This is a genomic window from Patulibacter minatonensis DSM 18081 (assembly GCF_000519325.1).
Classification (GTDB): Bacteria; Actinomycetota; Thermoleophilia; order Solirubrobacterales; family Solirubrobacteraceae; genus Patulibacter; species Patulibacter minatonensis.
Map to the genome: position 1 here is coordinate 1415317 of NZ_KI912613.1, position 230686 is coordinate 1646002.

Below are 230686 nucleotides of genomic sequence, written 5' to 3' on the forward strand. Positions count from 1 at the left end.
AAGGTGGCCGGTGCGGGCGCGCGCGGGGCGACGGCGACCGGCGCGGGGACCGGCGATGCCGGACCGCGGTCCGGAGGTGCGCAGGACACGGGACGCGGCGCGGGCTCGCGGTCGACGAGCACGACGACGGGCTCGAGCCGGACCGGCTCGGGTGGGTCCGGGCCGACCGGCTCGGGAGGATCCGGATCGGGCACGGGGTCGAGTGGGTCGGACAGCTCGTCCGGGTCGGGCGGGACGGACTCGAGCGTCGGCTCGTCCGGGTCGGGCGGGTCGCGGACGGCCGACGGAGCCGGGACGGCGACGGACGCCTGAGGTTCGTCGCGGTCGGCTGCCGCGGCCCCCGCGTCCCGATCGACGTCCTCGTCCGAGGCAGCCGTCCGGTCGGTCTCGCGAACGGGGTCCGGCACCGGCGGGACGTCGAGCTCCGGCGCCGGCGCGATGGCGGTACCGGCCCGGACCGCCGGCGCCGCTTCGGCGGACCCGTCGGGGTGACGGGCGTGTGGTCGGACCCGTCGGGATGACGGTCCGGCCACCGAGGGCGCCGGCGGTGAGGTGGGTCCGCGTCGCCCGTTCGTGCACGATCCGCCAACGAGACTCCGGCCCCGATCGAGTGTCGGATCATGCAGCTCTGCGGTGCACGATCCGACACTCGATCGGGCGCGGACGTTCGCTGTCGGATCGTGCACGTTCGGCGGGCCTGCCTCCGCGCAGGCCCGCCGAACGGGCCTGCCGCAGATGGCCGACGCCGTGCCCTCGGGCCTCGCGTCGCCGCCCGCCGCCGCTCTGGCCGACCGGCGCCGCGCCTCGGGACGCCGCGCCGCGCCCCGCACCACCGGGGGCCCCGCCCTACTCCAACCCCAGCGGTCCGTACGGGCCGATGAACAGGTGCTCGAGGACACCCGTGCCCTGGTCCTCGGTGCCGGCCCCGCGGTCGCGGACCGCGACGTCGCACAGGACCTGGCGGTGCCAGCGGTGGGGCTCGTCGGGGGCCGGGTCGGTCAGGTCGAGGGCCTCGACGGCGACCTCGAGCTCGCCGTGGGGGAGGCCGTGCGACCAGACCGGGTGGCGGTAGCCGATGCCCTGCATCTCGAGGTGCATCCGCGGGGTGTAGACGAGCTCCAGGTCGGTGCCGTCGTCCGCCTCGATCTCGAGGGTGGCGCCGGAGATCCAGCGGGTCCCGCCCAGGAGCGTCGGGGTCATCGTGCCGTGGGCGTGGACGTGCTCCTCGGCGGTCGAGCCGTCCGGCACCAGCGTCGCGCGGGTGTTCCACGGCCGGCCGGCCCCGTCGGCGTTCTGGTGCCAGAACAGCGTCCGGTCACCGAGGCGCACCGGGGTCCACAGCCACGCGAACTGCGGCTGGATCGGCGGCTGGTACGCCTGGGTGTCCGGCGCGCCCGTCGGGCGGATCCCCCACGAGCGGTCTCGCAGGGCGAACGCGCCGCCGAGCTCGGTGCGGGTCCCGCCGACCGTGACCCAGCCCTCCGCGGTGCACGCCTGCGACAGCCGCGTGTAGTCCATGAACGTCCGCGGGCCGAAGCGGTGGACGAACCGGGGCTCCTCGATCGGGAAGTGCACGCCGGTGACGGTGAAGTCCGCGGCCAGGCCGTCCGTCTCGTCGACCGTCACGCGCAGCTTCCGGAGCGGCTCGACGATCTCGATCGCCACCGGCCCGACCCGCAGCGTCGCGCGGTCGCTGTGCAGGGTCTTCGACGCGTGCAGGCAGTGCTGCGTCCCGCCGTGGACGACGGTCAGGTGCGCGTCAGCGACGTTCAGGTGCGGGTACATCCCGAACGCGACGGCGACCATGACGTCCGACGCCGGGTCGAAGACCCCGAAGTACGACCGGTCGTAGAAGTTCCGGTCCGTCCCCGAGACCGCGATCGGCTCGGAGGTCTGATGGACGTGCCACTCGTCAGCCGCGGTGAGCATGCTGCCACTCCAGGAATCGCTTGATGGTGGGGTCGTCCTCGGCCTTCGACAGCGGCAGGGCGCCGCGGGCGACGAGGCCGCGGTCGCCGTCGACGGACAACGGGTCGCCGTCCTCGACGTCGAGGTCGCCGGTCCCGCAGACGGCCGGGCGGTCGAGCCCGCGCGCGACGACCGCGGCGTGGCTGGCCCGCCCGCCGCGACCGGTGACGACGGCGGCGGACGCCAGGAGCCCGGGCAGGTCGGCGGGCGCCGTGGTCGGGCGGACGAGGACGACGGTCTCGCCGGCCTCGGAGCGCTCCTGCGCCTCGCGGACCGAGGTCGCCGCGACGCCGACGACCGCACCCGGCGAGCACGCCAGGCCGCGGCCCAGGACGACGTCCGCCGGGGCCTCCTCCGCGAAGACGGGCGCGCACGCGGCCGTGACCTGCTCCTCGGTCACGCGCTCGACGGCCTCCTGCTCGGAGATCACGCCCTCGTCGGCGAACGCGACCGCGAGCCGCACCGCCGCCCGGCCCGACCGCTGACCGACGCGGGTCTGCAGGATCCAGAGCTCGCCCTGCTCGATCGTGAACTCGATGTCGCAGAGGTCGCGCGCGTCCTGCTCGAGGACGTCGCAGACCGACTGCAGGCCGTCGGCGACCGCGGGCAGCCGCTCGCCCAGGTCGGCGAGCGGCAGGGTGTCGCGCTCGCCGGCGACGACGTCCTCGCCCTGGGCGTCGAACAGCACATCGCCGTACGCGCCGGCCGCGCCGGTCGCCGGGTCGCGGGTGAAGCAGACGCCGCTCCCGGAGTCCTCGCCGCGGTTGCCGAAGACCATCCGCTGCACGACGACCGCGGTGCCCATGTCCTCGTCGATCCCCTTGTGCCGCCGGTACGCCGCGGCACGCGGGGAGTTCCAGGACCGGAACACCGCGGCGATCGACTCCAGCAGCTGGCCGCGGGCGTCCGGGAACCCGCCCAGCCCGGCCGCCTCGCCCTCGGTCTCGATCAGGCGGAAGATCGCGGTGCAGCGGTCCTCGGCGGTCGCACCGGACGGCAGGTCGAGGAGCGCGTCCTCGACGACGCCGCCGGAGATCCCGCGGACCGTCGTCGCGAAGCCGTGCAGCAGGCGCTCGAACGACGACGACGCGAACGATGCGTCGCCCGTCTCCTCGCGGAGCGCCGCCGCACCGTCGGCGGTCAGGCCGACGTTCAGGATCGTGTCCATCATCCCCGGCATCGAGACGGGGGCGCCCGAGCGGACCGACAGGAGCAGCGGTGCGGCGTCGTCGCCGAATCGCCGGCCCGCGCCCTCCTCGAGCGCGGCCAGCCGGGCGTCGACCTCGGCGATCAGCGCCTCGGGCAGCTCGCCTCCGCCGGTGACCTCACGGCCGCACGGCGTGCCGAGGACGAACCCCGGCGGGACGGGCAGCCCGAGGCCGACCATCTTCACGAGGCCCGCGCCCTTGCCGCCGAGCAGCGCGGGGTCGGGGTCCGGTGCGTCGTCGAACGCCCAGGTGAGCTGGGTGCCCCCGCCGTCGGGTGCGGTCGGGGTGGCGTGGTCGGCCCCGGAGCCCGCGGCCCCGGGGGTGGTCGCGGAGTCGGCCATCAGTACGACCCCTCCTCCTCGCGCGAGATCCCGAGCGTCTGCAGGAAGTCCTCGTGCAGCTCCATCCAGACGGTGTGGAGCGAGTCGAGCTTCACGCTCGTGACCCAGTCGAACTCGCCGGCCTCGACCTTCGCGAGCGCCGCCTTCAGTCGAGCGTCGTAGCCGCCGAACCGCGGCAGCTGTTCGGTCGTGCGGCGCAGCACCGGCTCGACGCGGCCGACGAGGTCGGCGAGCTCGCCGGTCAGCGCCCAGCGGCCGTCCTCGTCGGTCGACTGCCAGCGCGAGTTCAGCGCCTTGAACGGGCCGTTGGCGGCGAGGAAGCGCTCGTACACGGGCTGGATCGCCTCGCGGTCGAGCGTCTTCTGCTCGGCGGCGAGGAGCTCCGCGTGCTTCGCGGTGCCCTGCTCGGTCAGCATCCAGCCCACCGGCGTCTCCGTCGCCAGCCCGGCGGACGCGAGCACCGCGGTGTCGCCGGGCGGGTCGACGACCGAGCCGCGCAGCGCCAGGGTGTGGAGGTCGGCGAGCTCGACGTCGACGAACGCGCCCTCCGGCAGCGCCGGGAAGCCGGTGCCCGTGATGAAGAGCTTGCCGACGAGCTGCACGCCGATCCCGTCGCGGACGAGCGGGTAGTACGCCTGCGAGGCGACCTCGTCCCACTCCCAGAAGTCGTGGTCGCTCTGGAGCTCCTCCCAGACCCCGGCGGCGCGGGCGACGGCGCCGACGAACTCGCCGTAGTAGACCTGCGCGCCGCAGTTGATCTTGTCCCGCGGCGACATCGACGCGATGCGGCGGTAGAGCTTGTCCGTCGCCGGCTTGCAGCGATCGAGGACGGAGCGCATCTCGTCCTCGTCGATCAGCCGGATCTCCGACGCGGGGGTGTCCCACGTCTCGCGGACGTAGACCGAGGCGGACACCAGGTGCTTGAGGTAGTTGCCCGGCTTCGTGAACAGCGTGCCGCCGTCCATCAGGGCCAGGTCCAGCTCCTCGCCCTTCGTGTCGAAGACCATCGCCTGCGTGAGGCAGTGCGGCAGGTCCTCCGCCACGTCGTGCCAGTGGTACATCGGGTCGTGCAGGAAGTGGTCGCGGACGATCATGAACCGGCCGTCGCCCAGGTCGTACGGGCCGGTGTCGTTCAGGCCGCTGCGGTTGTCGAAGTGCAGGAGGAAGCCGAGCATCTCCGTCGCCGCGTTGAAGCTGTTGAAGAGCTTCCGGCGCTCGGGGTCCTCCACGGACACCTGGTCGCCCTCGAAGCGGTCGAGCCACGCCTGGTCGAGCATCGGGGCGCGGTAGCCCTTCATCGACGTGAACATGTCGCCCGAGCCCCAGAGGCCCTTGTAGAGGCGGCGCATGAACTGGAGCAGGACGCGGGTGTCCTCGGCCCGCGCGTCGGTCGGCGCGATGCCGAGCTCGCCGAGGATCGCGCGACCGAACATCGGCGTGAAGCCCGCGCACCAGGTGTGGAGCAGGTTGACCTTGTTGGCCGGCTCGTGGCGCGGGATCTCGCCGATCCTCACGACGCCGTCGACGCCGATCCGGTCGAGGATCAGCCGGTAGAAGTCCGGGTAGCGCTGCCACTGCTGCACGCAGCCGAAGCACTCGTACTCCTGCCGCGGGATCAGGCCGGACTCGCCCTCCGTGGCGCGCGCCGCGAGGAAGTCCCAGATGTTCCACGCCATGTAGCGCTGGAGCTCGTTGGCCTCGGTGACCGAGAGCTCGCGCTCCACGTTCTCGTCGGTGAGCTGCAGGACGTCGGTCGTGAACGGCGCGCGGATCTGCTGGTCGCCCTCGGAGCCGTGCGGGACCGTGCCCTCGAAGTTCGCGAGGAGGACGGCGATCTGCTCGGCCATCGCGGCGGCCTCGGCGTCCGCGTCGGTCGGCTCCGGCGGGGGCGTGTCGTCGACGGGCGCGCCGGGCTCGGCGAGCACGCGGCCCTCCTTCGTCGCGACGTCGAGGCGCAGCCGGACGCCGTCGGCGGGGATGACCTCGCCGCGGTCCGAGCGCACGCCGCTCGTGAACGCCACGCCCATGACGCACGGGATGCCGTACTCGCGGGAGAGGATCCCGAGGTGGCTCTCCGGGTGGCCCTGCAGCGTCACGACGCCCTTGACCCCCGACGTCAGCGCGGGGGTGAGGAACGTCGTCGTGCCCCCGCGCGCCAGGACGATCGTGTCCTGCACCGCGTCGCCGGCGACGAAGTCGATCACCGCCTGCGGACTGTCGAGGAACACCACGGGCCCCTCGACCGTCGCGTCGTCCTCGAAGACGCTGATGCCGGTGCCGACCTCGGTGTACTCCGCCGTCTCCATCTCGATCTCTCTCCTCGTGCTCCGTGTCAGTCCCGGATGCCCAGCAGCCCGCCGTCGACCGGGATGTCGACGGCGTTGATCCACGTCGCCTCCTGCGAGAGCAGGAAGGCGATCAGGGGCGCGTTGTCGCCCGGACGGCCGTGCCGCCCGACGATCGCCACGGCGGCCGCCATGCGGTCCGCGCCCATCGTCTCCTCGAAGTCGCCGAGGATCGGCGTCTCCGTCGGCCCCGGCGAGACGCTGAGCGCCCGCACCCCGCGCGCCACCCCGGCGCGCGCCTGGCGCCTGGTCAGCGCGAGCAGGGCCTTCTTCGTGAAGTCGTAGGTCGCCGTGCCGTCGAGCCCGTGGGCCGCGACGAGCGCCGGGACGTCCTCGTCGGTCGCGTCCAGCACCGCGGCGACGTCCTCGTCGGTGCGGTCGCTGCGCTGCGCGGCGACCGAGGCGACGTTGACGATCGCTCCGCCCGGGGCGATCCGCGGCAGCAGCGCGGCCCCGAGCCGGCGGGGAGCGAGCAGGTTGACCGCGACGATCCGCTCCGCCGGGTGCGTTCCCGGGACACCGGCCACCGACGCGATGCCGGCGATCCGCCCGGGCAGGCGCGCCACGGCGTCGTCGATCGCGGCGGGATCGCTCAGGTCGCAGGCGCGCAGGTCGACGCCATCGGGCCCGACGGCGCGAAGGTCCAGGCCGATGACCGGGATCCCGCGCGCGACGAGGAGCGCCGCGACGGCCGCGCCGATGCCGGACGCGCAGCCGGTCACGACGACGGGGTCGACGATCCGGGCGGCGCCGCCCGTGTCGGACTCCTCGGTCCTGCCGGTCGGGGAGGTCGGGTCAAACACCGAGCACCGCCTTGGTCTCCACGAACTCCTCGAGGCCGAAGCGCCCGAGCTCACGTCCCAGGCCGCTCAGGCCGTAGCCGCCGAACGGCGCGCCGAGCGTCTGCCGGGCGCCGACGCCGCCGACCTTCACCTGCCCCGCCCGCAGGCGGCCGGCCACCCGCCGGGCCCGCTCGGGGTCCCCCGTGAAGAGCTCGGCCGACAGCCCGTAGTCCGTGGCGTTGGCCAGGCGGACGGCGTCGTCCTCGTCGTCGTACGCGACCACGCAGAGCACCGGGCCGAAGAGCTCCTCGCCGTGGACCCGCATCTCGGCGGTCACGTCCGCCAGGACGGTCGGGGCGACCCAGAAGCCGTGGTCGGGGACGCCGTCGGGCGGTGCGCTGCCGCCGTGGACGACGCGCGCGCCCTCCGCGACGGCACCGTCGATCGCGGCGCGGATCCGGTCGCGCGCGGCGGCCGAGATCACCGGGCCCATCGTGGTGCCCTCGGCGGTCGCCGGCCCGACGACGAGCCCCGCCGCCGCGTCGACCGCGATCGCCAGCGCGTCGTCGAGTCGCTCCCGCGGGACGAGCAGGCGCGTCGGCGCGTTGCAGGCCTGACCGCTGTTGAAGCAGCAGCGCTCCGTGGTGTGGCGGACGGCGTGCTCGAGGTCGGCGTCGTCCAGGACGACGGACGGCGACTTGCCGCCGAGCTCGAGGCACGCCCGCTTGATGGCCTCGCCCGTGATCGCGCCCACGCGCCGTCCGGCGGCCACCGAGCCGGTCAGCGACACGACGTCGACGTCCGGATGCCGGACCAGGGCTTCGCCCGTGACCGGGCCGGTGCCGTGGACGACGACGAGGACGCCCTCGGGCAGCCCGGCCTCGCGGGCGGCCTCCTCGAGCAGATCGATCGTCAGCGGCGCGAGCTCGCTCGGCTTCAGCACGACGGTGCAGCCGACCGCGATCGCCGGCCCGATCTTCGCGGCGATCTGGTGCAGCGGGAAGTTCCAGGGCGTGATCGCCGCGACCACGCCGGCGGGCTCCCGGAGGATCGTCGCGCCGCCCTCCTCGGCGGCGAACGGGAACGTGCGCGCGGCCTCGACGGTCGCGCGGAGCACGCCGACGGGCAGCGCCGCCTGGACCGCGACGGCCTGCGCGAGCGGCATGCCCATCTCGCGGGCGAGCGACCGGCCGATCGGCTCGGCGCGTGTCTCCAGCGAGTCGGCCAGCGCCGTGAGTCGCGCGAGGCGGTCGTCGAGCGCGGTGGCCGCCCAGCCCGGCTGCGCGGCACGGGCGGCACGGACCGCGGCGTCGACCCCGGCGGGCCCGGCCTCGGTCACGTGCCCGACGACCTCCTCGGTGCTCGGGTCGACGACCTCGATCGTCCGCCCGGCGTCCGGGTCGGCGACGCCCGCGGTTCCCGGCTGCGCCACGTCGATCACCCGTGCGCCCCCACCGGGCAGCCCGACGCCGAGCGCACCGCGACCGGCAGCTTCTTGATGCCGCGGAAGAAGTTCGAGCGCAGGCGCTCGGGGGTCCCCAGGACCTCGATCGTCAGGTCGCGGCGGACGAGCTCCTCGAGCAGGATCTCGCCCTCGAGCCGCGCCAGGTGCGACCCGATGCAGAAGTGCGGGCCGCGCCCGAAGCCGAGGTGCTTGTTCGGGGTCCGGTCGAGGATCAGGCGGTCGGGGTCGTCGAAGACGCGCTCGTCCCGGTTGGCCGACGTGAACCACAGGACGACCTTGTCGCCCTCCTTGATCTGCTTCCCGTGGAGCTCGACGTCGCGCGTGGCCGTCCGCCGCATGCAGACGATGGGGGAGACCATCCGCACGACCTCCTCGATCGCCTGGCGCGGGGTGACGAGCCCGGCCTTCAGCCGCTCGCGCTCCTCCGGGTGCTGGTGCAGGAGCAACGCAGCCCCGGTCATCATGTTGCGCGTCGTCTCGTTGCCGGCGACGAGCATCACGAGGTAGTAGGGGTCGAGCTCGTCGCGCTGCAGGCGCTGCCCGTCGACCTCGCCCTGCACGAGGACGCTGATCAGGTCCTCCTGCGGCGCGGCGCGCCGGGCCTCGGTGAGCTCGTGGAAGTAGTCGAAGACCTCGTGGCGGACGCGCTCGACGACCGCGGGGTCCGCGCCGTAGTCGGGGTCCGACTGGCCCGACATCACGTTTGTCCACTCGAGCAGCCGGTGGACGTCCTCCTTCGGCGCGCCGAGCATGGTGCCGAAGACGAGGATCGGGATCTGCATCGTCGCGGTGGCGACGAGGTCCGTCGTGCCGGCGGCGACCAGCGCGTCGAGGTGCTCGGTGACGACCTCGCGGGCCCGCGGCTCCATCCGGGAGACGCCCTCGCGGGTGAACTCGCTGGTGAGCAGGTTGCGCAGCAGCTTGTGGCGCGGCGGGTCCATGTTGTGGATCGACGGCTTGCCGTGCCCCTCGGCGCGGCGGCTCTCGATCTGCGTGCCCTGCGCGCTCGAGAACGTCTGCCAGTCCCCGGCGACCGCCTTGATGTCCTCGTACCTCGTGAGCGACCAGAACCCAGGGCCGTTCGCCTCGTCGTTCCAGTGGCACGGGTCCTCGTCGCGCAGGCGACGGAAGAGCGCCCCGTCCTCGCCGGCGACGAAGGGGTCCAGGTCCATGAGATCGATGTCCGACGCCTGCTGCACCGCGGCTCCCTCGGGCGGTTTGCGATTGCGAATTCACATTCGCATTTTCTGTGACGCCTGTCAAACTGATCTCGTGGACGCTCCACCGGTGACCTCCGCAGCACCTGCGACCGGCAACGCCCGGGGCCGCGCATCGCGTGCCCGGCTGCTCGACGCCGCCGCCGAGTGCTTCGGGGAGCGCGGCTACGCCGCCACCCGGATCGCGGACATCACGGCCGCCGCGGGCATGTCGCCGGCGAGCTTCTACCGGCACTTCCCGGACAAGGACGCGATCCTGCTGGAGGCGCTCGAGGGCCCGCTGGGGCTGCTCCTGGAGGCGACGGGTCCGCTGACGGAGGGCAGCTCCGTCGACCCGGAGGCGATCGTCGCGCGCAACACGGAGTTCTTCCGCGTCTACGCCCGGCACCGCGACGTCTTCCGCGTCCTGCGCGAGCTCGCGGCCGGCCACGAGCCGGGTCTCGACGCCGTCTGGCTGGACGTCCGTCGCGGCTACGTCGACCGCATCGAGCGGTGGCTGCGGCGCCTGCAGGACCAGGGCGCGCTGCAGACCTCCGACGTCGCGATCCTGGCCGACGCGCTCGGGGGCGTCCTGGACCAGCTCGCCTACACGCGCCTGGCGCTCCGCCCGACTCCGCCGACGGACGAGGAGATCGAGGCGCTCGGGCGGGTCTCCGCGGAGATCTGGTCGCGGACGCTCGGGGGGTAGGACTCCCGCCTACAGGTACCCGTGCGCCCGCCCGGCCGTCACGGCGTCCTCGCGCGTCGAGACGTCGAGGCACCGGTAGATCCGCTGCACGTGGGTCTTGACCGTGTTGGGGGAGAGGTGGAGCTTCATCGCGATCTGGCCCCGCGAGAGGGTGCTCGGGAGGAGCGCGAGGACCCGGTGCTCCGCGGCGGTCAGCCGCGGCGGGGCGGGGAACGCGTCGGGGGCCGGGGCCACGGAGGCGTCGGCGACCTGGGCGGTCAGCGCCTCGAGCTGGTCCTGGACCTCCCGTAGTCGCCGCTCGAGGATCCGGGCGCTGCGCAGGAGCGACGCGTGGCTGCGGTTGCTGATGCGCGGTGCCGTCGCGTGGCGGTGATCGTCGAGCGCGGTCGCGCGGTCGGCCTGCCGGGACATGCGGACACGGTACCGCGCGGCGCCGGCGCCGATCCACCGTCCGGTGTGACCGCTCCACCTGCCGTCCGGGAGGGCGCGGCGGTGCCGACGACGCGATGCGGATGGCCACACCCGCCACAAGCAGGCGGTTTGCCGATAGTCGGACTTCCTCCTATACTCGGCCTCGTGCCTCCGCACGACGGAGGTGCGTATCCGTGCGCCCGCTGCGCAACTCCCGGGAAAGGTCCCCGACATGAGCTCCATCGCCACCGTCATCCCGCACTTCGTCGGCGGTGCCCGCCTCGAGGGCACGTCCGATCGCTTCGCCGACGTCTTCGACCCGTCCACCGGTCAGGTCCAGGCGCAGGTCGCGCTGGCCTCGAAGGCCGAGGTCGACGCCGCGATCAAGAACGCCGAGGAGGCGCAGCCGGCCTGGGCCGCGCAGAACCCGCAGAAGCGCGCGCGGATCCTCAACAAGTTCATCAACCTGATCAACGAGAACGGCCAGGAGCTCGCCGAGCTGCTCTCGTCCGAGCACGGCAAGACGGTCCCGGACGCCAAGGGCGACATCCAGCGCGGCGTCGAGGTCGCGGAGTTCGCCACCGGCATCGCCCACCTGCTCAAGGGCGAGTACACCGACGCCGCCGGCACGGGCATCGACGTCTACTCGATGCGCCAGCCGCTCGGCGTCGTCGCCGGCATCACGCCCTTCAACTTCCCGGCGATGATCCCGCTGTGGAAGCTCGCCCCGGCCATCGCCGCCGGCAACGCCTTCATCCTCAAGCCGTCCGAGCGCGACCCCTCCGTGCCGCTGCGCCTCGCCGAGCTCGCGCTCGAGGCCGGGCTGCCCGCCGGCATCCTGAACGTCGTCAACGGCGACAAGGAGGCCGTCGACGCGATCCTGGACTCCGAGATCATCAAGGCCGTCGGCTTCGTCGGCTCGACCCCGATCGCGCAGTACATCTACACGCGGGCGGCCGAGACCGGCAAGCGGGCGCAGTGCTTCGGCGGCGCGAAGAACCACGCGATCATCATGCCCGACGCCGATCTCGACGAGGTCGTCGACGCCCTCGTCGGCGCGGCGTACGGCTCGGCCGGCGAGCGCTGCATGGCGATCTCCGTCGCCGTCCCGGTCGGCAAGGACACCGCCGACCGCCTGATCGCGGCCTTGAAGCCCAAGGTCGAGGCCCTCCGCATCGGCGCGCCGACGGACCCGAACGTCGACTACGGCCCGCTCGTCACGCAGGCCGCCAAGGACCGCGTCCTCGAGTACATCCAGATCGGCAAGGACGAGGGCGCCGAGCTCGTCGTCGACGGCCGCGAGGGCAAGGTCGAGGGCGACGAGAACGGCTTCTACGTGGCCGGCACCCTGTTCGACCACGTCAAGCCCGAGCACCGCATCTACAAGGAGGAGATCTTCGGCCCCGCGCTGATGGTCATCCGCGCGGACGACTTCGAGCACGCCCTGTCGCTGCCGTCCGAGCACGACTACGGCAACGGCGCCGCGATCTTCACCCGCGACGGCCACACCGCCCGCGAGTTCGCCCGCCGCATCGACACCGGCATGATCGGCATCAACGTGCCGATCCCCGTGCCGATCGCGTACCACACGTTCGGCGGCTGGAAGAAGTCCGGCTTCGGCGACCTCAACCAGCACGGCCCCGACTCGATCCGCTTCTACACGAAGACGAAGACCGTCACGCAGCGCTGGCCCAAGCCCGCCTCGGACGACGACTCCACCGCGGGTGGCTCGCACTTCGTCATCCCGACGATGAACTAGCGGCCCGCCCGCCCGGACGACGACAGCACGAGGAGCACCATGTCCACGGTCAGTGGCACCGCCCCCTTCCACCTCGACGACGACCAGCGCGAGATCGCGGCGATGGCGCGGCAGTTCGCCGACGACCGGATCGCCCCGGGCGCGGTCGAGTGGGACGAGGAGAAGCACCTGCCCGTGGACGTGCTCCGCGAGGCCGCGGAGCTCGGGCTCGGCGCGATCTACTGCGACGAGGAGTTCGGCGGGTCCGGGATGACCCGCCTGGACTCCGCGCTGATCTTCGAGGCGCTCGGCACCGGCTGTCCGACGATCGCCGCCTACACCTCGATCCACAACATGGCGACGTGGATGATCGACACGTTCGGCGACGACGAGCAGCGGGCGAAGTGGATCCCGGGCCTCGCGTCGATGGAGACGCTCGGCGCGTACTGCCTGACCGAGGCCGGTGCCGGCTCCGACGCCGCGGGCCTCGCCACGACGGCGCGGCTCGACGGGGACCACTACGTCCTCAACGGTGCCAAGCAGTTCATCTCCGGCGCCGGCGTCGCCGGGGTCTACGTGATCATGGCCCGCACCGGCGACAAGGGCCCGAAGGGCATCACCGCCTTCGTCGTCGAGGACGGCACCGAGGGCCTGTCGTTCGGCAAGCAGGAGCACAAGATGGGCTGGCGCGCCCAGCCCACCGCGTCGGTCAACCTCGACGACTGCCGGGTGCCGGTCGCCAACCGCCTCGGCGAGGAGGGCGGCGGCTTCCGGATCGCGATGGCCGGCCTCGACGGCGGTCGCCTGAACATCGCCGCCTGCTCCATGGGCGGCGCGCAGTCGGCCCTCGAGAAGACCATCCAGTACGTCGGCGAGCGCGAGCAGTTCGGCCAGCCGATCGGCCGCTTCCAGAGCATCCAGTTCTCGATCGCCGACATGGCGACCGAGCTCGAGATGGCTCGCACGTTCCTCTGGCGCGCGGCCTCGGCGCTGGACGCGAAGGACCCGGACAAGACGCGCCTCTGCGCGATGGCCAAGCGCACCGTCACCGACATCACGATCGAGGTCGCGGACAAGGCGCTGCAGCTGCACGGCGGCTACGGCTACCTCAGCGAGTACGGCCTCGAGAAGATCGTCCGCGACCTCCGCGCCCACCAGATCATCGAGGGCACCAACGAGGTCATGCGCGTCATCGTGGCGCGCGACATCATGGGCCGCGTCTGATGACGACGGGGATGATCAACAGGTCGCCCACCCGAACCCCCGACGACGTCGCGCGCGTCATCGTGGCGCGCGACATCATGGGCCGCGTCTGAGCAGTTCCCCGCCGCGGGCGCTCGCGCCCGCGGCACTCATCGTCGTTCCCCTTCCTGTTAGGACTCCTGCATGAGCCTGCGGACCCCGCCCGCCACCGAGCCCGATGCCGAGGACACCGACGTCCTCGTCCGCAAGGACAACGCGCTCGGCCGGATCACCCTGAACCGGCCGAAGTCGATCAACGCCCTGAGCCTGGAGATGGTCCGCCAGATCCAGGTCGGGCTCGACCGCTTCGAGGATGACCCGTCGATCGAGATCGTCCTCCTGGACGGTGCCGGCGACCGCGGCTTCTGCGCCGGTGGCGACATCATCGCCCTGTCGGACTCCGCGAAGCAGGGCACCGACGACGCCCGCGTCTTCTGGACGGAGGAGTACGTCCTGAACGCGCGGATCGCGAACTTCCCCAAGCCCGTCGTCGCGATCATGGACGGCGTCGTCATGGGTGGCGGCATCGGGCTCGCCGGCCACGCCAGCCACCGCATCGCGACCGAGCGGCTCGTCTCGGCGATGCCCGAGGTCGGCATCGGCTTCTCGCCCGACGTCGGCGGCACCTGGCTGCTGTCGCGCCAGGAGGGTGAGCTCGGCACGCACCTCGCGCTGACCGGTGCCCGCATCGGTGCCCGCGACGCCGTCGCCGCCGGCCTGGCGGACCGCATCATCGCGTCGTCCGCCGTCGAGGAGCTCGTCTCCGAGCTCGCGACCGGCGACCTCGAGGGCGCGCTCGACACCGCCGAGGAGGTCGACGTCGAGATCCCCGACGGCAACCTCGCCGAGGGCCGGCAGTGGATCGCCGCCTGCTACGCGCACGACACCGCCGAGGAGATCGTCGCCGCCCTGCAGGCCCGGACCGAGAAGGCCGCGAAGGTCTCGGCGCTCGGCATCCTCTCCAAGTCGCCGACGTCGGTGAAGGTCGCGCTGCGCGGCCTCCGCGCCGCGCGCGACATGGCCTCCCTCGAGGACGCCCTGCAGCAGGAGCTGCGGATCTCGGTCGGCTTCCTGGCGCACCCCGACTTCGTCGAGGGCGTCCGGGCACAGGTCATCGACAAGGACCGCAAGCCGCAGTGGAGCCCCGCGAAGCTCGAGGAGGTCGACGACGCGACCGTCGAGGGCTTCTTCGCCTCCCTGGGTGAGCACGACCTGGATCTCGACACGGACGGAGCGCGCAGCTGATGAGCACGGACAAGACCCCCGCAGACACGACGATCGGGTTCGTCGGCCTCGGCCACATGGGCGGGCCGATGGCGATCAACCTCGCCAAGGCCGGCTACACGGTCCACGGCTTCGACCTGGTCCCGGAGGCCGTCGAGAAGGCGAAGGCCGAGGGCGTGATCCCGGTCGACTCGGTCGCCGCGGCCGCGACCGGCGCCGACGTCGTGATCACGTCGCTGCCCAACGGCGGCCTCGTGAAGAAGGTCTACGACGGCGCCGAGGGCGTCCTCGCGAACGCGACGAAGGGCGCGCTCCTCATCGACACGTCGACGATCGACGTCGACGAGGCCCGCGCGTCCGCCACCGACGCCGAGGCCGCGGGCCTCACGCACCTCGACGCCCCCGTCTCCGGCGGCGTCGTCGGCGCGACGAACGGCACGCTCGCGTTCATGGTCGGCGGGCGGGACGACGTCTTCGCCGCCGCCGCGCCGTACTTCGACGTGATGGGCGCCAAGGCCGTCCACTGCGGCGCGTCCGGTGCCGGCCAGGCCGTGAAGCTCTGCAACAACATGCTGCTGGCGATCCACCAGATCGGCGTCGGCGAGGCCTTCGCGCTGGCCGAGAAGCTCGGCGTGCAGGACCAGGTCTTCTACGACGTCGCGTCCGCGGCCACCGGCACCTGCTGGGCCCTGAACGTCAACTGTCCGGTCCCGGGCCCCGTGCCGGCGAGCCCCGCCAACCGGGACTACTCGGGCGGCTTCGCGGTCGGCCTGATGAACAAGGACCTCGGCCTGGCGCTCGCCGCCGTCGAGAAGAACGGCGTGCACGCCGAGCTCGGCAAGGCCGCCGGCCAGATCTACTCGTCGCTGAACGAGACCGACGCGGCGACGAAGGACTTCTCCGTCGTCTACACCCAGATCGCCGAGAAGTCCGGCGTCGTCAAGGGCGGGAGCGCCGCATGAGCACCACCGAGAGCACCTACGAGACCGTCCTCCTCGAGCGACACGACCGCGTCGCGCTCGTCACGCTGAACCGCCCGAAGGCGCTGAACGCGCTGTCGCTGCAGGTCATGGAGGAGATCACCGCTCTCCTGACCGAGCTCGACACGGACCCGGGCGTCGGCGCGATCGTCATCACCGGCTCGGCCAAGGCGTTCGCCGCCGGTGCCGACATCAAGGAGATGGCGCCGCAGTCCTACATGGACATGTACGCCGCGGACTGGTTCGCCGGCTGGGACGCCATCCAGCGCGTCCGCACCCCGATCGTCACCGCCGTCGCGGGCTACGCCCTGGGCGGCGGCTGCGAGCTGGCGATGATGGGCGACGTCCTCCTCGCGGCCGACACCGCGGTCTTCGGGCAGCCGGAGATCAAGCTCGGCGTCATGCCGGGCATGGGCGGCTCGCAGCGCCTGACCCGCGCCGTCGGCAAGGCGAAGGCCATGGAGCTCTGCCTGACCGGTCGCAACATGAAGGCCGAGGAGGCCGAGCGCGCCGGCCTGGTCTCGCGCATCGTCCCCGCCGACGACCTGATCGAGGACGCGCTGAAGACCGCCGCGACCATCGCCGGGATGAGCAAGCCGATCGCGCAGATGACGAAGGAGACCGTCAACCGCGCGCAGGAGGTCTCGCTCGCCGAGGGCCTCCTCTTCGAGCGCCGCGTCTTCCACGCGATGTTCGCGACGAACGACCAGAAGGAAGGCATGGCCGCCTTCGTCGAGAAGCGCAAGGCGGAGTTCGAGAACAAGTGAGGACCGCGCGCCGGCACCGCCGGCGCACCCTCTTCGCGGTCCTCGGACCGCACCGATCGTCGTCGACGGCCGGCCCGCGGGCCGGCCGTCGACGTTCCGGGCGCCGGCGCTCAGCGCGCCGGCAGCACCCGGACCCGCTTCGTGGCGACCGGCAGGCCGCCTCCGGTCGCCCGCGCCGTGACGAGGCCCGCCTTCCTCGGGCGGACCTTCAGGGTGGCGCGACCCGTCGACGAGGTCCGGGCCGTGCGACCGAGGATGCGCACGCGCTGCTTCGCGACGGGCTTCCCGGCCGTCGTCGTGACGCGGATCCGGAGCGTCGTCGTGCGTCCCGCGCGGATCCGGCCCGGGGTGACGCGGAGCCGGGGACGCGCGGCCGCGGCGGCAGGCGCCGGTGCGGTCGCCTTCGCGTAGACGTAGTCCTTCAGGGCCGGCTCGGTCGTCGTGGTCGGCACGCCGGCGAGGTTCACGCCGACGACGCTGACGAGGCCGGGCAGCGCGGTGAGGACCTTGAGGTTCGCCTCGAGGTTCAGCGGGTTCACGCCGGGCATCAGCGGCGTCGCGCAGGTCGACGCCGGGACGCGCGACGGGACGGCCGGACCGTCGTGCGTGAGCGCATCCATCGCCAGCTCGTAGGCGGTGTTCGACGTCGTGCCGACGAGCAGGTGCTCGCTGACGTCGCCGGGGCAGACGTCCTGGACCGCGACGTTCGTGATCCGCCCGTCGCCGGTGGTCAGGGACGACGAGGCCGTGGCGCCGTCGGTGACGTTGCTCGGGGTGACGACCTCGTCGTAGTTCGTGCGGATGTTCGTGTACGAGATGCCCGCGAAGGTCTCCTGGCCGCTGTTGAGCGCGGTGATGAACTTCGAGCCCGCGCGCTGCTGCAGGCTCGCGACCGGGCATCCGAGCGTCGAGCACGTCGGCAGCGCGTCGATCACGGTCGTCCCGTGGTTGCTCCCCGCGAAGCCGATGACGTCGTCGACCATCTCCCGCGTGTCGGGCCAGAACCGGAGCGCCCACCGGAAGACCATGCCGCCCTGGCTGTGGCCGACGATCGAGATCTTCTTCCCGGCGAGCGCGTGGACCTGCCGGATCGCGTTGACCACGTACTCCCCGGCGGTCTGGACGTCCCCGAGGGAGCGCTGCGGCAGCTCGACCGTGCAGTACCCGATGTGCCGCTGCTTCAGGGTCAGGGCGAGCTTCCAGTTCCAGTCGTAGTTCTGCTCCGGCGTGACGCCGGTGGCGGGCACGAAGAGGACTGTGGGGCCGCCGGGAAGGACGTTGCTCGTCGTGTTGCACTTCCACGACTCGCCCAGAGCGGCGGGGGAGGGCGAGAGCGGGGGACCGGGCTGGTCGACCGGGGCGAAGGGCCTCGTGGCGGCGGCCGCGGGCGTGGCGGCGGTCAGGGCGCCGGTGAGGACGGCGAGGGCGACGGCGACCGTGGGCCGGCGTGGCGCCGAGGCCGTGGGGCGGCGCGGGCCCGGGTCGAGGGCCGGCGCGGGGCGCACGGGCGTCGCGGGGCGGGCGGGACGGAGGGCGGGAAGGGACACGGGCGCGAGCCTACCGGGAGTAGGGACGAGCGGGTGCGGGTTCACGCGGGAGCGAGGGGCGCACCAGCGTGGGCCCGCCGGGACCGCCGCGTGAGCGCGTCGAGACCGGGCGCGTGCGATCGCACCGCGCTAGTCCGCCGACGTGTCCGCCTCCACCTCGGCCAATGCCTTCGCGGCCTCGTCGCGGGCGACGACGATCTCGACCAGGCGCTCGGCCAGCGGGCCCGCCGACGCCGGGTTCTGGCCGGTGTGGAGGTTCTTGTCCTCGACGAGGAACGGCGCCCACGGCTCGCCGTACTCGAACGCGGAGCCGCCGTCGCGCAGGCGGTCCTCGAGCAGCCAGGTCGCGATCTCGCCGAGGCCGGCCTGGTGCTCCTCCTCGTTCGTGAACGCGGTGAGCGTGCGGCCGGCGAAGGGCCACGAGCCGTCGGCGCGACGGGCGGCCAGCAGCGCGGCGGGGCCGTGGCAGACGGCGGCGACGAGCTTCATGTCGTCGTCGAGGAGCGCGGTGAGGATCCGGCCCGTGGGGGCGTGGACCGCGAGGTCCTCCATCGGACCGTGCCCGCCGGGGACGAACACGACGTCGAAGTCGCGCGGGTCGACGTCCTCGATCGCGACCGACGCCTCGAGCTCCGCGCGGATGCCGTCGAGGTAGGCGCGCTGCTCGGCCGCGGGGGCGTCGCCGCCGGCGTTCGCGGGCTCGAGGCTGCTCTCGTCGAGCGGCGGGGTGACGCCGCCGGGCGTCGCCACGGTGATCCGCCAGCCGGCCTCGGAGAACACCCGGTGCGGTGCGACGAGCTCGTCCGCCCAGAACCCGGTCGGGTGCTTCGACCCGTCGACGAGGGTCCACGCGCTCGCGCCGGTGAGGAGGAACAGGACGTGGTGGGTCTGGCTGTCGGGCGTGCTCATGGGGAGGCTCTCCGGGCGGGTCTGGAGACGGTCGACCGTAGCAACGGGGCGGGGTGGGGCCGTCGGTGGCGGGGGCGGGGCAACGGGGATCGCGACCGCCGACCCGCGGCTGGGCACCGACGACCGGCTTCGACATGTGTCCGAGCACCGCTAGTCCACAACATCAAGGGCGGCGAGGCCGTCTACGTCGAGGTAGGCGACGAGAAGAAGGTCGTGATCGTGGCCGACGGGGCAGGGCATAGGTCTCGGCGACCGACGGCGCTACCGCGGAGCCGCCCGACCCGATCTTCGACTTGCCGCGGTTCTAATGCGCGCCGCCCTCGAATCCGATAGCCGCCTAACCGCGGTCGTAAGTCGCGACCGTCGAGGTCGTCGCGTCCTGCGCTACACCCCTTGCATTCGACGGCGTCGCGCAGGTGGGTGGTAAGTTCGATGGAGCGGACGGGACTCGAACCCGCGCGGTAGAGGTCTAAAGGCTCCTCGCGGCAACCTGCACCCGCCCCTGACTCCCACGCACGACGGTCGCGCTCTCGCCTCGAAAACTAGGGCGCGACCGTCGGGGTTTCACGTCGCTGCTCGCCCCGTGGGGGCACTAAAGGAGCAGTCGACCCGATCTAGCGTCATCAGAAAGTGGTCGGCACCCCGTCGATCACATACTCGCCCTCGGCGATGCGAACGAGCTGGCCCGACTTGGCCATTCTCTGCATCGTGACCCGGACATTGGGAGCCGACATCTGCGAGCCTTGGTCGCGAACGCGCGCGTGAACATCCTTTGGCGTCCACCGCCGACCGTGATCGGTATGCATCGCCTCCAGGATGGCCGCCCGGTTGACCGGGAGGTCGGCCGAGTCAGCCCAGTCCTGATTCCCAGCCCGGATCTCAAGGACACTGCCGTCGCTCGCTACCAGGACCTGACGCGGTTCGCCGCCGATCTTGCGCAGTTCCCACCGCGCACTCGTATGGCGTTCATCGCGCCGGGCTGGCCCGCCTTCTGGAGCATCAACGAGCACCTGCTGCCCGTGCGCTTCCCTGTTGCGGAGCCTCTCGAGTTTCGTTCGGCCCCCTCGGCCGGCTACCGGCTTGTCCACTCCAGGCGCCGCCTCGTACATCGCGAGCAAGATCTGCCGCTGGCCGACGAGCCGTGCCTGCTGATCTTCGAGAGCGGCCAGCGCTTGACGGATGTCCTCGCGTGAGAACCGGCTGATCGCCCCCAAGATTTCGTCGTGCCGGTCCACAGAAAGCATGGTAGCGCGCCGAGAACATCGATGTTTCCCATGCGCGTATTTTTATGTTGTGTTCGATTGAGTTCTCCCATTTCACTGGTACGTCGCTTACCACCAGTTCTCTACGGAGTCCTCGGTAATAGCCCCACGGCCCCCGCTCAAGCCGGCTGCTCGCCGAACCCCGCGCACCGACTGAGGCATCGACCACGATCCGCCCGAGGCCGATGCTTCGATCGTCGTTCCGATCGCAACCGCTGCGATCACTGCAACTGCGACGCTGGCCGCTCTGACCGCATCACTCCGTAGCGCTAGAGCCAGCGAGCTCCGTCGAGATTCAGGAGCGATCCTCGACCGGACGATCACGACCCTCGTGAACGCAGAGCGGGCCCTTGTACGCCTGCGTAGCGACGCACAGGACGGACTACTCCTGGGGCGCCCGCAGATTGAAAGCGTCGACGATCTCGGCTCCGCGACCCGACGTGCTTTCGATTTCGAGGATGCACAGCTGGAGCTTCGAGCTGCACTCCGTAGCCTTGAGATCGAGCCCGGCGTAGATCGGCGTGAGCGTCGTGTTCTTCGTGATCGCAGCGACGTTGAGCAGGCCGCAGGGCTGCTTTCCGCCGGGCGTCCCGGCGGCTCAGAGCATGCTGCGGTCGGCCTCCAGCGAGACGGCGCGGGCGGCGATCGACCCAACGGAATCGAGCAGGTCCGCGCTGGAGTCGCCGACGGCTTCGTTCGAGACGACCGACAGCGAGCCGACCGTCTTCGGGTTCAGCTCGACCTCGGTGTGAAGCTGATCGCTAGGTGGCGTAGATATCGCAGCGCTATCTGGCGGCCCCGAGCGTCGACCTGCGCCGCTTGCTAGGGGTTGCGAGGTCGGGCGCCGCGGCTGATGGCCCAGAGCAGCAGCCCGTCCGCGTTAGGTCTGCGCACGCCGCACGGTCGACCATGACACCCAGGTGATCCGCAGGATCACGGCGGTCATCGCCAAGCCGATGAGCGGGTCGACGATCGGGAGACCGATTGCCACGACCGCGGCGCTGGCGATCACCGAAAGTGACACGTAGCCGTCCGCGCGGGCATGTTGTCCGTCGGCGACCAGCGCAGCACTGCCCAGGCGTCGTCCGGCGCGGGTGCGGATCTGTGCGGCGATCTCGTTGCCGATGAACCCGACCGCGCCGGCGGCGGCGAGCGCCCAGAGGTGCGTGATGTCCTGGGGGTGGATGATGCGGTTGATCGATTCGCCAGCGGCGACCATCGCGCTGACAAAGATCGCGGCGACGACGAAGTAGCCGGCGCGCTTCTCGGCGACCCGGGAGCGCAGCAGGAACGCGACCGACAGCGGGATCGCGGTCAGGGCGTCGCCGGCGTTGTGGATCACGTCGGCCAACAGCGCGAGGCTGCCGGTCAGTGAGAAGATCGCGACCTGCACCAAGGCGGTGATCAGCAGGACGCCGAGGCTGATCGCAACGGTCCGCAGCCCGTCGCGGGACTGCGTGATCGACCGGTCCACCAGCCCGTGGCTGTGCCCATGATCGTGATCATCGGCGCCGTGGTGATCGGGATCGTGATGCTCGGCTGCGTCGCCTTCGAGGTCGAAGTCGAGGTGGTCGACGTGGTCGTCGGTGCAGGTCGGCAGATGACTCATGCGGACGCCTCGTTCGCGGCGGCCGCATCGGCGGGCGTGCCCTGGGGGTAGCGGTCGTGCTCGGCGTGGTGTCGCACGGCCGTGAGCAGGTCGGTCATGTGGTGGTCGCGAAGCCGGTAGTGCGCGTGGCGCCCATCGCGACGAACCGTGACCGCTCCGAGCTGCCGCAGGACTCGCAGCTGCTGAGACGCGACGGTCGAGGACACCTCTGCGGCGGTCGCGAGCTCCTCGACGGTCATCTCGCCCTCGGCGAGGGCATAGAGCAGGCGTACGCGGCTGGGCGCGGTGAACGCCGACATCGCCTCGGCGATCCGGTCGCTCTCCTCGCGCTCCAGGGGCGCTGAGACGGGGCGATGCTCAGACGGGTGCGGCACCCGCCCAAGTTAGCATCCCTGCGCAATTGTGCAGATGAATATAGGTCAGTGGTAGGCGTGGACGACAGCGTGGCCCTTGCCGCGGCTGATCAGCCACCGGTTGACCGGGACCGCGGCCCAGAACGCGATGAACAACGCTCCGGCCATCGACCCCCAGAAGAGGACGTCATCGAGGCCCGCGTCCATTGCGCCGGGAACGATCAGGATCGTCAGCGAGTCCAGAAGCTCCATCGTGGCGATCGAGAACGTGTCGGCCGCCAGCGCGAGCCCGGCCACCTGTCGCAGCGAGAGGCCGGCCTTGAAGAGCGGGATCGACGTCAGGGCGTAGCCGAAGACGAACGCCAGCGTGACCGACGCGGCGATCGACGCGGTGTTGCCCCACCCCAGCGCGGTGGCCAGGGCCATGCCGAGAACCTCGCCGATCGCGCAGCCCGTCAGGCAGTGCAACGTCGCGCTGATCGCAGTCCTCGTCAGGGACGAGCCGTCCTCGTGGTCGTGGTGCATCGCGTGGTCCATAGCCGGAGTATATACCCCCAGGGGGTATACGAGGAAGATGCGTGGGCGGTGTTTAGGTGCGGTGGGTACAACTTCTGGATGGGCCCGATGGTCATCCGCGCGCGTCTGGCGCGGACCAACCAGCGCCTCGCAGCGCTCCTGGCCGTGCTGGTCCTCGCCGGCTCCGTCGTCGTGCACCACGGTGCGCCGCACGCGATGGGCGCGATGGACGGGATGCACGGCGATCATGGGATGGCCGCCGCGGCGATGTGCGTTGGCACGATCGCCGCGACGATCGCGATCGTCGGCCTGGTCGCCACCGTCGTCCGGCGGCGCCGCAAGGTGCCGCGCCCGGTGCGCGCACTGGTGCCGCTCATCGCCCGTCTGGTGCCGACGGGCCCTGTTCCGCGGGCCCGGTCCAGCCCGCTGTATCTGCGGTACGAGGTCCTTCGGCGTTGATCGTCCGCACCGGCAACCCCTGTGGCTGCCGGAGCACCTGCCGCGCGCCCGCCCACGGGCGGCGTGCTTCATGACGATCCGACCGAGAAGGACCTCCGATGTACACGCTTCCCACCCGGACCGTGGCGCTGCTGAGCGCCACGGCCATCACCGCCCTGGCCGCGACCGGCTGCGGCTCCAGCAGCGACAACGACACGACCACGTCGACGTCGGCGAACGCGGCGACCACGACGGCGTCGGCCGCGGAGGTCGACAAGGCGTTCGTGTCGCAGATGATCCCGCACCACCAGATGGCGGTCGAGATGGCTGGCTACGCCCCCGCCCGCGGCCAGCACCCGCAGATCAAGACGCTGGGCAAGGCCATCATCGCCAGCCAGACCACCGAGATCACCCAGATGCAAGCCGCGGCGAAGCGGCTGGGCGCGAAGGTCACCGAGATGCCGTCCCATAGCGACGGCGGGATGGACCACAGCATGCACGGCGACACCGGCATGAGCTCCGCTGCGAAGACGCTCGGGATCCCGATGGACCAGATGGGCATGTCGATGGACATGACCTCGCTGGCGAAAGCCGACCCGTTTGACCGGGCGTTCATCGACATGATGATCCCCCACCACCAGGGAGCGATCCTGATGGCCCGCGCCGAGCTCGCCAAGGGCAAGGACCCGGAGCTGAGGAAGATCGCCACCGCGATCATCGCCGCGCAGACCAAGGAGATCGGGCAGATGAACTCCTGGCGCAAGCAGTGGTACGGCGCCGCATCCCCGGCCGGCGGTGTGCCCACTGCTTGAGCCTCGCCGTGCGTCCCGGCCGACCAAGGGTCGACCGGGACGCACCGACGCATCTTTTTCGGTGACCCAGCACACGTTCGTGTTCGCGAACGCTCCACGCCCGCAGATCCCCGGCCTCGAGTCGCGGCTGCGGAACGCCATGACGATCTACGAAGGCGAGCACCTCGCGACGATCGCCGACGCCGTGATCCTCCGCACCGGGAGGGCGACCGACGCGGTCACCCTCAGCCTCAGCGTCCTTTGGTCCCTCGCCGAAAGCGGCCCGTCCGGGGCATGCGTCGGTGTCGACACCGGGAGCGCGGTCCGCGACGGGGAGCTTTGGGGCGGACCGGTAGTCGAGCTCGCCGGACGGCTCGCCGAGCACGCAGCCCCCGGCCAAGTCCTCGTCACCGCCTCAACACGCCAGGCAACCGACCGCGGCCAGGTCGACTTCGTCGGCCTCGGCGAACATCCACTCCATCAGCACGGGACACCGACGGCGCTGTACCGCGCCCACCGCGTCACCGACAACGTCGCCGCCGGGCACCTCGACATCGATCCGGTGTGCTGGGTCGTCGTCGACCCCGCGCGGGCCGTGCGGGCCCCCGACGTGCCCGACTCCCCAGCGTTCTGCTCCACGGCCTGCGCAACGACGTGGGCACGTCGCGAAGGCCGCGATCACCCAGGGCGTTAATCGCAGGAGCGGCCGTCGGGCTGGAGCACGACGGCCGCACCAGATCGGCAGCCGACGCGCAGCGACACCCAGTCGCACCGTCGACGGATCGAGGTGTTCCACTTCCTTCCGGCTGGTCCATCGTCTCTTCGCGCAGATACGACGACTCATCGAGATCAACCAGCTCTCGACCGTCACGAGCGAAGTCGTCGAGGCCGCACGGGAGACGCTCGTCATCGGGACCAACTGACCGCGCCATCTAACGCCGCGAGATCACCGCCAACTAGCGATCAAAGTCACAACCTCGGACGGGACGGCGTCGTCCTCCTCCAGTTCTTCCAGTTCGTTCAACCACGTCGGAGTCGCGGCGGCCCCGCGGGGGGCGCCCTCGGCACCCGTCTGCATCAGGCGCCGACGTCCCGTTGCCCCGCATGAGGGAACGTCGTGCCCCGTGCGGGTGAGTCCGGGCGACACGGCGGCGCGGCGGTGGTGGGGTCGTTCCCGCAGGACCTGGAACCCCCCTAGAACCCACAGGAGCATCTCCCGTGAACCAGAACCAGCACCAGATCACCCCGCTCGACGACGTCCTCGACCTCCACGTCGAGGAGCTCGCGCAGGACGACCCGACCGCCGCCGAGCTGCCCGACACGATGTCGATGGCCTCGACGTTCTCCTCGGCCGGCTCCGCGTCGAGCGCCTCGTGCCCGGCGACGTCCGCCAGCTCGCTGACCACCGCGTCCTCCGCCGGGTGAGCCGCATGAAGACGACGAACGCCTTCGGCGGCGACGACCGCCACGACCGCCTCGACGCCGACCTGGACCTCGACCTCTCGTTCGAGACCCTGACCGGCGACCCCCTCGAGGTCGAGGGCCTGCCCACCGCGAGCCTGCTCGGCACCTGGGGCTCCGTCGCGACCTTCGGGTCCGCGTCCTGCCCCGCCTCCACCGCTGCGACCGCCGGCTCGGCGTCCTGCGCCTGATCCCCCAGGAGACCACCATGCCCCACACGCACGACCACGACGCCGACGCCCACATCGACGGCGCCCACGACGAGCTCGACCTGTTCGTCGAGGACGTCGGCTACGACGCCCTCGTCGTCGAGGAGCTCCCCGACGTCAACCTGCTGGCCACCCTCGGCTGCTTCGGCACGGCGGCCTCCGCCTCGTGCCCGGCCGCCTCGGTCAGCTCCGCGGCGTCCGCCAGCTCCGCCAGCTGAGCACCCCGCACCCGCGCACGAGGGGCCCCGCCGGTTCGACCGGCGGGGCCCCTCGTACGTCCGGGGGCGGGCCGTCGTGTCCCTCATCCGGGTGAACCTCGACGGATCGATGCCCGGGGCGTCCCTCAGGCGGGGGAACTCCGTTGCCGGCGGGGCCGCGACGGAGCAGGGTCCGTCCCGTGAGCACGACCGAACGCTCCGCACCGGAGCCCGCCCCCTCCACCGCCGAGGCCCCCGGCTCCGCCGACGGTCGTCCGGTCGACCCGGGCGCCTCGCCGGTCCCCGACACCGCCACGGACGCCGCGACGCCCGCCGCCCCCGTCGACGAGACCTGGCTCGACGGCGAGCGCCTCGCCCTCCGGCCCGAGGTCGAGAAGATCCAGGGCGCCGACGACCAGCAGCTGCTCTTCAGCACCGACGAGGGGCGCTACACGCGGCTCAGCCGCTCCGGCGCGCAGCTCGTGAAGCTCCTCGACGGTCGCCGCACCGGGCGCCAGATCCAGGCGGCGGTCGAGAAGATGGGGCCGGCCGGCGAGCGCTTGTCGCCGTCGATCCCGCCGTTCCTCGCCGAGCTCCGGCAGGCGAACGTCCTGAACGTCGCGCCGGCCGAGGAACGCGGGGCGCAGAAGCTCGCCCGCCGCGCCGGCGGGCCGCTGATGAAGCGCCTGCCGCTGACCCGGTCGACCCACGCGGTCGTCGCGCCGGCCGCCCGCCTCGCCGAGCGGACGCCGAAGGCGATCCGCGCCGGGCTCCTGCCGCTGCTCCTGTCCTTCGCGGTCACGCTCGTCGCGTTCGCGCTGTTCTCCGGTCCCTCCGCCGCCGGGGCGTTCGTCCCCGTCGCGATCGTCGTGCTGCTCGCGCAGATCACGACCCACGAGCTCGCCCACGCCTTCGCCTGCGAGCGCCGCGGCGTGCCGGTCCGCGAGGCAGGGATCGGCCTGATGCTCGGCGTGATCCCCGTCGCGTACGTCGACCGGACCGACGCCTACCGGGTGCGCAGCCGCAAGGGCCGCGCCGCGATCGCCCTGGCCGGGCCCGCGAACGATCTGCTGTGGACCGGCGCCTGCGCGGCCGTCGTCCTGACCACCAGCGGCATCGTCGCCGAGACCGCGACGCTCGTCCTCTTCTTCCAGCTGGCGCTGCTGGCCGCGAACCTGAACCTGATCCTCCCGACCGACGGGTACCACGCGATCGAGGCGATGGCCGGCGAGATGAACTTCCGCGGCCGCGCGACCTCCTACGTCGTGCACCGCGTGCTGCGCCAGCCGCTGCCGTCGACGCTGCAGGCCGTGAGCCGCCGGCGCCGCGCCGCGTACGTGTCGTTCGTCGTCGCCGCGGTCCTCTACGGCGTCCTCTTCGTCGGCCTGACCGCCGTCGCGATCCTGGCGGCGATGTGATGCGGACCGCCCGCGAGACGCACGCCCCGACCGCCGCTCCGATGCGCACGACGCCGAGAACCGACGCCGCCCGCCCCGCGGCCGCGTCCGACGCCACCGCACGGGCCGCCGCGTCCGACCACGTCGGCGCGTGCGGCGACGTTCGGCGCGGTGCCGAGGGCGACGCCCGCCCCGCGTCCGTCGAGGTCCCGGTCGCCGCGGAGGACCTCCCGCAGGTCTCCGCCTTCACCCTGCGCCGGACCGGCGGCCTGCCGGCCGGGGCGGTCGACGGCCTGGTCGTCGAGAACGCGCACCGCGCGGCCGCCGCGATCGTCGCCGCCGAGGACCAGATGGCCGAGCTGGCCGGTTCCGTCGCCGACGCCCTGCACGCGCTCGTCCCGGAGCTCGAGGACGACGCCGACCTGCGCCGCACGGCGCTGCGCCTGAAGCGCGACGTCCACAACGGCCGTCCGACGAAGCAGCCGCCGGAGGCCGTCGACACGGTCGCGGAGCGCCTCGACGACACCGCCGCCGGCCGGCTCACGCGCTGGGTGACGACCGCCGACGCCGTCCGCGACGGCCGGGCCGCGCTGCCGGACCTGCTCGACGACGAGCTCGCCCGGGTCCGCGCCCACGCCACCGAGACGCTGCGCGACGACGACGTCGCCCGCGGGATCGCGCTCGGCAGCCCGACCTTCCTCGACGGCCTGCGCCGCAAGGGCGTCGGCGCCTCGCCCGCCGGCCGCTCGGCCCGGACCGCTGTCGGCTACCTCACCCGCATCGCGGTGAAGACGAGCCCGTTCAGCTCGTTCACGACGGTCGGGCTCGCCGGGTTCGGCTCCGATGGCGGCGTCGACCGGGTCGCCACCCCGACGTCCGCGCTCGCGACCGACGACCGCGGGTCGTCGCCCGCCGTCGTCCGCCGCGCGGCGCCCGCCCGCGCCCTGGCGACCCTCGTCCTCCTCGCCCTGCCCGGCCACGGGGAGACCGCCGGCGCCGTCGCGTACGAGCCGACCGCCGGGTCGTTCGACCTCGACGGCGCGCCCACGCTGATCGAGGGCGACCACGAGGTCGTCGACGGGTTCGCCTGGCGCGGCGAGTCGTTCGTCGACGCACGCGAGCTCGAGGACGACCTCGCGCTGGTCGACGGGCTCGGCCGCGTCGACCACGCCACGCTGCTGCAGCGCCTCGGGGGCCGGTTCCCCGAGGAGGCCCTGCGACGGCTCGTCGGTCTCGGCGTCGTCCGCCCCGTCGCGCCGTGGCCCGCCGCCGACGGCGACCCGCTCCGCCACCTCTCCGCCGCTCTGCGGTCGCACGGGACGCCGCTCGCCGACGAGGTCGCCGACGACCTCGACCGCATCCGCCGCCACGCCGCGGGCGTTGCCGACCAGGAGGGCCCCGGCCGCGCCGCCGCGCTGCACGGCACCCGCTCCGGCGCGCGCGACGCGCTCGGCCGCCTCGACGTCGCCGCGCCGCCGTGGCTCGACGACGCGGCCGTCGTCTACGAGGACGTCCGCACCGCCGGCGACGCGCCGGAGCTCCCGGCCGCGCTGCGCGAGGACCTCCGCACGATCGGCGCCGCGCTGCGCCCCGACGTCGTCCGCACCCGCGTCCTGCAGCACCTGACCGACCACTTCGTCGCCCGTCACGGCGCCGGCGGCACGTGCGACGACGTCCTCGCGTTCCTCGTCTCCGCCGGTCGCGGCGAGCAGGCCCGCGCGAGCCTCGGCGCCGCGCTGCGGGCCGACGCCGCCCCCGACCCGGCCGACGCCCACGGCGACCTCGGCGCGAGCACCGCGCCGCCGGCCGTCAACGTCGCGTTCCAGGTCGTCGCCGACGACCCCGGGGCGGTGCAGCGCGGCGAGCACCTCGTCGTCCTGAACCACCACGGCCCGGGCACCGGCGCGGCGCTCGCGCGGTTCCGTCCGCTGCTCGGCGACGAGGGCCTCGACCACGGCCTCCGCGGCTGGATCGACGCGCTCTTCCCCGACGCCGCCCCGCACGTGCTCGACCACGGCGCCGACTGGACCGACCTGCAGTCGACCGGCCTCGGCCTCCTGCCGACGCTCCGCTGGCCGGGGGAGCTGCCGACGACCGAGGGGCGCACCGACGGCCTCGACCTCGCCGACCTCCGCCTGCACCACGACGCCGCGACCGGCCTCCTCGGCTTCCGCGACCGCACCGGCCGCGCGATCGCGCCCGTCTACCTCGGCTCCGTCCCCCAGCACCTGCTGACCGGCCCGGTCCGGCTGCTCCTGATCATCGCCGACCCCTGGGGCTGCGTGTCCGAGCTCGGCAAGGTCGACCGGCCGTGGCGCGGGATCGAGCCCGTCGTCGCCCCCGTCGTCCACGATCCGCGCCGCACGTCCGGCCGCGTCGTCCTGCGGCGCGCCAACTGGCGGATCGCCGCCGACCACTGGCCGCGGCCCGAGACCGGCGAGTTCGACGACGAGCTCCTGATCCGCCTGGAGCGGTTCCGGCGCGAGCACGGCCTGCCGCTCGAGGGGTTCGTGACGTTCGAGCGTCCGCAGGGCGCCGGCGTCCGTCGCGCGTCGCACCGCAAGCCGCGCTGGATCCGCTTCGACAGCCCGCACGCCGTGCACCAGGTCGCCGCGGGCTTCGACGACGACGTCCTCGCCGCCCGCCTCGTCGAGGCGCTGCCCGGCCGCGGCCAGCACTGGACGCCGGGCGACGCACCCGCCCGCGCCGACGAGCACGTCGCGCTGCTGCGCTGGGGGCGGGCCGCATGAGCCGCGCCGCCGCCCACGCCCCGTCGACCGCCGTGACCGGAGAGGACCGCATGACCCGCCCCGCCGCCCACGAGTCGCCGGTCGCCCAGCCGGACCGTCGCGCCGGCCGCTGGCTCTTCGCCGCCGTCTCGCCCGGCGGGCCCGACCGCATGGACGCCGGGGTCGCCACCGTCGTGCGCGACGCCGCCGACCTCCTGCGCGCGACGCCCGAGGCCGAGCGCTGGTTCTTCCTCCGCTACTTCGACCGTCGCGGGCCGCACCTGCGCCTGCGGGTCCGGGCGCGCGATCGCGACGACCTCGACGCCGTGCAGCACCGGCTCTGGCCGCGCCTGCAGGACGGCGTCCGGCGCGCGCAGGAGACGACCGACGTCGTCGCCCGCCGGCCGCTGCTGCCCAGCCCGCCCGGGCTCGAGCTGCCCGACGGCCGGCACGCTGGCGTCGAGCACCGCGTCTACGAGCGCGAGCTGCGCAAGTGGGGCGGCCACGACGGCACGGCGATCGCCGAGGACCTCTTCGAGGCGTCGTCCGACGCCGTCCTCGCCCTCGACGGCGAGACGCTCGGCACCGGCGAGCGCGCCGCCCTGGCGCTCACGCTCATGGAGGCCGCCCTGCGCGCGGTCCCCGCCGACGAGCACGCGCGCTTCTGGGACGGCTACGCCGCCTGGTGGTGCGGGGCCAAGCAGCGCCCGCGTCAGTACCCCGCCCTCCGCCGCGGGATCGACGGCGCCGCCGCCAAGGCCCGCGGCCCGCTGACCGCCGCCGCCCGTCGTCGCGCGGGCTACGACGGCGCGGCCGGGGCGCTCGACGCGTACGCCGCGGCCGTCGGCCGGATGCTCGCCGACGCCCGCGCCGCCGGGATCGAGCGGGACGTCCCGCACCTCTGCTTCCACCACGTCCACATGACGAACAACCGGCTCGGCATCACGCTGACCGAGGAGGCGCTCCTGGGCGCCGTCCTCGCGGGTGTCGCCCAGGAGGACCACGCATGATGAACGCCTTCGCGATCACCCACGCGCCGCCGCGGGACACCACCGCGCCGGCGGGCGACGCGCCCACCGACCCGGCCGCGGACCCGGACGCCCCCGTGCGCCCGACGACCATCGCCGGCCACGCCGGCATCGCCTCTGCGCCCGGCTCCGACGGCGTCGCCGCCGTCGACGTCCGCGACGCCCGCAAGTCCTACGGCGAGCGCGACGTCCTGCGCGGCGTGTCGCTCCGGATCGAGCCCGGCGAGGTCTTCGCGATCCTCGGGCCCAACGGCGCCGGCAAGACGACGCTGCTCGAGAGCCTCGTCGGCATCCGGACGTTCGACTCCGGCTCCGCGACGGTCCTCGGCCTCGACCCGCGCGCCGACCGCAAGGCGCTACGCGACCAGGTCGGCATGCAGCCGCAGGAGGCGAGCCTCTTCCCGACGCTGACGACGATCGAGTCGCTCCGCCTGTTCGCGTCGTTCCACGACACGCCGCGCGATCCCGAGACGCTGCTCCGCGAGCTCGGCCTCGAGGACTCCCGCGACCAGCGCGTGAAGCGTCTCTCCGGCGGCCAGCGCCAGCGCCTGCTGCTCGGCCTGGCGTTCATCGGCCGCCCGCGGATGATGGTCCTCGACGAGCCGTCCGCCGGCCTCGACCCCCACGCCCGCCGGCAGATCTGGGACGTCGTCCGCGCGCACCGACGTGACGGCGGCACCGTGCTGCTGACCACGCACTCGATGGAGGAGGCCGCGGCGCTCGCCGACCGCCTCGCGCTCCTGGACGAGGGCCGCATCGTCGCCCAGGGCACGCCCGACGAGCTCGTCCGCGACCACGCCGGCGGCCACCGCGCCGTCCGCTTCCGCACCGGCGCGGAGCCGTCGACCGCGCGCCTGCGCGAGCTCGGCGGCGTCGCCACGCGGACCGATGACGGATGGGACGTCCGCGTCCCCTGCGACGACGCCGACGACGCGCTCTCCCGCGTCATGCGCGCCGACGACCTCGGCGGCGTCCGCGACGTCTCGATCGACCAGCCGACGCTCGAGGACGTGTTCCTGTCGCTGACGGGACGCACGCTCCAGAGCCCCGACACCGACCCCGAAGGAGGGGCCCGATGACCCGCCAGCTCTCCCTCACCAACCTGCGCGAGCTCCTGCGCGACCCGACGACGTTCTTCTTCCTCCTCGTCTTCCCGTTCCTCTTCATCGGCCTCTACGCGTTCATCTCGACGACGACGCAGGGCAGCTTCGACACCTTCCGCTTCGGCCTGCCGGGCGTCCTCGTCCTCGCCTTCGGGCAGCTCGCGTTCATCGGCACGACGACCGCGCTCGTGCAGCTCCGGGCCCGCGGCACGCTGCGGCTGCTGTCCCTGACGCCGGTCACCAAGCGCGCGTTCGCGGCGTCGATCGTGCCGCCGCGCCTGGCCATCGCCGGGGTGCAGATCACCCTGATGGCGGTCGTCGCGATCGCGACCGGCTACCTCGCCGGCGGCGACGTCGCGCGCCTCCTGCTGAGCAGCCTGTTCGGCTTGGCGATGCTGTTCTCGATCGGCATCTTCCTCGGCGGCCGCCTGCGCTCGCCCGAGGTCGCCTCCGGCCTCCTGAGCGCGATCTTCCCGCTGCTGATGATCGTCGCCGGCGTCTTCGTGCCGCTGTCGGAGATGCCGGACGCCGTCCGCACGATCTCCGACTGGATCCCGCTGACCTACCTCGGCGACGCGCTCCGCCAGGACCTCGTCGGCGGCACCGCGCTGCACTCCATCGGCGTCGACTACGCCGTGATGGGCGGCACCGCGCTCATCTTCACCGCGCTCACCGCGCTGACGTTCCGCTGGGACGACGGCGAGAAGGCGTGAGGACCGCCCCAAGGACCACCAGGAGATCCCCATGAGCACTCCCACGACCACCGCTCCCGACCCCGTCACCGCGACGACCGGCACCCCCGACGCGCTCCTCGGCCTCAAGCGCCTGGCCTCGCCCTACGGCCTCGTCGGCCGGGTCCGCCGGCTCCCGACGGCCCCGGGCGACCCGGACTTCGAGATCTACACCTCGGAGCTCGGTAACCTCGCGCAGCTCCACGAGAACGTCCGCGAGTCGACCGGCGGGCGCACCACCCGCGGCGAGTTCGACGGCGCCGGCGGCGGCATCGACGGCGAGCGCGCGCTCTGCGTGTCGATCGCCGAGGCGCTCGAGCGCTACAGCTCCTGCACGTTCGACCAGGACCAGCTCGTCTGGGCCACGGCGAACGAGCTGGGCGACGAGGCGATCGACCTCGACACCCTGCCGCGGCACTCCGAGCGCGAGCTCGCCGACCCGCAGTGCCCGGTCGTCCCGATGGACAAGGACGCGCCGATGCGCTGGGTCCGCGGCGTCTCGCTGATGACCCGGCGCGAGGTCTGGATCCCCGCCGTCCTCGTCTACCTCCACATCCCCGCCCGGGCGCGCGGCGAGCGCTTCGCTCTGCCGATCTCCACCGGCTGCGCGGCGCACAGCGACCTCAGCTCCGCGCTGCTCGGCGCGCTCTGCGAGGTTGTCGAGCGCGACGCGATCGCCCTGACGTGGCTGCAGCGCCTGCAGCTCCCGCAGATCGAGGTCGACGTCGAGGACGAGGCGCTGGCCGCCTTCGCCGCCCGCGACCGTCACACGAGCGTGACCCGTCTGCTCTTCGACGGCACGACCGACCTCGGCATCCCGACGGTCTACAGCCTCGAGCTCAGCCCGCACGACGACCACCTCGCGCAGATGGTCATGGCGTCGACGACGCTCGACCCGCAGGACGGCGTCGTCAAGGTCTCCCGCGAGGGCGCCTCCGCACGGATCGCGCTGTCGGTCCCGCGGCCGATGCCCGACACGCCGGAGGAGTTCACGAACGTCTTCCACGGCGCGTCGTGGATGGGCCACCGCGACCGCCGCGGCGAGTTCGCGTTCCTGCAGGAGTCGACCGGCCGGCGGAAGCTGTCGGAGCTCCCGTCCATCGCGACCGGGACGCCCGAGGGCGACCTGCGGGCCGTCCTCGGTCGCCTCGAGGGCGCGGGCATGGAGGCCTTCGCCGTCGACCTCACCACCGACGAGGCCGACGCCGTCGGCTTCCGCGTCGTCCGCACCGTCGTGCCGGGGCTGATGCCCCTCTCCTTCGCCCGTCAGGCCCAGTACCGCGGGCACCCGCGGCTCTACGAGGCGCCGCCGCGCTTCGGCCACGAGGCCCACCCCGAGTCCCTGCTGAACGCGTCCCCCCAGCCCTTCGCATGAGCCCCGCCTCCGTCCACGTCCTCACCGTCGGCCGCTTCGGCACCGCCGTCGCCGACCGCCTCAAGGACCTCCTCACCGACGTCGCCGTCACGCCCGTGACAGCAACGCACTCCCACCCGATGACCTGGCCGACCGCGCGCCTGCACGTCGTCGCCTCGTGGCGCGAGACCGACGCGCTGTTCGACCTCGTCGACCGCTCGGCCGCCGCCTGGCGCACCCCGTGGCTGCCGGTCGTGCTGGAGACCTCGCGCCTGCGGATCGGCCCGCTGGTCGACCCCGGCCACGGCGCCTGCCACCGCTGCTTCGAGCACCGCCGCACGCAGCACGACGGCCGCCCCGAGATCGCCGGCATCGTCCGCGAGCACTACGCCGCGAACCCCGGATCGGGCCCCGACGGCTTCCTGCCCTCGCAGGTCACCCTCGCGGTCTCCGGGGTCCTCGGCGCGATGTCGCGTCTGCAGGACGAGCGGCGCGATCCGGTCGCGACCGTCCGCACGATCGACGTGCTCGACGGCGGCGTCGCCGAGAACGACGTCGTCCCCGTCCACGGCTGCACCCGCTGCGGCCGCGAGCGGGACCTGCGCCGCGCGTCCGTCGACCGGCTGGCCCGCGACCTCACGACCATCCTCCCCGCCCAGGAGCCGACCCGATGAGCACCGCCCAGGACTGGATCTCGGCCGACACCATGGCCGCCGCCGTCGCGACCGACCCGCAGTTCGCCGCGCCGCCGCACCCGCGCTGGCCCGCCGGCCTCGTCGCGATCCCGCATGCCGACGGCCTGCTCGTCGAGGGCGCGCCGTCGCGACAGACGCTGCACGGCAAGGCCGCACGCACCCTCGTCCCGCGGGCGATCCCGCTGCTGGACGGCACCCGCGACGTCGCCGCCCTGGCGCGCGACCTGGAGGTCCCCGAGCGGATCGCCCACCAGCTCGTCTCGCTCCTCTACACCGCGGGGCTGCTCGACGACGGCGTCCTCGACGAGGACCTCGCCCGGGACCACGAGGACGTCTACGCGTTCGTCTCCCGCCAGATCGACTCGACCCGCGTGAACCGCAGCGGCGCCGAGGCGATGCGCCGCCTGGCCGCCGCGCACGTCGCGCTCGCCGGCCCGGACGAGGTCGCCGGCCCGCTGCGCCGCGACCTCCTCGACTCGGGCGTCGGCACGGTCGACGTGCTCGCCGCCGGGGAGTCGCTGCCCGACGACGCGACCCACGCGATCGGACTGGACGTGCCGGGCGGCGCGACCGACCTCGCCGCGGTCGACGCCGCCTGCCGTGACCGCGGCGTCGCGTGGCTGCGCGTCGGCCTGGACGAGGGCCACGTCGAGGTCGGGCCGTGCTTCACGCACCCCGCCAGCCCGTGCTTCACGTGCTTCGGCGCGTCCCGTGACGACGACGCGGCCGGTCTGCCCGCGCCCGCCGACGCCGTCCTGGCGACGGGCCTCGCCGGCCTGCAGGCGGTCCGCTGGATCAGCCGCGTCGGCACGAGCGCCCCGCACAACGGCGTCCGCCGCCTGACGTTCGACGGCCTCGGCGAGCAGTGGCTCCCCGTCGCCCGCCGCGCCGGCTGCCCCGTCTGCTCGGTCGCCACCGACCGCGTCCCGAGCGCCCCGTCGCTGGCGCTGCGGTTCGAGGAGGCCGTGGCGTTCCCGCCGCGCGAGCTCCTGAACCCGAAGGACCACCAGCACCACTACAAGCCCGCGAACCTGCGGCTGCAGCACGACGTCAAGCGCTACCGCGACGCGGCGCGCTCGCCGCTCGACCGCGTCGCGCCGGGGGCCCCGGGTGGCGCGCTCGCGGCCGGGACGGCGGGTCCGGAGGCATCGGCGTCGACCGACGCGGCCCCGGTCGCGACCTCGCCCTCCGGCGCGGCGACCGCGTCCGGCGCGACGGCCGGCCCCGCCGCTGGGCCCACCGACGATCGCCGGTCCGACAGCCTCCCGCTGACCCCGCTCGCGCACGTCCTGCAGTACGCCTTCGGGCGCCGCGACCCGGACGCGCCGCCGGAGGGCAAGGTCGCCCGCTGGGCGCCGACCGGCGGCAACCTCGGCTCGCCGAACGCCTACCTCGTCGCCCGCGACGTCGACGGCCTCGAGCCCGCCGCGTACTTCTACGACCCGGCCGCGCACGAGCTCGTGACGCTGCCGGGCGCCGGCGGCACCCCGCTGGCCGTCCACGACGCGCACGGCGCGCTCGGCCTGGAGGACCCGGGGCCGGCGCTGCTCGTCCTGACCGGCGCGGTCGGCCGGGTCGTCTCGAAGTACGGGGCGTTCGCCTACAAGATCGTCCACCTCGACGCCGGCGCCGCGCTCGCCCAGCTGCGGTTCGCCGGGCACGCGCACGGCGTCGTCGCCCGGCCGCTGGCACGCTGGGACGACGAGGCCCTGGGCGAGGCCCTCGGCATCACCGTCGACGGCGAGCCGGTCACGGCCGTCGTCGCCCTGCACCACCAGGAGGCATCCGCATGAGCACCGAGATCATCGACGGCCCCGAGTCCGAGGCCCTGGGGTCCGACGGCATCGCGGTCGCCCTCGCCCAGCAGAGCCGGCTGACGGTCGACGACCTCCGCCGCACCCCGCGCACGGTCGACGCGCCGGCGCCGTGGCGGACCACCGGGACGCGCGTCGCGCTGCCGGGTGCGCCCTCGGGCGTCGCCACGTCGAACGCGGCCGAGGTCCCCACCTCCACCACGGTCGTCCGCGACGACGCCGGCCCCCAGGGGTCGGGCACCCGCGACGCCGCCGGCCGGTTCGCCCCCGGTCCCGCCACGGTCGGCGAGGTCCGCTCGGTCCTCGACCGCCGCACCTCCGTGCGCTTCTTCGGCGACCGGCCGCTCGCGCCGGAGGGCCTCACGGCCGTGCTGCGTCGCATCCTCGACGAGGACGCCGACGCGTTCCCCGGCGAGGCTCCCGGCGGCTCGGCCCTCGAGCTGCTCGTCGCCCCGCTCCGCGTCGAGGGCGTCGCCCCGGCGCTCTACGCGGTCCGGGCGGGCGACGCGACCGCGGCCGGCGACGTCGGCGGGGGCGTCACGTCCGACGACGCCCGCCGCCACCTCGCTGCCGGCGCCGCGGGGGCGGCCGCAGCCTCCGACCGACTGGTCCTCGACCACGTCGCCGAGCTCCCGGTCGGCCGCTACGACGACCTCGTCCTCCAGCGCGAGTTCGCCGGTGCCGCCGCCCTGGTCTTCGTGATGGGCAGCCTCCGCGCGGCCGAGGAGCGCCACGGCGCGCACGGCCACCGGCTCGGCTTGGTCCGGGCGGGCGCCGCCGCCCACGCCGGCTGGCTGCACGCGATCGAGACGCAACTCACCGGCACCGTGTTCGCCGGCGCCCTGCCGACGGCCCTGCGCGGCCTGGCGGGCGTCGACGGTTCCGAGCGCACGCAGCTCTTCGCGCTGGCGGTGGGACACCCGGCGTTCGGGTGAGCGGGGACCGCCGTCGCGCGGTGCGCTGGCGGCGGCCGGTCGGAGCGGTCACCGATGGTCGGTATCCGACCGGAAGTGACCGTCCGACCTGCGCGTCCGGGTCGAAGGGGTCACCGGTGGTCGGTATCCGACCGGATGAGACCGTCCGACCTGTGCGTCCGGGTCGAAGGGGTCACCGATGGTCGGCATCCGACCGAATGTGACCGCCCCGGCGCACGCGTCGCGACGCGTGGTCGGCTCGAAGGCGTTCGCAGGCGGTCACCTGTTCCGCCCGCACGTGCGGTAGACCCGCCGGTCCACGGTCCGGAGGCGCATCCCCCGCCGGACGCTGTCGACCCGGAGCACGACCCGGACCCGGGCCTCCGCCCGGCCGCGCAGGTCGACGACGACGCGGGTCCGGCGGCCCTGCAGGGTCCGCGGCCGGGCGCCGGCCACGGACACGCGGATCCGGCGGACCGTCGCGTGCCGCGGGACGCGCGGGCGGATCGTGATCCGCCGGCGGCTGGTGCAGGTGGCGGGGGTCGCCGGGGCGGACGGAGCGGTCCGTGAGCGGGTGCACCCGGACGGGACGGGGGTGCCGTCGAGGCGGGCGTCCAGGAATTGGAGCGCCGTGACGATGAACGCCCCGCCGGCGACGGTGTGCTCGATGCCGAGCGGGTCCCGGACGTAGGTGACGTTCGCCCCCGCGGCGCACCAGCGGTCGACGAGCACGTCGACGGGGGCGATCTTGATCAGGTCGTCCTGTATGGCGTTGTAGACCAGCGTGGGCGCCACGGGCGCGGCGCCCCCGAGGGCGTTGCGGTCGACGATCCGCGCGACGCGGGGCACCGCCAGCACGTCGGGCACGGCGGTGAAGTCGGCGAGACGACCGAACGGCGCGGAGAACACGGTCACCGCGCACCCGGTCCGCGTCCGCTGACGATGCGCCCTGCCGTGATCGTTCAGGAGCGGGTCGAGCGACAGCTCCGGATAGGCGCGCTCCAGCGCGGTGAGGATCGGCAGGACGAGCCCGGAGCCGAGACTGCCGTCGAGACCGCGGATGCTCGCGGCGTCGAGCGTCGGTACGCCGCCGGCCGCCGCGCCGACGATGTCGAGCTCGGGGGCGTAGGCGGCCTGGAGCTCCAGCGCGGACGCGGTGGCGTGGGCGCCTCCGGAGTACCCCATCAGCGCGACCTTCGTCGCTCGTCCGCGCAACCCGGTGCCCGGGAGCTGCTCGGCCGCACGGATGCCGTCGAGGACCGCGTGCCCTTCGGTCGCCCGGACCATCAGCTGCGAGTCGGGGCCCTCGTGGTCGGGGACGACGACCGCGCCGCCACGTCCGAGCTGCGACACCAGCGCCACGACCGACGTCACGAGGTCCGGCGTGCCGGTCGCGCCGGTCTGCAGCTGGTACGAGGGAGCGCAGGACGGGTCGAGGCTGTCCTCTGCCGCCTGGTACGACAGCAGGCTGCGTCCGGCCGCCGGCGGTGCGGCCTTCGGCAGGATCAGCGTCATGACGCTCACCGCCGGCCGTCCCTGCGCGTCGGTGGTGCGGTAGAGCGCCTGCTTCGCCGTGAACGCGATCCCGGTCAGCGGGACGACCAGGACGCTGAGGTCGGCGTCGCGCGTGCGCAGGACCGTCCCGGGTGTCGCGTCGGCGAACGACGCCGGCGGGACGAAGAACGGGTCGTCGGGCGGAGGAGGCGGTGCGGCGGCGGCCGTCCCCGTTGCCAGGGCCCCGAGCCCCAGGACCGACAGGACCACCGACGCGGCCAGGAGCCGCGCCGCACGACACCACCACGACCCACGCATGGCGCGACTCTAGCCGGGGCCTGAGCGCCGGTGGAGCGACGGATGCTCCACCGTCGTGCACCATCGGACGATGTTCTCCGCTCCGATGCGGGTCGGGGACTCAGCGCCGGACGGTCAGCTTCACCGTGTCGGTCGCGGTCGTCTTCGCCCCCGCGGCCTTCGCCACGAGGCGCACGGTGTAGGACCCGGCGGCCGGGAGCTTCTTCAGCCTCAGCGTCGTGCGGCCCGCCCCGACGGTCCGGGCGGCGAGGCGTGCCACGACCTTCGAGCCCTTGCGGACCTCGAGCCCTGCGCTCGCGCGGCCCGTCGTGACGACCTTCACCTTCAGCGCCTTCTTCGCCCGGCCGCTGAGGCGGTCCGGGGCGATCGCGACGCGCAGCGACGCCGCGGTGCCGGCCGGCCCCGACGGACCCGAGGGGCCGGCCGCACCGGTCGCGCCCGGCGTCCCTGCGGCGCCCTGCGGCCCCGTGGCCCCGGTCGCGCCCGTCGCGCCGGCGGGTCCTGCGGTCGACGGGATCACCGTCAGGCTGCGGATGGTCTGGCCGGGGACCGAGCCCACGAGCGTCGCGGCGCCGGTCGTCAGGTCGACCCGGTAGAAGCCGTCGACGCCGCCGGACGGACGCAGCGCGGCGTACGCGACGCCGGTCGAGCCGGAGATGTCGAACCCGCTCGCGGCGGCCGCGGCGGGATCGAGCGCGAACCCGAGCGGGCCCACGACCTGTCCGATCTGCCCGCCGTTCGGTGAGTTCGGCGTGCCGTTCGGGCTGCCGATCGTGACGAGCTGCCCGCCGGCGTTGCGGTCGATCGCGAAGAGCGTGGTGACGGTCGTGTCCGCCGTGTTGCGGTCGTAGGCGGCACCGACCACGGTCGTGCCCGCGGGGCCGAACGTCGTGTCCGACGCGATGAACCCGCCGGTGTTCGGGTCGAAGCGGGCGTTCGTCCCGCCGGTGTTGACGACGCGCAGGCGGTCGGCGACGGGGTTGACGTCGAGGTCGGAGGTCGTGTCGCCCCAGCCCGTGAGCGGGATCCCGGCGTTGATCGGCGTCGCGACGGCCGTCCGCGGATCGATCGCGTACGTGTGGGAGATGCCCCCGTTCGCGGTCATGAGCAGCACCTCGCCCGTCGCCGGCCGGTAGTCGATCCCTCGTGCGACCTCCCCGCCGGACAGGCCGGTGATCGCCCGTGTCGCGACCTTCGTCGGCGTCGCCGAGTCGAACTGCGCGAGGGTCGTCGGCCCCGTCAGGGCGACGACCTTCTCCGCCGACGCGGGCGCGGCGGCGACGCCGCACACGATCGCCGTGGTGAACAGCATCCGGCTCGTCCGCGTCATGGATGCGACGGTATCCGCTGTACGCGGGATCCGCCAGCGGCGATCACCCCGCGTCGAGCCGCAGGTTCGCGCGGCCGCGCTGCAGCGTCAGCCTCCCGCCCTCGAGATGCCACTGGACCTCGCCGCCGAAGAACGGGCGGACGTCGTCGAGGGTCCGGTCGTCGCCCTCCTGTCGGCAGGCCGCGTCCGTGGCGCGTGGCGCCCCGACGGTGAGCGTGCTCGCGTAGATCGTCACCGGCGCCTCGAGCTGCCGGCACCTCCCGTGCATCGTCAGGAGCGTCCCACCGTCGCGCTCCACGACGTCGACCGCGACGAACGGACCGCTCCAGGTGCCGGGGAGCCCCCACGGCCACGTCCGGAACTCGCCCGTGCCGAGCGACGCGTCGACGAGGTCCTGCGGCCGGGCCGGGTTCGTGCGCGGCAGCGGGGGCGGGAGGTCGTCGCGCCGCAGCGTGATCGTCGTGGAGCCCCGCGAGAGGGCGAGCCGGTCGCCGCGGACGCGCCACGTGGGGTCGCCCTGGAGGAACGACCCGAGGAGGTCGTCCTGCCTGGAGTTGTCCGCGGGTCCGCAGAGCATCTGGGTCTGGAGCACCGCACCGATGCGGAGGCGCGTGGGGGTCACGCGGACCCTGCCGCCCATGCCGTTGCACGCCGCCCGCGCCTGGATCGTCCGGTCGTCGACCACCAGCGAGATGCGGGTGCCCCGGAACAGCGGCATCGGACGTCCGCGCCGCTGCACCGACACCGAGCGGAACACGTGACCGGCGGGGGAGGTCATCGGGGCCGCGGCCGGCGTCGCGGGGGCCGTGGCGCGCGGCTCCGGCCGGGCGGGAGCGTCGTCCGACCCGTCGAACGCGCCGAGGAGGCCGGCGACGACCGCGATGGTCACCGCGACCCCGAGCGCCAGGGCGATCAGGGGCACGAGACCTGCCCTCGGGACCGAGCACGCACGCATGGCGACAGCGTAGTCCCCGGTCGCCGAGGCGACCCGATCAGGGCGGTCCGCCGGACGCCCGACCCGCGGTCCGCATCGTTCGCGTCGCGGTCGGGTTCCATCAGCACCGTCCACGTCCCGGAGCACCATGTCCTCGTCCACCGCGCCCCGCGCCGACATCGCCCACCTCGACCCCGCGCCACCGGTGCCGGACGGGACGTCCCTCGGACCCCGGCGGACGGGTCGGCTGCTCGTCGCCGGTGCCGCGACGCTCGCCGCCGCGGCGTGCGCCACCCCGGCCGGAGCCGCCGGCTTCGGCGCGCCGCGCACCCTGTCGCCCGTCGGCCAGACCGCCGACGAGCCGTCCATCGCGGTCGCGTCGACCGGCCGCACCGCCGTGGTCTGGCTCCAGCGCGACCGGGCGCTCCGTCACCCGCGGTACGTAGCCGCGATCGGACCGAGCCCCGCGCGACTGGGCCGTCCGACGACCGTGCGGGCGGCGGCGCCGGCCGCGGTCGACGTCGAGGGCGTCGACCTGACCGCGCTGCCCGGCGGCCGGTTCGCACTGTGCCTGCGGCGCGTCGAGTCGCGCCGCAGGCGCGTGGCGCTCGGCTGCGCGTTCGCGTCGCCGTCCGGCGGCTTCGGGCCGATGCGCGTCGTCACCACGATGCCGGCGAAGGACGCCCCGGAGCTCCTGACGACGCCACGCGCCGACGGGACGCTCGCGGTGGTGGTGCTGCGCCGCAGCGGGGCGGGACGCCGCGCGCTGCGCAGCGGCGTCCTGCGTCCGTCGGGCACGCTCGTCGGGTGGCGGGCACTCGCGACGATCCGGACCTCCGCGTTCCCGTCGGTCGACCTGGCATCGGCCGACGACGGCACCGTCGCGGTCGCGTGGACGGACCCCGTCGGCAGCAGCCGGTTCTCCACCGAGCGCCGGCCCGTCCTGCGCCTCATGGCCCCGGGGACCGACGCCTTCGCGGCACCGACGGCCTTCTCGCCGGACACCACGATCGACTCCGAGATCGGGCTGCAGAGCGGTCGCGACCTGCTCGTCTCGTTCGCCACCGGGGGACAGGGCGACGACGCCACCACCCGGATCGTCCGCCGGCGTGCCGACGGGACGTTCGACGCGCCGCTCGGCCTGCCGCGCGCCGCGAAGGACGCCGCCTTCGGGCCCGTCGTCCAGCTCGCGGACGGGACGCCCCTCGCGGTGACCGCCTCCGGCCACCAGAGCGACACCGACTGCGACGACGTCTCGGCGAGCATCGTCGGCGCCGGCCCGCTCGTCCCGTTCGACGCGGGGATCACGGCGGAGCGCCTGTCGACGCCCGGCCAGATCGCGCTGGACCCGACCGCCGGCACCCTGCGCGACGGCACGGTGATCGCGGCCTGGCGCGACTCCGAGGGCGATCCGTCGCGCCTGGAGGTCGCCGTCCGTGCACCCGACGGAACGTCGTTCGCGACGCCGCGGGTCCTCCCCGTCCAGGTCGCACGGAACTTCAGCCTGGCGACGGGCGGGAGGCATGCCGCCCTCGCGTGGCTCACCGGGAACCGCCTCGAGGGCCCGGCGCACGTCGTCGTCAGCGCCTTCCGGACGGCGGCGCCCTATGCCCCGGCGGGGGCGCGGCCGACGCACCCGGGGGCGCCCTGCTCGTGAGGTCCGCGAGAGCGACCGCGGGACCGGCAGGGTCGAGGGGCCGCCACGGACCGGACGTTCCCGGTGCTCCGCGACGGCCCCGTCGCACATACGCCTCCGGGGACACGCCCTACGGCAGCACCACCCGCCGCACGACCGTCCCCGCGCGGTCGTACTGGACGATCCGGAAGCGGCCGCTGGTGCCGCCGCGGCCCTTGAACGCGTAGATCCCCGAGACGACCGGGACCCGCGCGCGGAACGCGCCCTCGCCGCGCCAGACCCTGGGGTGCGGACCGGGACGGACGCGCTGCACCCGGACGCTGACGGCACGCGGGTGGGCGATGCCGCGGAAGCCGTCGCCGTACGAGAAGTCGCGGCGCGTCGAGATCGGGTGACCGGGCTGCACCGGCGACCCGCTCGCGCCACCGTTGTGCTGCGACCAGTACACCTGCGCCTTCGGGTCCGTGTCGGGTCGGGTGCGGAGCACCTCCTCCGCCCGGTCGCGGACCGCCGCGTCGAGATCCGGCAGGTCGCCCAGCCGCTCCAGGCGTGCCGCCCGGCACGCGTCGGCATCCTTCAGGTGCAGTCCGCCCTCGGTCACGAAGAGCAGCACCCGGGTCCCGTCGGGGAACACCGACCAGCGCAGCGAGCCGCGCAGGATGGCCGCGTCGCCCGCGGTGATCCAGGCGTTCCGCATCGCGGCGGACGGCACCCGGTCGGACGTCGGTCGCGCCAGGGTCGGCAGTATCCGCAGGAGCTCCGGACGCGGCCGCGAGGCGCTGAACCGGTGGGACGGCGTGCCCCTTGGGAGCGCCCGCTCGCAGGCGGGAGCGCGGCTCGTGGCGTCGACGACGCGCCGGACGACGACGTCCGCCCGCTTGTTCGCGTCCGACCGGTCGATGATCGCCGACGCCCCCGCGACGCCGGCCACGACGGTGACGGGGAGCGCGATCGCGGTCAGGCCGAGCGGCCGGCGCCACCACGGCGGGCGGCCCGGCGCGCCGTCCGGATCGAGCCTCCTGGTGCTCGTGCGCAGCTGCTGCTCGAGACGGTCGAACTCGTTCATGCCCTGCCCTCCAGACGGGAGCGGAGAAGTCGGAGACCGCGGTGCACGCGCTGGCGGACGACCGCCTCGGAGCACGCCAGCTCGCGGGCGAGCTCCGCATAGGGCCGCTCGTCGACGACGCGGGCCAGCAGCAGGTCGCGCTGGTCGTCGGGCAGGTCGGCCAGGGCGGCCCGCAGGTCGTGCTCGGTGGTCTGGGTGCCGAGGTCCTCGATGCGGGCGAGCGCGTCGTCCTCCAGGACGATCGGCTCGTGGCGCAGGCGCTGCCGGGCCTCGGCCTCGACCCGGCCCCGGCGCAGGCTGTGCCGCAGTTTGTTGTGGGCGATCCCGAAAAGCCACGCGACCGCTGAGCCGTCGCCCGGCCGGAACGTCGGCAGCGCCACGATCACCGCGGCGAACGTCTCGGCCGCCAGGTCGAACGCGAACTCGGGCCGGCCGGTCCGCCGCAGGTGGAACCCGATGACCACCGGCAGGTGGCGGCGGTAGAACGCCGCGAAGGCGTCGTCGTCCCCCTGCGCCGCGCGCCGCCGCAGCTCGTCGTCGTCGACCGGTCTCGCCATCACCCCTACTTTGCGCGAGCGGGGAACGTGTGACAGGAATGTGCAGCCCCAGGTGCGGTGCGGGGCTGGTCCCGGTGCGCGGCCCGTCGCCGGACCGCGCCACCACCGGGTGCTACTTGCCGGTCTGCCAGCCGCCGCTGGTGACGAAGAGCGGGGTGACGGAGGAGTCGCAGCCGACCATCGGGACGAACGCGGAGAGCATCGGGGTGAAGCCCATCTTGTAGCGCGTCGCGCTCTCCTTCTTCAGCGACACGATCATCCCCGAGCCGCTGTTGCCCAAGAGCGCACCGGCCGTGGAGGTCGTGTCGAACGGGTAGTAGAAGCTCGCGTCCTGGCCGTGCGTCTCCAGGCAGGTGATCGGGCCGTTGAGCTCGATCGAGCCGACCTCCTCCGGGAGGCCCATCGCGGCGACGGGGCTGCCCTTGGCCTTGAACGTGCCCGTCGCGCTCTGCGCCTTCGCACCGGCGGCGCGCTTGGCGTCGAACGAGACCTTGATGCCGCCGGCGGTGATGTTGCCCTTCAGCGACTGCGCGCCGGCCGCGCCCGCGGTCCCGGCGGTGATGCCGGCGGCCGCGACGGCACCGACGACGACGGCCGACAGACGACCGCGGGTGATGAAGCTCGTACGTGAGGACATGGGGTGTGCTCTCTCCTGGGAAGGGGACGGCGGGACGCTCGTTGCGCCCCGAACTACCGCTGCCCCAGAAGCGCCCGTGACACCCGTCACGGATTCGTACGTCGGGCGATTCCTCTCCGAAGGAGGGTGAGGTCCCGCCCGAGGGATGAACCGACGGCAGCCCGAACGGGGGGTCCGCCCCCGGCCGGCCGTCAGGCCGCCGGACGCAGCGGGAGGACCGCGTCGCCCACGATCGCGAGGACGACCTGCCCGTCGTCGTCGCGGAGCTCGCCGTCGATGACGACGAGGGCGTCGCCGCGCTCGGGGCGCGGGGTGACCGTCCGGACCGTCGCGTGCCCGGTCAGCGTCGTCCCCGGATGGACGGGTCGTCGGAACCGGATCTCGAACGACCGGCCGACGCCGCCCGCAGCGTCCGACCAGAGCGCCTCGACGATGAACCGCTGGTAGATCCCGAGGGTGTGGAGGCCGCTGGCGATCACCCCGGGGAGACCCCGCTCGCGCGCGGCGTCCGGATCGGTGTGGATGACGATCGGGTCCCACTGCCGCGCGAACGCGAGGATCTCGTCCTCGTGGACGGGGTGCCGACCGAAGGTGAACCGGTGCCCGGGGGAGAGGTCGTCGGCGTAGGTGGCCATGGGCGACAGCCTGCCGCGGGTGGCCACCGCGGCGCAAGGACCTCGGAGGTCATGGACGCCGCGGATCCGTGAGGTGGGCGGGCCGACAACGTGACGGGTTCCAGGTCGAGGTGGGAGCCGACGACCGATCGCGAGCCGCCGCCGAGGCTCGCACGGCTCACCGCCGGCGGATCGTCACGTGGCGGAGGCCCACCGAGGACCGGCCGAAGGTCTGCTCGGTGAGGATGCGAAGCACCGCGCGGTGCGGGCCGCCGCCGCGCCGGACGCGGTACAGCCGGTCCGCGTCGATGCGCAGCGCCACCGTGTGGTGACGGAACGCCGCGGCGGGGAGGTTCGCGGTCGCGAGGGCGTACCCGCCGGGCAGGAAGACGACGACGTCCTGCGTGGCCGCCGACGGCAGGGGGTCGAGGCGGACCGTCAGGCGCCCGGAGGGGGAGGCGACCAGGTGCGTGTTCGCCGGGTCGATCGTCGCGCGCGGAGCCCGCGGTCCCATGAACGCCTGGAACGAGCCGTACTCGCGGCTCCGATCACCGACCGGATGCAGCGACCCCTGGACGACGTCGGGACGGGGGCGCCCTGCGAGCGCCGGGTCGAGCACCCGGACGGTCAGGACGGTCCTCGTCCGGTCGAAGGTGGCGGTCGGGGCGATCGGCGACGCCGTGAACACCTGCTCGGTGGCCGGAGGCGTCGCGTCCGAGACGTACCCGTACGTGGGACGGGCATCGTCCGGGCGCGGACGCACCGTCACCGTCGCGACCGGCGGCGCGGGTGTGCCCGGCGGCCGGTCGGGATCGTGGAACTGCAGCGCCAGCGACAGCTCGTTCCCGTGGCCGGTGGTCTGCGGCTGGGCGAAGTGCACCGTCGTCCGCCAAAGGCCGTTCCGCGTGTCGAGGGCGACGGTCACGAACCGGATCGCCACGGAAGCGGTCGTTCCCGTCGTCGACAGGCCGACGTCCGACCCGTGCACGACTGGGACGATCGGAGCGGGGACCGCCGGGACCGGCGCGGAACCGGCCAGGGCGGACACGGACGCGAGCGCCCCGACGAGCGCCGCTCGCCGGAAGGACCTGGTGTCGGACAACGACCTCACCGTCCTGGGACGAAGGATAGGACGCGCGCAGGCTACACCCGGTGCGCACCGCAGCCGCTGACCGGGTCAGCCGGAGAGCAGGTCGCAGTCCCCGAGGTGCTCGAGCAGGCCGATGCGCTGCTGCTCCCCGGACCCGAACGTGAAGAACCCCTCGCCGACCGTGCTCCCCAGTCGCTCGTCGGGCCAGAGCGCCCGCGCGATCCGACCCTCGACGGCCTGGACGTCCCGCTCGGATCGTCCCTCGGTCCCGATCACCCAGAGGACGTCGCCGTCGCGATGGGATCGGCGCTCGAGGCGATGGACGTCCGGCAGCCCGCGCACCAGTCGCTCCGCGTCCACGAGGTCGAGGTTCGTGTCGGGGGACAGGATCACGAGGTACCAGGGGCGGGGTGCCGCGTGGACGAGGGATTCCTCGAAGGTCCGCCGACGTGTCGCGACGATCTCTGCGTCGACCCGGCGGAGCACCTCGTCGGTGAGCACCGGAAGTTCCGGGATCCGCTGTACGCCCGCGCTGAAGCGCTCTCCGTCGGTCTGGGCGACGACGGTCTCCGTCCGTGCCCGTGCCCACGCGAGCCCGGCGGACATGGTGGCGAAGTCGTCCCGGTCGCCGGTCTCGTCGATGATCGCGTCGACGAGCGGGAGCTCCCCCGTCATCGCTCCGTGGAACGAGACCCATCCGGTCAGGCGCTCAGGCGGCTCGGGCGGTCGCTCGCGCGGCGCGTCGGGTTCGGGGTCGACCTCCGAGCCGGTGAGGTCCGCGGTCCGCAGGACGTGCAACAGCTCGGCGGAGACCTCGATGGAGCCGGATGGGTGCAGCACGAGGTCGGGATGTTCCGCGGGCGTCTGCCGGATCCAGCGGTACCGCTCGGGCGCGTCGTCCGGCAGCGGATCGTCGTCCGCGAACTCGTCGTCGAGCTCCTCCCGCGGCGCGGGGAGCACGTCGGCCTCGACGAGGTCGAAGCCGGTCAGGCCGGAGGCGGCGAGGCGGGACGCGAGGCGGTCGCTGACGAGGAACACGGGCCCGCACGAGACCAGGTCGGCGCGCTCGTACGGATCGAGCTCGTACTCCACGGACGTGATCGTCGGGGGGTGGGCGGCAACGTCGATCCGGCTGCCGCTCCCCAACCGGCCGGCCTCGGCGACGACGTACCCGGTGTACCTGGCGCGCGGGTCGGCGTCCTCCGCGCTCACGACGCCCCCTCCTCCAATCGGTCGTCGCCCCACAGCAGCCGCCCGTCGACCTCGAGCGTCGGCACGCCGATCACCCCGCGCTCGTGCGCGGCGCCGGTCGCCTCGCGGAGGGCGTTCTTGACCGGGCGGGTCGTGGCGGCCCGCAGCAGCGGGTCGGCGTCGAGGTCCGCGTCGGCGCACGCGGCCCGCAGGACCTCCTCGCGCCCGAGGTCCTCGCCGCGCACGAACATCCGCCGGAAGCCGGCGAGGAGGAGCGCGTCGCCGGCGGCGGGATCGTCGAGCCGCGCCGCCTGGACCGCCAGCATCGGCACGAGGTAGTTCCCCGGCCACGGATCGGGCCACCGCATCGGCGGCAGGCCGTAGCGCACCGCGCGGGCCTCGATGTCCTCCATCCCGGCGCGGCGGGGCTCCGGGTCGCCGCCGGCCCACGACGAGCGGCCGTTCAGCCGGAACAGGCCGCCGAGCAGGATCGGCCGCAGCTCCGGGGCCCGCCCCAGCACCCCGGTGGCGCGCTCGGCCGCCAGGTAGGCGAACGGCGAGCCGACGTCGACGTACAGGACCGGTCGGGGCTGCATCGTGCTCCGGAGGCTACGCCGCGGCCGCGTCCGGCCGGCGACGCACGGGAACTCCGCCGGGCAGCGATCGCCGCGGACCGGCGCGTCCGCGTCGCTCACCCCAGCGTCACCGGGCTCCGCTTCCACTGGTTCAGGAACAGCGACTCCATCCGCGTGCCGGGGCCGTCGAGCTCCATCGCCGGCCAGCGCTTCAGGGTCTCCTCGATCCAGATGCGGAGCTCGAGGCGGGCCAGCGCCGTGCCGAGGCAGAAGTGCCGTCCACCGGCACCGAACGCTTGGTGCTTGTCGAGGCCCTCGCGCGTGACGTCGAAGCGGTGCGGGTCCTCGAAGACCTCGGGGTCGCGGTTCGACGCGAGGTACCAGAGCAGGACACGCGAGCCCTCCGGGATCGTCTCGCCGCCGATCTCGACCTCCTGCGTCGTCGCGCGGCCCATGAAGCCGAAGGCCGGGAAGCAGCGCAGGCCCTCCTCGACGGCCTGGGGGATGAGCGACGGGTCGTCGAGCAGCAGCTGCCGCTGCTCGGGGTGCTCGATCAGCGCGCGCATCGTCGCGACGTAGGTGGCACGGGTCGAGTCGTTGCCGGCCGCGAGCAGCAGGATGAAGAACGTCGCGATCTCGTGCGGCTCCAGTTGCTCCCCGTCGACCTCCGCCGTCAGGAGGGCGGACAGGAGGTCGTTCCCGAGGTGCTCGGCGCGGTCCTGCCGGACGGCCTCGATGTAGGCGACGATCTCCTGGAACTCGTCGATCGTCTCGCCCCACTGCGCACGGACCTCCGGGTCCTCCCACGCGGTGATGACGTTGGTCCAGTGCACGAGCTTCGCGTCGTCCTCCTCGGGCGTGCCGAGCAGCGAGCCGATCACGCGGGCCGGGACCGGGCGGGCGATGTCGACGGCCAGATCGACCTTCTCCTGTCCGACGAAGCGGTCCAGCACGTCGCAGACGATCTTCCGCGTCGCGTCCTCGTGGGCCGCGATCCGGCCGGGCGTGAACGCCTTGCCGACGAGCTTCTTCATGCGGTCGTGGCGCGGCGGGTCCATCGAGATCATCTGCAGCCGCTGGATGTCGAGCGGCACGCCGATGTCGTCGACGACGAAGATGCCGCGCTTCTCCGACGAGAACGTCTTGAGGTCGCGCGACGCCTGGGCGACGTCGGCGGCGCGGACGAGCGAGTAGAAGCCGTCCTCCTCCGGCCAGTGGTCGTTGCGGCTGTAGTGGACGCCCGGCTCCTGGCGGATCCGGTCGAACAGCTCGTAGGGCGGTCCGGCGGTCCAGAGGGCGTGGTCGCCGAGGTCGATGTCGGTGCGGTCGAGGGTCGACATGGGACGAAGCTACCCCGGCGCTAGACTCCGTGTCAAGTCATTGCGTGTAGTCGTTCCGACCAGCGGCGGGGTATCCTGGGTCGATGCCGCTGGCACGAACGACCTCGAAGGCCGCCGAGGCCCGGCGCCAGGGACACGCCGCGTTCCTCGACGCGGCCGAGCGCGCGGTGGCGGAGGGTGAGAGCTACAGCGACGTCTCGATCGCGGGCCTGGCGACGTCGGCCGGCTTCTCGCGGGCCAGCTTCTACGCGTACTTCACGGACAAGCGGGCGCTGGCCGTGGCGGTCGCCGAGCGGTTCGAGCAGGACCTCGGGGAGCGCGTCGACGACTGGCTCGACGGCGACGACATCGCGACGGTGCGGCCGACGATCGACGGCGTCGCCGCGGTCTTCGGCCGGCACCGCGGCGCGGTGCTGCTGCTCGCCGAAGCCGCGACGTACGACCCGGAGATCCGCGAGCGGTGGAAGGCGCTGCACGCCCGGTTCGAGCAGCGGATCGCCGCCTGGATCGAGCGCGCCACGCCGGGCACCCCGAAGGCGACGGCGAAGGCCCGGGCGTTCGCGCTGGCGTGGTCGACGCAGGCGGTCCTCGTCGAGCACCTCGCCGACCGCGAGCGCGTCGCGCCGGCGATCGTCGACGCGCTGGCGGCCCAGTGGGAGGCCGGGCTGACGGTCTGAGCAGCCGGCGGTCCGCGGAACGGGCGGGCGACGGACGGTCGTCGGCCCGGGCGACCGGCGGCCGGGCGTCAGGCCGCCCGGTGCACGAGCGGCTCGGCGCGCTCGGGGCCGGCGGAGCAGTGGCCGTAGTAGAACGCGACGGCCTCGGAGCGGCTGCAGACACCGAGCTTGGCGTAGATCCGGCGCAGGTGGCTCTTCACGGTCTCCTGCGTGACGAACAGGCGCTCGGCGACCTCGGGGTTCGACGCGCCGGTGGCGACGGCGGAGAGGACCTCGCCCTCGCGGGCGGAGAGCATCCCGGACTCGCCGACGATCGTCGTGGTCGTCCGGGCGCCGACCACGTCGTCGGCGTCGACCTCGCGCAGCGCGTCGGTGAGGAGGCTCGGCGCGGCCTCGAACGACAGGTAGATGCAGCGCTGGTCCCCGAGCGGCTCGTGCCCGTGGACCCGGACGCCGGCGCCCCAGAGCAGGACGACGGTGTTGCGCGACGCGGCGGCGACCTCCTCGCGCAGCTCGGGCGTCGGCGACGTCGAGGGCGCGACGACGAGGACGTCGGCGCGACAGCGGTCGGCCTGGGTGCGCAGGGCGCTGAGGCTGCGCGTGGCGCCGGCGATCGGCCACTCCTCCGTCGCGAGCGCGACGCGGATGCCGGCCAGGAGGATCGCGCTGTCGCTGGCGATCAGCGCGCGGGGGACGGTCGACTCGGCGACGTCGGGCGGGCCGAGGGTGGCGGCGTCCGGGCCGGACGGCCCCGGGGCCGGCGTGGCGGTCGACGGCGGCGCTCCCGCGGTGGGCGTCCGGGTGGGGGCGGGAGTCGCGGTGGCCATGGCTCCGAGGCTAGGTGCGGGCCGGTGGTCGGGTGGGTGCAGGTTCCAACCAGGGGGTGGGAGGGACGGGCCGGATCGAACCAGGGGTCCGCCCCGCGAACCCGATGCTCCTCCGTCAAGCCGGACCCGACGAACCGACACCGACCCCACCGCCCCGCGAACCCGATGGTCCTCCGTCAAGCCGGACCGAACGAACCGACACCGACCCCGGGCCGGCCCACGGACCCGATGGTCCTCCGTCAAGCCGGACCGAACGAACCGACACCGACCCCGGGCCGGCCCTCACCACCGCCGTCAGGCCACGGCCACCCGGCTGTGCGCGTCGAGGGCCTCGACGGTCGCCGGCCTGACCGTCATGGTGACCCGGCCCTCCTCCAGCAGTCGGACCCACATGTCGCGGACGCGGCGCTCGAGGTGCTCGGTCGGGAGCGCCGCGCCGTGGAGCGGGTCCTCGGATGTGGCGCGCCAGGCGATCAGCTCGGCCAGGGTCTCGCGGACGGCCTCGTCGGTCGGGCCGGGCGGCCGCAGGACGCGGATCGTGCCGTCGTCCTCGCGGCTCACGGCGCCGGCGCGCTCGAGGTCGCCGAGGAGCGTCCGGGCCTGGTGCCGGAAGTCGGTGCCCTCCGCCAGCCCGCAGACCGCGGCGGCGTCGCGCGCCAGGCTCCGCAGCGAGCGGTCGACGTGGCCGACCATGCCGCCGGAGGCCTCGGCGAGCAGCAGCCAGAGGCACGTCGCCCGGGAGACCCGGCGCATGGCGGTGGCCCCGCGCCCGACCAGCAGCAGGGCGGCGATCTCGTAGTCGGCGGTCAGGAGCGGGGTGCCGTCGGCGTCGGCGCGGTCGAACGTCAGGGAGCGCAGCGACAGGAGGCTGCGGGCCGGGTGCAGGTGCTCGCGCTCGACCATGTCGCCGCCGCGCACCGGGGGCAGCGTCGTCCGGCCGACCGCGAGCTCGCCGGTCGGGTCGTCGGCGGGCGGCGGGTCCAGGGCGACGGTCGCCGTCAGCCGCCCGAAGGCCGCGAGCTCGCGGTAGCGCCGTCGCCGGAGCCCCGAGGCCTGCCGCAGCCATGCGTCGGCGGTCGCGCGGTGGGCGGGGTCGTCGGAGGCCTCGAGGTCGCGGGCGTCCAGCGCCGCGCGGAGCGTCGGGAGGTCGCGCGCCGGGGTGGCGGGCGCGCGGAGCAGGGCCAGGCCCTCGGGACGGTGGTCGACCACGCCGGCGCGGTCGAGCAGCGCGAGCGCCTCGTCGAAGCAGACCGGATCCGTGGCCCCCGCGCGGTACGTGCCGAACAGCTCGCGGACGTCCGGGCAGTCCGGCGGCAGGACCGCGTGGTACCCGCCCGTCCGGGCGACGAGCGCCATGTGGGCGGCACCGACGGCGACCAGCGCGTCCATCCCGAGGCCGGGCTCCACGCGGTGCACCGCCCACGCGGCCTCGGCCGGGGTGCTCAGCACCGGCCAGTGCTCGAGTGCGGGCGCGTCGATCGGGCCCGACGTCGCGTCGGCCAGGACCGGCGTGTAGGCGATCTCGTGGTCGGCGAACCCGCCGCGCCAGAACCAGGCGTCGCGCCAGATCAGCCGCATCGGACCCCCGGGGTCGCGACGGGCCGGGGGATGCCTGCGAGAGCGCGGGGGCCCGGCACTCCCGCGGACCGGTCCCGCCCCGCCGCGCGACGGGGCCGCGAGCCCGCGACCGGTCGGACGCGCGTCACCGGACGGTGCGGGTCCTGCACCGGCGGGACGACCGGGGAACGCGTGGGGACCATGGGGGACGGACCTCGGTCGGGGGACGACGACGGACAGCGACGCTAGCGCGCGGCGGGCGGGCCCGAGTCGGTATCCGGTGAACTCTCGGACGGTTCTCACGAACGGCGGCGGACGCGCCACGCGGGCGGGCCGGGGTGCGGCGGGCCGGGGTGCGGGGCGGCCGGGACGCGGCGGGCACGCGGTGTCCCGGCGATGCGCGCCGGGGCGGCCGGGCGCACCGCCGCATGCCTCGCCCGGCGTCGCCGACGTCCGTGGCCTACGTCCGGTCGTGCGCGAACCGGTCGAACCGCGTCGTCCGGCCCAGGGGCGCGAAGCCGAGCCGCCGGTAGATCCCCGCGCCGGCGTCGGTGGCGTCGAGGAGCGCGATGCGCGCGCCGCGGGCGGTCGCGTCCCGCAGCGCCGCGGCGGTCATCGCGGCGCCGATCCCCCGCCCGCGCCACGCCGGGTCGGTGTCGACGAAGAGGACGTCGGCCTGGATCCCGAACACCGCGGAGCCGGACGTCGCCCGGACGGTGCCGCCCGCGTCGACGGCCGCGAACAGGCGGACCGCCGCGGGCAGCGACCGCAGCTCGTCGGCGAGCGCGGCGGCCGACACCGGGATGTCGGGCTCGGCGCGCAGCACGAGGGCGATCGCGTCGTCGAGGGGGACGAGGTCCGGCGAGGCCTCATCGTCCGTCGTCGGGCCGGTCGCGTCGTCGTCGCGCCGCCGGATCCCGCGCAGCGTCAGTCCGGCCGGGAGCGGTCCGTCGGGCAGCGCCGTCAGGTCCCCGGCGCCCATGATCGTCTCGGTGCTGACGGCGCTCCGGCCCCAGTACGGGTGGGAGGTCACGAGGTCGAGGCACCGCGGGGCGGCGTCGAGCACCTTGAGCTTCCCGGCGCCCGCTGACGGGAGGCGGGCGGCGAGCAGGTCGAGCGCCGCGTCGTCGGTCACGAGCAGGCGCAGCGGCACCCCGTCCCGGTCCGGCAGGAGGCCGTGGGCGGCGGGCCCGTCGACGAGCGTCTGGCCCGCCACCTGCGCACGGCGGGCGCGGGCGACGTAGGCGTCGACGTAGACGCGGAGCGGGACGGTCCCCATGCGGACACCATAGGAGCGCCCGCCACCGCCGGGTCGGGCGCGAGCCGACGGGGCCGACGACGCTGCCCGACCCGCGCGCCCGACGGCCGGCCGCCCCCTACACCTGCGCCGTCGGTCGCACGACGATCTCGTTGACGTCGACGTCGTCGGGCTGGTCGATGGCGTAGGCGATCGCGCGGGCGACGGCGGACGCGGGGAGGGCGTCCCGGCGGTACTCGACCATGGCGGCCGCGGCGTCGGGGTCCGTGATCGTCGACGCGAGCTCCGACTCGGTGACGCCGGGCGAGATCGTGGTCACGCGGATGCGGTCGCCGACCTCCTGCCGCAGGCCCTCGGTGACGGCCCAGGCGGCGAACTTCGTGGCCGAGTAGACGGCGGACGTCGGCACCACCAGGTGGGCGCCGATCGACGCGACCGTGATCAGCTGCCCCGAGCCCTGCGCCCGCATCACCGGCAGCGCCGCGGCGATGCCGTGCAGGAGCCCGCGGAGGTTGACGTCGATCATCGCGTCCCACTGGTCGACGAGCAGCGACTCCAGCGGCGAGAGCGGCATGACGCCCGCGTTGTTGATAAGGACGTCGACCCGGCCGTGCTCGTCGCGCGCGGCCTCGACGAAGGCGACGACGTCGGCCGCGTCGGTGACGTCGAGGCGGCGCGCCGATGCGGTCGCGCCGCCCTCGCGGAGTTCCGCGACGAGGGCGTCGAGCCGGTCGGTGCGCCGCGCGCCGAGGACGACGCGGTGCCCGGCCTCGGCGAGGACGCGGGCGGTGGCGGCGCCGATCCCGCTGCTGGCGCCGGTGATGAGGACGGTCTTCTCGGTGGTCATGGACCGAGGGTGCCGCGGTCCCGCGCCGCTGTGAATGGTCGGCGGTCCCCTGGGTGCGACAGGGCCAGGGAGCGTCTCGTCGGCGGGCATAGGATCCGGGTGATGCCCTCCGCTCTCGGCGACTTCCTCGTGGCCCGGCGCGCCGCGCTGCGGCCCGAGGACCTCGGCCTGCGCTCCGCGGGACCCCGCCGGGTCGCCGGCCTCCGGCGCGAGGAGGTCGCGGTCCGCGCCGCCGTGAGCTCCGACTACTACACGCGGCTCGAGCAGGGTCGCGAGCTGCACCCCTCCGCGGGCGTCCTCGACGGGCTCGCGGAGGCCCTGGCGCTCGACGCCGACGGGCGCGCGCACCTCTACGGCCTGGCCGGGCTCGCGGCGCCGGTGCTCGCGGCACCGCGCGGGACGACGGTGGCGCCCGAGCTCCTGATGCTGCTCGACGCCTGGCCCGCGACGCCGGCGCTGATCCTCGACGACGTCCTCGGCGTCCTCGCCGCCAACGCCCTCGGCGACGCGCTCTTCGCCGGGTTCGCGGCGCCGCGGAACCTCGTCCGGATGCTGTTCCTCGACCCGGCCGCCGCGGACTTCTACGTCGAGTGGGACGTCGCGGCCCGCTCGACGGTCGCGTCGTTGCGTGCCGCCGCCGCGCCCGGCGACCCGCGGCTCCGGGAGCTCGTCGACGAGGTCGCCGCGGGCAGCCCGGCGTTCGCGTCGCTCTGGGCCGCGCACGACGTCGGCGTCAAGCGCCGCGACGCGAAGCTCCTGCACCACCCGCAGGTCGGCCGGCTGCGCCTGGCGTTCGAGACCTTCGACGTCCGGAGCGCGCCGGGCCGGCAGCTCGTCGTCTACCAGGCGGAGCCGGGCAGCCGGAGCGCCGAGGCCCTCGACCGGCTCTCGGGGCTGGTCGACGACGGGGCGGTGGTCGGCACGGACCGGGACCGGCCGCCCGGCTGAGCGGGTCGCGTTACTGCACCGTCGGCGCGTCCGCCCCGAAGCCGGCCTCGAGCACCCGCGCCGCGGCCTGCGGGACCGTCGCGGTCGCGTTCGTGACGGCGTCGCGGGCCTCGGACAGCGCGTCCTTCACGCCCGGCCGGCCGTGGAAGGCCGCGAGGACGACCTCCTCGACCTGCTGCCCCAGCCAGCCGAGCTGCTGGTCGGCGCGGCGGCGCTCGAGCTGGCCGGACGCCTCCATGTTCGAGCGGTGCTGCTCGACGGTGTCCCACATCTCCGCCAGGCCGATCCCCTCGGCGGCGCTCGCGGTGAGGACCGGGGTCTTCCAGCCCGGTGTGGCCTCGGGGAGCATCCGCAGGGCGTGGCGGTAGTCGCCGGCGGCGCGCTTGGCGGCCCGCACGGCGTCGCCGTCGGCCTTGTTCACGACGATCAGGTCCGCGACCTCGACGATGCCGCGCTTGATGCCCTGCAGCTCGTCGCCCGCACCGGGGACGAGCAGCAGCATCACGCAGTCGACGAGGTCCGCGAGCTCGGCCTCGCTCTGCCCGACGCCGACGGACTCGACGATGATCACGTCGAAGCCCGCGGCCTCGCAGAGCACCATCGCCTCGCGCGTCCGCCGCGCGACGCCACCGAGCACGCCCGACGTGGGGGACGGCCGGATGAACGCGTCGTCGAGGACCGACAGCCCCTGCATGCGGGTCTTGTCGCCGAGGATGCTGCCGCCCTGCCGGGTCGACGACGGGTCGATCGCGAGCACCGCGACCTTGTGGCCCCGCTCGACGAGCCAGACGCCGAGCGCCTCGATCGTCGTCGACTTGCCGGCCCCGGGGACGCCGGTCAGCCCGATCCGCCGCGCCGCGCCGGTCCTCGGCAGGAGGCGTGCCATGACCTCCTGCGCGAGGGTCCGGTCGGACTGCAGGCGGCTCTCGGCCAGGGTGATCGCGCGCGAGAGGATCGCCCGGTCGCCGGCCAGCAGGCCGGCCTCGAGCTCGTCGACGGTGGGACGCGGGCGGGCCATGGAGCCGGGACGCTAGCCGTCGGCGGCGACGGGTGCGGGGCCGCGGGGCGCGGGCAGCGCCCGGACGGCCGGGGCGACGCGCGCCGCCGGGGACCCGCGCCATCGGGGCGCGCCCCGCGGCCCGGCGGTCCGGGGCTAGTGGGTCCCGGTCATCTCGGCGCGGACCGTCGTCGTGCCGTCGGGGGACCACGACCACGTCGTCCGGTAGCGCCCCTCGTCGTCGTCGTCGATGTTCTCCTCGGTCGCGATCGACAGCGAGGTGCGGAGGCTGCGGTCCCCGGCGGGGGTCGACGGGTAGCGCCGCGCGACGCCGGCGTACCCGTCGGCCGTCCCGGAGCCGGAGAGATAGATCGCGCCGGTGGCCTCGTCCTCGCCGGCGATCCCCACGTCGTCGGGATCGTCGACGCCGATGACGACCGTCGACCCGTCGGCGATCCAGCCCACGACGTTCCCGCGCAGGACGCGCAGCTGGTCGACCGAGCCCTCGCGGTCGCGGGACCCCTCGGCGTCCTCGGCGGGGAGCGCCTTGCGCCGATCGAGGAACCGGGCGCCGCTGGTGAGGTCGATCGCCGAGACGCGGCGGGCGCGCGCCGGCGTGCCCGTCGCGTGCTGGGTCCACGCGGCGGTCTGCCCGTCGAGGCGGATCCGGCCGACCGGCCTCCGGCTCAGCAGCCGCGTGTCGGGCCGGCCGGACGCGTTCCCGATCGTCGTGCAGCCGTAGGTCCGCCCGTGCGTCCGCCAGATCCGCGACGACCCGTCGTCGGTGCGGCTCGTGGCGAGGGTGCTGCCGGTCCTCGGGCACGGGGCCGAGGCGGCGGAGGCGGCCCCCGGCGCGGTCAGCGCGACGGTCCCGGCGATCGCGACGGCGACGCGGGCGAGCCGCCGGCGGACGGGCGGTGCGGTGCTGAGGCCGGTCGGCGGGCGGCGTTCGATCATGCGCCGAGGCTACGGGGCGCCGGCGCGGCGCCCGACGTCGGACGCGTCGCCCGCGGTGCGTCATCCGTCACGGTGCACCGCCGGGCGGGCCCGCCTCGGCGGGCGCGCCTCGGCGGGCGCTCAGCCGTCCAGCTGCGCCGTGTCGATCACCACGCGGTACCGCGCGCTGCCGTCGGCGATCCGCTCCCACGCCGTGGCGACCTGGGCCGGGTCGGCGTCGATGCGCTCGATCTCCGGCCGGACGTCGTGCTCGGCGCAGAAGTCGAGCATCTCCTGGGTCTCCCTGATGCCGCCGATGCCGGTGCCCGACAGGCTCTTGCGGCCGGCCAGCAGGTACACGGAGTTCAGCGTGGTCGGGCCGTCGGGGAGCCCGACCGTCACGAGGGTCCCGTCGACGGCGAGCATCCCGACGAACGCGTCGGTGTCGATGCCGGCGGAGACGGTGTTGAGGATCAGGTCGAACGTGCCGGCGAGGCGCTCGAACGTGCGCGGGTCGTTCGTGGCGTGGGCGGTGGTCGCCCCGAAGCGCCGGGCGTCGGCCTCCTTCGCGAGCGTGCGCGACAGCACCGTGACCTCCGCGCCCATCGCGGCCGCGAGCTTCACACCGACGTGGCCGAGGCCGCCGAGCCCGACGACGGCGACCTTCGAGCCCGCCCCGGCCTTCCAGTGGCGCAGCGGCGAGTACATCGTGATGCCCGCGCAGAGCAGCGGCGCGGCCTCGTCGAGCCCGATCTCGTCCGGGATCCGCACGACGTACCGCGACTGGATCGTGATCGACCGGCTGTACCCGCCCTTCGTGATCGACCCGTCGTAGTCCTTCGTCGAGTAGGTCATGACCATGCCCTTGGAGCAGTACTGCTCGAGGTCGTCCTCGCAGTACCGGCACTCGCCGCAGCTGTTGAAGATGCAGCCCACGCCGACGCGATCGCCGACGGCGAAGCCCTCCACCTCGGGGCCGACCTCGGCGATCGTGCCCGCGATCTCGTGACCGGGGACCATCGGGAAGATCGACGAGCCGCGCTCGTCGTGGCCGTAGTGCAGGTCGGTGTGGCAGATGCCGGCGAACGCGATGTCGATGCGGACGTCGTCGGGACGCAGGTCGCGGCGCTCGATGACGGCGGGCGCGAAGGCGCTGCCGGCGGAGGCGAGCTGGAGGGCGGCGGTGGTCGACACGGGAGATCCTCGGGGCGCTGGTGGGGTGCCGCACGTCACCGACCGGGAGGGGCGGTGACGACGCGGACCGGAACGGCACCGGTCGGCGCGTTCCACGGAGAGCGTGTCAGGCCCGTCCGGTCGTGCCGCCCGTGAGGGCGGGCGGGGTGATGCCCGGCGTCGCGTCGTACGTCGGGAGCGGCCCCGGGGAGCGGCGGTCGCGCCGGGCTCAGGACTCCTGCGCCCCCGGGATCTCCGGGTCCGGCGGCAGGTCGGGGTCGGGCGGCAGGTCCGGGTCCGGCGGCAGGTCCGGATCCGGCGGCAGGTCCGGATCCGGGGCGGGTCCGGGCTCGGGCGGGAAGTCCGGGACCGGCGTGTCCGGATCGAGCGGCGGCAGGTCGGGCGCCGGGTCCGGGTCGGTCGTCGGCTCGACCGGCAGAGGGACTTCGAGGACGGACATGGCCTCCGGGTACCCGCAGGGCCGCGGCACGATCACGCGGGGCACCGTCTTCCGGCGACTGTCGGCCTCCCCAGCCGTGGCCGGGGACCCGTGCGATCGGGGCCGATCGGCGGAGGTAGCGTCGGGCCATGTCGACGTCCGCCACCACCCTCACCCAGGCCGCCAAGGACTTCCCCGCGGAGCACGCGTACCGCCACGAGATGCGGGAGGGCTGCCGCGAGTCGCTCGCCCACATGGTGATCTTCCCCGACATCGGGATGGCCGGTTTCATCTACCCGACCGTCCTCAGCGACGGGACGGCGAAGGGCCGCGCGACCCTGTTCGGCCCGGGGCTCGCGGAGCCGATCCACGAGGAGATCCAGCAGCAGGTCCCGCCGGAGCTGGGCTTCGAGGACTGGAGGACCGGTCCGCTGACCATGTCGGTGAAGCAGCCGCACGAGCAGGTCGACATCGCCTGGCACGGCGAGCGGATCCACCTCTCCGGGCACTACACCGCGCTCCACCCGCCGTACGCGTTCAGCCTGCACCCCGACGGCAACCCGCCGTACTACGGGGACGACCGCACGGAGCAGCACGGTCGCTTCGTCGTCGACGAGCTCACCGTCGACGGGAAGTCGTACGAGCCGGGGGAGAGCCACCTCGTCCGCGACCACTCCTGGGGCCCGCGGGTCTGGGGCCTGAACCAGCACTACAAGTGGTTCCACGCCATCACGGAGGACTGCTCGATCCACGCGTTCGAGATGCAGTCCTTCGGGCGCACCGAGGTCCGCGGGTTCCTGTGGCGCGACGGCGAGCTGCACCACCTCGTCGGCTTCGACACCGAGTTCGTCTTCAACGACGAGATGCTGCAGACGTCGTTCACGGCGAAGGTCACCGACGACGCCGGCCGCACCGCGACGGTCACCTGCGAGGCGTTCGCGAACACCCAGCTGACGTTCGTCCCCGGCGTCTACCTCAACGAGGCGGCGGTCACCCTCGACATCGACGGAACGAAGGGCACCGGCTGGTGCGAGTTCTGCTTCAACCGCGACTACTTCGACTTCGCGAAGGAGCACGTGCAGACGTACGGCTGAGCGACGCGGCCCCGGCCGGCGCACGCGTCCCGTCCCTCCACGACCTCGAGGGACGGTGGGGTGCCGCGGACCGGCGGGTCATCCGTCGTCGGGCCGCCGGGACGGGATCCGCTTCGAGGCGAGGGCGAGGCTCAAGACGTTCTCCCAGTTCCGGGTGATCTTCGCGGCCATCGCCCGGTCGTCGACCAGGCACGCGTGCGCGACGCGGGCGGTCTCGACGTCGCCGGCGCGGGTGGCGAGGCGCTCGAGGAGCTCGAGCAGCGCGATCTCGAGGTGTTCGTAGACGAACGCGTCGCGGGCGTTGGCGCCGTGGTTCTGCCCGCCGATCGCGCCGAGCCTCGCGCGCGCCGCCGCGCCGGCCGCCGCGGCGCCGCGTGCGAGGCGGCCGAGCGGTCGCCGGTCGAGCTGCTCGAGCCGCCGGAGGAGCGCCCGCTCGTGCGCCGCGGTCTGCGTGCGGTGCTCGCCGAACGCGCCCAGCATGTTGTCCAGGAGGTCGACGACCTCCGCCATGTCCGGGTTCCGCTGCTCGGCCTCCACCGCCCGGAGCATCGGGTCGAACATCCGCAGGGCGGCCGCCTTCATCGCGTGGACGGTGCGCAGCTGCTCGATCATGAGCGCCTGCTGCTCCGCGATGCCGTGGGTGGTCGTGGTGGTGCTCATGCGGGAACCTCCGGGGTCGGGGTCGGGGTCTGGGTCCGGCTCAGCTGCCCGGAGGCCCGCCCAGGGCGAGGGTGTCGATCAGGAGGAAGATCGCGACGGCGCCGACGACGAGGGCGAAGCCCTGGCCGAGGGCGCGTTGCGGGAGCCGGCTGCCGACCAGGCTGCCGATCAGGGCGCCGACCATCGTGCCGCCGGCCAGCGCGGCGGTGATCGGGACGTCCAGGGTGGTGCCGGTGACGACGTGGCTGGCCAGGGCGGCGAGGCCGGTGAGCGTGATGATCACCAGCGACGTTCCGACGGCGCGACGGAAGCTCATGCCGAACCAGAGCGTGAGCACCGGGACGATCACGAACCCGCCGCCGACGCCGAAGAACCCGGTCAGCAGACCGACCAGGCCACCCGCGACCAGCAGCTTGCCGAGGGGCACGTCGGGGCAGGGAAGCTCGTCGCCGGCCTGCTCGGAGCACGCGCGCCTCCAGGTCATGATCCCGGCGATCGCCATCACGGGCACGAAGGCGAGGATCAGCGCCGGGCCGCTGACCTCCTGGTTCAGGATCGTGCCGAGGAGCGATCCGGCGGCGGCGGGGAGCGAGAACAGGATCGCCAGGCGCCAGCAGACGTTGCCGCCGCGCGCCGGCGCGCCCGCACCGACCGAGGCGGCGAGCGCGACGACGATCAGGGACGCGGTCGAGGCGGGCGTGACGTGCTCGCCGAGGACGTAGACCAGGACGGGGAGGGCGAGGATCGCGCCGCCGCCCCCGACGGTCCCGACGATCAGCCCGATCACCAGGCCGAACGGGATCGCCAGCAGCGTCACCGGGTCCTCCCGCCGCGGCGCGCGGGCCGGGTCGGCATCTAGGCCGGCGTCTCGGCGGTGCGCAGCTCGTGACCGAGACGCCCCCACTTCGGGACGCCACCGTCGACGACGTGGACCACGTCGCGTCCGCCGTGGCGGACCACGAGGCTCGCGGCGGTCGCCGCGCGCTGGCCGGAGCCGCAGATCACCGCGACCGGGAGGTCCGGATCGAGGTCCTGCGGCCACGACGTGATGTCGTGCCAGGTCGTCAGCGCCGAGCCGGGGATGTGGCCGGCGTCGTACTCCTCCGCGTCCCGGACGTCGAGGATCTGGAGGTCCGGCGTCGCGGCCCAGTGGTCCTCGAACGCGTCGAGCGACACCCGCTCGATGGTCCCGACAGGGCGCTTCTCCTGTCGCCACGAGGTCATGCCGCCGTGGAGGTAGCCGCCGAGCTTGCGGATACCGACGGCGAGCGCGAGCTTGCCGGCCCGGTGGCCGTCCTCGTCGTCGCGGCCGATCAGGACGATCTCCTGCTCCCGGTCCGCCAGCCACGCCAGCTTGGACCCGAACCCTGCCCGGTGCATCGGGGCGCAGATCGCGCCGGGGATGTGCGCCTCGTCGAACTGCAGGTCCGTGCGGACGTCGACCAGGAGCGCGCCCGCGGAGCGCTTGAGCTCGACCTGCTGCGGGGTCAGCGGCAGCAGCTGCACCCCCTCGGTGACCAGTGGCCCGCGGTTGAGCTCCACGATCGCCTGGAAGTTCGGCGGCTGCGGGCCGAGCTTCGCCAGCGCCTGGTCCACGAACTCCTGCTCGTCCTCGATCCGGAGCGTCGGGTTGGCACGGCGCTCGTAGCCGATCGTCGAGGACACCTTCATGTCCATCCCGGGGCCGCCGCACATCGAGCCGCCGAGGTGGCCGGGCCAGACCTCGACCTCCGGCGGCAGCACCAGCAGCCGGTCCTTGAGCGACCGGAAGATGCCGCGGGCGCCCTCGGCCTTCTCGATCGCGAGGTCCGGACGCGCGACGTCGTTCACGAAGAGCGTGTCGCCGGTCAGGACGGCCCACGGCTCGTCGCTGCGCTTCGTGTCGATGAGCGCGAAGGCGGTGTGCTCCGGCCGGTGGCCGGGGGTGTGGATCGCGCGGACCGTGAGGCCGCCGAGCGCGAACTCGTCGCCGTCGTCGAACGGCTGATGGTCGTAGGACGGCACGGCGAGCCGGTGCACGTGGATCGTCGCCCCGGTCGCGACCGCGAGACGGCCGTGGCCGGAGACGTGATCGGCGTGGTTGTGGGTCTCGAAGACGTGCTCGATCGACACGCCCATGTACCGCGCGAGGTCGAGGTACTCGTCGATCTCGAACCGGGGGTCCACGACGGCCGCGACGCCCTCCTGCTCGTCCCCGATCAGGTAGCTGGCGCACCCGAGATCGTCGTGGGTGATCTGGCGGAAGATCATGCGGTCTGCTCCCGGGTGGCGGGATCGAGGATCTCCGCGAGCTCGTCGAGGTGCTGGCGGAGACCGCCGCAGACCAGCTCGCAGATCGCGAAGACGGATTCGTCGGCGATCGCGTAGTACACCGTCGTGCCCTCCTTCGTGCGGGACACGATCCCGGCGCGATGGAGGATCCCCAGGTGCTTGGACGCGTTCTGCTGGGTGGCCCCGAGCGCCTCGCGGAGCTGTCCGACCGACGCCGGGCCGTCGCGGAGGTGGTCCAGCAGGCGGATCCGCGTCGGATCGCCGATGACGCGGAAGCGCTCGGCGATCACCTCGGCCAGCGCCTCCGGGATCGGATGGGTGAACTCCATGAAGCAACTATACAGCTACACAGTTGTATTGCAATCTCGGCGTGTCATGGGCCTCGGCGTCGAGCCCGGGCCCACGCCGCTCGCCGCCGGGGAGGACCTCAGCGCGAGCACGCCCCGGCCCGCGAGACGGCCCGGGCGATGGCGTCCACGTCGTCGGAGGCGCCGACCCGCTCGGCCGCGGTCGAGCCGCGGGCGACGACGTAGACCGAGGGGGTCGCGTCGGTGCCGAGCCGCGCGACGAGCCGGTCGTCGGCGGCCGCGAGCGCGCGGCGGTCCGACGACGCGCGGGCGGGGGTCCGGGCGGCGGACGTCCCCGGAGCCGCGTCGGCGACGCTCCGGAGGAGCGACGGGGTGGCCCACTCCTCCCGTGTCGATCCCTGGTTCCAGAACGCCAGCTGCACGAAGCCCCAAAAGCGACCGTCGGCGGCGAGCCCGTACGCGGTCCGGCGCGCGACGGCGCCGTCGGTCGTGCCCCGCGCGGCGTCGCGGAAGTTCACGAGCACCATCCGCAGGTTCGCGCGGCCCGTCCGCACGAGCCGCCGGACGATCTCGGGCTGCGTCTCGATCGCGTGCTCCTTGCAGCTCGGGCACTTCAGGTCGGACACCTCCACGATCGTCGCGGGGGCGTCGCGGCGGCCGAGCACGGTTCCCCGTCGGCCGAGTCCCCGCAGCAGCGCGGTGGTCTCGTCCGCGCCGCGGATCACGACCCCTCGGACCATCGTCCGCGACCCGTCGGCCGCAGGGTCCCGCTTGAACGACCCCGCCGCCACCACCCCACCGACGACGAGCACCACGACGCCGAACGCCACGACGAGCAGCCGCAGGCGGCGGCGAGCGTCGGACGGCGACGGTCGGTCGCTCCTCGCCGGAGGGCCCGTCGGCGGCGGGCGGCGCGATCGATCCATGTCCGGCGCGTGCCCGGCCGCCGGCCTCCGAAGCATTCCGTTCAGGCATATGAGCGACGCCGGAATGACTGGTGGACGGGCGTCTCGCAGCGCACGCTGTCTCCATGGCCACCACGACGAGCGCCCACCGGATGACCACCCAGCGCACCACGTCGGGCCGCACGTTCCTGCGCGAGCTCGAGCACCGCGGCGAGACGTTCGCGCACATCGGTCCCAACTGGTTCGCGTCCGTCATGGGCACCGGGATCGTCGCCAACGCCGCCGCCCTCCTGCCCCGCCAGGTCACCGGACTGCACGAGTTCGCCGTCGGCGTCTGGGTGATCGCCGCTCTCTGGCTGGCCGTCCTGACCGCGATCACCGCGGTCCACTGGATCCGCCACACCGACAACGCGAAGGCCCACGCATCGAACCCCGCGATGGCCCCCTTCTACGGCGCGCCCCCGATGGCGCTGATGACCGTCGGCGCCGGCGCGCTGCTGGTCGGCCACGACGTCATCGGGCAGCCCGCCGCGATCGTCGTCGCGTTCGTGTTGTGGAGCGCCGGCACCCTCGGCGGCCTGGCGTCCAGCGCCCTGGTCCCCTACTGGCTCTTCACCCGTCGCGAGGTCGGCGTCGAGCACACCTTCGCGACCTGGCTCATGCCCGTCGTCCCGCCGATGGTCTCGGCCGCCACCGGCGCCGCGCTGATCCAGCACCTGCCCGCCGGGCAGGCTCGCGAGGCGATGCTGCTGGCCTGCTACGCGATGTTCGGGCTCAGCCTCCTCGCGTCGCTCGTCATCATCACGCTCGTCTGGGGCCGCCTGGCCTACGAGGGGACCGGACCTACCGCCACCGTCCCCACCCTGTTCATCGTCCTCGGGCCTCTCGGCCAGTCGATCACCGCCGCCAACCTCCTGGGCAACCAGGCACACCTCGCCATCGCCGCGCCGTACTCGACCGGCTTCAAGGCGATGGGCGTCCTCTACGGCGCCCCCGTCTTCGGCTTCGCGATGCTCTGGCTCGTGATCGCCACCGCCCTGGTCGTCCGTGCGGCCCGGCAGGGCCTGGGCTTCTCGCTCACCTGGTGGAGCTTCACCTTCCCCGTCGGCACCGTCGTCACCGGCACCTCGCTGCTGGCGAAGGACACCGGCCTGGACGCCCTGGCCTGGATCGCCGTCGGCCTCTACGTGCTGCTGCTCGCCGCCTGGGGCACCGCCGCCGTCCGCACCGCTCACGGTGCGCTGCGGACCGGCACGCTGCTGCGGGCCGCCTGACGCCGACGACACCTCGGGAGCAGGCGGCCGGCGTCGGAGCGCGGGACGCTCAGCCCGCGGTCCCGGCCTCCGCCTCGGCCGCCGGCGCGGCGTCCTGGTCCGCGACGCCCTGCGGGTCGATCGTGTCGACCGCGGCGGCCTTCGCGGCCGGGCCCTCCGTCGGGACCTCGAGGTCGAGGCGCTCCATCAGGAGGCGCAGCAGGCCGCCGGCCGCCGTGCCGATGACGGTGCCGGGCGGGTAGATCGCGTCGGCGCCGCCGGCGCGCAGCTCGTCGAAGTCCTGCGGCGGGATGACGCCGCCTGCGACGACGAGGACGTCCTCGCGGCCGGCCTCGTCGAGCGCCTTGCGGAGCTGCGGCACGAGCGTCAGGTGACCGGCCGCCAGGGACGACGCACCGACGACGTGGACGTCGGCCTCGATCGCCTGGCGGGCGACCTCCTCCGGCGTCTGGAACAGCGGTCCGATGTCGACGTCGAAGCCGAGGTCCGCGAACGCCGTCGCGATGACCTTCTGGCCGCGGTCGTGCCCGTCCTGGCCCATCTTCGCCACGAGGATGCGGGGGCGGCGGCCCTCCTGCTCCTCGAAGTTCTCGACGAGCGCCTTCGTGTCGTTGAACGTCTGGCTCATCGTGCCGACCTCGCTGCGGTAGACGCCCGAGATCGTGCGGATCTGGGCCGTGTGGCGCCCGAAGACCTTCTCGAGCGCGTCCGAGATCTCGCCGACCGACGCGTGCGCGCGGGCGGCGTTCACGGCGAGGGCGAGGAGGTTGCCCTCGTCGGCGCTCGCGCCGGTGGACTTGCGCCCGGCACCCTCGGTCAGGGCCTCCAGCGCGGCCTGCACCTTCGGCTCGTCGCGCTCGGCGCGCAGCTTCTCGAGCTTCTCGATCTGGCGTGCGCGGACCTCGGCGTTCTCGACCTTCAGGACGTCGATCTGCTCGTCGACCTCGGGCTGGAACTTGTTGACGCCGACGAGGGTCTGCTGGCCGGAGTCGATGCGCGCCTGCGTGCGGGCGGCGGACTCCTCGATGCGGAGCTTCGGGACGCCGGCGTCGATCGCCTTCGTCATCCCGCCGAGCTCCTCGATCTCGGCGATGTGCGCGAGCGCCTTCGTCGCGAGCTCCTGCGTCAGCTTCTCGACGTAGTAGGAGCCGCCCCACGGGTCGATGACGTCCGTCGTGCCGGTCTCCTGCTGGAGGAACAGCTGCGTGTTGCGGGCGATGCGCGCCGAGAAGTCGGTCGGCAGCGCGAGGGCCTCGTCCAGCGCGTTGGTGTGCAGCGACTGCGTGTGGCCCTGCGTGGAGGCCATCGCCTCGACGCAGGTGCGCACGACGTTGTTGTAGACGTCCTGCGCGGCCAGCGACCAGCCGGAGGTCTGGCAGTGCGTGCGCAGCGAGAGCGACTTCGGGTTCTCGGGCTGGAACTGCTCCTGGAGGAGCTTCGCCCAGATGAGGCGCCCGGCCCGCATCTTCGCGACCTCCATGAAGAAGTTCATGCCGGTGGCCCAGAAGAACGACAGGCGCGGGGCGAAGCGGTCGACCTTCATGCCCGCGTCGAGGCCCGCGCGGATGTACTCGATGCCGTCGGCGATCGTGTACCCGAGCTCGAGGTCGGCCGAGGCCCCGGCCTCCTGCATGTGGTACCCGGAGATCGAGATCGAGTTGAACTTCGGCATCTCCTGCGAGGTGAAGGAGAAGATGTCCGAGATGATCCGCATCGACGGGGCCGGCGGATAGATGTAGGTGTTCCGGACCATGAACTCCTTCAGCACGTCGTTCTGGATCGTGCCGGAGAGCTTCGCGACGTCGACGCCCTGCTCCTCGCCCGCGACGATGAAGAGCGCGAGGATCGGCAGCACCGCGCCGTTCATCGTCATCGACACCGACATCTTGTCGAGGGGGATCCCGTCGAAGAGGGTCCGCATGTCGAGGATCGAGTCGATCGCCACGCCGGCCATGCCGACGTCTCCCGCGACGCGCGGGTTGTCGGAGTCGTAGCCGCGGTGGGTGGCCAGGTCGAACGCGATCGACAGGCCCTTCTGGCCGGCCGCGAGGTTGCGGCGGTAGAACGCGTTGGAGAGCTCGGCCGTCGAGAAGCCGGCGTACTGGCGCACGGTCCACGGCTGGTTCACGTACATCGTCGGGTACGGGCCGCGCAGGAACGGCGCGAAGCCCGGCCGGGTGTTCAGGTGGTCGACGTCGGCGATCGCCTCGGAGCCGTACGAGGGCTCGAGGTCGATGCCCTCCGGCGCGGCGAAGCGCAGGTCCTCGACCGGGCGACCGGCGGCCGCGGCGGCGGCGTCCTCGATCGCGGCGGCCGTGACGGGCTCCTGCTCGACGTCGCCGAGGGTGGCCTGCGAGAGGTCCGGGATGCTGCTCATCGCGCGGTCTCCGTCCGGGTGGTGACAGGTCGGTCGAGCGTCTTCAGCGCGTCGCCGAGGATCTCGATCATGTCCACGCCCTGCTTGACGCCGCGGTCGGCGCCGAGCGCCTGGGCCTGCTCGTCGTTCCCGCCGACGAGGTAGACGACCTTCGCGCCCGCGTCGCGCAGCGAGGTGATCGCCGCCTGCAGCGCGTCGTCCTCGGCCTTGGGCCCGCCGGCGACCGCGGCCAGCACGGCGCCGTCGGCCTTGAGGAGCTCGCCCGCGGCGGACGGGTCGTCGAGCGGGTCGGACTGGATCGTGGCGAGCCCGCCGACGCCGAAGAAGTTCTGCGCCCACGTGGCCTGCGCGGCGTGCGCGGCGAGGGGGCCGAGGCCGGCGAGGAAGACGCGCGGGCCGTCGTCGGTGACCTCGGCGCCCTGGACGCCCGAGGCGGTCGCGGGGGAGTCGTCGCCGGGACCGCCGGCGTCCGAGTCGTTGGCGGCGGGGACGTCGGCGGCGTCCGGCTCGCCGCCCGGACCGGCCGGCACCGGCTTCCCGGCAGCCGCGGCGCGCAGCTCCTCGAACGGCTCGGCGTCGCGGCGCGTCGGCAGGCCGGTCGCGTCGAGGTCCGTCACGGGGCCCCAGCCGGCGAGCGTGGCGAGCTCGTCGATCCGGGCGCCCGCCTCGGCGGCGGAGAGCAGGTGCGACAGGAGCTGGTCGCCGTCGGCCTCGTCGACCGACGGGCGGTCCAGGGCGCCGGCGGGCAGGTCGCCGCGTTCGCCGAGGCGATCGTTCTCGGTGCGGACGAACGACGCGCGGTCCACGGGCTCCGGGTGCACCTTGTCGTCGGCCAGCAGCGGGAAGACGTTGACGCCCGTCATCTCGCGCTTCCGGCGCGCGAGCTCACCGCGGCGGCGGTCGGCCTGCTCGGCGAGGTCGGCGGCGAAGGCATCGGCGGTCAGCGCGGCGAGCGCGCCACCGGCGCCCTCGATCTCGGTGACCTTCGACCACGCCTCGCGGGCGAGCGCGTCGGTCAGCGACTCGACGTACCAGGAGCCGCCGGCCGGATCGGCGACGCGGCGCAGCGCCGACTCCTCCTGCAGCACGAGCTGGGTGTTGCGCGCGATGCGGCGGCCCAGGCCACCGGGCGCGGCGGCACCGACCGCGTCGGCGACGACGGCGTCGAACGGCGTGACGGTCAGGCCCTCGGCGCCACCGACCGCGGCCGCGAAGCCGGCGGTCGTCGCGCGCAGCATGTTCGACCAGGGGTCGATGCCGGCGAGCATGCGGTCGCTCGTGCGGGCGGTGAGGAACGATCGGCGGCCCTCCTCGGGGACGCCGGAGAGCTCGAGCACGCGGGCCCAGAGGCGGCGGAAGGCGCGCAGCTTGGCGATCTCGCCGAACTGGTTCGTGCCGACCGTGAGCGTGAACTCGATCTGCGTCGCGGCGCGGGCCGGCTGCAGTCCGGCCTGCTCGGCGGCGCGGAGGTAGGCGACGCCGGTGGTGATCGCGATCGCGAGCTCGCGCACCGGGGTGGCGCCGGCGTTGACGTAGGCGCGGGTGTCGACGGCGAGCGCCCGGACCTGCGGGAACGTCTCGGCGACCTCGGCGGCCAGGCGGCCGGCGGTGGCGATCGCGTCGGCGGGGTCCTGCGGGAGGGCACCCTCGGCGGCGAGCGTGCCGAGCGGGTCGATGCGGAGCGAGCCGATGGCGTCGGCGTCCGCCACGCCGCGGCGGCGCAGCAGGGCGAGCAGGAGCGCGCCGGTGGAGATGGCCTGGGCGCCGCCGTCGACGGCGATCGGGGCGAGCTCGACGAAGACGCCCTCCAGCACGGTCTCGAGGTCGTCGACCGTCGAGATCATCGTGCCGTCGACGCCACGGGTGGCGGCGAACGCGTCGGAGCCGGGGGCGTGGCCGCCGCGCGCGGCGCGGTCGGGGCGCAGCTCGATGGCGGTCGCGCCGCCCTCGAGGTCCTCCATCAGGGCCTTGTTCGCGGCGCGGCGGTCGGGGTGCGCCTGCTGCTGGCGGATCTCCCAGGCGGCCTGGTCCTCGCCCGTGCCGGAGTTCGTGCCCCGGACGAACGGAGCGAGGCCCGGGACGCCGCCCGGATCGCTGGCCAGCGCATCCTCGCGCGTGTAGAGCCAGTTGACCTCGATGCCGTCCTCGGTGCGGGACCGGGTCGGCGTGTCGTCCGGCGCCTTCGCGGCCTTCAGCGCCGCGGCGCGCCACTCGTCGTCGGGAACCGGTGGGAAGTCGGCAGCCAGGGGCTCGGTCATTCGCGGCACTCCATCGAGGGTTGCGACACGGCGTCGCAGACCCGGGACCCTATCCCTCGGCGGTTGCACGATGCACGCCGACTACCACGCCGGGACGACGGCACCCGCGACCGCGCCGCGGTCGACCCCGCAACGGGTGAGGCGCGCCCCCCGGACGGTGGAGATCGGGTCGGCGGGTGCGGCGCGGCCGGGCGGACCCGTCCCCGCCGTGGCGGCGGCACCATCGGGTCCCTGTTCTTCCACGTGGCGCGGCACGGTCCACCGGCCGACGAGCGGGAGCGTCGCGTGCCGGCCGCTCATCGCACCCGCACGGTCCGGCGGACGTCGACCGGCGCGTGGTCGACGCGCAGCCGCAGCCGCAGCCGCGTTGCGCCCATCGGGACCGATGCGTGCGGGGCGACGACCGCGACGGTCCCCCGGCCGCGGAAGGTCCGGGTGGTCGTCCGGCCACCCGCGCGGACCTGGAGCCGCAGCACGCACCGGCCCGCGCAGCGCACGCGGCCGAGGGTCAGCCGGGACCCCGTCCGGGCGGCGACCGCGCGTAGCCGGACCCGCGGCGTCGCCGCGAGCCCCACGGGTGTCCGGGAGAGCGGACCGACGACGACCGCGGGGCCCGCGACCGGGAGCGCCCGGAGCGTCGGGTCGTCCTCGGAGAGCGTCCGCGTGCCGAAGGTCGTCCCGTGGCGCTCGAAGGCGCCGACGTACCACCCGAGCAGCCCGCGGCCGAGTCTCGCGCGGCCCCGGACGGCGGTCGCCAGGTCGTTCACGCTCGCGCGGGAGAGGAGCCGGCACCGCGGCCCGTCCGCGCGCGTCGGGCATGCGCGCAGGCCGGTGGCGACGAGGCCGCCCTGCGGCGCGTCGGGCCAGGTGCCGGGGGTCGCGCGGACGACACCGCCCTCGACGAGCCGGCCCCGGACCGCGGGCGGTACCCCGGCGCGGGCGGGCGGGACGGGGCCGACGAGCAGGCCGAGCGCGACGGTCGGCGACGCCGTCGGCGCGGGGTCCTCCGGCACGGTGCCGAACGGCGGCGGGATCAGCGGCGCGCCGCCGAGGATCGGGTCCGGCCCGTAGTGGTGGTCGACGGCGCCGAAGTACCAGCCGGCGTAGGCCGGGTCGACGGTGAACGGCCCGCCGACCCGGGAGACCGAGCGGCAGTCCGTCGCGTCTGCGGTCCGGCAGGCCCGGACCTCGCCCTGGTCGACGTCGTCGCCCCACCCGCCGCCCCAGGTCCCGGCGACCGGGGTGACGACCTTCCCGATCCGCAGCTCGCCGCCGAGCTGCGGCGGCGTGACGAGCGTCGCCCGGCCCCGCCACGCGGACGAACGCGCGGTGCGTGGCGTGCCGTCGATCGTGGCGGCGACCTCGAACGTCGTCCCCTCCGTGGTCGGCCCGGGCGTCAGGATCCGCTCGGTGCCGATCACCGGACCGCACTCCGGGTCGCACGCCCGCCACGTCACCGGCGCGTCGCGCTGCTCGGTGGTCGCGACCAGCACCGGATCGCCCGACCGGTCGAGCTGCCGCTGGAGCACCGCGACGCCGTAGCCCGGGGGCGGTGGAAGGGGGATAGCGGGGGCGGCCGACGCGGACGTGGTCGCGAGGGCGAGGGCTGCGACCCCGGAGGTCACGGCGACGACGACCCTGGCGGCCAGGGCGGTGCTCCCGACGGGGGCGACGGTCGCGGCGGCCGATGAGCGCATGTCCGCCACGGTACGGCGTCCGCGGGCGGTCGGCGAGCGGCGGTGCGCCCGCCCGCCACACGCACCCGCCGACGTGGCGCGCTCCCGCTCATCCGGGGCGGTCGCCGCCGACCGGGGTACCGTGTTCGCGTCGTGACCGAGCACCGCCCCCAGGCCGCGGCCGCCACCTCGTCGTGACCGACCACCCGTCGCCGGCCGACCCGGCGGACGTCCTGCCGGGTGGCTCGGCCGCGGACACGACCGCGGATCCGACGACCGCCGCGCCCTCGAGGTGGTCCCGCGTGAAGGCGTGGATGGGGCGCCACCAGAAGGGGATCGTCGTCGGTGGGTCGCTCCTGACCGCCGGGATCATCCTGGCGCTCCTGTGGAGCCGGCGGCACGAGTTCGCGACGGCGATCACCGACGCGTCCCCCGAGGTCCTCATCGCCGCGTCCCTGCTCCAGGTCCTGGGCCTCGTCGGGCGCAGCGAGTCGTGGCACCAGGCGGTGCGCGGCGCCGGCGCGCTGGTGTCGCGGCGCGTGCTGTTCCGGGCGTCGGCGATGCAGGTGCTGGGCTCGATCATCAACGGGCAGCTCGGGGTGGCGATGCGGATCGCCGCCCTGCGCCGATCGGCCCCGGAGGTGACGCCGAAGATCCCGACGCTCGTCGCCGCGGAGTTCCCGATCGTCGCGGTGGAGCTGATGTTCGCGGCGCTCGCGTCGTTCACCCTCGTCGGCCCGCTCGGCATCCCGTGGTGGTCGCCGCTGGCCGCGTTCGCGCTCGCCGCGCTCCTGGGCTGGTGGATGCAACGCCTGTCGCACAAGTCCACCCACGACCTCTGGGCCGGGCTGACCGTGCTGCGTCAACCCCGCGGCGCGGCGCTCCTGACCGGCGCCCTCTTCGCGTCGATCATGTGCCAGGTCCTCCGCAACTGGATGCTGCTGCGCGCGGTCGGCGTCGACGCGTCGATCTGGGACGGCGCGGCGGTACTGATCGCCGTCGCCACCCTCGCGCAGCTCCCGACCGGACCCGCCGCCGGTGCCGCGGCCGCCGTCCTGATCCTCGGCAGCGACGGCGTCGCCGCCGCCGCGGCCGCAGGCGTCCTGACCACGGTGACGGGCACCATCGGCGGCCTGATCTTCGCCGCCTGGTCCGGCGCCGACCAGCTGTGGGCCCACCGCCGCTCGCGACGGACCGGGCTGCCGGGGCCGCCGGGGGCCGGGACGGCGTAGGGCGGGCCCACCGACGGTCCCGAGGTCGGGCCACCAGGCTGCCCGGGGTTCGACGTCGGTTCGTCGCGTCGGGCGTGACGGAGGACCATCGGCGTGGGATGGGCCTGGGGGTCGGGTGCGGTTCGTCACGTGGGGCGTGACATCGGACCATCGGCGTGGGATGGGCCTGGGGGTCGGGTGCGGTTCGTCGCGTGGGGCGTGACGTCGGACCATCGACGTGGCGTGGGCCGGAGGTCGGGAGCGGTTTGTTGCGCAGGGCGCGACATCGGACCATCGGCGTGGGATGGGCCTGGGGGTCGGGTGCGGTTTGTCGCGTGCCGTGCCATGGAAGGCCGTCCGCCGCCCACCCACGCCGCGCCTCAGCAGCCGCGCCCGCGCCGCCCGCGCACCGAGATCACGCTCACGCCGTCCCGGACCCGGGCGGCGAACCGCGTCGATCGCGGGTAGCCGGGCGCTCGCCGTCCCTCCTGGACGAGGCACGCCACCTGGTTCCCGACGGTCGCCGACGACACGACCTTCCGTCCGCGGACGAAGGCCGGGACGTGGATCGCGTCCCGCTGGCCGAACACCCCCTCGCCGTCCGGCCACGACGCCCCGGTGTCCTCCTCGGCGCTCGCACGGGCGGAGTAGTCGGGCAGCACGGACACGCGGTCCCACTCGCGCGCGACGACCCCGAGGTCGAACGGCCGGCCCTTCGCCGCGGCGCGCCGGGCCGCGGGGCTCGAACTGATCGTCCTGGTCGGCACCCCCGAGGTCGCGGAGACCCGAGACGGCGGCGACCGCTGCGAGGCCGATGGCGGCGACGGCGGCGAGGGCGACGACCGCGATCACCGCCCCGGCGGCCCGCCGATCCTGGGGCGCTGCGCCACGGGAGAGGACGTCGAAGGCTCAGACCGCCCAGTTGAGGTCGAGCGCCACGACGGATCCGGTCGGGAGCCGGACGCGCAGCTTCGTGTAGAAGAGCCGCCCGCCGTCGGTCTTGATCGTCGTCGCGGTGACCGTCACCTTCACGCGCGTCCGCGACGTCCTCTGGCCCTTCACGACCGCGGCCGTGCCGGTGCCCGTCGCCCTCGACGTGCCCCAGCGCTTCCACGTCATCCCGCGCAGGTCGAAGCCCGTGCCGGACTGCTGCGGCCGGAACGTCTCGATCGGGACGCGACCCCGGACGAGGCAGCGGCTCGGCTTCCGGCGTTGGACCATCAGGACCATGGCGCCGTCGTTCGGGTAGCAGCCGAGCGTCGTCCGGCTCTTCGCGTCGCTCGGGGCGGAGGACGGGGTGCACGCGGCCAGGTCGGCGCCGACGTCGTTCGGGACGGCGGCGTCGGCGCACGACTCCAGCGCCTCGGGCCGGCCCGGGATCACCGGCAGCCACGGCCCCAGCGTCCCCGCGGCGCTGCGGGCGACCACGAACCCGCTGCCGGCCGGCGCGCACCCGGCGGGCAGCGGGTCGATCGGCTGGATCCGCACGTACGCGGCGCCGTCGCCGGAGGCGGTCGACACGAGGTACGCCGAGCAGCGCGGACCGACGGCGGGCGCGGCCCCGAGGTCGCGGTTGACCGCGGCCTCCTCGGCCGCGGTGGCGGGGCGGTTGGCCTGCGCGGCCGGCGCGGCGGCGAGGAGGACGAGGCCGGCGCCGAGCACGCCGAGGGACAGCCTGGGACGGGACATGGACGCAGCCTAGACCGGGCGGGCCTGCGCGGTGACCGGTGTCGTGACCGGCAGCCCCGGCTCGAACCGCACCGCCGGCACCCCGCCCGGACCGTCGTGGGTGACCACCGCGCGGACCCGATAGACGTCGGCGATCAGCTCGGGCGTCAGGACCTCGGTCGGCGTGCCCGTGGCGACGACCCGGCCGGCGGCGAGGACGACGAGGTGGTCGCAGAACATCGCCGCGAGGTTCAGGTCGTGGAGCGCCACCACCGACGTCACCGGCAGCCGGCGGACGAGGGCGAGGAGCTCGAGCTGGTGGTGGACGTCGAGGTGGTTGGTCGGCTCGTCGAGCAGGAGCTCCTGCGGCTCTTGGGCGAGCGCGCGGGCGATGTGGACGCGCTGCCGCTCGCCCCCGGAGAGCGTGTGCCACGACCGCTCCTCCGCGCCGGTCAGCCCGGTCCGCTCGAGCGCGAGCGTCACGGCCTCGCGGTCGCCGGTGCCCTCGGGCCCCCACGCCGTGCGGTGCGGGATCCGGCCCAGGCGGACGACGTCGAGCACCCGCAGGTCGACCTCGGTGGTCGCGTGCTGCTCGACGACGGCGACCCGGCGGGCGACCTCGCGACGGCGCAGTGTCCCGAGGTCCCGGCCGTCGAGCAGGACCGACCCCGAGGATGGACGCCGCACGCCGGCGAGCAGCCGCAGCAGCGACGACTTGCCCGAGCCGTTCGGCCCGAGCAGCCCGAGCGTCGCGCCCGGCCGGACGTCGAGCGTCACGCCGTCGACGATCGTCCTCCCGCCGACGCCCCACGAGACGTCGCGGGCCTGGAGGCTCATGCCCGGGTCCCGTTCCGGCGCCGGGGCACATCGGCGACGGGCGTCGCGGTGGCACGCCCGGCACGACGTGCCGGCCGCGTGGACGTGAGGGTTGGCACCTTCGCCACGCCTACGGTGGCGAACGTACCAACCCTCCGTCCGATCGCCCGCGGGGCCCCGGCCGTTCCGCCGGCCCCGCCCGTCACGCCGGCCCCTTCCGCCGGTAGAGGATCACCGCGAACGCCGGCACGCCGACCAGTGCCGTGACGACGCCGACCGGCAGCTCCTGCGGGTCGAAGACGGTGCGCGCGACGGTGTCGACCCAGACGAGGAAGATCGCGCCGATCAACGCCGTGGTCGGCAGCAGCACGCGGTGCCCGGGGCCGACGACCGCGCGGGCGGCGTGGGGGAGGACCAGGCCGACGAAGCCGATCGCCCCGGCCGCGCTGACGAGCGTCGCGGTGATTAGCGCGGTGACGACGAGCAGCAGCAGGCGGATCCAGCGGACCGGGATCCCCAGCGACGCGGCGGCGTCCTCCCCGAACGCGAACGCGTCGAGCGCCGGGGCGACCGCCAGGCAGACCACGAGGCCGACCAGGCAGACCGCGCCGCACAGGGCGACGTCGTTCCAGCCCGCCCCTCCGAGCGACCCGAGCAGCCAGAAGAGGACGCCGCGGGTCTGCTCGGCGTCGGCGGACGAGGTGACGATGAACGACGTGAGCGCCGAGAACAGCTGCGTCGCCGCGACGCCCGCGAGCACGACGCGGTCGGGCGTCGACCCGGCGCCGGCGGCCAGCAGCAGGACGACCGTGAACGCGACGACCGCCCCGATGAACGCGCCCCCGGACAGTCCGACGATCCCGCCGCCGATGCCGAGCACGACGACGAGCACCGCACCGGTCGACGCCCCCGACGAGATGCCGAGGACGAACGGATCGGCGAGCGGGTTGCGCAGCAGCGACTGCATGATCGCGCCGCAGATCGCCAGACCGGCACCGCAGATCGCGGCCAGCAGGGTCCGCGGCAGGCGCAGGTCCCAGACGATCCCGTCGCGGATCCGCGTGACCCCGGCGTCGCCCAGACCGAGGTGCTGGCCGACGATCCCGAACACGTCGCTCACGGCGAGGTCGGCCGGGCCGATCGTGATGGCGATCGCGATCGACAGGACGAGCACGCCGATGCCGACGGCCGCCAGGGCCGAGCCGGTCAGGCGCCGGCGGGCGCGGCGGGCCGGACCCGCACCTGCGCCGCCGGGTCCCGCCCCGCCGCCCGGCGCCGGGCCGTCTCCCGGTCCCGACCCGGGGACCGGCACCGGGCGGACGCCATCGCCGATCCCGCGATCCCCCGCTGCGACCGCCTCGCTCAGCGGACCAGCCCCAGCTTCCGGATGCCGGCCGAGACCTTCTCGGCGCCGTCGACGGTGCGGATCGACGGGTTCATGTCGGCGCCGTTCAGGATCACGTAGCGCCTCTTCCGCACCGCGGTGAGGCGCTTCGTGACCGGATCGCTCTCGAGGAACCGGATCTTGTCGGCGAGCTTGTCACCCGTCTGGGACTTCCGCTGGAGGTCGCCGAGGACGAGGACCGTCGGGTCGCGGTCCAGCACGGTCTCCCAGCCGACCTGCGGGAACTCGTCCTTCGTGTCGGCGAAGACGTTCCGCACGCCCGCGGTGCGCGAGATGATCCCCGACGAGCCGCAGCAGCCGGCGACGTACGGCGACTCGGTGTTCGCGAACCAGTAGGCGATCGAGATCTCCTCCGGGTCACGCGACGCGTTGGCGGCGCGGACCTTCTCGAGGCGCCGCTCGAGGTCGGCGACGAGCGCCTCGCCCTTCGGCCGCACGTCGAAGATCTGCGCCAGCTGGCGGATCTCGGTGGAGATCGTGGAGAGCTGCAGCGGCTTGCTGCGGGGCCCGTCGCCGCTCTCGTCGTCGCGGTTCTCGCAGTGCGACGGCGCCAGGTAGGTCGGGACGCCGAGCTTCGCGAAGCGGTCGCGGCGGTCCGGGTCGTCGCCGTTCAGCGCGTAGGCGAACGACGCCGACACGAGGTCCGGCTCGGTCTTCAGGATGCGCTCGTACGACACCGCGTCGTCGCCGAGACGCGGCACCTTCGCGTTCGCCGCGGCGAGGTTCGGCCGGATCCTGTCGGTCCACGTCGCGGTGCCCACCATGCGGTCGGCCAGGCCGAGCGACAGGAGGATCTCGGTCGACCCCTGGTTGACGGAGACGGCGCGCCCCGGCGCGGCCTTCACGGTCACGTCGCGGCCGCAGTTGTTGCGCAGGGTGAGCGGGTAGGTCGTGCGCTCGGCGCCGCCGGACGCGCCCGCGGTGTCGGTGGCGGCGAGCGCGCCGGTCGTCGACGGCCCGTCGTCCGACCCGCAGGCCGTCAGTCCGAGGGCGACCACGGACGCGACGACGAGGGGCAGGACCCGAAGGGAGCTCATCGGCGCCCCAGCACGACGTGGTCGTCGAGCAGCTGCCAGACGCTGCCGACCGTGGTGAACCCCGCCTGCGCGAGCGCGGCGAGGTGCAGGTCGACCGCGGTGGGCGGGTTCGGCGGCCGGTCGGCGAACCGGCGCTCGCGCTCCTGCGCCAGGGCGTCGACGCCCGGCAGAACGCGGACCTCGTCCCACCAGGCGTCCCACGTCGGGGCGCCGGCGGCGAAGGCCGCGCGCTGGGTGGCCTCGTCGTGCGCCTCGGCGATCCGTCGCAGCTCGGGGTGGCGGTCGTCGAAGCGGAAGTGGTCGGCGTTCAGCAGCACGCCGCCGTCGGCGAGCAGGTCGTGCGCCTCGCGGTAGACGCGCAGCAGCTCGTCCGCGCGCAGCCAGTGCAGCGCGGTGCTCGAGACGACGGCGTGGGGCCGGGCGCCGTTCAGCGCGTCCGCCAGCCGGGCCGACCAGCCGGGCACGGCGAGGTCGACGTCGACGAGCGTCAGGCGGCCGCCGGCGTCGCCCAGCACGCCGTGGGCGACGTGCAGCAGCAGCGGGTCGAGATCGACGCCGATCACCCGCGCGCCGGGGAAGCGGTCGAGCATCCGGGCCGACAGCGACCCCGGCCCGCAGGCGAGGTCGACGACGAGCGGCTCCTCTCCGACGGTCAGCCCGAGGACGTCGAGCAGCGCGTCGAAGCGCGCCTCACGCCCCGCGATGTACGCGGCCTGCTGGGCGTCCCAGCGGTCGAGGATCGCCGGGTCGATCGTGGCGGCCGGGGTGTCGGTGCCCGTGGAGGTGCGGCCGTCCGGCGTTCCCGTCGGGGACGACGCACCGGCCCGTGCGGACTGCGCGCTCATCCCGCCAGCCCCAGCTTCCGCAGCCCGGCCGCGATCTTCTCCGTCGCGTCGACGTTGCGGATGGACTGGTCCATCTCGGAGCCCGTGACGATGACGTAGCGCTTCTTCCGCACCGCCGTGAGGCGCCGGGCGACCGGGTTCTTCTCGAGGAACGCGATCTTCGCCTTCGCGCTGTCGCCGTCGTCGCCGCGGGTCAGGTCAGCGAGGACGAGGACGGTCGGGTCGCGCTCGAGGATGGTCTCCCAGCCGACGGTCGGGAACAGCTGCTTGGAGTCCCCGAACGCGTTCTTCGCGCCGAGCTCGCGGGTGACGATCCCGGCCGCGCCGCAGCAGCCCGCGAAGTACGGGGTCTTCGTGTTCGCGTACCACCAGCCGAGCGAGACGTCCTTCGCGGAGACGCCGCCGGTGGCCTTCGCCATGCGCGCCTTCAGCGTGTCGATCAGCGTCGTGCCGCGGGACTGGACGTCGAAGATGCGCGCCATGTCGCGGATCTCGGCGTAGGTGTCCTCCATCGTCTGCGGCCGCGACTGCGTCGACTCCTGGCCCTTGCACTCCGCGACGGACTGGTACGTCGGCACGCCGAGCTTCTCGAAGCGGTCGCGCGAGGCGATGCCCTCGGCGGAGAACGTGTAGTCGAACGTCGAGTAGACGAGGTCGGGCTCGGTCTTCAGGACGCGCTCGAACGACGGGAAGTCGTCGGCCAGGCGCGGGACCCGTGCGTTGGCCTTCGCGAGGCTCGGGAGGACCGGGTCGCTCCACGACGCGGTGCCGGCCATCGAGCCCTGAACGCCGAGCGACAGCAGCGTCTCGATCGCCGGCTGGGCGACGGCGACGGCGCGCTTCGGCGCGGCGTCGAACGTCTCCTTCCGGCCGCAGTTGACGACGGTCAGCGGGTAGGTCGTGCGGGGGCCGGAGGCGGCGCTCGTGCCGGTCGACGCGGTGGTCGCGTCGTCGTCCGACGAGCCGCAGGCGGCGAGGACGAGCGCGCTGGTCGCGGCGACGGCGAGGGCGCTCGCCCGGCGGAGCGGTGAGCGACGGTCGACACGGGTCGACGCGGGAACGACGGTGCGTGGTGTCACGCGGTGGTCCTTCGATCAGAGGGCCCGTTCGCGGGGTCCGGTTGGCGATCCGGCCGGCGACGTGCGGAGCACGCCGGGGGCCGCGAGCCGGCAGGTCTTCGGACTCGGGTTCGTCCGGGCGGGGCGCCTTCCCGGATCCGTGGATCCAGTGGCATGGTGCCCCGCCCGTCCCCCTCACCGCTGCGCGTCAGTTCCGGTCTTCCACCGGATTCCCTGACCCACGATCGTGGGTACGACCAGCTCGCGGCGGCACGATACCGGACGGCATTCGCGGGGCACCCGGGCACCGGCGCCGATCACCGGGGCGCCGCGCCGCGTGGCAGGGGCGTCGACCGCCGGCCCGGCGCTACAGCAGCGATCGGGGCAGGACCGGCTCGCCCCGCCGACGCCGCACGACCGCGAGCACGATCACGACGACGAGCGCGACGACGGTCAGGGATGCGAAGTCCTCGACGTCGGTGAGCACGCTCAGGGCCATGCCACCGATCCCGAACCAGATCGCGACCTCCTGCCCGCGTTCCAGCGGACCGACGGACGACCTCGTTCCGCGCTCGCGGTAGACCCGCACCAGGTTCAGGGCGATCCCGAGGAGGACGGCGACCGCGGCGACCTGGAAGACGACGCCGGACACGGAGGCGGTCGGGAGCATGGGCGACCGGTGCCCGGGCGGCGGCAGGAGGGGCCCCCGGCGGTCGACGAACCACCCGGATGTCGGGGTGACGGAGGACGCTCCACGTCACGCACCGGACGGCACACGTCGCCTACCGTCGGAGGATGCAACGCGCGCTCGTCCTCGGTGCCGGTGGCCTCGCGGCCATCGCCTGGGAGACCGGACTGCTCGCGGGGCTGCGCGCGCACGGCGTCGATCTGACCGGCGCGGACCTCGTCGTCGGGACCTCCGCCGGATCGACCGTCGCGGCGCAGCTCGGCGGACTGCGCGACCTCGACGAGCTCGTCGCCGCCCAGCTGGACCCCGCGACGAGCGAGCTGACACCCGACCGCGACCCCGCACGGATCGCCGAGCGCGCGGCGATCTGGGAGACCCTCGCGGACACCGGCGGCGACCCCCTTCCGGCCCGCCGCCGGATGGGCGAGATCGCGCTGGCCACGCCGACCGTCGACGAGGCCACGCGCCGGGCGGTGATCGTCGCCCGCCTCGCCGGCGTCGACTGGCCGACCCGCCCGCTGCTGGTCCCGGCGGTCGACGCGGTCACGGGCGAGCGCGTCGTCCTCGACCGCGACTCGGGTGTCCCCCTGGTCGACGCCGTCGCGGCGAGCTGCGCGGTCCCCGGCATGTGGCCGCCGGTGACGATCGGCGAGCGCCGCTACGTCGACGGCGGCGTCCACTCGGGGACGAACGTGGACCTCGCGCTCGCGGCCGACCTCGTCGTCGTGCTGCAGGCCGGCGACGCGCGGCCCGACGACGCCGGCGCGGCCGACGCGCTGCCCGCCGGCGACCGCCGGCGACTCCTGGTGCTGAGGCCCGACGACGCGTTCGTCGCGGCCCGCGGCGAGGACCCGCTGGACCCGGCCGTGCGACCGGGGTGCGTCCGGGCCGGGCTGGCGCAGGCCGCCCGGGTGGCCCCCAGGGTGCGGACACGCTGGGACGCGGTGGCTGCGGCACGACGCTGATCGCGCGGGCCGCCCGGTCCTAGAAGGCGGTGTCCTTCAGGAGCCCCAGGACGCTGGCCGCGGGGTAGCCGACGATCGCGAAGACGATCGCCCCGGTGGTGATCGCGACGTAGTCGGCCGTGAGTCGGCCCGGCTCGGGGCGACCGGGCCGCGCGGCCAGCCGGACGCCGACGTGGCAGGCGACGACGACGGCCGCGAGCGCCACGACGGCGAGGCCCCAGGTGCTCGCGCTCTGGCCGGGCGAGGCCGCGACGAGGACCGCGAGGAAGGCCGCGCCCCCGGCCAGCGCGCCGGCGACCCGGACCCGGCCGACGGAGCGCCGTGCGAGCCGGGCCTTCCAGGCCTCCAGCTCGCGGTCCTCGGCGGCCTGGGCAGCGGCGGCGCCCGCGGTCGGCGTGCTCGGTGCGGTCACGCCCGAAGCGTACGGGAGGCCGGGTGGCGGGATCGGGGACTCTCCGTCCCGGGCCGCCCCGCGGTCCGTCCGTGCGGCGGGCACGCACGGGCCTCCGCGTGACCACCGTCACGTACTCCGTCACGGTCGATCCCCCCGTCCACCGGGTAGCAGCGACCCATGAGCACCACTGCCAGCGCCTACGGCGCCACGTCCGTCTCCGAGCCCCTCGAGGCGCTCACCATCGAGCGCCGCGACCTCGGTCCGAAGGACGTCCACATCGACATCAAGTTCTGCGGGATCTGCCACTCCGACATCCACTTCGCCCGCGGCGAGTGGGGCGACATCGAGTATCCGCTCGTGCCGGGCCACGAGATCGCGGGCATCGTCGAGGCCGTCGGCGACGAGGTCACGACGTTCCGGGTCGGCGACCGCGTCGGCGTCGGCTGCCTCGTGAACTCCTGCGGCGAGTGCTCGAGCTGTGAGCGCGGCGAGGAGCAGTACTGCATCCCCGGCTCCACGCAGACCTACGGCATGAAGGACGCCGACGGCACGACGACCCAGGGCGGCTACTCGAGCGACGTCGTGGTCGTCGAGGACTTCGTCCTGCGGATCCCCGACGGCCTCGAGCTCGACCAGGCCGCGCCGCTCCTCTGCGCCGGCATCACGACGTACTCGCCGCTGCACCACTGGGAGGCCGGGCCCGGCAAGAGGATCGCGGTCGTCGGCTTCGGCGGGCTCGGCCACATGGCCGTCAAGCTCGCCCACGCCATGGGCGCCGAGGTCACCGTCCTCTCGCAGACGCTGAGCAAGGAGGAGGACGGCAAGCGCCTGGGCGCCGACCACTACTACGCCACGCAGGACGACGCGACGTTCGAGGAGCTCCAGGGGCGCTTCGACCTCATCATCAACACCGTCAGCGCGAAGCTCGAGATCGACCGGTTCCTCGGGCTGCTCACGATCGACGGGACGCTCGTCAACGTCGGCGCGCCGCCGGAGCCGCTCCCGGTCTCCGCGTTCAACCTGATCTTCGGGCGCAAGTCGTTCGCGGGCTCCGCGATCGGCGGCATCCGTGAGACCCAGGAGATGCTCGACTTCTGCGCCGAGAAGGGCATCGCGCCGGAGATCGAGACGATCGGCGTCGACGACATCAACGACGCCTGGGAGCGCGTCCTGAAGTCCGACGTCCGCTACCGCTTCGTGATCGACAACTCGACGCTGGCCGAGGTGTAGGTCGGAGGGCCCCCGGCGCTCGTCGACCGCCCGTCGATCGGCGACGCCGGGCGGCCTGCCTGCGCGCCATCGGCACGACCGGCAGCGACGCTCGCCCGACGGACGCCCCGGCGGTACCGTCGCCGGATGACCGCCGACGCCCCGGCCGGCCTCCGCGCCCGGCTGCTGATCGACTGCCCCGACCGTCCCGGGATCGTCGCCGCGGTCTCGGGGCTGCTCGCGCGGCACGGCGGGAACATCGTCGAGTCCGACCAGCACTCGACCGGGGTCCCGGACGGCCACTTCTTCATGCGGATGGTGCTCGACCTCGACCCGGGGCCGACGGAGACGCCGGAGGCCGCCGCCGACCGCCTGCGCGCGTCGTTCACCGCCGAGGTCGCCGGGCGGTTCGGCATGCGCTGGCGCCTGACGCTCCTGAGCGACCGCCCGCGGATCGCCGTCCTCGCCTCGCGCGAGCCGCACTGCCTGACGGAGATCCTCTGGCGCTGGCAGCGCGACGAGCTGGGCGGGGCGGACATCGCGTTCGTCGCCTCCAACCACCCCGACCACCGGGATCTCGTCGAGCGCTTCGGCCTGACCTACCACCACGTCCCCGCGACCCGGGAGAACCGCGCCGAGGCCGAGGACCGCCTGATCGAGCTGCTCTCCGGCCGGTGCGAGCTCGTGGTGCTCGCCCGCTACATGCAGATCCTCACCGGCGACTTCCTCGGGCGTGTGGGCGTGCCCGTGATCAACATCCACCACTCGTTCCTGCCGGCCTTCGCGGGTGCGGAGCCCTACCGGCGGGCGGCCGAGCGCGGCGTGAAGATCGTCGGCGCGACCGCCCACTACGTCACCGAGGAGCTCGACGCCGGTCCGATCATCGAGCAGGACGTCGTCCGCGTCGACCACCGCTCCTCGATCCCCGACATGGTCCGCCTGGGCGCCGACGTCGAGCGCATGGTCCTCGGCCGCGCGGTCCGCTGGCACGCCGAGGAGCGCGTCATCGAGCACGGCGGCAAGACCGTCGTGTTCTGAGGCCCGCCGACGCGGCTGACGGACGAGACGCGGCCGTCGGGCGCCCGCGGCGGTCGACGACCGGGGGTCCGTACGTGGGTCGTCGCGGGCCGCGGCGGGTCAGCCTGCGAGCTCGGCGAGCCCGAACGCGAACCCGGGCAGCAGCGGCGACTCGAGCGTCCCGCCGGCCGCGACCTCGAGGGTTCTCCGCCCGCCGTCCTGCGCCCGGACGATCGTCGCGCCCGTCGGGTCCGTCCGCACGAGCCAGACCTCGCGGGCCCCGGCGGCGAGGTAGCGGTCGAGCTTGACCTCGGCGTCGTAGCGGGCGGTGCTGGGCGAGGCGACCTCGACGACCAGGTCGCCGGCCGGCCACGGACGCTCGCGGTCCGACGGCAGCCCGCGGTCGGCGGCGTACCACTGCAGGTCGGGGCCGAAGATCGTGTCCGGCCCGATGTCGGTGTCGATCGGGAGCAGCACCTGCCCGCGGTCGGGTGCCGCACGCGACCAGAACACCAGGGCCGTGAGGATGTTCACGACGGCCTTCTGGTGCACCGGCAGCGGGTCGTTCATCGTGACGAGCTCACCGTCGAGCAGCTCGAACCGGACCCCGGGCGGCGACTCGGGAAGGGCGAGGTACTCCTCCCGGGTGAAGCGGGCGGCGATCGTCATCGTGCTGGTCATCGTAGGCGCGGGGTCGGGGACTGTCCACGCGCCGATCGTGGCCCGGGCGGACGTGCCGGGACCAGGGGCGAACGGTGCCGAAAGCGTGACGAGGGCGTGCCGGGGGAGGGGAGGACCGGCCGTGGGTGCGGATGACCGGCCGTGGGTGCGGATGACCGGCCGTGGGTGCGGATGACCGGCCGTGGGTGCGGATGACGTGCCCCCCCCCGCGCACCGAGACGCGGCCCGCCGTCGCCGACCGCCTCGACGAACGCTGAAAGGCACGCCAGGTCGGGGACGGACGTGCGCCCGGCGTTCGTTGATGCGCTCCCGGCGCAGGAAGGCACGCCACCTCGTGGCACGGACCGCGCCGGCGTTCGTTCCTGCGCTGTGACCGCAGGAACGAACGCCGGCCCACCGCCGACCCGGGCGTGGCGCGCTTTCCTGCGCTCGCCGCTCGCCGCTCGCCGCTCGCCGCTCGCCGCTCGCCGCTCGCCGCCCTCGGCCGATCGGCCCGGAGTGGTCGTCGTGGCGCGTTCCCGCGCCTAGACTGGCTCGAGGATGGCCGACCACACCCTCGCCGGCAAGATCGGCCGCGTCACCGGACCCGTCCGGACCGGGCGGCTCGGCGAGGTCATGCTCGCCGTCGGCGACCGCGTCGAGGCGTACTACGCCGTCGCGTACGACGGCGAGGAGTCCATCGAGCGCGGCGCCGAGTGCGTCGTCGTCGAACCCCACCCGCAGCTCTCCCGCACCGTGCTCGTCACGGCGTACCCCGGCTCGCCCTGAGCCCCGACCACCAGGAACCGTCCCATGCCCGTCCTCGCGTCCGTCCCCGTCTGGGTCTATCCCGTCGCCGCCCTGGCGATCCTCGTCGTCCTCGGCGTGATCCTGGCGTTCTCCGTCTACCAGGTGCCCAAGGGCAACGAGGCGCTGATCATCACCGGCGCGGGCTCGAAGGGCGACAACCAGCCGAAGTCCGACGACCCGAACGCCCCGGTCGTCGAGGCGACGATGAACTTCAAGGTCGTCACCTCCGGCGGCTCGATCGTGATCCCCGTGCTGCAGCGCGCGCAGCGGCTGTCGCTCGAGTCGCGCACCGTCGACCTCGGCGAGAACAACGCGGGCCTGCACTGCGTCTCCAAGCAGGCGATCCCCGTCGAGGTCGAGGCCGTGATGGCGTTCAAGGTCGGCAACGACCGCGCGTCGATCGCCAACGCCGTGACCCGCTTCCAGGACACGCCCGACGACGTCATCAAGCGCACGATCAAGGACATCGCCCACGGTCATCTGCGCACCGTGGTCGGCGGGCTGACGGTCGAGGCCCTGATCGCCGACCGCAACGCCCTGACCGACGAGGTCCGCGACGCCACCGCGGTCGAGATGCAGAAGCTCGGGCTCGTCATCGACTCCTTCCAGGTCAAGGACATCCGCGACCCGCAGGGCTCGCAGGAGGGCTACATCCGGAACCTCGGCAAGCCGCAGGCCGCCGCCGTCGCCGCGGCCGCCCGCATCGCCGCCGCCGAGCGCGAGCAGGAGGCCGCGGAGCGCGAGGCCGCTGCCGCCGCGAAGGCCGCGGAGGCCAAGCGCGACTCCGACGTCCGCCGTGCCGCCGCGCAGGCCGAGACCGACCGGGCGCAGCAGGAGGCCGCGCAGGCCGGCCCGCTGGCCGAGGCGAAGGCCCGTCAGGCCGTCGTCGAGGCCGACACCCGCGCCGCCGAGCTCGAGGCGAACCTCGAGGAGCAGCGACTGCAGACGACCGTCCGCAAGCCCGCCGACGCCCGGGCGTACGAGCAGGTCACGAACGCCAACGCCGCCCGCGAGGCGTCGATCGCCGCCGCCGAGGCCGAGGCGCAGAAGACCCGGCTGGACGCCAACGTCCGTGCGGAGGCCACGAAGCTCGATGCCTCCGCCCGCGCCGAGGCGACGAAGCTCGACGCGTCCGCCCGCGCCGAGGCGACCCAGAAGAACGGCATCGCCGACGCCGAGGCGACGAAGGCCCGGCTGCTCGCCGAGGCCGAGGGCACCAGGGAGAAGGGCCTCGCCGAGGCCGCGGGCATCGAGGCCCGACAGAAGGCGCTCGCCGAGAACGCCGAGGGGGTCGTCGCCCAGCAGATCGCGGAGCAGCTGCCGGCGATCGTCTCCGCCGCCGCACGCCAGTACGAGAACGTCGGCAGCCTCACCGTCCTCGACGGCGCCGAGGGCCTGAACCGCGGGCTGCTCTCCACGGTCGGCGTCGCCTCGGCGATCATGCCGATCGCGAAGAGCCTCTTCGAGGCGACGAACGACGTCGCGAAGGCCGTCGTGACCGACCAGCCGGCGGAGCGGCGCGCCGCTCCGCCGAAGCCCGCCGCCGAGCCGAAGGGCTTCCGGACGACCGCGCCGGCGCGCCCGAAGGACGGGCCGGAGAAGGACTGACCACCACCGGTCCGGAACGGTCGTCCCATTTCGGGGCGGACCGCGGGTACGGTGCCCGCATGAGCACGGACACGACCGAGGTCGACACCTACCTGAAGGTCATCGCGGGCGTGCGGATCGCCTACGGCGTCGCGTCGTTCGCGGCGCCGGCGGTCGCGATCGCGCTCGTCGGCGTGAAGTCGACCGAGGACTCGCGCCAGACGAACTACTTCCTGGGCAGCCGCGACATCGCCCTCGGGATCCACGCCCTGGTGGCGATCCGGAACGGCACGCAGAGGGACGCCGTCCTCGTCAACCAGCTCTGCGAGGTCGTCGACAGCGTGATCGCCGCGCAGGACATCGCCCGGCGCGGCAGGGTCACGGCGGCGGGGGCGTTCGCGGTCGTGTTCAACGTCTCGCAACACGCCGCCTGGATCAGGTCGCGGCTGCTGTTGAAGGGCTGACGCGAGAGTCCTGGACCGCGGGGCGGCGGGTGCGCGACGGTCGCGTCCCGCCGGCGCGGGGCGCGACGCCGTCGTCCAGCGGGCCTTCGGGCCCTACCGCACCCGCAGCGACGCGCCGACGGCGGCCGAGCGGTTGCCGGCGGCGTCGGTCGCGCGGAGGCTGACGCGGTAGCGACCGCGGGCCGGGCGGCGCTTCAGCAGCGTGATCGTGCGGGTCCCCTTCGCGAGCTGCCGCGTCACCACGGTCGAGCTCCCGCCGCGGCGGGTGAGGGTGGCGCGGACGGTGGCGGCCTCGTCGAGCTTCAGGCGAACCGTCATCACCCGGCGGGTGCGGCCCAGCCGCACGCGGGTGACCTTCGGCGCCCGGCGGTCTCCCGCCGCCCCGCCGGCCAGGGCGTCCAGGTGGCTCTTCAGCGCCGTGCCGTTCGGGGCGTTCGGCGTGCCCTCGACGTCCTTGATCAGGGCGAGACCGGAGCAGGCCGGGTTCGCCTGCTCGTCCGGCTGGAGCACGACCCACTGCCACGCGACGTACCCGACCCCGTGCGCGTCGGCCCACGACATGTACCGGCGGTCGTGGTCCTCCTTGCAGTCGGTCTCGCCGAACTCGCCGGTGACCACCGGGACCTTCGCGGCGACCGGGGCGATCTCGGCGTCCCAGCACGCCTGGGTGTTGCAGCGCTGGCCGCCGTAGTTGTGGAAGGCGGCGACGAGCTGGTCGTCGTCGGGCCGGTGGTCGAGCCAGCCGCGGAGGTCGTTCGCGTAGTCGAGACCGCCCAGGAGGATCGGCTGGCGCGCGCCGGCGGCACGGATCGCGCCGACGAGCGGCTGCATCCCGACGATCAGGAACGTCCGCTTGTCGAACGCCTGGGCGTTCTCGTTCTGCCGCGCGCCGGGGCAGCCGCCGTCACGCCAGCAGCCCCAGTCCAGCGTGAGCGACGTGCCGTCGCCGAGGTCCTGCGAGAACGGCTCGTTGAACGCGTCGAAGAGGACCGACGGGTCGTCCTTGAAGCGCTGGGCGACGGAGCTCCAGAAGACCGGGGAGCGCTCGTCGGCCATCATCCGCTGGCCGTCCGCCTGGACGCCGTCGGGGCCGCTCCAGTGGAGGTCGAGGATCACGGCCAGGCCGGCGGCGTGGAGCTTCCCGACCCAGGCGGCGACGGCGTCCTGGTACGCCTGCGGGGTGATCCCGCCGGTGGGTTCGCCATCGTCGCCGAGCCAGCAGTCCTGGTTCAGCGGGAGGCGGACGACGTTGGTGTGCCACGACGCGATCAGTCGCGCCTGCTCGTCGGTCGGACCGACGCTCGTCGCGCTCGCCGTGTTGGAGGTGCCGTAACCGTAGTGGCAGGCGTACTCGAAGCTCGGCCAGTTGACGCCCCGCGGGACGAACGTCCTCCCGGTCGTGGTGTCGACGAGGCGGTTGCCGTCGACCTTCGGGGCCGGGGCCGCGGACGATGAACCGGCGGCGAGGAGCAGCGCGGTGACCGCGCAGGAGAGGAGGGTGGCGGTGCGGCGGAAGAACATGGGTGGAGCCTGCCGGGGGCCGGATGAAGCCCGGATGAATGCGGCCCGGGCAGGATCGCACCGCCCGGCGTCGCCGTGGGGTGGGTTTCCCGCTTCGCACCGTCGCGCTCGAATCCGCGTCTGTGTCGCCCGTCACGCGGACCCCGCGCTAGCGTCCCGGGTGGAGTCGATCCACCCCGAACCGTCGGGGTCAGGGAATCCGGTGCGAATCCGGGACTGACGCGCAGCGGTGAGGATGCGGATCGTGGCCACGACGCCACTGGGTTCCCGCAGACCGTTCGTCTGCGGGCCTGGGAAGGCGGCCGCGATCGAGCGCATCCGAGTCCGAAGACCTGTCGACTCTGCACCACGGGGCCACCCCGCAGGTGCTTCTGACAACCGTGGCCGCGCGTAACGGCCATCGCAGAAGGAGACAGAAGATGGCACGCACCGCTGTGCTCGGATTCCCCCGCATCGGCGCCGACCGCGAGCTGAAGGTCGCGCTCGAGGCCCACTGGGCCGGACGACTCTCGGCCGAGGAGCTGCAGCAGACCGCCCGCGGCCTGCGCACCCAGAACCTCGGTCGCGCCCGCCAGGCCGGGATCGACGTCCTGCCGATCGGCGACCAGGCGCTCTACGACCACGTCCTCGACGCGGCCGAGCTCGTCGGCCTCGTCGCCGAGCGCCACGGCGGCGCGTCGTCCGGCGAGGCCGCGTCCGCCGGGGCCACGGCCTCGCGCGACACCTCGTCCTCCGGGGCCGGCTCGGCGACCGGCGCCCCGCTCCCCGCCGACGCGAGCGTCGTCGACTCCGAGGAGGCGCTGCGCCGCCACTTCCTCGCCTGCCGCGGCGACGCCGACACCACGCCACTCGAGATGACGAAGTGGCTGGACACGAACTACCACTACCTCGTCCCCGAGATCCGGGCCGACCAGACCTTCGCGCTCCGGCCGGGCCGCTGGCTCGCCCACCTGCGCGAGGCCCGCACCGACGCCGGCGGCACCGCCGGCCCGACGCTGCGCCCGGTCGTCCTCGGTCCGCTGTCGCTCCTGCTGCTCGGCAAGGCCGCCGCGGGCGTCGACCGCCTGGCGCTCCTGCCGGCGCTCGTCGAGGTCTACGGGCGGTTCCTCGACCTGCTCGCCGCCGAGGGCGTGGAGGAGGTCCAGCTCGACGAGCCGTCCTCGTCCAGGAGCGCACCGCCGCCGAGCTCGACGCGTTCGAGCAGGCCTACGGCGCGCTGACGGCGGGGGCCGCCGCAGGCGTCCGTGACGCCGACGGTGCCGCCGCGACGCCCGAGGGGACCCGCCCCGGCATCGCTCTGGCGACGTACTTCGACCGCCTCGACGCCGACGTCCTGCGCCGGATCTCCGCGCTGCCGCTGGCGGAGCTCCACGTCGACCTCGTCCGCGCGCCCCAGCAGCTCGACGCCGTGCTCGACGCGCTGCCCGCCGGCGCGCGCCTGTCGGCCGGGGTGGTCGACGGGCGCAACGTCTGGGCGACCGACCCCGACCGCGCGCTGGACCAGCTCGATCGGATCGTCGACCGCCTGGGCGCGGGCCGCCTGACGATCGCGCCGTCGTGCTCGCTCCTGCACGCCCCGTACCGGGTGTCGCGCGAGACCGGGATCGACGAGGAGGTCCGCTCCTGGCTGGCGTTCGGCGAGGAGAAGCTCGACGAGCTCGCGCTGCTGCACCGCGCACTGCAGGCCGACGCCGCGGGTCGCGACCAGCTGCTGCAGGAGTCGCGGGCCCGGATCGCGTCGCGTCGCTCGTCGCCGCGCACGAACGACCACGCGGTCCGCTCGCGCGCCGCGGCCGTCACGCAGGCGGACCACGACCGGCCGGCGCCGATCGCCGACCGGCTCGCCGCGCAGCGCCGGCGCCTCGGCCTGCCGCTGCTGCCGACCACGACGATCGGGTCGTACCCGCAGACGACGAAGATCCGCAACATGCGCCGGCGCCGGCGCGCCGGGGACATCGACGCCGCGACGTACGAGGACTTCCTGAAGTCCGAGATCGACGACGTCGTCCGCATCCAGGAGGAGCTCGACCTCGACGTCCTCGTGCACGGCGAGCCCGAGCGCAACGACATGGTCGAGTACTTCGGCGAGCAGCTGGAGGGCTTCGCGTTCTCCGCGTACGGCTGGGTCCAGTCGTACGGCAGCCGCTGCGTGAAGCCGCCGATCCTCTTCGGCGACGTCTCCCGCCCCGAGCCGATGACGGTCTCCTGGTGGGAGTACGCGCAGTCGCGGACCAGCAGGCCGATGAAGGGCATGCTCACCGGCCCGGTGACGATCCTGCAGTGGTCGTTCGTGCGCGACGACCAGCCGCGGCAGGAGACCTGCCGACAGATCGGCCTGGCGATCCAGGACGAGGTCGTCGACCTCGAGGCCGCCGGCTGCGCCGTGATCCAGGTCGACGAGGCCGCGCTGCGCGAGGGCCTCCCGCTGCGGGGGGAGGACCAGGACGACTACGTGCGCTGGGCCGTCGACTGCTTCCGGCTGACCTCCGCGCCGGCCCGCCCGGACACCCAGATCCACACGCACATGTGCTACTCGGAGTTCAACGAGATGATCGAGCACATCGCGCGCCTGGACGCCGACGTGCTGTCGATCGAGGCGTCGCGCTCCGGCATGGAGCTCCTGGAGGTCTTCTCCGGGTTCGACTACCCGGGGGAGATCGGCCCCGGCGTCTACGACATCCACGCCCCGCGCGTGCCGTCGGTGGAGGAGATCGAGCAGTTGCTGCGGGACGCCCAGCGGTACCTGACGGTCGAGCAGCTGTGGGTCAACCCGGACTGCGGCCTGAAGACCCGCGGCTGGGAGGAGACGCGCGCGGCGCTGCGGAACCTCGTCGAGGCCGCTCGCCGGCGGCGCGTCGAGATCGGGCAGCCGGTGCCGGCGTGAGCACCGTCCTCGACCGCCTGCCGGCGCTCGCCACCACGGGCGTCGGCAGTCTGCCGTTCGACGATCGGCGGGCGGCGGTCCGCCACGCCACGCGGGCCTACGGGATCCCGTTCTGCCCGCAGCTGCCGCGGCACGACGGCGACATGGTCCGCGAGTGGCTCGGCGCCGAGTGGTCGGCGGCGCCGTGCGGCTGGACGACCGAGCGCGACCGCGAGCGCCCGGCGGCGTGGGACGCGTTCGTCGCGGCCGTCGCCGACCGGGCGCCCGAGCACCGGGTCGTGAAGCTCCAGGCGACCGGACCGGTGACCCTGGCGGTCGCGATGGAGCGCGCGGCCGGCCGTCCCGGCGTCGGTGCCGACGTCATCGGCCTGGCGACCGAGATCGCCGGATGGCTGGCGTCGAACGTCGCGGGGCAGGTCGCCCGCATGCGCGACCTCGACCTCGACCTCGACGTGCTGCTCCTCGTCGACGAGCCGGGGCTCGCGCACGCGGCGATCGGCGGCGGGGACGTGTGGGACCCGCTCCGCGGCGCGGCCGCTGCGTGGGGGCTCCACGTGTGCTCGTCGGTGCCGTGGGGGCTGGTGCGCGACGCGGCGCCGGACGTCCTCTCGTTCGACGCCACCAGGTACCCGGTGGACCCCGAGGGCGCCGCGGTGCTGGCGGACCTCGTCGACGGCGGCGGCCGGATCGCCTGGGGGGCGGTCGACCCGGTGCGTCCCGACACGGAGGCCGCCGTCGCCGCCCGGCTGGCGGCGTGCATCGGCGCGGTGAGCGCGGCGGGCCCGTCGGTCCGCACGCTCGTCGAGCACAGCCTGGTGACCCCGTCGTGCGGCACGGGCCGGCTCGGCGCCGACCGCGAGCGGCTCCTGGCGTGCGTGGTCGACGCGGCCGCCGAGGACGCCAGGCGGTCCTGGCGGTCGTGGCCGCGGCCGGAGAGCGCGGCGGCGCGGGCGCGGGGCTGAGGGCCGGGCGGCGCGCCTCGGGGGCGGCGGGCGGCTCCGGGGGCGGCGGCGCCCCGGGGGCCGCGAGTGCGCTCGGGGCGGGTGGCGCGCTCGGGGCGGGCGGCGCGCCTCGGGGGCGGCCGGCGCGCCTCGGGGGCGGCGGCGAGCGGGAGACCCGACAGTGAAAACCCCCCGGCGATCGACTGTCGGGTTCCCCGCCGTGGAGACGGGAGACCCGACAGTCGATCGAGCGGACGCGTTCACTGTCGGGCGACCCGTCACCCGCGCTGTCGGTTCAACGCCTCGGGGAGCTCCTCGACCAGGCCGCTCAGCACGGCGAAGACCTGCTCGCGCCGGACCCGCACCTTGGAGCCGAGGGGCATCGACGGCGCATCGTCCAGGATCGACTGCAGCCGTTCGATGTGCTCGGTCACCGGACGCAGCGTGCGCCGCTGCTCGTCGGAGACGATCGCCGACGCACCGATGCGGAGCGCCTCGACCAGCTGCTGGAACGCGGCCGGGTCGAGTCGGACCTGGTCGGTCAGCGGCACCTGCGGAGCCTCGAACACCAGGTCGTCGATCGCGTCGATCGCATCGAAGGCCGAGCGGATGAGCTCGCCGCCGGCGGTGGCCTCGGCCGGCGAGACCGATGCCTCGTCGTCGGCGGGGCGCCTCCAGGTCGCTTCGCGGATCGCGTCCAGTGCCGTGATCGTCTCCACCAGGGAGATCCGGACCTCGTCGCGGAACGGCACCCGTCTCGCCCGATCGGCGACGCGCTCGAGCGCGTGGAGCGCGAGCGTCACCGGGCCGTCGGGACGCTCGGCCTCCTCGGCGACGACGGGGGCGGCCGCGCGACGAAGGTCGTCCAGTGCGGACCGGAACGCCCGAGGATCGATCCGCCGGGCCGACGACATTCCTGATGTCGGCGCGCCGAGGACGAGGGCCTCGAGCGCATCGAGGGACGCGTCGGTGGGGCGGGGCATCGCGGGAGCGTAGTCCCGCCGACGCCCGCCCCGCGGTCCTTACCGCCGCCCCGGCGCCTTCGGCGCGAGCTTCGTCAGCCCGTCGTGCCCGGCCTCGGTCTGCTCGCCCTTGTTCACGACGTAGGCGGTGCCGCCGGCCAGCGTGACGCTGTTCGGGCTCGGGCCGACCTCGACGTTGGCGAGGACCTTGCCGTCGCGCGGGGCGAGGACGCTCACGGAGCGCGCGAGCCGGTTGGCGACGAAGACGCGACCCGTGATCGGGTCCGCCGCGACGCTCAGGGCCGCGGTGCCGGTGGGGCGCTTCCAGAGGACCTTGCCGGTGCGGCCGTCGAACGCGCGGACGTCGCCGGTGATGGGGCCGGCGGTGTAGACCTGGCCGCGGACCGGGTCGACGCCGACGCCCGTGGTCTGCAGCTGGCCGGTCGACCACGTGCCGGCGACGCGGTCCTGGCGCGTGTCGATCGCGACGAGGTTCCCGCCGTAGTACGTGGTCGTGTAGAGCCGCTGGTGGACGGGGTCGAGCGCCAGGCTGACCGGGCCGGACGCTGTGCCGGTCGGGATCGCGCCGATCTTCCTGAACGTCTTCGCGTCGAAGATCTGGACCTCGTCGGCGAGGAACGCGGACACGTACACCCGATCGCGCAACGGATCGACGACGGCGTCGCGGGCGTGGGCGACCCCGTCGATCGTCGCGAGACGCTTGCCGGTCGCCTGGTTCCACACCGACACCTCGTCGGCGACGGTGTCGGTCGTCCAGAGCGTGTTGCGGCGGTCGTCGACGGCGACCCCGAAGGGCGACTGCCCGCCGTCGGCCTTCGCGTCGATCGTGCGGCGGACCTTCAGCGTGCGACGGTCGAGCAGCTGGAGCTTCGACGCGACGACGTCGTAGACCGCGTTGAACTCCGCGTTCGTCACCCAGAGGCCGTCCTGCCTCAGGCTGTAGCGCACCTGGTACGCGCCGTTCTGCAGCTGGGTCCGGGACGCGCCGAAGCTCCCGGCACCGAAGAACGGGACGTCCGGCGCGGCGATGAACGTGTCGGTGACCTTCGCGGTCGCGCCGTCCGCGGCGGTGGCGACGATCTCGTGGTCGCCGAGCGGCGCGTCGGCAGGGATGCGGACGGTCGCCGTGAATGCGCCGGACGCGTCGGCGGCGATCGGCGCGGTCGACGGCAGTGCGGTCCCGTCGGCGGCGACCGAGATCGTCGACCCGGGCGCGAACCCGGTGCCGCTGACCGTGGCGTCGTGGCCGACGGCGAGCCCGCCGAGGGACGAGGTGATCGAGACCGCCGGGGGCGCGGCGGCCGTGGCTGCGGCTGCGGGCGCGTCGTCCGCGGCAGAGGCCGGTGCTGCGACGAGCGCGGGACCGCCGACGACGAGCGCGGCCGTCGCCAGGGCCGTGGCACCGCGGCGGGCCGAGGATGACGGGACCGACGGGACGGGGCGCGCGGGAGACGACGCGCCGACCTGGCGGGCCGACCGGGGGGACGAGAGGATCATGGGGAGTTCTCCTGCGGTGTAGGGTTGCCTAAAAGTAGGCAGACCGAACACTAGCGCGGACGGCGTCTGCAATACAGCCGTGGCGGGTTGCCGCTCGCCCCGCCGAAGGCGTCCTGTGTGTCCGCCCTTCCCGTGCGATGCCGCGGACGGCAGGCGACGCCGGGCGACCTGGCCGACGTCGAGGCCGGGAGATGCCGGAGACCGACGGCCTCCTCGTCTCCTCGCCGAGGCTGCCGGAACGGCGCAGGGCCCCGGATCACCGGGGCCCCGCGTGGTGGCCGACCCGAGTCGGCGGAGGGCTCGGGTGTGCGCCCGGACGACGCTCAGCCGCGCAGCGTCACGGTCTTCGTGAACGCCTTGCCGCCCTTGGGGGCGACGCGGACGACGACCTTGACCTTCTTCAGCTTCTTGACCAGCGCGCGACCCTCCTTGGTCAGCTTCAGGGAGACGGCGCTCTTCTCCTTCGCCGTGCCGGCCTTCAGCGACACCGTGACGGCCTTCACGAGCGTCACGATCTTCGTCTTCCGCGAGCCGGGGACCTTGACCTTGCTCTTCGTCTTCACGGACACGGCGGCCTTCGTCGCGACGCTCGGCCGGACGAGTGACAGCGTGACTTTGCCGGCCTTCGTGGCCTTCAGCGACGAGGACGAGACCCTGGCGGCGCGCGGCTTCACCGGGTCGGCGGGCTTGACCGGGGTCGTCGGGACGGTCGGCGTGGTAGCCGTCGTCGTCGGGGTGGTGGGGGTCGTGTCGGGCGTCGTCACGACCGGGTCCGGCACGAACTCGGTGACCTCGAAGGAGCGCTCCTCGACCTTCTGCGGGAAGTCGCTGCCGGCCCGGAACCCGGTCCACAGCACGACCTTGTGCGTGCCGAGCGACGTCCCGGCGGGGATCGGCAGCGCGCCGGACAGCGTGCCGTCGTCGTTCGCGCGGACGTGGAACGGCGTGCCGGTGCCATCGATGCGGGCCGTGACGGTCTGGCCGTCACCGGTGTTGCCGGTGCCGCCCGCGACGTAGAAGGGCGTCTTCTGCAGGCCGGTACCCGTCAGTGCGACCGAGCGGCCACGCTGGCCGGAGGCCGCGACCGTCACCGAACGCGCGGGCGAGGCGGTGTCGACCGCGTACGGAGCGACGACGCTGCGCGGCGAGCCGGTGTTGCCCTCGGAGTTCTGGATCGACCCGGCGAGGAAGCGGAGCCAGTGTGCGCCGTTCGCGTACGGCGAGATCCCGTTCGCGCCCGGGGTGTCAGGCAGATCGAGGTAGCCGGAGGCGGCCCCGGTGTCGTCGGTCTGGATCGTGGTCCACGTGCCGTTCGGGAACGTCGTACCCGGCAGGTTCTGGTCGTCGACCTTGACGCCGACGACCTGCTTCGGGCTGAACCCGGCGATGCGGTACGGGATGCGCGACCCCGGGACGAGCGACGGGATGTCGACGTACGGCGCCTGGGCCCCCCAGCCCACGGGCTGGTCGGCCGGCGGAGCGACGAAGACGTTGTTCACGATCGCGGTCTGAGCGGGCCCGGTGGCACGGATGAGGAAGTCCGCGTGGATGCTCCGCGGAGCGTCGCCGATCAGCCGGATGTGGTGCTTGCCGGACTGGACCTTCGACGCGTCCGCGGCGCGGGTGGTCTTGAGGTCGATCGAGCTGTTGATGGAGCCCGTCCCGTCGGCCGTCACCCAGGCGAAGCCGTCATCGGTGTTCGCCGCGCCTCCCGGAGGGACGGTCGGCTGCGTCGTCGGCCGGATAGCGCCGTCGTCGAGCTTGACGACGAGGACCTCGTTCGCGTTGAAGCCGGCGCCGGTGAACGACACGACGCCCGTCGACGCGTCGCCGGTCACCGGCGTCTTGACGAACGTCGTGGTGACGCTCAGCGTCGCGGTGCCTCGCGTCTCGACCGGCCCACCCGGCGGCAGTGCCAGCGCGACGGTCGCCCAGACGGCGGCCAGCACGATGAGGACCGACGTCGTCGCGGCGACCATCAGTCGTCGTGATCGGAACGCGGCGGGCGCGGGTGCGTGCTGCATGGTGCTCCTCAGCTACTTCTTGGTGGTCTTGGTCGGCTTCAGGACGACCTTGGCGGTCGTCGGCGTGCCGCCGTTCGGGGTGATCGTCACGACGGCGTCCAGGCGCGCCCGCGTGCGGAGGACGCTGCGGCCGGTGGTCGTGAGCTTCAGGCGCAGGCTCTGGGAGACCTGGCCCGTGAGGGAGTAGGGGCGGCCCGAGACGAGGGTCCGGACCTTCGAGCCCTTGCGACCCTTCACCGCGAGCTTCGCGGCACTCCGGATCGTGATCTTGCCCTTGCCGACCGCCGCGGTGCGACGGACCTGCAGGGTCGCGACGGTGCCCTTGACGGCGACGGTCGAGCTGCGGACCTTCGCCAGGCCGCTGAGGACGACCGGGGTCGTCGTGCCCGGGGTGGTGGGGCCGCCCGGGGTCGTCGTGCCGGGGGTCGTCGTGGTGCCGCCGGGGGTCGTGGTCGTCCCACCCGGGGTCGACGTGGGCGGCAGGACGCCGGTGTCCGACCCGACGACGGTTCCGATGCTCGGCGCCGCGGCCTTGCCGCCGGTGCCGCACGTGCTGTCGATCGCGATGTCGCGGGCGATGCTGCGCTCGCTGCCGTTCGGGTGCGCCCACGTGCCGGTCAGGACCCGGAGCCAGTGCTGCTTGCTCGTGTCGCAGAGGTTCGCGTCCGCACCCTGGGCGACCGCCGGGATCTTGTCGTCGGCGCTCGCCTTCGTCGCGTAGGCCGCGCGATCGGTCGCGATCTCGCCGCAGTACGTCCCGCTCGCGTCGGGCTGGAACTGGCCGATGCCCCGACTCCCGAAGTCGTCGAACTTCACCTGGAACTGCTGCGGCGCCGCCCCGTCCTTGGTGACGAAGCCGCGGACGCAGAACTGGACCTTGCCCTCGCGGAGCGCGGCGCTCGTGATCTCGAGGCTGCCGGCGGGCGTGCCGAGCTTGTCGACCGCCCCGCCCGGCGGCAGGGCCACGGCGGTGGTGGCGCCGGCCAGGGCGAGCCCGGCCGAGGCGCCGACGACGAGGGTGCGGCGGCGCACGATCAGCGGACCTTGAACGACTTGCTCTTGATGCTCGTCGCCGGCTTCGAGGCGAGGAAGCGCAGCGTGTGGCGGCCCTTGGCGACCGGCCGCGGGATGGTGACGTAGCCCGAGAACCGCTTGTTGCGGATCGGGATCTGGGCCAGGATGTCGCGGTCGTCGAGCTTGATCGTCACGACCTTGCCGTTGCCGGTGCGGGAGCCCTGGGCCTTCCAGTTGCGACCCGTGACCTTGATCCGGCCGCCGCGCTTGACGCTCGTGGTCGACAACGTCACCGAGGCGCCGTTGGACCGGCTGACGGCACCACCCGGCGGGACCGCCTCGGACGACGCCGCGGGGAGGAGGACGAGCGCGGCGGTCACGCCGCCGGCGGCGATGGTCGACAGGAGCGCCGTGCGGCGGGTGGCGGTGGTGCGGAGCGTGGTGGTCATGCGGTCTCTGGTCGGTGCTGGTGCGGGACGGCGGAGCGCCTGCTGGTGCGGTCCGTTCCGCGCGGCGCCGGCGGTCTCCGGGAGGCCCGCGGGACGACCGTGTGGCGCGTCCGCGTTCGCCTGAGACGGAGAGCGCCACGATGCGGACCGCGACGATAGCATCAATTTGGGTATCCTAGTTAGGTCCTCCTTAGATGAATCTGGCGGGGGTCGCCCACCCGTCCCGACGTCCGGAATCCCGTGCTGCTCCACCGCCCGAATCGATCATCGGCCGCGCTCTCCCGCCCGTTCCTGCTGCTCCTCGCGCTCGCCGCGGTGCTCGGTCTGGCCGCCTGCGGGTCCTCGGACGCCGGCGGTGTCGAGGGCGGAACGCGCAGCTACACCGACGCCCGCGGCACGAAGCTCGAGCTGCCCGCGCGACCGCAGCGGATCGTCGCGCTCAGCGAGCCGACCCTCGACGCCGCCGTCGCCCTGGGCGCCAAGCCGATCGCGACGACCGCCGGCCGCGGGCAGGGCACGATCGCCGCGTACCTGCAGCAGCGCGCCGGGAACATCACGAGCGTCGGCATCCTCGGCCAGCCCAACATCGAGCGGATCGCCGCGCTGCGACCCGACGTCATCCTCATCGACGGCACGGCGACCCCGGACGACTCGATCGTCGACAAGCTCTCGAAGTTCGCCCCCACCGTCTTCGTGTCGAAGAACGGCGCGGACTGGAAGCAGGCGTTCGTGCAGACCGCCGACGTGCTCGGCCGGCAGGACGAGGGCAAGAAGCTGACCCAGGCCTACGACGACCGGATCGCGTCGATCAGGGCGAAACTCGGGAAGAACGCCGGCGCGGAGATCTCGATCGTCCGCTGGGGCGGCATCGGCCTGCCGGCGGTCCTGAAGTCCGAGCTCGCCGCGCCCCGGGTGCTGAACGACCTCGGTCTGACGCGCCCGTCGTTCCAGCGCGGCCGCGGCCCGGGCCACACCGTGCCGGTCAGCCTCGAGCGGATCGACGCGCTCGACGGCGACTGGATCTTCTTCGGCGCGCTGGGCTCCGGCGGCGCCGGTGGCGGCGTGTCGGAGACGCCGGCCGACGTCGCGTCCGCGAAGAAGGCGATCGGCTACGCCAAGGACACCCCCGGGTTCACGGACCTGAAGGCGTACAAGGCCGGGCACGTCGTGCCGGTCGACGGCTCCGCGTGGACGAGCGCCGGCGGCTACCTGGCCGAGCAGCTGGTGCTCGACGACATCGAGCGCACGCTGGCCGGCGGGGCCGCGCGGTGACCCTCGCCCCACGCCCCGCGTGACCGCGGCGCCCCGCCCACCCCGCTGGACGAAGGACCCGCCGCCGCAGGTCGTCCCGTCGCCGCCCGTCGAGGCCCTGGCCGCCGACATCGCGGGCGGGGTCGACCCGGCGACCGCCACGGCGGCGTTCTGGGCGGCCGCCGAGATCCGCGGCACCCCGCTCGTGGACCGCGTCGTGGGCTCGACCGGCGAGCGGATCGTCACGTTCCTGTGGCGCGACCGCCACGGGGCGGGCGACGGCACCCGCGCGGTCGTCCTGATCGCCAACAAGCTGACCGACCCGTCGCTGCCCGCAGAGAGCGGGCTCGAGCGCCTGCAGGGCACCGACGTCTGGTGGCGCGCCTTCCGGCTGTCGTCCGCGTGGCGCGGCACCTATGCGCTGGCCGCCGACGACGGCGCGACGCCCGTCGAGGACGCGACGGAGGGTCCGCGCGCACGCTGGCGCGGGCTGGCGACCCGGGCGGCGGCGGACGTCCGCAACCCGCGCACGTTCCCGGGGAACCGGGGCGCGGCGCCGCTGTCGGTGCTCGAGCTCCCCGACGCGCCGCCCCAGCCGCACTCGACCCTGCCCGCCGGGGCCGCACGCGGCGTCGTCGCGGAGGTCCGCGTCCCGACCCGGGTCCCGGGGGAGGTCCGGCGCGCGTGGGTGCACGTGCCGGCGACCGCGGGTGGGTCCGCGATCCGGGCCGCGGCGGACGGGACCGGCGCCGACGGTGGGTCGGCCCGACCGGGCGCCGCCCGGCGGACGGACGCGGCCGAGCCCCACCGCCTCCTGGTCCTTCTCGACGGCGACGAGTGGACCGGACGCCGCGACGCGCCGACGATCCTCGACGCGCTGCACCACCACGGACTGATCCCGCCGACGATCACGCTGATGGTCGACGGCGGCGGTGCGGACGCGCGGACCGCCGACACCGTGGCGGGTGCCCCGCACCTCGACCTCCTCACCGCCACGCTGCCCGACTGGATGCGCGAGCGGTACCCGGTCGGCGGCGGGCGCGAGCACCTGGTGCTGGCCGGCCAGAGCCTCGGCGGCCTCGCCGTCCTGCGGGCCGCGTCGCACGCGCCCGACCGGGTCGGGGCGGTCGTCGCGCAGTCCTCCTCGCTGTGGTGGGGCGGGCAGGAGGCCCCGGACGCCCCGCCGCCCACGGTCGAGGGGCTCCGCGCTCGGCCCCCGGTCGGCGTCCGTATCCACGCCCAGGTCGGCCGCGACGAGTGGGTCATCCTGCGCTCCCACCACGCCCTTCGCGCTGCGCTCGCCGAGGCCGGGGTCGAGCACGAGCTCCACGAGTACGAGGGCGGCCACGACGCGTTCTGCTGGCGTGGCGGCCTGGCCGAGGGCCTGATCCGGGTGCTCGGCACGACGTCGCTGGACGACGCGACCGCGAGGCCCCGCCCGTGAGCGTCGCCGTCGACACCGTCGGTCGCCCGCCGCAGGAGCCGGCCGCCCCCGTGACGGGCCGCCGCGGGTGGGGCGTCCGGGCGATCGGGCTGCTCGCGGCGATCGTCGTCCTGCTGGCCGCGATGCTGGCGAGCCTGGCGCTCGGCGCCCGGTCGATCCCGCCGCACGAGGTCTGGCACGCGCTGTGGCACGACGCGACGACCGTCCCGGAGCGCCTCGTCCGCGAGGGCCGCGTGCCCCGGACGCTGCTCGGGCTGCTCGTCGGCGCGGCCCTCGGCGTGGCCGGTGCGCTGATGCAGGCGCTGACCAGGAACCCGCTCGCGGACCCCGGGCTGCTCGGCGTGAACGCCGGTGCGGCCACCGCGGTCGTCATCGCGATGGCGACGCTCGGACTGACGACGCCCAGCGAGTACGTGTGGTTCGCGTTCCTCGGTGCCGCGGTCGTGTCGCTCGTCGTCTACGCGCTGGGCGCCGGGGGAGGATCGGGGGCGTCGCCGGTGCGGCTCGCGCTCGCGGGCGTCGCGGTGACCGCCGCGCTGACCGCGTTCATCGCCGCGATGGTGCTGCTGAAGCCGCAGGTGTTCGAGCAGTTCCGCTACTGGGAGGTCGGCGCGCTGAGCGGGCGCGACGTGTCGCTCGTGCGGCAGATGGCCTGGTTCATCGTCCCCGGCCTCGTGCTCGCGGTGCTGCTGACGCGATCGCTGAACGTCCTCGCGCTGGGCGACGACACCGGCCGGGCGCTCGGTGCCCGACCGGGGCGGATCCGTGCGCTGTCGCTGCTCGCGATCACCGCGCTCAGCGGTGCCGCGACCGCCGCCGCCGGACCGATCGCGTTCGTCGGCCTGACCGTCCCGCACGTCGCGCGGGCGATCACGGGCCCCGACCAGCGGTGGATCGTCCCCTACTCGGCGGTCCTCGGCGCGGCGCTGCTCCTGACCGCCGACGTCATCGGGCGCCTGATCGACCCGCCCGGCGAGGTCCAGGTCGCGGTCGTCACCGCGTTCATCGGCGCGCCGTTCTTCATCGCCCTCGTCAGCCGTCGCCGGATCGCGCAGCTGTGAGCGGGCGGCGCGTCGAGCTCCGTGGCGGCGTGATCCGCCTGCGCGGCGACCGGATCTCGCTGCGCGTCGACCCGCGATCGATGGTCGTCGGCGGGATCCTCCTCGTGCTCGCCGCGGTGGTCGGGGTCTTCGCGATCGGCACCGGAGACTTCGAGCTGTCGGTGGGGGAGGTCCTCGACACGATCGTGGGGAACGGACCCCCGGGCGCCGACGTGATCATCAGCGAGCTCCGCCTGCCGCGGCTGCTCGATGCCCTCTTCTGCGGCGCGGCGCTCGGGGTCGCCGGGGCGATCTTCCAGAGCCTCACCCGCAACCCGCTGGGCAGTCCCGACGTGATCGGCTTCACCCAGGGCGCGGCGGTCGGGGCGGTGCTCCAGATCGCCGTGTTCGGCGGCGGGACGCTGGCGATCGCCGGCGGCGCGGTCTTCGGCGGCTTCGCGGTCGCGGCGGCGGTGATGCTGCTCGCGCAACGGGCCGGCGGCACGCAGGGGTACCGGATCGTGCTGATCGGGATCGGCTTCTCGACCCTGCTGGCGTCGACCACCGCGTTCCTGCTGACGAAGGTCTCGCTCGAGACGTCGCAGAGCGCCCGGCTGTGGCTCGTCGGCAGCCTCAACGGTCGGGGTTGGGAGCACGTCGTGCCCGTGGGGATCGCCCTCGCGGTGCTGGTGCCCTGCGCGCTGGTGGCCGGCCGCAGCCTGCGGATGCTCGAGATGGGCGACGACACCGCCGCGGCGCTCGGCGTGTCGACGGAACGCTCGCGCCTCGCGCTCGTCGCGGTCGGCGTGGCGCTCGCGGCGGTCGCGACCGCGTCGACCGGTCCCGTCGCGTTCGTGGCGCTCGCGGCGCCCCAGCTCGCCCGCCGACTGACCGGGGCGACGGGCCCGGGCCTGATCCCCTCGGCCCTGATGGGCGGCCTGCTCCTGGCGGCCAGCGACCTCGCCGCCCAGCGCGTGTTCCCGTCGACCCCGCTGCCGGTCGGCGTGATGACCGGCGCGGTCGGCGGCGTCTACCTCATGTGGTTGCTGTTCAACGAGTGGCACCAGCGCCGGCGCTGACCCTCAGCGCCGGATCCGCACCCGCACCGTCCGGACGCTCCTCGCCGTCCGCCCGCCGTCGCGCGTGAAGTGGACGACGACGCGGAGCGCGATCGTCTTCGACGCGAACCTCGCGCGTCGACCCTCGGCGGTGCGCACCAGGCGGAGCGTGACGCGGCCGCCCGCCTGCACCTTCGTCGGCGCCTGGCGGGCGTAGACGAAGCGGCCGCGCCCCGGGACGAGGACGCTCTTCGCGCGCGGGAGGGCGCGGTTCGACGGTCGGGTGTGGGTGGCCACGGCCTCGATGGTCCCGCCGCCCGGGACGGTCGTCGTCAGCGTCAGCCGCGCACCGATCCCGGAGGCGCTGATCCTCCCGAGCGGCAGCGCGCCCGGCGACGGGAGCTCGGTGGTCCCGCCGGCGGGACCGACCGTCGGGCCCGGGACCGGCACCGCGACGATCGGGTCCGTCTCGGCGGTCGTGGTGCGGAGCGGGCCGAGCTCGTTCGTCGCGGTCTCGACGACACGGAGCGTGGCGCCGACGTCGTCGGAGGACGTCGTGTAGGTCGGACCGGTCGCGCCCGTCACCGGCACGCAGCCCGCGGCGGTGCAGCGCTCCCACTGTTCGGTGACCGCGATCGTCGCGGTGCCCTCGTACGCGCCCGGCGTCACCGTGAACCGGCTGCCCGGGTTCCGCGACGCGTTCTCCGGGGTGATGACCGGCGGGGCGGTGCTGCGGACCGGGAACGCGACGCGGTAGTCGACGGTGCGCGCGGGGGAGACCACGCCGTCGGCCGCGACCTGCCGGACGGCGAACGTCCGGTCGCCGTCGGGCAGGCCGGTGAGGGTCGTCGGCGACGTGCAGGTCGCGAACGTCGCGCCGTCGTCGGAGCACTCGAAGCGCGCGACGTCGGCCTCGGTGCCGTCCCAGGTGAACCGCTGGGTCGCGTTCGTCTCCCCCGCGACGGGCCCCGCGACGTCGGGGGCCTCCAGCGGCGGCCGGATCGCGTCGGTCGTCGAGGTGGGCGACGCGGTCGAGCCGGCCTCGTTCGTGCCGGTCCGGACGGCGCGCAGCCCGAAGCCGACGTCGTCGGGGGTGGCCGAGTAGGTGTCGCCGCTCGCGTCGGGGATCGTCGTGCACGAGCCGCCCTGGCAGCGCTCCCACGTGATCGCGGTGCTCAGCGGGGTGGTGCCGGTGAACGTCCCGCCCGCGACCGAGAAGCGGCTTCCCGCGCGACGGGACGGGTCGTCGGGGGTCAGCGTCGGCGACGTGGCGACGACGGGGACCCGGGCGACCCGGAACGTCCGCGACGCGACCGGCGACGTGACGTCGTCGACCGTCACCTGGCGCACCCGGAAGGTGTGGTCGCCGTCGGCGAGCGGGCCGCGCGTCGTGGGCGAGGTGCACGTCGTGTAGACGGTCGTGCTGTCGATCGAGCACTCCAGGCGCTTGACGTCGGGCTCCGTGCCGGCGAACGCGAACGTCCGGGAGGTCTCGCTCGGCGCCGTGGGGTCGCCGAGGGTCGGGGCGACCACCGGTGAACGACCGTCGACGGCCAGGGACACGTCGCCGCCGGCGGCGTTCGGGGCGAGGTCGACCGACCCGGCCTGCGTCCCGGACGGCGGCCCGGCGTAGCGGAACGTGACCGTGCAGGTGTCGCCCGCCGGGAGGTCGGTCGGGCAGGTGTCGGTGAGCCCGAACGGCGCGCCGACGCTCGGCGAGCCGATCCGCAGGTCCTCGCTGCCCTCGTTGAACACGGTGACGACCCGGGGCCCTCCGGTGGTGCGGCGCAGGCCGAAGTCGATGCTCGTGACGTCGAGGTCCGGGACCCCGGGCCCGGGCTTCAGGACGCGGAACGTGGCGGTCCGGTACGAGGACGGGTTGTCGGCGGCGTCGAGCGCGCGGACCTCGAAGGTGTGCGAGCCGGTCTGCAGCGTGGCGGTCGTGTAGCTCGTGCCGCAGGCGACGTCGACGTCGTCCAGGCGGCACTCGTAGCGCGCGGCGCCCGGCGACGACCATGCGAACGCGGGCGTGGTGTCGGTCGTGTTCGCCGTCGGCTGCTGGGAGAACGTCGGCACCGGCGGCGGGAGCCGGTCGATCGTGCCGCGCACCGTCACCGTGATGCTGTTGCGGGGCTGGATGCCCGACCCGACGCCGGCGGTGACCGAGTCGATCCGGGCGTCGCGCTCGAACGACGCGCCCTCGGCGAGGCCGGTGCCGGTCACGGCGATCGTGCAGTTCCGCGTCTGGTCGATCTCGATCTGCGTGCCGCCCTGGCTGTTGCAGTCCGTGAACCGCAGCGGGCTCTCCGGGAACGCCGAGATGTTCAGCCGCTCGCCCCCGCCGTCGGAGGTGTTGCGCAGGACGAGCGTGCCGACCGACGCGTGGTCCGGGTTGAAGGGCCCGAGCTGGACGGGGTCGTTGTCGGCCGACAGGACGGCCCGGGCCGACGCCTGCGGGGCCGCGACGCCGGCGATCGCGAGGCCCAGGGTCAGGGAGCCGGCGACGAGTCCTGATCGGCGGGATCTCCGACCCCCGTCCCGGGGTGCGGGCAGGGGTCGTCGGGCGCATGGGGGACGCATCCCGCGAAGGTCCCACACGAGCGTCTGCGCGTCATCACCCGAGTGGGTGATCCTGAGGCGCGACGACCGTTCATCGGCCGGACACCGCCCCGCTCCGTGTCGGGTTCGGTACCTCCGCGGTACACGATCCGACACGGAACACCCGCCGGCCACGCCGCCCGCCGCGCGGCCGGGCCCGGGACCTCACGGCCCCGGACCCGCCACGCTCGTCCGGCGGTCAGCCGGTGACGCCGCCGGCCGGCGCGGCGGAGCGCGACGGCAGGATGCGGACCTTCGCCCGCGCGACGTCGGCCTTGACGCCGGTGGCGCGACCGGTGGCCTTCGTCTCGACGGTGCCCGGGCGGTTCAGCGCGCGGGCCTTGTAGGTGACCGCGGCCTTCTGGCCCGGGGCGAGGCGCTTGATCGTCCAGCAGCGCTGACCGTTCACCAGCGTCGCCTTCGGGTTGGAGGAGACGTACTTCAGGCCGGCCGGGATCGACTCGCAGACCCGGACGTTCCGGAGCGTGGTTCCGCCGTCGTTGCGCAGCCGGATCTTCACCGACAGCACCTGGCCCGGGCGCAGGGACTTCGCGCTCAGGACCTTCGTGACGACGAGCTCACCGGGCTCGGCGGCCGGGGTGTCCGGCTTGGCCGCGGCCTGCACGACGTAGGTCTTCGTGACCGTCGCCTTCTGCCCGAGCTGGTCGACGACGGTGACGCTCACCGTGTAGGTGCCCACCAGCTTCGTCGGCAGCGCGCCGCCCGCGGCGTACGGCACGACCGTGCCGTCGGGGAGCTTGATCGTCGCGTCGCACGAGGCCACGCCCGCCGGGGCGGTGCAGCCGACGTCGGCGGTCGCCTTGGCGCCGGCCGTCACCGGGGCGGACGGCACCGTCGCCGCGGCGACCGGGGGCCCGAACACCTCGTACGTCCGGGTGACCGTCTGCACGTTGCCGGCCTGGTCCTTGACCGTCGCGGTGATCGTGTGGACGCCCGGCGCCTGCGTCGGCAACGGGTCCCCGTTCTTGATCGGCACGTTCGTGCCGTCCGGCAGGGTCACCGAGGCGGCGCAGCTGTCGAGGCCACCGGGGGCGTCGCACCCGAACGCGACGGGGGCCGAGGCACCCTGCGCCAGGCGCGTCCCGGCGTCCGGGCCGGTGATGGTGACCGACGGGGCACCCGGGACCACGTAGGTCTTCGTGATGGTCTTCGTCTGGCCGATGTCGTCGACGACCTTCACCGTGACGGTGTAGGTGCCCACGGCGTTCGTCGGCAGCGTGCCGCCGTTGCTCAGCGGGACGACCGTGCCGTCCGGCCGCTTCACGGAGCCCTCGCACGTGTCGACGCCCGCCGGGGCGGTGCACGCGAACGCGGCCGTCGGCGTGGCGCCCTGCTTGACCGGGGCCGTCGGCACCGTGAGCGTCGCGTCCGGTCCGGCGAAGACCTCGTAGGTCCGGCTCACGGTCCGCGTCACGCCGACGTTGTCCTCGACCGTCGAGGTCAGCGTGTAGACGCCGGGCACCGCCGTCGGCAGCGGGTCGTCGTCGACGATGGCCGACGTCGTGCCGCCCGGGCGGGCGACGGTCGAGGTGCAGGACTTGACCCCGGCCTGCGCCGCGCAGTTCGCGTCGAACAGCGTCGTCGTCGAGCCGACGCCCAGGCGCGAGCCCGCGGCGGGGGAGACGATGACGACCGTCGGGGCGGTCGGGACCACGTAGGTCGCCGTCACCACCGTCGTCTGCCCGATCGTGTCGACGACCGTCGTGGTCACCGTGTAGGTGCCGGTCTGGTCCGTCGGCAGGTTGTTGCCGCTGGTGAACGGGCCCGTCGTGCCGTCGGGGCGCTGGATGGTCGTCGTGCAGGTCTGGATGCCCGCCGGCGCGTTGCACTCGAACGTCCCGGCGACGCCGGCGTTCTGCCGGATCGGGGTCGTCGGCACCGTGATGGACGCGGTCGGGGCCGCGAAGACCTCGTACGTGCGGGTCGCGGTGGCCGTGCGGCCGAGGGCGTCGGTCACGGTCGCGGTGATCGTGTAGACGCCGGAGGTCCCGGTCGGCAGCGTGCCGCCGTCCGCGATCGAGGTCGCCGGGTCACCGGCGCGCTGGACGGTGGCGACGCACGGGTCCGTGGTCGCCGGTCCGCCCGGCGTCGTGCAGTCGAAGTCGACGGTCCCGACCGCGTCGACGCCGACGCGCGTGCCGGCGGCCGGGGTCGGGATCGTCACCGTCGGAGGCGCCGTGATGGTGAGGGAGCTGGTCGAGGTCGCGGGGCGGCCGTCGTAGTCGCTGTAGGTCACCGAGACCGGGTAGGTCCCCGGCGCCAGCGTGTTCGGGACGTCCGCCTCGCAGCGGTAGCCGGCCGCAGCGGAGCCGACGAGCGTGGCGGGGACGGCCAGCGGCCCGCCCGGCAGCGTGATCGTCGCCGTGCAGGGCGTCGCCGTGGCGGGCCCGGAGCCGGGCGACGTGACGGTGCCGACGAGCTTCGTGGCGTCCGGGGCCGGCGTGGCCAGCGTGATCGCCGGGGCGGCGGGCGTCGGGATCGTGCCCGGGCCGTTCGAGTCGACCTGGTTGGTGTCGACCGTCGTCGGCGCGCCGCCGGGCGTGTCGGGCAGGTACGACACCGAGGCCTTGTTGGTGATCGCGGTGCCGGCGGCGACGCCCGCGTTCACCTTCACGCGGAAGCGCACCGTCGCGACGTCGCCGTTCTGGAGCGTCCCGCCGGTCCCGCCGGTCGCGCCGCGGCCGATCCGGAAGGTCGTGGTGCCGCCGGCCGCCTCGGCCTGGTCGTCGGCCACCGCGTCGGTCTTGGCGCCCTCGACGGAGGCCTGCGGGTTGTCGACCACCTGCAGGGAGCCCGGCACGTAGGCGGTGTTCGCCGGCACCGCGTCCGTCACGGACACGTTCTGGGCGTCCGGGACGGCGGTCCCGACGCCGTCGCCGTTCGTCGTCTCGATCTCGTACTCGAGGACGTCACCGGCGACGACGTTCGCGCCCGGGTGCGTGACGTTGCGGAAGCGCTTCGTCGTCTGGACGTCGTTGAGCAGCAGCGAGGTGGTGACGACGCCCGGGTAGTACTGGTCCTGGGTGGTGTCGAGCCGGATCGTGGCGCCGGTGGCCCCGTTCAGGATCCGCCCCTCGGGGACGGTGAACAGCTTGGAGTCGTACCCGAAGTTGTTGACGAACGCGGGGGTCCGGTCCGTCGAGGCGACGCCGAACCGCGAGATGCCGCCGTTGAACGAGTTGTTGATCGGCGTGGCGGCGTCGGACAGGCCGAAGGTGTCGTCCGCGCCGTTCAGTCGCGCGTGGTCGCCGGTGGTGCCGAGGTCGCCCTCGTAGGCGACGAAGCCCAGCCGGGCCCCGACCACGCCGGAGGCCGGGGCCTGGAAGCCGTCGATCGTGATCGTCTGTGGCGCGCCGTTGGCGATGACGGCGCTGCCGTTGAAGATCGTCAGGTTGCGCCGGGGCAGGGACGCGTCGCGGTAGGCCACGACCAGGGTCCACCCGCCGTGGTCGGCGTTGTCCCGCTGGCGCGAGACCGCGATGCCGCCGACGGTGTAGGCGCCGGAGCCACCGGCCTGGACGAGTGCCGTGACGTCCGCCGACGCCTGGAAGACGCCGTTGGTCGTGGTGTCGATGTCGGCCGCGTCGGCGGTGACGGTCGTGTACGCCCCGGTCCCGGCCTTGATCTTCGCGGTCCCGAACGTCGCCGCGGTGGCGCCGGTCAGGCGCGCGCCACCCCAGTACAACCGGGCGGTCTCGACGGTCGCGCCGGCCGGGACGTTCAGGTCCGCGGACGACGAGTTGTCGGTCGAGGCGTCGCCGTCCGTGTCGATGTAGACCATCGTGTTGCCGTAGCCGTTGTTGTTCAGCGGCCCGTTCGCCCCGGCGGCCCCGACGCCGTTCTGCGCGTCCGCGCACCCCGCCGTCGCGGTGGGGCACGTCACGAGCCCGTTGGCGGCGAACGTGATGTCGCCGCGGACGTTCGCGCCGTAGCGCTTGGTGAACGGCGCGGCCTGCGCCGCTGAACCGAGGACGAGCAGCGTCGCCAGGGCGGCGACGAGTGCGGCGGTGGCGGTGGTCGCGCGTGCCGCCCGGGGTGGGCGTACCGCGGAGGGTGTCGGGGTCATGCTCGGGCTCCTGGGGAGAGCACGCCCCTCCTGGCGGGGCGGCTCCGTTCTCGACGAGGGACGGGGTGGCCGGGTGGGGGCCGTCGTCGCGAACCGTGGGGAGCGGCCGGCACGGCGGTGTTCCGATTTCGGACGCCACCCTAGGCGATTGCGGAGAGTCACACAAGGGTGGGGTGAGCGGTGGGGTGAGCGCGGGTGCGGACGGCGTCTCAGGAGCGGGTCGGGGGGCGACCCGGACCGCGTTCCCATGCGGCCGCCCCGGCGTGGTCACGATGTGGCGTCCATCCGCTTAGGGGCTCCTTACGGAGTGCCTGGGATCGTGGTCGGCGACCGGGCACGACCGCCCGGCCCCACGACCCCCACGACGCTCCCAGATGCCCCGACTTCCCGACCGTCCGCTCGTCGCCGCCCTGCTCGCCATCGGGCTGGGTGCCGCGCTCAGCGCGGCCGCGTCGAACGACGACCCCGCCTCGGCCGGGAGCGGTGCGCCGCCCGGCGACACCGGTACCGCGTCCACCGCGGCCGCCCCGGCGTCAGGGGCCACCACGACCTCCGCGGGGGCGGCCCCGGCCGCGTCGTCCGGCACCTACGCCGACGGCACCTACGAGGCGTCCGGCTCGTACCAGTCGCCGGCGGGGAAGGAGACCGTGTCGGTGTCCCTGACCGTCGCCGGCGACCGCGTCACGGCGGTCGACGTGACGCCCGGGGCGAGCGGCGGGCCGTCGAAGCAGTTCCAGGACCAGTTCGTCGGCGGCATCGGGCAGGTCGTCGTCGGCCGTCCGCTGAGCTCCCTGCGGGTCGACGCCGTGGCCGGCTCGTCGCTGACCGGCGAGGGGTTCAACGAGGCCGCGGAGCGGATCCGGCAGGAGGCGGGCGCATGAGCACCGCGGAGGCCCCGGACGTCCGCGGGCAGGACCCGCTGCGCAGCACCGTCGGTGCGTTCTCCGAGGTGGCAGGCCGGCTGCTCGGGCCCCTCGACCGGCGGCTCGGACGGATCCCGACGTACCGCCTGATCATCGCGTTGCTGTCGGCGCTCGTCGGCGTCTCGCTGGTGCTGTCGGTGACCGACGGCCTGCGTTACGACGTCGACCAGCTGCTCGCGAGCCTCGGGATCGCGGTCGGCGTGAGCTACGTCGCCAACCGGGCGATCGCGCCGCTCGCGCGCGTCCGTCCGCACGGGGAGTCGGCCGTGATCACGGGGCTGCTCCTGTACTTCCTCTTCTGGCCGACGACCGAGGGCGGCGACCTGCTCGTCCTCGCGGCGGCCGCGGTCGTCGCGACCGCGGCGAAGTACGTCCTCGCCGTGCGCGGCCGGCACGTGCTGAACCCGGCGGCCGCGGGTGCCGTCGCCGTCGGGGTCCTCGAGCTCGGCGCGACCCCGACGTGGTGGGTCGCGGGTGAGGAGCTCCGCTTCTACGTCCTGGCGGCGGCGCTCGTCCTGCTGCTGCGCACGCGGCGCTCGACGCTCGCGCTGACGTTCGTCCTGGTCGCCGGCGCGATCGTGGTCCTGCGCCTGACCGGCGACGGCGTCGCGACGGGCGACGCGATCGAGCAGGCGTTCACGTCGTACCCGATCGTGTTCCTCGCGGCGTTCATGCTCACCGAGCCCCTGACGCTCCCGCCGCGCCGGTGGCAGCAGCTCGGGATCGCGGTCCTCGTCGGGGTGCTGTTCGCCACGCCGTCGCTCCACGTGGGGTCGGTCGCGATGACGCCCGAGCTGGCCCTCGTCCTCGGCAACGTCGTCGCCTTCGCGTTCGGGCAGCGCCGGGGCGTGCGGCTGCGGTACCTCGGGCGTCAGCAGCTGGGCCCGTCGAGCTGGGAGTACCGGTTCGCCCCGGTGCGCCCGGTGTCGTTCTCCGCCGGGCAGTACGCCGAGCTCGTCCTGCCGCACGACGGCGCGGACGCCCGCGGGACGCGCCGGGTCTTCACGATCGCGTCCGCGCCGGCCGACCGGGAGACCGTGGCGTTCGGCGTGCGCGAGTCGCCGGAGGGCAGCAGCTACAAGCGGGCGCTCGCCGCGCTCACGCCCGGGACGACCCTGACCGCGGCGACGGTCGCCGGCGACTTCCTGCTGCCGCGCGACCGGTCGCGCCCCGTGCTGCTCGTTGCCGGCGGGATCGGCGTGACGCCGTTCGTCAGCCAGCTGCGGGACGAGACGGCGGCGGCCGCGGCCGGGCGGGCGGCGGAGGGCGTGCGCGACGTCGTGCTCGTCCTCGGGCTGGGCCCGGCGGAGGGCCTGCCGTACCGCGACGACCTGGTCGCCGCGGGCGTCCCCGTCGTGGTCGTCAGCCCCGAGCGGCCCGCGGACCTCCCCGCCGGCTGGACGCACGTCGCCGCCGGGCTGGTCACGCAGGAGGTCCTGCGCGGCGCGGTCCCGGACGCGGCGTCGCGGTCGGCGCTCGTGTCGGGGCCGCCCGCGATGGTCGATGCGGTCCGCGGCGCGCTGCGGGCGCTCGGGGTCCGGCGGGTGAAGACCGACCACTTCGCGGGGTACTGACCCGCGGGAGGCGCGCCGATCGGCTCGCGGGCGGGCGGGCCGCATGGCGCGCAGATCGGGTCGCGGTGGGTCGAGCGGCGGGGCCCGCGTCCGTGTGCGCCCCCGGCCGGGCTACCGCACCTTGATCTTCATCTTCATGTGCGGCAGGTGCGGGTCGCAGACCACGGTGTAGGTGCCCTTCTTCGAGAGGGTCCGGGAGTACGAGCCCGAGGACCGCAGGCCCGAGTCGAACCGCGTGGGGCCGGAGGCGGCGCGGGCGTTGTGGGTGCCGCGACCGGCCCAGACCCACTTGACCTTCGTGCCCTTCCTCACGCTGAGGTTCGACGGCACGAAGCGGTTGTCGACGATCTTCACCGTGGCCGTCCGCGCGGCGACGGTGACGAGCGGCGAGGCGGAGTCGTCGTGGTGGGCGAGGTGGCCGGAGGTGACGGACGACGGGCCGGCGTCCGGCGCGGCGGACGCCGAGGTGCCGAGGACGGCGGCGCCTCCTGCGAACCCGGCGAGGACGACGACGGCGGTGGCTGCTGATCCGGCTGACGGCATGCCCGGAGTCTGTCAGGTGCGCCTAATTCGATGGAGCCAGCAACGGTGCGAGGACCGCCGCGATCCGCTCCACGTGCGGGGGCCGCAGGAGCTCGGCGTGCGTGCACGGCAGGGCGTGGACGTCGAGGCCGCCCCGGACGTGGGCGCGCCAGCCGTCGACGTCGAGCCAGTCCTCCGGCCGCGGCGCGGCGGCGGCGAAGAAGACCGCCGATCCGTGGAACGGCCGGTGCTCGTGCGTCCGCATCGCCGCCGCGTTGCGGACGACGATGCCGACCATCGCGTTCAGCACGTCCTCGCCGAGGGACGCCAGGGCCGAGCCGTCGTCCCGGAGCGCCGCGACGACGCGCTCCCGGGTGAGCGGCCCCGTACCGAGCCGTGCGGGGTCGTGGCCCGCCATGTTCAGGAGGGCGACGAGGGCGTCGGACTCCTCCGGGGCAGCGAGGTCGCGCCACTGGTCGCTCGGGTAGGCGTCGAGGAGCGCGAGCACGTCGACGTCCGCGCCATCGTCCTCCAGGAGCGCGGCGACGGCCTGGGCGAGGACCCCGCCGACCGACCAGCCGAGCAGCCGGTACGGCCCCTCCGGCTGCAACGCGCGGATCCGCCGGACGTGGTCCGCGGCCATCTCGTGGAGCGTGGTCGGCGGCGTGCCTGACCCGTCGAGGCCGACCGCCTGCAGGGCGACCACGGGCTGGTCGGCCGGGAGCAGGCGCGTGAGCCCGGCGTAGCACCAGCCGATCCCGCCGGCGGGATGGAGGCAGAAGAGCGGCGGCCGGTCCCCGCCCTGCCGGAGCGGCAGCACGACGTCGAGGGCTCCGGCCTCGTCCGGATCCTCGAGCCGCAGCGCGAGCGCGGCGGCGGTCGGGGCGGCGAAGAGCGCGCCGATCGAGACCTCGCGCCCGAGCGCCCGGCGCAGGCGCTGCGCGGCCTGTGCGGCGAGCAGCGAGTGGCCGCCGAGGAGGAAGAAGTCCTCGTCCGGCCCGACGCGGTCCCGGCCGAGCAGCTCGGCGAAGACGCCCGCCACGAGCTCCTCCGTCGGGGACGCCGGGGGGCGGTCGTCCGTCGCCCCGGGAGCGACCGGCGCCTCGGGGGCGGGGAGCGCGGCGCGGTCGAGCTTGCCGCTGACGGTCAGCGGCAGGGCGTCGAGCCCGACGAACGCCGCGGGGACCATCGCGTCCGACAGGGCCTCGGCGAGCCGGCGACGGAGCGCCCCCGCGTCGCACGCCGAGGCGGGGACGACGTAGGCGACGAGCCGGGTGGTCGCCGCCCCGGCGATCCCGTCGACGCGCGCGACGACCGCGGCCTGCACGACCCCGGGGGCGGCGGTGAGGTGCGCCTCGACCTCGCCGGTCTCGATCCGCTGCCCGCGGATCTTCACCTGGTGGTCCCGCCGGCCGAGGTACTCGATCGCGCCGTCGGGACGCCACCGCGCGAGGTCGCCGGTGCGGTAGGTCCGGCCCAGCGCCGGGTCGTCGACGAACGCCGCGTCCGTCAGGTCCGGGCGGCCGAGGTAGCCGGCGGCCAGCTGCACGCCCGACAGGTGGAGCTCGCCGGTGGCGCCGACCGGGACGGGACGGCGCTCCGCGCCGAGGACGTGGCACCCGGTGTTCCAGACCGGGCGGCCGATCGGGACGCCCGTCCCCGGCGCGTCGTCGGTGCAGTCCCAGTGCGTGACGTCGACCGCGGCCTCGGTCGGCCCGTAGAGGTTGTCCAGGCGCGTGCCCGGGAGGAGGGCGCGGAGGCGGTCGCGGAGGTCCCCGGGCAGGGCCTCGCCGCTGCAGACGACGCGCCGCAGGCCGGTGCACGCGGCGGCCGCGGGCTCGTCGACGAACAGCGCGAGCATCGACGGGACGAAGTGGCAGACGGTGACGCCCGCCCCGGCGATCAGCTCGGCGAGCGCGCGGGGATCGCGGTGGGCCCCCGGGGGCGCGACCTCCAGCGGCACGCCGGCGATCAGCGGCCAGAAGAGCTCCCAGACGGAGACGTCGAAGCCGACCGGGGTCTTCTGGAGGATCCGGTCGCCGGGCCCGACGGGGAACGCGTCGTCCTGCCACAGGAGCCGGTTGACGATCGCCCCGTGCGGGACGACCACCCCCTTCGGGCGCCCGGTGGAGCCGGAGGTGTAGAGGACGTAGGCGGGGTCGCCGGCGCGGGCGACGCGGTCCGGTGCGTCGTCCGGGACGGGCACGGGCGGCGCCCCGTGCATCGCGGCCGGGACGGTGGCGGACGGGCCGCCGGCGACGACCTCGTCGCGCGTGGCCCGGCCGACCGAACCGTCGGCGTCCCCGGACGGCCGCGCGAGCGGCAGCGCATCCGGCCACGGCACGAGGTCGTCCAGCGCGGGGTCGACGACGACCGCGACGGGCCGGGCGTCGTCGAGCATGCCCCGGAGCCGCGCGCCCGGCTGGTCCGGATCGAGGGGCAGGTAGGCCGCGCCGCTCTTCAGGACGCCGACGAGCGCGACGAGCAGGTCGACCGACCGCGGCACGGCGACCGCGACGATCTGGCCCGGTCCCGCGCCGCGCTCCCGCAGCGCCGTGGCCAGGACGTCGGCGCGCGCGTGGAGCTCCGCGTGGGTCACGGCGTGCTCGCCCAGCCGGACGGCCTCGGCGTCCGGGTGCGCGTCGCGGCAGCGGTCCAGCAGGTCGACGAGCGTCAGCGCGGGGTCGACGTCGCGGGCGGTGGCGTTCCAGCCCGCGATGCGCGCGAGCTCCTCGGGGGTCGTGAGCTCCAGGCCGTCGACCGTCGGCCCCGGCGTGTCGCGGACCGGGCCGGCCGCGGGAGGCTCGCGACGTTCCCCGGCGGGCTCGGGGTGGGCGAGGACGGCCTCGGCGAACCGCCGGAGGACGACGGGGAACCGCTCCGCGTGCAGGCCGGTCTCGTCCGCGTCGTAGCGGCCGACGTTCGCCTCGACGTCCAGGCGCGGCGGGGCGTCGCCGCGGTCGTAAAGGTTGAACGAGAGGTCGTCGACCGGCCCGGCGCCGAGGGTGCGGACGACGGCGGGGACACCGGCGAAGTCGAGCGCGTAGTCGAACGGCAGCACGTTGACCATCGGCCCGTGGAGCGCCCGTCCACCGCCGAGCGCCCCGATGGTGCGGCGGAGCTCCTCGCCGCGGAAGCGCTGGTGGCGCCGGAGGCCGCGCATCCCGTCCGTCACGGCGCGCACGACATCGGCGGGGCGGCTGCCCCCGTGCAGCGCGACCCGCAGCGGCAGCACGTTGACCATCGTCGCCGGGCTGCGGAGCGCGACGGGCCCGAGCCGGGCGAGCATCGGGACGCCGAGGACGATCTCCTCCGGGACCTCGTCGTCCTCATGGCCGGCGGTGGTCGCCATGCGCCGGACGTAGGTCGCGACGGCCGCCATCGCGAGCTCCGGCCAGGTCGCGTCGACGGCGTCCGAGGCGTCGCGGAGCAGCGCCATCAGGTCGGCGTCGAGCGGCGCGCTGGCCCGGTGGACCTCGTGCCCGGTCGACTCGGGGCGGTCGGTGAGCGTCGTGATCCGGGGCGGGGCCGCGAACCGCGCGCGCCAGTGCTCGTCGTCGCGGCCGGCGGCGGGGGAGTCCCGGTAGGCGGACTCGACCTCGAGCGTCGCGGCCAGGGACGGGAACCACGCGGGCGGCGGTTCGTCGCCGCACGCCAGCGCCGAGTGGATCTCCGCGGCGCGGCGGGCGATCAGCGACAGGCCCATCGCGTCGGCGGCCAGGTGGTGGACGCGCTGGAACCACGCGGTCCGGTCGTCGGCGACGCGGAGGAGCGCCTCGTCGAACAGGCGGTCCGTCGCCAGGTCCAGCGGCCGGCGCCAGGCCGACCGCGTCCAGGCCAGGACGGCGGCGTCCGGGTCCTCCTCGTCGCGCAGGTCGACGACGGGGAGCGGCCAGTCGCCGGGCGCGTGCGGGCGCTGGACCGGCAGTTCGCCGTCCGTATCGAGCCGCACGTGCAGGCCTTCGGCCTCGTCGACCGCCGTCCGGATCGCGGACGCGAGCAGGTCGAGGTCGACGGGCCCGCGGAGCTCGAGGCACTCCGCGGTGATGAACGCGGCGCCTCCCTCGTCGAGCTGCTGCGCGAACCAGATGCCCGTCTGGGCGGCGGTCAGCGGGAGGGCGTCGCCCCCGGCGGTCACGAGCCCGCGGGCCGGCGCGTCGCGATCAGCCGCCACCACGCGGCGACCGTCGGGACGTCGGAGAGCTCCATCAGGTCGATCGAGACGCCGGCCTCGCGCAGGCGGCCGACGAACGCCATCGCCCGGACCGAGTCGAGCGCCCAGTCCAGGACGAGGTCGTCGCCGTCCGCGATCTCGTCGGCCGTCGCACCGACGAGCCCGGCGACGACGGCGCGCAGCTCGTCGGCGTCGGCGGGGAGCGCGGTGGCGCTCATGCGCGCGGGGCGACGGTCGTGCCCGCGCGGGTGCCGGCTGGACGGGCTGCGAGGGCTGATTGCGGCATGCGGAGGGCGGTCGGCGGGAGGAGCGGCGGTGTCGCGACCCGCCGGCGCGGTCGGCGGCGGGTCGGACTTAGGGGTACCTGACAGCGGCATTCAAGCACAGGCGACAGCGTCGCCGTGCCCGCCCCGCGACGGGCGAGGGCCCGGCGTCCGCCGGGCCCTCGGTGCCTCGTCGCGGTGTCGTGCCGGGTCAGGCGGCGGGGTTCTCGCCGTCGCCGTCGCCCTGGTCGGCGCCCTGGCTCCCCTGGTCGCCGTGGTCGCCGTGGTCGGCCTTCTCGGTGCCGAGGACCTTGAACGCCTTGTCGAGGTGGACATCGACGACGCCGCCGTCCGTCTTCGTGACCTCGACGTCGTAGGCGATGCGGGACTCGTACGCCGGGTCGTGGGTGTCGCCCTTCTCCGGCTTGTCCGTCTTGTCCGCTGCGTCCGGCTTGTCGCCCTTCTCCGGGGTGTCCGCCTTGTCCGTCGCGTCCTTGGCGTCGGGGGTCTCCTTCGCGACCTCGGTGACCTTGCCGTCGACGGCGGCCAGGGCCGCCGTCTTCGCGGACGCCGCGTCGGTGCCGGTCACCTGGTCGGCGGCCTCGTTCCGGTCGCCGCCGGGCCCGTCGTTCGTCTCACCGTGCTCGGGGGCGGCCGTCTGCGCGGCGGTCGCCTTGCCGCTCGTCGACGGGCTGCCGGTCTGGGCGTTCGCGAACGCCGCGCCGCCCGCGCCGAGGCCCGCCAGCACGGCCGAGGTCATGAGGATCTGCTTGAACTTCGTCATCGTCCTGCTCCTTGGGGTTGGGTCGATCCGCAAGCTACGGACGGCCGATTGGAGCGCTCTGAGCCTCCGTGAGAGGACGCTCATGTCGACGCCGGAGGCCCGCCCAGCGGCGTCATCCGCACCTCGACGACGGCCCCGGAGGACGTCGGCGGGACGGTCGAGGTCCACCCGTGGGCCTCGGCGATCGCCCGGACGATCGCGAGCCCGAGGCCGGCGTGGCCGCCCGTCCGCGAGTCGTCCGCCATCGCGAAGCGGTCGAAGGCGCGATCGACGAAGGCGGCGGGGAACCCGGGGCCGTCGTCGGCGACCGACAGGACGATCCCGCCGGCAGTGCGCCCGGCCGTCAGCCGCACCGCCCCCGTGGCGTACCGCAGCGCGTTCTCGACGAGGTTGTCGAGGAGCTGGTCGAGGCGCACCTCGTCGGCCTCGACGAACAGGTCGTCGTCCGTCCCGGCCGTGATCCGGAGCCCGTGCTGCTCCGCCCGCGGGGAGAACCGCCGGGCGCACGACGCGACCGCGATCCCGACGTCCAGCGGCTCGGCGCGCATGGGCAGGCGGTGCTGGTCCGCGCGAGCGAGGACGAGGAGGTCCTCGGCGAGTCGGACCACGCGCGCGTTCTGCGCCGCCAGCGACTCGAGGGTCTCGCGGTGCGCCTCCGGCGACCCGTCGGACCGCAGCGCGACCTGGAGCTCGGCGTCGATGATCGCCAGCGGCGTGCGGAGCTCGTGGCTCGCGTCGGCGACGAACCCGCGCTCGCGCTGCATCGCGTCGTCCAGGCGGTCGAGCATCGCGTTCAGGGTGTCCCCGAGCTCGGTGATCTCGTCGCCCCCGGGTGGCACGCCGAGGCGGTCTGCGAGCGCGGAGCCCTCGATCGCGCGTGCCTGGCGGGTCATCGCGCGCACGGGCCGGAGCGCCGCGGCGGCCGCGAGGTACCCGGCGACGCTCGCGATCAGGAGCGCGACGGGCACGCCGATCGTGAGCTGCCGGCGGAGCTGGTCGACGGTGTCGTGGCGGGTCTCCAGGGACTGCCCGACGACCACGACGACGTCGCGGTCGCCCGTTGCGGCGGCCAGGAGGCGGACAGGCGCGTGCTCGCCGCCGACGCGCACGTCGAGGAACAGCGGGTGCCTGCGGGCGGCGGCGAGCTGCCGCTGCGTCAGGAGGGAGGTGCGCGACGACGACGGGGTCGCGTGCAGGACCTGGTTCCGCTGGTCCAGGAGCTGCGTCGTGCTGGCGTCGTCGTCGCCGAGCCGGCCCGGGGAGCCGATGTCGCCACCGTCCGGTGACCCGTCCGCGAGCGCGCTGATGTCGGCGACGCGGGACTCGAGGCCCTGGTCGATCGCGAGGTCCAGCTGCGCCTCGAGCCGGAGCACGAGGAAGACCGACAGCGCGAGGAGCAGGAGCGCCATCGCCGTCGCGAAGGCGAGGGTGACCCGGACCCGCAGCGGGAGGTGGCGCACGGCGGTCAGCCGCTCGGGGCCGGGGCGCTGCGGATGCGGTAGCCCTCGCCCCGGACCGTCTGGATGGAGTCGGTGCCGAACGGCCGGTCGATCTTCTGCCGCAGGTAGCTGATGTAGACGTCGATGATGTTGGAGCGGTTCTCGTACTCGCTGCCCCAGGCGCGCTCCAGCAGCTCGTACCGGTCGAGCACGGCGTCGGGCGCGGCCATCAGCGCGTAGAGGACCGAGTACTCCTTCGGCGAGAGGTCGATCGCGACGTCGCCGCGCCGCACCCGGTGCGACGCCGGGTCGAGCTCGAGGTCGCCGACGCGGAGCACGGTCGGCCGCTCGGCCCGGCCCCGGCGGGCCAGCGCGCGCAGCCGGGCGCTGAGCTCCGGGAGCGCGAACGGCTTGACGAGGTAGTCGTCCGCCCCGGCGTCGAGCCCGGCGACCCGGTCCTCGATCGCGTCGCGCGCGGTCAGCAGCAGCACCGGCGACCAGACGTCGTCCTCGCGCAGGCGCCGGCAGGTGGTGACGCCGTCGAGCCCGGGCATCATCACGTCGAGCACGATCGCGTCGTACCGCGTGGCCCCGGCCCGCCACAGCGCCTCGGTCCCGTCGTGCGCGACGTCGACGCTCAGGCCGTCCGCCGTCAGGCCCCGCCGGAGCAGCTCGGCCATCCGGCGCTCGTCGTCGACCACGAGGACGCGCACCGGTCAGGCCCGCGTGCGTCGGGCGGTGGCCCGCGGCCCGCAGATCATCGGGAGCTTCGGCGACGGTGCGGGGGCGCGGTCTGCATGCGCGCACCGTGGCGGACCGGCATGAGCCCGGGATGAGAGCGACGCGACGCGTGGTCGGTCTCCGGACGTCGCCGGCTGCCGCGGGACCGTGCCCGGGCGCCCGCGAGCGTCGGTCGTGACCCCGCCGCCCGGCTCCCCCCGGGTCGGACGGCGGGGTCACGGACTACGGGCGCCCGGCCGGCTTCGCCGCGGCCAGGGCGCTCTTGACCTTGGCGGCGTCGACGCCGAGCTCCTTGGCGAGCGCCGTGGCCTCGGCGTCCTCGCGGGCGGTGTGCGCGGCCTCGAGGGCCTTCGTGACCTCCGCCTCGGTCTTGTCGGTCTTCTTCGCCAGCGCGGTCACGAGGGTCGAGTCGTCGCCGCCGGGACCGCCGTGGCCGCCATGGCCGCCCTGGCCGCCCTGGCCGCGCTGGGCATCGAAGACCGCCTGGACGTCCGTGGTGCTCGCGCCGAGCGCCTTGGCGATCGCCGTGATCTGGTCGCCCTTCTGGTCGTCCTTCGTGCCGCGGGTCGCCTCGAGGGCGGCCTGCAGCTTCGCCTCGGTCACGCCGAGCGTCTTGGCCAGCGCGGCGGTGTCGACGCCGTGGCCGCCCCGTCCGCCGTGGTCGCCGCCGCGACCGCCGAAGCCGCCGGCGTGCGTGCCGGTGACCTTGAAGTCCTTGTCGAGCTCGACCTCGACCTCGGTGCCGTCGGTCTTGCGGACCTCGGCCTCGTACGTCCCGTCGTTCCGGCTCTGGATCCCGACGAGCGTGCTGCCCGGGTACTTCGCGAGCGCCGCGTCGGACGCGGAGGAGAAGGTGGTGGACGTCAGCGGTGTCGGGGCGCTGGAGGACGAGGTGGCGGCGTACGCGCCGCCGCCGATCCCGAGCACGCCGACCGCGGCGAGGACGACGGTCTTGGACTTGAACGACTTGATCATGGGCGCCATCCTGCGGCCGCCGCATGGGAGGACCCCGGCCGTTGGCTGAGATTCCGCTGGGAGCGGCGCTCTCACCTCGCGTTCATCGGGAGGCAGCAGACTGCACGGGTGCCCTTGCGCCCCGCACGCCTCTTCGCCCGGCTCCCGATCCGGATACGCGTCGCTGCGGCGTTCGCGCTCGTCATGGCGGTCCTCCTGACCGTCGCGGGCGCGGGCCTGTACGTCGCGCTGGGCGCCACGCTGAAGTCCGGGGTCGACGACGGGCTGCGCACGCGGTCGTCGGACGTCGCCGCGCTCGCCACCGACGCGGCCTCCGAGCCCCGCAGCGCGAGCCCGCTGACGGAGCGCGGCGAGACGGTCGCCCAGATCCTCGCGGTCGACGGCCGCGTGATGGACTCCTCGACCGCGCTCGGGACCCGGCGGCTCCTCACGCCCGCGCAGGTCCGCCGGGCGGCCGTGGGGCAGATCTTCGTCGAGCGGCCGACGATCAGGCCCGTCGACGCCGACGACCGGACGCGGCTCCTGGCCCGCCCGATCACCGCGGCCGGGCAGCGCGTGATCGTCGTCGTCGGCGCCTCCCTGGAGCCGATCGAGGTGGCGCAGCACCGGCTCGCCAAGCTGCTCCTCGTCGGCGGACCGGTGCTCCTGCTGCTCGCGTCCGTCGCCGGCTACGGGGCCGCGGCCGGGGCGCTCCGCCCGATGGAGCGGATGCGGCGGGCGGCGTCGACGATCCGCACGGGGCGCTCGGGGACCCGCCTCGAGGTGCCGCCGGCGGGCGACGAGGTCTCGCGCCTCGCCGACACGCTGAACGGGATGCTCGACCGCCTCGACGACGCGTTCCGCCGCGAGCGCGCCTTCGTCGACGACGCGAGCCACGAGATGCGCACGCCGCTCGCGCTCGTGAAGGGCGAGCTCGAGCTCGCGATGCGCGACGGCGCCTCGTACGACGACCTGCGCGAGGCGATCGTCGCCGCGGCCGAGGAGAACGACCGGCTCGTGCGGCTCGCCGAGGACCTCCTCGTCCTCGCGCGCGCGGACGACGGCGCGATGCCGCCACGGGTCGAGGTGATCGTGCTGGACGAGCTCGTCGAGCAGGTCCGGGCGCGGATCGGCCCGACCGCCGACGCCCTCGCGCTCGACCCCGCCGCGTCCGGATGCGTGCTCCGCGGGGACGAGTCCCGGCTCGAGCGGGTGCTGACGAACCTCGTCCGCAACGCCCTGGACGCCGGCGCGACGCGCGTCGACGTGCAGGTCCGCGAGCTGGCGTCCGTCGTCGAGGTCCACGTCCTCGACGACGGCCCGGGCTTCCCCGACGCGTTCCTCGCGCGGGCGTTCGAGCGCTTCGCCCGCGCGGACGAGGCCCGCGGCCGGGGCGGCACCGGCCTGGGGCTGGCGATCGTCCGGTCGACCGCCGAGGCGCACGGCGGCACGGCGGGGGCGGCGAACCGGCCGGAGGGCGGCGCCGACGTCTGGTTCGCCCTGCCGGCGGTCGCGGGCTGAGCGGCCGGCCTTTCATCCTGGTCTCATCTTGCGTCGTCAACGTCGCGCCCATGCGCGTACTGGTCGTCGAGGACGACGTGAAGATGAGCGGTCTCCTGAAGCGCGGGCTGGCCGCGGACGGGCTCGTCGTCGACCTCGCGCGCGACGGGGAGCTCGGGCTGGAGATGGCGCGTTCGAGCGAGTACGACGCGATCGTCCTCGACGTGATGCTCCCCGGTCGCGACGGCTTCGAGGTGTGCCGGGCCCTCCGCGAGGACGGCGTCTGGGCACCGGTGCTGATGCTGACCGCACGGGACTCCGTCGACGACCGCGTCCGGGGCCTGGACACGGGCGCGGACGACTACCTGACGAAGCCGTTCTCGTTCGTCGAGCTCGGCGCCCGGCTGCGGGCGCTCGCGCGGCGGGGCCCGATCGAGCGGCCCGCGACGATCACGGTCGGGGACCTCCACCTCGACCCCGCGACCCGCGGCGTCCGCCGGGGCGACGTGGAGATCGAGCTCTCCCCGAAGGAGTTCGCGCTGCTCGAGACGTTCATGCGTCGCCCCGGCCGGGTGCTCGACCGCTACGCCCTGCTCGAGCACGCCTGGGACTACGGGTACGAGCGGCGATCGAACGTCGTCGAGGTGTACGTCCGCTACCTGCGCGAGAAGGTCGACCGCCCGTTCGGCGTCACCTCGATCGAGACGGTCCGCGGCGCCGGGTACCGCCTGCGCCGCGACGGTGGCGCCGTCGCCTGACCCGCCTCCCCGGGACCGCCGCCGGCGGACTCATGGAGGACTCATCTGGGGTCGGCACGGTGGTGCGCATGACGACGACCACCACCCACCCCGGAGCAGCCGCTTCGGCATCGCGCGGACGCGCGATGCTGAACAAGGTCCCCGAGGTCACCCTCTACTTCTGGATCATCAAGATCCTGGCGACGACGGTCGGCGAGACCGCGGCCGACTACCTGAACGTCAATCTGAACTTCGGGCTGACGAACACGACGTACGTGACCGGAGCACTGCTGATCGCGATCCTCGTGGTCCAGTTCCGCCTACGGAAGTACGTCCCGGCCATCTACTGGCTGGCGATCGTGTTCATCAGCGTGTTCGGCACGCTGATCACCGACAACCTGACCGACGCGGCGAACGTCCCCCTGCAGACGAGCACCATCGTCTTCGCCGTGATCCTCGCCGGCGTCTTCGCGACCTGGTTCGCCGTCGAGCGGACGCTGTCGATCCACTCGATCGTCACGAGCAAGCGCGAGGGCTTCTACTGGCTGACGATCCTCTTCACGTTCGCGCTGGGCACGGCCGCGGGCGACCTCTTCGCGGAGCAGATCGGCCTCGGCTTCTTCGTCTCCGCCCTCATCTTCGCCGGCGTCATCGCGATCATCACGGTCGCCCACCTGCGGTTCGGGCTGAACGCGGTCCTCGCCTTCTGGCTGGCCTACATCCTGACCCGCCCGCTGGGCGCGTCGATCGGCGACCTCCTGTCGCAGGCGAAGGCCGACGGCGGCCTCGGGCTCGGCACCACGGGGACGAGCTACATCTTCCTCGCGATCATCCTGGCGCTCGTCGTCTTCCTCACGAAGACGAAGCGCGACGTGATCGAGGTCCAGCGCGGCGAGCTGGACGCCGAGGCCGTCTGAGCGACGCAGGGCCGGCAGGGCGGACGGCGGGCCGCGAGGCCCGTCGCGCCAGGTCGGTCCGAGCGCGCGCCGCTCTCATCGACGACTCATCTTCGGGTCCTACCGTGGTCCGCGCCGTCGCTCGAACCTCCTTGACGAGCGACGGCACCCGACCCCCGCGAAGCCCTCCCGCACCCGAGCCGCACTGGATCCCGATGCCCCGCACCACCACCACCGACCGCCAGAACTGGCTCGAGCCGCTCGCCGCGAAGGTCCCGGCCATCGCGGCCACGTTCTGGGTCCTCAAGCTCCTCACCACCGGCATGGGCGAGGCGATCTCCGACTTCATGGGCCAGACGAGCATCCCGCTCGCGGCGCTGATCGGGGTCGGCGGGTTCGTCCTCGCGATGCGCCTGCAGCTGCGGGCCCGCGAGTACCGCGCGCCGGTCTACTGGTTCGCCGTGATGATGCTGGCGATCTTCGGCACGATGGTCGCCGACGGGATCAAGGACGGCCTCGGGCTCTCCTACGCGGTGACGACACCGCTCTTCGCGCTCGGCGTCGCCTCGGTCTTCGCGGTCTGGCACCGCGTCGAGGGGACGCTCTCGATCCACAGCATCACGACCCGCCGCCGCGAGGCCTTCTACTGGACGGCCGTGCTCGCGACGTTCGCGCTGGGCACCGCCGCCGGCGACATGACCGCGATGACCCTGAAGCTCGGGTACTTCGGCTCGGCGGTCCTCTTCGCCGCGCTGATGGCCGTCCCCGCGCTGCTCTGGTGGCGTGGCCTCCTGAACCCGATCGCCGCGTTCTGGATCGCCTACGTCATCACCCGGCCGCTGGGCGCCTCGTTCGCCGACGGCTTCAGCAAGTCCAAGGACGGCGGCCTCGGCCTCGGCGACGGTCCGGTCAGCGCCGTCCTCCTGATCGTCTTCGTCGCGCTCGTCGCCTGGGTGGCGAAGGGGCGTCGCGACGTCCAGGAGCCGGGAGAGCACGCCGGGCCGACGCGCCGGCACCACCTGAGCGACCTCGAGGTCGGGCGCCCGCAGCACGCACAGGGGTGACGGGCACCGGGCACGCGGACGACGTCCGTTCGGCGCTCCTGGACCTGACGGACGCCCTGCGGGGGACGCTGGGCGCCCTCGAGGGGATCAGGCCCGCGGCAGCACCGCGACGACCCGCGCGCCGTCCTCGACCGCGACCGACCCGCCGTGCGCCCGCACGATCGCGGCGACGATCGCGAGTCCCAGGCCGCTGCCGCCGGGCGAGCCGTCGGCCTGGCTGAAGCGGTCGAACGCGCGGCCGGCGAAGTCCGCGGGGAAGCCCGGACCCTCGTCGGCGACCGCGATGCGGATCGTGCCGGCGTCGGGGCCGTCCCCGGCCGAGAGCTCGATCGCCCCGCGGCCGTGGCGCAGGGCGTTGACGACGAGGTTGTCGAGGACCTGCGCCATGCGGTCCGGATCGCCGAGGAGCACCGCACCGCCCTCCGGCGGCGCGACGCGGATCGCGCGGTCGTCGGCGGAGGCGGGGGCGGGGCCCCGGTGGCGGGCGGCGGTGCCGTCGAGCAGGTCCTCCACGTCGATCGGCTCCAGCCGCAGCGGAAGGGCGCCCTGGTCGGCGCGGGCGAGCAGCAGCAGGTCGTCGGCGAGCCGCGTCAGCCGGACGGCGTCCTGGTGCACGGCCTCGAGGGTGGCGCGCAGGTCCTCGGTGCCGAGCGTGCGGTCGCGCAGCGCGACGTCCACCCGGGTGCGCAGCACGGCGATCGGCGTGCGCAGCTCGTGGCTCGCGTCGCCGACGATCTGCCGCTCGTGCTCGAGCGCGCCCTGCAGCCGGCCGAGCATGCTGTTCAGGGTCTCCGCGAGCCGGTCGAGCTCGTCGCCCGTCCCCGGCCGCGGGAGCCGGTCGCCGAGGTCGGTGTCGCTGATCTCGGCGGCCCGGGAGCGGAGCCGCTCGACGGGCGCGAGCGCCGCCCCGGCCACGACGTAGCCCGCCAGGCTGGAGAGGATCAGCGCGCCGGGCAGGCTCACGAGGAGGAGGGTCGCGAGCTTGTCGAGCTCGCGGTCCCGGTCGTCCCGCGGCTCGGCGACGACCGCGACCTCGGTCTCGTCGATCGTGAAGGCCCGCAGGCGCACGCCGTCCTGGGCACCCGGGGCCTTCGGGACGGTCTCCACCACGGGGGCGCGGCGTGCACGCGCGAGCTGGTCGGCGGACAGCAGACGCGTCCGGCCCGGGCCGCGGCTGGACGCGAGGAGCCGACCCCGTGCGTCGTAGATCTGCGCGTACGCCTCGCCGGAGAGCGCGACGATCCGGCGGGGCCGCACCTCCTCGGCGGCGAGCCCGCGGAACGCCACCGAGCGCTCAGCGAGCTCGTCGTCCGCCCGCTGGTCGATGTAGCCCGAGAACTCGACGTAGATCAGGGCGCCGACGCCCGCGAGCACGATCCCGATCACCGACGCGAAGGCGATGGTCAGGCGGATCCGCAACGGGACGGACCGGGGCAGCGGGCGCACGCCAGGATCATGACCGACCCGGATGAGCGCGGCGGGTGGTCCCGGCGTCCGCGTCAGTGCGGTCCCGTGACGCCGAGCGCGTCGGGCACCCGGACGCTCCCCGCGGCGGGCGCGTCGGCGTGCAGGTCGTTGCCGCGGGCCACCAGGCGCAGCCCCGCCCAGCCCGCGACGGCGAACGCGACCGCGTGGAGGGTCGCGAGCAGCGGGGTTGCGCCGAGCGGCTCGCCGAACGCGACGATCCCGGTGAGGATCGCGACGGCGTTGGTCGCGGCGGTCATCGTCACGACCACCGGCACCACGGGGCCGAGCTGCAGGCCGCGCTGGAAGCAGGCGAATCCGCAGCCGCAGATGGCGACGTAGACGAGCAGCCACGGGCTGGCGACGACGCCGAGCACGCCGTGGTGCGCGACGACCGCCAGGGCCTTCGTCGCCGCGTCCCCCGCGCCGTAGAGGATCCCGCCCGCGGTCCCGAGGGCGACGGCGCGGCGCCGGTGGTCGGCGAGGACGACGAGGACCGCGGCGACGAGGGCGGCCGCGGTGAGCGCCACCACGAGCGGTCCGACCGGGACGCCACGGGCCGCCGTCGACGTCGCGCCGATCCCGAGGGTCGCGAGCGAGACGACGAGCGCCGCCACCGCCCACGCCTCGCGGCGCCCCAGCCGCTGTCCGAAGACGCGGGCCGCGACGGGGACGGTGAGCACGAGCCCGCCGGCCGCGAACGCCTGGACGAGCGACAGCGGGGCGCCGTAGAGCGCGGCGGCGTGGCCGAGCGAGCCGACGACGCCGAGCACCGCACCCGCGAGCCACCAACGGGATCGCAGGAGTCCCGTGAGCGTCGCGACCGGGCGGCGCACGTCCATCTCCGGAGCGCCGCTCGAACCGGCGTGCTGCATGAGGTACGAGGCGTTCAGCGCGACCGACGCGACGACCGCGAGCAGCAGCCCGGTGAGGAGCGGGCTCATCCCGCGACCCGTGCCGGCGCGGCGGGCGCCGCGGTCCGTCCGCGGACCAGGGCCGGCCGCGGGAGGTGCCCCTCGATCCACGCGGCGGCCAGGGCGGTGCGGGGCAGACTCAGCGCGCTCTCGTAGAGGAGGTGGCGGGGGACCCAGCGCGGGGAGAACTTCGCGTTGAACCGGTAGAGGCTCTCGAGCTGGAAGACCCCGTCGGCGCGGAGCACCGCGCGCCCGAGGAGCCGCTCGACCGGGCCGGTCGGCGCGTGCACCCACCGGGCGAACACCGCGAAGTTCAGCGACAGCTCCTCGACGCCGCGGTCGCGCAGGAGCTCGATCGCCCGGACGACGAGGAACTCGGTGAGCCCGTTGGGCGTGTCGTGGTCGCGGCGCATGAGGCTGAGCGACATCGCCGCGCGGCCGTAGGCCGGCACGAAGTGCAGGAACCCGCGGGCCCGGCCCGCGTCGTCCCGGGCGACCACCACGAGCGAGTCCTGGACGTGCGGGCCCCGGAGCCCGTCCATCGCCATCGAGAACCCACGCTCCCGCGCGTCGCCACGCCACTGCGCGCTGACGTCCTCCAGTTCGCGGATCCGGACCTCGTCGCAGTCGCCCAGCTGCCGGACCTCGGCCCGGTACCCCGCGCGCTCGACGCGCCCGACGGCCTGCCGGACCTTCTTGATCGGCCGGCCCTCGAGGGTGAACGCGGCGGTCTGCACGATTGCCTCGTCGCCGAGGTACAGCGACCGCAGGCCGCCGGCGACCGCCAGCTCGGCGAACGCGTCGCTCGCGCCGATCGCGGCGATCCGCAGGTCGTGCTCGCCCGCGAAGCGCCGGACCTCGGCCACGAGCGCCGGGAGCGCGTCCTCGGGACCGACGGGGTCGCCGGAGATCACGAGGACGCCGCTGTCGACGCGGTAGGACACGAACGCGCGGCCGTCGGCGGAGACGAGCGTGCGGACGTCGGGGCGCAGCTTGAACGCGCTCAGGGTGTCGTGTCCGTGCGCGCGGACCGTCGCGGCGACGAGCTCGCGGGACTCCGGCGTCGGCGCGTCGTCGGGGACCGGGAGGGGCCGGAAGAGCAGCCACCCCGCGACGGCGATGGCGACGGCGACGAGACCGCCGCTCGCGAGCGGCAGCCACGCGAGGGCGTCGGGCAGGTGCAGCGGTCCGCGCGTCCCCGTCAGGAGCGCGCCCGTCTCCGCCAGGACCTGGTCGTTCGTCGCCCCCGGGAAGGACCACGGCACGGCCGCGCGGACCGTGCCGAACACGGCCATCCCGACGGCGGCGGCCACGCCGAGGATCCGGAGGAGCGCGACGCCGAGCGCGCCGTCCTCGTGCCGGACGACGAACGCGGCGCGGCCGGCCACGAGGCAGGCGGCGACGGCGAGGCTCACGGTCGCCTCGACGAGGTCGAGCCCGCCGCGCAGCTGCAGCAGGCCGACGGCGACGAGGACGGCGAGCGCGACCCACAGCGCCCGGCGGCGGCGCCGGGCGAGGAACGCGGCGAGCGTGAGGAGGAGCACGCCGGCGGGAAGCGACAGGGCGTGCACGGCGACCACGAGCTCCCCGGCCGCGAGGCGGTCGACGCTCGCGGCGTGCCCCGACGGCGGCGGGGCGAGCGCCGAGGTGACGTTGACGACCCCGACGACCGCGGTGGCGGCCGCGGCGAGGAGCGGGAGTCGGCGGTCCGCGCGAGCCCGCACGGACGGACGCCCGGGGACGACGTCCCGGCGCGGACGGGGGACCTTCATGGTCGGGCTCGGTGCCATGTCCCCAATCTGTCGCGCGCCCGGCGAAGCCCGGTAGCGGTGGTGTTGGGGTGGTGTTGGGCCTACGGCACGGTCACGAGCGTGGCGGCCCCGTCGGCGAGCCACAGGTGCCCGGGGTCGGCGGCGTCGCGGCGCAGCGGCTCGCCGTTGCCGAGGTCCAGCGCGTCGCGCCGCACGCGCCACCGCAGACGCGACGCGATCAGGCCGGCCAGCCGCGCCTCGGCGCGCTCCGAGAAGCCGAACTGCTGCGGGCCCACGCCGCACCCGTCCCGGTGGTCGAGATGCACCGTGGCGACCACGACGCCGCCGAGCTCGGGATCGGTGAAGCGGTCGGTGGCCGTCGGGGCGTAGACGCGGGCGTGCAGGTCGGTGCCCGCCGCGTCGCAGGGGTCCTTCAGCCCGCGGTCGGCGTCGAAGCGCAGGAGGTCGCTGCCGGGGAGCCGGTAGCCGAGGGAGCGCGACGACCCGCGGCGCACCAGTCCGATGCGGCGGAGGCCGGCCTTGACCGAGGCCACCGACGCGTGGCCCGTGAAGATCATCGAGACCGGCCAGTCGCGGCCCGACGACCGCAGGTCGGGGTCGCCGTCCTCGACGAAGAGCCGCGGGCCCCGCTCGGAGAGCGCCTGCAGCCGCGGTGGGCGGCGGGCCGTGAACGCGGAGGAGGGCGCCTCGTCGGCGGACTCGCCGGCGGGCGGCTCGGTGGCGGGCGACCACCGGGACAGGACCGACCCCGGCCCGGGCTGGGCGGCGATCAGGCGCCCGGTCCGGAGGTCGACGTCGAGCAGCAGGTCGCGGAGCACCCGGGCCCGCAGCGTCGCCGGGCCCTCGTCGCCGGGCTGCGGCAGCGTGGCGGCGACCCCGGTCCGCGCCGGGACGACGTCGGCCAGCACGGTGACGACGCCGGACCCGGTGCCGCGCTCGCGGAGCCGCAGCCGGGAGCGGCCCAGGAGCCGGGCCAGCGGCGCTCGGGACGCGACGGTCCGCACCAGGCGGTCGACGGCCGGCCGCGGCCGCTCCAGCGACAGGACCGGTGCGGTGCGGGGCCGCGGCTCGATGTCGCCGGTCGCCGCCCGGGCGTCGCCGACGCCGACGGTGATGCGCGCGACGCGGGAGGGCGCCGTCGCCCCGGGCGCGAGCGCCAGCACCTCGACCCGGTGCGTCCCGGACCCCGCGGCGACCAGCCCCGGCGTCGCGGTCACCACCACACGACGCGGGCAGCGACCGGACGGGCACCCGACGTCGCGGCGCACCTGCGTCCGCCCGTCGACCCGCACGAGCACGCGGCGGACGCCGGCGGCGTCCTCGGCGCGGACCGTCGCGGTGAGTGCGGCGTCGCACGTGAGGAATGCGACGTCCGGGGCGCCGTCGTCGCGGTCGCGCAGCGTGCGCGCGGCGTACAGCGGGCCGGAGAGCCGCGCCGCGAACGGCCGGTCGGCCCGGATCCCGAGCTCGCCGCCGAGCTCCCGGCCCGGGCCCGAGGAGACGAGGGCGACGAGGGCGACGGCGGCGATCGCGGCGAGGGTGGTGGCGAGCAGGAGCGTGCGGCGTCGGGACATGGCGGGCGGTGGCGGTCGGGGACGGGAACAACGACGCCGCCCCGGCCTCCCGTCGGGCGACGGAGGGCCGGGGCGGCGCGGGCCGGCGTGCGGGCGGGCCCGCCGCGGGTCAGCCCTGCGGCGCGTCCGGCGTCGTGATCTGGTCGCGGCGGCTCTTCGTGAGGTAGACGACGGTCCCGAGGATCGCGGTCAGGAAGATGAGGCTCGTGACGGTGGTGCCGAGGCCCAGGCCGCCCGCGCTCGTCGGCTGCGAGACGAGGTCGCCGACTGAGGCGCCCAGCGGGCGGGTGAGGATGTACGCGGCCCAGAAGGCGAGGATCGCGTTCAGTCCGAAGCGCAGGTGGGCGACGGTGACGGCGGCGATGACGCCGGCGAAGGCGAGGGCGGAGAGCGCGAAGCCGAGGTTCAGGTGCTCCGCGACGAGGTCGCCGGCGGCGGTGCCCAGCGCGAACGTGAAGAGGATCGTGAGCCAGTAGAAGACCTCGCGGCGGCGGGTGTGGATCGAGTGGATCGACAGGGTCCGCTCGCTGGCGAACCAGGCGGCGAAGGTCAGGGCCAGCGCGATCCCGAAGCCGATCGTGCTCGTCGGCAGCGGCACGTTGAAGTTGTCGGTCAGGTTGTCGGTGATGAGCGTGCCGACGACGCTGATCAGGACCACCGCGGTCCAGTAGACCCCGGGGACGTACCGGCGGAGCGAGAACTGGGCGGTCAGGACCGCGGCCAGCAGCACGCCCATGATGTACGTGGTGTTCGTGAGCCCGAGGTTCAGGTTCGTGTTCAGGTAGTCGGCGGCGGTCTCGCCGACCGTCGTCGCGAGGATCTTGATGATCCAGAACCAGAGGGTGACCTCGGGGACCTTGCTGAGCATGCGCCGGGCGCCGGTGCGCGGCGCGCGGCCGCCGGTCGCGACGGTCGGCGGGGGGCTCTTCGTGGGGCGGTCGAGGACGGCCTGGGTTGCCATACGGGTGCTCCGGAGTGATCGGGAAGGACTGATGCGGGGCATGCTGGAGCCGCCGGATGAACGGTCCGTGAAAGACGGATGAGGACGCCGGGGCGCCAGGTCCGCGGCCGGTCGACGGACCCGGTGCGGGCTGCGATGATCGGCGCGATGCGCGTCTTGGTCGTCGAGGACGAACTCCCCCTCGCGAAACTGATCCGCCAGGGCCTGATCGCCGACGGGCTGCTGTGCGACGTCGCGATCAAGGGCGAGGACGCGCTGTGGATGGCCGACGCGACGCCCTACGACGTCGTCTGCCTGGACGTCAACCTGCCGGGCATCGACGGGTTCGAGACCTGCCGGCGCCTCCGGGCCTCGGGCGTCGCCACGCCGATCCTGATGCTGACCGCGCGCGACGCCGTCGAGGACCGGATCTCCGGCCTCGACACCGGGGCGGACGACTACCTCGTCAAGCCGTTCGACTTCGGCGAGCTGCTCGCGCGGCTGCGGGCGCTGACCCGCCGGCCCGCGGCGGCCGGCGGCACCGAGATCGTCGTCGGCGACCTCGTGCTCGACCCCGTCACCCACCGCGTCACGCGGGGCGGCACCGCGATCGAGCTCTCGGTCAAGGAGGTCCAGATCCTCGAGGTCTTCATGCGCCGCAGGGGCGAGGTCCTCTCGCGCCTGCAGATCCTGGAGGGCGCCTGGGACAACGGGTACGAGAACCGCTCGAACGTCGTCGACGTCTACATCCGCCTGCTGCGCGAGAAGATCGACCGGCCGTTCGGCGTCACGACGCTGAAGACCGTCCGCGGTGCGGGCTACCGACTCGACGAGGCCTGAGCGCCGGCCGACGCCCCTACAGGTCCCGCAGCTCCTCGATCGCCGGGCGCCGCAGGGCCTGGATCGTCACCACCCCCGCGGCGGTGACGGCCACGACGACGAGGACGAGCGACGCGCCGAGCGACAGCCACGGGACCGAGAGGTAGTCCGGCGGCGGGTCGAAGACGCCGGTCAGGACCTTGACCAGGAGCCGGGTCAGGCCGTACGCCATCGCCGCCCCCAGGACGACGCCCGTCGTCGTCACGAACAGGGCCTCGCTCCAGACGAACGCGCCGATCTGGCGGCTGCGGGCCCCGAGCGCCGCGGCGATCGCGAACGTGCGCCGGCGCTCGCGGAAGCCGAGCCCGAGCGTCAGCCCGGACGCGACGGCGGCGAGGACGAAGGCGAAGCCGAGCTCGATCCGGGTCAGGCCCTTGAGCTCGACCGCGGTGAGGTTCGAGCCGATGACGGAGCGCTCGTCCACGATGTCCGTGACCGCCGCGCTCGTGCCGAGCTTCGCCTTCAGTCGCGCGCCGACGGTCGCGGGGTTCGTCCCGTCGGTCTGCACGAGGAAGGTCCCGACGGCGTCGGAGCCGGTGGCCTTCGCGACGTAGTCCGCGTTGGCGACGAAGAACGAGTCCTTCGGTGCCGTCGGGAACTCCTTCGCGACGCCGACGTAGTGGAACGGCACGGTCCGGAACGCCTTCGTCCGGCCGTCCTGGAGCCTGAGCCGGATGAGGTCGCCCGGCCGGAGCTGGAAGTCCTTCACGGTCTCGGCCGAGACGAGGATGCTGTCGGGCCTCTGGGCGATCCGGTCCAGCAGCTGGCTCGCGGTGCCGCCGGCGAACCACCCGTTCTGCAGCGCGCCCGCCTCCTCGATCGTCGCCGCCCGCACGCCGTAGAGGTCCTGCAGGTCGGCGCCGACGTAGGCGAAGCGGTGCTGCAGCGGCTCGACGCTCCGCACGCCGCCGACGGCGCTGATCGCCCGGGCCCCGGACGGCCCGACGGACACGCCGGGCGATTCGGTGACCGTGACGTCGGAGCCGTTGGAGAGCCGGGCGTCGGCCTCCGCCTGCTGGCGGTAGGTCGCGTTGAAGACGGCGGTCGAGCCCGCGAACGCGGCGGTCAGGGCCAGGAGCGTCGCGGCCCGGGCGAGGAGCGCGCGCTGGCGTCCCATCGTCGCGGTCACCGTCGTCGCCAGCGCGCCGGCGCCGGGGCGCAGCAGGCGGGCGAGGGGCCGCCGGCCGCGCGCGAGGACGAGGTCGACGAGCCGGTGGACGAGGAGCCCGCCGCCGATCCACGCGAGGACGGGAGCGAGCAGCGCGTACCAGTTGACCGACACCTGCGGCACCCCTTCGGGGGCGAGCACGAGCTGGTACCCGCCCGTTGACGCCTGCCAGAAGACGAGGCCCGCGCCGATCAGGCAGAGCACGTCGATCCCGTACCGCTGCCACCACGGCGCGCGGTCGACGCGGCCGAGCTGGCGGCGCTGCCCGACGACCGTGAGACCACGGGCGTCGCGCCACGCGGGAACGGCGATCGCGGCGGCCGCGATCAGCATGCCGACGAGCGCGGACCCGGCACCCCAGGCGATCGCGGCGACCGGGCCGGCGCCGAAGCTCGCGGTGCCGAAGGCCTGGTGGCCGACGATCCGCGCGGCGACCAGGCCGACGGCGATGCCGACCGCGCCGGCCAGTCCGGCCTCGGCGAGCGCCACCCCGACGAGCTGCCGGGTGGTCGCGCCGCGGGTCCGGAGCAGCGCGGCGTCGCGTCGGCGACGACCGGCACCGACGGAGGAGACCGAGGCGGTCAGCAGGCCGGCGAGGACCGCGCCCGGCAGCCCGAGGAAGAGGAACAGGAGCTGCGCGTAGAGCGCGTCGCTGCGCGCGCCGTCGAGCGCGACGCTCAGGCTGTCGCCGATCTGGCCGGTGCCCGCGAGCGTCGTCTCGAGGTTGCGCGCGTGGCCGGAGACCTGGGTGTACGCGGCGCTCGGGCTGCCGGGCAACGCGTGCGAGAGCTTCGCGTGGACCTGCACGCGGCCGAGGTCCGGGCGCCGGGTGACGAGCGGTCCCTCGAGCGCCTGGTAGGTCCCCGCGGGGAGGAGGACCACGTTGTCGGGCGGAGCGGTCGCCTGCGCGCCGACGGGGGCGCCGACCTTCTGGAACAGCTGGTCGGCCTGGGGGAGGTCGACGATCGCGTCGACGCGCACCTGCGCGTCCGGGAGGCCGGCCCGGCCGATGCGCACGGTGTCGCCCGGCTTCGCGTGGAGGTTCGCGGCGGTCTGCTGCGCGAGCAGGACGCCGGTGCCGCCCTGCCGGCCGGCGAGCGTCCGGATCTGGCCCGGGAACGCCTGCGCGTAGCCCGCGGGGATCCCGAGGACCTTCCCGGGACCGGTGTGCTGGACGGTGCCGCCGGAGCGCGCCTGGAACCCGGTCGTCTCGGCGAACGCCACCGGGAGCGCCCGCTGCACGCCGGGCTCCCGGCGCACCTGCGAGAGCACGGTCGCGGGGGAGGCGCCGCGGGCGGCCTCGACCTGCCAGTCGACGGCGACGCGGGCAGCGGCGCGCTCGGTCATCGAGGAGGTGGTCGAGGAGAGGAACGTGCCGATCGACGCGAGCAGCGCGACGGCGACCGCGACGCCGAGCGTCGTCGCGACCAGGCGGCCGCGGCGGTGCAGGACGAGCCCGCGCAGCCAGGTCAGGACGAGCATCGGGCGACCTCCGTGGAGAGCAGGCCGTCGCGCATGCGCCAGCAGGCGTCGAAGCGGTCGGCGACCGTCTCGTCGTGCGTGGCGACGACGAGCGCCGCGCCGGTGCGCTCGGCGGCGTGCAGGAGCGCGTCGACGACGAGGGTGCCGTGGAAGCGGTCGAGCTGGCCGGTCGGCTCGTCGGCGAGGATCAGGACGGGTGCGCCGATCAGGGCGCGCGCGACGGCGACGCGCTGGGCCTGTCCGCCCGAGAGCTCGTCGGGGAGCTTGTCCGCCAGCGCGGTCAGGCCGAGCTGCTCCAGGGCGGCGAGCGCCCGGTCGCGGGCCTCGGCGGGGCCGACGTCGACGAGCGCCAGCGGCAGCGCGACGTTCTCGGCGACGGTCAGCGGGGGCAGCAGGCTGGGGCCCTGGAAGACGGTCGCGACGGGGCCGGGCCTGAGCGCGGCGCGCGTCCCGATCGCCGGCCACTCGACGGTCCCGCGCGTCGGGTCGTCGAGCCCGCCCATGAGGTGGAGGAGCGTGGACTTGCCCGATCCGGACGGGCCCATCAGCGCGGTGCGGGCCCCCGGCAACACTGCGCAGTCGGTCGGCTGCAGCGCCACGGTGGCCGTCGCCCCGGACCCGTAGGTGCGCGCGGCGCCGGCGCAGCGGACGAGCGGCACGGTGCTCATGCCGCCACCCGCCCGTCGAGCAGGCCGAACTCGCGGTCCGCCGCCGCCGCGACCGCGGGGTCGTGCGTGACGACGAGGACCGCGGTGCCGCCGTCGGCCTCCCGGCGCAGCAGCCCGAGGATCCGCTCGGCGGTCGTCCCGTCCAGCTCGCCCGTCGGCTCGTCCGCGAGCAGCACCGCCGGCGCGTTGGCCAGCGCGACGGCCAGCCCGGCGCGGGCGAGCTCGCCGCCCGACAGCTGCGACGGGCGCGCGTGGGTGCGGCGCTCCAGGCCGCAGTGCTCGAGGAGCGCGGCGCGTCGTCCTCCGTCGCGGGACCCACCGGCGAGGCGCTGGGCGAGGACGACGTTGTCCTCGACGCTCAGGTGCCCGACGAGGTTCGTCGCCTGGAAGACCATGCCGATCCGCCGTGCGCGGACGGCGGCGCGCTCGTGTTCGGGACGGCGGGAGAGCGGCTCGCCGTCGATGCGGACCATCCCGCCATCGGGCTCGTCGAGGCCGGCCAGGCACGCCAGGAGCGTCGACTTCCCGGAGCCGGACGGGCCGGTGATCGCGACGACCTCGCCGCCGTCGACCCCGACCGAGACGCCGCGCAGCGCGAGCGTCTCCTCGTCGCCGGCGTGGAAGAAGCGGTAGAGGTCGGTGGCCTCCAGGCGGGCGGTCATCGCGTCCACCGGAACGCGTCGGTGACGATCTTCCACGGGTCGACGTTGTCGGCGCCCTTCGGGCCGCTGAGGATCAGCGTCGCCCGCCGCGTGCCCTTCGAGAACACGTAGCGCTCGACGGCGTCGGTGCCGCGCTTGCCGGTGACGGGGTCCGCCGGCGCGGTCGCCAGGTACGTGATCCGCACGGCGCTGCCGGCCGTGCGCCGCACCGTCGAGACCTTCGCGGACGCGAAGCCCGGGGTCGCCGCCTCCAGGCGCGGCACCTCGGTCGCCTTCGCGGCCGCGGCCGTCAGCGCCCCGCCGGTCGACGGCTGCAGCTCGATCGCGTTGAGCTTGTCCGTGAACCGGGTCCCGCCCTTCGTGGACGACCGCGCCCAGCCCTCCGGCACCTTCACCGAGAAGCCGCCGGACGTCATCGCGTAGCGCACGTAGGCCTGGTCGTCCGGGATGTCCCCGGCGGGGCTGACCTCGGCGGCGTTGGGGTCGACGGTCTTCGTCGGCGTGGCGCCGGCGCCGCCGCCGGATGCGCCCGATCCGGAGGACGACGAGCCGCAGGCGGACAGGGAGAGCGCGAGGACGGCGACGCCGGCGGCGGCGACGGCGCGGGAGGGCGGGAGGACGGTCATGGCGGCGACCGTAGGCCCGCCGCGGCGACGTCCGGCCAGCGTCAGGTCAACGCCCGGTCAAACCTGGCCGGATCGCGCTCCGGCTGCCCGGAGCACGGCCCGGCAGGCGGTACCGTCGGGGCGTGCAGCGACCGCGGATCCTCCTCGTAGAGGACGACGAGGCGATCGCCGCGGGCCTCGTCCGGGTGCTCGACGGCCAGGGCTACGCGGTCTCCCACCTGGCCCTCGGCGCCCCCGCCCTGCGCGTCCGCCCCGACAAGGTGGACCTCGTCCTCCTCGACCTCGGCCTGCCCGACGTCGACGGCGTGGACGTCTGCCGCGCGCTGCGGGCGCGCTCCCGCGACCTGCCGATCGTGATCCTCACGGCCCGCGACGAGGAGGTCGACGTCGTCTCCGGCCTCGACTCCGGAGCGGACGACTACCTCGTCAAGCCGTTCCGGCTCTCCGAGCTGCTCGCGCGGGTCCGCGCGCACCTGCGCCGCACGGCCGACGCCCGCGCCGGCGACGCCGCGGTGCTCGAGGTCGGCGACCTCCGCGTCGACCGCGCGGCCCGCCGCGCCTGGCGGGGCGACGACGAGCTCGCGCTCCGCCCGAAGGAGTTCGATCTCCTTGCGCTCCTGGCCGCGGAGGCCGGCCGGGCGGTCGGGCGCGAGCGGATCATGTGGGAGGTCTGGGACACCGAGTGGCTCGGGTCGACGAAGACGCTGGACACCCACGTGCTGTCGCTGCGCGGCAAGGTCGGCGCCGACGCGATCACGACGCTGCGCGGCTTCGGCTACCGGCTGGAGACCGGGTGAGGCGCCGCCTCGTCGCCGCGATCGCCGCCGTCGCCGCGGTGGCGGTGCTCGCGTTCGCGATCCCGCTGGGGATCGTCGTCGGGCGCACGTACGACGACCGTGCGCTGCTCCGGCTGCAGCGCGACACGGTCGCCGCGACGCGGGGGATCGACGTGACGGCCGGCGGCCGCGACCCGATCGAGCTGCCGGACACGCCCGACCGCCTGGGCGCGTACGACCGGCGCGGCCGTCTCGTCGCGGGCACCGCACCCGAGGGCGACGCGACCGGGCTGGTGCGGGACGCGCTCCGCGACCGGCGCCCCGTGGCGCGGGCCGAGACCGGCCGGCTCCTGGCGGCGGTCCCGCTGCAGCAGGACGAGCGGGTCACGGGCGTCGTGCTCGCCGTCCGCGACCGCGCCCCGACGGCGCGGACGATCCGGCGCGCGCGGCTCGCGCTGACCGGGCTGGCGCTCGCGATCATCGCGGTCGCGGTCGCGGCGGCGCTCGTCCTCGGACGGCGGCTCGCCCGGCCGCTCGAGCGGCTCGTCGGGGCGGCCGAGCGCCTCGGCGACGGCGACTTCGCCGCCCGCGCCCCGCGATCGGCGGTCCGCGAGGTCGACGCCGTCGCGGGCGCCCTGGACGTGACGGCGGAGCGGCTGGAGGCCCTCGTGGAGCGCGAGCGCACGTTCAGCGCCGGCGCCTCGCACCAGCTGCGCACCCCGCTCGCCGCGCTGCGCCTGGAGCTCGAAGCCTCGGCGCTTCCCGGCGCCGCCGCGCTCGACGTCGACGCCGCGACGCGGCAGATCGATCGCCTGGAGGCCACGATCGCGACGTTGCTCGCCGCGTCGCGCGGGCGGGCGGGGAGCGCCGGTCCGGTCGCGGTCGGCCCGCTCGTCGAGCAGGCCGAGGACCGGTGGCGGGGAACCCTCGCCGCGGACGGCAGACCGCTGCGGAGCGTCGTCCCGTCGGGGGGCGCGGTCGTGGTGCGCTTCCCCGGAGGCGTGCTGTCCGAGGTCCTGGACGTCCTCCTCTCGAATGCGCACCGACACGGCGACGGCGCGGTCACCGTGGAGGTCCGCAGGACCGGCGACTGGGTGGCGATCGACGTCCGGGACCGCGGGCCGGGGTTCCCCGACGCGGCGGACGCCCTCCCCGACGGCCCGACGGGCGACGGTCACGGGCTGGGGCTGCGCCTCGCGCGCTCGCTCGTCGAGGCCGAGGGGGGCCGCCTGACCGTCGCGACCGAGGACGGCGCGCTGGTGACGGTGCTGGTGGCCGGCTCGGGCGACGGGGGCTGAGGGCCGGGGCGGCGCGGCGCGGCGACGGCGGTGCCCGCGCGCCTCACCCCCGCAGCGGCGGGCGCTCCCCGAGGGCGAGCCAGACGAGCAGCCGCAGCGACGAGACGAGGCCGAGGACGCTCACGAGATCCCGCCACGCGCCGTGCTCCGCGTCACCGCACAGCTGGGCTCCCGCGAGGAGCGCCACCGAGAACACGAGCAGGACGAGCGTGCGCGTCCCGTTGCTGCGGCGGGAGGGGACCTGCAACGGCGTCATCGCAGCGACGGTGAGCCCGCGGGCACCCGGCCGCCGCCGCGGGTCCGGGCGCCGCGGACGTCGTCCCGGGCGCTGGGCGGCGAACCAGTCGCGGCTGGAGGTCGGCATCTGCATCACGCCGGACACCATGCCGTCCGCACCTCAACGCGAGGTGAGGACGGCACGGACGTTGCAAGGCGGATCACTACGGCCTCAGGCGTCCCGCCGCACCAGCCGCACCGACGCCACCACGATCACGATCAGCGTGTAGGCGCAGAAGACCGCGAAGCCCCCGAACGTCGACAGGTGGTGGGAGTCCTCGAAGGTGCTCGTCGTGATCGTGAAGCCCGCGTTCAGCGGCAGGTACGGGTTCACGGCGTCCGCGGTCGAGTGCGGCAGCAGGGCGGTGATCCCGGGCAGGACGAAGAGCAGTCCGACGAACGCGGCGATGCCGCCGGCGGTGTTGCGGACGAGCGCGCCGAGCCCGAGGCCGAGCGCCCCGAGGACGGTCAGGAACAGCGCGGTGCCGACGACCGCGCGCAGGGCGTGCGGGTCGCCGATGCCGTGCTGGACGTGGTGGCCGGCGACGATCGCCTGGGTGGCGAAGAACGCGACGAACGTCGCGACGAGCATCAGCGCGAAGACGACGGAGCAGTAGACCGCGAGCTTCGCCCAGAGCACGGGCAGCCGCTTGGGGACGGCCATGAAGCTCGACCGGATCATGCCGGTGGCGTACTCGCCGGAGATCGCGAGGACGCCGAGCACCCCGATCGCGAGCTGGGCCAGGTGGTAGCCCCCGACGCCCACGTCGATGGAGTCGTAGACGGCCTTGTCCTGCGCGCTCGTGCTCGCCCACCGACTCATCTGGACGGCGGAGATGCCGACCGCCAGACCGATCATCGCAACGACGGCGACGGCCAGCGACCAGCGGGTCGAGCGCAGCGACCAGAGCTTCGTCCACTCCGACCGGACGACGTTGGCCTGCGTGACGCGTCCTCCGGTGCGGGCGACGACCGCCGGGGCGGTGGGGGCGGCGGTGCTCATGCGGCCACCTCCACGCGCGCGTCGACGGCGGTGGCCGGTCGTTCGCCGGTGCGGTACTCGACGGCGTCACCGGTCAGGCGCATGTAGGCGTCCTCCAGCGACGCGCGGACCGGCGTCAGCTCGTACAGCGCGACGCCCTGCAGGGCGGCGAGCTCGCCGATCCGGCCGGCGGCGACGCCGCGGACCTCCAGGAGGTCCCGCTCGGGGGACGCGACGGTGACGCCCGCCTGCCCGACGAGCGTGTCGCGCAGCGACGCGGCGGCGGGGCTGCGCACGCGCACGACGCCGTCCGCGGAGGCCTGGGCGACGACCTCCTCCACGGTCGTGTCGGCGATCAGCCGGCCGCGGCCGACGATGATCAGATGCTCGGCGGTCAGGGCCATCTCGCTCATCAGGTGCGAGGAGAGGAAGACCGTCCGGCCTTCGGCGGCGAGGCGCTTGAGGAGGTTGCGGATCCACAGGATGCCCTCGGGATCGAGGCCGTTGACCGGCTCGTCGAGGATCACCGTGCGCGGGTCGGCGAGCAGCGCCGACGCGATGCCGAGCCGCTGTCCCATGCCCATCGAGAAGCCGCCGGCGCGCTTGCGGGCGACGCTCCCGAGCCCGACGAGGTCGATCACCTCGTCCACGCGTGCCCGCCCGATCCCGTGGGTCTGGGCCATCGCGAGCAGGTGGTGGAACGCCGAGCGGCCCGTGTGGATCGCGCGGGCCTCGAGCATCGCCCCGATCTCGTGGAGCGGCGCCTCCAGGTCGCGGTAGGCCCGCCCGTTCACGCGCACGGTGCCCGTGGTCGGCTCGTCCAGCCCGAGGATCATCCGCATGGTGGTGGACTTGCCGGCGCCGTTGGGCCCGAGGAAGCCGGTGACGATGCCGGGCCGGACGACGAAGCTCAGGTCGTCGACGGCGACCTTCTCGCCGTAGCGCTTGGTGACGTGCTCGATCTCGATCATGCGTGTCCTTCGGGGGCGGCGCGGGCGACGCCGGGGGTGGCCGGACACCCGATGGTGGCCCTCGCAGGTGAGTCCTCCGTGAGAGCGGCGGGGCGCCACGGCCCCGACGGACGGCTCGGCGCATCGCGCCCCCGGGACGGACGGCCCGACCGGCGGACCCGGACCCGGCGTGTCCCAACAGGACGCCAACCTGCGCTCCACGGCCACCAACCGGGGCGTCGGTAGATCTCCGGGGCATGACCACGAGACCCGTCCCGCCCGCCGCCACGACCCTCGCCCTGCCGGTCGCCGCAGCCCTCGCGCTCGGCGTCACCGGGTGCGGGTCCGGGGCCACCGCGTCGCCCGCCGGGTCGTCGCCGCCCGCCACGAACGCGGCCGCCAGGTCGACGGCCGCGGCCCCCGCGAGCCGGACCCAGAGCGCCGACGCGGTCGCGCGGATCGTCGCCGGCCACTACGACGCGGAGACGAACGGGCACGCGGTGCACAAGCAGCTCCGGAACGTCATCCACGACCCCGGGCTTGTGGCGGCGCTGGCCGCGGACGACCTCCCCGCCGCCCGCGCGGCCGCTGCGCGCCTCACCGTCGGAAAGGCGCACATCAGCCGGCTCCAGGTCCGCCGTGGCGGAAGGAAGGTCGTCGACGTCGGCGTGCCGTTCTGCGTCGCCGGCCCGTCGGCGACGATCCGCGCCGCCGACGGGCGGTCGCTCGGCGTGGCGACGGTCTCGATCCAGGACGAGATCGGTGTCGTGCGGCTGCTGCACCGCCACAACCCCGCGCACGTCTTCATCAAGGGCGCGTCGGGCACCGCACGGACCTCCCTGCAGCCCGCCCGCCACGTGCGGCTCCCGACGCGCGGCACGGTCGCGATCCAGGGTCGGCGCTACGCCGTGACGTCGTTCCGGCGTTGGGCGCTCGACCACGAGCGCGTGCGGATCTTCATCCTCGCGCAGCGCTGACGGGCGGCCGCCCGGACCGCGCCCGCTCCCGGCCCGCCGGTGCAGGCCCCGACCGCGGTCGACCCGGCCGTCCAGCGCCACCGTGCCGGAGGCGTCGTCGTGGCGCGCCCGGACCACCCGGATCCGTCCCGCACGGGACGGCCTACCCTCCAGCGATGTCGCGCGCCACGTCACGGGTCCGGTCGCCACCGGTCGTCGCCGCGGCGTTGCTCGTCGTCGTCGCCGCGGCGGTGGCCCTCGTCGCCGCGGTCGTCCCCCGCGCGTCCGCCGGCGCGGACCCGACGTCGTGCGCGGCCGCGACACCGGCGGGCGGCGCGACCTATGGTCTCGAGGTCCCCGCCGGCCCGCTCCCGATGCGCGTGCTCGTGCACGTCCCGCGCCGACCGGCCGGGCGACGGCTCCCACTCGTCCTGGCGTTCCACGGCGCCGGGGCCGACGGCGCGCAGTTCCGCCGGTACTCGGGGCTCGCCGCGCTCGCGGACCGCGCCGGCTTCGCGGTCGCGTTCCCGACCGCCCCGGCCCCCACGCGCTCGTGGCAGCTGTTCGACCAGCCCGGATCGGGTCGCGACGACGTCGCGGCCGTCGGCCGGGCGCTCGACGCGGTCCTGGGTCGCAGCTGCGTCGACCCGGGCCGCGTGTTCGCGACCGGCGTCTCCAACGGCGGCGGCTTCACCGCCCGGCTCGGCTGCGCCCTGCCGGAGCGCATCGCGGGCATCGCACCCGTCGCCGGGGGCTACCGCGCCGTCGCCCGGTGCCCCGCGGGCCGGCCGGTCTCGGTCCTCGAGATCCACGGCACCGAGGACCACGTCGTGCCGTACCGCGGTGGCGAGGAGACCGACTTCCGTGGCGCCGTGCTCCCGTACCTGCGCGTCTGGGCCGCCCGCGACGGGTGCGGTCCCCACGGGATCGTCACGCGCCGGCCCGGCGTCCTCGTCCGCTGGCGGTGGGCCGGCTGCGCACCCGGGATCCGGGTCCGTCACGTCGCGATCGTCGGCGGCCGGCACAGCTGGTCGGGAGGGACGCCCCGGGACGCCGGACCCAACCCGCTCTCCGCCGCCGAGGAGGTCTGGCGCTTCTTCCGGAGCCCCGGGTGACGCGACGCACGCACCGCGGAGCGTCCTAACCGGACGCCAACAGTCGGCCAACCGCGGCGAACGGGCATCGGCGGAAGGTGGCGGTCATGGCCACCACCGCACACCACCCCGCCGGCGCCGACCCGCAGCCGATCGTCCCGCTCGACCCGGCGGTGGGCGTCCGCGCCCGGCGCCTGGTGCGGCCGGCCGACGCGCACGCCCCGCTCCTGCGCAGCGTGACGATCGTCCTCCCGTGCTTCGACGAGGCCGAGAACGTCGCGGCGGCGATCGCGGCGGCGAAGCGCGCCGGCGCGATGTCGGCGGTCGACTACGAGGTCGTCGTCGTGGACGACGGCAGCACGGACGCGACGTGCGCGATCGCGGGGGCGATCGTCTCCGACGACCCGCACGTCCGGCTCATCGTCCACACCCGCAACCGCGGGTACGGCGACGCGGTTCGGTCGGGCATCGAGGCCGCCCGGATGGACTGGGTCCTCCTGACGGACGCGGACCTCCAGTTCGACCTCGACGAGCTCCGCGACCTCGTGCCGCTGACCGCCGACGGCGACGTCGTGTGGGGGTGGCGGATCGACCGCCGGGACTCCGCGCGGCGCCGGGCGGCCGCGGCGGTCTGGAACGGCGTCGTCCGGACCCTCTTCGCCCTCCCGGTCCGGGACGTCGACTGCGCCTTCAAGCTCATCCGCCGCGATCTCCTGCGCGACGTCCACCTGGTCTCCAGCGGCGCGATGATCAGCACCGAGCTGCTCGTCCGCTGCCGGGCCGCGGGCGCCCGCGTCGTCGAGGCCGGCGTCCACCACCATCCGCGGGTCGCGGGCGAGGAGTCGGGTGGCGACCCGAGGGTCATCCTCCGCGCGCTGCGCGAGCTCGCGTCGACGTACCCCGCGCTGCGCGCGCTCCGGGTCCGGTCGGTCTGAGGCGATGGGCACGACGCTCGCACCGGAGCGGCCGGTCGCCCCCCGGGGCGGCGCCGCCCCACCGACCGCGGAGCCCGGGGCGTCCGAGGCGACGCCGACGGTCGACCGGCGAGCCGCCCTCGCGGGGCTCGCCGTCGTCTGCGTCCTCGCCGCCGTGCTGCGGTTCTGGGCGTTCGGGCGCGTCGACGGCACGCCGTTCTACGACGCGGCCGTCCGCTCGATGGGGAGCTCCTGGCACGACTTCTTCTACGGCGCGATCGAGCCGGGGGGCCGGGTCGCGATCGACAAGACCCCGGTCGACCTCTGGCTCCAGGTGGCGAGCACCAAGGTCCTCGGCTTCTCGAGCGTCAGCCTCCGCCTGCCCCAGGCGGTCTGCGGGGTGCTCGCCGTCCCGCTGCTCTTCGACGTCGTCCGCCGCGGCTTCGGCGACCGGGTCGGCCTGGCCGCCGCGCTCGCGCTCGCGGTCCTGCCGGTCGCGGTCCTCACGAGCCGGTCGGACACGATGGACACGGTGATGGGCACGCTCCTGCTCCTCGCCGTCTGGGTCGTCGTGCGCGCCCGGCCGGAGCGTCGCGCCCGCGCCGTCGTGCTCGCCGGCGCGATCGCCGGCCTCGCGTTCGAGGTCAAGCTCTTCCAGGCGGTCGTCGGCCTCCCGGCGATCGCGCTCCTCGGCCTGCTCGCGGTCCCGGGCACGCTCCGTCGCCGACTCGGGGTCACCGCGCTCGCCGGCCTCGCGTTCCTCGTCGTCGCCGCGGCCTGGCCCGTCGTCGCCACCGTGCTGCCGGGCGGCCACCCGGTGCCGCTCGGCTCGAAGGACGGCTCGATCGCGAGCGTCCTCCTGGGCTACAACGGCCTGGACCGCCTCGGCGCACCGACCAGCGGCAACGGGTCGGCGAACCTCACGAGCCTCCTCCGGGACGGGAGCGGATCGCCGCTCGCCCCGCTGGTCGGGATCGAGCTGGCGGCCGCCCTCGTCGTCGGGACGCTCGCCGCCCTGGTGACCGGGATCCGCGGGGGGCGGGCGCTGCCGGCCGTCGTCCGCGGCCTCGCGCGGGGCGACGTCGCCGGCGCGCTGCCCGAGGATCCCGCGGCGCTCCGCCGCGTCCTGGTCGGCACCGCGCTGGCCGTCTGGTTCCTCACCGGTCTCCTCGTCTTCTCGGCGATGGGCCAGCTGCGCCCGCGGTACCTCGAGGCGTTCACGCCCGCGCTCGCCGGAGTGCTCGGCGTCGGGCTCGTCGTGCTCGCGGACCGGGCCCTCGGGGCGCGGCGTCGCGTCGCGGCCGTCGTCGTCGCCGTCGTGCTCGCCGCGGTCCTCGCCGCACCGGTCGCCGAGAGCGCACGCCTGGTCCGCACCGGTGCCGGGGACTCGGGGACGGCCGGACGACTGCCCGCGCCGGTCGTCGCACGGCTGAGCGCGTACCTCCGCGCCCACCAGGGCGCCGGCGTCCGCTTCCAGGTCGCGAGCTCCGGCATCACGACGGTCGCCCCGCTGATCGTCCGCGACGGCCGGCCCGTGCTCGTCCTGGGCGGGATCGGGGCCCGGCCGCTGGTCACGCTGCCGGCGCTGCGCTCCGCGATCGCCGCCGGGCAGGTCCGGTTCGTGCTGGCGGGCGCCGGCCCCGCGCGTCTCGGGACGATCCGCTGGGTCCAGCGGCACGGGACCGACGTCAGCGCCGCGGCCGGACTCCCGCGGCGGGTCCGCCTCTACCGGGTCGACGGGCCCGGCGTGGCCGGGCGATCGGGGACCACCGCGGCCCCGGGAGCGGCACGCGCCGTCGTCCCGGGCCGCCGGTAGCGTGCGGCCGATGGCGACCGAGACGCTCGACATCCTCGTCGTCGACGACGAGTCCGAGCTGCGGGAGCAGATCCGCCGCCTGTTCGAGCGGGACGGCCATCGCGTGATGGCCGTCAGCGACGGGCGCTCCGCGATCGACCACGCCAGCACCACGGCGTTCGACATCGTCCTGCTCGACGTCGCCCTGGGCGCGGGCCCGGACGGCTACGAGGTCTGCCGGACGCTGCGCGAGCGGCACAACATCGTGCCCGTGATCATGCTGACCGCCCTGGACTCCGAGGCCGACGCGGTGCTCGGCCTCGAGTCCGGCGCCGACGACTACGTCACGAAGCCGTTCGGTCCCGCCGAGCTGCGCAGCCGGATCAAGGCCGTGCTCCGCCGCGCCGGCAGCCGCGCGATCGGCGAGGACGTCCTGCGCGTCGGCCCCCTGGTGCTCGACCGCACCAGGCGCTCCGTGACCGTTCGCGACGCGCCGGTCGAGCTGACGTTCTCGGAGTTCGAGCTCCTCGAGGTCCTGATGACGAACCCCGGCGTGCTCCACAACCGCCAGGAGCTGCTGCGGGCGATCTGGGGCGACAACGCGTACCGCGACCCGCGCGGGATCGACGTCCACGTCCGCCACCTGCGCCAGAAGCTCGAGGTCGTGCCCGAGCGCCCCGAGCTCGTGCTGACCGTGCGCGGGGTCGGCTACCGGCTGCAGGGTCCGTGAGGCGCCTCCGCGGCCTCCGCGGCCGCTTCGCCCTGGCGCTGATGGGCGTCAGCGCGCTGACGCTGGCGATCACGGCCGCGCTGCTCCTGATCCCGCTCGACCGGGCGCTCCGGGACGACGCCGTCCGGACCCTCGCCGAGTCCGCGCGCGCCTCGCGGTCGACGGTGCGCGAGCTCCCGCCGTCCGCCTACCGCGCCGACTCGCGACGCCTGCGCCGCGTGCTGATCACGATCCGCCGGCAGACCGCCGCGGACGCCGCGGTGTACGACGCCCGGGCCGCGCTCGTGGTGTCGACCGACGTCGACGACCTCGCCCGCAGCCCGGTCGCCGGCCGTGCGATCGCGGCGGGCTCGACCGTGCGGTTCGAGCGCGCGCCGGGGGACGACGCCGACGAGGCGGCGGTCGCCACGCCGTTCACGGTGGAGGACCGGCGCTACGTGCTCGTCATGCACCGGTCGCTGAACGACCTGCCGGCCGTCCAGCACGTGGTCCGCCAGGCCCTCCTGGTCGCGGCCGGGATCGCGCTCCTGATCGCGCTCGTCGTCGGGCTCGTCCTCGCATCGCGGCTCGTCGCCCGGGTCACGGCGCTCCGGGACACCGCGCTGCGCGTCTCCGACGCCGGCATGGTCGTCGAGGTCCGCCCCGACGACGCACGCGACGAGATCGGCGACCTCACCCGCGCGTTCGCGGCGATGCAGCAGCAGCTCCGCGACCAGGAGGACGCGCGCCGCACGTTCGTGGCGACCGCGTCCCACGAGCTGCGCACCCCGCTCGCGTCCCTGCTCCTGATGCTCCACGCGACCTCGGAGGACCTCGCGGACGATCCGCCGGACCTCGACGAGGCCCGGCGGCAGGTGGGTCGCGCGCTCGGGCAGACCGAGCGCCTGACGCGGCTCTCGGCGACGCTCCTGGACCTCAGCCGCCTCGACGCCCGGCTGCCGCTGCGCGCGGAGCCGGTCGAGCTCGGCGAGCTCGCGCGGTCGATCGTCGCCGAGTTCCCGGTCGAGCTCGGCGTCCGCCTCCACGCCGAGGACGACCTGTGGTGCACCGCGGATCCCGGCAGCGTCGCGCAGGTGGTGCGGGTGCTCGTGGACAACGCCGCGCTGCACGGCGCGGCGCCGATCGTCGTCACCGCCGGCGCCGGGCCCGGGCGCGCGGTGCTCACCGTCGAGGACGGGGGGCCCGGCGTCCGCGCCGACGAGGCCGTCAGGATCTTCGGCCGGTTCGAGCGCGGGAACGAGGCGGGGGACTCCGGGTCCGGTCTCGGCCTCGCGATCGGACGGGAGCTCGCGGTGCGGATGGGCGGCGACCTCCGTCTGGAGCCCGGCGGGAACGGCGCGCGGTTCGTCCTGGAGCTCCCCTCCACCGACGTCCCAACCTGACGCCAACACCAGCACAAGGTCCGCCAACCGGGGGCGTCCGAGACTGGGTCGGTGACCGACACCGTGTCCTCCCGCCCGACGTCCCGGTCGGTCTCGATCGCGCTGCCCTGGGCGACCCTGGCGGTCGTGGCGGTGTGCGTCTTCGGCGTCGTGCTCCGGGCGTGGGACTTCTCGCGCACACCGCCCAACCCGTTCTACGACGCCGCCGTGCGCTCGATGGGCCTCTCGTGGCACAACTTCTTCTACGGCGCGTTCGAGCCCGGCGGGTCGGTCTCGGTCGACAAGGCCCCGATCGACCTCTGGCTGCAGGTGGCCAGCACGAAGCTCCTGGGGTTCTCGTCGGTCACGCTCCGCCTGCCGCAGGTGATCGCGGGCAGTCTCGCGATCCCGCTCCTCTACGACCTCGTGCGCCGGGGGTTCGGGCGACGTGCCGGGCTCGTCGCCGCGTCCGCGCTGGCCGTGCTCCCGATCGCGGTCCTGACCAGCCGCTCCGACACGATGGACACGCTGATGGGGACGGTGCTCCTCGCGGCGCTGTGGACGATCGCGGCGGCGCCCCCGGAGCGGCGCCGGCGGGCGGTGGTCGGTGCGGGGGCACTGGCCGGGCTCGCGTTCGAGATCAAGCTCTTCCAGGCGATGGTCGCGATCCCGGCGATCGCCGCGATGGCGTGGTGGGCGCTCGACGACCTCCCGAGCCGCCGGATCCGGACGCTGCAGCACGCCGCGATCGCCTTCGTGGTCGTCGCCGCCGCATGGCCGGTCGCGGCCTCCCTCGCTCCCGGGCACCACCCGTTCCCGCTGGGGGCGACCGACGGGACGATCGCGAACGTGATCCTGATCTACAACGGCCTGGACCGCCTGGGCTACCCCGCGGCCGGCGCGCTGAACGTCGTCCCCCCGGGGCCCTTCCGGCTGCTGACGACCACGCACCCCGACTACCTGGGGATGATCGGCACCGTCCTCGTACCCGCGCTGCTCCTCGGCGGGCTCGCGATCCGCTCCGCCGCCGTCGCGCGGAAGCGCACGCGCACGCCCCGCGCGCTCGACCCGGCGGCCCGGACCCGCGTGGCCGTCGGCGTCGGCATCGGCGTCTGGCTGCTCTGCGGCTTCCTCCTGTTCAGCGTCCAGGGCCGGGTGCGGATGCGGTACCTGGAGGCGTTCACGCCGTCGGTGGCCGCGACCTTCGGCATCGGGCTGAGCGCCTGGATCGGCGCGCTGGCGCGACGCCACGACTGGCGGCCCCACGTGAGCACGTACGTCGTCGCGCTGCTGACCGCCGGGCTGCTGGCGGCTCCGCTCCTCACGTCGATGCGGCTCGTGCGCACCGGCGCGGAGGACTCGCAGACGCTCGGCGCGATCCCCGCGGCGCAGGTCGAGTCCGTGAGCCGCTACCTCCACGCCCACCAGCCCGGCGCGCGGTACGAGTTCGCCAGCTCGGGGAGCATCGTTGCCGGCCCGCTGATCGCCCGCGACGGCGAGCCGGTCCTGATGCTCACGGGCTGGTGGGGACGACAGCAGACGACCCCCGCGCAGCTCGAGGCGAAGGTCCGCACCGGCGAGGTCCGCCACCTGCTCCTCGACGAGACGGGCTGCCGGTCCCCGCACGACGCCTCGTGCTCCCCGGTGATGCGCTGGGCGCTCGCCCACGCGACCGACGTCAGCGCGCAGGCGGGTCTGGCCGCGAACCCGTTCCGCCGTCTCGTGCGCCTGCACGTCTGACGGCCACCGGCGGGCGCACGAGCGTCACGTCGCCCGACGTCCCCGCAGCAGCAGCGCGACGACGAGCAGCGCGCACGCCGCCCCGAGCGCCCAGCCGGCGAGCACGTCGGTCGGGGAGTGCACGCCGAGGACGACCCGCGACACCCCGACGAGCAGCACGACCACCGCTCCGGCGGCCAGGACGATCCGGCGCGACGGGCCGCTCGCGCCCCGCCGGGCGTACGCGAGCACGAGCGCCAGCGCGAGCCAGCCGGCCGCCGACTGCGTGCTGTGCCCGGAGGGGAAGCCGCTGCTGGTGGCCGCGACCTCGTGGAGCGCCAGCGGCGGACGCGGTCGACCGACGATCGCCTTCCCGACGCCGGACGCCAGTGCACCGAGCCACAGCGCGAGCAGCGGCGCCGCGGCCGCCACGGGCCCGAGGACGCGCGTGGCCGCGAGGAGCACCCCGACGACCGCGAGCACCACCCCGACGACGTAGCCGTTGCCGAGGTCGGTGACGACCTTCGCGACGTCGACGATCCCCGACGTCCGCCGGTCGGCGATCCACCGGACGACGTCCGTGTCCCACCGCGTGACGCCGGTCCCCGGCGAGGTCACGAGCAGCCCGAGCCCGACGATCAGCGCGAGCGCGAGCGCGACGAGCGGGAGGGGGCGGAGGACGATCCGCGGGACGGGGGAGGCCATCGCGTCCGATCAGGTGGGGGAGAGGGCGCCCGCGCCGACGAGGACGAGGACGATCGTGCCGAGGGCGATGCGGTAGGTGATGAACACGCCGAGGCCGTGGCGGGCGATGAAGCCGAGGAGCCAGGCGACCGCGGCGTAGCCGACGACGAAGGACACGGCGGTGGCGAGGATCGTGGGGCCCCAGCCGATGCCGCCGGAGATGTTCGACGCCTCGCTCGCGACCTGCAGCAGCGTCGCGCCGACGAGGGCCGGCATCGCGAGGAAGAACGAGAGGCGGGTCACGGCGACGCGGTCGATGCCGCGCAGCAGGCCGGCGGACATCGTGGCGCCGGACCGCGAGACGCCGGGGATGAGGGCGAGGCACTGCGCGACGCCGATCGCGAGGGTGTCGCGCCACGTGACGTCGTCCTCGCCCCGCCGTTGCGTGCCGACGCGGTCCGCGAACCACATCACCCCGGAGAACAGGATGAGCGCCGAGCCGACGAACCACAGGGACCGCAGCGTCGTCTCGATCTGATCCTTGAACGCGACGCCGATGATGCCGATCGGGATCGACCCGATCAGGATCGCGAGCGCGAACCGGAAGTCCCGGGTCCGGCGCTCCGACGGCGTCCGGAGGCCCCGGAGGAACGACCCGACGAGCCGGAGCACGTCGTCGCGGAGGTAGAGCACCGTCGCCAGCACGGCACCGACCTGGATGATCGCCGTGAACGCCGTCACGTCCGGGTCGTCGAGCTTGAACCCCATGATCTTCTCGGCGATCGTGAGGTGCCCGGTCGACGAGATCGGGAGGAACTCGGTGAGACCCTCGAGGCCGCCGAGGATCACGGCCTCCCACAGGTGCATCGAGGCGCTCACGAGCTCGAGCCCCCGGCAGGACGGTGGGCAGGACGGACGGGCGCCGGTGTTCGGCGGGCGGTGCGCATGGGACCACTGTGGGGACACCAGATGAGCCCAACATGAGAGGACCGCGGGCGGGTCGCCGCGCGGGCGGGTGCCCGCGCGACAGTGCGGTGCTCCGTGCGCGCACCACGTCCGCCCGCCGCTCTCATCGACCGTTCATCGGGCCGGGGCATCCTCGGGACGTGCTGATCCCGATCCCGTCGTCCCTCGGCTATCCGGCGCTCGCCGGGCTGATCCTCGGCGAGTCCGCAGGCCTGCCGCTGCCGGGCGAGACCGCCCTCCTGACCGCGGGTGGCCTCGTCGCCGGCGGTCACCTGTCGCTGCCGCTCGTGATCCTCGTGGCCGCGGTCGCGGCGACCCTCGGCGACACGCTCGGCTACATGCTCGGCCGGCGGGGCGGACGGGCGTTCCTCCTGCGCGACGGACGGTTCTCGGGCCACCGGCGCGCGGCCGTCGCGAAGGCCGACGCGTTCTTCGCGCGCCACGGCGTCGTCGCCGTCTTCCTCGGCCGGTGGGTCCCCGGGGTCCGGATCGTCGCGGCGCTGACGGCCGGCGCGGCCCGGATGCCGTGGCCGCGGTTCGCGATCGCCAACGCCACCGGTGCCCTGGCGTGGGCCGCCTCGGTCGCAGCGCTGGCGATGCTCGCCGGACCGCAGTGGTCGTTCGCGCTCGTGGTCGGCGGGCTCGCGCTCGCGCCCGTCACGGCGGCGATCGCCTGGTGGCGCGTGCGTCGTGCGCGCCGCACGGCCGAGATCGCGTCGGTCGCCGGCTGAGGACCCCGGGGAGCGGCGACCGGCCCCGCCCGCTCGGTGTGTGGCACCCCGCCGCTCCCAGTGTAAGGTAATCCTAAGAATTAGGAAACCCTTCTTCGGGCGGGGTTAGGGTCACCTGGCAATTCTGGGTCCCTCCGGGCCCATGACGAGGAGACTCATGAGTTCCACCAACGTGGCGATCCACCGCGGCCTGACGGCCGCGGTGTCGGTCGCATCAGCGCTGGGGGTGGCCGCCGTGGCCGCCGGTCCAGCGCACGCCTCCGACGCCGTCTTCCAGCTCGGCGGCACGCCGAGCCTGACGGCCCAGACCAGCGACTACGCCTTCACCGGCAGCAGCATCCACCTCGAGGGCACGGGCTGGACCGGCCCGAGCGCGAGCGTCGGCCAGTGCGTCGCGATCAAGCTGGGGACCGGAAGCGGCGCCTCGGGCGTCGCGGCCGCGACGGCGACGAAGCAGGCCACGCCCCCGACCCCGACCGGGTCCTGCACCGGGCAGTCCGCCGCGTCGCTCGACGCCTGGGCCCTCGTGCCCGCCGCCGCCGACGGCACGATCTCGGCCGACGTCCCGTTCCCCACCGCGGCCAACAGCACGGGCCCGGCCGTCGCCGACGCCGACTGGGCCGCGGGGACCACCCACCACCTCCGGATCCTCGGCGGCGCCGTCAACGGCGGCGACCCGCGCTCCGGCTACCTGAACTTCACCGTCGCGGCCCCGGCCACCACGCCGACCATCCAGCCGTCGACCCCGTCGGTGAACGCCTCGACCGGCGTCGTCACGACGACCCTCGCCGGGTCCGGCTTCCCGGGTGGCGAGAAGCTGACGGCCAAGCTCGGCAGCACCGCGCTGACCTTCACCGCGACCCGCGGCGCGACCCCCGGCCCGACGTACACCGTGCCGGCGAGCGGCACGTTCTCCGGCGTCACCCTGACCCTGCCGACGGGCACGCGTGCCGGGCAGTACACGGTCGACATCACGCGCGACACCGCCGGCGCCGCGCCCTACGCGCTGCCGATCACGGTGAACCCCACGGTCACGTGGAGCGGCGGCGTCAAGGCGGGCGCCACCGGCACCCTGACCCTCGCCAACCTGGCGAACGGCGCGACGGTCTCGTCGGTGAAGCTCGGCGACACGACCGTCGCGAGCGGTCTGACGGCCGACGGCGCCGGCGTGGCGACCGCGAGCTACAGCATCCCGGCGGGCACCACCCCCGGCCAGGTCGCGCTGACGATCGCCCAGACCGCCCCGGCGGCGACGACGTACTCGATCAGCACCACGGTCTACCCGGACGAGACGCCGTTCGGTGCCGCCCGCTTCACGCTGAAGTCCGACACGAACAGCCCGGCGCTCTACCAGGGCCTCTACCAGACGTCCTACAGCGACACCGAGCACGCCCTCTTCGCCACCGCGGCCAGCGGCACCGGCACCTCGGAGGACGGCTACCTCTACAAGCTCGACCCCGTCACGTTGGACAAGCTCGCGAGCGTCCACCCGAAGGACGTGACCGACCTCGACGGCGTCGCCGGCCGGGCCCCGTACGGCGTCGGCGTCGACGACGTCAACGGCACCGTCTGGGTCACGAACACCCGCACCACGGGCGTCGCCGTCTACCGGGCGAGCGACCTCAAGCTGCTGAAGCAGTACCCGGCGTCGACGATCACGCACCCGCGTGACGCCGTCTACGACCCCAAGACCAACCGGGTCTACGTCAGCTCCGCCAGCGAGGGCGCAACCGGCAACGGCTACGTCTCGGTCTTCGAGGGCGGGGACAACGACGGGAACGGCAAGCCGTACGAGAAGATCAAGGACGTCCAGACCGGGCCGCGCAGCGACTTCAACCCGGTCTCCCTCGCGCTCGACAACGGCACGCTCGTGTCGCCCAGCCTGTCGAGCAACAAGGTCGCCGTCATCGACACCGCGAAGTCCGTGACGTCCCCCGCGGCCACCGCCGGAACCCTCGACGATGCCGTGAAGCTCGTCGAGATCGGCGCGCACTCGACGGCGGGCAACGGGCGCGGCGCCTCCGGCATCGCCTACGACGACCAGGACCACCGGATCTTCGTCGCCAGCCAGAACGACAACGCGGTGTTCGTCGCGGACTCCCGCACCGGCGAGCTCCTGAAGACGGTGCCGACCGGGCAGCAGACCCTGAACGTCGCCTACGACAGCGTCCACAAGCTCGCCTACGTCACGAACTTCGGCGGCACGTCGGTGACGGTCCTCGACAAGGACGGCAACAAGGTCGCCGCGCTGCCGATCACGCGGTCCAACCACGTGGCCGTGAACCACGCGGGCGAGGCGTTCGTGGTCGACAAGAACGCCACCGGCACGACGAACAAGGTCTGGCGGATCACGCCGCGCCTCGAGACCGTCGGCGGCGTCGACGTGCTCGACCCGCGCGGGACGAGCGTGACGGGCAGCGCCGACACCACGCCGCTGGCCATCACGGTGAAGGCCGGTGCCTCCGCGATCCACGTCGAGGGGACGAACTTCCGGACGGCGGACGGGACGAGCGGCTCGAAGATCGCGGTCAAGGCCGGGAGCGCCTCGAGCTCGCCGATCGTCGCCACGGTCGACGCGTCCGACGACGGCACCTGGTCCGCCGACGTGCCGTTGCCCGACGGGTGGGCCGCCGGGGACACCGGGCGTCATCTCCGACTCCTGACCGGTGCCCTGAAGACGGGGGACACCGCCCGCTCGATCGCGATCAAGGTCACGCTCGAGGCCGCGGCGCCGCCGGCCGACACCGGTGGCGGCTCCCCGGACACGGGCGGATCCGGCGGCGACGCCGCCCCGGTGCCGCCCGCGACGACCACCACGACGACGCCGCCCGCGGCGGTCCCGGCCCCCGCACAGGACCTCGCGGCGAAGATCGCCAAGGCGGCGAAGCAGGTGACTGCGACGACGAAGAAGGTCGCGACCTACCGGGCGGCGGTCAAGGCGGCCCAGAAGCAGGTCGCGACGGCGAAGAAGGCGACGAAGAAGGGCTCGAAGAAGCAGCGGGCCGCCGCGAAGAAGCGGGTGACGGCCCTGCAGAAGCGGGTGACGGCCGCGAAGAAGAAGGTCGCGACCGCGACGAAGCAGCTCGCGAAGGACAAGCGCGCGCTGGCGGGCCTGAAGGCCAAGGCCAAGGGCTGAGTCACCGGCGGCGTGGGCCCCTCGGGTCCAGCGCCGCCGGGGCGCGCCGAGCGTTCGCCGGGTCAATCGGTCCCCGATCGACCGACCCCGTGCGGACGCCACGTGTCGCCCTGCCACTCCTTAGGTGACCCGACATGTTCTTGACAGGACGGATAGGGTCCCCTAAGCGACGAGTGCGGTCGCCGGCCGATCCCGCGGCCTCCAGGACACCGCCGATCCACCCTTCCCGGGAGCTCCCATCACCGCACCGACCAACACGGTCGCCCTGGTCACCGGGGCGGCCCAGGGCATAGGCGCCGCCGTCGCCCGAGGCCTCGCCGCGGACGCCCTGCGCGTGGTCGCGACCGATTGCGACGGGGCCGCAGCGCGCGCCGTCACCGCGTCGATCCGATCAGCCGTCGGACTGGAGCTCGACGTCACCGACCGCCCGGCGGTCCTCGCCGCCGTCGAGCACGTCGAGGCGGAGGTCGGGCCGATCGGGATCCTCGTCAACGTCGCCGGCGTGCTCGTCCCGGGCGCGGTCGTCGACACCGAGGACGACGCGTGGGACCGGATGTTCGCCGTGAACACGACGGGCGTCTTCCTCGTCTCCCGCGCCGTGGCGCGCCGCATGGTGCCGCGCGGCGCCGGGTCGATCGTCACGGTGGCGTCGAACGCGGCCGGCGTCCCGCGCGTCGGCATGGCCGCGTACGGCGCGTCGAAGGCCGCGTCGGCGTCGTTCACCCGCAGCCTCGGCCTCGAGCTCGCGCCCCACGGGATCCGCTGCAACGTCGTCGCCCCCGGCTCGACCGACACGCCGATGCTCCGCGAGCTCGGCCCCGACGCCGAGGACCGCGTGATCGCCGGCGACCCCGCGACCTTCAAGACCGGCATCCCCCTCGGCCGGATCGCCGCCCCGGACGACGTCGCCGACGCCGTCCGCTTCCTGGTCTCCGACCGGGCGCGGCACATCACCATGCACGACCTCTACGTGGACGGCGGGGCGACGCTCCGTGGGTGACACCGCCGCCACCGCGCCCGACACCGGAGCACGCATGAGCACGACGATCGCCGTCCAGACCGCCGAGCAGCTGCTGGCGGAGCACCTCCCGGGCCGCTCGTACTTCGGGTCCCGGCGCGGGGCGCTCCTCGCCGAGGGCGAGCGCGCCGTCCTGGGACCAGGCCGACCCGAGGACCTGGTCGCCGACGCCGAGCGCCTGCTCGCCGACGCGGCGGACGGCGATCCCGCCGCGATCCTGCTCGGCGCGCTGCCGTTCTCCCCGGGCGGGACCGCCCGCGTGTTCGTGCCCGAGCACGTCCGCCACGGCGCCGCCCTGCCGATCCCCGACGCGATCGCGGCCGCCGTCGCCCCGCGCCCGACCCCCGCCGTCGACGAGCCCTCGCGGGGATGGCACGTCCGCCCGCTGCCGTCCCCGGCCACCTACGCCGCCGCCGTCGACGAGGCCGTCCGCCGGCTCGCGGGCCCCGGTCCGCTCGAGAAGGTCGTCCTCGCTCGGGCCCTCGAGCTCACGGCCCCGGGCCCGATCGACGTCCGCGCGCTGCTGCGCCGCCTGGCCCTGCGCGATCCGCACGCCTACGCGTTCGCCCTCGACCTCGGCGCCGGCGCGACGCTGGTGGGCGCGAGCCCGGAGCTCCTCGTCTCCCGCCACGGCGACGTCGTGGTCGCCCGGCCGCTCGCGGGCTCGACGCCCCGGCGGCCCGATCCCGGCGACGACCACGCGGCCGCCGCGGCGCTGTTCCGCTCGGCGAAGGACCGCGCCGAGCACGCGCTCGTGGTCGACGACGTCGCCGCGACGCTCCGGCCGCTCTGCGCCGACCTCGACGTCCCGCGGGAGCCGTCCCTCGTGCGCACCAACGCGATGTGGCACCTCGCGACCACCGTCGTCGGCCGCCTGGGCGACCCGGGGATCACCTCGCTGGCGCTCGCCGAGGCGATGCACCCCACGCCCGCCGTCTGCGGCACGCCGGAGCCCGAGGCCGCGGCGCTGATCGCCGAGGTCGAGCCGTTCGACCGCGGCCCGTACGCCGGGACGGTCGGCTGGCAGGACGCGTCGGGCGACGGCGAGTGGGTCGTGACGATCCGCTGCGGCGTCGCGCAGGACGACCGGCTCCGCGTCTTCGCGGGAGCGGGCGTCGTGGCGGCGTCCCGCGGAACGGACGAGCTCGCCGAGACCCAGGCGAAGTTCCGGACGTTCCTGTCGGCGCTCGGCGTGGAGGAGGGGCGATGAGCCCGGAGCAGGACGCGGGCCGGGTCCTCGACGGCGTCGTCCCGTGGCCGCCCGCGCTGGCCGAGCGCTGGCGCGCCCTCGGCTACTGGCGCGGCGAGACCTTCGGCGGCATGCTCCGCGATCGCGCGATCGACCACCCCGACCGCCTCGCGCTGGTCGCGGGCGAGGACCGCTGGACCTACGGCGAGCTCGACGCCCGGGCCGACCGGCTCGCCGTCGGGTTCCGGTCGATCGGCGTCGCGCCCGGCGACCGCGTGGTCGTGCAGCTCGGCAACGTCGCCGCGTTCGTCGAGATCGTCTTCGGGCTCTTCCGCATCGGCGCCCTGCCCGTGTTCGCGCTGCCGCCCCACCGGCGCACCGAGATCGTCTCGTTCTGCGAGCAGGCCGAGGCCGTCGCGTACGTGATCGGCGCGCGCGACGGGGCCTTCGATCCGCGGACCCTCGCCGCCGAGGTCCAGCGCGACGTCCCCGGGCTCGCGCACGTCGTGGTCGCCGGCGACGCGAGTACGCCGCCACACGCGCTGCGCCCGTTCGTGTCGCTCGAGTCGGTGCGGGCGCCGGCGGGCGCAACGCCGGCTGCCGAGGACGCGCCGCAGCCGTCCGACGTCGCGTTCCTCCAGCTGTCGGGCGGCAGCACCGGCGTGCCCAAGCTCATCCCGCGCACGCACGACGAGTACCTCTACACGCTGCGCCGCAGCGCCGAGGTCTGCGGCCTCGACGGCGAGGGCGTCTACATGGCGACGCTGCCGGCGGCCCACAACTTCCCGCTCAGCTCGCCGGGGATCATGGGCGCCTTCCACGCCGGCTCCCGCGTGGTGCTGGCGCCGTCGCCCGATCCCGACACCGCGCTCGGACTGATCGCGGCGGAGGGCGTGACGATCACCGGCATCGTGCCGCCGCTGGCGCTCGTCTGGCTCGACGCGGTCGAGGCCGGGACGTCGACCCACGACCTCTCGTCGCTCCGGGTCCTGCAGGTCGGCGGCGCGAAGTTCAGCGCCGAGGCCGCCCGCCGCGTGCGGCCGGTGCTCGGCTGCACGCTGCAGCAGGTCTTCGGGATGGCGGAGGGCCTCGTCTGTTACACCGGCCTGGACGACGACGAGGAGACGATCGTCACCACCCAGGGTCGGCCGATGGCCGAGCACGACGAGATCCTCGCCGTCGACGACGACGACGAGCCCGTCGCGGACGGCGACGTCGGGTCGCTCCTGACCCGCGGGCCGTACACGATCCAGGGCTACTACCGGGCCGACGAGCACAACGCCCGCGCGTTCACCCCGGACGGCTGGTACCGGACGGGCGACCTCGTCCGCATCCGCCGCGACGGCCGGGTCGTCGTCGAGGGCCGCGACAAGGACCAGATCAACCGCGGCGGCGAGAAGATCGCGGCCGAGGAGGTCGAGAACCACCTGCTCGCGCACCCCGCCGTGCACGACGCGGCCGTCGTCGCGATGCCCGACCCGTACCTCGGCGAGCGCACCTGCGCCTTCGTCGTGCTGCGGGAAGGCGCGTCGGCGCGGGCGCCCGAGCTCCGCCGCTTCGTCCGCGAACGCGGGCTCGCGGAGTTCAAGGTCCCCGACCGCGTCGAGCTCGTCGACGCCTTCCCCCGCACGAACGTCGGGAAGGTCAGCAAGAAGGACCTCCGCGCCGACATCGCCCGCCGGCTCGAGCCGGCCGACACCTGACCGGCGCCGACGCGCCGCCACCGACCCTCGCAGCACCCGCCCGATCCCCGACCCACCCGAACGACGAGACCGCACCATGGCCATGGCCAAGATCGCCCCCTACGCGCTGCCGGACGCCTCCGAGCTCCCGCAGAACCGCGTCGCATGGCGCGTCGACCCCGCACGCGCCGTCCTGCTCGTCCACGACATGCAGAACTACTTCGTCGACGCCTACACGGCGGGCGCGGGTCCGCTCGACGTCGTGATCCCGCGGATCGACGGCCTGCGTCGCGCAGCAGCGGCGGAGGGCGTCCCCGTCGTCTTCTCGGCCCAGCCGCCGCACCAGCACCCCGACGACCGGGGGCTCCTCACCGACTTCTGGGGCGCGGGCCTCGGCGCCGGGGAGGACGACCACCGGATCGTCGACGCGCTGCAGCCGCACGAGGGCGATCAGGTGCTCACGAAGTGGCGGTACAGCGCGTTCCAGCGGACCGACCTGCGCGAGCGGATGCGGGCCGCCGGCCGCGACCAGCTGATCATCACCGGCATCTACGCGCACATCGGCTGCCTGATGACCGCCTGCGAGGCCTTCATGCAGGACGTGCAGGCGTTCTTCGTCGCGGACGCCGTCGCCGACTTCACGCTCGAGGACCACCGGATGGCACTGCGGTGGGCGGCGGAGCGGTGCGCGGTGACGACCACGGCGGGGGCCGTGACCGAGCAGCTGGGGAGCCGGGCGCAGGTCCGCGCGTAGGGGCACGCCCGCGGGCGTCGTGGTGGTCCACGTGGCGCGTGGGTCCCGGTTCGAGAGCTCGTGTGCCCGGAACGTGGCGCGCAGGACCACGCGATGAACACCTGTACGCCAACTTGCAGGCCCGGACGCCATGATTAGGCACTCCTACTCTTAGGGGACTCTTCTGTTAGGTTCCCCGCACTCTCGATCGCACTGGGCGATCGCGACGACGATGGAGCAGCAGATGTCCCGACGTATCGCCGCAGCGGCGACCGGTGCCCTGGTGGCCGGTCTCGCCCTCACGGCCGTTCCTTCAGCAGGCGCGGTCGGCCTCGACACCGCCTTCGGTTCGGGTGGGTTCACCCAGATCCCCGTCTCGGTCGGTGCCGCCGACCAGCTGTGGACGACGACCGCCGCCCCCGGTGGAGGGACGTACAGCGCCGGCTACGCGACGGTCTCCGGCACGAACCGCGCGTTCTCGGTCGTCAAGGTCGACGACAAGGGCAAGCTCGACCCGTCCTTCGGCGACAACGGCATCGCCCTCATCGACGTCGCGCCCGGCCCGTTCGTCACGGGCGTCGTGAACACCGGCGTCGCTCCGGCCGGCGGCGCACCCACCGGCGGTGCGGAGACCGCGCGAGGCATCACCGTCCAGCCCGACGGCAAGATCCTCGTGCTCGGCGAGGCCGAGACGGTGCAGCTGGCCACCCGCAAGGACACGCGCGACACGGACGTCTACGTCGTCCGGCTGAACAAGAACGGCACGCGCGACACCACGTTCGGCACCGGGGGCATCTCCCGGATCGACTTCAGCGACGGGTCGACCGCCGCGGGCGGCATCACCGGTGACGCGGCGGCCTACAGCGGCATCTTCGTCCGCCCGAACGGCAAGATCGTCTTCGGCGCCTCCAGGGGCGTCGACAGCACCGAGGTCCCGGTGCCGCCGGCCACGGCGCGCACCGACCGCGACACCGCCGCCGGCCAGCTCCTTCCGACCGGCGTCGTCGACCCGGACTTCGGGACCGCCGGCAAGGTCTCCACACGGAACGAGGGCATCAACGAGAACCTCCGCGGAGCCGGGCTCGACCCCGAGAACGGCCGCCTGCTCGTCGCCTCGTACGCGAACACCGGCGGCGCGAACCGCCCGTACATCTTTGCGTTCACCGAGGCGGGGACGACCGACTCCACCTTCGGCGGCGCCAACGCCACGATCCCGACCGGCGTGACGGCGACGGTCCCGCCCGGCGTCACGACCGGCTTCCCGGCCGGCATCCCGGGCAGCGGCGGCGGTGCCGAGGCCTACGGTGTGAGCGTCCACGACGGCAAGTACCTCGTGACGGCGTACGGCACCCGCTCGACGACGCCGGACTTCCTGGTCGACTCCCTCGCGTTCCGATTCAACAAGAACGGCTCGCTCGACACCGCGTTCGGCACGGACAGCCTGTCGTCGTACAACCGCCCGAACCCGGCCGGCGGTCACTTCGCCGACCGCTCGCGCAACCACGTCGTGCTGCCCGACCAGCGCTTCGTCACCGTCGGACAGTCCGGCCCGTCCGTCCTGCTGACGGTCCGCAAGAAGGACGGCTCGCTCGACACGTCCGTCGGCGACGGCGGCGCGTTCGTCGTCGACCTGGGCGGCACCGCCGACGTCACGTGGGGCGTGACCACGCTCGGCGACGGCTACAAGGTCGTCGCCGTCGGTACCCGCGGCACTTCGACGGCCTCGGAGAACAACTCCGCGCTCGTCTCGCTCGACCTCTCCGCACCGGTCCCGGCGCCGATCGTGACGACGCCGACCCCGACGACGCCGGCGCCCACGCCGACGACGCCCGCCCCGACGCCGACCGTCCCGGCGCCCACGCCGACGACGCCCGTGAAGAAGGCGACGACGGCCGGGAAGGTCTCGCTCACCTGCAAGCGGACCGGCAAGCAGACGTTCACGATCCGCTGCACGATCTCGCAGCAGAACGTCGGCGCCGGCAACGCGACGGTCTCGCTGAAGCTGAAGGGCCGCAAGGCCGTCACCGGCAAGGGCAAGGTCAGCTCCAAGGGCAAGAGCAGCGTGACGGTGAAGACGACCCGCAAGGGCACGTACGTCGCCACGATCAAGCTGCCGACGCCCTCCGGCAAGACCGTGACGATCAAGCGCACGGTCAAGGTCAAGTGATCGCCGCTCCCGCCGGCGCTCGGTGAGCGCCGGCGGGAGCACCCCGCTCGCCCGACGGCGAGCAGCACCGGCCCGGATCGCGTCGCACGGCCCTCACCGCGCGGCGACCGGGCTCCACCGCAGGAGGACCCGATGTACCGCCCCAGCACCCGTCTCCGTCGCCCCCGATCATCGATCGTCGGCGCCGCGCTGCTCATCTCGCTGCTGGGGGCCTCGCCCGCGGTCGCCGAGCCGCTGACGATCACGAACCCGAACGGCCCGTCGAAGGTGACGATCGACCGGCGCGAGGCCGCGCCCGGTGAGCGGATCCGCATCACCGGCGAGGGCTTCCCGGTGACCGTCAACGTCACCGGGCCGGGGAACCCGGTCGTCGCGGTCCGCCCCTACAGCTTCGACAGCGGGCCGGCGTGGGCCGGCAGCGGCGCGGACTACCTGCCCGCGTGCGGCGCGGGACCGGTCACACCGGCGTGCGCCCCGGCGATCCTCACCGACGAGGCCGCCCACTGGTTCCAGACGAAGGCCGACAGCCCCGCGGACCCCGACGTCGTGGGCTTCACCGGGTTCATGCAGGTGCCGCAGACCGCGACGATCGACGGTCCCACGCCGGCGCTCAAGGGCCAGCACTGGTTCCAGATCCTCTCCGGCGCCCCGTTCACGTCGACGGGCGGCGACAGCGCCGGCCGCAAGGTGCAGGAGCTCGTCTACTCGTACCAGGTGCCCTTCAAGATCGTGGCGAACCTGACGCTGGGGCTCCAGCAGGGGGCCTTCCACGAAGGCACGACGTTCCGGCCCGGGGCGCTCGTCACCGTCAAGGGCCGCGGCTTCGCACCGAGCACCGCGGTCACGGCGACCGTGACGACCCCGTCGGGGACCGCACCGGTCGCGGTGACCACCACGGTCGACTCGACCCCCACGGCGACGACGACCGACACGGACGGGGCGTTCCCGGACGCGACCCGGTTCACCCTGCCCGCCGGCACGCCGACCGGGCCCGCCACGCTGCGGTTCACGACCGGGTCCGTCTCGTACGAGGCGTCGATCACCGTGACGCCCGCTCCCACCGCGACGCTGCGCACCCCCGTGATCCGTCCCGGTGGCCTGCTCGCCTTCGATGCCGAGAACTTCATCGGCGTCAAGGGGACCGGCCAGAAGATCGCGATCGTCGTGAAGGTGCCCGCCACCGGCGGCGGCGCACCGGTCGAGAAGGTCATCGGCTGCTTCTCCGCCGACGCGCAGGGCCGCGCGAGCGGTGCTGTGACCGCCCCGGCCGACGTCGTGACGACGCCACCGGGCGACGTCGTGCCGACCGAGGGCGTCCGGTTCAACGCGGGGCTCTCGTGCGTGCTGCCCGCCGGCGGCCCGCCCGTCGTCAACGACGCCCCGGGTGCGAGCGTCGGTCCGAAGGCGCTGACGGTCAGCGCCACCGCCCCCGCCGTGACCGCACCGGCGACGGGGACCGCCGGGTCCACCCTGGCGCTCTCGGGCGAGGGCTTCGGTCCGTCGGCCCCAGTGTCGGTGACCTACCGCGGCGTCGCGGTCCCGATCACGGCCTCGACCGACGCGCAGGGTGCGTTCTCCGGCACGATCGCCGTGCCCGAGGCCACCGGTGACGGCGTCCTGCTCGTCACGGCCGGCACGCGGTCCGCCGCGTCGTTCGTGACCGTCACGGCGCGTCCCGCCGATCCGGTGCCGACGGTGCCGGACACGCCGACGCTCACCATCGTCCAGCCCGATCCCACCGGACCGCCCACGACCCCCACGACCCCGACCAAGCCGACCGTCGTCGCCGGCAGGGCCCACTCCTTGAAGTCGCGTCCCGGGAACCGCAAGGTCCGGCTCGTGGTGAAGGGCGGCACCGCGGGGTCGACGGCCGTGACGATCCGGTCGAAGGCGAAGGTCCGCCTGGGCAGCAAGAAGAAGGCGACCATCGTCGTGCTCGCGAAGCGCACGCTGACGAAGGCCGGGACCTACGACCTGACGCTCACCAAGGACGGCCGGGCGCTGCTCAAGCGCTCGAAGCGCGTGAAGGTCGTCGTCACGATCGCCCCGAAGGGCGGCAAGGCCGTCACGCGGACGCTGACGCTGAAGCGCGCCTGACGGACGGGGTGGGGACGTCGGGCGGGGTGTCCCGCCCGACGGCTCAGCGGCCGACGCGGACCGTCGTGCCCTTCGTGATCACCCGGGCGGGGCCGCCGGCGTCCTCCCGGACACGGACGCGGTAGGAGCCCGGCTTGAGGTGCGGGACCTTCGCCACCACGGCACCGGCCTGCTGCGGCTGCAGCCGGATCACGCGGCCGGGCAGGAGGCCCGTCACGGTGCGCCCGTGTGCCCGGCCCGTGACCTGGCGCTGCACCGTGACGAGGAGGTGCGCGGCGCCCGAGGCACGGACCGACAGGCGGCGGCCGGCCAGCCGGACGTCGGAGATGGACACCCCGCGGGAGACCCGGGCGCCGGCCTTCACCGGCGTCGAGGTCGCGGTGCCGACGCGGACGGTCGACGACGTCGCGGTGGGGTTGCCGTGCTCGTCGCTCACCGTCGCCGAGACGACGTAGGTCCCGGCCTTCGCGAAGCGGTGGGTCACCGACGGGCCCGTGCCCGTCGTGCCGTCGCCGAAGTCCCACGTCGTGGTGCCGAGGGCGGAGAACGCGTCGGTCGCCTGGACCCTGAACGTGCCGGTCGCCTTGACCTTCAGCGTCGCGGGGGTCTTCAGCGACGTGACGTCCGGGCCGCTGGCGTCGTCGACGATCGGGCCCTTGAGGCCGTTGAAGTAGAGGTGGCGGGGCGAGCCGCCGATGAAGACGGAGGGGTTCGCCGGGACCGGGCTGCGGGAGTCGTCGAAGATCGTGTCGCCGCGCGCGTCGATCTGCATCGTGCTGAACTCGCGCCCGCCCGGGACGTCGTAGCGCTGCGAGAGGGAGCCGTCCCACGGGTACCAGTCGCGGGCGCGGAGCGCCACGTCCTTCAGGTAGGACGGCGAATAGAGCAGCGCGCCGTCGGTGTAGCCGATCGTGATCACGCCCTGGGCCCGGTTGACCGCGAGGGACCCCGCGTCGTTGGAGTAGTTCGCGCCGGTGTTCACCACCTGACGCGTCCACGTCTCGCCGTCGGTCGTGCCGAAGGCGACGAGGCGCGTCGGGTAGCGGCCGTAGTCGTCGACCGGCGCGCCCTCGTCCTTCGCGGACCAGAGACCTGTGACCAGGGTCTGCCCGTCGCCGATCGACGCGGTCGAGAGCTGGGACTGGGAGAGGCCGCCCGTCCGGGCGGAGTCGGAGGTCAGCAGGGGCAGGTCGTGCGCCGGCTGGAACGCCGAGGCGTCCTTCGGGAGCCGCGCGACCGTGGTCCCGTCGTAGCTGTAGAAGCGGACGGTCGCGCCACCGGCGTCGTCGGTCACGACCGTGAAGTCCCCGACGGGGCGCGGCGTGGCCCGCACGGTGAGCGGCCCGCTCCACGAGCCGTCGGGACTGCGCCGGGCGACGGTCATCGCGGAGCCCCGCAGCCGGCGGTAGTCGTTCTGGAGCGCCGGGTCCTTCCCGACCTCGGGGTCGGTGGCCCGGTCGCCCCACGCGACGACCACGGTGCCGTCCGCGGAGGTCGACATGCGGGTCCCGAGCTCGTCCGGGGCGAGGGTGATGCCGTCCACCGTTCCGAGCTTCAGGTCGCCGAGGTCGATCGAGCCGACCTGGCGGGGAGCGGTCCACGAGCCGCCCTTCGGTCGGGTCGCGACGAAGATCGGGATGCCGGTGCCGACCTGCTCGGCGCCGCGCCACGACGCGACGAGCGCGCCGTCGCGGTCGATCACGAGCTGCGTGCGGTCGCTGTCCGCTGGAGCGCCCGGGATCGGCGAGAACGCGGTCCACGCGCCCTTCGCCGTCCGCGTCGCGACGGCCGGGGCGCCGTGGCCGTTGTAGTCGTACTCCTGGCGCAGCAGAGCGGCCTCGCCGTGGATGCCGTAGACGGGCGTCAGCGAGGAGGCGTCGGCGCGGGCGGTCGGGGTCGCGTCCCACGCGCCCCCGGCGCGACGGCCGTAGAAGCCGACGTTGCCACCGGAGGTGAAGCTCGTCGAGGTCCACCCGATCTCGCCCGCCGGGGAGAACGTCAGGGCTCGACGCTCGATCCAGTCCGGCGAGAAGGTCCTGGGCGGGGTCTCCGCGGTCTGCTGGGCCGCGGCGGCCGGGGCGTCCGGTACCTCCTGCCAGGCGGCGGAGGCGGTCGCCGGCACGACGGCCAGCGCGGACGCTGCGAGCGCCGCGGCGACCGGGGCGGTGCGGGGACGGGTCCGCCGGGACGGCGGGACGGCGGGGATGTTCGAAGGACGGTTCACGGCTGCTCCACGCACGACACGGCACGGGTCCCGGAGGACGATGTCGACCCGAGGACGTGATGGTGGGCGTCCGCCGTCGCCGATCCCTGTCCCGGAGGTCTCAGGGTGGTATCGGCATCGTGGTCGGCGCGGCGGCGGTGCGTCGGTCCGCGTCCGCCCGCCCGCCGTCCCGGCCCCGCCCAGGATTCAGGCCTTCCGCGCCGCCTTCAGCGCCTCCGCCCACCACACGAGGTCCGCCGCGAGGGTGTCGAGGCGCCGGTCCAACGAGGCGAGCATCTCGACGTCGAAGGTGTCGGTCTTGAGCGCCGGGACCATCACGTCGGGGAGGATCGGGACGGAGGAGCGGATCGCGGCCATGTCCTGCTCCGCGGCGATCTGGCGCAGCTGCGTGATCGCCCGCGCGGCCCCGGTGCCGCCGTAGCCGACGTAGGCGATCGGCTTGCGACGGAGCTCGATCGAGAGGTGGTCCAGCGCGTTCTTCAGCACCGCCGGGACGCCGTGGTTGTACTCCGGGGTGACGACGACGTAGCCGTCGGCCCGGTCGATCGTGCCCGCCCATGCGGCGGTCACCTCGTCGGGGTAGGTCCGCCCCGCGTGCGCGGGGGGCGTCGCGAGGTCGTAGAACGGGAGCGGGTGGTCCCGCAGGTCCACGAGCTCGGCGTCGAGGTCCGTGCGCGCACCGAGGCGGTCCATCACCCAGGCGGCGGGCCGCTCCCCGAAGCGCTTCGAGCGGGTGCTGGCGAGGACGACCTGGATCAGCGGCATGGCCGGGATCGTAGCCCGATGCCGTTAGGGTCGCCTACGCGTCGGGTCCAGCCGGGGGCCCGCCGGGTCAGACGTGTCCGGCCGGCACGCGCTCCCAGCCCGAGCGCAGGTCGTCGAACTCGTCCCACGGCAGGTCCGGGGTCGCGGGACCCGGGGGATCCTCCGGGGGCGGGGGCGGGGTGGGTCGCCGCTGCCCGCCTCCGCCGCCACCCTCGTCGGTGCGGCGGGTCTCGGACGGGAGGGGCGGGTCCTTCCTCCCCGTCGTCAGGACGTAGAGCACCGCGAAGATCGCGACGACCGCGAGCAGGAGGAACGGCATCTGCGCGGGATGGGACTCCAGCAGGGTGCCCATCAGCAGGAACAGGCCGACGATCGCGCCGACCGCACCCACGGTCAGCAGGGTCACGAGGCCGGCCTTGCGCGCCCGGCCGAGCGCCCCGTCGGGCTTCAGCGATCCGGCGCCGTAGAGGAGGACGCCGCCGGCGACGATGGGTGCGAGCGGCTGCAGAGCGGCGAGCTGCATCGCACGACCATAGGGGCTCCGGCCGGCGGTCGTGCGGATTCTTCCCCGACCGGACCACGACCGTGTGCGGCACAACCGCGCTCCTGCAGGGACTTCCCGGGCGGGCACCGCGAATCGGGATGCGGTGGCACGACCCGCCCGCTCACCGCGCCAGGTGCGCGAGCTTCTCCGGGTTGCGCACGCTGCGCAGCGCCGCGATCCGCCCGTCGACCACGTCGATCGCGGTCACCGTCGTGACGGTCCCGTCGGCCCGCCGCAGCAGCAGCCCCGGCTGGCCGTTGACAGGGACCCGCTCGACGGCGACGACGTCCTCGCGCCCGCGCAGGCGCGCGGTGTGGACGAGGAACCGCGCCACGTCGGCGGGACCGCGGACGGGACGCAGCGCCGCCCGGACGACCCCACCGCCGTCGCCCCACAGGACGACGTCCTCGGCCAGGAGCGCCTCGAGGCCCCGGAGGTCCCCCTCGTCGACCGCGGCGACGAAGCGGTCCAGCAGCCGCTCGCGGGCCGCGTCGTCGGCGTCGAACCGCGGTCGGCCGGCGGCGACGTGCTTCTTCGCCCGCGTCACCAGCTGCCTCGTGTTGGCCTCCTCGCGGTCGACGATCTCGGCGATCCGCGCGTAGTCGTAGTCGAAGACCTCCCGCAGCAGGAACGCCGCCCGCTCCACCGGCGTCAGACGCTCGAGCGCGACGAGCAACGCCTGCGACAGGGTGTCGGCCAGCTCGCTCTGCGCGGCCGGTCCTGGTCCGGGATCGACGAGCAGCGGCTCCGGCAGCCACGGTCCCACGTACGCCTCGCGTCGCACGCGGGCGGAGCGCAGGACGTCGATCGACAGCCGCGTCGCCACGGTCGTCACCCAGGCGTCCGGGTTCTCGACGTCGCCCGGCTCCCGGTCCAGTCGGACGACCGCCTCCTGCGCGACGTCCTCCGCCTCGGCGACTGAGCCGAGCATCCGGTAGGCGACCTGGAAGGCGGTGCGTCGGGCGTTCTGGAGCGGTGCGGGCGGCATCTGCAGGTCCGACGGTCCGGGGACCCGTCCTGTGACAGCCGATCACGTCCGGGGTCCGGACGCCACCCCGGGAGCCACCCGACCGCCGTTCGGCCCGATGCCCCGACACCCGGTGCGGACGGCGTCTACGGTGGGCCCATGGACGGTCCGGGCACCAGCGACGTCATCGGCGATCCGCACGCGGTGGGGGCGATGGCGGCGCTGGCGCGTCCCCACGTCGTCTCCTGGGACGAGCACGGGACGTCCGCGACCGCGCCGCTCGACGAGCTCGTCCCGTGGTGGCGGTCCGTCGCCGCGGCGGCCGGCGGGACGGTCGACGGCGGGGCCGCCGGCGGCGCCGTGCGTGTCGGCCGGGACCGCGACGGCCGCGCGCGGATCGTCGAGGCCGCCGTGGGCGGCGCGCTGCTCGCGGCGGCGAGCCGGGAGGACGCGGAGGGGCTCGACGACGCCCTCGTGCCGGGCGGCGGGCTCTGGTCGATCGCCGTCGCCGGGCCGAGCGGGGAGCAGCGCGAGTTCCACGTCGTCCTGCTGCTCGGCGACGAGCCCCGGGTCTGGGGCAGCACGACCGCCACCGGCTCGACGATGGCGCTCGTCCTCGACGCGACGGACGCCGACCCGGGGACGACGGTCGCGGTGGCCGTCGACGACGGGGAGGCCGCGAGCGACCGTCCGGTCGACGCGGTGCTCCGGGTCACCGGAGGCGTGGCCGTCCCCGTTCGACGGCACGTCACGTCCGCGGACCTCGAGCGCCGGACGGAGGAGCTGATGCGGGAGCTGCTGGCCGGCGTCGATGCCGACGTGCTCGCCGGCGGCGCCGCGGAGTGGCTCGCGTCCTTCGAGACCGCACACCGGCACGCGACGAACGACCTCACGGCGCGCGGGACCGCCGTCGCCGCCGCGTGGGGGGCCGACCTGGCCCCGCCCTCGGTGGTGGTCGTGCGGCTGTCACCGGTCGGCGCGGCCCCCGACTGGTCGGGCCACCCGGGCACCCGGTTCGAGGACGTCGTCCGGCGGCGGCTGTTCCGCCCGACCGTCGTCGACGTCCGTGGTCGCGTCCCGGTCGCCCCCGTCACCGCCTGGACGCGGTCCGATCGCGGCGACGAGCCGTGGCGGACCCTCCGTGGCCTGCGCGAGCTGCCGCCGCTGGACGACGACGCCCAGGGCCGGGTCGCGCAGGCCCTGGTGCGGCTCGAGGAGCTCGAGCTCGACGTGGTCGGCGCGATCAACCGCGCGACGGCGGCCGCGGGGCGGGACACCGTCGCGATCGTCGTCGCGCCGGACGGCCGTCCGGCGCCCCGCATCGACCGGTGGTGGCCGGCGGACGTCCGCCCGGACGACCGGCGTCGCCTGACCTGATCGGCGGGCGGGCGCGGACGCGGTCGGCGTCGTGCGCCGCTCGCGGTCCCGGCCGACTAGCGTAGGCACCATGGGCGCCGGCTCCAGTGACGCGATCGGGGACCCGGACGCCGTGCGGTCGCTGACCGACGACGCCCGGCGCTCGGTCGTCGCCTGGGAGGACGGCGTCGCGTCGCCCACCGTCCCGCTCGACGAGCTCGTGCCCTGGTGGCGCAGCGTGGCGGACGGGCTGTCCGGCGGCGATGAACGACCGTCGGCCGAGCTCCGGGTCGGCCGGGACGCCGAGGGCCGTGCGCGGATCGTCGAGCCTGCGGGGGGCGGTCCGGCACTGGCGGTCGCCGGTCCGGAAGACGTCGGCGACCTCGAGGACGTCCTCGTGGCCACGAGCGCCTACTGGTCGGTCGCGCTGACGGGACCCGACGGGACGCCGCCCGAGATGCACTCGGCGATCCTCGTCGGCGGCGCCGTCCGGACGTGGACGTGGGACGGCCCCGCCGGGACGACGACCGCGGTGGTGCTCGGCCCCGGACGGGGCGCGGCCGACCCGTCGCAGGACGGCACCGCCGCCGCGCGGCCGGGGGACGACCCGGTCGACGGGGCGACGACCGTGGCCGCCGTGCGGACCGTGGACCCGGACGACGAGCCGGACCCGGACCGGCCCGCGGACCTCGTGCTGCGGATCACGCCGGACGCCGTGGTCCGGGTCGGGGTCGAGGTGACGGCGGGCGAGATCGAGTGGGCCTACGAGACGCTCATGCAGGACCTCGTCGGCGGGGCGCTCGCCGACTGGGGCGAGCCCGGCGCCTGAGACCCGCCTACGCGGCGTCCCAGCTCGCCGGCACCATCCGCGTCGCGACGGCCACGCGGTTCCACGCGTTGATCGCGGCGATCTGGAACAGCACGTGCGAGAGCTCGGCGTCGTCGAGATGCCGGGCGGCCTCGCCCCAGACGTCGTCGGGGACCTGCGTCTCCGCGACGAGCGTCACCGCGTCGGTCAGCGCGAGGACCGCCTTCTCGCGGGCGTCGAAGTACGGGCTCTCCGCGTGGGCGGGCAGCTGGGCGAGCCGGACGTCGCTCTCGCCCTGGGCCTTCGCGTCGGTCCAGTGCATGTCGAGGCAGAACGCGCAGCCGTTGATCTGCGACGCCCGGAGCTTGATCAGCTCCTTGAGGACGGGGTCCAGGTCGATGCGCTGCTCGACCCGGCCGAGGGCGGCGGCGACGGCTCCGGCGTGCTGCATGGCGTCCAGGCGCGGGCCGTGGGTGGTCGTGGTGGTGGGGGTCTCGGTGGTGGTCATGTCCCTTCGACGGGACGGGGTGTCCGCGTGTGACATGCCGCCGTCGGATCAGGCGGTCGTCGGCCCCGTGAGGAACGCGACCGTCCGGTCGAACACCTCGTCGGTGTCGAGCATCGGCCAGTGGCCGCCGTCGACGAGCGCGGTCTCCACCGGACCACCGAGCGCCCGGGCGAGGACGTCCATCTCGCCGCTGCCGACGTACGGGTCGTCGGCGCCCCAGATCACGAGCGCGGGTGCGGTGACGTCCGCGAGACGGTCGCCGTAGCGGCCGAGGACCTCCGGGCCGGCGGACCGGTACAGCGCGAGGATCGCGCGCTTCATCGCCGGGTCGAGATCGCGCCGGATGCGATCCAGCAGGTCGGCGTCGAGCGGACGGAGCCCCGGGCGCTGCAGGCGCGTCAGCAGCTTGATCGTGAACCGGTTGAACACCGTCATGCCGACCTCGCCGACGACCCGCGGGCGCCACAGGTACGTGGCCAGCCAGTGCCAGCGGTAGTCCGCCGACAGCGGCACGACGTCGATCGCCACCAGCCGCCGGATCCGCCCGGGACGTCGCGCCGCGGCGGCGAGCGCGAGGCTGCCCCAGTCGTGGACGACGAGGTCGAAGCGCGGGACGTCGAGCGCGTCCACGAAGGCGTCGAACCACGCGACGTAGGCGTCGAGCGACGCGTCGAACCGCGCGGGGTCCGGGCGCCCGGAGCGACCGAAGCCTGGGAGGTCCGGCGCCACGACCCGCCCGAGCTCCGCGGAGCGCCGGAGGAGCGGGAGCCACGCGTCGGCCGAGTCCGGGTTGCCGTGCACGCAGATCGTCGGCACGTCGCCGGTGCCGGCGTCGTGGAGGAACGTGTCGATCCCGCCGGCGTCGAGGCGTCTGGAGGGGACGGCGTCGGGTGTCGCGCCGCTGCTGGAGGACGGGGTCTCGAAGACGGACATGGGCTGCTCGGTGGTGGCGGGTGGTCCAGATTGTGGACTGACTGCGCGGTACCGTACCGGCATGGGTCCGGAAGCGCTACCGAGTCCGCGGACGTGCTCGATGACCGACGCCGTGGCGGTGCTCGGGGACAGTCACACGCTGCCGCTGCTGCGCGAGATCCTCTACGGCTACCGTCGGTTCTCCGAGCTCGCGACGCTGACCGGGGCGCCCCGGTCGCTCCTGACCTCCCGGCTGCGCCGGCTCGAGGCCGCGGGCGTCGTCACCCGTCGTCGCTACTCCGAGCGACCGCCGCGGGACGAGTACGTGCTGACGGAGGCCGGCGTCGACCTCGTCCCGGTCCTCCTCGCACTGAAGGTCTGGGGGGACCGCCACACCGGCGGGGACGCCACGCCGACGGCGATCTTCCGCCACCGCTGCGGCGCGGAGCTCCACCCGGTCTCGGTCTGTGGTGCCTGCGGCGAGGAGATCCGCGCCGGCGAGTTCGACGTCGCGGGCGGGACGCACCCGCCGGTCCTCAGGCCGTGACGGACCGGCGGTCGCGCGGTCGTCGCGTGCAACAAAAGGTCCAGGCGATCGGGTGACGTGTCAGATCGGACGCCCGACTCGACGACCACTTCTGGACTCGCGCGCCCAGGGTTCCGCGCGACGACGTCCGGTTCGCAGGCCGTCGGATGCCGTAGGTTCCGGCCCGACAGCGCACGGCCGTGCCGTCCTTCCCACGTCCCAGCCCGACGCGTCGTCGGCTCGCCAACACCAGAGGTCTCATGTCACGTCGTCTCTCGCTCGGATCAGCAGCGTTGCTCGCTGTAGCCGCCGTCCCATCGTCGGCGTCCGCCGCCGAACTCGGTGCACCGATCGCGCAGCTCCCGGTCAGCTGTGCATCAGGGAAAAACGCCACCACGTCGCTCGCACCATTCGGCATCGATCGCCCCAACCTCGTCGGTCGCGTCACTCACACCGCGGGCACCGGCTTCCCGACCCTCGTCGTCAGTGGCGGCGACGCCGATTCGTCTACGAGCCTCGGCGCTGACGCCGACGATCGATTCGTCGTGACGTACAGCTCGACATGGTTCTCCAGGTTCGGAGCGAACGCGTCACCGACCGCGACCCTCTACTGCGGAGCAGGCGCCCGATCGGCGACCGTGGCCTTCTACGCGACACCGACCCCACCAGTCGCGTACCCGGCTTCGAAGCTGTCGACCGGCACGGATTCGTTGCCGTTCCTGGTGCCTTCGCGCGCCACGTTCGTGGCCGACGTCAGCGTGACCCAGGGCGCCGTCAGGGTGTACGGCACGAGCAATCAGACGGTTACGGGCGCCGCGACCGTCCCGCTGGGCCAGCTCTACGCATCCCCGACCCCGCAGAGCGTCGGGATCGAGAAGCTCGACGGACCTCAGGCCCGGTATCAGGTTTCCGTTCGACCGCTGCCCGTCGCGATCTCCGGTGCCAGCGCTCCCGCGGTCGCGCAGGCAGCGAGCGCCTCGACCGTGAGGTACTCGCTCGACGGCGACACGACGGTCTCGTTCGCGATCCTCGACGCCACCGGGGCGGTCCGTCGGGCGTACGCGCCGTTCGCGGTGACGTCGGGCGCCCGGAGCTTCACGTACGACGGGCTCGACGGAGCAGGTCTGCCGTTGCCCGACGGGGCGTACACGCTGCAGATCCGCTCCGCCGATCCCTACGGCGGATCGAACACGCAGAACGTCCCGGTCGCCTTCGACAGCAGCGCACCGCAGATCGCTCTCACCCAGCCGTCGAGCAGCACGGCGCCGAGCGCCGTGGTCATCACCGATCCTGCGGGTCTTGCGTACGACACCGATGTCGTCGCCGGCGAAGCGTCGGCGAGGGTCCGCGAGGACTCGAACGGCACGTCCACCCAGAGCCGCTACACGATCACCCCGCCCTCGAGCGGGTGGACCAGCGCGTCGGCGGTGACCGTCCGTGCCGTCGACAAGCTCGGGAACAGCACGTCGCAGACCCTGAAGATCGCCGTTCCGTCGAAGGCGCCGACCGGTGGCGGGTCGGCCGGCGGGTCCGGTCCCGTCGGGACGGGGTCGGGGATCCTGCGGGGGACGGCGACGATGAGGATCAGCGCGGCCCGTTCGACAGGCGCCCTCGTCCGCGGGACGGGGTCGAAAATCGGCGCCCGGGTCACGGTCCGACTGCGGATCGCGAAGGCCCTCGCACGGAAGTACCGCCTGCCGGTCGACATCGGAAAGGCATCGACCTCCATCGGTGGGGATCGCACCTTCGCGGTGAAGGTCCGCATCTCGAAGACGGCGGCCAAACGCCTGCGCAAGCGGTCCTCGACGAAGCTGTCGATCGTCGTCGCCGGCGGCAAGGCGCTGCGGAGCAGCGTGCAATTGCGCCGGTAGCCCGCTTCAGCCCCGCAGCTCCTCCGCGAACCGCGGGGCCATCGCCTCCATCTGCTCGAGCACCCGGACGATCGCCTCGCGCTGCTGGTCGGGTGGGTAGCCGTGCTTGCGCAGCAGCCGCTTGATGCTGGCGCGGAGCTTCGCCTTGACGTCCTCCCGCACCGTCCAGTCGGTGCGGGTGTCGCGGCGCATCGTCTCGACGAGGTCGCGGGCGATGAGGGCGAGGACGTCGTCGCCCATCTCCTCGACCGCGGACGGGTTCTGGGCGACGACGTCGTAGAACGCCAGCTCGTCGGCGTGCAGCGGCGGGTCGAAGCGCTTGCCGCGCTCGGCCTCGGCGACGACCTCCTTTGCCATCTCGACGAGCTCGGCGATCACCTGGGCGGCCGTGAGCTGCTGGTTGGTGTACCGGCTCATGAGCTCCTGGACCCGCTCGGAGAACAGCTTCCGGCGGACCTCGTTGCCCTGGGTGGCGGCCGCCGACTCCTCGAGGATGCTCGCCTTCAGCGCCTCGATCGCCAGCTGCGCGCGACTCGGCGTGTCGGTCGCCTCCTCCTGCCACGCCGGCGTCAGCGCGTCGAGCCGCGGGCGGGCCAGGCCGGCCTCGCGGTAGATGTCGATCACGCCCTCGGAGCGCGTGGAGGTGACGATGATGTCGCCGAGCAGGCGGCGGATGTCGTCGGGGATCGGCTCGCCCTGCGCGATCCGCTCCTGCGCATCGAGCTTCGCCATCCAGACGCGGACCTCCTCGTGGAACCGCACGTCGGGACGGACGGTCTCCAGCTCGGTGACCCCGGCCGCGAGTGCCCACGCGCGGGAGAGCTTCGACGCGTGCCCACGGTAGGCGTCGGCCACCGGCCGTGCGTCCGGGTCCTCGGGGTCGGTGTTGCCCGGGGTGAGCGGCGAGCGCAGGGTTGTCGTCACGCCGGCGACGGCGTTCACCCAGCCCTTCTTCGCGTCGGCATTGAAGGTCGTCTTCCAGTCCTCACCGACCAGGTCCTTCAGCGCGTCGAGCAGGTCGTGGACGATCGCGGCCGCCTCCTCGGCGGTCCGGCCGACGACCCGCTCGCCGACCTGCGAGGACTCGCGCGTGAACTCGGACAGCGCCTTCTGCAGGTTCTCCGCCAACGGGGCGTAGGCGACGAGCAGCCCGTCCTGCTTGCCGCGGTACGTGCGGTTGACGCGGGCGAGCGTCTGCATCAAGAGCGCGCCCTTCAGCGGCCGGTCGAGGTACAGCGTGTGCAGCGGCGGCGCGTCGAAGCCGGTGAGCATCATGTCCTTGACGATCACGAGCTCGAGCGGATCGTCCGCGTTCTTGATCCGCGCCTTGACGGCGGCCGTCGCACTCGGGCGACGCATGTGCTTCTTGATCGGCGCCGGGTCGGACGGGCTCGCGGTGTAGACGACCTTGATCTGGCCCTTGTCGTCGGCGTCGTCGTGCCAGTCGGGCTTCAGCGCGACGATCTCCTCGTAGAGCCGGGCCGCGATCGACCGCGTGGCGCAGACGATCATCGCCTTGCCGGCGCCACCCATGAAGGGCGTCATGAGCCCGCGGCGGGTCTCCCAGTGCTCGACGATGTCGGCCGCGAGGACCTTCAGCCGCTCGGGCGCGCCGTAGACGGTGTCGAGCACCGCGACGCTGCGCTGCAGGCGGTCGCGGTCGGTCTCGTCGAGCTTGCCGGTGGCCTCCTCGGCGGCGTCGTCGAGCGCGTCGGCGTCGACCCCGTCGGCGAGGGCGAGCTTGATCAGCCGCGGCTCGAACGAGACCGGCACGGTCGCGCCGTCGGCGACGGCGCGGTGCAGGTCGTAGACGTCGATGTCGTCGCCGAAGACACGGCGCGTGTCCCGCTCGCCCTCGGCGATCGGGGTGCCGGTGAACGCGATCAGCGTGGCACGGGGCAGCGCGCGACGTAGGTGGGCGGCGTAGCCGTCGATCGAGTCGTAGTGGCTGCGGTGCGCCTCGTCGGCCATCACGACGATGTTGCGGCGGTCCGACAACAGGGGGTGCTCCGCGCCGGCGTCGCGCTCGTCGGACGACAATCCGAACTTCTGCAGGGTGGTGAAGTAGATGCCGCCGGATCGGCGGGCGGCGAGCTCGGTCCGGAGGTCCTCGCGGCTGCCGACGGTCTGCGGGGACTCGGGCAGCAGGGTGCTGACGCGGAACCCGTCGTAGAGCTGGGTGTCGAGCTCGGTGCGGTCGGTGATGACGACGATGGTGGGGTTCGCCAGGCGCGGGTGGCGGAGCACCTTGGCGGCGTAGAGCTCCATCTCCATCGACTTGCCCGAGCCCTGGGTGTGCCAGACGACGCCGGCGCGTCCGTCCTCGTCGACGGCGCGCACGGTGCTCGCGACCGCCTTGGTGACGGCGAAGTACTGGTGGGGCTTGGCGATCCGCTTGCTCAGGCCGGCGTCGTCCTGGTCGAACGCGACGAAGTCGCGCAGGAGCTGTCCGAACCGCTCGACGTTGAAGAGCCCGTCGAGCGTCAGGCCCAGTTCGGTCACGGGCTCGCCGTCGCTGGTGAGCTCGCCGGGTCCGACCAGCCGGCCGGAGTCGTCGACGTTCCACGGCGCGAAGTGGTGCCACGGCGTGAAGGGCGTGCCGTAGCGCGCGGTGACCCCGTCGCTGGCGACGACGACCGCGGCGAACCGGAACGCCATCGGGAACTCGTCGACGTAGGTCTGCAGCTGGTTGTAGGCGCCCTCGGCGCTCGTGCTCGCCGCTCCGGCCTTCTTCAACTCGATGATCGCGAGCGGCAGGCCGTTGACGTAGAGCACGAGGTCGAAGCGCCGCTCGTGCTCACGCCTGCGGATCGTGACCTGGTTGACCGCGAGGAACCTGTTCTTGGACGGGTCGGCCGACAGCACGCGGACGGTGGGGTTGACCTCCTGCCCGCTGTCATCGACGTAGGTGACGCCGCGGTACCCCTCGGTGAGCACCTGGTGCAGCCGGAAGTTCTCGGCGATGGCGTCCTGCGACTGGGGCGTGAGGATCTCGACCGCCGCCTGGCGCAGGTACCGATCGGGGACCTGCGGATTGAGGTTCCGCAGCGCCGTGTCGAGGTGCCCCCGCAGGACGATGTCGCCCCAGGTCTCCCGCTGGTCGGATCCGGGAGCAATGGTCTTTCCCTCGATCGGCTCCCACTCGAGCTCGGCGAGCTCCTCCTGCGCCCAGAGCTCGAGCGCCGCCTCGTCCATGCTGGCCATCTCAGGTCTCGTCCTCGACACGCCGCTCGGCGTCCTTGACGGTGATGCGGCCGCTCATGAGGAGGGGGAGAAGCTCGTCCCGGGTGGCGGCGAGGGCTTCGTTCTCGCGTTCGGCGGCGAGTGCCCGGTCCCAGAGCGTTTCGCCAGCCTTGCGCTCGACGTCACTCAAGTTTGGCCACGACACGGGTTCATCGAGGTGATGGCGCTGGATGTGACCCATCGTCGTGGCCTTCGTCGCCGCGATCGCCACGAAGGCGTCGATCTTCGAGTCGACGGCGCAGGCGACGGCCCAAAGCGGGTTCCCGGGCTGCGGGACGACCTTGAAGATGTGCTGGTTGACAATTGCTTCGTCTCGGTGCCACCGGGCACTCATCAGCGACCCAGACCACGCCATCAGCAGGTCTCCGGGCCGGGCGATGTGGTCGTCTTCTACGCGAATGTCGTTGTAGACCGTCGATGCGCCGGGACCCGATCGCAGATCTGCGATCCGAATGACCATCCGCCCGGCTCCACTTGCATTCTTCGTGAATGCCTTCCCGTTGACGAAGCGCGCGACGGAAGACAACGCAACGGACGGAGAGCTTTGAGCGGCCTGCCGCCATTGGGCTCTTCTCAAGTCATCGGCGCGTCGCACGACCTTGCGGTTAGCCGCGATCTTGTCGTCGAGCGCAGAAAGGACACGCACACGAGCGCCCTGCTCCGGAACGCTTGGCAACGCAAACTCGAACGACAAGAAGTTCTCTTGGGAGAGATCTAGATTGGTTGTCCCGGTGCCGTGGGCTCGGCAGTACGCCCGGTATCGCGGCGTCCTCAGCTGCCAGTAGAGGAATTCGGGGTTCACCCGGTTGGGGGCGATCAGATCGAGAGCGATGGTGTCCTGCGTGAGCCTCGCGACGGCTATCTCGGGAGGGACTCGCGCGACAGCACCGAGCAGTGCTGCCTCGTGAGTCATGTCCTTCAGCGATACGAACAGGTCTCCGGTTCGCACGAGCATCCGTTCCGGCGCCTCTCCACAGTAGAAGCGCACGTTGCTTCCCTTGAACCCGCCGTGACGCTCGAGGGTTCCCAATCCGAGCAGGGCAACTCCATCCGGGCCAAGCAGCGCGCTCTTGTAAGAGGCGCCGCGCCGAAGGCGAACTAGCTCGGAAAGTGCGACTGGGTCGTCTCCGGCCGCATCACGTCGTCGATTCGTACTGCGCGGGCTCATTTCCGATCCTCCCGGGTCGACCGCTCAACTCGTTCCTCTGCGTGCTTCAGACGTGTCGCGTACTCCCGCTCCACCGGCGTCGGCTCGTCCGCAGTTCGCTTGCGGTACTCGTCAAATTCCGCCTCGGCCCGCGCCAGCGCCGCCTTCTGGCTGACCGACCCTGCGTTCGGCAGCACGCCCTCGCCGTAGCGGTCCGCGAAGTCGTCGATCTCCCGGATCCAGTCCTGCATGTACATCGGCTTGCGGCGCGTCGCCTGCAGCTCGGCCAGCTCGAAGAAGGCCGAGACCATGCGGTTCAACGTGGTCAGCTCGTCCTGGGTCAGGTAGTTCTTCGCCACCCGGACGTCGCTGCGGCGCGGCTGCTCGCCGGCGAACGACATCAGGCCCATATTCGGCTTCGATGCGTCGGCGCGCTCGACGATCACCTCGGCCGCGGTGTGCCCGTGTGCCGCGTAGTGCAGCTTGTTCTGAACGACCTTGAAGAACGTCCGGGACTCCGGTGCCCGCGGGTCGTAGTCCGCGCTCGTGCCGTAGAGGTCGAGGACCTGGCGATACAGCACCTTCTCGCTCGAGCGGATGTCGCGGATCCGTTCGAGGAGCTCCCGCCAGTAGTCCCCGCCGCCGACGCCCTTCAGGCGGTCGTCGTCCATCGCGAAGCCCTTGACGAGGTACTCGCGCAGGACGTCGAGCGCCCACCGCCGGAACTGCGTACCGCGCAGGGACTTCACGCGGTAGCCGACCGAGATGATCACGTCGAGGTCGTAGTGCTTGACCCGGTAGGTCTTGCCGTCCGCGGCAGTTGTCCGGAAATCCCGGACAACTGCGAACTCCTCCAGCTCGCCCTCCGCGAACACGTTCCGGATGTGCTCGCTGACGTTCGACTTGCTCGACTGGAACAGGTCGACCATCTGCGCCTGCGAGAGCCAGACGGTCTCGTCCACCATCCGCACCTGCAGCTTCGTGCTGCCGTCGTCGGCCTGGTAGAGCACGACGTCCGCCGCACCCCCGCCGGTGTCGTCCGGGCCCCTCACGCCAACCGCCCCAGCTGCTCGCGGACCACGGCGTCCAGGCGAGCCGACTCGTCCAGGGCCTCGGTCAGGTCGCGCGTCAGCCGCGCAATCTTCTCGTCGATCGGCTCGGCGTCCTCCGGGGCCTTCGGGGCTCCGACGTAGCGGCCTGGCGTCAATGCCCAACCGGCCTCCTCGATCTCCTCCAGCCCCGCGCTCCTGCAGAACCCGGCCACGTCCTCGTAGTCGCCGACGGCGGACTCCCGCCCCCTCCAGGAGCGGAACGTGCCGGCAATCCGGTCGATGTCCTCGTCGGAGAACGTGCGCTCCACGCGATCGACCATGTGGCCGAGCTCGCGCGCGTCGACGAACAGCACCTGACCGCGTCGATCGACGCCGCCCTTCGTGCCGACACCCTTGTCCATCGCGAAGAACCAGACGCACACCGGGATCGCCACGGAGCGGAAGAGGTTCGTCGGCATCGCGATCACGCAGGAGACGGCGTCGTCCTCGAGCATCGCCCGGCGGATGTCGCCCTCGCCGCCGGTGTTCGAGGCCATGGTGCCGTTGGCCATCACCACCGCGGCCTCGCCTTGCACCGACAGCTTGCTGAGGATGTGCTGCATCCACGCGTAGTTCGCGTTGCGGACCGGCGGGACGCCGTAGCGCCACCGCGGGTCGTCCTCGCGCCGGATCCAGTCCTTGATGTTGAACGGCGGGTTCGCCAGGACGAAGTCGGCCTGCGTGTCGGCGTGGAGGTCGCGAGCGAACGTGTCCTGCCAGCTCGGCCCCAGGCCGGTCGAGTCGATCCCGTGGATCGCGAGGTTCATCTTCGCCAGCCGCCAGGTGCGCTCGTTCGACTCCTGGCCGTAGATCGCGAGGTTCGTCGGATCCTCGTCGTGGCGCTCGAGGAACTTCTCGGCCTGCACGAACATGCCGCCCGAGCCGCAGCACGGGTCGTAGACCCGCCCCTGGTGCGGCTCGAGGATCTCGACGAGCGTCCGGACGAGCACCGGGGGCGTGTAGAACTCCCCGCCGCGCTTGCCCTCGGCCTTGGCGAACTTGTCGAGGAAGTACTCGTAGACCTCACCCAGCAGATCCCGGGCCTTCGTGGCGCCCTGCCCGGTGAAGCGCGCGGAGTTGAAGAGGTCGACCAGCTCGCCGAGCCGGCGCTGGTCGATGTTGTCGCGGCCGTACGTCGTCGGCAGTGTGCTCTTCAGCGACTCGTTGTCGCGCATCAGCGCCTGCATCGCCGCGTCGATCAGATCGCCGACGTTCTGCGCGTCGTCGGTGGCCGACGCCGGGGTGCCCTTGGCGCGCTCGGCGATCCAGCTCCACCGGGCCTTCGGCGCCACCCAGAACACGCCGCTGCCGACGTACTCATCTGCGTCCTCGAGGGTCTCCTGGACGTACGCCTCTTCCTCACCCTCGAGCTCGGAGGCGATCGCCTCCCGCCGCTCCTGGAACGCGTCGGAGACGTACTTCAGGAACACCAGGCCGAGGACGACGTCCTTGTACTGGCTGGCGTCGAGCGACCCGCGCAGCTTGTCGGCCGCCTTCCAGAGCGTGTCCTGCAGCTCCTTCGCGGTCGAGGGCGCGAGATCGTTCTTCTTCGGCTTCTTCGTGGTCATCGCGCGGCTTTCGGGGTCGGGGACTGGGACGGGACGGAAGGAGTGAGCGAGACGTGGAGCGCGCCGTCGACGACGCCGTCGACGAGCTGGCGCTCCACGTCATCGAGGGTGCGCAGGGCGCGCACCAGCTGTCGGCGGCGCTCGGCGCTCCGGGCGAGCACGGCGGTCAGGTCGTCGGCACGCTCAGCGGGAGCGGTTCGCAGCTGCCACGCGAGGCGATCGCCGCCGGTCTGGGCGGCGACGTCGACGGCGACGACTGCCGGGAGCAGGCGACGGCCTCCGGAGCCCTCGCTGCAGCGCAGGATCCGGGCGGGGGCGAGGACCACGTGCCCGCCATCCTCGTCGACGAACGCTGCGGGAACGCCGGTCGGGACGTACACGACGTCGCCCGGCTCGGTGGGGCGGGCTCGCGGCGCGACGCGCTCGAGGACCAGGCGATCGATCCCCCGCCGGCCGACGGATGCGGGATCGCGGATCTCTGCCGGGCCGACGACGCCCGCAGCGCCCGCTGCGAGCGGTCCCAGGTGCTCGTCCGCGATCCGCACACCGGCGATGTCGGCCGCGAGTCCGGGAACGGCGTCAGCGAGCGCGACGGTCTGCGGGGACGGGGCTTCGGTCGCGATCAGGTCCACGCCCGCGAGCGGATCGGTCGGGTGGGCATCGGGCAAGGCGTCGCGGAGCGCCCACAGGCGAGCGACGCGCTCGCCGCCGAGCACGGCCGGGGTCACTCGCGCGGCGGGAGCGGTCAGCGCGGCCTGGCGGACGAACCGGAGCGTCTCACGCACCGAGCTGGTCCGGAACGCGTGGGCCGCGACGTCGCGGGCGGGCGAGACCGAGACAATGACGTCGGCGGTGATCGCGGAACGGACTGCGGCGTCGAGGCGGGCGTCGCCGTGAGCCCCGACGACGGTCCAGTGTGACTCGGGACGCCCGAACACCCAGAGCGCGAGCCGTCGACGGCCACCGAAGCGGCTGAGCCCCTTCGGCAGGCGTGCCGCGTACCGCAGCGGTGCCGCGTAGTCCGGGGCCGGGGCGAGGAGGGGAGAGCGGACGTGGCGGCCGTCCCGTTCCGTCAGTACCTGAGCGGGGCCGACGACCAGCAGCAGGTCGTCGCTCCCGAGCTCCACGAGCAGGCGCTCGACATCGTCGGTCAGGTCCTTCGGTCGACGGACGTCCTGGCGGAGCAGCAGGTGCAGCTTCCCGCCGCCGGTCTCGGAGGACGCAACGTCGGGTGCCGCGATCGGGAACTCGTGCGCGGCGAGCCGGCGCCAGCCCGCCCGGTCCGCGTCCGTCGCGAGCGTGGAGGTCTGCAGGTGAAGGGTCGGGCGCTCGCACTCGTCGAGGTGGTCCACGAGCGAGCCCGCGAGGAGGAGTCCTCCGGGTCCCTCGGGCACGACGACCCTCGGGTGGGCCCGGTGCAGTTCGGCGACGACGCCGCCCAGGAGCTCGCGGGCAGCGTCGGTCAGCGCCTCAGTCGCCCAAGGTCCGTCGCGGTCGGTGAAGGTCTCGACGAGGCGATCGAGCGCGCCGGCACCGGAGTACGCAGCCTCGGCGAGCTCGTCGACGGTCTTGCGGAGGTCGTGGTCTCGAAAGGCGGCGCTTAGTGCGACCTCGTCGAGCACCGACTCGTCGACGATCGAGGGGCCGTACGCCTGTCCGGGCCGGAGAGCGCCGAGCCGCTGGGTCGCCTCGTCCGGGTCGAGGTCGGCGGTCGGCTCGCCGAGGAGGTGGTGGGCGAGCAGCAGCGCGGACGCGGCGCCGGGAGCGGCGGTGACCCGCCGGAAGGTGTCGGCGTGGAGCGCGGTCTCCAGCGGTGCCTCAGGGTTGTTCCCGAGCCCGGTGGTCGACAGCCACGCCGCGACGGCGGAAGCCTCGAACCGCACCGGATCCGTGCTGATCGGATCGGGGAACGGTCGGGCGCTCGTCGCCGGGTATCGGGATCGCCACATCGTCACCGCGGCCCGCTCGACCTGGGCGAGGTTCGCGATCTCCTGCATCGACAACTGCTGTGTAGCGACCCCCTCTCCGAGCATGGTGAGACCGTACCGCGAGGACATCTTGATGTATTGGTCATCATTGATAAGGGGACTTATCAGCAAAATTGGCCAGAAGCTTCATAGTCGGGGGTGGCAGTCGGTCGAGTGCGTCGGGCCGCCGATGGCGCAGGAATGAACGCCGCCAGGCTGCCCGCCGGTGGGCTGGCGCGCGTTGCTGCGCTCGTGGCGCAGGAATGAATGCCGGCGAGCGGGCCGGCCCAGGCTGGCGCGCGTTCCTGCGCCGACGCCGCAGGAACGAACGCCGGCCGTCCTGGAAGGGCCGGGGTGGCGTGCATTCCTGCGCCCGCACCTGTCCGCGGAGCGGCGAGGACCGTGCGCCGACGCCGCCGCGTCAAGGGCCGGTGCCGACGATCGCGGGTCGTGGCGGTCGCGCGTCCGGTCGCCGGCGGTGCCGTCTCGATTTCGTGTCCGGCCTTCGCAGTGCTGTTGTTGTCGCACCACGGAGCGGCGCGGGGGCGTGGTCGCAGGCACGCCCCCGCACCGTCCCGCGGCGCGGTCGGCATCCGGGTCCGTCGCCGGGCCGGGACGCCGGTGCGGAGCCCCGGCCCGGTGAGGGCCGGAGCGCCGGGATCAGGCCGGCACGGCCGCCGAGGCCGCGCGGGCCCGGCGCCGGCCGGCCAGGACGCCCTTGGGCGCCACGAGGTAGGCCGCCACGAACTGGAGGGTCAGGACGCAGACGATCGAGCCGCCCGTCGACCAGTCCAGGTGGTAGCTCAGGTAGGTGCCCAGGAGGCACGCCGAGACGCTGCCGGCCGCGGCCCACGCGAGCATGCGGGAGAAGCGGTCGGTGATCAGGTACGCGGTCGCGCCCGGGGTGATGAGCATCGCGACGACGAGGACGATGCCGACGGCCTGCAGCGCGACGATCACCGTCAGCGCGAGGGCGCCGAGCAGCAGCGCCTCGAGCTTCTTCGGCGAGATCCCGACGGCGTGCGCATGCGTCGGGTCGAACGCGTAGAGCACGAGGTCGCGGCGCTTGAGCAGCAGCACGGCGGTGACGAGCGTGCCGATGAGCACGACCTGCAGGATGTCGCCGTCGGAGACGCCCAGGACGTTGCCGAAGAGGATGTGGAAGAGGTCGATCTGCGACGGGATCGCGCTGACCAGCACGAGGCCGAGGGCGAAGAGGCCGGTGAAGACGATGCCGATCGCGGCGTCCTCCTTCACGCGCGAGGTCCGGTTCAGCCCGCCGACGAGGAAGACCGCCGCGGAGCCGAAGAGGAACGCGCCGATCGCGAACGGCGCCCCGATCACGTAGGAGAGGACGACGCCCGGGAGGACGGCGTGCGACACGGCGTCGCCCATCAGCGACCAGCCCAGCAGCGTCAGCCAGCAGGAGAGGACGGCGCAGACGACGCCGCAGACCACCGCGACGAGCAGGGCCCGGCGCATGAAGTCGTACGCCAGGGGATCGGTGAACCACTCGACGACGGTCATGCCGCGACCTCCCGCCGGAGCGCCTCGACGGGGACGAAGCCGCCGAACGCCTCGCCGAGCGGCTCGGGCCGCAGGGTCTCGTCCGGGGTGCCCTGGGCGACGATCCGGCGGTTGATCAGCGCGAGCTCGTCGCAGAGCGCGGGCACGGCGACGAGGTCGTGGGTGGAGACGAGGATCGTCCGGCCCTCCGCGGCGAGGCTCCGCAGCAGCGCGGTGATCGTGGCCTCGGAGCGCTTGTCGACGCCGGCGAACGGCTCGTCGAGGAGCAGGAGCTCCGCGCCCTGGGCCAGGCCACGGGCGACGAACGCGCGCTTGCGCTGGCCGCCGGACAGCGCGCCGATCTGCCGGTCGGCGAGGTCGGTCAGCTCGCAGCGCTCCAGCGCGGCCTCGACGGCCTCGCGGTCCTCGGGCCGCAGGCGACGCAGCGGCCCGAGTCGGCCGTAGCGGCCCATGGCGACGACCTCGCGCACGGACACGGGGAACGCGTCGTCGACGTCCTCGTCCTGCGGGGCGTAGGCGACGCGGCCGTGGCGACGGGCGTCGCGCGGGTCCGCGCCGAAGAGCGCGACGGACCCCGACGTCGGCTTCACGAGCCCCATCAGCGCCTTGAAGAGCGTCGACTTGCCCGATCCGTTCATGCCGATCAGGCCGTGCACGAGGCCCGGCGCGATCTCGAGGTCGACGCCGGTCAGCGCGCGGTTGGCGCCGTACGAGACGACGAGGTCGCGCACGGCAACGACGGGGGTCCCGTTCGCCGCCGCGTCGACGATCGGGCGGAGGGCGGTGTCCTGTGGGCTCATCGGTGGTCCTCGTGATGGGTCGTGGAACGGAACGGGGCCCGTCGCGTGCGGTCTCCGTCGGACGGAGCGGGGGCGGCCGAGGTCCGTCCGGAGCGCCTGGGGGCGCTCATCGCGCGGGCGCCCCGGTCAGTCCGGCGGCGATCGTGCGGGCGTCGCGGCGCAGCAGTTCGAGGTAGGTCGGCACCGGGCCGTCCTTCTCGGAGAGCGAGTCGACGTAGAGGACGCCGGCGAAGCGGGAGCCCGACTCGCTCGCGACCTGCTCCTGCGCCTTCCGGCTGACGGTCGACTCGCAGAAGACGCCGGGGACCTCGCGGGCGCGGACGAACTCGACGGTCGAGGCGATCTGCTTCGGCGTGCCCTCCTGCTCCGCGTTGACGGGCCAGAGGTACGCCTCGCGCAGCCCGAGGTCGCGGGCGATGTAGGAGAACGCGCCCTCGCAGGTGACGAGCGCGCGCCGCTCCTCGGGAACGTCCTGCAGCGACGCGCGGACCTCGCGCCCGACGGCCTGCAGCCGGCGGGTGTAGTCGGCGGCGCGACGCCGGTACTCGTCGGCGCCGGCGGGGTCGAGCGTCGTCAGCGCCCGCCGGATGTTCTCGACGTAGATCGCCGCGTTGTCGGTCGACATCCACGCGTGCGGGTTCGGCTTGCCCTCGTACTCGGAGCCGCCGCCGATCGGGATCGACCGGATACCGGCGGTCAGGGTCGCCGACTCGCCGCTCGCCCGGTCGATGAACTGCTGAAACCACTTCTCGAGCCCCATCCCGTTCTCGAGGACGAGGTCGGCCTGCGCGGCCTTCTTCAGGTCCGACGGGGTGGGCTCGTAGCCGTGGATCTCGGCGCCGGGCTTCGTGATCGACGCGACCTCGACCCGGTCGCCGGCGACCTCGCGGGTCATGTCGGCGATCACGGTGAAGGTCGTCAGGACGACGAGCCGCCCGTCGTTCTTGCGGAGCTCGGCGGCGTCGGTGCAGCCGGAGAGGACGACCGACGCGAGCACGACGCCGGCCGCGGCAGCGGCGCGAAGCCATGTTCGTTGGATGGTCGACCGAAGTTGTGGCACGCCAAATAGTGAACCACATGACGAGCCACACCGTGTGTGAGGCGTCTCAGTAGTCGCGCGCCTCGTTCGGGTACGGGGTCGCGACCGTCACGGCCTCGCCCCGGGCCACCGGACGCCCGAGGCTGGTGCGCCCGGGCACCGCCAGCCGGAGCTGCCGCACCCCGGAGCCGCCGAACGCCCGGGACTCCACGGCGACGCGCCCGTCGGCGAGCAGGCCGAGGACGCGGTCGCCGCGGTCGTCGCGGACCGGGACGTCCACCCCGTAGTCCCGGATGCCCGTCCCGTCGCCGCGCTGCAGGTCGACGACGTCGCGGTGGTCGGTCCCGTCGCGACGCCGCTCGGCGACGTCGCGGACGCGCAGGCCGACGAGACCGCCGTCCGGCGAGCCGGACGCCGCGACGAACGGGAGCGCCACGCCCCCGCGCTCCGCCGGGGCGGAGAACACGGTCCGGATCCGCCCGTCGGTCCCCTGCGTGCGGGTGCGGACCCGTCGCGCCGGGCCGTCGTCGCGCCCGACGACCACCGACCAGCTGAGGCCGTCGGCTGTCCAGATCGGCGGCGTGGGGTACGAGACGGTCCGGCGGGCGCCGCGCCCGGTCGTCGTGGTGCGCTGCACGACGTGCGTCGCCCCGGGCTCGGACGGGTCCGCGACGACGAGGTCCCCGACGTCCGAGGATCCGGCGGCCCCGGCCGGCGCACGGACGTACGCGTAGCGCGAGCCGTCGGGAGACCACGACGCGCCGTGCTCCGAGAGCGCGTTGCGCGCGTCGACGGCGCAGTCGCCGACCGGGGCGACCGGGCACCGCACGAGCGTGCCGCCGCCGACGAGCAGCAGCCGGCGACCGTCGGGGGAGAACCGGAGCGCGCCGCCGGTGAGGACGTCGTCGCCGTCGTGGCGCAGGCGCGACGGGACGCCGCCGGCCGCGACGGGGACCACCCAGCTCTGGCGCGCGGTGGTGACGGCGAGGACGTCGCCCGCGCCGCTGAGCTGCAGCTCGACGTCGCCGCGGGCCCCGTGGAGCAGTCGGCCGACGGTGCGGGAGGCCCCGTCGGGCGTCGCCACGCGCAGGCGCCGACCGTCGAGCCAGGCGACCTGGGCCGCGGGGCCGGCGGGGGCGCTCGTGGTGCGGAGGTCGTCGCCACCGTCGGCGGCGGCGTGGGCCGGGACGGCGAGCAGGCCGCACAGCAGGGCACCGCCGACGGTGACGAGGGAGCGGCCGGTGGAGGAGGGACGGGACGTGGGGAGGACCATGCGTCGAAGCTACGAGCGGCGGCCGCCCACGACCATGCGGCATCGCCCGCCGGGGCCGTGGGGAATTCCCCGGCGACCGCCTCCGGGGGATCACGGAGGCGCGCCGGCCCCGAGCCGGGCCGCGGCGGAGCTCCGAGGTCCGAGGATGAGGGTCCTCGGACCCTCTGTGGGCAGGTCACAGGACCTGGGTCGCCCCGGCGTCACGGTGGACGGACGTTTGGTTCCCGGGCCCGGGAGCGCACGCCGGTCCCCCGAACCGCCGGACATTCGTCCGACGACCGCATCCGATCCGGTGCGGCTCGGTACCACCTGTGTCGTGGACGCCCCAGAACGGGGTGACCGCGAACCCCGGAAGGCACCATGACCACGTCCGCACTCCTGTTCCGCATGACCGCCACGGCCGTCGTCGCCGCGCCCGTCGCCCTCTTCTCGACCATCGCCGCCGCCTCGGTCGCGACGGGCCGGGCCGCCGTCGCCGAGGAGGAGGCTGCGCGTCTCCAGACCGACATGGTCCGCTTCGCCGTGTCCGGCGAGCGCCCGGCGCGGGTCCTCGCGCACGCCTGACGGCCGATCCGCCGTGCCGCCCGTCGGGCGCCACTCCCGCGTCGCGTAGCCTCCGGCAATGGCCGACGACGACGCGACGCCCGCGCCCCGCGATCCCTCCAACGCCGCCATCGCCGGGCTGCTCGAGGAGCTCGGCGACCGCTACGAGCTGGACGGCGCCGTCGTGCACCGCGTCCTCGCCTACCGCAACGGCGCCAAGGCGGTCCTCGACGCCCCCCGCTCCGTCGCGGGCATGACGCGCGCGGGAACGGTCACCGAGCTCCCCGGCATCGGCAAGACGCTCGCCGAGAAGTTCACGGCGCTGATCGAGACCGGCGAGATCCCGGCGCTGACGAAGCTCCGCGCCAAGTACCCGGACGGGCTCCTGACGCTCACGCACCTGCCGGGCCTCGGGCCGAAGAAGGCGCGGAAGCTGTTCGACGAGCTCGGCGTCGACGGTCCGGCCGCGCTGCGCGAGGCGATCGCCGACGACCGCGTCGCCGGCCTCCAGGGCTTCGGGAAGAAGACGCAGGACAAGCTCCTGAAGCTGCTCGACGCCGCGGGGGAGGACATCGACCGGCCGGCGCGGGTGCTGCTGTCGAAGGCGTTGCCGCTGGCCGAGGCGCTCGTCGAGGAGCTGCGCGAACGCGGCAAGGACGCCGGCGTCCACCGCGTCGAGATCGCCGGGTCCGCCCGGCGCCGCGCCGACTCGGTCCACGACCTCGACATCATCGCCACGGCCGACGACGCGGCGGCACTGCTCGAGGTCTTCCGGACCTCGGAGCTCGTGGCGGAGGTCGGGTCCAGCGGCGAGAACGGCTCGCACGGCGTGCTGCACTCCGGCCTGGCGGTCGACGTGCGGGTCGTGGCGCCCGACCAGTTCGGCAACCTGCTGCAGCACTTCTCGGGCAGCAAGGCGCACAACGTCGCGATGCGCGAGTCCGCGGTCAAGCGCGGGCTGCACATCTCGGAGTACGGGATCCTCGACGACGCGACGGGGGAGACCGAGCGGTTCGCGACCGAGGAGGAGGTCTACGCGCGCCTCGGGCTGCCGTGGATCCCGCCGGAGCTCCGCGAGAACCGCGGCGAGCTCGCCCTGGACGCCGTTCCGCCGCTGATCGAGTGGGACGACCTGCGCGGCGACCTCCACATGCACACGACGCACTCCGACGGTCGTGCGTCGGTGCGCGACATGGCGATCGCGGCCCGCGACCTGGGCCTCGAGTACGTCTGCATCACCGACCACTCGGCCACCCACGGCTTCGGCGACGACGTCCAGCCCGACGAGCTGCGGGAGATCATCGCCGAGGTCCGCGCCGCCGACGAGGAGCTCGACGACATCACGGTGCTCGTCGGCTCCGAGGTCAACATCGGCGCCGACGGGACGCTCGACTACGACGACGATCTGCTCGCGGAGCTCGACTGGATCGTCGCGTCGGTCCACACCGCCTTCCAGAGCGACCCGACGAAGCGGATCGTCGCCGCCTGCGAGCACCCCCTGGTCGACGTCATCGGCCACCCGACGGGGCGGCTGATCGGCAAGCGGGAGGCCTACGACCTCGACGTCGACCTGATGATCGAGGCCGCGGCCCGGACGGGCACGTTCCTCGAGATCAACGGCTCGCCGGCCCGCCGCGACCTGCACGACGTGCACGCCCGCGCCGCCCGAGACGCCGGCGTCCTCCTGACGATCGGCTCCGACGCGCACGGACCGGACACGCTGCCGAACACCCGGTGGGGCGTCGCGACCGCCCGACGCGGCTGGCTGTCGGCGGCGGACGTCGCCAACACCCGTCCGTGGGACGAGCTGCGCAAGGTCCGCAAGGGCGGACGCTGAGGGCGACCGGCCACCGCGCGAGGGGAGGGCGGCGGGCGGCCCGGATCCTGCGGGGACGGGCGGCGCCTCCCGCGCCGTCCGCCCCCGGTCGTCGGATCAGGGGGTCCCGGAGGTCCGCTCGGCCTTCGCCTCGGAGGCCGCGTCCTTGAGCCGCTGGGCCTCCTCACGGGCCTCGATCGCGGCGTCCTTCTCGTCGAGCGCCTGCTCGTCCTTCTTCAGCGCCTCGAGCTCGGCCTTCCGCGCGGCCTCCTCGCCCTCCTTGCGCTGCTGCTCCTCGGCCTTCTCGGACGCCTTGCGGCGCTCCTCGGCGACCTCGTCGGCCTTCGCCTGGGCCTCGCGCTTCTCCTCGGCGGCCTTCTCGCGGCGGGCCTTGGCCCGGGCGGCGGCCTGCTGCTTCTTCGCCTCGGCCTCCTTCGCCTTCGCGGCGGCGGCCTCGTCGGCGGCCTTCCGCTCGGCGGCGGCCTTCGCCCGGAGCTCCTGCGCCTCGAGGCGCTCGTCGGCGGCGACCGACGCGCGGGTGCCCTCCTGCCGGAGCTCCTCGTCCTTCAGGACGGTGCCCGCGGCCTTCCGGACCTGACCGTCGGCCTTGTCGACGACCGGGTTGTCGGCCTGCCCGACGAGCTTCAGGGCGACGTCGAGCGACGCGCGGGTGAGCTTCAGCGACGTGCGGACGGCGAAGACGGGGATCGCGGTGAGGCGGCTCATGCTCCGGCCTCCGGGTCGGCCGCGGCCGCGCGGCGCTCGGCCTGCTCCGCCTGCCGCTCGAGGCGCTGGGCCTCGGAGAGGTGCTCGCCCTTGGCTTCGGCGCCCTTGCGCTCGGTGGCGCCGGCGTCCGCGGCGGCCCGACGACGCTCTTCGTCGGCCGCCTGCTGCTCGACGTCCTCGGCCTGCTCGGCGCGCTGCGCTGCGGTGCGCTGCTCGTCCTCGATGCGCTCCTCCCGGGTGGCCGCGGCCTGCTCCGCCTCGAGCTCCTCTTTGCGCCGCTTCAGCGCGGCACGCTCCTCGGCGCTCTGGGCGACCTCACCCTCGCGCCGGGCCTCCTTCGCGGCCTCCGCGGCCTCGGCCTCGCGGTCGACCGCGTCCTCCTGGAGGCGGCCCTCGCGCTGCAGCTCCTGGTCGTCCAGGACGCGGCCGGCGGTCTGCTTGACCTTGCCGGCGACCTTCCCGGCGAGTCCGCCCAATGTCGTGTCGTCAGCCATGCCGGGTCGCTACCCCGTACGCCCCCGACGACACGGAGCGTGTCCTGTCGCACGGCGACCGCGCGTCGCGGCCGCGCGTCCGCCCGGCGGACCCGCACCGTCATGGGGCCCGCCGGGCGGTGTCCCGCGCGCCGGGGCTCCGGCGTCGACGTGGCGCCGGTGCTCGCCCGGCGCCGCGGTCGTTACGCCGTCGCGCCCGCGGCGGCCTCGCGCCAGGTGACGAGGCGCTTGCGGTCCTCGCACCAGAGCTTCAGGCGCATCGCCTTGAGCGCCGTGCCGAGCGTCAGCACGGGGACCTCGCGGAACAGCGTGGTGTTGTCGTGCGCCGCCTGCAGGTGGTAGTTCGGGACCTTGGACGACAGGTGGTGCACGTGGTGCAGGCCGATGTTGCCCGAGAAGTACTGCAGGACCTTCGGGAGCTTCAGGTACGAGCTGCCCTTGAGCGCGGCCTCGGCGTAGTCCCAGCTGTCCGTGTTCTCCCAGTACGCGTCCTCGTACTGGTGCTGGACGAAGAAGAGCCAGATGCCCGCGCCGCCGGCGAGGACCACGAGGGGGACCTGGACGGCGAAGAAGGCGAGCGGGCCCATGAGCACGCAGAGCGCGGTGACGCCGACCAGCAGGGCGACGTTCGTGATCTTCACGCTGTTCTGGATCCGCGGGCGGTCCGTCGACTTCCAGCGACGCGGCTGGATCACGAGCGCGACGAACGGCCCGAGGGTCATCATGATCCACGGGCTGCGGGAGAGCCGGTACTCGAGGCGCTTGCCGCGCGACGCGGTCTCCCACTCGGCCACCGTCATCGTCCAGACGTCACCGTCGCCGCGGCGGTCGAGGTCGCCCGCCGACGCGTGGTGCATCGCGTGGCTGTGCCGCCACGCGGCGAACGGCGTGTAGACGAGGAGCGACGTGAAGACGCCGACGACGTGGTTGGCGCGCTTCGTCGGCAGGAAGTTCCCGTGCGCGCAGTCGTGGAAGACGATGTAGGTGCGCAGCAGGAACCCGGCGGTCGGGATCGCGAGCAGCAGCGTCAGCAGGTACGACACGTCGAGCAGCAGGTACATCGCGACGAACCCCGCGATGTACGGGACGACGGACGTGAGCAGGTCGAGGACGCTCTTGCGGACGTCCGGACGGGCGTACGGGGCGAGGTCGGACTTCCAGGAGTTGCGGCCGGGCGCGGGGGCGGGCGCCGGATCCGGCGGGGCGATGGTCGTGCTCATGTGCGGACCGCCGGGATCGGGTTCGAGGACCCCGGTCGACGGGGAACGCAGCAGCGGTGCGGACAGTGTGGCGGGCCACCGGCGCCGATGTCGAGGGTTGCCTAAAAGACGGGGGTATTCCCCACCACGCCGTCTGGACGCTCCCCCCGACCGAGGGGCGGGGCGGGAGCGGGAGCGCCGATGCGGGTATGCGCAGGGCGTGTGCCGGTTCCGTCACAGCGGACCGGCACCACGCGTAGAAGTTCGTGACGGTCGCGGTGCGCGCGGCCGTCGTCCCGTCTTCCGTCCCTGAGGTCCCGATGCGTTTCCACACCCCCGACGACGACGTCCTCCGGGTCGACCGGGTGGGCGGGCTGCACACGTACGCCGCCCGCCTCGAGGACGGGGACTGGACGGCGTGGGGCGAGGTCCGGACCGTCGTCGTCGCGGCGACGGGGTACGACCCGCACGACCGCTGGGTCGACGTCGTGGTGCAACGGCTCGAGGGCGGCGAGGCGCTGCCGGACGTCCCGGGGGAGGACGCGGAGGCCCTCCCGCCCCCGGAGGGCGTCGAGCCCGCACCGCGCCCCGAGGACGCCTGACGACCGGCGGGGTCCCACCGTTTCCTACGGAGGCGTAGGATGGCGCGATGTCGTCACGGAACGTCGTCGCGGGACGCACCGCGGTCATCACGGGCGCGGGGTCGGGCATCGGCCGCGCCGTCGCCCTGCACCTCTCGGGGATGGGCTGCCCGGTCGCCCTCTGCGACTGGGACGAGGACGGGCTCGAGGAGACCGTCGCCTCGCTGCCCGGCCCGTCGATGCACCGGAAGCTCGACGTGCGCGACCGCCAGGCGCAGCTGACGTGGGCCGCCGACGTCGCCTCCTGGGCGCCGGCGCCGATCGGGCTCGTCCTCAACAACGCCGGCGTCACGGTGTCGAACTCCGTCACCGGCGGCTCGCCCGAGGACGACGAGTGGGTCATGGACGTGAACTTCTGGGGCGTCGTCCACGGCACCCGCGCGTTCCTGCCGATCCTGCAGCAGCAGGACTCCGGCGCGATCGTGAACGTCTCCAGTCTGTTCGGGATCATCGCCTGGCCGACGCAGAGCGCCTACAACGCGTCGAAGTTCGCGGTCCGCGGGTTCACCGAGTCGCTGCGGATCGAGCTGCAGGGCACCGGCGTCTCCGCCCACACGGTGCACCCCGGCGGCGTCGCGACCCACATCGTCGACAACGCCCGGTTCCACGTCGACGACCAGGGCGGCACCGACCACGGCAAGCTGCAGCGCGACTTCAACAAGGTGGCGCGGACGACCCCGGCGAAGGCGGCGAAGATCATCGTCTCCGGCGTCGAGCGCGGCAAGGACCGCATCCTCGTCGGCCCCGACGCCGTCGCGATGGTGACGCTGAGCCGGATCCTCCCGAACTCCTACTTCACGGTGATCCGCAAGCTGATGCCGCTCGTGCGGAAGTAGGGCGCGGGCGCCCCGAGCGGGTCCCGTCCCGCGCCGTCGGACGTCCCCCGTCGGCGCCCGCGAGCCGTCGGCGTCCGGTCCCGTCCGTCGCGCCTACGTCCGGTCCGCCCCGGTCCCCGCGTCGGCCGGGCCCACCGGCGGCACGCCGTCCGCGGGCGGCGGCACCAGGTCTGCCGGCCGGACGAGCGTCAGCACGCGGTAGGTGACGATCGCCGCGATCGTGCCCATCGCGATGCCGGCGAACGAGTAGTCGCCCCAGTGCAGCGTGTAATCGCCGGCGCCGACGACGAGCGCGACGGCGGCGGTGATGAGGTTCACGGGGTCGCGGAAGTCGACCCGGGCGTCGATCCAGACGCGCGCGCCGAGGACCGCGATGAGGCCGAAGAGGACGGTGACGGCGCCGCCGAGGACGCCGGTCGGGATCGCCTGGACGATCGCCCCGAACTTCGGCAGCAGGCCCAGGGCGATGGCGGTCAGCCCGGCGATCACGTAGGCGAGCGTCGAGTAGACGCGCGTCAGGCCCATCACGCCGATGTTCTCGCCGTAGGTCGTCGTCGCCGAGCCGCCGAAGAGGCCGGACACGGTGGTCGCGAGACCGTCGCCCATGAACGAGCGGCCGATGTCGCCGTCGAGGTCGCGCTCGGTCATCGCGCCGACGGTCTTCACGTGGCCGGCGTTCTCGGCCAACAGGACGAGCACGACGGCGGGGACGATCAGGAGGATCGCCTTCCACTGGAACTCCGGGGTCGCGAAGTCCGGGAACCCGAACCAGTCGGCCTCGTGGACCTTCGACCAGTCGACCTTCCCGAGGATCGCTGCGAAGACGTAGCCGATCACGACGCCGAGGAAGACGGACAGGCTCGACACGAACCCGCGCAGCGCGACGCCGATCAGGACGATCGCCACGAGGGTCACCAGCGCGATGCCGGCCTGCGACTCGAACTGGCCCTTCGCGACCGGCGCGAGGTTCAGCCCGATCAGCGCGACGATCGACCCGGTGACGACGGGCGGGAGCAGCCAGTCCAGGGGCGCGGTGCCGATGCGGTCGACGAGGAGCCCGATGAGGAACACGACCACGCCGGCGACCACGATGCCGCCGAGCGCGACCGCCATGCCGCCGTCGGTCTGTGACGCCGTCACCGGGGCGATGAACGCGAAGCTCGACCCCGTGTAGGACGGCACCCGGTTGCGGGTCATCAGGACGAACAGCAGCGTGCCGACGCCCGAGAACAGGATCGTGGTGGAGACCGGGAACTTCGTCAGGACCGGCACGAGCGCCGTGGACCCGAACATCGCGAGCACGTGCTGCATCCCGAGCCCGAGCATCAGCGGGGTGCTCAGACGCTCGTCGGGGGCGACCACCGCTCCTGGTCGGACGGCGGACCCGTCGCCGTGCAGCTTCCACGTCCTGCTGATGAACGACCCGGCCATGGGGCACCTCGGGGGAATCGGGGGACGGGCCGCCGGACCGGCGGCTCCGCGATCGATGGTGGCGCACAGGTCCGACGGGTCGTGTGCGACCGGGCGTCGACGGCGCACGCGCGGTCCGGTGCGGGTGTGGCGGGCGGTGGCCGCGGACGACGCTCGGCCCCGCCCCGGGCGTGGCGGGAGCGAGGGGGCGGGGTCCCGCCCCGGTCCGGAAGGGCCCACGGTGGTCCGGCCACACCGGGGCTCCGGGGGTCCGCCGTAGGGTGGCGCCATGCCTGCGCTCCGGGACCGCCGATGACGAGCAGCACCGGGACGGTCGTCGTCTACGGCGCGACGGGGTACACCGGTCGCCTCGTCGCCACCGAGCTCGCCGCGCGCGGCGTCCCGCTGGTGCTCGCCGGCCGGAGCGCCGAGCGGCTCGCCGCCGTGGCCGCGTCCCTGGGCCACGGAGCGGGCGTCGCGGTCGCCGAGGCGCCGCTCGACGACCACCGGGCGCTGCGGGACGTCGTCTCCCGCGGCGCGGTCGTCGCCAACTGCGCCGGGCCGTTCGCGCGCACCGGGGAGCCGGTGCTGCGCGCCGCGATCGAGGCGGGCGTCCACTACGTCGACACGACCGGCGAGCAGGACTGGATCCACCGCGTGCTGACGCACCACGACGGGGCGCTCCGGGACGCCGGGGCGGCCGCGGTGCCCGGGATCGGGTTCGACTACCTGCCCGGCGACCTCCTCTGCCACCTGGTCGGCGCGCCGCTCGGCCCGCTGGAGCGCCTCGACGTCGCGTACCACCTGGAGGGCTTCGGGATGACCCGCGGGACGCAGCGCTCGGCGCTCGAGATGCTCGACGGGCGGGATCTCGTCTACGAGGACGGGGCCTGGGGTCCGGGCGGCGGACGGCCGCCGCTGCGGGCGGCCGTGGTCTTCCCCGACCCGATCGGCCGGCAGACCGTCGGGCGCTACCCGGCGGGGGAGATCGTCACGGTGCCGCGGCACCTCGACGTCGGGACCGTCTCCGCGCGGCTGTCGACGTCGTCGGTGCTGCCCGGACGGCTCTCCGGGCTCGTGCCGTACGCGGCGCCGGTGCTCGAGCGCGTGATGCGCACGCCGCTGAAGAGCCTCCTGGACCGCGCGATCGACCTCCTCCCCGAGGGACCTCCGGAGGACGGCCGGCGGGCCGTGCGGTGGACGATCGTGGCGACCGCGACCGCGGTCGACGGGCGCGTCCGCCGCGGCGTCGTCCGCGGTCCCGACGTCTACGGCCTGACCGCGCGCACGATCGCCGACGCCGTGTCGGTGATGGCCGACGACGGCTACGACCGCGCCGGCGGCCTCGCGCCCGCGCAGGCCTACGACGCCCGGGCGACCCTCGACGGGCTCGCCGACTTCGGCGTCACGTGGGGCGTCGATGCTCCCGCAGCAGCGTCGGTCGACGGCGTCCCGGCGACGGCGGAGGCCTCGTGAGCACCCGCGTCGTCCCCGCCCCGCCGGCCACCGCCGCGCACCCGGACCGGGAGGCCGCCCGATGACCGCCTCCGACCGCGTCTGCGTGATCGGCGCCGGCTCGTCCGGCATCGCCGCCTGCCGCGCCCTGGACGCCGCAGGGATCGCGTACGACTGCGTCGAGAAGGGCTCGCAGGTCGGCGGCAACTGGCGGTACCGCAACGACAACGGCCAGTCGGCGGCGTACCGGTCGCTGCACATCAACACCTCGCGGCGGCTCATGGAGTTCCGCGAGTACCCGATGCCGGAGGACCTCCCGGACTTCCCGTCGCACTTCCAGATCGCGGCGTACTTCGACGACTACGTCGAGCATTTCGGGCTGCGGGAGCACATCCGCTTCCGCACCGAGGTGGTCGCCGTGGAGCCGGTCCCGGACGGCGGGTGGGACGTGACCACGCGGCCGTACGCGGCGTCCGGCGACGGCGCGACGGCGTCCGGCGACGTCCCGACCGCCGGCGCGCCCACGACGGCCCGCTACCGGGCCGTCGTCGTCGCCAACGGCCACCACTGGGACCCGCGCTGGCCCGAGCCCGCGTTCCCCGGCGAGGACGGGTTCACGGGCGAGCGGATGCACGCCCACGCCTACGACACGCCCGACGTGCTGGCCGGCAGGCGGGTGCTCGTGCTCGGCATCGGCAACTCGGCGACCGACATCGCCGTCGAGGCGTCCCGCACCGCGGAGAAGACCTTCCTGGCGATGCGCCGGAGCGCGCACGTGATCCCGAAGTACGTGTTCGGCAAGCCCATGGACGAGCTCCAGTCGGGGCTGGCGTCGAAGGTCCACGTGCCGCTCGCGGTGCAGCGCGCGAGCGCCGGCGCGCTCCTGCGGATCACGACCGGCCGGATGACCGACTACGGCCTGGCCGAGCCCGACCACCGGCTGTTCGAGGCGCACCCGACGGTCTCGTCCGAGCTGCTCGGCCGGCTCGGCCACGGCGACATCGCCCCGAAGCCGAACATCGACCGGTTCCTCGGCGGCCGCACGGTGCGCTTCGTCGACGGAACGGAGGAGGAGCTCGACCTCGTCGTCTACTGCACCGGCTACCGGATCCGCTTCCCGTTCCTCGACGAGGCGATCGTGTCGACCGCCGACAACCACGTGCCGCTCTACCGCCGCGTCGTCGCGCCGGGCCGCCCCGGGCTGTTCTTCGTCGGGCTCGTCCAGCCGATCGGCGCCGTGATGCCGCTGGCCGAGGCCCAGTCGCAGTGGGTCGCCGCGCTCCTGTCCGGGGAGACCACGCTGCCCGACCCGTCGGCGATGCGGCGCGCGATAGCCGACGAGGAGGCAGCGATGGCCCGCCAGTACCTCGCCTCGAAGCGCCACACGATCCAGGTCGACTTCCACGACTACCTGCGGCTGCTGCGGCGCGAGCGGCGGCTCGGCCGGGCGGCGGCGGACACCGGGACCCCGCTCTCCCGCGTCGGGGCGGTCGCACGGCGGGTGCGGGCCCGCGTGGGGGCGGGGACGTGAGGCGCCGCGGGCCGACGTCCGGCAGTGCCGTCGTCACCGGCGCGGGCGCCGGGCTCGGCGCGGCGATCGCCGACCGGCTCGCCGCCCGCGGTCTGCGGGTGGTCGCGGCCGACGTCGACCTCCCCGGTGCCGAGCGGACCGCGGCGCGCACCGGCGGCGTCGCCCACCGGCTCGACGTCGCCGACCTCCGGGCCTGTCGCGACCTCGTCGCCGCCACCCCCGACCTCGCGGTCTGGGTGAACAACGCCGGCATCCTCGCCACCGGTCCGGGCTGGTCGACCGACGAGGCGACCCGGCGGCGCATGTTCGACGTCAACGTCCACGGCGTCATCAACGGCACGACCGCGGCGCTCGAGCGCTTCAGGCCGGCCGGTCGCGGGCACGTGATCAACGTCGTCTCGCTCGCCGGCCTCGTCCCCGCGCCCGACGAGACGATCTACGGCGCGACGAAGCACGCCGCGCTGGCGTTCTCGGTCGGCACGCAGTTCGACCTCGCCTCCCGACGTGAGCGCGGGGTGCGGATCAGCGCGCTCTGCCCCGACGGGATCTGGACCCCGATGCTGTTCGACCGCGTCGACGATCCCGACGCGTGGCCCTCGTGGTCCGGCACGATGCTGCGCCCGGAGCAGGTCGCCGAGGCCGCGGAGGAACTGCTCGACCGGCCCCGACCGGTCCGGGCGATCCCGCGCCGCCGGGGACTCGCCGCGCGCTTCTACGCCGCCACGCCCGGGCTCTCGTCCCGCGGCCTGCCGGTCATCGTCGCCCTGGCCCGGCGCCGCCAGCGGGCCTGGGGCGCGGCGAACCCGCGACCGGCCGGGACCACCGAGAGGACCACCGATGCCTGACTCCACCGCGGACCCGATCCGCGTCCTGGTCACGGGCGCCCTCGGCTTCATCGGCCGTGCGGTGACCGACCGCCTGATCGCCGACGGCCACGAGGTCGTCGGGATCGACCGCGTCGCCGATCCGTCGCGGGGCGTGGTCGTCGGCGACACCACCGACCCGGGCGCCTGGCGGACGGCGCTCGACGGGTGCGGCGCCGTCGTCCACACCGCCGCGGTCGTCAGCAACGCCGTCGAGCTCGACGAGCAGTGGCGCGTGAACGTCCTCGGCACGCGGCGGGTCGTCGAGGCCGCGCGGGACGCCGGCGTGGCGCGCGTCGTGCACCTCTCGTCGATCCGGGCGTTCTCCGACCTCGGGTTCCCCGACGGCGTCACCGAGGACCACCCCGTCCGCCCCGACGGGAACCCGTACGTCGACACGAAGATCGCCTCCGAGCACGTCGTCCTGCAGGCGCACGCGGCGGGCGAGGTCGAGGGCGTCGTGATCCGGCCGGGCGACGTCTACGGTCCGGGCTCCCGTCCGTGGGTGCTGCTGCCGCTCGAGGCGATCCGCTCCCGGCAGTTCCTGCTCCCCGCGATGGGCAAGGGGATCCACAGCCCGGTCTACGTCGACGACCTCGTCGACGGCATGGTCCGCGCGACGCTGCACCCCGACGCCGCCGGGCAGGTCTTCACGCTCGCCGGCCCCCGCGGGGTCCCGTGCGACGAGTACTTCGGCCACCTCTACCGGATGCTCGGCCGCCGCGGACCGGTCGGGCTGCCGACGCCGGTCGCCGTCGCCCTCGCCGCCGCGGCGGACCGGGCGGGGCGCGTCCGGGGCCACCGCACCGAGGTCAACGCGATCTCCATGCGCTACTTCGCCCGCACCGGCACCTACTCGAGCGCGAAGGCCCGCGCGCTCCTGGGCTACGCGCCGGACGTCGACCTCGACGAGGGCATGCGCCGGACGGAGCAGTGGCTGCGGGGCGAGGGGCTGCTGGGCTGAGTCGCCGGGCGCCGGTGCGGATCGGACGGGCGGGCCCTCAGTCGGTCGGCGCCCCGGGCGTCCTCCGGAGGTCATGGGCGTGCGGCGTCGCGCGCTCCAGCGCGTCCCAGCCCGAGTCGGCGTGGCGCTCGGCCTCGTCCGCGGCCGCGCCGCCGCGGATGCCGAACAGGCGCTTGTCGTACAGGAGGTACGCGACGACCGCCACGTTGATCACGAACGCGAGGATCTTCAGCGGCGACTGCGAGCTCGTCAGCTCGTAGATCTCGAGCGGCAGGAGCACGGTCGTGGCGACGAAGGTCAGGTACTCCGCCCAGCGACGCTGGCGCCACAGGCCGACCGCCTCGACGCCCTCGAGCACCGCGTAGGCCACGACCGCGATCCCGATCAGGTGCAGCGTCCCGGCGTCGAGGGTGAACGCCCGGTGGATCTCGTGGAGGATGCCGTGGCCGCCGTCGGCGTTCCCGTGACCGAGGCCGCCCTGCAGGTCGGCCAGGACGGCGTAGGTCTTCCCCTGCAGCTCGCTGCGGTGGTTCGCGAACAGCAGGATCGCCACGCCGAGCGCCCCCAGGACGAGGAAGTGCAGCGCGCGGTCGACGGCGATCACCCGGAGGACGACCTTGTCGCGCAGCGCCTTGCCGCGCGACGGCAGGTCGATCTCCTCGCGGGACGGCGCGACGTCCCGCGACGGCGCGGCGGGCGGGGCCAGCGGGAGCCACGAGTCGCAGCGCAGGCAGCGGTGCCAGCGCTCGCTCGTGCCCTGGCGCAGGAACAGCGCGTCGTCCTGCCGGACGTCCCGGACGTCGGTGCCGACGAGCTCGTGCCCGCGGACCCCGCACACGAGCAGCTCGTACTGCAGCCGGGGCCGGAAGCGTCGGGGCTCGACCGTCCCCGGCAGGGGAGCGTGCGGACGCGGCGGGTCGCTCATCGTGCGCCACCCTGCCACGACCCGGTGGCGGTTTTCCCGCCAGCTTCGCAGGGGTCCGTCGACGGGGCGTCGGATCGTGCCGTGTACGGTCGGCCGATGCGCGCGCTCGGGCTGCTGGGGACCATCGTGGCCGTCGCGGCGGGCGCGACCGGCGTGTCCGCGTGCGGCGGGGCCTCCGACGACCACCGGGCGGCGATCGTCGACGCGCTCCGCGCGTACGCGTCAGCGGACGCGGCGGGCGACGGGGTGCGGGTCTGCGCGGTCCTCTCGGACGCCGCGGCCGGGAACGTGGGATCGAGGACGACCGCCGGGAAGCCCCGCGAGGGCTCGTGCGTCGACCGGTACGAGGCGCAGGTGGCAGACGTCCGGCGCGATCCCGCGGTCGAAGGTCCGCTCCAGGACTTCGCCGTGAAGGTCCGGGACGCCGCCCGGAAGGACGATGCGCTCGACGTGCGGGTCGACGGGGACGCCGCGACCGTCGACGTCTCGAGGCTCCGAGCGTTCAACGCGAACCACTTCCGGTTCACGCTGCGCCGTGAGGGCGGCGCCTGGCTCGTCGACCGCGTCCCGGAGACCGCGACCCTGCGCTGAGGCGGGCCGTCCGGGACGCCGGCGGCGATCTACGTCGTGGGGGATGCGGACAGCGGGTCGTCGGACGTCGGTCGGAGCAGCGTGGTCGTGGTTCGAGCGCTCCCGGCGGCCGAACGGCGACCACGTCGTGGCGGCCGGCGGGGTGGTCGTGATTCGGTCGCTCCCAGCGGCCAAACGGCGACCACGTCGCGGCGACCGGCCACGTGGTCGTGGTTCGGACGCTCCCGGCGGCCAAACCGCGACCACCTCCCGCCGACCCCGCGCGACCGCGTCGCCGGCCCCGCCCCTCACCCCTCGGCCGCCGCCTGCCCGCGCACCCGCCCCGCCGACCACGCGAACCAGGCCCACGAGAGGAGCCCGACGAGCGAGATGCCGCCACCGAGGGCGCAGACCGCGTCCCAGCCGCCGGCGCCCCAGACGATCGAGGAGGCGGTCGAGCCCGCGACGCCGCCGAGGAAGTAGGCGACCATGTAGGCGGTCGTGATCCGGCTGCGGGCGTCGGGCCGCAGGGCGTAGATCGTCGACTGGTTCGTGATCTGGAGGCCCTGGACGGCGAAGTCGAGGACGATGATCCCCGCGACGAGCAGGACGACCGACGTGCCGCCCAGCTCGAGGAGCCCCCACGAGACGACGAGCGCGACGAGCGCCCCGGTCGTGGCGCGGTGGCCGTGCCCCGCGTCGGCGAGCCGTCCCGCCACGGGGGCCATGAGCGCGCCGGCGAGCCCGGCCAGGCCGAACAGGCCGATCACGCCGTCGCCGTACCCGAACGGCTCGCGGGAGAGCAGGAACGCGATCGACGTCCACAGCACGCTGAAGATGGCCATCCCGATCGAGCCGAGCCACATGCGGCGGCGCAGCTCGGGCTCCTCGCCGACGAGGGTCACGACCGACCGCAGGAGCGCCCCGTAGCGCTTCCGGGCAGGCCCCTCGGTGGCGACCGGGGGCGGCGCGTCGGGCAGGAACCGCCACAGGACCGCGGCGAGCACCAGCATCGCGCCGGACGCGACCGCGAAGACGAGGCGCCATCCGCCGATCTCGGCGATCAGCCCGCTCAGGGTCCGGGCCAGCAGGATGCCGACGAGCAGGCCGCTCATCACCGTGCCGACGATGCGGCCGCGCTCCTCCTCGCCCGCCAACGACGACGCGAGCGGCACCACGACCTGGGCGACGGCCGTCGCGACGCCGACGACGATCAGCGCCGCGGCCAGGACCGCGAGCCCGGGGGCGACGGTGCTCCCGACCTGCCCGACGGCGGCGATCACGAGCAGCGCGACGATCAGCCTGCGCCGCTCGAGCAGATCCCCGAGCGGCACCAGGAACGCGAGGCCGAGGACGTAGCCGACCTGGCTGGCGGTGACGAGCAGCCCGGCGGTGGACGAGCTGACGTCGAACGCGGACGCGATCGTGTCGAGCAGCGGCTGCGCGACGTAGAGGTTCGTCACCGCGACGCCGCACGTGACGGCGAGCAGCAGGACGAGCCGGCGGTCCATGCGCTCCCCGGCGGGTGGCGAGAGGTCGGACGCGGGCCCGTGCGTTGAGGACGCGCCGGAGGTCGGGGACTCGGAGCCGGGGGCACTCACTCGCCAGATGGTTGCAGGGTGCACCATCCTGGCGCGGGACGGGTGTTCGAACACGTCGCCCCGGGGCGACGGCCACGCTTCCGACTTGACGGGTCGGTCGGGCGCGGGGTCAGTTTCGGTCGCTGGGCGACCGTTGCTGACCGCGGCGGCCGGGCGCAGGGTGGCGCAGCGCGCGGGGTGGTCAGTTTCGGTCGCTGGGCGACCGTTGCTGACCGCGGTGATCGGGCGCAGGGTGGCGCAGCGCGCGGGGTGGTCAGTTTCGGTCGCTGGGCGACCATCGGTGACCGCGACCCTCGCGCGAGTCCGCCCCGCCGCGCCCGTCGTCGTCCTACCCTGCGCCGCCCCGCCGCCCCGCCGCCCCGCCGCCCCGCCGCCCCGCCGCGCCCTGCGCCGCCCTTCCCGCCTCAGCGCGCGGTGCCCGTGATCCCGAGCGTCCTGAAGCCGCGGTTCAGCAGCGCCTCGGCCTGCCGCCCGATGTCCGGCGTGTCGAGCAGGACGACGACGAGGCGGTGCCCGCCGCGCTGCGCCGCGCCGACGAACGTCTTGCCGGCTGCGTTGGTGTAGCCGGTCTTCAGGCCGATCGTGCCCGCGTAGTGGTCCTTGAGCAGCGGGTTGTGGTTCTGCAGGAAGATCCGCCGGCCCTTGATCGGGAACGGACGGATCGCCTGGTTCGTGGCGACGATGCGGGCCAGGCGCGGCTGGTCGAGGACCGCCTTGCCGAGGACGGCGAGGTCGCTCGCGCACGAGCGGTTCTTCGCGTCGCGCTGGCGGATCGTCTCCTCGAAGCCGCTGGGGGAGTCGAACGTCGTGCACGACAGGCCCAGCGCGTCGGCCTGCGAGTTCATCATCGACACGAACCGCTCGACGCTGCCGCCGACGTGCTCGGCGAGGGCGACCGCCGCGTCGTTGCCGGACGGCAGCAGCAGCCCGTAGAGCATCGTCTCGAGCTGCACCTTCTTGTAGAGCGGCAGCAGCCCGACGCGGGAGCCCTGCGCGGCGTACGCCTTGCGGGAGATCCGCACGCGCTCGGTCGGCTTGCTGTGCCCGTTGACGACGAGCGCGGTCATGAGCTTCGTGACGCTCGCGATCGGCAGCGACCGGTTCGCCTTCTTCGCCCACAGGACCCTGCCGGTGTCGAGGTCGGCGACGAGCCCGGCCCGGGGCTCCTTCTTCAGGGGCATGACGAACCCGGGGGCGCTGCCGTCGCGGAAGGTCTGCAGCTTCAGCGGGACCGCGAGCGGGGCGACGACGGGCGGGCCGTTGACCGCCTGCATCGGGGTCCGGTCGGTCGTGGGGAGGTCGCCCTGCCCCGACCCGTCGGCGGACGCACCGCCCGCGACGCCACCCCCGCCACAGCCGGAGACGGCCGTGCTCAGGACGAGCACGGAGGCGATGAGGGCCGCACGCCGCACGGCCGGGAAGGATGGCCGATCCGTCGGACGCCGGCGCCGGTTGCACGACCTCGTTCACCGGACCTCGCCCCGGCTGCCCGCATCGGGTGCTCCGGGTCCCGCCGTCGCCCGGACCGCCACGGGGCGCGGGCACCCGGGAGCGGTGCCGCTAGCGGGTGCCGGAGCCGTTCTGGAACGGGATGAGGCTGCGCGCGATGGCGCGCATCTCGTTGTTCGTCAGGCTGTTCTTCAGGCTGTTGTTGACCCAGTACGTGCCGTTCGGGGTCTTCCAGATCAGGCGTCGGATGCGGGTGCCGTCGTACTCGATGCGGAACTTGCGGCCCGCCAGGGTGACCTCGTCGGTGGCGAGGTCGAGGACGGGCGGGTCCTTCCAGGTCGTGCCCTGGATGCCGTAGTACTGACCGATGCCGCCGCGGGAGCCGTCGACGGCGACGACGATGCGGTACCCCTGCCACGGGAACGCCCGGCCGCCGGCCGACGCGATGTCGTAGCCCCGGGAGTCGTTGTCCTTGTAGACGGCGCCGTTCTGGACGAGCTTGGGGATGTAGATCGGGGCGCCCGTGAAGTTCCGGGCGATGCCGCTGTTGCGGACGTTGTCGGCCGCGGCGGACGCGTTCGCCGTCAGGGTGGTCGGGATCTTCGGGGTCTTCTTGCGCGGCTTCTTCGTCCCAGCGGTCGACCGGGACGGCTTGTCCTCGTTCTGCGACGCCTTGGTCTTCGGCGCCGACCCGGGGTGCAGGAACTGCCGGGCGGCCTTCGCGAGGTCGGCGGGCGTCGTCAGGAGCGCGCCCTCCTTCGTGTCCTGCGTGTTCAGCGTGACGCGCTTCGTCGGCTTGCCGACCACCCCGAGCGCGAGCTTCACGACGCCGAGCAGGCCCTTCGACGTGCGGATGTCGGTGTCGACGAACCCGAGGATCGTCTTCGCCAGCGACGTGCCGTTGCTGATCAGCTTCGACGTGGCGACCTGCGCGCGGGCCTCGGCCAGGTAGTGGGCCTGGCGGGCCTCGCGGACGACGTCGTTGTCGAGGTGCCGGAACCGCACGTACGACAGCGAGTCCTCGCCGCACAGGCGCTGGTAGCCGGCCTTCACGTCGATCGCGGCGTACGGGTCCTTGCCACCGACGGGCGGGTTGTTGTCGTTGAAGTACTTGCGGTCGACGTCGACGTAGAAGCAGCCGAACGCCTTGACGGCCGCGGAGAACGCGGAGAACCGGATCGACGCGTAGTGGTTGACCTCGAAGCGCTCCTGCGGCGTCGACAGGATCCGCTGGAGCTGGACGATCAGCCCCGCGGGCCCCTTGCCGACGTTCGACGCGTTCAGGCGCGCGCCGCTGCCGCCGGCGACGATCAGGTCGCGGGGCAGGGACAGCATCGTCGTCGCCTTCGCCTTCTCGTCCAGCCGGACGAGGATCATCGTGTCCGAGCGCTGGCCGCTCTCCTCGTCGATGCGGGCGTCGTCGCCGACGAGCAGCATCGTCTGCGGCTTGCCGGGCTCCACGTCGTCGAGGACGCCCTGGGCCTCCTTCGACGCCTGGGTCTCGTCCGGCAGCGCCGCGACCAGCGTCTGGGCCTCGTGCTGGATCGTGGCGGCGACCACGGCACCCGCGACGAGGAGCACGACGATGCCCGCGAGCAGGAAGCGCAGCGCGAAGGACGTGCCCGGGCTGGGAGGTCGGCGGTCGGTGGACGAACTCATCGGCGGATGGAGTGGGCGGGTCGCACGGGCCGTCCGGGCCACGGGGACGGACGCGAGCCGCACGTCCGGGAGCGCGTACGGCGCATGCCCGGCCACGCGTTCGACGGGGCCCGCAGCGACGGTAGCGCACCCGGCGGGGCCGACGAGCGGGTCCGGCGTCACGTCAGGGGGTGCGCAGGACCGCTAGCGTCGCGTGGATGACGACCGATCGCGGCCACGTGACGCGTGTGACCATCCCGTTGCGCCACCGCGACATGGACACCCTCGGGCACCTCAACCAATCGATGTACCACGTGTTCCTCGAGGAGGCCCGGGCGGCGATCCTCCGGGAGGTCCTGGGCACGGAGACGGTCGACTACGTCCTCGCGCGCGTGGAGCTCGACCACGTCTCCGAGGTCCGCATGAGCGACGTCGGCGTGCACGCCGAGGCGTGGATCGGGCGGGTCGGGACGTCCAGCGTCCGCCTCGACACCCGGGTGGTCGTGGGCGACGACGACCGGGTCGCCGCACAGGGCACGACCGTGATGGTCGGCTGGGACCCGGGCGCCCGCGGCTCGCGGAAGCTGACCGCGGAGGAGCGGGAGCGGTTCCTCGCCGCCCAGGGCCCCGCGGCCGAGGCCGCCGCGGACCCCGGACCGTCGGGCGCCGACCGGCCGGCGCAGGAGGTGTCGGCGTGAGCGCCGCGCGCGAGGTCGACCGCGCCGTCCTGCGCGAGGTCGTCGAGACGCTGGCCCCGTGGGTCCGGAAGGCCGGGTCGGCGGACGAGCACCGCGCGGCGGAGTGGATCGCGGAGCGCCTCACGCGCGCCGGGGCCCCGGCGCACGTGGAGGACGCGACGTTCCTCGACGGCTACGCGCCCCTGATCGGCGGGCTCGCGGCCGTCGGCGCGGTCGCGGGCGTCCTCGGGCAGACCCGCCCGGGTCGCCGGCTGGCGATCGCGGCCGGGGTGCTGGCCGCGGCGGCGATCGCGGACGACGTCTCCAACGGCCCGCGCGTCGCACGCCGGGCCGCCCGGCGTCCGCAGGCCACGTGGAACGTCGTCGCCGAGGCGGGCGACGTCGACGCGGAGCGCACCCTCGTCGTGATGGCCCACCACGACGCCGCGCCGGGTGGCGCGATCTTCGACCAGACCGCTCAGCGGCTGGCGCAGGAGAAGATCCCGGGGCTGTTCGAGCGCGTCGACACCGCCGTCCCGGTCTGGTGGCCGGTCGTCGGTGGTCCGGCGCTCGCCGCGCTGGGCGCGAAGCTCCGGCGCCCGCGGCTCGGCCTGTTCGGTGCGGCCATGAGCGCCGGCTCCGTCGTCGCGATGGCCGACATCGCCCGCTCGCCGATCGTGCCGGGCGCCAACGACAACCTCTCGGCGGTGGCGGCGCTGGTCGGCCTCGCCGAGCGGCTCCGCGACGCCGAGGCCCGCGGCGACTCGGTCGGCGTCCGCGTGCTCCTCGTCTCCTGCGGCGCCGAGGAGGTCATCCAGGGCGGGATCTACTCGTTCGGCGAGTCGTGGTTCCCGCGGCTGGACCGCGAGAGGACGTGGTTCCTGAACCTCGACACGATCGGCTCGCCGGAGCTCGTCTCGATCGAGGGCGAGGGTCCGGTCGTGATGGAGGACTACCACTGGCGCTCCTTCCGCGACCTGATCGAGCGGGTCGCGTGGCGCGAGAGCCTGCCGGTCCGTCGCGGCATGCGCGCCCGGTCGAGCACCGACGCCGTCGTCCCGTCCCGCGCGGGGTACCCGACGGCCTGCCTGGTCTCCTTCGACCGGGCCAAGGCGATGCCGAACTACCACCTCCCCACCGACGTCCCGGAGAACCTGGACTACGGCACGATCGCCCGCGCGGTCCTCCTGGCCGAGGCCGTCGCCCGCGAGCTGGCGGGCGACGCCGCGCAGACCGGGGTGCGGTCGGAGGGCTGATCAGGGGGCGGCCGGTCGCTGGCCCCCCGGACCGACCTGGAGCGCCCGCAGCACCGCCAGGCGCCCCGACGGGCTCGGCCCGCTGACCGTCAGCCAGCCCGGGCCGGTCCGCCGGGCGTCGACGGCCTTCTGGACGCCGTTGCCCGGGACCCGTACCGTGCCGGCGGACCGGCCGGGCCGGGCGCCGGGGAACTCGGCCGCCAGCGCCGACGGGTCGCGGGCGTCGACGTAGTGGATCGCCTCGTAGGGGTGTCCGTCGTAGGTGAGTCGCGCGGACGAGACGGCGAGGAACGGCCGGCCGGAGACGTCGGGGACGGGCGCGGGCGGCGCGACGAGCTCCCGGGCGGACCGGAGCGGGACGCGCTGCTCGTCGGTCGTGCGGATCGCCCACGGACGGACCGGCACGGCCGGGTCCGGGGCGTGCACGCGCTGGCCCGGGATCGTGCCGATCCGGCTGCGCTCGTCGACGGCGTCGGCGATCTCGCGTCCGTCCTCGCCGAGGTACGCGACGGAGCGGTCCTCGCCGAGCCGCGGGACGGCGACGAGCCGGAACCCGGCGGGCAGGGACGGGTCTGTGCGGGGGGCGAGGACGCGGCCGTCGCCCAGACGGACGGCGCGGACGCGGTCGTCGACGACGACGGCGATGCCGTTCTGCGGCGGGGGGTCCTTCGGCCGGTCCTCGTCGTCGCCGTCCACGTAGGTCGTCGAGGAGGTGTCCTCGATCACGACCGGGAACCGCCGGCCGGGGGACGACGAGCACTGGCCCTGCCCGAGGAGCAGCTCGCGACCGACGCTCTGCGCGCTCGCGAGGCACCACTGGGCCTTCCCGACGTCGGTCCCGGGCGCCAGCGAGTAGCTGTAGGTGTCGGCCGCCCGACCCCGTTCGTCCCGCGGGACGTAGGTCCCGGACGGCAGGGGCGGCAGCTTCCCGGTCACGGGGGCCGACGGCTCGCTGTGGAGCGCGATCGTGATCGTCGCGGCGGTGGCGGATCCGGCGATCGTCAGGCCGACGAGCGCGAGGGCGAACGGGCGGGCCGTCCACCAGCGGCCGCGCGAGGTGCCCGTGTCGGAGCGCCGGTCGGCGCCCGACGGGCCGGCCTGGTCGGGGACGGTCCCCGGCGCGGGGGTGGCCGGTGCGGCGGCGCGATCGGCGACGCTGGTCGACAGCTGGCGGTGGAGCTCGTCGAAGGCGCTCATCGGGCTCCCTCCAGTCGGGTGCGCAGCGCGGACAGCCCACGCGCGACGCGTTTGCGGACGACGGCCTCGGAGCACTGCAGCTCCGCCGCGATCTCGGGATAGGGGCGCTCGTCGACGACGCGGGCGAGGATCGCCGTGCGCTGTGCGGTCGGGAGCGCGGCGAGGTGCTCGTGGAGCAGCGCCTCGTCGGTCTCGGAGGCGAGCTCGTCGACGCGCTCGAGGTCGGCGTCGTCGAGGACGATCCGCTGGTGCCCGAGGCGCCTGCGGGTCTCGCTCTCGACGCGGCCGCGGCGCAGGCTCTCGCGGAGCTTGTTCGCGGCGATGCCGAAGAGCCAGCCGACGGCCGCCCCGCGCTCGGGATCGAACCGGTCGCACGTGGCGACGACGGTGGCGAAGGTCTCCGCGGTCAGGTCGAACGCCAGCTCGCGGCGCCCCGTGCGCCGGAGGTGGAAGCCGATGACCGCACTCTGGTGGCGCCGGTAGAACACGTCGAAGGCGCGTTCGTCACCGGCGACGACGCGGGCCAGCAGGCGGGCGTCGTCGGGTTCAGGGACGGGGGACATGCTGGAAGGTGGTTGACCGCTGACCGGATCTTGTGACCGGATTCGTCGGATCCGGCTAACACGGACCCTGCGTGTACCCCGTCCCGGGTGGCGGGTGGGCGGTCTTCTGTGGTCGCGGGGCGATCATCGGTGACCGCGGGGTCGGCGGCGGCTGCTCGGAGGGTCACGCGTGGTCGCGGGGCGACCATCGGTGACCGCGCGGCCGGGCGGGCCGTCCGGGACGTCGACCGGCAGGCCGAGTCCGTGCGCTCAGGCCGCGACCGACCCCGCCCGGGCCGCGTCCCGCACGGCGGCGATCGCCTCGAGGAGCACCGGGTTGAAGGTCTCCGGGAGCATCGTCACCGCGCCGTGGGTGCCCGGGGCCTCGAACGTCGGGGCGCCCAGGCTCGCCGCGAGCGCGCGCTGCTTCGCCGGAGGCACCGAGGTGTCCTCGCGGGTGACCACGACGGCCGAGGGGACGGTCAGGGTGCCGTTCCACGGGCGGGAGTCGAAGCGGCCGAGCTCGCGGCCCGCCTCGGCCAGGGCGACCGCCGAGCCGCGGGACAGCTCCCCGGCCTGCCACGTGGGGGCGAGCCCGCCGCCGGCGCCCATCATCGCCGTCACGCGGCGCCAGATGCCCTCCGGGGACAGGCCGAGGAGGAGCCGCAGCCCGGACATCGCGCTCCAGAGCAGCCGCAGCTTCGGCTCGGACCAGTCGTTCGCGGTCGCGCAGAGGACGACGCCCGCCGCGACCTCCGGGTGGTCCCGGGCGACGAGCTGGGCGACCGCGCCGCCCAGCGAGTAGCCGACGACGACCGCCGGGGCGACGTCCAGCTCCCGGAGGACGGCCGCGGCGTCGCCGGCGCAGTCCTGGAGCCGGAACGGCTCGGGCGAGCGCAGGCCGTGGCCGTGGCCGCGATGGTCCATGGCGATCACGCGGTGCCCGGCGTCGTGCAGGGCGTCGAAGGTCGTGAACCAGTTGAGGTCCGACGAGAACATCCAGCCGTGGAGGAGGAGGACGGCGGGACGGTCGGCCTCGCCGGTGTCGCGGACGAAGAACTCGCCGCGACCGCGGACGTGGACCAGGCGGGCCGGCGGGAGCGCGAACGGCGGCTCGGGGACCTCGGCGGGGCGGGCGTCGTCGGCGGTGTCGGCGGCACGGGACCTGCTGGTGGGCCGGGACAGGAGTGCCGAGACGGCGATGGAGCGGGCCATCCGGCGACCGTACCCCGCCCGGTGGGCGGGCAGTCCTGGATCTCGTGTGACGTTGCCCGGGAGCTCGCACGCCGCAGGTTCCTGCGGTCGTGGGCCCCGTTCTGCGGCGGGGTGACTCGACGGGCCGTGTGCGCGCCGCATCCGACCCCGGGAACGCGGAAGGCCCGCCGGATGGCGGGCCTTCACGTCCTGCTGTGCGGTTCCGGCCCGAGGGCCGGGACCGCGGAAGTCAGGTGTCTTAGATGACGTCGACGTTCGTGGCGTTGGGGCCCTTCGGGCCGGTCTCGGCGTCGAAGGAGACCTTCGCGCCCTCGGCGAGGGTCTTGAAGCCCGTGCCGTTGATGGCCGAGTGGTGGACGAAGAGATCCTTGCCGGCCTCGTCGGGCGTGATGAACCCGAAGCCCTTCTCCTCGTTGAACCACTTAACGGTGCCTGTGGCCATGTGATGTCCCTCCGTGGGGTGTTGTGTTGTGCAACGGCGCGGAGGGTGCTGATGCAACGACTGCGAACGCTGGCACTGCTTCGCCGGATCTCTTGACCCGGCACTGACGGCAAGAGCATGGCACATATCGGCGCGCGTGCAACACGGATCCTTGCGTGGGACGGGCGAACGCGGCCGTTCGGCGGCCGTCAGGGCCCCGGGCGCGCTCCCGCTCGCGACGGCGAGGGCGATCGTGCCGGGCGACACGGATAGCGTACGCCCATGGCCACGACGCTCACCGGCGACGCCCCCGTCTTCGAAGGCGGCCTCCAGACGCTCGCGCCCGGGGTGCACGCCTGGATCCAGCCCAACGGCGGATGGGGGGAGGCCAACGCCGGGCTCGTCGTCGGCGACGGCGCGTCGGCGGTGATCGACACGCCGTGGGACCAGCGCCTCTCCCGGCAGATGCTCGACGCGATGGCCGTGCACACCGGGAACGCCCCGGTCCGGGTCGCGATCAACACCCACTCCGACGGCGACCACTGGTGGGGCAACGCCGAGCTGCCGGCCGACACGACGATCATCACGTCGAAGGAGAGCCTCAAGGCGATGAAGGACGAGGTCCACCCGAAGGAGCTCGCGCGGCTCCGGCGGATGGCGGGCATGTCCGGTCGGCTCCCCGGGCGCTCGGGGGAGATGGGGCGCTACGTGCGCGGGATGCTCGGGCCGTTCGACTTCAAGAAGATCGAGCTCCGGTTCCCGGCGGAGACGTTCGAGGGGCGCTCCACCGAGCACGTCGGAGGGCGGGCGCTCGACCTGCGGCTGGTCGGGCCGGCGCACACGCTGGGCGACCTCGTCGTCCACGTCCCCGACGCCGGCGTGGTCTTCGCCGCCGACATCCTCTTCGTGGGCGTCACCCCCGTGATGTGGGCGGGTCCCGCCGCCCGGTGGATCGCGGCGCTCGACCTGCTCCTCGAGACGGGGGCGACCACGTTCGTGCCGGGGCACGGCCCCGTGTGCGGTCCGGACGAGGTCCGCGCGCTCCGCGACTACTGGACGTGGCTGCTCGATGCCGTCGAGCTCCAGCACCGCTACAAGCACTCCGCCGCGCAGGCGACGCTCGAGATCATCAAGTCCGAGGAGTTCGCGCCGTACCGCGGCTGGCTGCTGCCCGAGCGGATGATCATCAGCGTCACCGCGATGCTGCAGCACATGGACGGCAAGGGCCGCATCCCGCAGACCGCCGCGATGCGCGCCGCGCTGTTCGACCAGGTCTCGATCGTCGAGCGGGCGCTCGACGAGGGCTGACCCGGACGCCGGCCGGCGCGGATCCGGGCCGGGACGTGTCGCGCAGGGACCCTCTCGGCGCCCCGCCGCTCCGTGGGACCGGTTCGGGACCGGTTGCTCCGCCTGGACGTGGACAACGCACGCGACGAGGGCTACCGTCGCGCCCATGAGGATCCCCCGACCAGCCGCTCCGGTTCCGGGGTCCGGCGCGGTCACCGCACGATCAGGCCGCCACGCGCGTCCCGGAGGCCCGTCAGCGGCCCGCCTGCAGCGCACCGCCCGTCCCGCCACGGTCGCGGTGCTGCTGGCGCTCCTGACCGCCCTGGCGTCCGCCGCGCCCGCGGGTGCGGCGAGCTACCGCAGCCCTGGCTACAAGGGGACGCGGACCGCGCCGAAGACGACGCCGGCGCCCGCGCCGGCCCCGCGCCAGATCGGTGCGGGCGAGAAGCCGCAGGTGCTCGTCGACGCCGCCGGCACCGCCCACGTCGTCTGGAACGAGCGTCGCGGCGACGACGCCGACGCGATCCACTACTGCCGGCTCAAGCGCGGGGCGACGGTCTGCGACGCCCAGGCGACGCTCGTCCCGAACGGCCCCGGCGACGGCCGCGAGAGCCCGCTCTTCAACTCCGAGATCGGGACGCCGCGCATCTTCGCCCTCGGCGACCAGATCGCGATCGTCACGCACCGCTACCCGAACCCGGTGCTCGCGCCGAACGGGCAGATCGAGGAGCGCAACACCTGGCTCTTCGTGTCCAACGACGGCGGCGAGACCTTCTCGCCCGGCGTCCTGGCGGGCACGAACGAGGACACCGGCGACCCGACCGTCTTCGGGCCCCCGGACTCCCCGCGCATCGGCCTGATCTCCGACACCCAGACCGGCGGGCCGTTCTTCCAGGAGATCAGCGGCGCCCGCTACGAGACGCGCCAGGCCGACCTCGGCGACGACGGCGTGTCGACCAGCCTCGCCCCGATCGGCGCGAGCGTGATGATGGCCACCGGCGACCTGAAGGACACGGTCCACCTGCGGCAGTGGTCGGGGAACGGCGAGATCTCGGACCCCGCGACGTGGTCGGAGACCACGACCCCGGGCGTCGACCCGCGGCTCGTCGGCGGACCGAAGGGGCTCTTCCTGATGAGTCGCCCGCCCGCGGGCCAGGACCGCCGGTACACGATCCGCCCGGTCGCGCCGGGTGGGGCCGTCGGGGCAGCGGTGCAGCTCCCCGACACCCAGAACGCCTCGCAGCGCGACCTCTTCCAGGACGCCGCCGGTCGCCTGCACGCCTCGTACGTCGTCTCCGACCAGGACGGCAAGGACCAGCTCAAGCAGATCACCTCCGGCGACGGGAAGACGTGGTCGGCGGCGCAGCTCGTGCAGCAGGCCACGGGGGACCAGCGGATCCTCGACACCGACCTCGCCAGCGCCGCGGACGGCGGCGGCTTCCTCATCAGCCAGCAGGCCGCGACGCCCGGGCAGGAGGGCCCGATCCTCGCGTCGATCGTCGGCACCCGGTCGCCGACCGGCAAGCTCGGCCTCGGCGGCGAGCCCGGCGTCCCGCAGGACCCGGACGTCATCGACACCTGCCAGAAGCTGTCGTTCGACGCGGTCGACATCCAGGCGACCGAGGGCTGCCTGCTCGGCGGTCCGTCGCGCAACCTGAAGGTCTCGGAGGGCACCGTCCGGCTCAACGGCCTGGACATCGTCCCGAACGCCGGCGTGAAGGTCGTCTTCGACACGAAGGCCAAGACGATCAACACCACCGGGACCGTCCGCGTGGTCGCCCGCGCCCCGGGGATCCCCGACATCACGCTCTACAAGGGCGAGCTCCACATCGACCTGAAGCTCGAGGCGAAGGACCTCCTCGCCGACGACCCGTCGTCGCCGTGCAAGGGCAAGCGCCTGGCGTCGCTGACCGGCGACCTCGACCTGCTCGGGTTCCCGATCAAGGGCGGCGTGCAGGTGTTCCTCACCCAGGACGCCGCGTGCATCCCCCTGAACCTCGAGCTGCCCAAGGCGTTCGGCGGCGTCCGCGGATCGGCGGTCCTGCGCTCCACGAACGCCGGGGGGCTGAAGCTCGACACGCTCCACATCGGGGTCGACCGCGCGTTCATCGGGCCGCTGCTCGTCGAGAACCTGGCCGTCGACTACACGGCCGCCGGCGACCGGTGGGAGGGCAGGGCGAAGCTCGGGGTGCCCCCGCAGCCGGGCGGCCTGGCGCTCGACGCGCGCGTCGTCTTCGAGGGCGGGCGCTTCAAGGAGGGCTCGATCCAGGTGACGCTGCCGTACCCGGGCGTCCCGCTCGGACCGTGGCCGGCGTACCTGTCGAAGGCCGGCGGCGAGTTCGGCATCGACCCCGTGAAGATCGGGCTGAACGCGTCCGTCGGGATCATCCAGGCGCCGCCGTCGAAGTACGTCTTCCGCGTCGACGGGCAGTTCAAGGTCACGTTCTCCGACCCCGTGGTCTTCGAGCTCCACGGCCAGGGGTACCTCTACGACTTCCAGATCGCGAAGCTCAACTTCCTGCTGAACACCGACGGGTTCGTGAAGCTCGACGGCTCGATCGGCATCGACCTGGTCGGCGCGTCGGTCAAGGCCGGCGTGAACCTCTTCGTCGACGTCCCGTCGAAGACGTTCTCCGCGAAGGTGCAGGGCGAGGGCTGCGTGGCCGGGCTCTGCATCTTCAAGGCCGGGGCCGTGATCTCGAGCAAGGGCCTCGGGATCTGCGTGAGCGACCTCGTCGACCACGGCGCCGGGTACCGCTGGGGCGACCCGATCACGAAGGTCAAGATCGACCTGTTCTCGTGCTTCATGTCCGACTACGAGGTCGCGGCGCCGCCCGGGAAGGCCCGGGCGGCCGGGGGCGACGCCGCCACGACCCGTGCGGCACCGCCAGGGGGCGCGGAGTTCGCGATCCCGAAGGGCACGACCGTCGAGAACGTGCGCGTCCAGGGTGTCGGGGGTGCGCAGACGAAGGTCGCGCTGATCTCGCCCGCCGGCACGCGCATCGAGCCGGAGACCGCCCCGAAGGCGCCGCCGGGCACGAAGATCTACGCGGCGTACCCCGAGGGCGGGACGGACGGCTTCGTCGGCCTGAAGGACCCCGCACCGGGCGTCTGGCAGGTCGTCCCGCTCGACGGGCAGCCCGCGGTCGCGCAGCTCGCGCAGTCGCACGCCGTTCCGCCGCCGCGCGTCACCGCGAAGGTCGGCGGCAAGGCGCGGAAGCGGACGCTCGCCTACCGCGCGACCACCGGCGCCGGGCTGCAGACGACGTTCGTCGAGTCCGGGCCGATGGGCTCGCGGCGACTCGGCGTCGCGAAGGGCGGCAAGGGCACGCTGCGGTTCTCGCCCGCGCCCGGGCCGTCCGGCACGCGGACGATCGACGCGGTCGTCGAGCGGTCTGGGATCCCGGTGCTGCGCACGACGGTCGCGCGGTACGAGGCGCCGAAGCTCGGCCGGCCCGGCCGGGTGCGCGGCGTGTCGCTGAAGCGCGGTCGCAGCACGTTGAAGATCCGCTGGAAGCGCGTCGACGGCGCCGCCCGCTACGCGGTGCGGGTCGACCTGCCCGACGGCCGCCGGATCCTGCGGCTCTCGAAGCCTGCGCGCCTGACGGTCACGAAGGTGCCGCGCAAGGGCCGCGTCACCGTGTCGGTGGTCGCCCGCGACGCCCGCGGGAAGGCCGGGAAGGCCGGGACGGGGACGTCGAAGAAGTAGACGGTCGGCCGGCGTTCGGTCGACCACCCGCGGCGTCGGCGTCGCCGGCCGCCGAGGGCGGGCGCGCCGACCGCCGTCAGCCCTGGCGCTGCGCCTTCTTCGCCTTCGGCCTCAACCGGATCGTGAGGTGGCGCCGGGAGACGTTCCCGGCGGCGTCCTTCGCCACCGACGCCAGGACGACGCGCAGGGTCCGGCCGCGCAGGAGCGTCGCGCGGTCGGCCGCCCGCAGGCGCAGGCTCACCGTCCGCAGGAGCTTCGCGCGGGTCAGCTGGAGGCGCTTGGTCCGCTGCTGCTTCGCGGTCTGAGGGCCGGTGCGGTAGCGGACCGTGAAGCGGCCGGCCTCGTCCGCGCCGATCCGCAGCCGCAGCACGCCCGACCGGGTGGAGGACCACGAGACCACCAGCGACGTCTTCGGGCCCTTCCGGTCGCGGACGGGGGTCCCGGGCGCGGGGGCGGGGACCGACGGGTCGGCGGGGCCGCCCTTCGGCGACGTGCCGGGGGCGGTCGGGACGCTCGTGCCGGGGGCGGTCGGCGTGGACCCCGGATCGGACGGCGTGGTGGGGGTCGTCGGCGTCGTCCCCGGATCGGAGGGCGTCGTCGGGGTGGTGGGCGTCGTGGTCGGCGGATCCTCCCGGAGCACCGACGAGGACGTGTCGACGCCGTCCTTCAGCTGGATCCAGCGGGCGACCGACGGGGTGCCCGCCGAGTCCCAGGCGAACAGCATGTACCAGCCCGGCCGCGCGACGTCGGTGCCGGACGGCGCGACGAGGTTGACGCCCTTTCCGGGGACCCGCGAGATCGCGAGGTCCGTGACGCCTCGGTTCATGTCGACCGAGTGGGTCTGGGCGGTCGGTGCGACGAGCGTCGCCTTCGTGATCGGCCGGCCGGCGACCTCGGAGACCCCGACGCCGAACGCCCCGCGCCAGCTCACGGCCGACGGGATCGACGAGACGACCGGTCGTGGCGCGAGCTGGTCGCCGTCGAAGAGGTACGCCGGCTCGTAGATCTCGCCCTGGTCCTGCGGCCTGCCGGCCGGGGCGGCGCCCTGGTGCTTCTGGTCGTCGAAGCCCCAGTAGTCGTCGCCGGCGGAGAGGATGCGGCCGTCGGGCAGCAGCGTCGCGGTGGAGTGGTAGCCGCGGAACTTCGCCTGCGCCGGGCCGAGGCGCCACGAGGTCTGCCCCGGCGTCCACGTCTCGACCGCCTTCAGTCGCTGGTCGAGCGGGTCCTTCACGGTCCTCGACGCCGCGTTGTTGCCCGCGCCGCCGTCGGTCCCGTCGTAGCCGTAGGCGCCACCCACGTAGGTGAACCCGCCGTCGGGCATGCTCACGAGCGTCCCGTAGTCCCGCGGGACGTTCAGCGGGGGCGTGCCGCCGGCCGCGTTCTTCCGCCACTTCAGGTCGTTCGAGGTGAAGTCGAGCGTCTCGGTCGAGGTCGTCGCCGGCTGGAAGACCGGGTTCGGGTCCTGCGGGTCGTACTGCTCCCCGTAGCCCCCCATGAAGAACATGGTGCTGGTGCCCGGGACGAGCGCGGCGCTGCCGCCGATGCGGGTCGAGTTCGTGTAGACGTCGCCGCCGTCGGTGCCCGTGATGTTCGTCCACGCCGAGCCGGGCATGGTGCCCGGCTTCGAGAGCGCCGCCGGGTCCAGCAGTCGCGTCGCGTCGGTCAGCTGGTCGACGAACGCGACCTTGCCGCCCGGGAGCACCTGCATCTGCGGGTAGAAGCCGCGGACCTCGTGCAACCCGGCGAGCGGCTCGGACATCGTGCCCCTGGCGCCGCGCGTCGCTCCGGGGGTGAAGACGGAGAGCTGGGTGTTGTGGTCGCCGTTCCCGACCTCGTCGTAGCCGGCGGAGACGACCTGGCGGCCGTCGGGCAGCTCGATCTGGGTCGGGTACCAACGACCGTGGGCCATCCGCGGCTGCGTCGTCCACTTCTCGGTCCACGGGTCGAACGTGTAGGTGCCGGAGAACCCGCCGTAGTCGGGGTGACCCTTGCCGTACGCCGGGTAGAACAGGTTGCCGCCGGCGACGAACAGCTCGCCGGTGGGCAGGAACGACTGGCCCGAGCAGAAGAGCGGCGCGGGCGCCAGGTCGTCCTCCTGGCCGTCGCCGTCGTAGTCGATCGTCTCGGTCGGCGGCGCGATCTCCGTCGTCTTCCCGGTGGCCGGGTCCCACAGGTAGAACGGCGCGCTGTTGACGCGCAGCCCGGTCGTGGGGTCGAGGGCCGCACGGCCCCACAGCGCGACCTTGCCGGTCGGCAGCAGCGCGGTGTTGATCGCCCACGTCGGGAGGTCGACGCGCCTGCTCGACCAGCGCCCGACCTGGTCGGGCGACCCGGCAGCCGCGCTCATCGACGCCGCGGCCTTGCGCGCCCGCCGGGCGATGCGGGCCTTCTCGGCGGCCGGCTCCGCCGCCCAGGCGCGCAGCGACCGGCGCTCGGTCGCGTGCTCCGCGGCGTGGTCGGCACCGAGGTTCTCGGTCTCGAGGCGCCGGAGCTGCCGCTCGGTCCCGGACACCGGTGCGACGTCCCCGGTCGTGCGGTCGGCGTCGGCGGATCGAGCGGCGTCGGACCGGGAGCCCGGCGTCTGCGACGTCAGCGGAGCGGGAGCCTCGTGCGCGCCACCGTGGGCGCCCGCCGTGGTCGGCACGACGAGGACCGACACCGGGAGCAGCGTGGCGACCGCCAGCCGCCGGGCGGCACCAGGACGGGGGGGTGAGGATGAGCGGGACGCGACTCCTGAAGCGAGACCGGGGCCTGCGGAGACGCGTCGCCCGGGACGGCGAGCACGCATCGACCCACACCACCAGGTCCCGCGACGCCCCGCCATCCACCGAACGCCCGGTTCGGGGGACGACCGCGCGGCTCCCCCGTTCAGGGGACCGCGACCTGCCCCGGGGCGGCGCGACGGCGATCGCCCCGGAGGCCGGACGCCGGTCCGTCGGTCGCGGCGCCGGCGGACCGCCCGGGCCGCCGACGTCGCCGTTGGTAGCGTCGCGCCATGGCCCTGGTGCTCCCGGACACGACGTGGATCGAGCGGGGGGCGCGTCGCCGTGCCGGAGCGGAGGCGGTCGCCCTGGGCCGGTCGCGGGCGCTCGTCGTCACGGACGCGTTCATCGCGTCGTCGGGCGTCGCGGGCGAGGTCGGGGACGGGCTCCTGGACGCCGGGCTCGCGGTGGCGGTCTTCGACGGCGTCGAGCCCGACCCCACCGACGCGGCCGTCGACGAGGGCCGCGCGGCGCTGAACGCCCACGAGGCCGACGTCGTCGTGGCGGTCGGCGGCGGCAGCGCGCTGGACGCGGCCAAGATGATCGCCGCACGGGGCGCGAACCCCGGCCCGCTGCGGCAGTACATGGGTTACCAGCAGCTCGCCGGCGCGGGCCTCCCGGTGATCGCGATCCCGACGACCGCCGGCACCGGGGCCGAGGCGACCCGCGTCGTGGTCATCACCGACACCTCGACCGACACGAAGCTCATGCTGCTCGACGACCGGCTCTGCCCGACGGTGGCACTGGTCGACGTCGAGCTCAGCGCCACGATGCCGCGCCCGCTCACCGCGCACGTCGGCGTCGACACGCTGACCCACGGCATCGAGGCGTACGTCTCGGCGAAGGCCACGGCGGAGACCGATCCGCTCGCGCTGGCCTGCGTGCGGCGGTGCGGCGAGCACCTCGAGGCCGCGTGGCGGGACGGGAGCGACCTCGAGGCCCGCGCCGGCATGGCGCGCGCGGCGTACGAGGGTGGCGCGGCGTTCGCCAACGCGTCGGTCTGCCTGGTGCACGGGATGAGCCGGCCGCTGGGTGCGGTGTTCCACGTGCCGCACGGCCTGTCGAACGCGGTGCTGCTGCCGGCGGTCACGGCGTTCTCGCTCCCGGGCGCGCCGGGGCGGTACGCGGAGGTCGCGCGGACGCTCGGGCTCGCGGGCGGCGGGGCCTCGGACGGTGGCCCCACGTCCGACGAGGAGGCCGGCCGCGCGCTCCTCCGCGGCCTGGGCGAGCTGAACGAGCGCCTCGAGGTCCCGCGGCTGCGCGACCTGCCGGGCGTCACGCGCGAGGCGTTCGACGCGGCGCTGCCGAAGATGGCCTCCGACGCCCTGGACTCCGGCAGCCCCGATCGCAACCCGGTCGTCCCGACCGCGGCGCAGATCGAGGACCTCTACCGGGCGGCCTGGTGAGCGACGAGGGCGTCGTCGTCGGCGAGGACGGGCTCGCGCGGCCGGTCTGGGCGTCGCGCGATCCGCTGCTGCGCGACTACTACGACACCGAGTGGGGCATGCCGGTCCGCGACGAGCGGGGGATGTTCGAGCGGATCAGCCTCGAGGCGTTCCAGTCCGGCCTCTCGTGGGCGACGATCCTGCGCAAGCGCCCGGCGTTCCGCGAGGCGTTCCGGGGCTTCGACCCCGACGTCGTGGCCGGCTTCGACGCGGACGACGTCGCGCGGCTGATGGCCGACGCCGGCATCGTCCGCAACCGCCGCAAGATCAACGCGACGATCGGCAACGCGCGCGCCACGGTGGCGCTGCGCGACGACGGTGGACTGGTCGATCTCGTCTGGTCGTTCCGCCCGCCCACGACGCCCGAGCCCGTGACGTTCGCGGACGTCCCGACGGTGTCGGACGAATCGAAGGCGCTCGCGAAGGAGCTGCGCCGCCGGGGCTTCGCGCACGTGGGCCCGACGACGATGTTCGCGCTCATGGAGGCTATCGGCGTCGTCGACACGCACCTCGTCGGCAGCCACCGGCGAGGGACCTCCGGGGTCTGGTGCTGAGCGTCGCCGACCCGGGCGGGCGTCAGCGCATGTTGCCGATGATCGAGCTGCGGGACTCCTGCATCTTCTTGAGGTAGTTCGTCATGTTGTCGAACGCCTCGTTGCGCTTGTTCGCCAGCGACTGCAGGCGCAGCATGTCCATCTGCTGACTGTTCGAGGCGCTGTCGACCTGGCTCTTCACCGTCGTGCTCGCCCCGATGATGCTCCCGCGGGTCGACGTGTCGGGGATCGGGGTGAGGCCCGCGGCGGTCGCCTCCGTCGCGAGCGCCTGCCGCATGGTCGCGAGCGTCGCGGCGTCCGTCGTCGTCGCGGTCGATCGCTCGGCGTCCGCCCCGGCCGGGAAGAGCGCCTCGAACGCGGTGAGCCGCTTCAGGACCGCCTGGAGCTTCGCGACGCGGGCGTTGCGGTCCTGGACCTCCTGGATCTTCGTCTGGAGCTGCTGGTCGAGCAGCTTCGCCCGCTCCCCCTGGATCATCATCATGGCGGTCTCGAGGTCCATCGACTGGATGGTGCTGGCGTTCAGGCCGCTGGAGCTCGAGATCTGCGCGGTCCTGGGGGCGGAGCCCGTCCGGCCCAGCCGTCGCTGCTTCCGGACCAGGCGCGCGCGCTCGGCCCGCAGCGCCCGGCGCTCCTTCTTCAGCAGCGCGGCGGTGGCGAGCGCACCGGGCGTCTGCACGTGCCCCCGCGACAGGCGCAGGGCGTCGTACACGCCGTAGGTGGAGTCGCCCGACGCGGTGATCGTCCACGCGCCGGAGAGCCCCGTCTGCGGGGTGCCGTCGAAGACCGCCGTGCGGACGCTCTCGCGCGTGACGGCGCCGGTCCGCGCGGAGCGGTCGACGGCCCGCAGGAGCGCGGTCATGCCGTTGTGCGCGAACACGGTGAACGCGGCGGGGCGGCGGCCGAGGCCGTGCGTGCGCCCCGGCCGCGGGTCGGCGTGCGCCGCCGGTGCGGTCACGCGCATCGCGGACTGGGCGGGGCCCAGGTCCCGCGCGAAGGCGTCGTTCGCGAGGGCCTCGCCGCCGAAGATCCGCGTGCCCGGTGACGCGCGGTGCACGGCCCGCAGCACCTTTGCCGCCCCGCTCGACGGCGAGCCGCCGTAGACCATCGCCGTCGGCCGCTGCGCCCGGACCGCGGCGACGAGGGCCTCCAGGCCACCGCCGTCGGGGGTCACCACGAGCCGGCCGGTCGTCCGGACGCCGTTCCGCGCACCCGCCTCGGCGAAGGCCGAGGTCAGACCGCGGCCGTAGAGCCCGTCGTCGTCGACGAGCAGGACGTCGCCCGTGACGCCCTCAGCCTTCGCGTAGGACACCAGGGCGGTGCCCTGCCGGGCGTCGTCGGGCAGCGGCCGGAAGAACGTGCGCACGCCCGTCGGCTGCAGCTCGGCGGCGCGTGCGTCCGACGTGAGGCTCGTCGCGGTGCTGACCGGGGAGAGCTGCGCCAGCCCGGCGCGGTTGACGATCGGCATCGACAGCGCCGTGGCCTCGGAGTTTCCCTCGCCGACGTAGGCGATCGCCGTGGGGTCCGCCGCGGCGCGCTCCGCGTTGGCGACGACCTTGGCGGGATCGAAGCGGTCGCCGGTGGCGTCGTCGAGCCAGACGAGCTTGATCCGCCGACCGCCGGCCGTCCCGCCCCGGGCCGCCGTCGCGACCCGCAGACCGCGGGCGATCAGGGCGGCCGACGGCGCGGCCTTCCCCTGGCGCGGCAGGCTGACGTAGACGCGGGACACCGGCGCGTCGGACGTCGTTGACGGCGACCCCGACGCGGCGGGGCTCGCCGCGCCGGCCGCCGTGGTGAGGAGCGCGGCGCACAGGCCCGCCCCGATCGTCGTCGCGGCCACGCGGGCGCGGGCGGTGGAGACCATGAGGAACCCATCGCCATCCCGACGCGGCGGCACGAGGAAGCTCCGACGTTCGTCCAGCCGCGAGGTCGTCCCCGCGGCGGTCGAGGCCTTCGCAGTCAGTCCTCCTCGGCCACCAGCCGCTGTGACTTCGCCCGCATCTTCGCGCTGCGCACCGCGGCCCGGAGCGCGTCGATGTCGTAGACGCCGTGGTGCCGCCGCCCGTTGATGAAGAACGACGGGGTGCCGGAGACGCCGGACTCGTCGGCGCCGTCGACGTCGCGCTCGACCCGCTTGAGGTGCCGGCGCTCGCGGAGGTCGTGCGTGAACCGCTCGACGTCGAGGTCCAGGGCGCGGGCGTGGCCGATCAGCTCCTTCGGCGTCAGCTCGTCCTGGTGCTCGTACAGGCGGTCGTGCATCTCCCAGAACATGCCCTGCGCTGCCGCCGCCTCCGACGCCTCGGCGGCCATCTGGGCGTGCGGGTGGACGTCGGCGAGCGGCAGGTGGCGGAACACGTACCGCAGGTGGTCGGTGCCGGCGTTCTTCATCAGCTCGCGGATCGTGGGCTCCGCGCGACCGCAGAACGGGCACTCGAAGTCCGCGTACTCGACGACCGTGACGAGCGCGTCCGGGTCGCCGCGGACGTGGTCGCGCGTCGGGTCGACGTCGTCGGCCAGGTCGACCAGGGTCTCGGCGACCCGGCCCAGCTGCCGGGCGCGCATCCGCTGCGGCAGCCGCCGGGTGACCGCGAACGCGGCCCACGCCGTCAGCGGAGAGACGAGCGCCGACGCCAGGATCCCGACCTTCGCCTGGTCCAGCAGCTCGCCCTGGAACGCCAGGCTCGCGATCAGCAGCGAGACCGTGAACCCGACGCCCGCCGCCGCGCCGGCGCCGGTGAGGATCGGCCACGTGATCGCGGGCCGCGAGCCGCCGAACGCCCTGCGGCTGGCGAGGAACGACGCGCCGACGATGCCGACCGGCTTGCCGAAGACGTAGCCGAGGAAGATGCCGAGCGTCACCGACGAGCCGACCGCCGCGGACAGCAGGTCGCCGTCCAGCGCGATGCCGGCGTTGGCGAGCGCGAACAGCGGCACGATCACGTAGGTCGTCCACGGGTGCAGGCCGTGCTGGAGCCGCTCGTTCGGGGAGATCGCCGACGCGAGGCTGCGCTGGGCGGCCGTCGCGAGCTCCGGGGTCGGCTGCTCGCGGAACGACCGCGTGAGCTCGGTCGCGCGCTCCAGGTCGTCGCGGTTGGGCGGGTACGACGTCGTCACGAGGCCGATCGCGAGCCCGGAGATCACGGGGTCGACGCCGGACTGGAACATCGCCAGCCACATGCCGAACCCGACGCCGACCGCCAGCGGCGCGCGGCCCCGCGGCACGAAGCGCAGGGCGATCAGGACGACGAACAGCGCCACCGCGATCCCCAGCGCGACGAACGACACGTCCTCCGAGTAGAAGACGCCGATCACGGCGAGCGCGACGAGGTCGTCGACGACGACCATCGTCAGGAGGAACACGCGGACGCGCACCGCGGCGGCGGGCGTGACGATCGCCAGCGCCCCGAGCGCGAGGGCGGTGTCGGTCGACATCGCCGCACCCCAGCCCGACGCCCCTTCGCCTCCGGCGTTGAAGAGCAGGAAGATCCCGACGGTGCAGGCCATCCCGCCGAGCGCGGCCATCACCGGGATCGTCAGCCGTGTGCGCTCGCGGAGCTCGCCCTGGTCGAGCTCGCGCTTGGCCTCCAGGCCGACCACGAGGAAGAACAGCGCCATCAGGCCCTCGTTCACCCAGCCGCGCAGGTCGGAGTGCAGCGCGTGGTCGCCGAGCGAGATCGAGAGGTCGGTCTCCCAGACGTGCTCGTAGGAGTCCGGCCACGGCGAGTTCGCCCAGAGCATCGCGGCGACCGCGGCGAGGACGAGGACGACGGCGCCGCCGGTCTCGGCGCTCAGGAAGTTCCGGACCGGCGCGGCGAGGTTCCGCGCCCACGCGGTGCGCTGCGGCGGGGACGGATCGGCTGATGGTCGGGGGTCCAGGCGCACCCCTCGAGGATATGCGGCGGCCGGCGGCGTCCCGGCGCGACGGGCGGATGAAGCGCCGTCCGCGACGGCGCCCGGATGGAGGGCCGGGTCGGGCGTCGGCCGGGGCGTCGGCGGGCGACGGGTCGATCGACCGGACGCGCGGTCCCCGCGGACGGGCCGCTCCGACCTGCCACGGTTGTGGGAAGGCCCCGCCCGCCCTACAGTCGGCACCCCACCCGGAGGACCTGGACCATGTCGCCCATCACCCGCGGCTTCCGCGGCCGCCGCCCGGACGTCGACCCGTCCCGCATCCCGCCGGGCCAGCACCACGAGCGGGGCTTCCCGGTGCTGACCGCCGGGCCGACGCCGAAGGTCGACACCGCGACCTGGACGTTCACGATCGGCGGTCGCGTCGACACCGACGCCGTCTTCACCTGGCAGGACCTGATGGCGCTGCCGCAGGAGACGTTCACGGTCGACATCCACTGCGTGACGACGTGGACGAAGCTCGACACCGGGTGGACCGGCGTGTCGCTCGACCGGCTCTTCGAGGGCATCGCGCCGCGCTCGGAGCACGTGACGATCCACGCCTACGGCGGGTACACGACGAACCTCCCGCTCGCCGACCTGACCGACGGCAAGGCGTGGGTCGTCCACACCTACGACGGCGAGCCGCTCGCGCCCGAGCACGGCGGTCCCGCCCGCCTGCTCGTCCCGCACCTGTACTTCTGGAAGAGCGCCAAGTGGGTGCGCGGCCTGACGTTCACGCCGTCCGAGGAGCCCGGCTTCTGGGAGGAGAACGGGTACCACCGCCGCGGGGACCCGTGGCGCGAGCAGCGGTACTGGAGCGACTGATCAGCACCCCCGACCCCGGCGTCCCCCTGCCGGACCCCCAGACCCCGGCCGAGCACGAGGGCACCTCCGACGCCGTCGCACCCGGCCGCGCGCCGCTCGACTGGCGGATCGTCACCGTGATCGAGACCGTCCGCGAGACGCCGCGCACGACGACGCTCGTGCTCGACGCGCCCGGCTGGCCCGGCCACCGCGCCGGCCAGCACGTCGACCTGCGGCTGACCGCCGAGGACGGCTACCAGGCGCAGCGCTCGTACTCGATCGCGTCCGCGCCCGAGGAGGAGGTCCTGCGGATCACCGTCGACCGGCTCGAGGACGGGGAGGTCTCGCCGTTCCTGACCGACGACGTCCTCTCGGGCGACGAGCTCGAGCTGCGCGGCCCGATCGGCGGGCCGTTCACGTGGTCGGTCGACGACGGCGGCCCGCTGCTGCTGCTCGCCGGCGGCTCGGGGATCGTGCCGCTGATGGCGATGCTCCGCCACCGCGCGGCCCAGGGCTCCGAGGTCCCGGCGCGCCTCCTGCACTCGGTCCGGACCCCGCGGGAGGCGGCGTTCCGGACCGAGCTCCTCGGGCTCTCGGGGCCGTCGGCCGTCGGCCCGGGGACGTCGACGCTCGACGTCCGTTGGACGCTGACGCGAATGACCCCGCCCGGCTGGGACGGCTTCACCGGCCGGATCGACGACGCGATGCTCGAGGCGTTCGAGACCACCTGGTCGCCGGGGTCGGCGGGGTTCGGGGGCGACGCCATCGGCGGTCCCGCGGGCACCGCGTCCGGAGGCACGGCTTCCACCGGGCCCGGGTCCGCGCACACGACGCACGAGCCCGCCGCGAGGGTCTTCGTCTGCGGTCCGACGGGCTTCGTCGAGGCGGCCGCCGACCTGCTCGTGCAGCGCGGCCACGACCCCGCCGCGATCCACGCGGAGCGGTTCGGGCCGAGCTGACGGTCGACCCGGCGCCCGGCACCCCGCCCGGCCCCGCGGGCCCGGTTGACACACGGCGTAATGTCGGATCCGCAGATGAGCGCCGCCCAGTCCCCGCCCCGTCGTCCCGCGATCGTCGTCGTCGACGACGAACCCGCCGTCCTCGCCGCCGTCTCCCGCGACCTGCGGCGCGGGTTCGGGGAGCGCTTCCGCATCGTCCGGGCCGGTTCAGGTCCCGAGGCGCTGCAGCTGATCCGCGACCTCCGCACGCGCGGCGACCAGGTCGCGCTGCTCGTCGCCGACCAGCGGATGCCCGGGATGTCGGGGACCGAGTACCTCGTCGAGGCCCGCAAGCTCGTGCCCGACGCCAAGCGCGTCCTCCTGACCGCCTACGCCGACACCGAGGCCGCGATCTCGGCGATCAACGAGGTCGCCCTCGACTACTACCTCCTGAAGCCGTGGGACCCGCCGGAGGAGCAGCTGTTCCCCGTCGTCGAGGACCTCCTGACGACGTGGGAGTCCGGCGCCGCGCTCGAGCAGGGCGGCGTCCGCGTCATCGGCCACCGCTTCTCGAAGGCGTCGCACGACCTGCGCGACTTCCTCGCCCGCAACCGCGTCCCGGCGCGCTGGCTCGACGTCGAGCGCGACTCCGAGGCCCGCGAGCTCCTCGAGGTCATCGGCGCGTCGCAGGACTGCCTGCCCGTCGCGCTGCTCGAGGACGGCGGCGTGATGGAGAAGCCGACGATCCTCGAGCTCGCCGAGCGCCTCGGCGTCTCCAGCGCGCCGACCGAGGACCACTACGACCTCGTGATCGTCGGCGGCGGACCGGCGGGCCTCGCGGCCGCGGTCTACGGCGCGTCGGAGGGCCTGAAGACCGTGCTCGTCGAGCGCGAGGCCC

At 74.3% G+C, this 230686-nt stretch carries 193 protein-coding genes, 4 pseudogenes and 2 riboswitches (1 of these 199 cut by a window edge); of the genes and pseudogenes, 87 read left to right on the forward strand and 110 right to left on the reverse strand.

Going from position 1 to position 230686, the window contains the following annotated elements:
* From PATMI_RS37855 to PATMI_RS0106450, 7 genes and pseudogenes are all read right to left on the reverse strand, one after another.
* A pseudogene (locus tag PATMI_RS37855) lies at positions 1-407 on the reverse strand (hypothetical protein); the annotation flags it as partial.
* Between the two features lie 439 nt (positions 408-846).
* The gene (locus PATMI_RS0106425) at positions 847-1929 is read right to left on the reverse strand and encodes an Rv3169 family protein (RefSeq protein WP_026910278.1); all 1083 of its coding nucleotides are present in this window, start codon (positions 1927-1929) and stop codon (positions 847-849) included.
* On the reverse strand, positions 1913-3517 hold the full coding sequence (locus PATMI_RS27960; RefSeq protein WP_051471134.1) for a pyruvate, phosphate dikinase: 1605 nt from the start codon (positions 3515-3517) through the stop codon (positions 1913-1915). The genes PATMI_RS0106425 and PATMI_RS27960 overlap by 17 nt, the downstream gene beginning before the upstream one ends.
* Positions 3517-5823, reverse strand: a complete 2307-nt coding sequence (locus tag PATMI_RS37860) for a PEP-utilizing enzyme (protein WP_036725365.1) — start codon at positions 5821-5823, stop codon at positions 3517-3519. The genes PATMI_RS27960 and PATMI_RS37860 overlap by 1 nt, the downstream gene beginning before the upstream one ends.
* A gap of 26 nt (positions 5824-5849) precedes the next feature.
* Positions 5850-6665, reverse strand: a complete 816-nt coding sequence (locus tag PATMI_RS27965; RefSeq protein WP_051471135.1) for an SDR family oxidoreductase — start codon at positions 6663-6665, stop codon at positions 5850-5852.
* Positions 6658-8076: an aldehyde dehydrogenase family protein gene (locus PATMI_RS0106445; RefSeq protein ID WP_026910280.1), complete on the reverse strand. Its 1419-nt coding sequence runs from the start codon at positions 8074-8076 to the stop codon at positions 6658-6660. The genes PATMI_RS27965 and PATMI_RS0106445 overlap by 8 nt, the downstream gene beginning before the upstream one ends.
* A gap of 5 nt (positions 8077-8081) precedes the next feature.
* On the reverse strand, positions 8082-9308 hold the full coding sequence (locus tag PATMI_RS0106450) for a cytochrome P450 (RefSeq protein ID WP_026910281.1): 1227 nt from the start codon (positions 9306-9308) through the stop codon (positions 8082-8084).
* An 88-nt stretch (positions 9309-9396) separates the two neighbouring features.
* Here PATMI_RS0106450 and PATMI_RS0106455 point away from each other — a divergent pair, with 88 nt between their 5' ends.
* Positions 9397-10014 (forward strand): TetR/AcrR family transcriptional regulator, encoded by a 618-nt coding sequence (locus tag PATMI_RS0106455; RefSeq protein WP_051471137.1) that lies wholly within the window; start codon positions 9397-9399, stop codon positions 10012-10014.
* A 9-nt stretch (positions 10015-10023) separates the two neighbouring features.
* Here the strand turns inward: PATMI_RS0106455 and PATMI_RS37865 are convergent, their stop codons facing one another.
* Positions 10024-10425: a helix-turn-helix transcriptional regulator gene (locus PATMI_RS37865; protein ID WP_026910283.1), complete on the reverse strand. Its 402-nt coding sequence runs from the start codon at positions 10423-10425 to the stop codon at positions 10024-10026.
* Positions 10426-10657: 232 nt separating this feature from the next.
* Between PATMI_RS37865 and PATMI_RS0106465 the strand changes: the two genes are divergently transcribed.
* The 5 genes from PATMI_RS0106465 (at position 10658) to PATMI_RS0106490 (ending at position 16376) form a co-directional block, all read left to right on the forward strand.
* Positions 10658-12184, forward strand: coding sequence for a CoA-acylating methylmalonate-semialdehyde dehydrogenase (locus PATMI_RS0106465; protein WP_026910284.1), 1527 nt, complete (start codon positions 10658-10660; stop codon positions 12182-12184).
* 39 nt (positions 12185-12223) lie between these two features.
* Complete coding sequence (locus PATMI_RS0106470; RefSeq protein WP_026910285.1) at positions 12224-13387, forward strand: acyl-CoA dehydrogenase family protein; 1164 nt, start codon at positions 12224-12226, stop codon at positions 13385-13387.
* Positions 13388-13549: 162 nt separating this feature from the next.
* On the forward strand, positions 13550-14650 hold the full coding sequence (locus PATMI_RS0106480) for an enoyl-CoA hydratase/isomerase family protein (RefSeq protein ID WP_026910286.1): 1101 nt from the start codon (positions 13550-13552) through the stop codon (positions 14648-14650).
* On the forward strand, positions 14650-15591 hold the full coding sequence (gene mmsB, locus PATMI_RS0106485; protein ID WP_026910287.1) for a 3-hydroxyisobutyrate dehydrogenase: 942 nt from the start codon (positions 14650-14652) through the stop codon (positions 15589-15591). The genes PATMI_RS0106480 and mmsB overlap by 1 nt, the downstream gene beginning before the upstream one ends.
* Positions 15588-16376 carry an enoyl-CoA hydratase gene (locus PATMI_RS0106490; RefSeq protein WP_026910288.1) on the forward strand — a complete coding sequence of 263 codons (789 nt, stop codon included), beginning with the start codon at positions 15588-15590 and terminating at the stop codon, positions 16374-16376. Before mmsB ends, PATMI_RS0106490 begins: the two co-directional genes overlap by 4 nt.
* A 110-nt stretch (positions 16377-16486) precedes the next feature.
* Here PATMI_RS0106490 and PATMI_RS34030 read toward each other — a convergent pair whose 3' ends face one another.
* The 3 genes from PATMI_RS34030 to PATMI_RS36505 form a co-directional block, all read right to left on the reverse strand.
* Positions 16487-17923 carry a lipase family alpha/beta hydrolase gene (locus PATMI_RS34030; RefSeq protein WP_051471138.1) on the reverse strand — a complete coding sequence of 479 codons (1437 nt, stop codon included), beginning with the start codon at positions 17921-17923 and terminating at the stop codon, positions 16487-16489.
* 129 nt (positions 17924-18052) lie between these two features.
* On the reverse strand, positions 18053-18832 hold the full coding sequence (locus PATMI_RS27980) for a type 1 glutamine amidotransferase domain-containing protein (RefSeq protein ID WP_051471139.1): 780 nt from the start codon (positions 18830-18832) through the stop codon (positions 18053-18055).
* A 623-nt stretch (positions 18833-19455) separates the two neighbouring features.
* Positions 19456-20067, reverse strand: a complete 612-nt coding sequence (locus tag PATMI_RS36505; protein WP_157260646.1) for a hypothetical protein — start codon at positions 20065-20067, stop codon at positions 19456-19458.
* 548 nt (positions 20068-20615) lie between these two features.
* Here PATMI_RS36505 and PATMI_RS0106520 point away from each other — a divergent pair.
* The gene (locus PATMI_RS0106520) at positions 20616-20846 is read left to right on the forward strand and encodes a hypothetical protein (protein WP_026910290.1); all 231 of its coding nucleotides are present in this window, start codon (positions 20616-20618) and stop codon (positions 20844-20846) included.
* A 128-nt stretch (positions 20847-20974) separates the two neighbouring features.
* Here PATMI_RS0106520 and PATMI_RS27985 read toward each other — a convergent pair whose 3' ends face one another.
* Genes PATMI_RS27985 through PATMI_RS0106535 form a run of 3 tightly spaced genes read right to left on the reverse strand, consistent with a single transcriptional unit; the run spans position 20975 to position 22593 of the window.
* Positions 20975-21703 (reverse strand): cation diffusion facilitator family transporter, encoded by a 729-nt coding sequence (locus tag PATMI_RS27985; RefSeq protein WP_084269738.1) that lies wholly within the window; start codon positions 21701-21703, stop codon positions 20975-20977.
* Complete coding sequence (locus tag PATMI_RS27990) at positions 21700-22077, reverse strand: ArsR/SmtB family transcription factor (RefSeq protein WP_051471141.1); 378 nt, start codon at positions 22075-22077, stop codon at positions 21700-21702. Before PATMI_RS27990 ends, PATMI_RS27985 begins: the two co-directional genes overlap by 4 nt.
* Before the next feature lie 45 nt (positions 22078-22122).
* Positions 22123-22593: a DUF4396 domain-containing protein gene (locus PATMI_RS0106535; protein WP_026910291.1), complete on the reverse strand. Its 471-nt coding sequence runs from the start codon at positions 22591-22593 to the stop codon at positions 22123-22125.
* A gap of 78 nt (positions 22594-22671) precedes the next feature.
* Here PATMI_RS0106535 and PATMI_RS0106540 point away from each other — a divergent pair, with 78 nt between their 5' ends.
* The 16 genes and pseudogenes from PATMI_RS0106540 to PATMI_RS34035 all read left to right on the forward strand — a co-directional run bounded on the left by PATMI_RS0106540 (position 22672) and on the right by PATMI_RS34035 (position 37454).
* Entirely contained in the window at positions 22672-23031 is a 360-nt protein-coding gene (locus tag PATMI_RS0106540; RefSeq protein WP_026910292.1) for a hypothetical protein, read from the forward strand.
* A gap of 98 nt (positions 23032-23129) precedes the next feature.
* On the forward strand, positions 23130-23822 hold the full coding sequence (locus PATMI_RS27995) for a DUF305 domain-containing protein (protein WP_051471142.1): 693 nt from the start codon (positions 23130-23132) through the stop codon (positions 23820-23822).
* A gap of 61 nt (positions 23823-23883) precedes the next feature.
* The gene (locus tag PATMI_RS0106550) at positions 23884-24495 is read left to right on the forward strand and encodes a nucleotidyl cyclase domain-containing protein (protein WP_026910293.1); all 612 of its coding nucleotides are present in this window, start codon (positions 23884-23886) and stop codon (positions 24493-24495) included.
* 103 nt (positions 24496-24598) lie between these two features.
* Positions 24599-24724, forward strand: a pseudogene (locus tag PATMI_RS38155) (AAA family ATPase); the annotation flags it as partial.
* Between the two features lie 295 nt (positions 24725-25019).
* Entirely contained in the window at positions 25020-25226 is a 207-nt protein-coding gene (locus PATMI_RS0106560) for a thiocillin family RiPP (protein WP_211241705.1), read from the forward strand.
* 5 nt (positions 25227-25231) lie between these two features.
* Positions 25232-25453, forward strand: a complete 222-nt coding sequence (locus PATMI_RS28000; protein ID WP_036725369.1) for a thiocillin family RiPP — start codon at positions 25232-25234, stop codon at positions 25451-25453.
* A 17-nt stretch (positions 25454-25470) separates the two neighbouring features.
* On the forward strand, positions 25471-25689 hold the full coding sequence (locus tag PATMI_RS0106570; RefSeq protein ID WP_036725372.1) for a thiocillin family RiPP: 219 nt from the start codon (positions 25471-25473) through the stop codon (positions 25687-25689).
* Between the two features lie 179 nt (positions 25690-25868).
* Complete coding sequence (locus PATMI_RS28005) at positions 25869-27086, forward strand: M50 family metallopeptidase (protein WP_051471143.1); 1218 nt, start codon at positions 25869-25871, stop codon at positions 27084-27086.
* A gap of 41 nt (positions 27087-27127) precedes the next feature.
* The gene (locus PATMI_RS0106580; protein ID WP_157260647.1) at positions 27128-29815 is read left to right on the forward strand and encodes a lantibiotic dehydratase; all 2688 of its coding nucleotides are present in this window, start codon (positions 27128-27130) and stop codon (positions 29813-29815) included.
* A gap of 50 nt (positions 29816-29865) precedes the next feature.
* A complete protein-coding gene (locus tag PATMI_RS0106585) occupies positions 29866-30804 on the forward strand; it encodes a thiopeptide-type bacteriocin biosynthesis protein (RefSeq protein WP_211241706.1) in 939 nt (312 codons plus the stop codon).
* Positions 30801-31901 (forward strand): ABC transporter ATP-binding protein, encoded by a 1101-nt coding sequence (locus tag PATMI_RS28010; RefSeq protein WP_084269739.1) that lies wholly within the window; start codon positions 30801-30803, stop codon positions 31899-31901. The genes PATMI_RS0106585 and PATMI_RS28010 overlap by 4 nt, the downstream gene beginning before the upstream one ends.
* Complete coding sequence (locus PATMI_RS0106595) at positions 31898-32638, forward strand: ABC transporter permease (RefSeq protein ID WP_026910298.1); 741 nt, start codon at positions 31898-31900, stop codon at positions 32636-32638. The genes PATMI_RS28010 and PATMI_RS0106595 overlap by 4 nt, the downstream gene beginning before the upstream one ends.
* A gap of 31 nt (positions 32639-32669) precedes the next feature.
* A complete protein-coding gene (locus PATMI_RS0106600; protein ID WP_051471145.1) occupies positions 32670-34031 on the forward strand; it encodes a YcaO-like family protein in 1362 nt (453 codons plus the stop codon).
* Positions 34028-34684 carry a TOMM precursor leader peptide-binding protein gene (locus PATMI_RS0106605; protein ID WP_026910300.1) on the forward strand — a complete coding sequence of 219 codons (657 nt, stop codon included), beginning with the start codon at positions 34028-34030 and terminating at the stop codon, positions 34682-34684. Before PATMI_RS0106600 ends, PATMI_RS0106605 begins: the two co-directional genes overlap by 4 nt.
* The gene (locus PATMI_RS0106610; RefSeq protein WP_026910301.1) at positions 34681-36498 is read left to right on the forward strand and encodes a nitroreductase family protein; all 1818 of its coding nucleotides are present in this window, start codon (positions 34681-34683) and stop codon (positions 36496-36498) included. The genes PATMI_RS0106605 and PATMI_RS0106610 overlap by 4 nt, the downstream gene beginning before the upstream one ends.
* Positions 36495-37454, forward strand: a complete 960-nt coding sequence (locus PATMI_RS34035; protein ID WP_051471146.1) for a nitroreductase family protein — start codon at positions 36495-36497, stop codon at positions 37452-37454. The genes PATMI_RS0106610 and PATMI_RS34035 overlap by 4 nt, the downstream gene beginning before the upstream one ends.
* Positions 37455-37712: 258 nt before the next feature.
* Here the strand turns inward: PATMI_RS34035 and PATMI_RS28020 are convergent, their stop codons facing one another.
* The 3 genes from PATMI_RS28020 to PATMI_RS0106630 form a co-directional block, all read right to left on the reverse strand.
* Entirely contained in the window at positions 37713-39245 is a 1533-nt protein-coding gene (locus PATMI_RS28020) for a lipase family protein (protein WP_051471147.1), read from the reverse strand.
* 100 nt (positions 39246-39345) lie between these two features.
* Entirely contained in the window at positions 39346-40575 is a 1230-nt protein-coding gene (locus tag PATMI_RS0106625; RefSeq protein WP_026910302.1) for a DUF4394 domain-containing protein, read from the reverse strand.
* A 43-nt stretch (positions 40576-40618) separates the two neighbouring features.
* Positions 40619-41497, reverse strand: coding sequence for an META domain-containing protein (locus PATMI_RS0106630; RefSeq protein WP_026910303.1), 879 nt, complete (start codon positions 41495-41497; stop codon positions 40619-40621).
* Between the two features lie 160 nt (positions 41498-41657).
* Here PATMI_RS0106630 and PATMI_RS36510 point away from each other — a divergent pair, with 160 nt between their 5' ends.
* Positions 41658-43166: a hypothetical protein gene (locus tag PATMI_RS36510; protein WP_026910304.1), complete on the forward strand. Its 1509-nt coding sequence runs from the start codon at positions 41658-41660 to the stop codon at positions 43164-43166.
* Between the two features lie 109 nt (positions 43167-43275).
* Here PATMI_RS36510 and PATMI_RS0106640 read toward each other — a convergent pair whose 3' ends face one another.
* From PATMI_RS0106640 to PATMI_RS0106675, 8 genes are all read right to left on the reverse strand, one after another.
* Positions 43276-44211 (reverse strand): hypothetical protein, encoded by a 936-nt coding sequence (locus PATMI_RS0106640; protein ID WP_026910305.1) that lies wholly within the window; start codon positions 44209-44211, stop codon positions 43276-43278.
* Complete coding sequence (locus tag PATMI_RS0106645) at positions 44208-44768, reverse strand: RNA polymerase sigma factor (RefSeq protein WP_051471148.1); 561 nt, start codon at positions 44766-44768, stop codon at positions 44208-44210. Before PATMI_RS0106645 ends, PATMI_RS0106640 begins: the two co-directional genes overlap by 4 nt.
* Positions 44769-44880: 112 nt before the next feature.
* Complete coding sequence (locus tag PATMI_RS0106650; protein ID WP_026910307.1) at positions 44881-45405, reverse strand: hypothetical protein; 525 nt, start codon at positions 45403-45405, stop codon at positions 44881-44883.
* Between the two features lie 191 nt (positions 45406-45596).
* Positions 45597-46040, reverse strand: a complete 444-nt coding sequence (locus PATMI_RS0106655; protein ID WP_036725377.1) for a MaoC/PaaZ C-terminal domain-containing protein — start codon at positions 46038-46040, stop codon at positions 45597-45599.
* Between the two features lie 157 nt (positions 46041-46197).
* Positions 46198-47007, reverse strand: a complete 810-nt coding sequence (locus PATMI_RS0106660) for a hypothetical protein (RefSeq protein ID WP_157260650.1) — start codon at positions 47005-47007, stop codon at positions 46198-46200.
* A gap of 189 nt (positions 47008-47196) precedes the next feature.
* On the reverse strand, positions 47197-48321 hold the full coding sequence (locus PATMI_RS0106665; protein ID WP_026910310.1) for a hypothetical protein: 1125 nt from the start codon (positions 48319-48321) through the stop codon (positions 47197-47199).
* A complete protein-coding gene (locus tag PATMI_RS0106670; RefSeq protein WP_026910311.1) occupies positions 48318-48896 on the reverse strand; it encodes a DsbA family protein in 579 nt (192 codons plus the stop codon). The genes PATMI_RS0106665 and PATMI_RS0106670 overlap by 4 nt, the downstream gene beginning before the upstream one ends.
* Positions 48897-48991: 95 nt before the next feature.
* The gene (locus PATMI_RS0106675) at positions 48992-50215 is read right to left on the reverse strand and encodes a cytochrome P450 (RefSeq protein WP_026910312.1); all 1224 of its coding nucleotides are present in this window, start codon (positions 50213-50215) and stop codon (positions 48992-48994) included.
* An 83-nt stretch (positions 50216-50298) separates the two neighbouring features.
* Here PATMI_RS0106675 and PATMI_RS34040 point away from each other — a divergent pair, with 83 nt between their 5' ends.
* A complete protein-coding gene (locus PATMI_RS34040) occupies positions 50299-50892 on the forward strand; it encodes a TetR/AcrR family transcriptional regulator (RefSeq protein WP_026910313.1) in 594 nt (197 codons plus the stop codon).
* 68 nt (positions 50893-50960) lie between these two features.
* Here PATMI_RS34040 and PATMI_RS38160 read toward each other — a convergent pair whose 3' ends face one another.
* The 4 genes from PATMI_RS38160 to PATMI_RS0106700 form a co-directional block, all read right to left on the reverse strand.
* Positions 50961-51719 (reverse strand): helix-turn-helix transcriptional regulator, encoded by a 759-nt coding sequence (locus PATMI_RS38160; protein WP_051471149.1) that lies wholly within the window; start codon positions 51717-51719, stop codon positions 50961-50963.
* A gap of 294 nt (positions 51720-52013) precedes the next feature.
* Positions 52014-53297, reverse strand: coding sequence for a hypothetical protein (locus tag PATMI_RS0106690; protein ID WP_026910314.1), 1284 nt, complete (start codon positions 53295-53297; stop codon positions 52014-52016).
* 439 nt (positions 53298-53736) lie between these two features.
* On the reverse strand, positions 53737-54555 hold the full coding sequence (locus tag PATMI_RS28035) for a GNAT family N-acetyltransferase (RefSeq protein WP_036725382.1): 819 nt from the start codon (positions 54553-54555) through the stop codon (positions 53737-53739).
* Positions 54556-54652: 97 nt separating this feature from the next.
* The gene (locus PATMI_RS0106700; protein ID WP_026910315.1) at positions 54653-55381 is read right to left on the reverse strand and encodes an SDR family oxidoreductase; all 729 of its coding nucleotides are present in this window, start codon (positions 55379-55381) and stop codon (positions 54653-54655) included.
* A 102-nt stretch (positions 55382-55483) separates the two neighbouring features.
* On the opposite strand from PATMI_RS0106700, the gene PATMI_RS0106705 reads away from it, so the two are divergent.
* Positions 55484-56329 carry a helix-turn-helix transcriptional regulator gene (locus PATMI_RS0106705; RefSeq protein ID WP_036725385.1) on the forward strand — a complete coding sequence of 282 codons (846 nt, stop codon included), beginning with the start codon at positions 55484-55486 and terminating at the stop codon, positions 56327-56329.
* A 10-nt stretch (positions 56330-56339) separates the two neighbouring features.
* On the opposite strand, the gene meaB is transcribed toward PATMI_RS0106705, so the two are convergent.
* From meaB to PATMI_RS0106725, 4 genes are all read right to left on the reverse strand, one after another.
* The gene (gene meaB / locus PATMI_RS0106710; RefSeq protein WP_026910317.1) at positions 56340-57347 is read right to left on the reverse strand and encodes a methylmalonyl Co-A mutase-associated GTPase MeaB; all 1008 of its coding nucleotides are present in this window, start codon (positions 57345-57347) and stop codon (positions 56340-56342) included.
* A 135-nt stretch (positions 57348-57482) separates the two neighbouring features.
* Positions 57483-58283 carry a hypothetical protein gene (locus PATMI_RS0106715; RefSeq protein ID WP_026910318.1) on the reverse strand — a complete coding sequence of 267 codons (801 nt, stop codon included), beginning with the start codon at positions 58281-58283 and terminating at the stop codon, positions 57483-57485.
* A 120-nt stretch (positions 58284-58403) separates the two neighbouring features.
* A complete protein-coding gene (locus tag PATMI_RS0106720; protein WP_026910319.1) occupies positions 58404-59456 on the reverse strand; it encodes an NAD(P)-dependent alcohol dehydrogenase in 1053 nt (350 codons plus the stop codon).
* 208 nt (positions 59457-59664) lie between these two features.
* Positions 59665-59895 carry a hypothetical protein gene (locus PATMI_RS0106725; protein ID WP_157260651.1) on the reverse strand — a complete coding sequence of 77 codons (231 nt, stop codon included), beginning with the start codon at positions 59893-59895 and terminating at the stop codon, positions 59665-59667.
* A 128-nt stretch (positions 59896-60023) separates the two neighbouring features.
* On the opposite strand from PATMI_RS0106725, the gene PATMI_RS0106730 reads away from it, so the two are divergent.
* Positions 60024-60968, forward strand: a complete 945-nt coding sequence (locus PATMI_RS0106730; protein ID WP_026910321.1) for a DUF7064 domain-containing protein — start codon at positions 60024-60026, stop codon at positions 60966-60968.
* 78 nt (positions 60969-61046) lie between these two features.
* On the opposite strand, the gene PATMI_RS34050 is transcribed toward PATMI_RS0106730, so the two are convergent.
* The 5 genes from PATMI_RS34050 to PATMI_RS0106755 form a co-directional block, all read right to left on the reverse strand.
* Positions 61047-61628 carry a DUF892 family protein gene (locus PATMI_RS34050; RefSeq protein ID WP_026910322.1) on the reverse strand — a complete coding sequence of 194 codons (582 nt, stop codon included), beginning with the start codon at positions 61626-61628 and terminating at the stop codon, positions 61047-61049.
* A 40-nt stretch (positions 61629-61668) separates the two neighbouring features.
* Positions 61669-62445, reverse strand: coding sequence for a sulfite exporter TauE/SafE family protein (locus PATMI_RS0106740; RefSeq protein WP_026910323.1), 777 nt, complete (start codon positions 62443-62445; stop codon positions 61669-61671).
* 38 nt (positions 62446-62483) lie between these two features.
* Positions 62484-63878 (reverse strand): MBL fold metallo-hydrolase, encoded by a 1395-nt coding sequence (locus PATMI_RS28045; protein ID WP_051471150.1) that lies wholly within the window; start codon positions 63876-63878, stop codon positions 62484-62486.
* Positions 63875-64228 (reverse strand): ArsR/SmtB family transcription factor, encoded by a 354-nt coding sequence (locus tag PATMI_RS0106750; protein ID WP_051471151.1) that lies wholly within the window; start codon positions 64226-64228, stop codon positions 63875-63877. Before PATMI_RS0106750 ends, PATMI_RS28045 begins: the two co-directional genes overlap by 4 nt.
* Before the next feature lie 98 nt (positions 64229-64326).
* Positions 64327-65037, reverse strand: coding sequence for a DsbA family protein (locus tag PATMI_RS0106755; protein WP_026910325.1), 711 nt, complete (start codon positions 65035-65037; stop codon positions 64327-64329).
* 200 nt (positions 65038-65237) lie between these two features.
* Between PATMI_RS0106755 and PATMI_RS0106760 the strand changes: the two genes are divergently transcribed.
* Entirely contained in the window at positions 65238-66386 is a 1149-nt protein-coding gene (locus PATMI_RS0106760) for a TDT family transporter (protein WP_026910326.1), read from the forward strand.
* A 49-nt stretch (positions 66387-66435) separates the two neighbouring features.
* On the opposite strand, the gene scpA is transcribed toward PATMI_RS0106760, so the two are convergent.
* The 3 genes from scpA to PATMI_RS0106780 form a co-directional block, all read right to left on the reverse strand.
* On the reverse strand, positions 66436-68763 hold the full coding sequence (gene scpA, locus PATMI_RS28050) for a methylmalonyl-CoA mutase (RefSeq protein WP_084269745.1): 2328 nt from the start codon (positions 68761-68763) through the stop codon (positions 66436-66438).
* Entirely contained in the window at positions 68760-71021 is a 2262-nt protein-coding gene (locus tag PATMI_RS38165) for a methylmalonyl-CoA mutase family protein (protein ID WP_051471152.1), read from the reverse strand. The genes scpA and PATMI_RS38165 overlap by 4 nt, the downstream gene beginning before the upstream one ends.
* Before the next feature lie 296 nt (positions 71022-71317).
* Positions 71318-72718 (reverse strand): hypothetical protein, encoded by a 1401-nt coding sequence (locus PATMI_RS0106780; protein WP_026910328.1) that lies wholly within the window; start codon positions 72716-72718, stop codon positions 71318-71320.
* 281 nt (positions 72719-72999) lie between these two features.
* Here PATMI_RS0106780 and PATMI_RS0106785 point away from each other — a divergent pair, with 281 nt between their 5' ends.
* Positions 73000-73929: a lysylphosphatidylglycerol synthase transmembrane domain-containing protein gene (locus tag PATMI_RS0106785; protein ID WP_245604123.1), complete on the forward strand. Its 930-nt coding sequence runs from the start codon at positions 73000-73002 to the stop codon at positions 73927-73929.
* 359 nt (positions 73930-74288) lie between these two features.
* On the opposite strand, the gene PATMI_RS0106790 is transcribed toward PATMI_RS0106785, so the two are convergent.
* The 8 genes from PATMI_RS0106790 to PATMI_RS0106825 all read right to left on the reverse strand — a co-directional run bounded on the left by PATMI_RS0106790 (position 74289) and on the right by PATMI_RS0106825 (position 81407).
* Positions 74289-74675 carry a hypothetical protein gene (locus tag PATMI_RS0106790; protein WP_026910330.1) on the reverse strand — a complete coding sequence of 129 codons (387 nt, stop codon included), beginning with the start codon at positions 74673-74675 and terminating at the stop codon, positions 74289-74291.
* 142 nt (positions 74676-74817) lie between these two features.
* Positions 74818-75597 carry a hypothetical protein gene (locus tag PATMI_RS0106795; RefSeq protein ID WP_026910331.1) on the reverse strand — a complete coding sequence of 260 codons (780 nt, stop codon included), beginning with the start codon at positions 75595-75597 and terminating at the stop codon, positions 74818-74820.
* 9 nt (positions 75598-75606) lie between these two features.
* Positions 75607-76413, reverse strand: coding sequence for an ABC transporter ATP-binding protein (locus PATMI_RS28060; RefSeq protein ID WP_051471153.1), 807 nt, complete (start codon positions 76411-76413; stop codon positions 75607-75609).
* A gap of 181 nt (positions 76414-76594) precedes the next feature.
* Positions 76595-77704 carry a FecCD family ABC transporter permease gene (locus tag PATMI_RS0106805; protein WP_245604124.1) on the reverse strand — a complete coding sequence of 370 codons (1110 nt, stop codon included), beginning with the start codon at positions 77702-77704 and terminating at the stop codon, positions 76595-76597.
* A 50-nt stretch (positions 77705-77754) separates the two neighbouring features.
* On the reverse strand, positions 77755-78834 hold the full coding sequence (locus tag PATMI_RS0106810) for an ABC transporter substrate-binding protein (RefSeq protein ID WP_051471154.1): 1080 nt from the start codon (positions 78832-78834) through the stop codon (positions 77755-77757).
* A complete protein-coding gene (locus PATMI_RS0106815; RefSeq protein ID WP_084269746.1) occupies positions 78831-79679 on the reverse strand; it encodes a class I SAM-dependent methyltransferase in 849 nt (282 codons plus the stop codon). The genes PATMI_RS0106810 and PATMI_RS0106815 overlap by 4 nt, the downstream gene beginning before the upstream one ends.
* Positions 79676-80758: an ABC transporter substrate-binding protein gene (locus tag PATMI_RS28065; RefSeq protein WP_051471155.1), complete on the reverse strand. Its 1083-nt coding sequence runs from the start codon at positions 80756-80758 to the stop codon at positions 79676-79678. Before PATMI_RS28065 ends, PATMI_RS0106815 begins: the two co-directional genes overlap by 4 nt.
* A gap of 72 nt (positions 80759-80830) precedes the next feature.
* A riboswitch (cobalamin riboswitch) is annotated at positions 80831-81014 on the reverse strand.
* Positions 81015-81104: 90 nt separating this feature from the next.
* Complete coding sequence (locus tag PATMI_RS0106825; RefSeq protein WP_026910335.1) at positions 81105-81407, reverse strand: hypothetical protein; 303 nt, start codon at positions 81405-81407, stop codon at positions 81105-81107.
* Between the two features lie 125 nt (positions 81408-81532).
* Here PATMI_RS0106825 and PATMI_RS0106830 point away from each other — a divergent pair, with 125 nt between their 5' ends.
* The gene (locus tag PATMI_RS0106830; RefSeq protein ID WP_026910336.1) at positions 81533-82390 is read left to right on the forward strand and encodes a patatin-like phospholipase family protein; all 858 of its coding nucleotides are present in this window, start codon (positions 81533-81535) and stop codon (positions 82388-82390) included.
* A 19-nt stretch (positions 82391-82409) separates the two neighbouring features.
* On the opposite strand, the gene PATMI_RS0106835 is transcribed toward PATMI_RS0106830, so the two are convergent.
* Positions 82410-82802: a hypothetical protein gene (locus PATMI_RS0106835; protein ID WP_026910337.1), complete on the reverse strand. Its 393-nt coding sequence runs from the start codon at positions 82800-82802 to the stop codon at positions 82410-82412.
* Between the two features lie 159 nt (positions 82803-82961).
* Between PATMI_RS0106835 and PATMI_RS0106840 the strand changes: the two genes are divergently transcribed.
* Positions 82962-84014, forward strand: a complete 1053-nt coding sequence (locus PATMI_RS0106840) for an NAD(P)-dependent alcohol dehydrogenase (RefSeq protein WP_026910338.1) — start codon at positions 82962-82964, stop codon at positions 84012-84014.
* Positions 84015-84140: 126 nt separating this feature from the next.
* Complete coding sequence (purU, locus tag PATMI_RS0106845; RefSeq protein ID WP_026910339.1) at positions 84141-85031, forward strand: formyltetrahydrofolate deformylase; 891 nt, start codon at positions 84141-84143, stop codon at positions 85029-85031.
* A 99-nt stretch (positions 85032-85130) separates the two neighbouring features.
* Here the strand turns inward: purU and PATMI_RS0106850 are convergent, their stop codons facing one another.
* Positions 85131-85679: a Uma2 family endonuclease gene (locus PATMI_RS0106850; protein WP_026910340.1), complete on the reverse strand. Its 549-nt coding sequence runs from the start codon at positions 85677-85679 to the stop codon at positions 85131-85133.
* Between the two features lie 552 nt (positions 85680-86231).
* Between PATMI_RS0106850 and PATMI_RS0106855 the strand changes: the two genes are divergently transcribed.
* The 3 genes from PATMI_RS0106855 to PATMI_RS0106865 are packed head-to-tail and all read left to right on the forward strand — an operon-like array spanning position 86232 to position 88531.
* Positions 86232-86459, forward strand: a complete 228-nt coding sequence (locus PATMI_RS0106855; RefSeq protein WP_026910341.1) for a hypothetical protein — start codon at positions 86232-86234, stop codon at positions 86457-86459.
* A 24-nt stretch (positions 86460-86483) separates the two neighbouring features.
* Positions 86484-88088 (forward strand): SPFH domain-containing protein, encoded by a 1605-nt coding sequence (locus PATMI_RS28070; RefSeq protein WP_051471156.1) that lies wholly within the window; start codon positions 86484-86486, stop codon positions 88086-88088.
* 59 nt (positions 88089-88147) lie between these two features.
* Positions 88148-88531 carry a DUF4267 domain-containing protein gene (locus PATMI_RS0106865; protein WP_026910342.1) on the forward strand — a complete coding sequence of 128 codons (384 nt, stop codon included), beginning with the start codon at positions 88148-88150 and terminating at the stop codon, positions 88529-88531.
* Positions 88532-88624: 93 nt separating this feature from the next.
* Here PATMI_RS0106865 and PATMI_RS28075 read toward each other — a convergent pair whose 3' ends face one another.
* Positions 88625-90052 (reverse strand): glycoside hydrolase family 5 protein, encoded by a 1428-nt coding sequence (locus tag PATMI_RS28075; protein ID WP_051471157.1) that lies wholly within the window; start codon positions 90050-90052, stop codon positions 88625-88627.
* Between the two features lie 150 nt (positions 90053-90202).
* A riboswitch (cobalamin riboswitch) is annotated at positions 90203-90406 on the forward strand.
* Between the two features lie 65 nt (positions 90407-90471).
* On the opposite strand from PATMI_RS28075, the pseudogene metE reads away from it, so the two are divergent.
* A pseudogene (gene metE, locus PATMI_RS34055) lies at positions 90472-92936 on the forward strand (5-methyltetrahydropteroyltriglutamate--homocysteine S-methyltransferase).
* On the forward strand, positions 92933-93898 hold the full coding sequence (locus PATMI_RS0106880; protein WP_026910343.1) for a uroporphyrinogen decarboxylase/cobalamine-independent methonine synthase family protein: 966 nt from the start codon (positions 92933-92935) through the stop codon (positions 93896-93898). Before metE ends, PATMI_RS0106880 begins: the two are co-directional and overlap by 4 nt.
* Before the next feature lie 257 nt (positions 93899-94155).
* Here the strand turns inward: PATMI_RS0106880 and PATMI_RS0106890 are convergent, their stop codons facing one another.
* The 5 genes from PATMI_RS0106890 to PATMI_RS0106910 all read right to left on the reverse strand — a co-directional run bounded on the left by PATMI_RS0106890 (position 94156) and on the right by PATMI_RS0106910 (position 99844).
* Positions 94156-94860: a hypothetical protein gene (locus PATMI_RS0106890; protein ID WP_026910345.1), complete on the reverse strand. Its 705-nt coding sequence runs from the start codon at positions 94858-94860 to the stop codon at positions 94156-94158.
* Between the two features lie 39 nt (positions 94861-94899).
* Positions 94900-96357, reverse strand: coding sequence for a YncE family protein (locus PATMI_RS0106895; RefSeq protein ID WP_026910346.1), 1458 nt, complete (start codon positions 96355-96357; stop codon positions 94900-94902).
* Between the two features lie 323 nt (positions 96358-96680).
* A complete protein-coding gene (locus tag PATMI_RS0106900; RefSeq protein WP_157260653.1) occupies positions 96681-98381 on the reverse strand; it encodes a hypothetical protein in 1701 nt (566 codons plus the stop codon).
* A 12-nt stretch (positions 98382-98393) separates the two neighbouring features.
* Positions 98394-99413, reverse strand: coding sequence for a hypothetical protein (locus PATMI_RS37875; protein WP_036725398.1), 1020 nt, complete (start codon positions 99411-99413; stop codon positions 98394-98396).
* Between the two features lie 2 nt (positions 99414-99415).
* A complete protein-coding gene (locus PATMI_RS0106910) occupies positions 99416-99844 on the reverse strand; it encodes a hypothetical protein (protein ID WP_026910348.1) in 429 nt (142 codons plus the stop codon).
* Positions 99845-100084: 240 nt separating this feature from the next.
* Here PATMI_RS0106910 and PATMI_RS0106915 point away from each other — a divergent pair, with 240 nt between their 5' ends.
* Genes PATMI_RS0106915 through PATMI_RS0106930 form a run of 4 tightly spaced genes read left to right on the forward strand, consistent with a single transcriptional unit; the run spans position 100085 to position 104658 of the window.
* Positions 100085-101116: an iron-siderophore ABC transporter substrate-binding protein gene (locus PATMI_RS0106915; RefSeq protein WP_026910349.1), complete on the forward strand. Its 1032-nt coding sequence runs from the start codon at positions 100085-100087 to the stop codon at positions 101114-101116.
* 19 nt (positions 101117-101135) lie between these two features.
* The gene (locus tag PATMI_RS28095; RefSeq protein ID WP_051471158.1) at positions 101136-102539 is read left to right on the forward strand and encodes an enterochelin esterase domain-containing protein; all 1404 of its coding nucleotides are present in this window, start codon (positions 101136-101138) and stop codon (positions 102537-102539) included.
* A complete protein-coding gene (locus tag PATMI_RS0106925; protein ID WP_026910350.1) occupies positions 102536-103600 on the forward strand; it encodes a FecCD family ABC transporter permease in 1065 nt (354 codons plus the stop codon). Before PATMI_RS28095 ends, PATMI_RS0106925 begins: the two co-directional genes overlap by 4 nt.
* On the forward strand, positions 103597-104658 hold the full coding sequence (locus tag PATMI_RS0106930) for a FecCD family ABC transporter permease (protein ID WP_026910351.1): 1062 nt from the start codon (positions 103597-103599) through the stop codon (positions 104656-104658). The genes PATMI_RS0106925 and PATMI_RS0106930 overlap by 4 nt, the downstream gene beginning before the upstream one ends.
* A gap of 3 nt (positions 104659-104661) precedes the next feature.
* Here PATMI_RS0106930 and PATMI_RS0106935 read toward each other — a convergent pair whose 3' ends face one another.
* Together PATMI_RS0106935 and PATMI_RS34060 are read right to left on the reverse strand one after the other, a co-directional pair.
* Positions 104662-107217: a hypothetical protein gene (locus tag PATMI_RS0106935; RefSeq protein WP_026910352.1), complete on the reverse strand. Its 2556-nt coding sequence runs from the start codon at positions 107215-107217 to the stop codon at positions 104662-104664.
* Positions 107218-107434: 217 nt separating this feature from the next.
* Positions 107435-111322 (reverse strand): Ig-like domain repeat protein, encoded by a 3888-nt coding sequence (locus PATMI_RS34060; protein WP_051471159.1) that lies wholly within the window; start codon positions 111320-111322, stop codon positions 107435-107437.
* 374 nt (positions 111323-111696) lie between these two features.
* Between PATMI_RS34060 and PATMI_RS0106945 the strand changes: the two genes are divergently transcribed.
* Both PATMI_RS0106945 and PATMI_RS0106950 read left to right on the forward strand, forming a co-directional pair.
* On the forward strand, positions 111697-112203 hold the full coding sequence (locus tag PATMI_RS0106945) for an FMN-binding protein (RefSeq protein ID WP_026910353.1): 507 nt from the start codon (positions 111697-111699) through the stop codon (positions 112201-112203).
* Positions 112200-113819 (forward strand): FAD-dependent oxidoreductase, encoded by a 1620-nt coding sequence (locus PATMI_RS0106950; RefSeq protein WP_051471160.1) that lies wholly within the window; start codon positions 112200-112202, stop codon positions 113817-113819. Before PATMI_RS0106945 ends, PATMI_RS0106950 begins: the two co-directional genes overlap by 4 nt.
* A gap of 111 nt (positions 113820-113930) precedes the next feature.
* Here the strand turns inward: PATMI_RS0106950 and PATMI_RS0106955 are convergent, their stop codons facing one another.
* The 7 genes from PATMI_RS0106955 to PATMI_RS37290 all read right to left on the reverse strand — a co-directional run bounded on the left by PATMI_RS0106955 (position 113931) and on the right by PATMI_RS37290 (position 122717).
* Positions 113931-114362 (reverse strand): cupredoxin domain-containing protein, encoded by a 432-nt coding sequence (locus PATMI_RS0106955; RefSeq protein ID WP_026910355.1) that lies wholly within the window; start codon positions 114360-114362, stop codon positions 113931-113933.
* Positions 114363-114384: 22 nt separating this feature from the next.
* A complete protein-coding gene (locus PATMI_RS0106960; RefSeq protein ID WP_084270313.1) occupies positions 114385-118515 on the reverse strand; it encodes a non-ribosomal peptide synthetase in 4131 nt (1376 codons plus the stop codon).
* Positions 118476-118733, reverse strand: a complete 258-nt coding sequence (locus PATMI_RS37285; RefSeq protein ID WP_026910357.1) for a phosphopantetheine-binding protein — start codon at positions 118731-118733, stop codon at positions 118476-118478. Before PATMI_RS37285 ends, PATMI_RS0106960 begins: the two co-directional genes overlap by 40 nt.
* Before the next feature lie 256 nt (positions 118734-118989).
* A complete protein-coding gene (locus PATMI_RS0106970; RefSeq protein ID WP_026910358.1) occupies positions 118990-119562 on the reverse strand; it encodes a hypothetical protein in 573 nt (190 codons plus the stop codon).
* Between the two features lie 80 nt (positions 119563-119642).
* Complete coding sequence (locus PATMI_RS0106975) at positions 119643-121022, reverse strand: HAMP domain-containing sensor histidine kinase (protein ID WP_026910359.1); 1380 nt, start codon at positions 121020-121022, stop codon at positions 119643-119645.
* 5 nt (positions 121023-121027) lie between these two features.
* Positions 121028-121714, reverse strand: coding sequence for a response regulator transcription factor (locus tag PATMI_RS0106980; protein WP_026910360.1), 687 nt, complete (start codon positions 121712-121714; stop codon positions 121028-121030).
* A gap of 250 nt (positions 121715-121964) precedes the next feature.
* On the reverse strand, positions 121965-122717 hold the full coding sequence (locus PATMI_RS37290) for a PepSY domain-containing protein (protein WP_051471162.1): 753 nt from the start codon (positions 122715-122717) through the stop codon (positions 121965-121967).
* A 108-nt stretch (positions 122718-122825) separates the two neighbouring features.
* Here PATMI_RS37290 and PATMI_RS0106990 point away from each other — a divergent pair, with 108 nt between their 5' ends.
* The 4 genes from PATMI_RS0106990 (at position 122826) to PATMI_RS28115 (ending at position 126893) form a co-directional block, all read left to right on the forward strand.
* Complete coding sequence (locus PATMI_RS0106990; RefSeq protein ID WP_051471163.1) at positions 122826-124217, forward strand: sensor histidine kinase; 1392 nt, start codon at positions 122826-122828, stop codon at positions 124215-124217.
* Between the two features lie 50 nt (positions 124218-124267).
* Positions 124268-124954, forward strand: coding sequence for a response regulator transcription factor (locus PATMI_RS0106995; protein WP_084269754.1), 687 nt, complete (start codon positions 124268-124270; stop codon positions 124952-124954).
* 68 nt (positions 124955-125022) lie between these two features.
* Positions 125023-125850, forward strand: coding sequence for a COG4705 family protein (locus tag PATMI_RS28110; protein WP_051471164.1), 828 nt, complete (start codon positions 125023-125025; stop codon positions 125848-125850).
* A 194-nt stretch (positions 125851-126044) separates the two neighbouring features.
* The gene (locus PATMI_RS28115; protein ID WP_084269755.1) at positions 126045-126893 is read left to right on the forward strand and encodes a COG4705 family protein; all 849 of its coding nucleotides are present in this window, start codon (positions 126045-126047) and stop codon (positions 126891-126893) included.
* 87 nt (positions 126894-126980) lie between these two features.
* Here PATMI_RS28115 and PATMI_RS28120 read toward each other — a convergent pair whose 3' ends face one another.
* The 5 genes from PATMI_RS28120 to PATMI_RS28135 form a co-directional block, all read right to left on the reverse strand.
* Positions 126981-128339: an ATP-binding protein gene (locus PATMI_RS28120; RefSeq protein WP_051471165.1), complete on the reverse strand. Its 1359-nt coding sequence runs from the start codon at positions 128337-128339 to the stop codon at positions 126981-126983.
* 53 nt (positions 128340-128392) lie between these two features.
* Entirely contained in the window at positions 128393-129301 is a 909-nt protein-coding gene (locus PATMI_RS34070; protein ID WP_157260656.1) for a DMT family transporter, read from the reverse strand.
* The gene (locus PATMI_RS28130; protein ID WP_051471166.1) at positions 129298-131061 is read right to left on the reverse strand and encodes a bifunctional lysylphosphatidylglycerol flippase/synthetase MprF; all 1764 of its coding nucleotides are present in this window, start codon (positions 131059-131061) and stop codon (positions 129298-129300) included. Before PATMI_RS28130 ends, PATMI_RS34070 begins: the two co-directional genes overlap by 4 nt.
* Before the next feature lie 62 nt (positions 131062-131123).
* Positions 131124-132617 carry a hypothetical protein gene (locus PATMI_RS0107025; protein ID WP_026910364.1) on the reverse strand — a complete coding sequence of 498 codons (1494 nt, stop codon included), beginning with the start codon at positions 132615-132617 and terminating at the stop codon, positions 131124-131126.
* Between the two features lie 109 nt (positions 132618-132726).
* Positions 132727-133485 carry a COG4705 family protein gene (locus PATMI_RS28135; protein WP_036727242.1) on the reverse strand — a complete coding sequence of 253 codons (759 nt, stop codon included), beginning with the start codon at positions 133483-133485 and terminating at the stop codon, positions 132727-132729.
* Positions 133486-133725: 240 nt separating this feature from the next.
* Here PATMI_RS28135 and PATMI_RS0107035 point away from each other — a divergent pair, with 240 nt between their 5' ends.
* On the forward strand, positions 133726-134397 hold the full coding sequence (locus PATMI_RS0107035; protein WP_026910365.1) for a response regulator: 672 nt from the start codon (positions 133726-133728) through the stop codon (positions 134395-134397).
* 16 nt (positions 134398-134413) lie between these two features.
* Here the strand turns inward: PATMI_RS0107035 and PATMI_RS0107040 are convergent, their stop codons facing one another.
* Genes PATMI_RS0107040 through PATMI_RS0107055 form a run of 4 tightly spaced genes read right to left on the reverse strand, consistent with a single transcriptional unit; the run spans position 134414 to position 139042 of the window.
* The gene (locus PATMI_RS0107040; RefSeq protein WP_026910366.1) at positions 134414-137086 is read right to left on the reverse strand and encodes an ABC transporter permease; all 2673 of its coding nucleotides are present in this window, start codon (positions 137084-137086) and stop codon (positions 134414-134416) included.
* Positions 137074-137754, reverse strand: a complete 681-nt coding sequence (locus tag PATMI_RS0107045) for an ABC transporter ATP-binding protein (protein WP_026910367.1) — start codon at positions 137752-137754, stop codon at positions 137074-137076. The genes PATMI_RS0107040 and PATMI_RS0107045 overlap by 13 nt, the downstream gene beginning before the upstream one ends.
* Positions 137751-138416, reverse strand: coding sequence for an ABC transporter ATP-binding protein (locus PATMI_RS0107050; RefSeq protein WP_026910368.1), 666 nt, complete (start codon positions 138414-138416; stop codon positions 137751-137753). Before PATMI_RS0107050 ends, PATMI_RS0107045 begins: the two co-directional genes overlap by 4 nt.
* Complete coding sequence (locus PATMI_RS0107055) at positions 138413-139042, reverse strand: hypothetical protein (protein ID WP_026910369.1); 630 nt, start codon at positions 139040-139042, stop codon at positions 138413-138415. The genes PATMI_RS0107050 and PATMI_RS0107055 overlap by 4 nt, the downstream gene beginning before the upstream one ends.
* Before the next feature lie 122 nt (positions 139043-139164).
* Here PATMI_RS0107055 and PATMI_RS0107060 point away from each other — a divergent pair, with 122 nt between their 5' ends.
* Positions 139165-139839, forward strand: coding sequence for a response regulator transcription factor (locus tag PATMI_RS0107060; RefSeq protein ID WP_026910370.1), 675 nt, complete (start codon positions 139165-139167; stop codon positions 139837-139839).
* Complete coding sequence (locus PATMI_RS0107065; RefSeq protein ID WP_026910371.1) at positions 139836-141116, forward strand: HAMP domain-containing sensor histidine kinase; 1281 nt, start codon at positions 139836-139838, stop codon at positions 141114-141116. Before PATMI_RS0107060 ends, PATMI_RS0107065 begins: the two co-directional genes overlap by 4 nt.
* Before the next feature lie 43 nt (positions 141117-141159).
* Here the strand turns inward: PATMI_RS0107065 and PATMI_RS36530 are convergent, their stop codons facing one another.
* The 3 genes from PATMI_RS36530 to PATMI_RS0107080 form a co-directional block, all read right to left on the reverse strand.
* Complete coding sequence (locus tag PATMI_RS36530) at positions 141160-141372, reverse strand: hypothetical protein (protein WP_157260658.1); 213 nt, start codon at positions 141370-141372, stop codon at positions 141160-141162.
* Between the two features lie 192 nt (positions 141373-141564).
* Positions 141565-142395, reverse strand: coding sequence for an ABC transporter permease subunit (locus PATMI_RS0107075; protein WP_026910373.1), 831 nt, complete (start codon positions 142393-142395; stop codon positions 141565-141567).
* On the reverse strand, positions 142392-143345 hold the full coding sequence (locus tag PATMI_RS0107080; RefSeq protein ID WP_026910374.1) for an ABC transporter ATP-binding protein: 954 nt from the start codon (positions 143343-143345) through the stop codon (positions 142392-142394). Before PATMI_RS0107080 ends, PATMI_RS0107075 begins: the two co-directional genes overlap by 4 nt.
* Positions 143346-143581: 236 nt before the next feature.
* Here PATMI_RS0107080 and PATMI_RS0107085 point away from each other — a divergent pair, with 236 nt between their 5' ends.
* From PATMI_RS0107085 to PATMI_RS0107115, 7 genes are all read left to right on the forward strand, one after another.
* The gene (locus tag PATMI_RS0107085) at positions 143582-144301 is read left to right on the forward strand and encodes a hypothetical protein (RefSeq protein ID WP_026910375.1); all 720 of its coding nucleotides are present in this window, start codon (positions 143582-143584) and stop codon (positions 144299-144301) included.
* A gap of 155 nt (positions 144302-144456) precedes the next feature.
* A complete protein-coding gene (locus PATMI_RS28140; RefSeq protein ID WP_051471168.1) occupies positions 144457-145395 on the forward strand; it encodes a CE1 family esterase in 939 nt (312 codons plus the stop codon).
* 86 nt (positions 145396-145481) lie between these two features.
* The gene (locus PATMI_RS28145) at positions 145482-146309 is read left to right on the forward strand and encodes a glycosyltransferase family 2 protein (RefSeq protein ID WP_051471169.1); all 828 of its coding nucleotides are present in this window, start codon (positions 145482-145484) and stop codon (positions 146307-146309) included.
* 4 nt (positions 146310-146313) lie between these two features.
* Positions 146314-148104: an ArnT family glycosyltransferase gene (locus PATMI_RS0107100; RefSeq protein ID WP_026910376.1), complete on the forward strand. Its 1791-nt coding sequence runs from the start codon at positions 146314-146316 to the stop codon at positions 148102-148104.
* 10 nt (positions 148105-148114) lie between these two features.
* Positions 148115-148813 (forward strand): response regulator transcription factor, encoded by a 699-nt coding sequence (locus PATMI_RS0107105; protein ID WP_026910377.1) that lies wholly within the window; start codon positions 148115-148117, stop codon positions 148811-148813.
* Positions 148810-150195, forward strand: a complete 1386-nt coding sequence (locus PATMI_RS0107110; RefSeq protein ID WP_026910378.1) for a HAMP domain-containing sensor histidine kinase — start codon at positions 148810-148812, stop codon at positions 150193-150195. Before PATMI_RS0107105 ends, PATMI_RS0107110 begins: the two co-directional genes overlap by 4 nt.
* 51 nt (positions 150196-150246) lie before the next feature.
* On the forward strand, positions 150247-151914 hold the full coding sequence (locus PATMI_RS0107115; RefSeq protein ID WP_026910379.1) for a glycosyltransferase family 39 protein: 1668 nt from the start codon (positions 150247-150249) through the stop codon (positions 151912-151914).
* Between the two features lie 24 nt (positions 151915-151938).
* Here the strand turns inward: PATMI_RS0107115 and PATMI_RS34075 are convergent, their stop codons facing one another.
* Together PATMI_RS34075 and PATMI_RS0107125 are read right to left on the reverse strand one after the other, a co-directional pair.
* A complete protein-coding gene (locus tag PATMI_RS34075) occupies positions 151939-152598 on the reverse strand; it encodes a phosphatase PAP2 family protein (RefSeq protein WP_051471170.1) in 660 nt (219 codons plus the stop codon).
* A gap of 9 nt (positions 152599-152607) precedes the next feature.
* Complete coding sequence (locus PATMI_RS0107125) at positions 152608-153444, reverse strand: undecaprenyl-diphosphate phosphatase (RefSeq protein ID WP_026910380.1); 837 nt, start codon at positions 153442-153444, stop codon at positions 152608-152610.
* A 239-nt stretch (positions 153445-153683) separates the two neighbouring features.
* Here PATMI_RS0107125 and PATMI_RS28155 point away from each other — a divergent pair, with 239 nt between their 5' ends.
* The 8 genes and pseudogenes from PATMI_RS28155 (at position 153684) to PATMI_RS0107165 (ending at position 166296) form a co-directional block, all read left to right on the forward strand.
* Positions 153684-154274, forward strand: a complete 591-nt coding sequence (locus tag PATMI_RS28155) for a DedA family protein (protein WP_036725407.1) — start codon at positions 153684-153686, stop codon at positions 154272-154274.
* A 157-nt stretch (positions 154275-154431) separates the two neighbouring features.
* A complete protein-coding gene (locus PATMI_RS0107135) occupies positions 154432-157410 on the forward strand; it encodes a hypothetical protein (protein WP_026910381.1) in 2979 nt (992 codons plus the stop codon).
* A gap of 238 nt (positions 157411-157648) precedes the next feature.
* Positions 157649-158410, forward strand: coding sequence for a 2,3-dihydro-2,3-dihydroxybenzoate dehydrogenase (locus PATMI_RS0107140; protein WP_026910382.1), 762 nt, complete (start codon positions 157649-157651; stop codon positions 158408-158410).
* A 34-nt stretch (positions 158411-158444) separates the two neighbouring features.
* The gene (locus PATMI_RS0107145; RefSeq protein ID WP_036727250.1) at positions 158445-159638 is read left to right on the forward strand and encodes an isochorismate synthase; all 1194 of its coding nucleotides are present in this window, start codon (positions 158445-158447) and stop codon (positions 159636-159638) included.
* On the forward strand, positions 159635-161320 hold the full coding sequence (locus PATMI_RS0107150) for a (2,3-dihydroxybenzoyl)adenylate synthase (RefSeq protein WP_026910384.1): 1686 nt from the start codon (positions 159635-159637) through the stop codon (positions 161318-161320). Before PATMI_RS0107145 ends, PATMI_RS0107150 begins: the two co-directional genes overlap by 4 nt.
* A gap of 76 nt (positions 161321-161396) precedes the next feature.
* Positions 161397-162026 (forward strand): annotated as a pseudogene (locus PATMI_RS0107155) (isochorismatase family protein); the annotation flags it as partial.
* A gap of 250 nt (positions 162027-162276) precedes the next feature.
* Positions 162277-164199, forward strand: a complete 1923-nt coding sequence (locus PATMI_RS37880) for a delta-60 repeat domain-containing protein (RefSeq protein ID WP_026910386.1) — start codon at positions 162277-162279, stop codon at positions 164197-164199.
* Between the two features lie 132 nt (positions 164200-164331).
* Complete coding sequence (locus PATMI_RS0107165) at positions 164332-166296, forward strand: hypothetical protein (RefSeq protein ID WP_026910387.1); 1965 nt, start codon at positions 164332-164334, stop codon at positions 166294-166296.
* Between the two features lie 43 nt (positions 166297-166339).
* Here the strand turns inward: PATMI_RS0107165 and PATMI_RS0107170 are convergent, their stop codons facing one another.
* From PATMI_RS0107170 to PATMI_RS0107185, 4 genes are all read right to left on the reverse strand, one after another.
* On the reverse strand, positions 166340-168520 hold the full coding sequence (locus tag PATMI_RS0107170) for a PKD domain-containing protein (RefSeq protein WP_026910388.1): 2181 nt from the start codon (positions 168518-168520) through the stop codon (positions 166340-166342).
* Between the two features lie 186 nt (positions 168521-168706).
* The gene (locus tag PATMI_RS0107175) at positions 168707-169285 is read right to left on the reverse strand and encodes an NADPH-dependent FMN reductase (protein ID WP_026910389.1); all 579 of its coding nucleotides are present in this window, start codon (positions 169283-169285) and stop codon (positions 168707-168709) included.
* Positions 169286-169352: 67 nt separating this feature from the next.
* Positions 169353-169808, reverse strand: coding sequence for a hypothetical protein (locus PATMI_RS0107180; RefSeq protein WP_026910390.1), 456 nt, complete (start codon positions 169806-169808; stop codon positions 169353-169355).
* 142 nt (positions 169809-169950) lie between these two features.
* A complete protein-coding gene (locus PATMI_RS0107185) occupies positions 169951-170817 on the reverse strand; it encodes an RNA polymerase sigma-70 factor (RefSeq protein WP_026910391.1) in 867 nt (288 codons plus the stop codon).
* 138 nt (positions 170818-170955) lie between these two features.
* Here PATMI_RS0107185 and PATMI_RS0107190 point away from each other — a divergent pair, with 138 nt between their 5' ends.
* The gene (locus PATMI_RS0107190; RefSeq protein WP_026910392.1) at positions 170956-172173 is read left to right on the forward strand and encodes a hypothetical protein; all 1218 of its coding nucleotides are present in this window, start codon (positions 170956-170958) and stop codon (positions 172171-172173) included.
* A gap of 70 nt (positions 172174-172243) precedes the next feature.
* Positions 172244-172981 carry a hypothetical protein gene (locus tag PATMI_RS0107195; protein WP_026910393.1) on the forward strand — a complete coding sequence of 246 codons (738 nt, stop codon included), beginning with the start codon at positions 172244-172246 and terminating at the stop codon, positions 172979-172981.
* A 7-nt stretch (positions 172982-172988) separates the two neighbouring features.
* On the opposite strand, the gene PATMI_RS0107200 is transcribed toward PATMI_RS0107195, so the two are convergent.
* Positions 172989-173468: a carboxymuconolactone decarboxylase family protein gene (locus PATMI_RS0107200; protein ID WP_036725412.1), complete on the reverse strand. Its 480-nt coding sequence runs from the start codon at positions 173466-173468 to the stop codon at positions 172989-172991.
* 48 nt (positions 173469-173516) lie between these two features.
* Positions 173517-174401 (reverse strand): alpha/beta fold hydrolase, encoded by an 885-nt coding sequence (locus PATMI_RS34080; protein ID WP_051471171.1) that lies wholly within the window; start codon positions 174399-174401, stop codon positions 173517-173519.
* A 100-nt stretch (positions 174402-174501) separates the two neighbouring features.
* Between PATMI_RS34080 and PATMI_RS0107210 the strand changes: the two genes are divergently transcribed.
* Both PATMI_RS0107210 and PATMI_RS0107215 read left to right on the forward strand, forming a co-directional pair.
* A complete protein-coding gene (locus tag PATMI_RS0107210; RefSeq protein ID WP_084269759.1) occupies positions 174502-174927 on the forward strand; it encodes a winged helix-turn-helix transcriptional regulator in 426 nt (141 codons plus the stop codon).
* A gap of 701 nt (positions 174928-175628) precedes the next feature.
* Entirely contained in the window at positions 175629-176777 is a 1149-nt protein-coding gene (locus tag PATMI_RS0107215) for a FlgD immunoglobulin-like domain containing protein (RefSeq protein WP_169738337.1), read from the forward strand.
* A 6-nt stretch (positions 176778-176783) separates the two neighbouring features.
* Here PATMI_RS0107215 and PATMI_RS0107220 read toward each other — a convergent pair whose 3' ends face one another.
* From PATMI_RS0107220 to PATMI_RS0107260, 9 genes are all read right to left on the reverse strand, one after another.
* Positions 176784-179981: a type I restriction endonuclease subunit R gene (locus PATMI_RS0107220; protein WP_211241709.1), complete on the reverse strand. Its 3198-nt coding sequence runs from the start codon at positions 179979-179981 to the stop codon at positions 176784-176786.
* Between the two features lies 1 nt (position 179982).
* Positions 179983-181188 (reverse strand): restriction endonuclease subunit S domain-containing protein, encoded by a 1206-nt coding sequence (locus PATMI_RS0107225; RefSeq protein WP_157260659.1) that lies wholly within the window; start codon positions 181186-181188, stop codon positions 179983-179985.
* Positions 181185-182219, reverse strand: a complete 1035-nt coding sequence (locus PATMI_RS0107230) for a virulence RhuM family protein (RefSeq protein WP_051471172.1) — start codon at positions 182217-182219, stop codon at positions 181185-181187. The genes PATMI_RS0107225 and PATMI_RS0107230 overlap by 4 nt, the downstream gene beginning before the upstream one ends.
* Entirely contained in the window at positions 182216-183826 is a 1611-nt protein-coding gene (locus PATMI_RS0107235) for a class I SAM-dependent DNA methyltransferase (RefSeq protein WP_026910400.1), read from the reverse strand. The genes PATMI_RS0107230 and PATMI_RS0107235 overlap by 4 nt, the downstream gene beginning before the upstream one ends.
* The gene (locus PATMI_RS0107240) at positions 183823-185859 is read right to left on the reverse strand and encodes a hypothetical protein (protein ID WP_157260660.1); all 2037 of its coding nucleotides are present in this window, start codon (positions 185857-185859) and stop codon (positions 183823-183825) included. The genes PATMI_RS0107235 and PATMI_RS0107240 overlap by 4 nt, the downstream gene beginning before the upstream one ends.
* A gap of 594 nt (positions 185860-186453) precedes the next feature.
* Positions 186454-187320 carry a metal ABC transporter permease gene (locus PATMI_RS0107245; RefSeq protein ID WP_026910402.1) on the reverse strand — a complete coding sequence of 289 codons (867 nt, stop codon included), beginning with the start codon at positions 187318-187320 and terminating at the stop codon, positions 186454-186456.
* A complete protein-coding gene (locus PATMI_RS0107250) occupies positions 187317-188120 on the reverse strand; it encodes a metal ABC transporter ATP-binding protein (protein WP_084269761.1) in 804 nt (267 codons plus the stop codon). Before PATMI_RS0107250 ends, PATMI_RS0107245 begins: the two co-directional genes overlap by 4 nt.
* 106 nt (positions 188121-188226) lie before the next feature.
* Complete coding sequence (locus PATMI_RS0107255; RefSeq protein ID WP_026910404.1) at positions 188227-189180, reverse strand: metal ABC transporter substrate-binding protein; 954 nt, start codon at positions 189178-189180, stop codon at positions 188227-188229.
* Positions 189181-189226: 46 nt separating this feature from the next.
* Positions 189227-190432: a PD40 domain-containing protein gene (locus PATMI_RS0107260; RefSeq protein ID WP_026910405.1), complete on the reverse strand. Its 1206-nt coding sequence runs from the start codon at positions 190430-190432 to the stop codon at positions 189227-189229.
* A 360-nt stretch (positions 190433-190792) separates the two neighbouring features.
* Here PATMI_RS0107260 and PATMI_RS0107265 point away from each other — a divergent pair, with 360 nt between their 5' ends.
* Both PATMI_RS0107265 and polX read left to right on the forward strand, forming a co-directional pair.
* Positions 190793-190996, forward strand: a complete 204-nt coding sequence (locus tag PATMI_RS0107265) for a hypothetical protein (RefSeq protein WP_026910406.1) — start codon at positions 190793-190795, stop codon at positions 190994-190996.
* Between the two features lie 58 nt (positions 190997-191054).
* Positions 191055-192812, forward strand: a complete 1758-nt coding sequence (gene polX, locus PATMI_RS0107270) for a DNA polymerase/3'-5' exonuclease PolX (protein ID WP_051471173.1) — start codon at positions 191055-191057, stop codon at positions 192810-192812.
* A 96-nt stretch (positions 192813-192908) separates the two neighbouring features.
* On the opposite strand, the gene PATMI_RS34085 is transcribed toward polX, so the two are convergent.
* The 3 genes from PATMI_RS34085 to PATMI_RS0107285 all read right to left on the reverse strand — a co-directional run bounded on the left by PATMI_RS34085 (position 192909) and on the right by PATMI_RS0107285 (position 195231).
* On the reverse strand, positions 192909-193517 hold the full coding sequence (locus tag PATMI_RS34085) for a hypothetical protein (RefSeq protein ID WP_026910408.1): 609 nt from the start codon (positions 193515-193517) through the stop codon (positions 192909-192911).
* The gene (locus PATMI_RS0107280; RefSeq protein ID WP_157260661.1) at positions 193514-194011 is read right to left on the reverse strand and encodes a hypothetical protein; all 498 of its coding nucleotides are present in this window, start codon (positions 194009-194011) and stop codon (positions 193514-193516) included. The genes PATMI_RS34085 and PATMI_RS0107280 overlap by 4 nt, the downstream gene beginning before the upstream one ends.
* A gap of 182 nt (positions 194012-194193) precedes the next feature.
* A complete protein-coding gene (locus tag PATMI_RS0107285; RefSeq protein ID WP_036725416.1) occupies positions 194194-195231 on the reverse strand; it encodes a fatty acid desaturase in 1038 nt (345 codons plus the stop codon).
* Positions 195232-195530: 299 nt separating this feature from the next.
* Here PATMI_RS0107285 and PATMI_RS0107290 point away from each other — a divergent pair, with 299 nt between their 5' ends.
* Complete coding sequence (locus tag PATMI_RS0107290; protein ID WP_157260662.1) at positions 195531-195812, forward strand: hypothetical protein; 282 nt, start codon at positions 195531-195533, stop codon at positions 195810-195812.
* Positions 195813-195859: 47 nt separating this feature from the next.
* Positions 195860-196687, forward strand: coding sequence for an SDR family NAD(P)-dependent oxidoreductase (locus PATMI_RS0107295; RefSeq protein ID WP_026910412.1), 828 nt, complete (start codon positions 195860-195862; stop codon positions 196685-196687).
* A gap of 93 nt (positions 196688-196780) precedes the next feature.
* On the opposite strand, the gene PATMI_RS28170 is transcribed toward PATMI_RS0107295, so the two are convergent.
* Positions 196781-198118: a uracil-xanthine permease family protein gene (locus PATMI_RS28170; protein WP_051471174.1), complete on the reverse strand. Its 1338-nt coding sequence runs from the start codon at positions 198116-198118 to the stop codon at positions 196781-196783.
* 291 nt (positions 198119-198409) lie between these two features.
* Between PATMI_RS28170 and PATMI_RS0107305 the strand changes: the two genes are divergently transcribed.
* The 4 genes from PATMI_RS0107305 (at position 198410) to PATMI_RS0107320 (ending at position 202910) form a co-directional block, all read left to right on the forward strand.
* A complete protein-coding gene (locus PATMI_RS0107305; protein ID WP_026910413.1) occupies positions 198410-199573 on the forward strand; it encodes a saccharopine dehydrogenase family protein in 1164 nt (387 codons plus the stop codon).
* A gap of 61 nt (positions 199574-199634) precedes the next feature.
* Positions 199635-201083: a flavin-containing monooxygenase gene (locus PATMI_RS28175; RefSeq protein WP_084269762.1), complete on the forward strand. Its 1449-nt coding sequence runs from the start codon at positions 199635-199637 to the stop codon at positions 201081-201083.
* Positions 201080-201928, forward strand: a complete 849-nt coding sequence (locus PATMI_RS28180; RefSeq protein ID WP_051471175.1) for an SDR family oxidoreductase — start codon at positions 201080-201082, stop codon at positions 201926-201928. The genes PATMI_RS28175 and PATMI_RS28180 overlap by 4 nt, the downstream gene beginning before the upstream one ends.
* Positions 201921-202910, forward strand: a complete 990-nt coding sequence (locus tag PATMI_RS0107320; RefSeq protein WP_026910414.1) for an NAD-dependent epimerase/dehydratase family protein — start codon at positions 201921-201923, stop codon at positions 202908-202910. Before PATMI_RS28180 ends, PATMI_RS0107320 begins: the two co-directional genes overlap by 8 nt.
* 37 nt (positions 202911-202947) lie before the next feature.
* On the opposite strand, the gene PATMI_RS28185 is transcribed toward PATMI_RS0107320, so the two are convergent.
* Complete coding sequence (locus tag PATMI_RS28185; RefSeq protein WP_051471176.1) at positions 202948-203835, reverse strand: DUF2127 domain-containing protein; 888 nt, start codon at positions 203833-203835, stop codon at positions 202948-202950.
* Positions 203836-203931: 96 nt separating this feature from the next.
* Here PATMI_RS28185 and PATMI_RS0107330 point away from each other — a divergent pair, with 96 nt between their 5' ends.
* Positions 203932-204426 carry a hypothetical protein gene (locus PATMI_RS0107330; RefSeq protein ID WP_026910415.1) on the forward strand — a complete coding sequence of 165 codons (495 nt, stop codon included), beginning with the start codon at positions 203932-203934 and terminating at the stop codon, positions 204424-204426.
* 287 nt (positions 204427-204713) lie between these two features.
* Here PATMI_RS0107330 and PATMI_RS0107335 read toward each other — a convergent pair whose 3' ends face one another.
* The 3 genes from PATMI_RS0107335 to PATMI_RS0107345 form a co-directional block, all read right to left on the reverse strand.
* Complete coding sequence (locus PATMI_RS0107335) at positions 204714-205916, reverse strand: MFS transporter (protein WP_026910416.1); 1203 nt, start codon at positions 205914-205916, stop codon at positions 204714-204716.
* A gap of 494 nt (positions 205917-206410) precedes the next feature.
* Positions 206411-207418, reverse strand: coding sequence for a D-alanyl-D-alanine carboxypeptidase family protein (locus PATMI_RS28190; RefSeq protein WP_051471177.1), 1008 nt, complete (start codon positions 207416-207418; stop codon positions 206411-206413).
* Positions 207419-207566: 148 nt separating this feature from the next.
* Positions 207567-209114 (reverse strand): LCP family protein, encoded by a 1548-nt coding sequence (locus PATMI_RS0107345; RefSeq protein ID WP_084270315.1) that lies wholly within the window; start codon positions 209112-209114, stop codon positions 207567-207569.
* A gap of 197 nt (positions 209115-209311) precedes the next feature.
* Between PATMI_RS0107345 and PATMI_RS28195 the strand changes: the two genes are divergently transcribed.
* Entirely contained in the window at positions 209312-209791 is a 480-nt protein-coding gene (locus tag PATMI_RS28195; protein ID WP_084269763.1) for an acyl-CoA thioesterase, read from the forward strand.
* Positions 209788-211026: a M28 family peptidase gene (locus PATMI_RS28200; protein WP_051471178.1), complete on the forward strand. Its 1239-nt coding sequence runs from the start codon at positions 209788-209790 to the stop codon at positions 211024-211026. Before PATMI_RS28195 ends, PATMI_RS28200 begins: the two co-directional genes overlap by 4 nt.
* Here the strand turns inward: PATMI_RS28200 and PATMI_RS28205 are convergent, their stop codons facing one another.
* From PATMI_RS28205 to PATMI_RS0107375, 4 genes are all read right to left on the reverse strand, one after another.
* Positions 211027-212223, reverse strand: a complete 1197-nt coding sequence (locus PATMI_RS28205) for a hypothetical protein (RefSeq protein WP_036725419.1) — start codon at positions 212221-212223, stop codon at positions 211027-211029.
* Positions 212220-212786, reverse strand: coding sequence for an RNA polymerase sigma factor (locus tag PATMI_RS0107365; protein ID WP_051471179.1), 567 nt, complete (start codon positions 212784-212786; stop codon positions 212220-212222). Before PATMI_RS0107365 ends, PATMI_RS28205 begins: the two co-directional genes overlap by 4 nt.
* 249 nt (positions 212787-213035) lie before the next feature.
* Positions 213036-213980 carry an alpha/beta fold hydrolase gene (locus PATMI_RS28210; protein ID WP_051471180.1) on the reverse strand — a complete coding sequence of 315 codons (945 nt, stop codon included), beginning with the start codon at positions 213978-213980 and terminating at the stop codon, positions 213036-213038.
* Between the two features lie 238 nt (positions 213981-214218).
* Positions 214219-214422: a cold-shock protein gene (locus PATMI_RS0107375; RefSeq protein WP_026910419.1), complete on the reverse strand. Its 204-nt coding sequence runs from the start codon at positions 214420-214422 to the stop codon at positions 214219-214221.
* Between the two features lie 261 nt (positions 214423-214683).
* On the opposite strand from PATMI_RS0107375, the gene PATMI_RS28215 reads away from it, so the two are divergent.
* Together PATMI_RS28215 and PATMI_RS0107385 are read left to right on the forward strand one after the other, a co-directional pair.
* On the forward strand, positions 214684-215709 hold the full coding sequence (locus PATMI_RS28215; protein ID WP_051471181.1) for an MBL fold metallo-hydrolase: 1026 nt from the start codon (positions 214684-214686) through the stop codon (positions 215707-215709).
* Positions 215710-215854: 145 nt separating this feature from the next.
* On the forward strand, positions 215855-219397 hold the full coding sequence (locus PATMI_RS0107385) for a hypothetical protein (RefSeq protein WP_157260663.1): 3543 nt from the start codon (positions 215855-215857) through the stop codon (positions 219395-219397).
* A 76-nt stretch (positions 219398-219473) separates the two neighbouring features.
* Here PATMI_RS0107385 and PATMI_RS0107390 read toward each other — a convergent pair whose 3' ends face one another.
* Positions 219474-222056, reverse strand: a complete 2583-nt coding sequence (locus PATMI_RS0107390) for a galactose oxidase early set domain-containing protein (RefSeq protein WP_026910421.1) — start codon at positions 222054-222056, stop codon at positions 219474-219476.
* A gap of 336 nt (positions 222057-222392) precedes the next feature.
* Between PATMI_RS0107390 and PATMI_RS0107395 the strand changes: the two genes are divergently transcribed.
* Both PATMI_RS0107395 and PATMI_RS0107400 read left to right on the forward strand, forming a co-directional pair.
* The gene (locus tag PATMI_RS0107395) at positions 222393-223565 is read left to right on the forward strand and encodes an iron-containing alcohol dehydrogenase (protein ID WP_026910422.1); all 1173 of its coding nucleotides are present in this window, start codon (positions 222393-222395) and stop codon (positions 223563-223565) included.
* On the forward strand, positions 223559-224158 hold the full coding sequence (locus PATMI_RS0107400; protein WP_026913042.1) for a DNA-3-methyladenine glycosylase I: 600 nt from the start codon (positions 223559-223561) through the stop codon (positions 224156-224158). Before PATMI_RS0107395 ends, PATMI_RS0107400 begins: the two co-directional genes overlap by 7 nt.
* Positions 224159-224180: 22 nt before the next feature.
* On the opposite strand, the gene PATMI_RS0107405 is transcribed toward PATMI_RS0107400, so the two are convergent.
* Both PATMI_RS0107405 and nhaA read right to left on the reverse strand, forming a co-directional pair.
* Positions 224181-226019 (reverse strand): branched-chain amino acid ABC transporter substrate-binding protein, encoded by a 1839-nt coding sequence (locus PATMI_RS0107405; protein WP_026910423.1) that lies wholly within the window; start codon positions 226017-226019, stop codon positions 224181-224183.
* Positions 226020-226114: 95 nt separating this feature from the next.
* The gene (nhaA, locus tag PATMI_RS0107410; protein ID WP_026910424.1) at positions 226115-228037 is read right to left on the reverse strand and encodes a Na+/H+ antiporter NhaA; all 1923 of its coding nucleotides are present in this window, start codon (positions 228035-228037) and stop codon (positions 226115-226117) included.
* A 231-nt stretch (positions 228038-228268) separates the two neighbouring features.
* Here nhaA and PATMI_RS0107415 point away from each other — a divergent pair, with 231 nt between their 5' ends.
* From PATMI_RS0107415 to PATMI_RS0107425, 3 genes are all read left to right on the forward strand, one after another.
* Complete coding sequence (locus tag PATMI_RS0107415; RefSeq protein WP_026910425.1) at positions 228269-228871, forward strand: sulfite oxidase-like oxidoreductase; 603 nt, start codon at positions 228269-228271, stop codon at positions 228869-228871.
* A 107-nt stretch (positions 228872-228978) separates the two neighbouring features.
* Positions 228979-229809, forward strand: a complete 831-nt coding sequence (locus tag PATMI_RS0107420) for an FAD-binding oxidoreductase (RefSeq protein ID WP_026910426.1) — start codon at positions 228979-228981, stop codon at positions 229807-229809.
* 75 nt (positions 229810-229884) lie between these two features.
* On the forward strand, positions 229885-230686 hold the beginning of the coding sequence (locus tag PATMI_RS0107425) for an NAD(P)/FAD-dependent oxidoreductase (RefSeq protein WP_245604128.1). The gene runs 1019 nt beyond the window's last position; the window shows 802 of its 1821 coding nt (coding positions 1-802); it begins with the start codon at positions 229885-229887; its stop codon lies beyond the right edge, outside the window.

Bases quoted from the DNA above. Each gene is read 5' to 3' on its own strand.
- PATMI_RS0106425 (WP_026910278.1), bottom strand. From the start codon at position 1,929: ATGCTCACCGCGGCTGACGAGTGGCACGTCCATCAGACCTCCGAGCCG.
- PATMI_RS27960 (WP_051471134.1), bottom strand. From the start codon at position 3,517: ATGGCCGACTCCGCGACCACCCCCGGGGCCGCGGGCTCCGGGGCCGAC.
- PATMI_RS37860 (WP_036725365.1), bottom strand. From the start codon at position 5,823: ATGGAGACGGCGGAGTACACCGAGGTCGGCACCGGCATCAGCGTCTTC.
- PATMI_RS37865 (WP_026910283.1), bottom strand. From the start codon at position 10,425: ATGTCCCGGCAGGCCGACCGCGCGACCGCGCTCGACGATCACCGCCAC.
- PATMI_RS0106465 (WP_026910284.1), top strand. From the start codon at position 10,658: ATGAGCTCCATCGCCACCGTCATCCCGCACTTCGTCGGCGGTGCCCGC.
- PATMI_RS0106470 (WP_026910285.1), top strand. From the start codon at position 12,224: ATGTCCACGGTCAGTGGCACCGCCCCCTTCCACCTCGACGACGACCAG.
- PATMI_RS0106480 (WP_026910286.1), top strand. From the start codon at position 13,550: ATGAGCCTGCGGACCCCGCCCGCCACCGAGCCCGATGCCGAGGACACC.
- mmsB (WP_026910287.1), top strand. From the start codon at position 14,650: ATGAGCACGGACAAGACCCCCGCAGACACGACGATCGGGTTCGTCGGC.
- PATMI_RS0106490 (WP_026910288.1), top strand. From the start codon at position 15,588: ATGAGCACCACCGAGAGCACCTACGAGACCGTCCTCCTCGAGCGACAC.
- PATMI_RS27980 (WP_051471139.1), bottom strand. From the start codon at position 18,832: ATGAGCACGCCCGACAGCCAGACCCACCACGTCCTGTTCCTCCTCACC.
- PATMI_RS27985 (WP_084269738.1), bottom strand. From the start codon at position 21,703: ATGAGTCATCTGCCGACCTGCACCGACGACCACGTCGACCACCTCGAC.
- PATMI_RS0106535 (WP_026910291.1), bottom strand. From the start codon at position 22,593: ATGGACCACGCGATGCACCACGACCACGAGGACGGCTCGTCCCTGACG.
- PATMI_RS0106540 (WP_026910292.1), top strand. From the start codon at position 22,672: ATGGGCCCGATGGTCATCCGCGCGCGTCTGGCGCGGACCAACCAGCGC.
- PATMI_RS27995 (WP_051471142.1), top strand. From the start codon at position 23,130: ATGTACACGCTTCCCACCCGGACCGTGGCGCTGCTGAGCGCCACGGCC.
- PATMI_RS28000 (WP_036725369.1), top strand. From the start codon at position 25,232: ATGAAGACGACGAACGCCTTCGGCGGCGACGACCGCCACGACCGCCTC.
- PATMI_RS0106570 (WP_036725372.1), top strand. From the start codon at position 25,471: ATGCCCCACACGCACGACCACGACGCCGACGCCCACATCGACGGCGCC.
- PATMI_RS0106580 (WP_157260647.1), top strand. From the start codon at position 27,128: ATGCGCACGACGCCGAGAACCGACGCCGCCCGCCCCGCGGCCGCGTCC.
- PATMI_RS0106585 (WP_211241706.1), top strand. From the start codon at position 29,866: ATGACCCGCCCCGCCGCCCACGAGTCGCCGGTCGCCCAGCCGGACCGT.
- PATMI_RS28010 (WP_084269739.1), top strand. From the start codon at position 30,801: ATGATGAACGCCTTCGCGATCACCCACGCGCCGCCGCGGGACACCACC.
- PATMI_RS0106595 (WP_026910298.1), top strand. From the start codon at position 31,898: ATGACCCGCCAGCTCTCCCTCACCAACCTGCGCGAGCTCCTGCGCGAC.
- PATMI_RS0106600 (WP_051471145.1), top strand. From the start codon at position 32,670: ATGAGCACTCCCACGACCACCGCTCCCGACCCCGTCACCGCGACGACC.
- PATMI_RS0106605 (WP_026910300.1), top strand. From the start codon at position 34,028: ATGAGCCCCGCCTCCGTCCACGTCCTCACCGTCGGCCGCTTCGGCACC.
- PATMI_RS0106610 (WP_026910301.1), top strand. From the start codon at position 34,681: ATGAGCACCGCCCAGGACTGGATCTCGGCCGACACCATGGCCGCCGCC.
- PATMI_RS34035 (WP_051471146.1), top strand. From the start codon at position 36,495: ATGAGCACCGAGATCATCGACGGCCCCGAGTCCGAGGCCCTGGGGTCC.
- PATMI_RS28020 (WP_051471147.1), bottom strand. From the start codon at position 39,245: ATGCGTGGGTCGTGGTGGTGTCGTGCGGCGCGGCTCCTGGCCGCGTCG.
- PATMI_RS0106625 (WP_026910302.1), bottom strand. From the start codon at position 40,575: ATGACGCGGACGAGCCGGATGCTGTTCACCACGGCGATCGTGTGCGGC.
- PATMI_RS36510 (WP_026910304.1), top strand. From the start codon at position 41,658: ATGTCCTCGTCCACCGCGCCCCGCGCCGACATCGCCCACCTCGACCCC.
- PATMI_RS0106640 (WP_026910305.1), bottom strand. From the start codon at position 44,211: ATGAACGAGTTCGACCGTCTCGAGCAGCAGCTGCGCACGAGCACCAGG.
- PATMI_RS0106645 (WP_051471148.1), bottom strand. From the start codon at position 44,768: ATGGCGAGACCGGTCGACGACGACGAGCTGCGGCGGCGCGCGGCGCAG.
- PATMI_RS0106650 (WP_026910307.1), bottom strand. From the start codon at position 45,405: ATGTCCTCACGTACGAGCTTCATCACCCGCGGTCGTCTGTCGGCCGTC.
- PATMI_RS0106655 (WP_036725377.1), bottom strand. From the start codon at position 46,040: ATGGCCACCTACGCCGACGACCTCTCCCCCGGGCACCGGTTCACCTTC.
- PATMI_RS0106670 (WP_026910311.1), bottom strand. From the start codon at position 48,896: ATGCAGCCCCGACCGGTCCTGTACGTCGACGTCGGCTCGCCGTTCGCC.
- PATMI_RS0106675 (WP_026910312.1), bottom strand. From the start codon at position 50,215: ATGTCGACCCTCGACCGCACCGACATCGACCTCGGCGACCACGCCCTC.
- PATMI_RS34040 (WP_026910313.1), top strand. From the start codon at position 50,299: ATGCCGCTGGCACGAACGACCTCGAAGGCCGCCGAGGCCCGGCGCCAG.
- PATMI_RS38160 (WP_051471149.1), bottom strand. From the start codon at position 51,719: ATGGCCACCGCGACTCCCGCCCCCACCCGGACGCCCACCGCGGGAGCG.
- PATMI_RS0106690 (WP_026910314.1), bottom strand. From the start codon at position 53,297: ATGCGGCTGATCTGGCGCGACGCCTGGTTCTGGCGCGGCGGGTTCGCC.
- PATMI_RS28035 (WP_036725382.1), bottom strand. From the start codon at position 54,555: ATGGGGACCGTCCCGCTCCGCGTCTACGTCGACGCCTACGTCGCCCGC.
- PATMI_RS0106700 (WP_026910315.1), bottom strand. From the start codon at position 55,381: ATGACCACCGAGAAGACCGTCCTCATCACCGGCGCCAGCAGCGGGATC.
- PATMI_RS0106705 (WP_036725385.1), top strand. From the start codon at position 55,484: ATGCCCTCCGCTCTCGGCGACTTCCTCGTGGCCCGGCGCGCCGCGCTG.
- meaB (WP_026910317.1), bottom strand. From the start codon at position 57,347: ATGGCCCGCCCGCGTCCCACCGTCGACGAGCTCGAGGCCGGCCTGCTG.
- PATMI_RS0106715 (WP_026910318.1), bottom strand. From the start codon at position 58,283: ATGATCGAACGCCGCCCGCCGACCGGCCTCAGCACCGCACCGCCCGTC.
- PATMI_RS0106725 (WP_157260651.1), bottom strand. From the start codon at position 59,895: ATGTCCGTCCTCGAAGTCCCTCTGCCGGTCGAGCCGACGACCGACCCG.
- PATMI_RS0106730 (WP_026910321.1), top strand. From the start codon at position 60,024: ATGTCGACGTCCGCCACCACCCTCACCCAGGCCGCCAAGGACTTCCCC.
- PATMI_RS34050 (WP_026910322.1), bottom strand. From the start codon at position 61,628: ATGAGCACCACCACGACCACCCACGGCATCGCGGAGCAGCAGGCGCTC.
- PATMI_RS28045 (WP_051471150.1), bottom strand. From the start codon at position 63,878: ATGATCTTCCGCCAGATCACCCACGACGATCTCGGGTGCGCCAGCTAC.
- PATMI_RS0106750 (WP_051471151.1), bottom strand. From the start codon at position 64,228: ATGGAGTTCACCCATCCGATCCCGGAGGCGCTGGCCGAGGTGATCGCC.
- PATMI_RS0106760 (WP_026910326.1), top strand. From the start codon at position 65,238: ATGGCCACCACGACGAGCGCCCACCGGATGACCACCCAGCGCACCACG.
- scpA (WP_084269745.1), bottom strand. From the start codon at position 68,763: ATGAGCAGCATCCCGGACCTCTCGCAGGCCACCCTCGGCGACGTCGAG.
- PATMI_RS38165 (WP_051471152.1), bottom strand. From the start codon at position 71,021: ATGACCGAGCCCCTGGCTGCCGACTTCCCACCGGTTCCCGACGACGAG.
- PATMI_RS0106780 (WP_026910328.1), bottom strand. From the start codon at position 72,718: ATGCGCTCATCGGCCGCCGCGACCGTCGCCCCCGTCGGGAGCACCGCC.
- PATMI_RS0106795 (WP_026910331.1), bottom strand. From the start codon at position 75,597: ATGTCCCGTCCCAGGCTGTCCCTCGGCGTGCTCGGCGCCGGCCTCGTC.
- PATMI_RS28060 (WP_051471153.1), bottom strand. From the start codon at position 76,413: ATGAGCCTCCAGGCCCGCGACGTCTCGTGGGGCGTCGGCGGGAGGACG.
- PATMI_RS0106810 (WP_051471154.1), bottom strand. From the start codon at position 78,834: ATGAGCTCCCTTCGGGTCCTGCCCCTCGTCGTCGCGTCCGTGGTCGCC.
- PATMI_RS0106815 (WP_084269746.1), bottom strand. From the start codon at position 79,679: ATGAGCGCGCAGTCCGCACGGGCCGGTGCGTCGTCCCCGACGGGAACG.
- PATMI_RS0106825 (WP_026910335.1), bottom strand. From the start codon at position 81,407: ATGCTCCCGACCGCCTCCGTGTCCGGCGTCGTCTTCCAGGTCGCCGCG.
- PATMI_RS0106830 (WP_026910336.1), top strand. From the start codon at position 81,533: ATGCAACGCGCGCTCGTCCTCGGTGCCGGTGGCCTCGCGGCCATCGCC.
- PATMI_RS0106840 (WP_026910338.1), top strand. From the start codon at position 82,962: ATGAGCACCACTGCCAGCGCCTACGGCGCCACGTCCGTCTCCGAGCCC.
- purU (WP_026910339.1), top strand. From the start codon at position 84,141: ATGACCGCCGACGCCCCGGCCGGCCTCCGCGCCCGGCTGCTGATCGAC.
- PATMI_RS0106850 (WP_026910340.1), bottom strand. From the start codon at position 85,679: ATGACGATCGCCGCCCGCTTCACCCGGGAGGAGTACCTCGCCCTTCCC.
- PATMI_RS0106855 (WP_026910341.1), top strand. From the start codon at position 86,232: ATGGCCGACCACACCCTCGCCGGCAAGATCGGCCGCGTCACCGGACCC.
- PATMI_RS28070 (WP_051471156.1), top strand. From the start codon at position 86,484: ATGCCCGTCCTCGCGTCCGTCCCCGTCTGGGTCTATCCCGTCGCCGCC.
- PATMI_RS0106865 (WP_026910342.1), top strand. From the start codon at position 88,148: ATGAGCACGGACACGACCGAGGTCGACACCTACCTGAAGGTCATCGCG.
- PATMI_RS28075 (WP_051471157.1), bottom strand. From the start codon at position 90,052: ATGTTCTTCCGCCGCACCGCCACCCTCCTCTCCTGCGCGGTCACCGCG.
- PATMI_RS0106890 (WP_026910345.1), bottom strand. From the start codon at position 94,860: ATGCCCCGCCCCACCGACGCGTCCCTCGATGCGCTCGAGGCCCTCGTC.
- PATMI_RS0106895 (WP_026910346.1), bottom strand. From the start codon at position 96,357: ATGATCCTCTCGTCCCCCCGGTCGGCCCGCCAGGTCGGCGCGTCGTCT.
- PATMI_RS0106900 (WP_157260653.1), bottom strand. From the start codon at position 98,381: ATGCAGCACGCACCCGCGCCCGCCGCGTTCCGATCACGACGACTGATG.
- PATMI_RS0106910 (WP_026910348.1), bottom strand. From the start codon at position 99,844: ATGACCACCACGCTCCGCACCACCGCCACCCGCCGCACGGCGCTCCTG.
- PATMI_RS0106935 (WP_026910352.1), bottom strand. From the start codon at position 107,217: ATGCGTCCCCCATGCGCCCGACGACCCCTGCCCGCACCCCGGGACGGG.
- PATMI_RS34060 (WP_051471159.1), bottom strand. From the start codon at position 111,322: ATGACCCCGACACCCTCCGCGGTACGCCCACCCCGGGCGGCACGCGCG.
- PATMI_RS0106945 (WP_026910353.1), top strand. From the start codon at position 111,697: ATGCCCCGACTTCCCGACCGTCCGCTCGTCGCCGCCCTGCTCGCCATC.
- PATMI_RS0106950 (WP_051471160.1), top strand. From the start codon at position 112,200: ATGAGCACCGCGGAGGCCCCGGACGTCCGCGGGCAGGACCCGCTGCGC.
- PATMI_RS0106955 (WP_026910355.1), bottom strand. From the start codon at position 114,362: ATGCCGTCAGCCGGATCAGCAGCCACCGCCGTCGTCGTCCTCGCCGGG.
- PATMI_RS37285 (WP_026910357.1), bottom strand. From the start codon at position 118,733: ATGAGCGCCACCGCGCTCCCCGCCGACGCCGACGAGCTGCGCGCCGTC.
- PATMI_RS0106970 (WP_026910358.1), bottom strand. From the start codon at position 119,562: ATGACGAAGTTCAAGCAGATCCTCATGACCTCGGCCGTGCTGGCGGGC.
- PATMI_RS37290 (WP_051471162.1), bottom strand. From the start codon at position 122,717: ATGATCAAGTCGTTCAAGTCCAAGACCGTCGTCCTCGCCGCGGTCGGC.
- PATMI_RS0106995 (WP_084269754.1), top strand. From the start codon at position 124,268: ATGCGCGTACTGGTCGTCGAGGACGACGTGAAGATGAGCGGTCTCCTG.
- PATMI_RS28110 (WP_051471164.1), top strand. From the start codon at position 125,023: ATGACGACGACCACCACCCACCCCGGAGCAGCCGCTTCGGCATCGCGC.
- PATMI_RS28115 (WP_084269755.1), top strand. From the start codon at position 126,045: ATGCCCCGCACCACCACCACCGACCGCCAGAACTGGCTCGAGCCGCTC.
- PATMI_RS34070 (WP_157260656.1), bottom strand. From the start codon at position 129,301: ATGAGCCCGCTCCTCACCGGGCTGCTGCTCGCGGTCGTCGCGTCGGTC.
- PATMI_RS28130 (WP_051471166.1), bottom strand. From the start codon at position 131,061: ATGGCACCGAGCCCGACCATGAAGGTCCCCCGTCCGCGCCGGGACGTC.
- PATMI_RS0107025 (WP_026910364.1), bottom strand. From the start codon at position 132,617: ATGTCCCGACGCCGCACGCTCCTGCTCGCCACCACCCTCGCCGCGATC.
- PATMI_RS28135 (WP_036727242.1), bottom strand. From the start codon at position 133,485: ATGCTCAGCAAGGTCCCCGAGGTCACCCTCTGGTTCTGGATCATCAAG.
- PATMI_RS0107035 (WP_026910365.1), top strand. From the start codon at position 133,726: ATGCGCGTCTTGGTCGTCGAGGACGAACTCCCCCTCGCGAAACTGATC.
- PATMI_RS0107040 (WP_026910366.1), bottom strand. From the start codon at position 137,086: ATGCTCGTCCTGACCTGGCTGCGCGGGCTCGTCCTGCACCGCCGCGGC.
- PATMI_RS0107045 (WP_026910367.1), bottom strand. From the start codon at position 137,754: ATGAGCACCGTGCCGCTCGTCCGCTGCGCCGGCGCCGCGCGCACCTAC.
- PATMI_RS0107050 (WP_026910368.1), bottom strand. From the start codon at position 138,416: ATGACCGCCCGCCTGGAGGCCACCGACCTCTACCGCTTCTTCCACGCC.
- PATMI_RS0107055 (WP_026910369.1), bottom strand. From the start codon at position 139,042: ATGACCGTCCTCCCGCCCTCCCGCGCCGTCGCCGCCGCCGGCGTCGCC.
- PATMI_RS36530 (WP_157260658.1), bottom strand. From the start codon at position 141,372: ATGACGCCGTTGCAGGTCCCCTCCCGCCGCAGCAACGGGACGCGCACG.
- PATMI_RS0107075 (WP_026910373.1), bottom strand. From the start codon at position 142,395: ATGAGCACCGCCGCCCCCACCGCCCCGGCGGTCGTCGCCCGCACCGGA.
- PATMI_RS0107080 (WP_026910374.1), bottom strand. From the start codon at position 143,345: ATGATCGAGATCGAGCACGTCACCAAGCGCTACGGCGAGAAGGTCGCC.
- PATMI_RS0107085 (WP_026910375.1), top strand. From the start codon at position 143,582: ATGACCACGAGACCCGTCCCGCCCGCCGCCACGACCCTCGCCCTGCCG.
- PATMI_RS28140 (WP_051471168.1), top strand. From the start codon at position 144,457: ATGTCGCGCGCCACGTCACGGGTCCGGTCGCCACCGGTCGTCGCCGCG.
- PATMI_RS28145 (WP_051471169.1), top strand. From the start codon at position 145,482: ATGGCCACCACCGCACACCACCCCGCCGGCGCCGACCCGCAGCCGATC.
- PATMI_RS0107100 (WP_026910376.1), top strand. From the start codon at position 146,314: ATGGGCACGACGCTCGCACCGGAGCGGCCGGTCGCCCCCCGGGGCGGC.
- PATMI_RS0107105 (WP_026910377.1), top strand. From the start codon at position 148,115: ATGGCGACCGAGACGCTCGACATCCTCGTCGTCGACGACGAGTCCGAG.
- PATMI_RS34075 (WP_051471170.1), bottom strand. From the start codon at position 152,598: ATGGCCTCCCCCGTCCCGCGGATCGTCCTCCGCCCCCTCCCGCTCGTC.
- PATMI_RS0107125 (WP_026910380.1), bottom strand. From the start codon at position 153,444: ATGCACCTGTGGGAGGCCGTGATCCTCGGCGGCCTCGAGGGTCTCACC.
- PATMI_RS0107135 (WP_026910381.1), top strand. From the start codon at position 154,432: ATGAGTTCCACCAACGTGGCGATCCACCGCGGCCTGACGGCCGCGGTG.
- PATMI_RS0107145 (WP_036727250.1), top strand. From the start codon at position 158,445: ATGAGCACGACGATCGCCGTCCAGACCGCCGAGCAGCTGCTGGCGGAG.
- PATMI_RS0107150 (WP_026910384.1), top strand. From the start codon at position 159,635: ATGAGCCCGGAGCAGGACGCGGGCCGGGTCCTCGACGGCGTCGTCCCG.
- PATMI_RS37880 (WP_026910386.1), top strand. From the start codon at position 162,277: ATGTCCCGACGTATCGCCGCAGCGGCGACCGGTGCCCTGGTGGCCGGT.
- PATMI_RS0107165 (WP_026910387.1), top strand. From the start codon at position 164,332: ATGTACCGCCCCAGCACCCGTCTCCGTCGCCCCCGATCATCGATCGTC.
- PATMI_RS0107175 (WP_026910389.1), bottom strand. From the start codon at position 169,285: ATGCCGCTGATCCAGGTCGTCCTCGCCAGCACCCGCTCGAAGCGCTTC.
- PATMI_RS0107180 (WP_026910390.1), bottom strand. From the start codon at position 169,808: ATGCAGCTCGCCGCTCTGCAGCCGCTCGCACCCATCGTCGCCGGCGGC.
- PATMI_RS0107185 (WP_026910391.1), bottom strand. From the start codon at position 170,817: ATGCCGCCCGCACCGCTCCAGAACGCCCGACGCACCGCCTTCCAGGTC.
- PATMI_RS0107190 (WP_026910392.1), top strand. From the start codon at position 170,956: ATGGACGGTCCGGGCACCAGCGACGTCATCGGCGATCCGCACGCGGTG.
- PATMI_RS0107195 (WP_026910393.1), top strand. From the start codon at position 172,244: ATGGGCGCCGGCTCCAGTGACGCGATCGGGGACCCGGACGCCGTGCGG.
- PATMI_RS0107200 (WP_036725412.1), bottom strand. From the start codon at position 173,468: ATGACCACCACCGAGACCCCCACCACCACGACCACCCACGGCCCGCGC.
- PATMI_RS34080 (WP_051471171.1), bottom strand. From the start codon at position 174,401: ATGTCCGTCTTCGAGACCCCGTCCTCCAGCAGCGGCGCGACACCCGAC.
- PATMI_RS0107210 (WP_084269759.1), top strand. From the start codon at position 174,502: ATGACCGACGCCGTGGCGGTGCTCGGGGACAGTCACACGCTGCCGCTG.
- PATMI_RS0107220 (WP_211241709.1), bottom strand. From the start codon at position 179,981: ATGGCCAGCATGGACGAGGCGGCGCTCGAGCTCTGGGCGCAGGAGGAG.
- PATMI_RS0107225 (WP_157260659.1), bottom strand. From the start codon at position 181,188: ATGAGCCCGCGCAGTACGAATCGACGACGTGATGCGGCCGGAGACGAC.
- PATMI_RS0107235 (WP_026910400.1), bottom strand. From the start codon at position 183,826: ATGACCACGAAGAAGCCGAAGAAGAACGATCTCGCGCCCTCGACCGCG.
- PATMI_RS0107240 (WP_157260660.1), bottom strand. From the start codon at position 185,859: ATGCTCGGAGAGGGGGTCGCTACACAGCAGTTGTCGATGCAGGAGATC.
- PATMI_RS0107245 (WP_026910402.1), bottom strand. From the start codon at position 187,320: ATGACCGTCGTCGAGTGGTTCACCGATCCCCTGGCGTACGACTTCATG.
- PATMI_RS0107250 (WP_084269761.1), bottom strand. From the start codon at position 188,120: ATGAGCCCACAGGACACCGCCCTCCGCCCGATCGTCGACGCGGCGGCG.
- PATMI_RS0107260 (WP_026910405.1), bottom strand. From the start codon at position 190,432: ATGGTCCTCCCCACGTCCCGTCCCTCCTCCACCGGCCGCTCCCTCGTC.
- PATMI_RS0107265 (WP_026910406.1), top strand. From the start codon at position 190,793: ATGACCACGTCCGCACTCCTGTTCCGCATGACCGCCACGGCCGTCGTC.
- polX (WP_051471173.1), top strand. From the start codon at position 191,055: ATGGCCGACGACGACGCGACGCCCGCGCCCCGCGATCCCTCCAACGCC.
- PATMI_RS34085 (WP_026910408.1), bottom strand. From the start codon at position 193,517: ATGAGCCGCCTCACCGCGATCCCCGTCTTCGCCGTCCGCACGTCGCTG.
- PATMI_RS0107280 (WP_157260661.1), bottom strand. From the start codon at position 194,011: ATGGCTGACGACACGACATTGGGCGGACTCGCCGGGAAGGTCGCCGGC.
- PATMI_RS0107285 (WP_036725416.1), bottom strand. From the start codon at position 195,231: ATGAGCACGACCATCGCCCCGCCGGATCCGGCGCCCGCCCCCGCGCCC.
- PATMI_RS0107290 (WP_157260662.1), top strand. From the start codon at position 195,531: ATGCGTTTCCACACCCCCGACGACGACGTCCTCCGGGTCGACCGGGTG.
- PATMI_RS0107295 (WP_026910412.1), top strand. From the start codon at position 195,860: ATGTCGTCACGGAACGTCGTCGCGGGACGCACCGCGGTCATCACGGGC.
- PATMI_RS28170 (WP_051471174.1), bottom strand. From the start codon at position 198,118: ATGGCCGGGTCGTTCATCAGCAGGACGTGGAAGCTGCACGGCGACGGG.
- PATMI_RS0107305 (WP_026910413.1), top strand. From the start codon at position 198,410: ATGACGAGCAGCACCGGGACGGTCGTCGTCTACGGCGCGACGGGGTAC.
- PATMI_RS28175 (WP_084269762.1), top strand. From the start codon at position 199,635: ATGACCGCCTCCGACCGCGTCTGCGTGATCGGCGCCGGCTCGTCCGGC.
- PATMI_RS0107320 (WP_026910414.1), top strand. From the start codon at position 201,921: ATGCCTGACTCCACCGCGGACCCGATCCGCGTCCTGGTCACGGGCGCC.
- PATMI_RS28185 (WP_051471176.1), bottom strand. From the start codon at position 203,835: ATGAGCGACCCGCCGCGTCCGCACGCTCCCCTGCCGGGGACGGTCGAG.
- PATMI_RS0107330 (WP_026910415.1), top strand. From the start codon at position 203,932: ATGCGCGCGCTCGGGCTGCTGGGGACCATCGTGGCCGTCGCGGCGGGC.
- PATMI_RS0107335 (WP_026910416.1), bottom strand. From the start codon at position 205,916: ATGGACCGCCGGCTCGTCCTGCTGCTCGCCGTCACGTGCGGCGTCGCG.
- PATMI_RS0107345 (WP_084270315.1), bottom strand. From the start codon at position 209,114: ATGAGTTCGTCCACCGACCGCCGACCTCCCAGCCCGGGCACGTCCTTC.
- PATMI_RS28195 (WP_084269763.1), top strand. From the start codon at position 209,312: ATGACGACCGATCGCGGCCACGTGACGCGTGTGACCATCCCGTTGCGC.
- PATMI_RS28205 (WP_036725419.1), bottom strand. From the start codon at position 212,223: ATGAGCGCCTTCGACGAGCTCCACCGCCAGCTGTCGACCAGCGTCGCC.
- PATMI_RS0107365 (WP_051471179.1), bottom strand. From the start codon at position 212,786: ATGTCCCCCGTCCCTGAACCCGACGACGCCCGCCTGCTGGCCCGCGTC.
- PATMI_RS28210 (WP_051471180.1), bottom strand. From the start codon at position 213,980: ATGGCCCGCTCCATCGCCGTCTCGGCACTCCTGTCCCGGCCCACCAGC.
- PATMI_RS0107375 (WP_026910419.1), bottom strand. From the start codon at position 214,422: ATGGCCACAGGCACCGTTAAGTGGTTCAACGAGGAGAAGGGCTTCGGG.
- PATMI_RS28215 (WP_051471181.1), top strand. From the start codon at position 214,684: ATGGCCACGACGCTCACCGGCGACGCCCCCGTCTTCGAAGGCGGCCTC.
- PATMI_RS0107385 (WP_157260663.1), top strand. From the start codon at position 215,855: ATGAGGATCCCCCGACCAGCCGCTCCGGTTCCGGGGTCCGGCGCGGTC.
- PATMI_RS0107395 (WP_026910422.1), top strand. From the start codon at position 222,393: ATGGCCCTGGTGCTCCCGGACACGACGTGGATCGAGCGGGGGGCGCGT.
- PATMI_RS0107405 (WP_026910423.1), bottom strand. From the start codon at position 226,019: ATGGTCTCCACCGCCCGCGCCCGCGTGGCCGCGACGACGATCGGGGCG.
- PATMI_RS0107415 (WP_026910425.1), top strand. From the start codon at position 228,269: ATGTCGCCCATCACCCGCGGCTTCCGCGGCCGCCGCCCGGACGTCGAC.